The sequence below is a fragment of the Nocardioides palaemonis genome (genome assembly GCF_018275325.1).
In the GTDB taxonomy this organism is placed as follows: Bacteria; Actinomycetota; Actinomycetes; order Propionibacteriales; family Nocardioidaceae; genus Nocardioides; species Nocardioides palaemonis.
In genome coordinates, this window is sequence record NZ_JAGVQR010000001.1 from 57,204 (window position 1) to 281,273 (window position 224,070).

At 73.4% G+C, this 224,070-nt stretch carries 217 protein-coding genes and 5 tRNA genes (2 of these 222 running past the window's edge); 112 read left to right on the plus strand and 110 right to left on the minus strand.

The features are described 5' to 3' along the window. A protein-coding gene (locus KDN32_RS00250) for an NHL repeat-containing protein (RefSeq protein WP_211730133.1) crosses the window boundary here: on the plus strand, positions 1–276 show its final stretch. The gene continues 1,221 nt to the left of window position 1, outside the view; only the last 276 of its 1,497 coding nucleotides appear in the window; the start codon falls outside the window, past its left edge; it ends in the stop codon at positions 274–276. Between the two features lie 10 nt (positions 277–286). Here the strand turns inward: KDN32_RS00250 and KDN32_RS00255 are convergent, their stop codons facing one another. Continuing rightward, entirely contained in the window at positions 287–1,102 is an 816-nt protein-coding gene (locus KDN32_RS00255) for a maleylpyruvate isomerase family mycothiol-dependent enzyme (RefSeq protein ID WP_211730134.1), read from the minus strand. Positions 1,103–1,257: 155 nt separating this feature from the next. On the opposite strand from KDN32_RS00255, the gene KDN32_RS00260 reads away from it, so the two are divergent. The 3 genes from KDN32_RS00260 (at position 1,258) to KDN32_RS00270 (ending at position 4,395) form a co-directional block, all read left to right on the plus strand. Then, entirely contained in the window at positions 1,258–2,691 is a 1,434-nt protein-coding gene (locus KDN32_RS00260) for an MSCRAMM family protein (RefSeq protein WP_211730135.1), read from the plus strand. Between the two features lie 108 nt (positions 2,692–2,799). Further along, entirely contained in the window at positions 2,800–3,012 is a 213-nt protein-coding gene (locus KDN32_RS00265) for a DUF6458 family protein (RefSeq protein ID WP_211730136.1), read from the plus strand. Positions 3,013–3,099: 87 nt separating this feature from the next. Continuing rightward, positions 3,100–4,395, plus strand: coding sequence for a FlgD immunoglobulin-like domain containing protein (locus tag KDN32_RS00270; protein WP_211730137.1), 1,296 nt, complete (start codon positions 3,100–3,102; stop codon positions 4,393–4,395). 34 nt (positions 4,396–4,429) lie between these two features. Here KDN32_RS00270 and KDN32_RS00275 read toward each other — a convergent pair whose 3' ends face one another. From KDN32_RS00275 to KDN32_RS00295, 5 genes are all read right to left on the minus strand, one after another. After that, the gene (locus KDN32_RS00275) at positions 4,430–5,035 is read right to left on the minus strand and encodes a response regulator transcription factor (RefSeq protein WP_211730138.1); all 606 of its coding nucleotides are present in this window, start codon (positions 5,033–5,035) and stop codon (positions 4,430–4,432) included. Continuing rightward, positions 5,032–6,171, minus strand: coding sequence for a sensor histidine kinase (locus tag KDN32_RS00280; protein ID WP_211730139.1), 1,140 nt, complete (start codon positions 6,169–6,171; stop codon positions 5,032–5,034). The genes KDN32_RS00275 and KDN32_RS00280 overlap by 4 nt, the downstream gene beginning before the upstream one ends. Then, positions 6,108–6,914, minus strand: a complete 807-nt coding sequence (locus tag KDN32_RS00285) for an ABC transporter permease (RefSeq protein ID WP_249216320.1) — start codon at positions 6,912–6,914, stop codon at positions 6,108–6,110. The genes KDN32_RS00280 and KDN32_RS00285 overlap by 64 nt, the downstream gene beginning before the upstream one ends. Next, positions 6,911–7,828: an ABC transporter ATP-binding protein gene (locus KDN32_RS00290; RefSeq protein ID WP_211730140.1), complete on the minus strand. Its 918-nt coding sequence runs from the start codon at positions 7,826–7,828 to the stop codon at positions 6,911–6,913. The genes KDN32_RS00285 and KDN32_RS00290 overlap by 4 nt, the downstream gene beginning before the upstream one ends. Before the next feature lie 352 nt (positions 7,829–8,180). Beyond that, on the minus strand, positions 8,181–10,055 hold the full coding sequence (locus KDN32_RS00295; RefSeq protein ID WP_211730141.1) for an acyl-CoA dehydrogenase: 1,875 nt from the start codon (positions 10,053–10,055) through the stop codon (positions 8,181–8,183). Between the two features lie 339 nt (positions 10,056–10,394). Between KDN32_RS00295 and KDN32_RS00300 the strand changes: the two genes are divergently transcribed. After that, positions 10,395–11,297 (plus strand): sulfite exporter TauE/SafE family protein, encoded by a 903-nt coding sequence (locus KDN32_RS00300; protein ID WP_211730142.1) that lies wholly within the window; start codon positions 10,395–10,397, stop codon positions 11,295–11,297. Between the two features lie 119 nt (positions 11,298–11,416). Beyond that, positions 11,417–11,875, plus strand: a complete 459-nt coding sequence (locus KDN32_RS00305; protein WP_211730143.1) for an RrF2 family transcriptional regulator — start codon at positions 11,417–11,419, stop codon at positions 11,873–11,875. Between the two features lie 99 nt (positions 11,876–11,974). Here the strand turns inward: KDN32_RS00305 and KDN32_RS00310 are convergent, their stop codons facing one another. Continuing rightward, positions 11,975–12,511 (minus strand): hypothetical protein, encoded by a 537-nt coding sequence (locus tag KDN32_RS00310; RefSeq protein ID WP_211730144.1) that lies wholly within the window; start codon positions 12,509–12,511, stop codon positions 11,975–11,977. A 168-nt stretch (positions 12,512–12,679) separates the two neighbouring features. Here KDN32_RS00310 and KDN32_RS00315 point away from each other — a divergent pair, with 168 nt between their 5' ends. Continuing rightward, positions 12,680–13,186, plus strand: a complete 507-nt coding sequence (locus KDN32_RS00315) for a SigE family RNA polymerase sigma factor (protein WP_211730145.1) — start codon at positions 12,680–12,682, stop codon at positions 13,184–13,186. Positions 13,187–13,194: 8 nt separating this feature from the next. After that, complete coding sequence (locus KDN32_RS00320) at positions 13,195–13,974, plus strand: hypothetical protein (protein WP_211730146.1); 780 nt, start codon at positions 13,195–13,197, stop codon at positions 13,972–13,974. Here the strand turns inward: KDN32_RS00320 and KDN32_RS00325 are convergent. The 5 genes from KDN32_RS00325 to KDN32_RS00345 all read right to left on the minus strand — a co-directional run bounded on the left by KDN32_RS00325 (position 13,971) and on the right by KDN32_RS00345 (position 18,450). Then, on the minus strand, positions 13,971–14,609 hold the full coding sequence (locus tag KDN32_RS00325; protein WP_211730147.1) for a DUF2461 domain-containing protein: 639 nt from the start codon (positions 14,607–14,609) through the stop codon (positions 13,971–13,973). The two genes, KDN32_RS00320 and KDN32_RS00325, sit on opposite strands and share 4 nt — an antisense overlap. A gap of 1 nt (position 14,610) precedes the next feature. Continuing rightward, a complete protein-coding gene (locus tag KDN32_RS00330; protein ID WP_211730148.1) occupies positions 14,611–15,705 on the minus strand; it encodes a hypothetical protein in 1,095 nt (364 codons plus the stop codon). A gap of 1 nt (position 15,706) precedes the next feature. Further along, on the minus strand, positions 15,707–16,939 hold the full coding sequence (locus KDN32_RS00335; RefSeq protein ID WP_211730149.1) for a C39 family peptidase: 1,233 nt from the start codon (positions 16,937–16,939) through the stop codon (positions 15,707–15,709). A 632-nt stretch (positions 16,940–17,571) separates the two neighbouring features. After that, positions 17,572–17,647: transfer RNA gene (locus KDN32_RS00340), tRNA-Gly, on the minus strand. Positions 17,648–17,688: 41 nt separating this feature from the next. Next, positions 17,689–18,450 (minus strand): SGNH/GDSL hydrolase family protein, encoded by a 762-nt coding sequence (locus KDN32_RS00345; RefSeq protein ID WP_211730150.1) that lies wholly within the window; start codon positions 18,448–18,450, stop codon positions 17,689–17,691. Between the two features lie 89 nt (positions 18,451–18,539). Between KDN32_RS00345 and dcd the strand changes: the two genes are divergently transcribed. From dcd to KDN32_RS00375, 6 genes are all read left to right on the plus strand, one after another. Then, on the plus strand, positions 18,540–19,115 hold the full coding sequence (gene dcd, locus KDN32_RS00350; protein ID WP_211730151.1) for a dCTP deaminase: 576 nt from the start codon (positions 18,540–18,542) through the stop codon (positions 19,113–19,115). Positions 19,116–19,231: 116 nt separating this feature from the next. Next, positions 19,232–20,269 carry an iron-siderophore ABC transporter substrate-binding protein gene (locus tag KDN32_RS00355; protein WP_211730152.1) on the plus strand — a complete coding sequence of 346 codons (1,038 nt, stop codon included), beginning with the start codon at positions 19,232–19,234 and terminating at the stop codon, positions 20,267–20,269. Beyond that, entirely contained in the window at positions 20,266–21,306 is a 1,041-nt protein-coding gene (locus tag KDN32_RS00360; RefSeq protein WP_307853585.1) for a FecCD family ABC transporter permease, read from the plus strand. The genes KDN32_RS00355 and KDN32_RS00360 overlap by 4 nt, the downstream gene beginning before the upstream one ends. After that, positions 21,303–22,376, plus strand: coding sequence for a FecCD family ABC transporter permease (locus tag KDN32_RS00365; protein ID WP_307853586.1), 1,074 nt, complete (start codon positions 21,303–21,305; stop codon positions 22,374–22,376). Before KDN32_RS00360 ends, KDN32_RS00365 begins: the two co-directional genes overlap by 4 nt. Further along, positions 22,373–23,233, plus strand: coding sequence for an ABC transporter ATP-binding protein (locus KDN32_RS00370; protein WP_211730153.1), 861 nt, complete (start codon positions 22,373–22,375; stop codon positions 23,231–23,233). The genes KDN32_RS00365 and KDN32_RS00370 overlap by 4 nt, the downstream gene beginning before the upstream one ends. After that, complete coding sequence (locus KDN32_RS00375) at positions 23,230–24,168, plus strand: siderophore-interacting protein (RefSeq protein ID WP_211730154.1); 939 nt, start codon at positions 23,230–23,232, stop codon at positions 24,166–24,168. Before KDN32_RS00370 ends, KDN32_RS00375 begins: the two co-directional genes overlap by 4 nt. Before the next feature lie 122 nt (positions 24,169–24,290). On the opposite strand, the gene KDN32_RS00380 is transcribed toward KDN32_RS00375, so the two are convergent. From KDN32_RS00380 to KDN32_RS00400, 5 genes are all read right to left on the minus strand, one after another. Next, a complete protein-coding gene (locus tag KDN32_RS00380) occupies positions 24,291–25,124 on the minus strand; it encodes a DUF4097 family beta strand repeat-containing protein (RefSeq protein WP_211730155.1) in 834 nt (277 codons plus the stop codon). 103 nt (positions 25,125–25,227) lie between these two features. Next, positions 25,228–25,776: a toxin-antitoxin system HicB family antitoxin gene (locus tag KDN32_RS00385; RefSeq protein ID WP_211730156.1), complete on the minus strand. Its 549-nt coding sequence runs from the start codon at positions 25,774–25,776 to the stop codon at positions 25,228–25,230. Positions 25,777–25,930: 154 nt separating this feature from the next. Next, the gene (locus tag KDN32_RS00390; protein WP_211730157.1) at positions 25,931–29,557 is read right to left on the minus strand and encodes a (Fe-S)-binding protein; all 3,627 of its coding nucleotides are present in this window, start codon (positions 29,555–29,557) and stop codon (positions 25,931–25,933) included. A gap of 126 nt (positions 29,558–29,683) precedes the next feature. Beyond that, entirely contained in the window at positions 29,684–29,983 is a 300-nt protein-coding gene (locus KDN32_RS00395) for a WXG100 family type VII secretion target (RefSeq protein ID WP_211730158.1), read from the minus strand. Further along, positions 29,980–30,300 carry a WXG100 family type VII secretion target gene (locus tag KDN32_RS00400; RefSeq protein WP_211730159.1) on the minus strand — a complete coding sequence of 107 codons (321 nt, stop codon included), beginning with the start codon at positions 30,298–30,300 and terminating at the stop codon, positions 29,980–29,982. The genes KDN32_RS00395 and KDN32_RS00400 overlap by 4 nt, the downstream gene beginning before the upstream one ends. 136 nt (positions 30,301–30,436) lie before the next feature. On the opposite strand from KDN32_RS00400, the gene KDN32_RS00405 reads away from it, so the two are divergent. Genes KDN32_RS00405 through KDN32_RS00425 form a run of 5 tightly spaced genes read left to right on the plus strand, consistent with a single transcriptional unit; the run spans position 30,437 to position 34,277 of the window. After that, a complete protein-coding gene (locus KDN32_RS00405) occupies positions 30,437–30,760 on the plus strand; it encodes a hypothetical protein (protein ID WP_211730160.1) in 324 nt (107 codons plus the stop codon). A 1-nt stretch (position 30,761) separates the two neighbouring features. Then, positions 30,762–32,393, plus strand: coding sequence for a putative T7SS-secreted protein (locus KDN32_RS00410; RefSeq protein ID WP_211730161.1), 1,632 nt, complete (start codon positions 30,762–30,764; stop codon positions 32,391–32,393). Next, positions 32,390–32,842 carry a hypothetical protein gene (locus KDN32_RS00415; RefSeq protein ID WP_211730162.1) on the plus strand — a complete coding sequence of 151 codons (453 nt, stop codon included), beginning with the start codon at positions 32,390–32,392 and terminating at the stop codon, positions 32,840–32,842. The genes KDN32_RS00410 and KDN32_RS00415 overlap by 4 nt, the downstream gene beginning before the upstream one ends. After that, entirely contained in the window at positions 32,839–33,324 is a 486-nt protein-coding gene (locus KDN32_RS00420; RefSeq protein ID WP_211730163.1) for a hypothetical protein, read from the plus strand. The genes KDN32_RS00415 and KDN32_RS00420 overlap by 4 nt, the downstream gene beginning before the upstream one ends. Next, positions 33,321–34,277 (plus strand): ADP-ribosylglycohydrolase family protein, encoded by a 957-nt coding sequence (locus KDN32_RS00425; protein ID WP_307853587.1) that lies wholly within the window; start codon positions 33,321–33,323, stop codon positions 34,275–34,277. Before KDN32_RS00420 ends, KDN32_RS00425 begins: the two co-directional genes overlap by 4 nt. 4 nt (positions 34,278–34,281) lie before the next feature. Here KDN32_RS00425 and KDN32_RS00430 read toward each other — a convergent pair whose 3' ends face one another. From KDN32_RS00430 to KDN32_RS00440, 3 genes are read right to left on the minus strand one after another with little or no spacing between them, the layout of a single operon-like run. Next, positions 34,282–36,843, minus strand: a complete 2,562-nt coding sequence (locus KDN32_RS00430) for an amidohydrolase family protein (RefSeq protein WP_211730164.1) — start codon at positions 36,841–36,843, stop codon at positions 34,282–34,284. Between the two features lie 46 nt (positions 36,844–36,889). Beyond that, positions 36,890–37,675: an IclR family transcriptional regulator gene (locus KDN32_RS00435; RefSeq protein WP_211730165.1), complete on the minus strand. Its 786-nt coding sequence runs from the start codon at positions 37,673–37,675 to the stop codon at positions 36,890–36,892. 38 nt (positions 37,676–37,713) lie between these two features. Further along, positions 37,714–38,295 carry a hypothetical protein gene (locus KDN32_RS00440; protein WP_211730166.1) on the minus strand — a complete coding sequence of 194 codons (582 nt, stop codon included), beginning with the start codon at positions 38,293–38,295 and terminating at the stop codon, positions 37,714–37,716. 159 nt (positions 38,296–38,454) lie between these two features. Here KDN32_RS00440 and hutH point away from each other — a divergent pair, with 159 nt between their 5' ends. The 3 genes from hutH to KDN32_RS00455 are packed head-to-tail and all read left to right on the plus strand — an operon-like array spanning position 38,455 to position 42,321. Next, a complete protein-coding gene (gene hutH, locus KDN32_RS00445; protein WP_249216321.1) occupies positions 38,455–40,008 on the plus strand; it encodes a histidine ammonia-lyase in 1,554 nt (517 codons plus the stop codon). After that, on the plus strand, positions 40,005–41,702 hold the full coding sequence (hutU, locus tag KDN32_RS00450; RefSeq protein WP_211730168.1) for a urocanate hydratase: 1,698 nt from the start codon (positions 40,005–40,007) through the stop codon (positions 41,700–41,702). The genes hutH and hutU overlap by 4 nt, the downstream gene beginning before the upstream one ends. 40 nt (positions 41,703–41,742) lie before the next feature. Continuing rightward, positions 41,743–42,321, plus strand: coding sequence for a DinB family protein (locus KDN32_RS00455; RefSeq protein ID WP_211730169.1), 579 nt, complete (start codon positions 41,743–41,745; stop codon positions 42,319–42,321). A 12-nt stretch (positions 42,322–42,333) separates the two neighbouring features. On the opposite strand, the gene KDN32_RS00460 is transcribed toward KDN32_RS00455, so the two are convergent. Beyond that, the gene (locus tag KDN32_RS00460) at positions 42,334–43,602 is read right to left on the minus strand and encodes a phosphotransferase family protein (RefSeq protein ID WP_211730170.1); all 1,269 of its coding nucleotides are present in this window, start codon (positions 43,600–43,602) and stop codon (positions 42,334–42,336) included. Between the two features lie 70 nt (positions 43,603–43,672). Between KDN32_RS00460 and KDN32_RS00465 the strand changes: the two genes are divergently transcribed. The 3 genes from KDN32_RS00465 (at position 43,673) to KDN32_RS00475 (ending at position 46,378) form a co-directional block, all read left to right on the plus strand. After that, the gene (locus KDN32_RS00465) at positions 43,673–44,698 is read left to right on the plus strand and encodes a M48 family metallopeptidase (protein ID WP_211730171.1); all 1,026 of its coding nucleotides are present in this window, start codon (positions 43,673–43,675) and stop codon (positions 44,696–44,698) included. A 139-nt stretch (positions 44,699–44,837) separates the two neighbouring features. Beyond that, positions 44,838–45,413 (plus strand): PAS domain-containing protein, encoded by a 576-nt coding sequence (locus KDN32_RS00470; RefSeq protein ID WP_211730172.1) that lies wholly within the window; start codon positions 44,838–44,840, stop codon positions 45,411–45,413. Next, complete coding sequence (locus KDN32_RS00475; protein WP_211730173.1) at positions 45,410–46,378, plus strand: methyl-accepting chemotaxis protein; 969 nt, start codon at positions 45,410–45,412, stop codon at positions 46,376–46,378. The genes KDN32_RS00470 and KDN32_RS00475 overlap by 4 nt, the downstream gene beginning before the upstream one ends. Positions 46,379–46,486: 108 nt before the next feature. On the opposite strand, the gene KDN32_RS00480 is transcribed toward KDN32_RS00475, so the two are convergent. From KDN32_RS00480 to KDN32_RS00490, 3 genes are all read right to left on the minus strand, one after another. Then, positions 46,487–46,630 (minus strand): hypothetical protein, encoded by a 144-nt coding sequence (locus tag KDN32_RS00480; protein ID WP_211730174.1) that lies wholly within the window; start codon positions 46,628–46,630, stop codon positions 46,487–46,489. A gap of 108 nt (positions 46,631–46,738) precedes the next feature. After that, the gene (locus KDN32_RS00485; protein ID WP_211730175.1) at positions 46,739–47,605 is read right to left on the minus strand and encodes an HpcH/HpaI aldolase/citrate lyase family protein; all 867 of its coding nucleotides are present in this window, start codon (positions 47,603–47,605) and stop codon (positions 46,739–46,741) included. After that, complete coding sequence (locus tag KDN32_RS00490; RefSeq protein ID WP_211730176.1) at positions 47,602–48,696, minus strand: HpcH/HpaI aldolase/citrate lyase family protein; 1,095 nt, start codon at positions 48,694–48,696, stop codon at positions 47,602–47,604. Before KDN32_RS00490 ends, KDN32_RS00485 begins: the two co-directional genes overlap by 4 nt. Positions 48,697–48,955: 259 nt before the next feature. Here KDN32_RS00490 and KDN32_RS00495 point away from each other — a divergent pair, with 259 nt between their 5' ends. Then, on the plus strand, positions 48,956–49,531 hold the full coding sequence (locus tag KDN32_RS00495) for a DinB family protein (protein WP_211730177.1): 576 nt from the start codon (positions 48,956–48,958) through the stop codon (positions 49,529–49,531). Between the two features lie 3 nt (positions 49,532–49,534). On the opposite strand, the gene KDN32_RS00500 is transcribed toward KDN32_RS00495, so the two are convergent. Together KDN32_RS00500 and KDN32_RS00505 are read right to left on the minus strand one after the other, a co-directional pair. Next, positions 49,535–50,107 carry a DnaJ family domain-containing protein gene (locus KDN32_RS00500; protein WP_211730178.1) on the minus strand — a complete coding sequence of 191 codons (573 nt, stop codon included), beginning with the start codon at positions 50,105–50,107 and terminating at the stop codon, positions 49,535–49,537. Positions 50,108–50,116: 9 nt separating this feature from the next. Then, positions 50,117–50,761, minus strand: coding sequence for a hypothetical protein (locus tag KDN32_RS00505; protein WP_211730179.1), 645 nt, complete (start codon positions 50,759–50,761; stop codon positions 50,117–50,119). Positions 50,762–50,866: 105 nt separating this feature from the next. On the opposite strand from KDN32_RS00505, the gene KDN32_RS00510 reads away from it, so the two are divergent. Continuing rightward, positions 50,867–51,112, plus strand: a complete 246-nt coding sequence (locus KDN32_RS00510) for a PspC domain-containing protein (RefSeq protein WP_211730180.1) — start codon at positions 50,867–50,869, stop codon at positions 51,110–51,112. 14 nt (positions 51,113–51,126) lie between these two features. Here KDN32_RS00510 and KDN32_RS00515 read toward each other — a convergent pair whose 3' ends face one another. Genes KDN32_RS00515 through KDN32_RS00525 form a run of 3 tightly spaced genes read right to left on the minus strand, consistent with a single transcriptional unit; the run spans position 51,127 to position 54,547 of the window. Then, entirely contained in the window at positions 51,127–52,593 is a 1,467-nt protein-coding gene (locus KDN32_RS00515) for an MFS transporter (protein ID WP_211730181.1), read from the minus strand. Further along, positions 52,590–53,936 carry a M20/M25/M40 family metallo-hydrolase gene (locus tag KDN32_RS00520; protein ID WP_211730182.1) on the minus strand — a complete coding sequence of 449 codons (1,347 nt, stop codon included), beginning with the start codon at positions 53,934–53,936 and terminating at the stop codon, positions 52,590–52,592. Before KDN32_RS00520 ends, KDN32_RS00515 begins: the two co-directional genes overlap by 4 nt. Beyond that, a complete protein-coding gene (locus KDN32_RS00525; protein WP_211730183.1) occupies positions 53,933–54,547 on the minus strand; it encodes a nitroreductase family protein in 615 nt (204 codons plus the stop codon). The genes KDN32_RS00520 and KDN32_RS00525 overlap by 4 nt, the downstream gene beginning before the upstream one ends. Positions 54,548–54,667: 120 nt before the next feature. Between KDN32_RS00525 and KDN32_RS00530 the strand changes: the two genes are divergently transcribed. From KDN32_RS00530 to KDN32_RS00555, 6 genes are all read left to right on the plus strand, one after another. Further along, a complete protein-coding gene (locus KDN32_RS00530; RefSeq protein ID WP_249216322.1) occupies positions 54,668–55,909 on the plus strand; it encodes an allantoate amidohydrolase in 1,242 nt (413 codons plus the stop codon). Further along, the gene (locus KDN32_RS00535) at positions 55,906–57,231 is read left to right on the plus strand and encodes a formimidoylglutamate deiminase (protein ID WP_211730184.1); all 1,326 of its coding nucleotides are present in this window, start codon (positions 55,906–55,908) and stop codon (positions 57,229–57,231) included. Before KDN32_RS00530 ends, KDN32_RS00535 begins: the two co-directional genes overlap by 4 nt. Beyond that, entirely contained in the window at positions 57,228–58,409 is a 1,182-nt protein-coding gene (gene hutI, locus KDN32_RS00540; RefSeq protein ID WP_211730185.1) for an imidazolonepropionase, read from the plus strand. Before KDN32_RS00535 ends, hutI begins: the two co-directional genes overlap by 4 nt. A gap of 391 nt (positions 58,410–58,800) precedes the next feature. Continuing rightward, a complete protein-coding gene (locus KDN32_RS22765) occupies positions 58,801–61,716 on the plus strand; it encodes a helix-turn-helix transcriptional regulator (RefSeq protein ID WP_211730186.1) in 2,916 nt (971 codons plus the stop codon). A 69-nt stretch (positions 61,717–61,785) separates the two neighbouring features. Then, on the plus strand, positions 61,786–62,541 hold the full coding sequence (locus KDN32_RS23095) for a sucrase ferredoxin (RefSeq protein ID WP_211730187.1): 756 nt from the start codon (positions 61,786–61,788) through the stop codon (positions 62,539–62,541). Between the two features lie 58 nt (positions 62,542–62,599). After that, positions 62,600–63,910 carry an MFS transporter gene (locus tag KDN32_RS00555; RefSeq protein WP_307853588.1) on the plus strand — a complete coding sequence of 437 codons (1,311 nt, stop codon included), beginning with the start codon at positions 62,600–62,602 and terminating at the stop codon, positions 63,908–63,910. On the opposite strand, the gene KDN32_RS00560 is transcribed toward KDN32_RS00555, so the two are convergent. The 4 genes from KDN32_RS00560 to KDN32_RS00575 form a co-directional block, all read right to left on the minus strand. Further along, positions 63,907–64,911: a hypothetical protein gene (locus KDN32_RS00560; protein WP_211730188.1), complete on the minus strand. Its 1,005-nt coding sequence runs from the start codon at positions 64,909–64,911 to the stop codon at positions 63,907–63,909. The two genes, KDN32_RS00555 and KDN32_RS00560, sit on opposite strands and share 4 nt — an antisense overlap. Further along, positions 64,908–65,246 carry a hypothetical protein gene (locus KDN32_RS00565; protein ID WP_211730189.1) on the minus strand — a complete coding sequence of 113 codons (339 nt, stop codon included), beginning with the start codon at positions 65,244–65,246 and terminating at the stop codon, positions 64,908–64,910. The genes KDN32_RS00560 and KDN32_RS00565 overlap by 4 nt, the downstream gene beginning before the upstream one ends. Positions 65,247–65,309: 63 nt before the next feature. Next, a complete protein-coding gene (locus tag KDN32_RS00570; RefSeq protein WP_211730190.1) occupies positions 65,310–65,819 on the minus strand; it encodes a DUF1648 domain-containing protein in 510 nt (169 codons plus the stop codon). Further along, positions 65,816–66,604 (minus strand): hypothetical protein, encoded by a 789-nt coding sequence (locus KDN32_RS00575; protein WP_211730191.1) that lies wholly within the window; start codon positions 66,602–66,604, stop codon positions 65,816–65,818. Before KDN32_RS00575 ends, KDN32_RS00570 begins: the two co-directional genes overlap by 4 nt. A 138-nt stretch (positions 66,605–66,742) precedes the next feature. Here KDN32_RS00575 and KDN32_RS00580 point away from each other — a divergent pair, with 138 nt between their 5' ends. Continuing rightward, on the plus strand, positions 66,743–67,273 hold the full coding sequence (locus KDN32_RS00580) for a hypothetical protein (RefSeq protein WP_211730192.1): 531 nt from the start codon (positions 66,743–66,745) through the stop codon (positions 67,271–67,273). Here KDN32_RS00580 and KDN32_RS00585 read toward each other — a convergent pair. Next, positions 67,260–68,471 carry an MFS transporter gene (locus KDN32_RS00585; RefSeq protein ID WP_307853589.1) on the minus strand — a complete coding sequence of 404 codons (1,212 nt, stop codon included), beginning with the start codon at positions 68,469–68,471 and terminating at the stop codon, positions 67,260–67,262. The two genes, KDN32_RS00580 and KDN32_RS00585, sit on opposite strands and share 14 nt — an antisense overlap. A 51-nt stretch (positions 68,472–68,522) precedes the next feature. Between KDN32_RS00585 and KDN32_RS00590 the strand changes: the two genes are divergently transcribed. Then, positions 68,523–69,749: an FAD-binding domain-containing protein gene (locus tag KDN32_RS00590; protein WP_211730193.1), complete on the plus strand. Its 1,227-nt coding sequence runs from the start codon at positions 68,523–68,525 to the stop codon at positions 69,747–69,749. 73 nt (positions 69,750–69,822) lie between these two features. Then, positions 69,823–71,754: a M3 family metallopeptidase gene (locus KDN32_RS00595; RefSeq protein WP_307853590.1), complete on the plus strand. Its 1,932-nt coding sequence runs from the start codon at positions 69,823–69,825 to the stop codon at positions 71,752–71,754. Between the two features lie 28 nt (positions 71,755–71,782). On the opposite strand, the gene KDN32_RS00600 is transcribed toward KDN32_RS00595, so the two are convergent. The 3 genes from KDN32_RS00600 to KDN32_RS00610 form a co-directional block, all read right to left on the minus strand. Further along, complete coding sequence (locus tag KDN32_RS00600; RefSeq protein ID WP_211730194.1) at positions 71,783–73,207, minus strand: M28 family peptidase; 1,425 nt, start codon at positions 73,205–73,207, stop codon at positions 71,783–71,785. A 115-nt stretch (positions 73,208–73,322) separates the two neighbouring features. After that, a complete protein-coding gene (locus KDN32_RS00605) occupies positions 73,323–75,332 on the minus strand; it encodes a M4 family metallopeptidase (protein WP_211730195.1) in 2,010 nt (669 codons plus the stop codon). Between the two features lie 211 nt (positions 75,333–75,543). Then, positions 75,544–76,254 (minus strand): SGNH/GDSL hydrolase family protein, encoded by a 711-nt coding sequence (locus KDN32_RS00610; protein WP_211730196.1) that lies wholly within the window; start codon positions 76,252–76,254, stop codon positions 75,544–75,546. 121 nt (positions 76,255–76,375) lie between these two features. Here KDN32_RS00610 and KDN32_RS00615 point away from each other — a divergent pair, with 121 nt between their 5' ends. The 7 genes from KDN32_RS00615 (at position 76,376) to KDN32_RS00645 (ending at position 83,554) form a co-directional block, all read left to right on the plus strand. Beyond that, positions 76,376–77,161, plus strand: coding sequence for a GNAT family N-acetyltransferase (locus KDN32_RS00615; protein ID WP_211730197.1), 786 nt, complete (start codon positions 76,376–76,378; stop codon positions 77,159–77,161). A 370-nt stretch (positions 77,162–77,531) separates the two neighbouring features. After that, positions 77,532–79,394 (plus strand): molecular chaperone DnaK, encoded by a 1,863-nt coding sequence (gene dnaK, locus KDN32_RS00620; protein ID WP_211730198.1) that lies wholly within the window; start codon positions 77,532–77,534, stop codon positions 79,392–79,394. Beyond that, positions 79,391–80,062, plus strand: a complete 672-nt coding sequence (gene grpE / locus KDN32_RS00625; RefSeq protein ID WP_307853592.1) for a nucleotide exchange factor GrpE — start codon at positions 79,391–79,393, stop codon at positions 80,060–80,062. Before dnaK ends, grpE begins: the two co-directional genes overlap by 4 nt. Positions 80,063–80,098: 36 nt before the next feature. Then, a complete protein-coding gene (gene dnaJ, locus KDN32_RS00630; protein ID WP_211730199.1) occupies positions 80,099–81,271 on the plus strand; it encodes a molecular chaperone DnaJ in 1,173 nt (390 codons plus the stop codon). Positions 81,272–81,281: 10 nt separating this feature from the next. Next, positions 81,282–81,698, plus strand: a complete 417-nt coding sequence (locus KDN32_RS00635) for a heat shock protein transcriptional repressor HspR (RefSeq protein WP_211730200.1) — start codon at positions 81,282–81,284, stop codon at positions 81,696–81,698. Between the two features lie 238 nt (positions 81,699–81,936). Continuing rightward, positions 81,937–83,247 carry a reverse transcriptase family protein gene (locus KDN32_RS00640; protein ID WP_211730201.1) on the plus strand — a complete coding sequence of 437 codons (1,311 nt, stop codon included), beginning with the start codon at positions 81,937–81,939 and terminating at the stop codon, positions 83,245–83,247. A gap of 58 nt (positions 83,248–83,305) precedes the next feature. Beyond that, the gene (locus KDN32_RS00645; RefSeq protein WP_211730202.1) at positions 83,306–83,554 is read left to right on the plus strand and encodes a hypothetical protein; all 249 of its coding nucleotides are present in this window, start codon (positions 83,306–83,308) and stop codon (positions 83,552–83,554) included. A gap of 17 nt (positions 83,555–83,571) precedes the next feature. Here the strand turns inward: KDN32_RS00645 and KDN32_RS00650 are convergent, their stop codons facing one another. The 4 genes from KDN32_RS00650 to KDN32_RS00665 all read right to left on the minus strand — a co-directional run bounded on the left by KDN32_RS00650 (position 83,572) and on the right by KDN32_RS00665 (position 86,349). Next, positions 83,572–84,351, minus strand: a complete 780-nt coding sequence (locus KDN32_RS00650; RefSeq protein WP_211730203.1) for a lysophospholipid acyltransferase family protein — start codon at positions 84,349–84,351, stop codon at positions 83,572–83,574. A gap of 108 nt (positions 84,352–84,459) precedes the next feature. Continuing rightward, entirely contained in the window at positions 84,460–85,305 is an 846-nt protein-coding gene (locus tag KDN32_RS00655; RefSeq protein WP_211730204.1) for an aldo/keto reductase, read from the minus strand. 73 nt (positions 85,306–85,378) lie between these two features. After that, positions 85,379–86,164, minus strand: a complete 786-nt coding sequence (locus KDN32_RS00660; protein ID WP_307853594.1) for a pentapeptide repeat-containing protein — start codon at positions 86,162–86,164, stop codon at positions 85,379–85,381. A 38-nt stretch (positions 86,165–86,202) separates the two neighbouring features. Continuing rightward, positions 86,203–86,349, minus strand: coding sequence for a hypothetical protein (locus KDN32_RS00665; protein WP_211730205.1), 147 nt, complete (start codon positions 86,347–86,349; stop codon positions 86,203–86,205). An 89-nt stretch (positions 86,350–86,438) separates the two neighbouring features. Here KDN32_RS00665 and KDN32_RS00670 point away from each other — a divergent pair, with 89 nt between their 5' ends. Further along, positions 86,439–86,939 (plus strand): YflT domain-containing protein, encoded by a 501-nt coding sequence (locus KDN32_RS00670; protein WP_211730206.1) that lies wholly within the window; start codon positions 86,439–86,441, stop codon positions 86,937–86,939. Positions 86,940–87,023: 84 nt separating this feature from the next. After that, positions 87,024–87,299: a Fe-S cluster assembly protein HesB gene (locus KDN32_RS00675; RefSeq protein WP_211730207.1), complete on the plus strand. Its 276-nt coding sequence runs from the start codon at positions 87,024–87,026 to the stop codon at positions 87,297–87,299. A 78-nt stretch (positions 87,300–87,377) separates the two neighbouring features. On the opposite strand, the gene KDN32_RS00680 is transcribed toward KDN32_RS00675, so the two are convergent. Continuing rightward, positions 87,378–87,773 (minus strand): hypothetical protein, encoded by a 396-nt coding sequence (locus KDN32_RS00680; RefSeq protein ID WP_211730208.1) that lies wholly within the window; start codon positions 87,771–87,773, stop codon positions 87,378–87,380. A 152-nt stretch (positions 87,774–87,925) separates the two neighbouring features. Here KDN32_RS00680 and KDN32_RS00685 point away from each other — a divergent pair, with 152 nt between their 5' ends. Both KDN32_RS00685 and KDN32_RS23100 read left to right on the plus strand, forming a co-directional pair. Beyond that, positions 87,926–88,570 carry a response regulator gene (locus tag KDN32_RS00685; RefSeq protein WP_211730209.1) on the plus strand — a complete coding sequence of 215 codons (645 nt, stop codon included), beginning with the start codon at positions 87,926–87,928 and terminating at the stop codon, positions 88,568–88,570. Then, positions 88,567–90,342 carry a sensor histidine kinase gene (locus KDN32_RS23100; protein WP_211730210.1) on the plus strand — a complete coding sequence of 592 codons (1,776 nt, stop codon included), beginning with the start codon at positions 88,567–88,569 and terminating at the stop codon, positions 90,340–90,342. The genes KDN32_RS00685 and KDN32_RS23100 overlap by 4 nt, the downstream gene beginning before the upstream one ends. Here KDN32_RS23100 and KDN32_RS00695 read toward each other — a convergent pair. Beyond that, positions 90,339–90,776, minus strand: a complete 438-nt coding sequence (locus KDN32_RS00695; RefSeq protein WP_211730211.1) for a hypothetical protein — start codon at positions 90,774–90,776, stop codon at positions 90,339–90,341. The genes KDN32_RS23100 and KDN32_RS00695 overlap by 4 nt on opposite strands. A 157-nt stretch (positions 90,777–90,933) precedes the next feature. Here KDN32_RS00695 and clpB point away from each other — a divergent pair, with 157 nt between their 5' ends. Next, the gene (gene clpB, locus KDN32_RS00700; protein ID WP_211730212.1) at positions 90,934–93,522 is read left to right on the plus strand and encodes an ATP-dependent chaperone ClpB; all 2,589 of its coding nucleotides are present in this window, start codon (positions 90,934–90,936) and stop codon (positions 93,520–93,522) included. Between the two features lie 266 nt (positions 93,523–93,788). Here clpB and KDN32_RS00705 read toward each other — a convergent pair whose 3' ends face one another. Continuing rightward, positions 93,789–94,250: a globin domain-containing protein gene (locus tag KDN32_RS00705; RefSeq protein ID WP_211730213.1), complete on the minus strand. Its 462-nt coding sequence runs from the start codon at positions 94,248–94,250 to the stop codon at positions 93,789–93,791. Positions 94,251–94,365: 115 nt separating this feature from the next. Here KDN32_RS00705 and KDN32_RS00710 point away from each other — a divergent pair, with 115 nt between their 5' ends. Continuing rightward, the gene (locus KDN32_RS00710; RefSeq protein WP_211730214.1) at positions 94,366–95,334 is read left to right on the plus strand and encodes a peptidoglycan-binding domain-containing protein; all 969 of its coding nucleotides are present in this window, start codon (positions 94,366–94,368) and stop codon (positions 95,332–95,334) included. Between the two features lie 64 nt (positions 95,335–95,398). Next, positions 95,399–96,235 carry a CPBP family intramembrane glutamic endopeptidase gene (locus KDN32_RS00715; protein ID WP_307853595.1) on the plus strand — a complete coding sequence of 279 codons (837 nt, stop codon included), beginning with the start codon at positions 95,399–95,401 and terminating at the stop codon, positions 96,233–96,235. 19 nt (positions 96,236–96,254) lie between these two features. On the opposite strand, the gene KDN32_RS00720 is transcribed toward KDN32_RS00715, so the two are convergent. The 5 genes from KDN32_RS00720 to KDN32_RS00740 all read right to left on the minus strand — a co-directional run bounded on the left by KDN32_RS00720 (position 96,255) and on the right by KDN32_RS00740 (position 102,195). Beyond that, positions 96,255–98,102 carry a reprolysin-like metallopeptidase gene (locus tag KDN32_RS00720; RefSeq protein ID WP_211730216.1) on the minus strand — a complete coding sequence of 616 codons (1,848 nt, stop codon included), beginning with the start codon at positions 98,100–98,102 and terminating at the stop codon, positions 96,255–96,257. Between the two features lie 73 nt (positions 98,103–98,175). Next, on the minus strand, positions 98,176–99,390 hold the full coding sequence (locus tag KDN32_RS00725; protein ID WP_211730217.1) for an MFS transporter: 1,215 nt from the start codon (positions 99,388–99,390) through the stop codon (positions 98,176–98,178). After that, entirely contained in the window at positions 99,387–99,824 is a 438-nt protein-coding gene (locus KDN32_RS00730) for a DoxX family protein (RefSeq protein ID WP_211730218.1), read from the minus strand. Before KDN32_RS00730 ends, KDN32_RS00725 begins: the two co-directional genes overlap by 4 nt. A gap of 10 nt (positions 99,825–99,834) precedes the next feature. Next, positions 99,835–101,259, minus strand: coding sequence for an FAD-binding oxidoreductase (locus KDN32_RS00735; protein WP_211730219.1), 1,425 nt, complete (start codon positions 101,257–101,259; stop codon positions 99,835–99,837). Between the two features lie 24 nt (positions 101,260–101,283). Further along, positions 101,284–102,195 carry an AEC family transporter gene (locus KDN32_RS00740; protein ID WP_211730220.1) on the minus strand — a complete coding sequence of 304 codons (912 nt, stop codon included), beginning with the start codon at positions 102,193–102,195 and terminating at the stop codon, positions 101,284–101,286. Between the two features lie 77 nt (positions 102,196–102,272). Here KDN32_RS00740 and KDN32_RS00745 point away from each other — a divergent pair, with 77 nt between their 5' ends. The 3 genes from KDN32_RS00745 to KDN32_RS00755 all read left to right on the plus strand — a co-directional run bounded on the left by KDN32_RS00745 (position 102,273) and on the right by KDN32_RS00755 (position 105,126). Further along, complete coding sequence (locus KDN32_RS00745; protein ID WP_211730221.1) at positions 102,273–103,205, plus strand: 2-hydroxyacid dehydrogenase; 933 nt, start codon at positions 102,273–102,275, stop codon at positions 103,203–103,205. An 89-nt stretch (positions 103,206–103,294) separates the two neighbouring features. Further along, complete coding sequence (locus KDN32_RS00750) at positions 103,295–104,455, plus strand: L-talarate/galactarate dehydratase (protein ID WP_211730222.1); 1,161 nt, start codon at positions 103,295–103,297, stop codon at positions 104,453–104,455. Continuing rightward, positions 104,452–105,126 carry a FadR/GntR family transcriptional regulator gene (locus KDN32_RS00755; protein ID WP_211730223.1) on the plus strand — a complete coding sequence of 225 codons (675 nt, stop codon included), beginning with the start codon at positions 104,452–104,454 and terminating at the stop codon, positions 105,124–105,126. The genes KDN32_RS00750 and KDN32_RS00755 overlap by 4 nt, the downstream gene beginning before the upstream one ends. Positions 105,127–105,413: 287 nt before the next feature. Here KDN32_RS00755 and KDN32_RS00760 read toward each other — a convergent pair whose 3' ends face one another. Genes KDN32_RS00760 through KDN32_RS00780 form a run of 5 tightly spaced genes read right to left on the minus strand, consistent with a single transcriptional unit; the run spans position 105,414 to position 110,236 of the window. Next, complete coding sequence (locus KDN32_RS00760; protein ID WP_211730224.1) at positions 105,414–106,679, minus strand: enolase C-terminal domain-like protein; 1,266 nt, start codon at positions 106,677–106,679, stop codon at positions 105,414–105,416. Beyond that, on the minus strand, positions 106,676–107,083 hold the full coding sequence (locus KDN32_RS00765) for a universal stress protein (RefSeq protein WP_211730225.1): 408 nt from the start codon (positions 107,081–107,083) through the stop codon (positions 106,676–106,678). The genes KDN32_RS00760 and KDN32_RS00765 overlap by 4 nt, the downstream gene beginning before the upstream one ends. Continuing rightward, positions 107,080–108,636: a tripartite tricarboxylate transporter permease gene (locus KDN32_RS00770; RefSeq protein WP_211730226.1), complete on the minus strand. Its 1,557-nt coding sequence runs from the start codon at positions 108,634–108,636 to the stop codon at positions 107,080–107,082. The genes KDN32_RS00765 and KDN32_RS00770 overlap by 4 nt, the downstream gene beginning before the upstream one ends. 15 nt (positions 108,637–108,651) lie before the next feature. Continuing rightward, positions 108,652–109,194 (minus strand): tripartite tricarboxylate transporter TctB family protein, encoded by a 543-nt coding sequence (locus KDN32_RS00775; RefSeq protein ID WP_211730227.1) that lies wholly within the window; start codon positions 109,192–109,194, stop codon positions 108,652–108,654. 40 nt (positions 109,195–109,234) lie between these two features. Next, entirely contained in the window at positions 109,235–110,236 is a 1,002-nt protein-coding gene (locus KDN32_RS00780; protein WP_211730228.1) for a Bug family tripartite tricarboxylate transporter substrate binding protein, read from the minus strand. Between the two features lie 112 nt (positions 110,237–110,348). Here KDN32_RS00780 and KDN32_RS00785 point away from each other — a divergent pair, with 112 nt between their 5' ends. Together KDN32_RS00785 and KDN32_RS23105 are read left to right on the plus strand one after the other, a co-directional pair. After that, entirely contained in the window at positions 110,349–111,278 is a 930-nt protein-coding gene (locus KDN32_RS00785; protein WP_211730229.1) for a LysR family transcriptional regulator, read from the plus strand. Positions 111,279–111,447: 169 nt separating this feature from the next. Then, entirely contained in the window at positions 111,448–113,208 is a 1,761-nt protein-coding gene (locus KDN32_RS23105; RefSeq protein ID WP_211730230.1) for a sensor histidine kinase, read from the plus strand. Here KDN32_RS23105 and KDN32_RS00795 read toward each other — a convergent pair. After that, positions 113,189–113,644: a GNAT family N-acetyltransferase gene (locus tag KDN32_RS00795; protein ID WP_211730231.1), complete on the minus strand. Its 456-nt coding sequence runs from the start codon at positions 113,642–113,644 to the stop codon at positions 113,189–113,191. The genes KDN32_RS23105 and KDN32_RS00795 overlap by 20 nt on opposite strands. 88 nt (positions 113,645–113,732) lie before the next feature. On the opposite strand from KDN32_RS00795, the gene KDN32_RS00800 reads away from it, so the two are divergent. After that, a complete protein-coding gene (locus tag KDN32_RS00800; RefSeq protein WP_211730232.1) occupies positions 113,733–115,163 on the plus strand; it encodes an NAD(P)-binding protein in 1,431 nt (476 codons plus the stop codon). 79 nt (positions 115,164–115,242) lie between these two features. Here KDN32_RS00800 and KDN32_RS00805 read toward each other — a convergent pair whose 3' ends face one another. The 5 genes from KDN32_RS00805 to KDN32_RS00825 form a co-directional block, all read right to left on the minus strand. Next, positions 115,243–116,055 (minus strand): Rossmann-fold NAD(P)-binding domain-containing protein, encoded by an 813-nt coding sequence (locus tag KDN32_RS00805; RefSeq protein ID WP_211730233.1) that lies wholly within the window; start codon positions 116,053–116,055, stop codon positions 115,243–115,245. 292 nt (positions 116,056–116,347) lie between these two features. Continuing rightward, entirely contained in the window at positions 116,348–117,259 is a 912-nt protein-coding gene (locus KDN32_RS00810) for a GNAT family N-acetyltransferase (RefSeq protein WP_211730234.1), read from the minus strand. Continuing rightward, complete coding sequence (locus KDN32_RS00815) at positions 117,256–118,587, minus strand: hemerythrin domain-containing protein (RefSeq protein WP_211730235.1); 1,332 nt, start codon at positions 118,585–118,587, stop codon at positions 117,256–117,258. The genes KDN32_RS00810 and KDN32_RS00815 overlap by 4 nt, the downstream gene beginning before the upstream one ends. Before the next feature lie 70 nt (positions 118,588–118,657). Continuing rightward, positions 118,658–121,891, minus strand: coding sequence for an ATP-binding protein (locus tag KDN32_RS00820; RefSeq protein ID WP_211730236.1), 3,234 nt, complete (start codon positions 121,889–121,891; stop codon positions 118,658–118,660). Between the two features lie 74 nt (positions 121,892–121,965). After that, positions 121,966–122,628 carry a hypothetical protein gene (locus KDN32_RS00825; protein ID WP_211730237.1) on the minus strand — a complete coding sequence of 221 codons (663 nt, stop codon included), beginning with the start codon at positions 122,626–122,628 and terminating at the stop codon, positions 121,966–121,968. Between the two features lie 206 nt (positions 122,629–122,834). Here KDN32_RS00825 and kdgD point away from each other — a divergent pair, with 206 nt between their 5' ends. The 4 genes from kdgD (at position 122,835) to KDN32_RS00845 (ending at position 127,384) form a co-directional block, all read left to right on the plus strand. Further along, entirely contained in the window at positions 122,835–123,761 is a 927-nt protein-coding gene (gene kdgD, locus KDN32_RS00830; protein WP_211730238.1) for a 5-dehydro-4-deoxyglucarate dehydratase, read from the plus strand. 26 nt (positions 123,762–123,787) lie between these two features. After that, a complete protein-coding gene (locus KDN32_RS00835; protein WP_249216325.1) occupies positions 123,788–125,284 on the plus strand; it encodes an aldehyde dehydrogenase (NADP(+)) in 1,497 nt (498 codons plus the stop codon). Beyond that, complete coding sequence (locus tag KDN32_RS00840) at positions 125,281–126,618, plus strand: enolase C-terminal domain-like protein (protein WP_307853597.1); 1,338 nt, start codon at positions 125,281–125,283, stop codon at positions 126,616–126,618. Before KDN32_RS00835 ends, KDN32_RS00840 begins: the two co-directional genes overlap by 4 nt. A gap of 274 nt (positions 126,619–126,892) precedes the next feature. Beyond that, positions 126,893–127,384 carry a pyridoxamine 5'-phosphate oxidase family protein gene (locus tag KDN32_RS00845; RefSeq protein ID WP_211730239.1) on the plus strand — a complete coding sequence of 164 codons (492 nt, stop codon included), beginning with the start codon at positions 126,893–126,895 and terminating at the stop codon, positions 127,382–127,384. A 52-nt stretch (positions 127,385–127,436) separates the two neighbouring features. On the opposite strand, the gene KDN32_RS00850 is transcribed toward KDN32_RS00845, so the two are convergent. The 4 genes from KDN32_RS00850 to KDN32_RS00865 all read right to left on the minus strand — a co-directional run bounded on the left by KDN32_RS00850 (position 127,437) and on the right by KDN32_RS00865 (position 130,880). Further along, entirely contained in the window at positions 127,437–128,384 is a 948-nt protein-coding gene (locus KDN32_RS00850; protein ID WP_211730240.1) for a PfkB family carbohydrate kinase, read from the minus strand. Continuing rightward, positions 128,381–128,923: a cysteine hydrolase family protein gene (locus tag KDN32_RS00855; RefSeq protein WP_211730241.1), complete on the minus strand. Its 543-nt coding sequence runs from the start codon at positions 128,921–128,923 to the stop codon at positions 128,381–128,383. The genes KDN32_RS00850 and KDN32_RS00855 overlap by 4 nt, the downstream gene beginning before the upstream one ends. 230 nt (positions 128,924–129,153) lie before the next feature. Further along, positions 129,154–129,978, minus strand: a complete 825-nt coding sequence (locus KDN32_RS00860) for an ABC transporter permease (RefSeq protein ID WP_211730242.1) — start codon at positions 129,976–129,978, stop codon at positions 129,154–129,156. Continuing rightward, entirely contained in the window at positions 129,975–130,880 is a 906-nt protein-coding gene (locus KDN32_RS00865; protein WP_211730243.1) for an ABC transporter ATP-binding protein, read from the minus strand. The genes KDN32_RS00860 and KDN32_RS00865 overlap by 4 nt, the downstream gene beginning before the upstream one ends. A gap of 161 nt (positions 130,881–131,041) precedes the next feature. On the opposite strand from KDN32_RS00865, the gene KDN32_RS00870 reads away from it, so the two are divergent. Together KDN32_RS00870 and KDN32_RS00875 are read left to right on the plus strand one after the other, a co-directional pair. After that, a complete protein-coding gene (locus KDN32_RS00870) occupies positions 131,042–132,106 on the plus strand; it encodes a hypothetical protein (protein ID WP_211730244.1) in 1,065 nt (354 codons plus the stop codon). Positions 132,107–132,151: 45 nt separating this feature from the next. Further along, complete coding sequence (locus KDN32_RS00875; RefSeq protein WP_211730245.1) at positions 132,152–132,958, plus strand: DUF4064 domain-containing protein; 807 nt, start codon at positions 132,152–132,154, stop codon at positions 132,956–132,958. A gap of 1 nt (position 132,959) precedes the next feature. Here KDN32_RS00875 and KDN32_RS00880 read toward each other — a convergent pair whose 3' ends face one another. After that, a complete protein-coding gene (locus KDN32_RS00880) occupies positions 132,960–134,156 on the minus strand; it encodes a pyridoxal phosphate-dependent aminotransferase (RefSeq protein ID WP_211730246.1) in 1,197 nt (398 codons plus the stop codon). A gap of 53 nt (positions 134,157–134,209) precedes the next feature. Here KDN32_RS00880 and pyrE point away from each other — a divergent pair, with 53 nt between their 5' ends. Next, complete coding sequence (gene pyrE, locus KDN32_RS00885; protein WP_211730247.1) at positions 134,210–134,737, plus strand: orotate phosphoribosyltransferase; 528 nt, start codon at positions 134,210–134,212, stop codon at positions 134,735–134,737. A 10-nt stretch (positions 134,738–134,747) separates the two neighbouring features. Here the strand turns inward: pyrE and KDN32_RS00890 are convergent, their stop codons facing one another. Continuing rightward, on the minus strand, positions 134,748–135,494 hold the full coding sequence (locus KDN32_RS00890; protein WP_307853599.1) for a DedA family protein: 747 nt from the start codon (positions 135,492–135,494) through the stop codon (positions 134,748–134,750). An 82-nt stretch (positions 135,495–135,576) separates the two neighbouring features. Here KDN32_RS00890 and KDN32_RS00895 point away from each other — a divergent pair, with 82 nt between their 5' ends. Next, the gene (locus KDN32_RS00895) at positions 135,577–136,254 is read left to right on the plus strand and encodes a TrmH family RNA methyltransferase (protein ID WP_249216326.1); all 678 of its coding nucleotides are present in this window, start codon (positions 135,577–135,579) and stop codon (positions 136,252–136,254) included. A 48-nt stretch (positions 136,255–136,302) separates the two neighbouring features. Here KDN32_RS00895 and KDN32_RS00900 read toward each other — a convergent pair whose 3' ends face one another. From KDN32_RS00900 to KDN32_RS00910, 3 genes are all read right to left on the minus strand, one after another. Then, on the minus strand, positions 136,303–137,043 hold the full coding sequence (locus tag KDN32_RS00900) for a septum formation family protein (protein ID WP_211730248.1): 741 nt from the start codon (positions 137,041–137,043) through the stop codon (positions 136,303–136,305). Positions 137,044–137,110: 67 nt separating this feature from the next. Further along, positions 137,111–137,602, minus strand: a complete 492-nt coding sequence (locus tag KDN32_RS00905) for a SigE family RNA polymerase sigma factor (protein WP_211730249.1) — start codon at positions 137,600–137,602, stop codon at positions 137,111–137,113. Then, entirely contained in the window at positions 137,599–138,525 is a 927-nt protein-coding gene (locus tag KDN32_RS00910) for a hypothetical protein (RefSeq protein ID WP_211730250.1), read from the minus strand. The genes KDN32_RS00905 and KDN32_RS00910 overlap by 4 nt, the downstream gene beginning before the upstream one ends. Before the next feature lie 191 nt (positions 138,526–138,716). Between KDN32_RS00910 and fbaA the strand changes: the two genes are divergently transcribed. Further along, positions 138,717–139,751, plus strand: coding sequence for a class II fructose-bisphosphate aldolase (gene fbaA / locus KDN32_RS00915; RefSeq protein WP_211730251.1), 1,035 nt, complete (start codon positions 138,717–138,719; stop codon positions 139,749–139,751). Positions 139,752–139,945: 194 nt separating this feature from the next. Here the strand turns inward: fbaA and KDN32_RS00920 are convergent, their stop codons facing one another. From KDN32_RS00920 to KDN32_RS00935, 4 genes are all read right to left on the minus strand, one after another. Further along, positions 139,946–141,460 carry a DHA2 family efflux MFS transporter permease subunit gene (locus KDN32_RS00920; protein WP_307853600.1) on the minus strand — a complete coding sequence of 505 codons (1,515 nt, stop codon included), beginning with the start codon at positions 141,458–141,460 and terminating at the stop codon, positions 139,946–139,948. Between the two features lie 156 nt (positions 141,461–141,616). Then, positions 141,617–143,335, minus strand: a complete 1,719-nt coding sequence (gene mctP / locus KDN32_RS00925; RefSeq protein ID WP_211730253.1) for a monocarboxylate uptake permease MctP — start codon at positions 143,333–143,335, stop codon at positions 141,617–141,619. After that, entirely contained in the window at positions 143,332–143,613 is a 282-nt protein-coding gene (locus tag KDN32_RS00930; protein ID WP_307853602.1) for a DUF3311 domain-containing protein, read from the minus strand. Before KDN32_RS00930 ends, mctP begins: the two co-directional genes overlap by 4 nt. Before the next feature lie 84 nt (positions 143,614–143,697). Beyond that, on the minus strand, positions 143,698–144,120 hold the full coding sequence (locus tag KDN32_RS00935) for a DUF3151 domain-containing protein (protein ID WP_211730254.1): 423 nt from the start codon (positions 144,118–144,120) through the stop codon (positions 143,698–143,700). A gap of 51 nt (positions 144,121–144,171) precedes the next feature. Between KDN32_RS00935 and KDN32_RS00940 the strand changes: the two genes are divergently transcribed. Beyond that, positions 144,172–144,636 (plus strand): acyl-CoA thioesterase, encoded by a 465-nt coding sequence (locus tag KDN32_RS00940; protein ID WP_211730255.1) that lies wholly within the window; start codon positions 144,172–144,174, stop codon positions 144,634–144,636. Positions 144,637–144,777: 141 nt separating this feature from the next. On the opposite strand, the gene KDN32_RS00945 is transcribed toward KDN32_RS00940, so the two are convergent. Continuing rightward, on the minus strand, positions 144,778–145,830 hold the full coding sequence (locus KDN32_RS00945) for a type IV toxin-antitoxin system AbiEi family antitoxin domain-containing protein (protein WP_211730256.1): 1,053 nt from the start codon (positions 145,828–145,830) through the stop codon (positions 144,778–144,780). 221 nt (positions 145,831–146,051) lie between these two features. Further along, positions 146,052–147,758, minus strand: coding sequence for a lysine--tRNA ligase (lysS, locus tag KDN32_RS00950; RefSeq protein WP_211730257.1), 1,707 nt, complete (start codon positions 147,756–147,758; stop codon positions 146,052–146,054). 311 nt (positions 147,759–148,069) lie between these two features. Here lysS and KDN32_RS00955 point away from each other — a divergent pair, with 311 nt between their 5' ends. Further along, the gene (locus KDN32_RS00955; protein WP_211730258.1) at positions 148,070–149,050 is read left to right on the plus strand and encodes a helix-turn-helix domain-containing protein; all 981 of its coding nucleotides are present in this window, start codon (positions 148,070–148,072) and stop codon (positions 149,048–149,050) included. A gap of 15 nt (positions 149,051–149,065) precedes the next feature. Here KDN32_RS00955 and KDN32_RS00960 read toward each other — a convergent pair whose 3' ends face one another. After that, positions 149,066–149,977: a diacylglycerol/lipid kinase family protein gene (locus KDN32_RS00960; RefSeq protein WP_307853603.1), complete on the minus strand. Its 912-nt coding sequence runs from the start codon at positions 149,975–149,977 to the stop codon at positions 149,066–149,068. A 186-nt stretch (positions 149,978–150,163) separates the two neighbouring features. Here KDN32_RS00960 and KDN32_RS00965 point away from each other — a divergent pair, with 186 nt between their 5' ends. From KDN32_RS00965 to purB, 3 genes are read left to right on the plus strand one after another with little or no spacing between them, the layout of a single operon-like run. Continuing rightward, on the plus strand, positions 150,164–151,447 hold the full coding sequence (locus KDN32_RS00965) for an adenylosuccinate synthase (protein ID WP_211730259.1): 1,284 nt from the start codon (positions 150,164–150,166) through the stop codon (positions 151,445–151,447). After that, positions 151,444–152,739, plus strand: a complete 1,296-nt coding sequence (purD, locus tag KDN32_RS00970) for a phosphoribosylamine--glycine ligase (RefSeq protein ID WP_211730260.1) — start codon at positions 151,444–151,446, stop codon at positions 152,737–152,739. Before KDN32_RS00965 ends, purD begins: the two co-directional genes overlap by 4 nt. Positions 152,740–152,785: 46 nt before the next feature. Further along, a complete protein-coding gene (gene purB / locus KDN32_RS00975) occupies positions 152,786–154,204 on the plus strand; it encodes an adenylosuccinate lyase (protein WP_443678605.1) in 1,419 nt (472 codons plus the stop codon). A gap of 169 nt (positions 154,205–154,373) precedes the next feature. Here purB and KDN32_RS00980 read toward each other — a convergent pair whose 3' ends face one another. Next, positions 154,374–155,813: an MFS transporter gene (locus tag KDN32_RS00980; protein WP_307853604.1), complete on the minus strand. Its 1,440-nt coding sequence runs from the start codon at positions 155,811–155,813 to the stop codon at positions 154,374–154,376. A 73-nt stretch (positions 155,814–155,886) separates the two neighbouring features. On the opposite strand from KDN32_RS00980, the gene KDN32_RS00985 reads away from it, so the two are divergent. The 4 genes from KDN32_RS00985 (at position 155,887) to KDN32_RS01000 (ending at position 158,422) form a co-directional block, all read left to right on the plus strand. Beyond that, a complete protein-coding gene (locus tag KDN32_RS00985; protein ID WP_249216327.1) occupies positions 155,887–156,156 on the plus strand; it encodes an acylphosphatase in 270 nt (89 codons plus the stop codon). A gap of 62 nt (positions 156,157–156,218) precedes the next feature. Then, positions 156,219–156,785: an RNA polymerase sigma factor gene (locus KDN32_RS00990; protein ID WP_211730264.1), complete on the plus strand. Its 567-nt coding sequence runs from the start codon at positions 156,219–156,221 to the stop codon at positions 156,783–156,785. Further along, the gene (locus KDN32_RS00995; RefSeq protein ID WP_211730265.1) at positions 156,782–157,777 is read left to right on the plus strand and encodes a hypothetical protein; all 996 of its coding nucleotides are present in this window, start codon (positions 156,782–156,784) and stop codon (positions 157,775–157,777) included. Before KDN32_RS00990 ends, KDN32_RS00995 begins: the two co-directional genes overlap by 4 nt. Positions 157,778–157,873: 96 nt before the next feature. Further along, positions 157,874–158,422 carry an antibiotic biosynthesis monooxygenase gene (locus KDN32_RS01000; protein ID WP_211730266.1) on the plus strand — a complete coding sequence of 183 codons (549 nt, stop codon included), beginning with the start codon at positions 157,874–157,876 and terminating at the stop codon, positions 158,420–158,422. A gap of 22 nt (positions 158,423–158,444) precedes the next feature. Here KDN32_RS01000 and KDN32_RS01005 read toward each other — a convergent pair whose 3' ends face one another. Genes KDN32_RS01005 through KDN32_RS01020 form a run of 4 tightly spaced genes read right to left on the minus strand, consistent with a single transcriptional unit; the run spans position 158,445 to position 161,047 of the window. Next, on the minus strand, positions 158,445–158,951 hold the full coding sequence (locus KDN32_RS01005) for a hypothetical protein (RefSeq protein ID WP_211730267.1): 507 nt from the start codon (positions 158,949–158,951) through the stop codon (positions 158,445–158,447). Continuing rightward, positions 158,948–159,364 carry a hypothetical protein gene (locus KDN32_RS01010; protein WP_211730268.1) on the minus strand — a complete coding sequence of 139 codons (417 nt, stop codon included), beginning with the start codon at positions 159,362–159,364 and terminating at the stop codon, positions 158,948–158,950. Before KDN32_RS01010 ends, KDN32_RS01005 begins: the two co-directional genes overlap by 4 nt. Before the next feature lie 25 nt (positions 159,365–159,389). Further along, positions 159,390–160,133: a hypothetical protein gene (locus KDN32_RS01015; protein WP_211730269.1), complete on the minus strand. Its 744-nt coding sequence runs from the start codon at positions 160,131–160,133 to the stop codon at positions 159,390–159,392. Then, positions 160,130–161,047 (minus strand): hypothetical protein, encoded by a 918-nt coding sequence (locus tag KDN32_RS01020; protein ID WP_211730270.1) that lies wholly within the window; start codon positions 161,045–161,047, stop codon positions 160,130–160,132. Before KDN32_RS01020 ends, KDN32_RS01015 begins: the two co-directional genes overlap by 4 nt. A 125-nt stretch (positions 161,048–161,172) precedes the next feature. On the opposite strand from KDN32_RS01020, the gene KDN32_RS01025 reads away from it, so the two are divergent. The 9 genes from KDN32_RS01025 to KDN32_RS01065 all read left to right on the plus strand — a co-directional run bounded on the left by KDN32_RS01025 (position 161,173) and on the right by KDN32_RS01065 (position 167,456). Next, on the plus strand, positions 161,173–161,619 hold the full coding sequence (locus KDN32_RS01025) for a hypothetical protein (RefSeq protein ID WP_211730271.1): 447 nt from the start codon (positions 161,173–161,175) through the stop codon (positions 161,617–161,619). Between the two features lie 9 nt (positions 161,620–161,628). Then, complete coding sequence (locus KDN32_RS01030; protein WP_211730272.1) at positions 161,629–162,525, plus strand: phosphoribosylaminoimidazolesuccinocarboxamide synthase; 897 nt, start codon at positions 161,629–161,631, stop codon at positions 162,523–162,525. Beyond that, positions 162,522–162,962, plus strand: coding sequence for an SRPBCC family protein (locus KDN32_RS01035; protein WP_211730273.1), 441 nt, complete (start codon positions 162,522–162,524; stop codon positions 162,960–162,962). Before KDN32_RS01030 ends, KDN32_RS01035 begins: the two co-directional genes overlap by 4 nt. Positions 162,963–162,994: 32 nt before the next feature. Continuing rightward, on the plus strand, positions 162,995–164,560 hold the full coding sequence (locus KDN32_RS01040; RefSeq protein ID WP_211730274.1) for a long-chain-fatty-acid--CoA ligase: 1,566 nt from the start codon (positions 162,995–162,997) through the stop codon (positions 164,558–164,560). Beyond that, positions 164,560–164,745 (plus strand): hypothetical protein, encoded by a 186-nt coding sequence (locus KDN32_RS01045; protein WP_249216328.1) that lies wholly within the window; start codon positions 164,560–164,562, stop codon positions 164,743–164,745. Before KDN32_RS01040 ends, KDN32_RS01045 begins: the two co-directional genes overlap by 1 nt. Before the next feature lie 135 nt (positions 164,746–164,880). Then, on the plus strand, positions 164,881–165,900 hold the full coding sequence (locus tag KDN32_RS01050; protein ID WP_211730275.1) for a hypothetical protein: 1,020 nt from the start codon (positions 164,881–164,883) through the stop codon (positions 165,898–165,900). 166 nt (positions 165,901–166,066) lie between these two features. Then, on the plus strand, positions 166,067–166,348 hold the full coding sequence (purS, locus tag KDN32_RS01055) for a phosphoribosylformylglycinamidine synthase subunit PurS (RefSeq protein ID WP_211730276.1): 282 nt from the start codon (positions 166,067–166,069) through the stop codon (positions 166,346–166,348). Beyond that, the gene (gene purQ, locus KDN32_RS01060) at positions 166,348–167,016 is read left to right on the plus strand and encodes a phosphoribosylformylglycinamidine synthase subunit PurQ (RefSeq protein WP_211730277.1); all 669 of its coding nucleotides are present in this window, start codon (positions 166,348–166,350) and stop codon (positions 167,014–167,016) included. Before purS ends, purQ begins: the two co-directional genes overlap by 1 nt. Beyond that, entirely contained in the window at positions 167,013–167,456 is a 444-nt protein-coding gene (locus KDN32_RS01065; protein ID WP_211730278.1) for a DUF3817 domain-containing protein, read from the plus strand. Before purQ ends, KDN32_RS01065 begins: the two co-directional genes overlap by 4 nt. 215 nt (positions 167,457–167,671) lie before the next feature. Here the strand turns inward: KDN32_RS01065 and KDN32_RS01070 are convergent, their stop codons facing one another. The 3 genes from KDN32_RS01070 to KDN32_RS01080 form a co-directional block, all read right to left on the minus strand. Beyond that, a complete protein-coding gene (locus KDN32_RS01070) occupies positions 167,672–169,045 on the minus strand; it encodes a glycoside hydrolase domain-containing protein (protein WP_211730279.1) in 1,374 nt (457 codons plus the stop codon). 127 nt (positions 169,046–169,172) lie between these two features. Then, on the minus strand, positions 169,173–169,574 hold the full coding sequence (locus KDN32_RS01075; protein ID WP_211730280.1) for a hypothetical protein: 402 nt from the start codon (positions 169,572–169,574) through the stop codon (positions 169,173–169,175). Continuing rightward, positions 169,571–170,662, minus strand: coding sequence for a hypothetical protein (locus KDN32_RS01080; RefSeq protein ID WP_211730281.1), 1,092 nt, complete (start codon positions 170,660–170,662; stop codon positions 169,571–169,573). Before KDN32_RS01080 ends, KDN32_RS01075 begins: the two co-directional genes overlap by 4 nt. Before the next feature lie 149 nt (positions 170,663–170,811). On the opposite strand from KDN32_RS01080, the gene KDN32_RS01085 reads away from it, so the two are divergent. From KDN32_RS01085 to KDN32_RS01100, 4 genes are all read left to right on the plus strand, one after another. After that, positions 170,812–171,192, plus strand: a complete 381-nt coding sequence (locus tag KDN32_RS01085; protein ID WP_211730282.1) for a hypothetical protein — start codon at positions 170,812–170,814, stop codon at positions 171,190–171,192. Between the two features lies 1 nt (position 171,193). Further along, positions 171,194–172,390, plus strand: coding sequence for a hypothetical protein (locus KDN32_RS01090; RefSeq protein ID WP_211730283.1), 1,197 nt, complete (start codon positions 171,194–171,196; stop codon positions 172,388–172,390). 45 nt (positions 172,391–172,435) lie between these two features. Then, positions 172,436–174,721, plus strand: a complete 2,286-nt coding sequence (gene purL / locus KDN32_RS01095; RefSeq protein WP_211732315.1) for a phosphoribosylformylglycinamidine synthase subunit PurL — start codon at positions 172,436–172,438, stop codon at positions 174,719–174,721. A gap of 99 nt (positions 174,722–174,820) precedes the next feature. Next, positions 174,821–175,843, plus strand: coding sequence for a glycosyl hydrolase family 18 protein (locus KDN32_RS01100; protein WP_211730284.1), 1,023 nt, complete (start codon positions 174,821–174,823; stop codon positions 175,841–175,843). A gap of 129 nt (positions 175,844–175,972) precedes the next feature. Here KDN32_RS01100 and KDN32_RS01105 read toward each other — a convergent pair whose 3' ends face one another. Next, positions 175,973–177,226, minus strand: coding sequence for an MFS transporter (locus tag KDN32_RS01105; protein WP_211730285.1), 1,254 nt, complete (start codon positions 177,224–177,226; stop codon positions 175,973–175,975). 67 nt (positions 177,227–177,293) lie between these two features. On the opposite strand from KDN32_RS01105, the gene KDN32_RS01110 reads away from it, so the two are divergent. The 13 genes from KDN32_RS01110 (at position 177,294) to KDN32_RS01170 (ending at position 189,800) form a co-directional block, all read left to right on the plus strand. Continuing rightward, positions 177,294–177,866 carry a winged helix-turn-helix domain-containing protein gene (locus KDN32_RS01110; RefSeq protein ID WP_211730286.1) on the plus strand — a complete coding sequence of 191 codons (573 nt, stop codon included), beginning with the start codon at positions 177,294–177,296 and terminating at the stop codon, positions 177,864–177,866. Between the two features lie 98 nt (positions 177,867–177,964). Then, a complete protein-coding gene (locus tag KDN32_RS01115) occupies positions 177,965–178,702 on the plus strand; it encodes an alpha/beta hydrolase family protein (protein WP_211730287.1) in 738 nt (245 codons plus the stop codon). A 22-nt stretch (positions 178,703–178,724) separates the two neighbouring features. Next, the gene (locus KDN32_RS01120; RefSeq protein ID WP_211730288.1) at positions 178,725–179,054 is read left to right on the plus strand and encodes a sterol carrier family protein; all 330 of its coding nucleotides are present in this window, start codon (positions 178,725–178,727) and stop codon (positions 179,052–179,054) included. Next, the gene (locus KDN32_RS01125; protein ID WP_211730289.1) at positions 179,051–179,953 is read left to right on the plus strand and encodes a 2-hydroxyacid dehydrogenase; all 903 of its coding nucleotides are present in this window, start codon (positions 179,051–179,053) and stop codon (positions 179,951–179,953) included. The genes KDN32_RS01120 and KDN32_RS01125 overlap by 4 nt, the downstream gene beginning before the upstream one ends. Before the next feature lie 10 nt (positions 179,954–179,963). Then, on the plus strand, positions 179,964–180,770 hold the full coding sequence (locus KDN32_RS01130; protein WP_211730290.1) for a GNAT family N-acetyltransferase: 807 nt from the start codon (positions 179,964–179,966) through the stop codon (positions 180,768–180,770). Between the two features lie 23 nt (positions 180,771–180,793). Continuing rightward, positions 180,794–182,140 (plus strand): dipeptidase, encoded by a 1,347-nt coding sequence (locus KDN32_RS01135; RefSeq protein ID WP_211730291.1) that lies wholly within the window; start codon positions 180,794–180,796, stop codon positions 182,138–182,140. 78 nt (positions 182,141–182,218) lie between these two features. After that, a complete protein-coding gene (locus KDN32_RS01140) occupies positions 182,219–182,686 on the plus strand; it encodes an SRPBCC family protein (RefSeq protein ID WP_211730292.1) in 468 nt (155 codons plus the stop codon). Next, positions 182,686–183,723, plus strand: coding sequence for an NAD(P)H-binding protein (locus tag KDN32_RS01145; protein WP_211730293.1), 1,038 nt, complete (start codon positions 182,686–182,688; stop codon positions 183,721–183,723). Before KDN32_RS01140 ends, KDN32_RS01145 begins: the two co-directional genes overlap by 1 nt. 218 nt (positions 183,724–183,941) lie before the next feature. Continuing rightward, complete coding sequence (locus KDN32_RS01150; RefSeq protein ID WP_211730294.1) at positions 183,942–186,278, plus strand: molybdopterin cofactor-binding domain-containing protein; 2,337 nt, start codon at positions 183,942–183,944, stop codon at positions 186,276–186,278. A 10-nt stretch (positions 186,279–186,288) separates the two neighbouring features. Continuing rightward, complete coding sequence (locus tag KDN32_RS01155) at positions 186,289–186,783, plus strand: (2Fe-2S)-binding protein (protein WP_211730295.1); 495 nt, start codon at positions 186,289–186,291, stop codon at positions 186,781–186,783. Positions 186,784–186,807: 24 nt separating this feature from the next. Continuing rightward, complete coding sequence (gene purF, locus KDN32_RS01160) at positions 186,808–188,346, plus strand: amidophosphoribosyltransferase (protein WP_211730296.1); 1,539 nt, start codon at positions 186,808–186,810, stop codon at positions 188,344–188,346. A gap of 30 nt (positions 188,347–188,376) precedes the next feature. Further along, positions 188,377–189,450, plus strand: coding sequence for a phosphoribosylformylglycinamidine cyclo-ligase (purM, locus tag KDN32_RS01165; protein WP_211730297.1), 1,074 nt, complete (start codon positions 188,377–188,379; stop codon positions 189,448–189,450). Between the two features lie 164 nt (positions 189,451–189,614). Next, the gene (locus KDN32_RS01170) at positions 189,615–189,800 is read left to right on the plus strand and encodes a DUF3073 domain-containing protein (protein ID WP_211730298.1); all 186 of its coding nucleotides are present in this window, start codon (positions 189,615–189,617) and stop codon (positions 189,798–189,800) included. A gap of 192 nt (positions 189,801–189,992) precedes the next feature. On the opposite strand, the gene KDN32_RS01175 is transcribed toward KDN32_RS01170, so the two are convergent. The 6 genes from KDN32_RS01175 to KDN32_RS01200 form a co-directional block, all read right to left on the minus strand. Continuing rightward, positions 189,993–191,087 (minus strand): Glu/Leu/Phe/Val family dehydrogenase, encoded by a 1,095-nt coding sequence (locus KDN32_RS01175; protein ID WP_211730299.1) that lies wholly within the window; start codon positions 191,085–191,087, stop codon positions 189,993–189,995. A 155-nt stretch (positions 191,088–191,242) separates the two neighbouring features. After that, complete coding sequence (locus KDN32_RS01180) at positions 191,243–192,583, minus strand: hypothetical protein (protein ID WP_443678606.1); 1,341 nt, start codon at positions 192,581–192,583, stop codon at positions 191,243–191,245. A 76-nt stretch (positions 192,584–192,659) separates the two neighbouring features. After that, positions 192,660–192,736 (minus strand) — tRNA-Phe (locus KDN32_RS01185). A 51-nt stretch (positions 192,737–192,787) separates the two neighbouring features. Then, a complete protein-coding gene (locus KDN32_RS01190) occupies positions 192,788–194,116 on the minus strand; it encodes a sensor histidine kinase (protein ID WP_211730301.1) in 1,329 nt (442 codons plus the stop codon). Continuing rightward, complete coding sequence (locus KDN32_RS23110; protein WP_211730302.1) at positions 194,113–195,213, minus strand: cytochrome P450; 1,101 nt, start codon at positions 195,211–195,213, stop codon at positions 194,113–194,115. Before KDN32_RS23110 ends, KDN32_RS01190 begins: the two co-directional genes overlap by 4 nt. 240 nt (positions 195,214–195,453) lie before the next feature. After that, positions 195,454–195,846 (minus strand): response regulator, encoded by a 393-nt coding sequence (locus KDN32_RS01200; RefSeq protein ID WP_211730303.1) that lies wholly within the window; start codon positions 195,844–195,846, stop codon positions 195,454–195,456. A gap of 174 nt (positions 195,847–196,020) precedes the next feature. On the opposite strand from KDN32_RS01200, the gene KDN32_RS01205 reads away from it, so the two are divergent. Beyond that, positions 196,021–196,096, plus strand: a tRNA-Glu gene (locus tag KDN32_RS01205). Positions 196,097–196,105: 9 nt separating this feature from the next. Here KDN32_RS01205 and KDN32_RS01210 read toward each other — a convergent pair. Next, positions 196,106–196,303 (minus strand): hypothetical protein, encoded by a 198-nt coding sequence (locus tag KDN32_RS01210; RefSeq protein WP_211730304.1) that lies wholly within the window; start codon positions 196,301–196,303, stop codon positions 196,106–196,108. After that, positions 196,300–197,757 (minus strand): NAD(P)/FAD-dependent oxidoreductase, encoded by a 1,458-nt coding sequence (locus KDN32_RS01215; protein WP_211730305.1) that lies wholly within the window; start codon positions 197,755–197,757, stop codon positions 196,300–196,302. The genes KDN32_RS01210 and KDN32_RS01215 overlap by 4 nt, the downstream gene beginning before the upstream one ends. A gap of 164 nt (positions 197,758–197,921) precedes the next feature. On the opposite strand from KDN32_RS01215, the gene KDN32_RS01220 reads away from it, so the two are divergent. Further along, positions 197,922–197,995: transfer RNA gene (locus tag KDN32_RS01220), tRNA-Asp, on the plus strand. A gap of 92 nt (positions 197,996–198,087) precedes the next feature. After that, positions 198,088–198,441 (plus strand): metallopeptidase family protein, encoded by a 354-nt coding sequence (locus tag KDN32_RS01225; protein ID WP_211730306.1) that lies wholly within the window; start codon positions 198,088–198,090, stop codon positions 198,439–198,441. A 16-nt stretch (positions 198,442–198,457) separates the two neighbouring features. Here the strand turns inward: KDN32_RS01225 and KDN32_RS01230 are convergent, their stop codons facing one another. From KDN32_RS01230 to KDN32_RS01240, 3 genes are read right to left on the minus strand one after another with little or no spacing between them, the layout of a single operon-like run. Further along, on the minus strand, positions 198,458–198,808 hold the full coding sequence (locus KDN32_RS01230; RefSeq protein ID WP_211730307.1) for a fluoride efflux transporter FluC: 351 nt from the start codon (positions 198,806–198,808) through the stop codon (positions 198,458–198,460). Then, entirely contained in the window at positions 198,805–199,206 is a 402-nt protein-coding gene (locus tag KDN32_RS01235) for a fluoride efflux transporter FluC (protein ID WP_211730308.1), read from the minus strand. The genes KDN32_RS01230 and KDN32_RS01235 overlap by 4 nt, the downstream gene beginning before the upstream one ends. Then, positions 199,203–200,129 carry an ATP-binding protein gene (locus KDN32_RS01240; protein ID WP_211730309.1) on the minus strand — a complete coding sequence of 309 codons (927 nt, stop codon included), beginning with the start codon at positions 200,127–200,129 and terminating at the stop codon, positions 199,203–199,205. The genes KDN32_RS01235 and KDN32_RS01240 overlap by 4 nt, the downstream gene beginning before the upstream one ends. A 206-nt stretch (positions 200,130–200,335) precedes the next feature. On the opposite strand from KDN32_RS01240, the gene KDN32_RS01245 reads away from it, so the two are divergent. Next, positions 200,336–201,805, plus strand: coding sequence for an NAD(P)/FAD-dependent oxidoreductase (locus KDN32_RS01245; RefSeq protein ID WP_307853606.1), 1,470 nt, complete (start codon positions 200,336–200,338; stop codon positions 201,803–201,805). Here the strand turns inward: KDN32_RS01245 and KDN32_RS01250 are convergent. From KDN32_RS01250 to KDN32_RS01270, 5 genes are all read right to left on the minus strand, one after another. Next, a complete protein-coding gene (locus KDN32_RS01250; protein WP_211730311.1) occupies positions 201,727–202,326 on the minus strand; it encodes a copper resistance CopC family protein in 600 nt (199 codons plus the stop codon). The two genes, KDN32_RS01245 and KDN32_RS01250, sit on opposite strands and share 79 nt — an antisense overlap. Before the next feature lie 8 nt (positions 202,327–202,334). Then, the gene (locus KDN32_RS01255; protein ID WP_211730312.1) at positions 202,335–202,772 is read right to left on the minus strand and encodes a response regulator; all 438 of its coding nucleotides are present in this window, start codon (positions 202,770–202,772) and stop codon (positions 202,335–202,337) included. A gap of 4 nt (positions 202,773–202,776) precedes the next feature. After that, positions 202,777–204,171: a sensor histidine kinase gene (locus KDN32_RS23115; RefSeq protein ID WP_211730313.1), complete on the minus strand. Its 1,395-nt coding sequence runs from the start codon at positions 204,169–204,171 to the stop codon at positions 202,777–202,779. Next, a complete protein-coding gene (locus KDN32_RS01265) occupies positions 204,168–204,824 on the minus strand; it encodes a response regulator transcription factor (protein ID WP_211730314.1) in 657 nt (218 codons plus the stop codon). Before KDN32_RS01265 ends, KDN32_RS23115 begins: the two co-directional genes overlap by 4 nt. A 124-nt stretch (positions 204,825–204,948) precedes the next feature. Further along, positions 204,949–205,839: an AfsR/SARP family transcriptional regulator gene (locus KDN32_RS01270; protein WP_211730315.1), complete on the minus strand. Its 891-nt coding sequence runs from the start codon at positions 205,837–205,839 to the stop codon at positions 204,949–204,951. Positions 205,840–206,017: 178 nt separating this feature from the next. Here KDN32_RS01270 and KDN32_RS01275 point away from each other — a divergent pair, with 178 nt between their 5' ends. Then, the gene (locus KDN32_RS01275) at positions 206,018–207,904 is read left to right on the plus strand and encodes a cytochrome c oxidase assembly protein (protein WP_211730316.1); all 1,887 of its coding nucleotides are present in this window, start codon (positions 206,018–206,020) and stop codon (positions 207,902–207,904) included. Here KDN32_RS01275 and lepB read toward each other — a convergent pair. From lepB to KDN32_RS23120, 4 genes are all read right to left on the minus strand, one after another. After that, positions 207,838–208,338 carry a signal peptidase I gene (gene lepB / locus KDN32_RS01280; protein ID WP_211730317.1) on the minus strand — a complete coding sequence of 167 codons (501 nt, stop codon included), beginning with the start codon at positions 208,336–208,338 and terminating at the stop codon, positions 207,838–207,840. The two genes, KDN32_RS01275 and lepB, sit on opposite strands and share 67 nt — an antisense overlap. Before the next feature lie 7 nt (positions 208,339–208,345). Next, positions 208,346–210,046, minus strand: coding sequence for a multicopper oxidase family protein (locus tag KDN32_RS01285; RefSeq protein WP_211730318.1), 1,701 nt, complete (start codon positions 210,044–210,046; stop codon positions 208,346–208,348). Positions 210,047–210,206: 160 nt separating this feature from the next. Continuing rightward, entirely contained in the window at positions 210,207–212,432 is a 2,226-nt protein-coding gene (locus tag KDN32_RS01290; protein ID WP_211730319.1) for a PKD domain-containing protein, read from the minus strand. Then, positions 212,363–213,610: a phosphatase PAP2 family protein gene (locus KDN32_RS23120; protein ID WP_211730320.1), complete on the minus strand. Its 1,248-nt coding sequence runs from the start codon at positions 213,608–213,610 to the stop codon at positions 212,363–212,365. The genes KDN32_RS01290 and KDN32_RS23120 overlap by 70 nt, the downstream gene beginning before the upstream one ends. A 233-nt stretch (positions 213,611–213,843) precedes the next feature. On the opposite strand from KDN32_RS23120, the gene KDN32_RS01300 reads away from it, so the two are divergent. Continuing rightward, positions 213,844–214,866 (plus strand): NADPH:quinone reductase, encoded by a 1,023-nt coding sequence (locus tag KDN32_RS01300; protein ID WP_211730321.1) that lies wholly within the window; start codon positions 213,844–213,846, stop codon positions 214,864–214,866. Here KDN32_RS01300 and KDN32_RS01305 read toward each other — a convergent pair. The 3 genes from KDN32_RS01305 to KDN32_RS01315 all read right to left on the minus strand — a co-directional run bounded on the left by KDN32_RS01305 (position 214,864) and on the right by KDN32_RS01315 (position 216,978). Beyond that, positions 214,864–214,936, minus strand: a tRNA-Lys gene (locus KDN32_RS01305). The genes KDN32_RS01300 and KDN32_RS01305 overlap by 3 nt on opposite strands. 84 nt (positions 214,937–215,020) lie before the next feature. Beyond that, complete coding sequence (locus KDN32_RS01310) at positions 215,021–215,866, minus strand: ATP-grasp domain-containing protein (protein WP_211730322.1); 846 nt, start codon at positions 215,864–215,866, stop codon at positions 215,021–215,023. Then, complete coding sequence (locus KDN32_RS01315; RefSeq protein ID WP_211730323.1) at positions 215,863–216,978, minus strand: mannitol dehydrogenase family protein; 1,116 nt, start codon at positions 216,976–216,978, stop codon at positions 215,863–215,865. The genes KDN32_RS01310 and KDN32_RS01315 overlap by 4 nt, the downstream gene beginning before the upstream one ends. A gap of 182 nt (positions 216,979–217,160) precedes the next feature. On the opposite strand from KDN32_RS01315, the gene KDN32_RS01320 reads away from it, so the two are divergent. After that, on the plus strand, positions 217,161–217,898 hold the full coding sequence (locus KDN32_RS01320; RefSeq protein WP_307853607.1) for a copper homeostasis protein CutC: 738 nt from the start codon (positions 217,161–217,163) through the stop codon (positions 217,896–217,898). A 15-nt stretch (positions 217,899–217,913) separates the two neighbouring features. Here KDN32_RS01320 and KDN32_RS01325 read toward each other — a convergent pair whose 3' ends face one another. After that, positions 217,914–219,419, minus strand: coding sequence for a M81 family metallopeptidase (locus tag KDN32_RS01325; protein WP_211730324.1), 1,506 nt, complete (start codon positions 219,417–219,419; stop codon positions 217,914–217,916). A gap of 294 nt (positions 219,420–219,713) precedes the next feature. Between KDN32_RS01325 and KDN32_RS01330 the strand changes: the two genes are divergently transcribed. Next, the gene (locus KDN32_RS01330; protein ID WP_045548871.1) at positions 219,714–219,917 is read left to right on the plus strand and encodes a cold-shock protein; all 204 of its coding nucleotides are present in this window, start codon (positions 219,714–219,716) and stop codon (positions 219,915–219,917) included. 193 nt (positions 219,918–220,110) lie between these two features. Then, positions 220,111–220,275, plus strand: coding sequence for a hypothetical protein (locus KDN32_RS01335; RefSeq protein WP_211730325.1), 165 nt, complete (start codon positions 220,111–220,113; stop codon positions 220,273–220,275). 21 nt (positions 220,276–220,296) lie between these two features. Here the strand turns inward: KDN32_RS01335 and KDN32_RS01340 are convergent, their stop codons facing one another. After that, positions 220,297–221,343 (minus strand): hypothetical protein, encoded by a 1,047-nt coding sequence (locus KDN32_RS01340; RefSeq protein WP_211730326.1) that lies wholly within the window; start codon positions 221,341–221,343, stop codon positions 220,297–220,299. Between the two features lie 44 nt (positions 221,344–221,387). On the opposite strand from KDN32_RS01340, the gene KDN32_RS01345 reads away from it, so the two are divergent. The 3 genes from KDN32_RS01345 to pstC form a co-directional block, all read left to right on the plus strand. Then, a complete protein-coding gene (locus tag KDN32_RS01345; RefSeq protein ID WP_211730327.1) occupies positions 221,388–222,269 on the plus strand; it encodes an NUDIX hydrolase in 882 nt (293 codons plus the stop codon). A 190-nt stretch (positions 222,270–222,459) separates the two neighbouring features. Then, positions 222,460–223,584, plus strand: coding sequence for a phosphate ABC transporter substrate-binding protein PstS (pstS, locus tag KDN32_RS01350; protein WP_211730328.1), 1,125 nt, complete (start codon positions 222,460–222,462; stop codon positions 223,582–223,584). 101 nt (positions 223,585–223,685) lie between these two features. Beyond that, positions 223,686–224,070, plus strand: the 5' portion of a protein-coding gene (gene pstC / locus KDN32_RS01355) for a phosphate ABC transporter permease subunit PstC (RefSeq protein WP_211730329.1). 554 nt of this gene lie beyond the right edge of the window; the window shows 385 of its 939 coding nt (coding positions 1–385); it begins with the start codon at positions 223,686–223,688; the stop codon falls past the right edge of the window.

Consider the following 224,070-nt stretch of genomic DNA (forward strand, 5'->3'; position numbering starts at 1 on the left):
CGCTGGAGCAGCGACCAGGTCTCCCCGGCGTCCGGAGCGGTCGCGAGCTGGCCCAACGGGCTGCTCTACGCGTGGACGAAGCGGCCGTCGCTCACCGGGGTCAGCGCGTGGTACCTCACCGCCCTGGACGCCGCCACCGGCCGCAGCATGTGGAGCGTCCGCACCGGCACCGGCGTGCTGGCCGGCAGCGACGGCTCCGAGCTGCTGGTCGGCACCGACGCGACGGTCTGGGTCGGGACGCTGTCCGGCCTGGTGCGGGTGCGCGACCGCGCCTGAGCGCGTCGGCTCAGGGGGTCACGGCCATCGCGCCGAGCACCCGCGAGGCCAGGTCGGCGTCGCCGTCGACGCGGACGGCACCGGCCGCGGGGGTGCGACGTCCGCCGGCGAGCAGCACGAAGGTCTCCCGGTCGGTGCCGAGCACCACCGTCGGTGCGCCGTCCGCCTCGGTGCCGCGCCGTCCGCGTCCGTCGTCGCCGACCACGGCCGTCACCGGTGCGTGCCCGTCGACCTCGAGGCGTAGGACGGTCCCCGCCGGCGCCGCCGCGCGCTTCGCGAGGACCATCGGCAGGCTCTCGAGCAGGTAGTCGGCCGTGTGCACCGCGGCAGCGGAGTCGAGGTTGCCCCGGAGGTCGAGGGCGCGCCGGACGTCCTGCTCGTGCATCCACACGTCGAGCGGACGGTTGCGCAGGAGGGTGAGCGTCGACCAGCCGATCGCGCCGAAGAGACCCGGCGCGGGCGCGTCGGGATCGGTGGGCGGGTCGGCGAGCAGCTGGGTGTGGCGCGCGGTCGCCGCCTCGCGGATCTCGGCGATCAGGTCGTCCGGGGCCTGGCCGTGGCGCGCCACCACGCCCTGCTCGGTGAAGCGCCCCATCGCCCCGCGCGCGTGCGCCACCTCCCCGACCTCGACGTCGTCGTGCGGACGACCGGCGAGCAGCGCCTCGAGGTGCGCGGTGTGCGCCGCGACCGCGTGCACGTCCCAGCCGGGCAGGTCGGTCGGGGCCCGCCACTGCTCCTCCCCGACGTGCTCGAGCAGCCGGGTGAAGGAGTCGACCGCCTTCCACCACACCGCGACGAGGCCGGACATGGACTCCTGGTCGGTCATGGTCGAGAGCGTAGGGCCACGGCGCCCGGAGGGTGGGACTGCCCAATTGTGGGGATGGCGGTGCAGGCGGCCGGACCGCCTGGGAGCCGGCCCTAGGTTTCGACCCGGGTGGCCGGCCCGACCCGTGGTGCCGGCCCGGGCAGGCCGGGGGCAGGATGCACACTCGCGCGCGACGGTCGGCGGCGACCCTGCTGGTCGCCGCCTCGGTGCTCGCCCTGGGCGGCCTGCCGCCCGCGAGCGGCGCCGTGGTGGGGGACGCCGTGTCCGGCACGATCTCGACCGACGTCGCGCTCGACACCGCCGACGTGCGGGTCGTGGCCTACCGGTCCGCCGGGGTCGGCGGCTGGGAGGCCGCCGCCACCACCACGCCGTCCGCCGACGGCGGGTGGGCGCTGGACCTCGAGCGCGGCAGCTACGCCATCGCCTTCGAGAGCCCCGGTGGCACCTACGTCGACGAGGTCTACGACCACGTCTCCCGCCTCGACGACGCCCGGGTCGTGTCGGTGGTCGACCGGCCGGTGGTGGGGATCGACGCGTTCCTCGACGTCGCCGGCTCGATCGTCGGAGCCGTCGAGGAGCAGTCCGGGCAGCCGCTGTCCGGCGCCACCGTCCGGGCCTACGCCCTCGACGTCGACGGCACGACGTGGCTGCCGACCGGCCGCCCCGCCACCACCGGCGCCGACGGGACCTACGCGCTGACCGGCCTGGCCCCGGGCTCCTACCGCGTGGGCGCGTCCGCCGCCGGACACCTGCCGGAGTTCTACGAGGACGTCGCGTCGGTCGACGAGGGCACCGACGTCCCGGTCGACGCAGCGATGGAGTCGGCGCTGCCGGCGATCACCCTCGCGGTCGGGGCCTCGATCCGCGGCAGCGTCGCCGACGCGGCCGGCGCGCCCCTGCCGGGAGCGGAGGTCACGGCGTTCGACCGGGACGGGAGCGAGGTCTCCACCGTGACGGTCGCCGCGGACGGCTCCTACGTCGTCGACGGTCTCCCGCCCGGCAGCTACGTCGTCCACTTCTACGCCTACCAGGAGACCACGGCCGACCTCACCGAGTACTACGTCGACGCCGACACCTGGGAGGGCGCGACCCCGGTCGTCCTCGCGGCCGGCCAGTCCCGCGCCGGTGTCGACGCACGGCTGGGGATCCACGGCGACCCGCCGCCCACCCCTACGCCGACACCTACGCCGACCCCCACCCCGATCCCCACACCCACCCCGATCCCCACACCCACCCCGATCCCCACACCCACCCCGATCCCCACACCCACCCCGGTCCCCACGCCGACGCCGCCTCCGACCGTCGACGTGCCCGCTGGCCTCGCGACGCTCCTCGCCGGGATCGACGTCACCGGGCGGGCCAGCGTCGGCCGTACCCTGCGGATCGCCCCCCTCGACCGCTCCCTGCGGTCGACGGCGGTCGGCTACCGCTTCCAGTGGTACGCCGGTCGGGCGAAGATCACGAAGGCCACGGCATCGAGGCTGGTGGTGCTCACCTCGATGCGGGGACGCAGGATCTCGGTCCGGGTGACCGCCTCCGCAGCCGGGACGTCGCGCTCGGTGACGCTCCGGGCCGGCACGGCGCGCTGACGACGACACCCCCACGGGTGTGCGGGAGCGTCGCCGGCGGCGTCCGACGTCCTACGCTGCCCGGGACGGCCGGTCCCGAGCCGGGCGCACTGCGACGAAGGAGTCGTCATGGGTATCGGCATCGGCATCCTGCTGCTGGTCATCGGCCTGATCCTGCTGTTCGCGATCAAGGAGTTCCCCGCGTCCGTCCAGGACGTCGTCGACCCCGGCACCGTCGGCTGGATCCTGGTGATCGCCGGCGTCCTCTCGCTCGTGCTCGCCCTGGTGATGAACAACCAGCGCTCGAAGACCACCCACGTCGAGGAGCGCCGGGAGATGTGACCTCCGACCGGCAACTTTCCGGCTGCGCCGCGCGTCACTGTCCGTGACCGGCGCACGGGGCGCCGGCAGGTCCTCGCAGGAGCCCGCGTGATCCACCGTCTCGGTCCGGCCGTCCTGGCGCTCGTCGCCCTCACCACGCCGGCTCTCGTCGCGTCGCAGCCCGCCGCGGCCGCCGGGCGCGACGTACGCGTCAGCGCCCCCGGCCGCTTCTCACCCGACGGCGACGGCGTGAAGGACGACCTCCGGATCACCGTCCGGCTCGCGCAGGCGTCGCGGGTGCGGCTCGAGATCGGTCCGGCGGGCGCGCGCACGATCGACCGCCGGGTCGACCTGGGCAGGCTGTCGAAGGGCACCCACACGTGGACCTGGAACGGCCGCAACCAGTCCGGCACGATGGTCGCCGACCGGGCCTACCGGATCACCGCCCGCACCGACGACGGCGCCACCGCCGTCGACCGCGTCCAGGTCGACACGAGCTTCGCGCCGCGGCTCGCGGCCCGCACCTACGGCGCGGCACCGGGCACCCCGGCACGGGTCTACCCGCGGACGCGGGTGGTCCGGGACGCGGTCGACCTGGACGCCTGGACGACCGAGACGAAGGTCGACTCCCTCGAGCTGGTGATCCGGGACCGGCGCGGCCGGGTCGTGCGCCGCGACGACGTCGACCGGCGGATCGCCCCGGGCTCGCCCGTCGCCGCCTACTCCGACGGTCGCGGCCGCCGGGTGCCGTGGTTCGCGCTCCGCGCCGGGAGGCCGCTCCCCAGCGGCCGCTACACCGCCGTCGTGACGGGCCGCGACCTTGCCGGCAACCGGGGGCACTCGAAGCCGCTGCCGATCTGGGTCTCGCGCGAGCGGCTGGAGTGGCGTGAGGTGAGCACGACGGTCTCTCCGCAGGCCAGCGCGATCAACCCGTGCACCTGGCAGAGCGCCAACGGATGTGCGGACCACCCGCCGTGCGGCGAGGTCGTGGCGAGCGCGACGCAGCCCGGCGGTCTCAGCTATCGCTCGGCGCCGTGCACGCCTGCGGACCCGCTGCGGGCGCAGGCAGCGGTCGGCACCCACGCGCTCGAGGTGCCCGCCGCCACCGGCGTACGCGGCCTCGACGCCGTGCGGGTGGCGTTCACCGGAGCCGCGACCACCGCGGGCGAGCCCGACGTCGGCCGACTCACCGTGCTGAGCCGCGCGGGCGACGGCGTGGTCGACGCGACCTCAGGGCAGTCCCCGTGGGTCGAGCGGCCCCTGTGGGGGGAGGGGATCGTCGGCGACGACGTCGTGGCGCACCACGCCCCGGCGGCCGTGTGGTCCTACACCACCACCGGCACCGACTCCGTCGACATCGCCTCCTTCACCGTCGACGTGCGCTACCTCGCCGTCGCCGACTGAGGACGAGGCAGGACGAGGGAGGACGCCGACAGGCTCAGAGCCAGCCGCGGTCCTGCGCGATGCGAGCCGCCTCGCTGCGGGTGCTCGCCCCCGTCTTGCCGATGGCCGCCGAGAGGTGGTTGCGGACCGTGCCCTCGGAGAGGTGCACGCTCGCGGCGATGGCCGACACGGTCGACCCGTCGAGCGCGAGCGTGAGCAGCTCGCGCTCGCGGTCGGTGAGCGGGCTCGTCCCGTCCATCAGCGATTCCGCGGCGAGGTCCGGGTCGATCACGCGCAGGCCGGAGTGGACCCGGCGCACCGCGTCGGCGAGCTGGCGCGCGGGGGTGTCCTTGACGACGAAGCCCGACGCGCCGGCCTCGATCGCCCGGCGGACGTAGCCCGGGCGGCCGAAGGTCGTCACCACGAGCGAACGCACCCCGGGAAGCGCGGCGCGGAGCGCGGCCGCGGCGTCGATCCCGGTCATGCCCGGCATCTCGATGTCGAGCAGGCAGACCTCGGCGCCCGACTCCCGGGCGGCGTCGACCACCTCGTCGCCGCGCCCCACCTGGGCGACGACCTCGAGGTCGGCCTCGAGGTCGAGCAGCGCGGCCAGCGCGCCACGTACGAGCGCCTGGTCGTCGGCCAGCAGCAGCCTGATCACGGCAGTCCCACCTCCACCCGGGTGCCGGGCGACGCCGGCGTGACGGTCAGCGTGCCACCCGCTCCCTGGACGCGTTCGCGCATCCCCCGCAGGCCGTTGCCCTCGGTCCCGGTCGGGCCGGTGCCGTCGTCGGTGACGCTCATCCCGTGGGCGCCGAGCTCGATCACGACCGAGCGGGCGCCGGAGTGGCGCACGACGTTGGTGACCGACTCGCGCAGCACCCACGCCAGGAGCGCGCGGTGGCGCGGGTCGGTGTCGGCGAGCTCGCCGACGACGCGCGTGCCGATGCCGGCGTCGGCGAGGACCAGCGGCGCTGCCGTCACCTCGGCGTCGAGGTTGGCCGCGCGCAGGCCACCGACGGTCGAGCGGACCTCCGCCAGCGCCTGACGCGCGGTCTCCTGGATCGAGACCAGCTCGGCCTTGGCGCGCTCGGGGTCGAGGTCGATGAGGCGGGCGGCCAGCTCGGCCTTGACCGACAGCGCGGTCAGCGAGTGCCCGAGCACGTCGTGGACGTCGCGCGCGACGCGCTCGCGCTCGGCGACCAGGGCGAGCGAGCCCCGTGTCACGCTCGCGCGCTTCTCCGCGTCGGTCAGCACCCGCACGATGGTGCAGCCGCCGACGATCGGCCAGACCAGGATGAAGAAGAAGGCGGGGAAGTCGTCGGTGCCGAAGACCGAGAGGACGGGGATCGCCGCCGCGACCGGCGTCGTCCACTTCCAGGTCGGCGCGGGCACCTGCAGGGCGGAGAACGCGCCGACGTAGGGCGTCATGCCGAGCGCGTCGATCCCGAGGACGGGGACGGTGGCGACCATGCAGGCGGCCATCGCGCCCAGCACGGCGAGTGCGTGGCGCTCCCACACGCTGAAGCCGAGGACGTAGAGCGCGGCGAAGGCCGCGATCGCGGCGTAGGAGGCGACCTTCGCCGCGGCGGTGGCGTCGGACTGCCAGACGCCGAGGAGCGGGAAGAAGAGGAAGCCGAGCCAGACGACGGCCATCGCCCAGCCCCAGCGGGCCCACGGGCTCTCGGGTCCGTCCGGTCCCCGCGAGCCCGTGATCCCGGACTGACCGACGCTCACGCGCGCGCCCGGCTCCGGCGTACGCCCCAGATCGCCACCAGCGAGAAGATCACCGTCCACGCGAGCACGTTAGCGACCGGGAGCCACAGCGGGTCGTGGCCGCTGCCCATCGGCAGGTAGCCCTCGGTCAGCGGGTAGCGCGCGAGCGCGGCGTAGCCGTAGAGCGGGGTGAAGCGACCGAGGTCGAGCATGAAGCCGTCCATCGGCGTGAACACGTTGCCCAGGAAGGCCATCACCACGATCATCCCGGACGCGATGCCCGGCGCGTTGGTGCTCGTGAAGGCCAGGCAGATCGCCAGGCCGTAGATCGCGAACAGCACGGAGCCGACCCAGGTGAGCGCGGCGGCGAGGGTCCAGTCGGTCCAGTCGCCGCGTGCGCCGGTGGCCGCCCCGATCGCGAAGATGGCGGCGACCGGCACGGCCGCGACGACCATCGCGATGCCGGCCTTGGTGAGGACGAAGGCGAGCGGGCGCATCGGGGTGAGGCCGAGCTGGCGGCCCCAACCCATCACCTGCTCGGTAGCGGCGCTGCCCGCGACGCTCGCGGTCGCGGTGACCGCGCCGTAGGCGGCCATCGAGATCATCACGTACATCGCCACGTTGCCGCTGCCGACCGCCTCGTCGGTCCCGAGGCCGAAGACGAGGAACATGAAGGTCGGCAGGCCGACCACGAAGAACATCGCGAACCGGTCGCGCAGCTGGCGGCGCAGGTCGAGCCGGGCGTAGGTGAGCATCGAGGGGCGCGGGGCCGGCCGGCCGGTACGGTCCGCGGCGGGGCGGGTCGGGGCGAGCTGCTCGGTCATCGGGTGGCTCCGGTTCCTGCGAGGACGTCGCCGGCCGGCGCGTCGGTGGACGGGGTGGTGCCCACGGGGGCCTGGCTGGTGAGGGCGAGGAACGCGGCCTCGAGGCTCGCGGCCGAGACCTCGATGCCGGTGACTCCCAGTGGCTCGAGGGCCCGCTCGACCTGGGCGAGCCAGTCGGCGTCGATGCCGTCGGCGCCGACCACGGCGGCGGGCGGGCGGAAGGTGACGGTGCGCCCGCCGTAGGCGGCACGGACGTCGGCGGTCGGGGCGTCGTGGACGATCCGGCCACGGTCCATCAGGACGGTGCGCTCGGCGAACTCGTCGGCCTCGGCGAGGTAGTGGGTCGCGAAGACGATCGTGCGGCCCTGCGCGGCGTCCTCGCGCATCGCGGCCCAGAACTCCTGGCGGGCGGCGACGTCCATCCCGGTGGTGGGCTCGTCGAGGACGATGAGGTCGGGGTCGGGCACGAGGGCGAGGGCGAACTTGAGCCGCTGCTGCTCGCCGCCGGAGCAGGCCTGGACGCGCCGGCCGGCCAGCTCGCCGAGCCGGGCGCGCTCGAGGACGGTGGCGACCCGGTCCGTACGCCCGTGCAGCGCGGCGATCGCGCGCACCGTCTCCTCGACGGTGAAGTCGGGCAGCAGCCCGCCGGTCTGCATGACGGCCGACACGCGGCCCGCACGGACGGCGGCGCCCGGCTCGAGGCCGTAGACCTCGATCGAGCCCGCGTCGGGGCGGGTCAGCCCGAGCAGCATGTCGACGGTGGTCGTCTTGCCGGCGCCGTTGGGGCCGAGGAAGGCGACGATCTCGCCGGGGTGGACGGTGAGGTCGACGTCGTCGACCGCGAGGACCGGGGTGCCGTCAGCCTGGCGGAACTGCTTGCGCAGCCCGGTGGCGCGGATCGCTGGAGTGGTCATGGCTCCAGCCTGTCCGCGGTCGCGCTCGCGGGCCTCGCGGAGTTGTCACGACCTCACCGTGACACCTGTCAGTTCCCGGTGGTCGAGGTGCGAGCGTCGCCCCTCGGTGGTCGAGGTGCGAGCGTCGCTCTCGGTGGTGGAGGTGCGAGCGTCGCTCTCGGTGGTCGAGGTGCGAGCGCAGCCCCTCGGTGGTTGAGGTGCGAGCGCAGCCCCTCGGTGGTTGAGGTGCGAGCGCAGCGAGCCTCGAAACCACACGTCGTGACGCGGGTTTCGAGGCTCGTCGCTGGCGCTCCTCGCACCTCAACCGGCGAGGGACCGCAGGTCGCTGGCGCACCTCGACCGGCGAGGGCCGTCAGAAGGCGGACTCGTCGAGGTCCATCAGGTCGAGGGTGGTCGCCTCGGCGATGGCGCGCTCGGCGCTGATCTTGGGCAGGTTGGTCTGGGCGAAGAACTGCGCCGCCGCGACCTTGCCCTCGTAGAACACCTTGTCCTTCGCGGAGACCTCGCCGGCCAGCTTGGCCAGCGCCACGTCGGCCTGGCGCAGCAGCAGCCACGCGCAGACGACGTCGCCGAGCACCATCAGCAGGCGCGAGGTGTTGAGCCCGACCTTGTAGATGTTGCGCTGGTCGTCCTGGGAGGACATCAGGTCGTTGATCATGTGGCCGACGACCGCGTTGGCGTCCTCGAGCGCGGTGGCGAGCAGGGCACGCTCGTTCTTCAGCCGACCATTGCCGGCCTCGGAGGTGATGAAGCCCTCGATCTCCTTGGCCAGGTGGCCCAGCGCGCGGCCCTGGTCCTTGACGATCTTGCGGAAGAAGAAGTCCTGGCCCTGGATGGCGGTCGTGCCCTCGTAGAGGGTGTCGATCTTGGCGTCGCGGACGTACTGCTCGATCGGGTACTCCTGCAGGAAGCCCGAGCCGCCGAAGGTCTGCAGCGACTCCGTGCCGAGCAGCACCCACGAGCGCTCCGAGCCGTAGCCCTTCACGATCGGGAGCAGCAGGTCGTTGACCGCGGCGGCGAGGCGGGCCTCGTCGGAGTCCGCGGTGCCGGCGTGCTCGGCGAGCATGACCTGGTCCTGCCAGGTGGCGGTGTAGAGCACGAGGGCGCGCATCGCCTCGGCGAACGACTTCTGTGTCATGAGCGAGCGGCGTACGTCGGGGTGGTGGGTGATCGTGACGCGCGGGGCGGTCTTGTCGGCCGCCTGGGTCAGGTCGGCGCCCTGGACGCGCTCCTTGGCGAACTCCAGCGCGTTGAGGTAGCCGGTCGACAGCGTGGCGATGGCCTTGGTGCCGACCATCATCCGGGCGTTCTCGATGACCTGGAACATCTGCGCGATGCCGTCGTGCACCTCGCCGAGCAGCCAGCCCTTGGCCGGCTCGCCGCCGCCGACCTGCGGGTCGCCGAAGGTGACCTCGCAGGTGTTGGAGACCTTGATGCCCATCTTGTGCTCGACGTTGGTGACGTAGACGCCGTTGCGCTCGCCGGTCAGCTCGCCGGTCTCGAGGTCGAAGTGGTGCTCGGGCATCCAGAACAGCGAGAGGCCCTTGGTGCCCGGGCCGCCCGCGCCCTCGACGCCCTCGGGGCGCGCGAGGACGAGGTGCATGATGTTCTCGCTCATGTCGTGCGTGGCGCTGGTGATGAAGCGCTTGACGCCGGTGATGTTCCACGAGCCGTCGTCGTTGGGCGTGGCCTTGGTGCGGCCGGCGCCGACGTCGGAGCCCGCGTCGGGCTCGGTGAGGACCATGGTGCAGCCCCACTGGCGGTCGACCATGAACTGGGCGACGGCCTGGTCGCGCTCGTTGCCGTTGCGGTGCACGACGTTGGCGAAGGCGGGACCGGCGGCGTACATCCAGATCGGGGCGTTCGCGCCGAGGACCATCTCGCCGATCGCCCAGATCAGCGAGGACGGGGCGGGCGTGCCGCCCATCTCCTCGAAGACCTGCAGGCGCCAGAACTCCGCATCCATCCACGCCTGGTAGGACGACTTGAACGACGCGGGCACCGGCGCGGTGTGCGTGGCGGGGTCGAAGACCGGCGGGTTGCGGTCGCTGTCCTCGAAGGACGCGGCGAGGTCCTCACGGGAGAGGCGCTCGACCTCGCGCAGGATCTCCCGGGCGCTCTCGCCGTCGACGTCACCGAACGGACCGGTGCCGAGCACCTCGTCCCGGCCGAGCACCTCGAAGAGGTTGAACTCGATGTCGCGCAGGTTGGTCTTGTAGTGGCTCACGGGGCTTCCACCTGTTCCGTCGTTGCGTTCTCGGGGGCGGGCAGCGCTGCTACTCGCCGGTAACAAAATCATGCCTCGCCGACGGGCGCCGCGCAACACGAATGGCAGATGTCGGGGGTCACACGCCCGTCGACGCCCCTCCCTGCGGGCGGTCGCGGTCCCCGATTCCGGGTAGATCGGACGCGAAAGGACACGCCGCTGCCTAGGTTGGTTTTGTCTATCACCGAAAGTATGTCTACTCTTTCACCCGACAAACAGTGTTGTGCGCCGCGACCTCGTCGAGCGCCACCCGATCCGCGTCCCGGACCTGACCGGACCTGATGGAAAGGAGCTCGCCCGATGCGCAAGCTCATCGTTCTCGGCTTCGTGGGCCTCATCGCCCAGCTCATCGACGGCTCGCTCGGCATGGCCTACGGCGTGACGTCCTCGACCCTGCTGCTCGCCGCCGGCGTCGCGCCGGCCGCCGCCTCCGCCGCCGTGCACTTCTCCGAGCTCGGCACGTCGCTGGTCTCCGGCGCCTCGCACACCAAGTTCGGCAACGTCGACTGGCGCACCGTGTCGATCCTCGCCCTGCCGGGCTTCATCGGCGCCTTCATCGGCGCGACGCTCCTGTCCACCATGGACGCGGCCGTCGCCAAGCCGGTCGTCGCGGTGATCCTGCTGAGCCTGGGCTTCTACGTCGTCTACCGCTTCCTCAAGCTCGGCGGCGCACGCCCGACCTTCAAGGGTCACCCGTCGGCGTTCTTCCTGGCGCCGATGGGCCTGGTCGCCGGCACGCTCGACGCCGTCGGTGGCGGTGGCTGGGGCCCGGTCGGCACCACCTCGCTGCTCTCGAGCGGTCGCCTCGAGCCCCGCAAGGTCGTCGGCTCGATCGACACCTCCGAGTTCGTCGTCGCCCTCGGCGCCTCGCTCGGCTTCCTCCTCGGCCTCGGCTCCCAGGGCATCAACTGGGGCTACGCCGGTGCCCTCCTCGCCGGTGGCGTGATCGCCGCCCCGATCGCCGCCTGGCTGGTCAAGCACCTCGCCGCCCGCGTCCTCGGCGTCGCAGCCGGTGGCCTGATCATCCTCACCAACTCCAAGACTCTCCTCGAGGCCGTCGGCGTGCCCGGCGTCGGCGTCGCGACCGTCGCCGCGGTCGTCTTCGTCCTCTGGGTCGCCGGCATCACCTGGGCGGTCCGCCAGGAGCGCGCCGTCCGGGCGCAGCAGCTCGACGACCCCGAGCTGGAGCCCGTCTCCGCCTGACCCGCATCCCGCCCGTACGCCGCCACCTCCCGCCCACCCGGAGTGGCGGCGTACGCGTGTCCGGGCGCCGCGGGGCCAACGAGCAGTGTCTGGGCCGACATATCTGACAAACTGGGCTTATGCGCGTCTCCGCCAAAGCCGACTACGCCCTCCGGGCCCTCATCGAGATCGCGGTGCGCGCGGACGGGACCGCCGTGAGCGCGGAGCAGCTCGGCAAGGCGCAGGGCATCCCGCACGGCTTCCTCCAGGCGATCCTGGCCGACCTGCGGCGCGCCGACGTCGTGGTGTCGCAGCGCGGCCAGTCCGGCGGCTGGCGCTTCGCCCGCAAGCCCGAGTCGGTGACCGTCGCCGACGTCATCCGCGCCGTCGACGGCCCGCTCGTGTCGGTCTACGGCCTGCGCCCGGAGGCGGTCGAGTACGACGAGTCCGCCGAGGTGCTCCAGCACGTGTGGATCGCCGCCCGCAGCTCGCTGCGCTCGGTCTTCGAGCAGGTCACCATCCAGGACCTCGCCGACGGGACGCTGCCCCAGGGCGTGAAGGCGCTCACCGAGGACGAGGACGCCTGGCAGCCGCACTGACGCGGCCCTTCGCGCCCGGTTCTCGTGGTTCGCACCCGAGATCTCGGGTGCACAGCACGAGGGTCCCCGGATATCCGGGGACTTCCGACGAAGCCGCGCTCAGGCGGCCAGCCGCCGGGTGACCTGCTTGCGCCGGCGCCCGACGCGGGCGAGGCGCTTGTCGAGGCGAGCCTTCTCCTCGATCAGCGCGATCCGCGCGACCTGCGCGGCCAGCTGCTCGTCGGTCAGCCGGGCGGGCAGCACGTGGGTGCGCGCCGCGTCGACCTGCGCAGTCCACGCCTCGGGCGGCGTGGCGGTGAAGCCGCTCGTCACCACGAGCACGACCCGCATGCCGGCGAGGCCGTCGAGGGCGAGCGCCGCCTGCTCGGGCGTCGCGGCGAAGAGCTCGGGGACGCTGACGAAGCAGTCCGTCCGGGACTTCCAGGCGCGCCGGCACACCTTCGCCCACGCGCCCTCGACCTGCTTGCGCTTGAGGCCCGCGGCCTTGTGCGTGCGCGTCAGCTCGAGGCCGGCGTGGTGGAGCGTGGCCGGGCTGACGTCGGGCAGGACCACCCCGCCGAGGGCGAGGGTGCCGGCAATCGCGCGGACGTCGACGGCGTCGGGGCCGATGTGCAGGAGGAACAGTCGCTTGGCCATGCTCCGAGCGTCCTCGCGCGCCCTGACGTCCGGGTGAACACACGCCCACGACCGGTCGAACTCCGCGGGACGGGGGAGCCGGTGCCTACGGTGGTGGGACGCGGGCTGTGACGAAAGCGCCCTGAGCTGCGTCTCACCGGTGACGCCGAAACAACCCCAGGGAGAGACATGCCCCGCTCGACGGAGGAGTTCGAGGAGTTCGCCATCGCGCGGACCCCCCAGCTCTACCGCGCCGCGTGGCTGATGTGCGGCGACGCCCACCGTGCCGAGGACCTCGTCCAGGAGACGCTGGCCAAGGTCTACGTGCGGTGGCACCGTCGCCTGGGCGGCCCGATCGAGCACCCGGTCGCCTACGCACACACGACGCTGACCCGCACCTACATCAGTGCCCAGCGCCGTCGCAGCAACCACGAGACACCGACCGAGACGCTTCCGGAGAGCGTGGAGCAGGGTGGGGACGCCGCCACCTCGCTCGCCCTCCGCGACGCGCTCGCCCAGCTCGCACCACTGGACCGCGCGGTCCTGGTGCTGCGCTACCTCGAGGACGTGTCGGTCGCCGACACCGCGGACGCCCTCGGGGTGAGCCCGGGTGCCGTGCGCAACCGGACGCTCCGCGCCCTCGACCGTCTCCGTGCCGTGCTGGGTCCGTCCCTCCGAGACCTGCTCGAGATCTAGGAGAACCCATGCCCACCGACGACACCGGCGTCACCGAGCTCCTCCGCCGTGCCAGTGACGGCCTCACCCCCGACGTCGACCGCCTCGTCAGCGGCGGCGTCACCCGCGGACGCGCCCGGCAGCGCCGCGCCCGGATCGGTACGACGGTCGCCTCGCTGGCCGTGATCGGCGTCATCGGCACGCTGGCGGCCGTCGTACCCCAGCTCGGCGACCCGGACGGCCGCGGCGCCGAGACCGAGGTCGCCGACCGCTTGGACGCCGTGACGACCCGCGCCGCCGACCCCGACCGCCCTCCTCCCGCCGACGAGCTGCGCCCGCTCGTGCCGCCGCAGCAGATGGCCGACACGATCCGCGAGATGACCGGCGCGACCGAGGTCCGCTCGATCGAGGTCGACCAGTCCGGGCAGGACCGCCCGCGCCTGTTCTACGCGACCGTCGACGGCGCGCAGGTGTCGTTCAAGATCCGGTGGTACAACAACCCGGTCGTCGTCCAGGACGGCGGCGAGCCGCTGGCGCCGAGCGTCGTCTGCGAGCCGGCGCCCGACGTCGACTGCACCACCCTCGACGACGGCTCGCGGCTGCTGCGCCAGGAGGCGTACGCCAGTGGCGGCGGGTCGCCCGCCTACCAGGAGCGCACGGTCTCGCTCGGCACCGCCGACGGCTGGCAGATCGACGTGATCGCCCGCAACACGGCGGGCGAGAAGGAGGGCGAGGTCGTCGCGGACGCCCCGGTGCTGACGATCGAGCAGCTGCAGGCCCTCGCGACCAGCGACGCCTGGTACGCCTAGTACCGGTCGACCTGCACGGCCGACAGCCAGGTCAGCAGCGGCCGCAGCGCGCGCCAGTCCTCGCGGACCCGGTCGACGAGGCCGGCGTCGAGGGCGTCGGCCTCGAAGCCGTAGGACCGGCCGACGAAGAGCTGCTTGTGGCGCAGCAGGTGGATGCGCGGGTGGTCGGTCCCGTAGCCCCGCGGCGAGGTCTTGAGCTGGTCGCCGCCCACCTCGAAGCCGTCCTTCTCCAGCCGGCGCAGCAGCCGGTCGAGCGCCTTCCCGGTCTTCTCGTCGGCCATCGCGTCGCGGATCGCCGCGAGCCGCGGGCCGTCGGCGTCGTAGAAGCCGCCGCCGACGCGCGTGCCGCGCGGCGAGATCTCGAAGTACCACCCGGTCGCCGGGGCCACGCCGACGAAGGCGCCCTGGTGGGTCTTGTAGGGCGTCTTGTCCTTCGCGAAGCGCACGTCGCGGTAGGGCCGGAACACCTTCGCGCTGCCGAACTCCGGCTCGAGGTCGGCCATGAGCGCCTTCATCGGCGCCTGCACCGACTCCTGCCAGACCTGCTTGTGGGCCTCCCAGAACGACTTGGTGTTGTCGACCTCGAGGTCGTCGTAGAAGTCGAGGGCAGCGACGGGGAAACCGGTGAAGCTCACGTCAGCCGACGTTAGCCCAGACCTGCTCGTCCCCCTGCTCCCCGAACGACGAGAGGGTCACCACACCGCCGCCGCAGACCGGCTCGCCGAGGAACGCGTTGCCCGTCGAGGCCGACTCGTAGGCCACCTCGAGCGTGCGGTCGGGCGTCCAGCGCATCAGCCGGGCCGGCTCGTCGGCGGCCTGCGGGTCGCGGGCGAAGAAGACCGACCCGCCGCAGGGGAGCACGCTGCCGGTGGTGCCGGGGCCGAGGTCGAAGTAGGTGCCGTCGGCGGAGGCGTACAGGTGGGCCTCCTCCTGCCGGCGCGGCTTCGGGACCTCCGACCACACGATCCCGTCGGGCGTGGCCGCGACGTCCCAGCCGAGGCAGTCGCTGGGGCCTTCCACGGGTTGCGGGACGCCGCTGCCGTCGAGCAGGTTCAGGGTGCGGCAGGCGACCGGGCGCGCGTCGTCGAAGGTCATCATCGCGACGCCGTCCTCGCTCGCGGTGAGCCCGGAGAAGCCCGACCGGTCCGGGGCGCACCACCCGTCCTCGCCGTTGGCGTCCGCGAGCGCCACGGTCGCGAGGCAGTACGCGCGGTCGTCGCCGTAGGTCGGGAAGTAGAGGTCGCCGCCGGTCAGCGCCCACGAGCCGCCGCTCGCCGCGACGGGGGAGACGACGTCGCGGTCCTCGCCGGTGGCGAGGTCGATCGCGACGACCTGGCTGGGCTCGGTCTCGGCCTTGTCCTGCTTGACGACGACCGCCCAGTCCTCGCTCATCAGGACCTCGGAGATGGTGCGGCCGCTGCCCGCGACGACCGACGTGTACATCCCGTCCGCGGCCAGGTCGACCTGCGTGTCGCCCGGGGTGGACAGCGCCTCCCAGCGCGGACCCTTGACGAAGGCGTTCTCCGGGAGCGCGCCGGTGTCCTGCCAGCCGAGCAGCGCCTCGGTCGGCTCGACGACCGTGGGCTCGTCGCGGGTCCCGCCCTCGGGCGCGTCCCCTGTCGCCGTGGTGCCAGATGGGCTGCTCGACGGTCGCTCGGTGCCGGGCTCGTCTTCGGTGCCGCAGGCGGTGAGGGCGAGCAGCAGCGCCAGCGCGAGGCTCGTACGCCGCACGTCAGACGCCGACGTTGTGCTGGAAGTGGGCGAGGTTCGCGCGGTAGGAGCGGTACGCGTTGCGCCACTGCACGCGGCCGATGGCGGGCTCGCTCGGGTCGAACTTCGACTGGTCCCACGGCTCGAACCAGCCGAGCTGGGGGTTGCCGCCGGGGTTCTGGTCGTATCCGCGGCCGACCTGGAAGTGCCCGCTCGCGTCGTCGTCGAGGTAGGGGTAGTACTGCTTGAGCAGAACCGGGTGCAGCACGACCGGCGCCCGGTAGTCGTGCACGTGGCGCATCATCAGGCGGTACCACTGCTTGAAGGTGAAGTCGCTGATGTCGAGCGTGACGTAGGGCCCGGCGTGCGCCTCGTCGTCGTAGTCGGTCTTGTTGTTCACCACGCGCACCATGTCGGTGATCGCGGTGCCGGCCGACGTCGTGCCGAGGCGGCGCGCCCAGTAGGACTGGTTCTTCCGCTTCCCCTGCGCCGCCCAGCCGATCGCCTGCATCGTCGCGGGCCCGCACCACCAGGTCTGGTTCTGCGCCTGGGCGACCTTGCTGGTGAGGATCTTCGAGCGCTCGGGGTAGGACCCGCCGAAGCCGCCGCGGGCCTGCAGGTCGGTCCCGGTGGCGACCTCGGGGTGGCGTGCCGCGAAGTCCGCCGGCAGCTCCACGCCCTGGATCTCGTGGCGCAGCATCCACACCTTGCCGACGGCCTGGGCCGCGGCGGTGAGCTCGGCGCGGTCGGCGGCGGCACGCTCGGACGTGCTCCGGCGCGCGCCGCGGGCCAGGAGCCCCGCGGCGTCGAGGTCGCCGGTGCGCTCGCGGCCGAGCGCCGGGCGGGCCTGCAGCCGAGCAGCGAGCGCCTCGCGGGACTGGTTGGTCCACCCGAAGCCGAGGCAGTAGCGCTGGCCCTCAAACGTCGCGCAGCGCACCGCTGCCAGGGCCTGCGTCGTACGGCCGCTCGCGCCGTCGAGCGCGGCCCCCTCGGCGACCACGCGGTCGATCTCCGCCTGCATCTCGGGGGTCACCTGCCCGCGTCCGACGGCAGCAGTCGGGGCGGTGGTCTCGGCGCTCGGCACGATCGCGCCCTGCCCGGCGTCGCCGTCGGGCAGGAACGGGACGGCGCCGAGGGTCAGCGCGAGCGCAGCCGCGGCGATGCTGGCCGGGTGTCGCCACAGCGGGCGGCGTACGTCGTCGGACGCGATCCGGTGGGCCAGGGAGCGGGGGGTCTGCGGGGGAAGGAGACGCATGGGGAAGGAACCTCGATCCGGGGGAACGGACGTCCCACTGTCCCCTCTGGTCACACAAGGCGCAAGTCGCACCACGAGTTACAGCGTCGTTGTTCGCCCACCCTGTGGAGAGCCCCGGTAGTCCGCTGCGATCGGCCGGTCGACACGCCGGCGGAAGCGGCCGACTGCAGCGGACTACCGCAGCGGGCCTGTGGAGGGCTGTCCCTCACCAGAGAAGTGGAGCGGATGACGAGACTCGAACTCGCGACATCGACGGTGGGCGCAGCGTCGCGCGTGCGCGGCCTTCCTCACCACGGGATCTGGAGCGGATGACGAGACTCGAACTCGCGACATCGACGGTGGGCGCAGCGTCGCGCGTGTGCGCCCTTCCTCACCACGGGATCTGGAGCGGATGACGAGACTCGAACTCGCGACATCGACGGTGGGCGCAGTGTCGCGCGTGCGCGCCCTTCCTCACCACGGGATATGGAGCGGATGACGAGACTCGAACTCGCGACATCGACGGTGGGCGCAGTGTCGCGCGTGCGCGCCCTTCCTCACCACGGGATATGGAGCGGATGACGAGACTCGAACTCGCGACATCGACGGTGGGCGCAGTGTCGCGCGTGCGCGCCCTTCCTCACCACGGGATATGGAGCGGATGACGAGACTCGAACTCGCGACATCGACCTTGGGAAGGTCGCGCTCTACCAACTGAGCTACATCCGCAGGCCGTCCGGGGACGGCGCGCCGAACACTACCCGACCGGGCTAGCGCACGCTCGAGAAGCCCGGGTGCTTCGGGGCGACGGTGTCGCCCGACGAGCGGCCGGTCACCCGCCGGTGCACCCACGGGACGAGGAACTCGCGGGTCCAGCGGGCGTTGGCGCGCCACTGCTCGCGGCGCGGCAGCACCGGCAGCGGGCGTACGACGACGGGCTCCTGGCCGTGCTCGACGCCGATGGCTTCGAGGACGGCGTGCGCCATGTAGGCGTGGCCGGAGGAGTTGAGGTGCATCCGGTCGGTGTCCATCGCGCCGTCGATCTCGACGTCGCGCATCCGCCACATGTCGACCACCAGCGCGCCGTGCCGGTCGGCGATCTCGCGTACCCACTCGTTGAAGATCGCCATCCGGCCGCGCACGGGGCCGTAGATCCCGCCGCCGCCCGGGTCGAAGATGGTGAACATGACGACCTGCGCCCCGGTCGCGGTGAGCCGGGCGATCGCGTCGTCGTAGGTCCGGGCGAGCGCGTCGAGGTCGACGCGCGGGCGCAGCACGTCGTTGCCGCCGCCGTGGATGGTGACCAGGTCGGGCTGGAGCGCGATCGCGGCGTCGACCTGCTCGGCGACGATCGGGCCGAGCTTGCGGCCGCGGATCGCGAGGTTGGCGTAGCCGAAGTCGTCGGTCTGCTGCGCGAGCACCTCGGCGACGCGGTCGGCCCAGCCGCGCAGCCCGTTGGGGCGGGAGGGGTCGGGGTCGCCGACGCCCTCGGTGAACGAGTCGCCCAGGGCGACGTAGCGGTGGAAGGTCACCCGTCCATTGTGCCCGGGGGCTCTCGTGACGGAACTTCGTCCCTCCTCGACCATCGAGAGCCGCGCGCCACAGGGCTAGTGTCGGCTGCGTGCTGCTCTCCGACCGTGACATCAGTGCCGAGATCGACGCCGGACGGATCGGCCTGCACCCGTGGGACCCGGCGATGATGCAGCCGTCGAGCATCGACGTGCGCCTCGACCGGTACTTCCGGGTCTTCGAGAACCACCGCTACCCCGACATCGACCCGATGGCCGACCAGTCCGACCTGACGCGCGAGGTCGAGCCCGAGGGCGACGAGCCGTTCATCCTGCACCCGGGCGAGTTCGTCCTGGGGTCGACCTACGAGATCGTCACCCTCCCCGACGACGTCGCCGCGCGCGTCGAGGGCAAGTCGTCGCTCGGACGCCTCGGCCTGCTGACCCACGCCACCGCCGGCTTCGTCGACCCCGGCTTCTCCGGCCACGTCACCCTCGAGCTGGCCAACGTCGCCACGCTCCCGATCAAGCTCTACCCGGGCATGAAGATCGGCCAGTTCTGCTTCTTCCGGCTCTCCTCGCCCAGCGAGCACCCCTACGGCTCCGAGAAGTACGGCTCGCGCTACCAGGGCCAGCGCGGCCCCACCCCGAGCCGCTCCTTCCAGAACTTCCACCGCACCCGGATCTGACGCCTTCGCGCGTCCGGATCGTGGATTAGGGCATACCCGTGTGACGTAATTGCCGCGAAGTGTGGTTAGGCTGTCCTTAGTTAGGTCAGCCTCACTTCCACGCACGGAGAACCCCCATGAAGCGAACGCTCGCTGCGCCCCTGGCCGCGGCAACCCTCCTCGTCGCGACCCTCACCGGGTGCAGCACCGGCTCCACCAGCGCCACCGACAGCGCCGCGGAGCCGACGGCGACCACGTCGGCGGACCCCGACGCCTTCCCGGTGACCATCGAGCACGCGCTGGGCAGCACCACCATCGAGTCCGAGCCGACCCGGGTCGCGACCCTCGGCTGGACCGACGCCGACCACGCCCTCGCGCTCGGCGTCGTGCCGGTGGGCGCGACCGCGATCACGTGGGGCGGCAACGACCAGCAGTCGACCGACTGGTTCGACGCGGCGGTCGAGGAGGCCGGCGCCGAGGCGCCCGTGCGCTACGACGACGCCGACGGCGCGCCGATCGACGAGGTCGCCGAGCTCGCCCCTGACCTGATCCTCGCCACCAACTCGGGCATCACGCAGGCGGAGTACGACAAGCTCTCCAAGATCGCGCCGGTCGTCGCCTACCCCGAGGCGCCGTGGACGACCAGCTGGCAGGACTCGCTGGAGATGGTCGGCGAGGCGCTGGGCCGCACCGAGCTCGCCGAGCAGGTCGAGGAGGACACCGAGGCCACCATCGAGGAGGCCAAGGCGGCCAACCCCGACCTCCAGGGCGCGTCGCTGATCTACGGCTACCTCGCCACCACCGACCTGTCGACCGTCGGCATCTACGCCCCGCAGGACCCGCGGGTCTCGATCCTGCGCGACCTCGGCATGGTCGACGCACCGGCCGTCGCCGACGCGATCAAGCCCGGCGAGTTCTACGGCACCGTGTCCGCCGAGAAGGCCGCGGACCTCGACTCGGACGTGTTCGTCACCTGGGTCGACTCCGACGACGCGGTCGACACGATCAGCAAGGACAAGCTCGTCGGCCAGATCCCGGCGATCGCCGACGGCCACTGGTACGCCGAGACCGACAAGCAGAAGGCGATGGCGTCGACCAACCCCACGCCGCTGTCGATCCCGGTGATCATCAGCGACTTCCTGCCCCAGGTCGTGAAGGCCGTCCAGGGCGCGTGACCACGCTGACCCCCGCCCGCGACGTCGCGGGCCCCGCCGACACGGCCGGGGCCCCGCGGCGTCGCGGCCTGCCCGTCGCCGTCGCCGCCGCGCTCGCGGTGGCGGCGGTGGCGGGGGCCGCGGTGCTGTCGGTATTGGTCGGCGCCCGTACGGTCCCGCTCGCCGCGGTCCTCGACCCCGCGCACCCGCTCCACGCCGTGGTCGAGGCGCGCATCGACCGCACCATGCTCGGCCTCGCCGTCGGCGCCGCCCTCGGCCTCGCCGGCGCCCTCATGCAGGGCCTCACCCGCAACCCGCTCGCCGACCCGGGCATCCTCGGCGTCAACGCCGGCGCTACCTTCGCCATGGTCGTCGGGATGACCGCGTTCGGCGCGGCGACCATGGGGCAGTTCCTGCCGCTGGCCTTCGGGGGAGCGGCCGTGGCCGCGCTCGTGGTCCAGGCGATCGCCTCCCTGGGCCGCGACGGCGCCACGCCGATGAAGCTCGCGGTCACCGGCGCCGCGCTCAGCGCGGGGCTCGCCAGCTGGACCACCGGCCTGCTGCTCGCCGACCGCAGGACCATGGAGAGCTTCCGCTTCTGGCAGGTCGGCACCGTCGCCGGGCGCGGCATCGACGTCCTGGTCACCGGCCTGCCGTTCCTCGTCGTCGGTGCGGTGCTCGCGCTCGCCGGTGCGCGGGTGCTCAACACCCTGGCGCTCGGCGAGGACCTCGCCCGCGGGCTGGGGCGACGGACGACGCGCGACCGCCTCGTCGTCGCGCTCGCCATCGTGCTGCTCGCCGGCACCGCGACCGCCCTCGCCGGGCCGATCGCGTTCGTCGGGCTCGTCGTCCCGCACGTGGTGCGGGTGCTCGTCGGCCCCGACCACGTCCGGGTCCTGCCGTTCTCGATGCTCGTCGGCGCCGCGCTCGTCGTGCTCGCCGACACCGTCGGACGCGTGGTCCTCCCGCCGGCCGAGGTGCAGGTCGGGATCATGGCGGCCGTCGTCGGCGTCCCGGTCTTCGTCGCGCTGGTCCGCCGCACGGGGAGGGCGCTGTGACCGTCACCGACCGCCCCGTCGCCACCCGGTCGACCGACATGGCCTCCGCCCTCGACGCCGTACGCGGCGCGCGCCGCGGACCGCGCACGCACCACCGCCGGGTCGTCGGCGGGCTGCTGCTCGCGGTCGTCGGCGCCTTCGCGGTGCGGGTGCTGCTCGGCGACTACACGGTGACGATCCCCGACTTCGTGCGCATCCTGACCGGCGACCAGATCCCCGGCGCGACCTACATCGTGATGGAGTCCAAGCTGCCGCGCGCCGTGCTCGCGGTCCTGGTCGGGCTCGCCTTCGGCGTCGGCGGCGCGATCTTCCAGACCACCCTGCGCAACCCGCTTGCGAGCCCCGACGTGGTCGGGGTCAGCCTCGGCGCGAGCGCCGCAGCCGTCTCCGCGATCGCGCTGGCCGGCTGGTCGGGCGGGGCGGTGCAGCTCGTCGCGGTCGGCGGCGCGCTCGCCGCCGCGCTGCTCGTGCGCCTGGTCGCCGGCGACCACTCCGGCTTCCGGCTGGTGCTGGCCGGCATCGGCCTGGCCGCCGCTCTGCAGTCGGTCATCCAGTACGTCTTCACGCGCGTCGACGAGTGGGACGTGCAGCTGGTGCTGCGCTGGCTCACCGGCAGCGTCAACGGCGTCGCCTGGTCGACGATCGGCCAGCTCGCGCTCGCGCTCGCGGTCCTGCTGCCCGCCACCGCCTGGGCGGCGCGCTCGCTGCGCGCCACCGAGCTCGGCGAGGACACCGCGACCGGACTCGGCGTCGGCCACCGGCGCACCGACGTGCTGATGCTGCTCGCCACCCTGCTGGTCGGGGTGGGCGTCGCGGCAGCCGGGCCGGTCGCCTTCGTCGCGTTCGTCTCCGGCCCGATCGCCCGCGCGCTCAACCGCGGGCGCACCACGCTGCTGGCCTCGGGCCTGGTCGGCGCGCTCGTCGTGCTCGTCGCCGACCACGCCGGGGCCTACGCCCTCGACATCAACCTGCCGGTCGGCGTCGTCACCGGCGCGTTCGGCGCACCGTTCCTGCTCTGGCTGCTCGCCCGCGGCCCCGCCACCGGACCCCGTGGAAGGAGGGCGGCATGAGCGCCGCCGTGGACACCACCACCCACCGACTCGAGGCCCGCGGCCTCACCCTCGCGTACGCGGACACCGCCGTCGTCGACGACCTCGACCTCGTCGTGCCGCCCGGGGAGGTCACCGTCGTCGTCGGCGCCAACGCGTGCGGCAAGTCGACGCTGCTGCGCGGCCTGGCCCGCCTGCTGAAGCCGCGGGGCGGCACCGTCCTGCTCGACGGCGAGGTGCTGCACCGGCTGCCGACCCGCCAGGTCGCCCGCACCCTCGGCCTGCTGCCGCAGAACCCGATCGCGCCCGAGGGCGTCACCGTCTCCGACCTCGTCGGTCGCGGCCGCCACCCCCACCACGGACCGTTCGGCCGCTGGACGGCCGCCGACGAGCAGGCGGTCGCCGAGGCGCTGGTGCTCACCGACACCCTCCAGCTCGCGGACCGCGTGGTCGACGAGCTGTCGGGCGGGCAGCGCCAACGGGTCTGGATCGCGATGGCGCTCGCCCAGGGCACCGACCTGCTGCTGCTCGACGAGCCGACGACCTACCTCGACGTCGCCCACCAGGTCGAGATGCTCGACCTGCTCGCCGACCTCAACGCCCGGCGCGGCACCACGATCGTGATGGTGCTGCACGACCTCAACCTTGCCGCGCGCTACGCCGACCACCTCGTCGCGCTGCGCCACGGGCGCGTGGTGGCGTCCGGGACGCCCGCCGAGGTGGTCACCGAGGAGGTGGTGCGGACCGTCTTCGGGCTGGAGAGCCGCGTCATCGACGACCCCGTCTCGCACACCCCGCTGGTGGTCCCCGTGGGCCGCCACCACCCACGCCCCATCCCCACCGTGCCGACCGGCACGACCGTCCAGGAGACCCGATGACCGTGACCACCTCTGCGCTGCCCCTGCTCTTCACCGAGGTCGAGGTGGTCTCGGTCGAGCGCCTCTCGCCCACCTTCGTCCGGGTCGGCCTCGGCGGGCCCGGGCTCGCCGACTTCGGCGTCGACGGGCCGCGCTGGGACCAGCGGATCAAGCTGGTGCTGCCCGACCCGACGACCGGCGCCATCACCTCGACCGAGGGCGCGGACGAGTCGTGGTTCGCGACCTGGTCGGAGAGGTCGGCCGCCGAGCGCGGCCACATGCGGACCTACACGGTCCGCGACGTCCACGGCTCCGGCGAGGACACCGTCATCGTCGTCGACCTGGTGCTCCACCTCGAGGGTGACCTCGTCGGCCCCGGCTCGCTGTGGGCGTCGACCGCCTCCGTCGGCGACCGGATCGTGGTGCTCGCGCCGCGCCGCGGGTTCCCCTACGGCGGGATCGAGTTCGCCCCGGCCCTCGGCGCCGACCTGCTGCTGGTCGGTGACGAGACGGCGGTCCCCGCGGTGTGCGCGGTGCTGGAGCAGCTCCCCGACGACGCGACCGGGACCGCCTTCCTGGAGGTCCCGGTCACCGCCGACGTGCAGGACGTACGCCGTCCGGCGGGGGTCGACGTCGTCTGGCTGCCCCGCGAGGGGCGGCCGCTGGGGGTCCCGCTGCACGACGCCGTCGTGGCGCACCTCGGGATCGCCGGGGCGTCCGTCGACGTGTCACCCGACGAGGTCGACCCCGACCTGTGGGAGACGCCGTTCTACTCCTCGTCGGGCGAGGACCTCCCGGTCGGGGCGACCGGTGTCGGCGGGACGTACGCCTGGATCGCGGGGGAGTCGAAGGTCGTGACCGGCCTGCGCCGGCACCTGGTCAACGAGCTCGGCTTCGACCGCGCCCAGGTGGCGTTCATGGGCTACTGGCGCCGCGGCGTGGCGATGCGGTCCTGATCAGCGGCGCTTGGGCGAGCGGGGGGTGTAGCGCACCCGCTCGGCGATGCGGTGGCGAGCGATGAGCTCGAGGTCGGTGAAGGCGTCGTGCATGGCCGTGCTCCTCTCTGGAATCGGTCTGGTCAGCTCTGGTGGAGGGTGACGTCGCCCGAGGCCGTGGTGGCACGGACCTCGAGGTAGGGCTGGTCGGGCGCCGGTTCGCCGGTGCTCGGCAGGGTGGAGGCGAGGCGGCCGCTGGCGGTGCGGACGTCGGTCCACACGGGCGTGCCGGCGAGGACGCCGATCCGCACGTCGCCGCTCGCGGTCTTCGCGGTGATCCGGCCCGGCCCGATCTCGTCGACGACGAGGTCGCCGGACCCGGTGGTGAAGACCGCCTCGCTGCCGACGGAGGCGACCCGTGCGTCGCCCGAGCCGGTCTTGATCGCGAGGTCGTCGCGGGCGGCGTCGACGCGGACGTCGCCGCTGCCGGTGGTGACGACCAGCGAGGACTCGGCGCGCCCGACGACGACGTCGCCGGACCCGGACTTCAGGTGCGCCTCGCCGACGAGGTGGTCCACGGTGACGTCGCCCGAGCCTGAGTGGACGACCGTGTCGCCCTCGACGACCTCGATCACGACGTCGCCCGACCCGCTGTCGACCCGGGCGTCGCTGATCCGGCCGTGGGCGGAGAGGTCGCTGCTGCCGACCTTGGCGTGCAGGGCGCTGGCGACCGGCACCTCGACGACGACCTCGGCGCGGGAGTCCCGCCCGAAGATGCCGCCGCCGCGGGACGGCGCGATGATCGCCAGCCGGTCGCCGAGGTCGCGGACGTCGAACTCCTCGGCCCGCTCGCCGGTGATCCGGACGGTGGTCTCGGTGGTGTCCGTGGCGGTGACGTCGACCAGGCCGCGGCCGTTCTCGACGTAGAGCTCGATCGGCTCGGGGGTGTCGAAGGTGAGGTCGAGGTGGTTGCTCATCGGTGTCTCCTGGTGTGGTCGGGACCTGCGTCAGGGTGTGGTCGGCCGACGGGCCGGCAGGTGCCGGTCCGCGGGAGTGCGGGGTGGTGGGAGCGGCGGGGCCTCAGACCCAGCCGGACATCCGGCGGGTGCCGCGGCCCTCCTTGCGGGAGGCGGCAAACGGGTCGTAGCCCACGAACGGGACGCTGCTCAGGTCGATGTCGACGTTGATCGAGTGCTCGCTGGTGGCGCCCCGGATGACGCCGACGAGCCAGGTGTTGAGGCTCTGGCCGGCGGCCGCGGCCTTCTCCTCGGCCCGGGCCTTGACCGCCTCGGGGATGCGGAGCGTGATCCGCGCCAGGTCGCCGTCGGGCTCCTCGGGCGGGGCCGGCGGAGCGGGCGGCGGGGGCGGTGCGGGCAGCGCGACGGGCGGGGCGACCTCGACGACGAAGTCGAGCTCGCGACCCACCAGGCGGACGTCGACGCTGCCCTCGGGGAGCTCGGAGGTGATCTCCGCCGCGGCGTGCGAGATGGCCTCCATCAGGGCGAGCCGGGCGCTCGGGTCGAGCGCGTAGGCCAGCCGCTCGGCGGCCTGCTTGAGCTCGTCACCCCCGGCCTCCGCGGCCGCGACGAGGTCGCGGCGGAGGGTGTCGACGTACGGCGTGATGTCCATGCGCACCACTCTGACATCACTGTGATGTCATGTCAACCACCTTGTGACATCACGTGGCATCGGCGTGGTGTCACCGCGCTGGTTCGCCCTCCACGCGCAGACGGACCCGCGCCGGTGGGTGCGGGTCCGTCCGAGGTCGAGCGGGGTGGTGCGATCAGAGGTCGAAGAGTGAACCCGACCCGTTGATGTCGACGTCCGTACGCGGCGTGTGTGCCGGGGCGCCCGACGGCCGGGCCGGCTTCGGCTCCTCCGTCGACTCCTCCGCCGCGGCCTGCTCATCCGGCTCCGCCGCGGCGGGCTCGGAGGGCAGGTCCTCGGGGTCGCGGAACGTCGCCGCCTGGCTGAGGTCGGCGCCGCTCGGCGGGGCAGCCGCCGGCTCGGCCTCGACGGTCGTCGACGCGGCGGCGGGCTCGGCGGCGGGCTCCTCGGCGGGCTCGGGTGCGGCCGCCGGGGCCGAGGCGTCGGCGGCAGCCGTGGTCGGCGCCTCGATGTCGAAGAGGGAGCCGAGGCTGCCCAGGTCGACGTCGGTCGCCGGCGCGGAGACGGTGGCGCCCGTGGGTGCTGCCGCCTGCGCGGAAGGCTGGTCGGGCGTCGGTGCCGCTGCCGTCGGCTCGGGCTCCGGGTCCGGCTCAGCTGCTGCCGGCTCGGCCTCTGCCGGCTCGGCCTCTGCCGGCTCGGCCTCTGCCGGCTCGGCCTCTGCCGCCGGCTCGGCCTCTGCCGCCGGCTCGGGTGCCGCCGCTGGGGCGGGCGCCGTCGTCTGCGCGGGAGCCTCGAGGTCGAAGAGCGAGCCCAGGCTCGACAGGTCGGCGTCCGTCGTCGGCGTGGACGTCGTGACGGAGGCGTCGCTGGCGGCTGAGTCGCTGGGAGACTCAGCTGCCACGGCGGGCTCGGCGGCGGCGCTGCTGGGGGTTGAGTCGCTGGGAGACTCAGCTGCCACGGCGGGCTCGGCGGCGGCGCTGCTGGGGGTTGAGTCGCTGGGAGACTCAGCTGCCACGGCGGGCTCGGACGGGGCGGCCGGCGCCGGCTCCGGGGCGGCGATGTCGAACAGCGACCCGCCGCTGCCGAGGTCGGCGGACGGGGTCGGGGCGGCCTCGGCCTGCGGCTCGGGCTCGGCGGCCTGAGGCTCTGGCGCGGCCTGCGGCTCGGGCGTACCGAGGTCGAAGAGGGAGCCGCCGGCGCCGAGGTCGGTCGACGACGCAGGAGCGGTGTCCGGCTCGGCGGCGGGCTCGGCGGCGGGCTTCGCGGCCTCGGGCTCGGCAGCCTTCGGCTCCTCGGCCGCCGGGGTGTCGAACAGCGACCCTCCGGCGAACGCGTCGGCCGACTTCTCCGGCGCGGCCGACTCGGCCGGCGCGGCCGGCTCGGGGGCAGCGGGTGCCTCGGGCGCCGGGGTGTCGAAGAGAGACCCGCCGGGAGCGGGTGCGTCGGCCGGGGTGTCGAAGAGCGAGGTGCCACCCGACGCCTTGGCGGCGGGGCCTGCGTCGGCGGTCTCGGTGACGGTGTCATCGGTGACCGTGACGTCGCCGGCCTCGGGCTCGTCCTTCGTCGCGACGTCGGTCGTCGCGGTGGCGGTCGCAGCGGCCGGTGCGGCGGCCGACGCCGAGCCCGGCGCAGCCTTGGTGGCCTGCTCGCCCTTGACCGACGCGAGCAGCATCTGTGCGACGTCGAGGACCTCGACCTCCTCGCGGGCCTCGCCCTTGCTCTGCTGCATGGTGAGCCCGTCGGAGAGCATCACCCGGCAGAAGGGGCAGCCGACGGCGATCTGGTCGGCGCCGGTGCCGACGGCCTCCTTGGTGCGGTTCATGTTGATCCGCTCGCCGAGGTTCTCCTCCATCCACATGCGCGCACCGCCCGCGCCGCAGCAGAAGGACCGCTCGGAGTTGCGCTCCATCTCGACGAACTCCGCGCCCGGCAGGACCTGGAGCAGCTCGCGCGGGGGCGAGTAGACCTGGTTGTGGCGGCCGAGGTAGCACGGGTCGTGGTAGGTGATCGAGCGCTTGGCGGCGCCCGCGCCGTCCTTGACCGGGGTCAGCTTCCCCTCGCGCACGAGGCGGTTGAGCAGCTGGGTGTGATGGACGACCTCGAGCTCGATGCCGAAGTCCTTGTACTCGTTCTTGAGCGTGTTGAAGCAGTGGGCACAGGTCGAGACGACCTTCTTGACCTTGTACTCCTTGAACGTCTCGACGTTCTGCTGGGCGAGACCCTGGAAAACGAACTCGTTGCCGGCGCGGCGGGCCGGGTCGCCGGTGCAGGTCTCGCCGTTGCCGAGCACGCCGAAGGAGATGCCGGCCATGTCGAGCAGCTCGGCCACGGCGCGGGTGGTCTTCTTCGCCCGGTCCTCGTAGGCGCCGGCGCAGCCGACCCAGAACAGCCAGTCGACCGACTCGAGCGACTCGAGGTCCTCACCGACCACCGGCACGTCGAAGTCGAGGCCCTTGGCCCAGTCCATGCGGGCCGAGGCCGACATGTTCCACGGGTTGCCCTTGTTCTCCAGGCCCTTGAAGAGCTGGTTGAGCTCGGCGGGGAAGTTGGACTCCACGAGCAGCTGGTAGCGCCGCATGTCCATGATGTGGTCGACGTGCTCGATGTCGACCGGGCACTGCTGGACGCAGGCGCCGCACGAGGTGCAGCTCCACAGCACGTCCTCGTCGATCACGAAGTCGCCGTCAGCGGGGTTGTAGAACCAGTCGAGGACGTCCTCGCCGGAGCCCGCGCTCTCGCCCTTGGAGCCGACCCCGACGAGCTGGCGCTCCGCGTGGGCCTCGTCGCCCTGCGTCTTGGCGTACGCGTGGTCGCGCAGGCTGGTGATGAGGAGCTTGGGCGACAGCGGCTTCTCGGTGTTCCACGCCGGGCACTGCGACTGGCAGCGGCCGCACTCGGTGCAGGTGGTGAAGTCGAGGATGCCCTTCCACGAGAAGTCCTCGACCGCGCCGACGCCGAGGGTCGAGTCCTCGTCGAGGTCGTCGATGTCGTCGAGCGTGACGGCCTTGCCGTCGGAGGTCAGCGGCTTCATCGCGCCCAGCGCCGTGCTGCCGTCGGACTCACGCTTGAAGTAGATGTTGAACCACGCGGTGAAGCGGTGCCACGCGACGCCCATCGTCAGGTTGGACGAGATCACGATCAGCCACGCCATCGCGGAGGTGATCTTGACCATCGCGACGAAGAAGATGATGTTCTCCAGCGCCGCGTGGGAGTCGGGGAACAGCGCCTCGCCGACCATCCACGACAGCGGGAAGTGGAACTTCTCGGCGCCGTCGAGCAGCTTGTACTCCGCGCCGCGGATGAAGAGGATCGCGGCGCTCTCGAGCAGCACCATCGCCTCGACGAAGTAGGCCTGCCAGAAGTTGGAGCCGAAGAAGCGGCTGCGGCGCCCGAGGCTGCGCGGGTGGTTCACCTGGCGGTAGACGATCAGCACCAGGATGCCGATGGTGCCGAGCAGGCCGAGGAACTCCGCGAACCACTCGTAGAGGAACCACTTCCCGACCAGCGGGATCGCGAACTCGGGGTCGAAGAGCTGGAAGTAGCCGGCCAGGACCGCCGAGGACAGGAAGAGGAACGCCGCGTAGACGAACCAGTGCATGATGCCGACCCAGTGCCACTGGAGCATCCGCGTGTGGAGCAGCGACTCCTTGACGAGGGTCACCGCCCGCGCGCCCGGCCGGTCGGTCCGGGAGGTGGGCTGACCCGTGCGGATCACGCCCAGCATCCGACGTACGGCACGCGTGGTGATCACCAGTGCTGCGGCGGTGACGGCCAGCGAGACGACGATCGCGAACATCTGCATGTGGGACTGCTCCTCGGTCGGGGCGTACGAGCCGGAGCATAGGGCCGCGCGCGGCGCCGACGGCAGGCTCGTAGGAGTGAGAAGGATCCTACCCGCAGGTAACTTCAGCGGGGTGTGGCGTCGCCCTCAGTTCACGATCGCGACGTTCTCGACCTCGATCTCGCGGGCGTCCTCGCGGTAGGTCGCGACCTTGCTGCGGACCTGGTCGAGGGCCTCGGTGAGCTTCGTGACGCCGTCGCGCAGCTTCTGCTGGTGCTCGAGGTTCGCCATGTGCGACTCGCTCGTCTCGTCCCAGCCGGGGGTGAGGGTCTCGACCTGCTGGAGGAGGTCGTCGATCTGGGAGGTGATCGCGCTGGTGGCGTCGGCCAGCGCGGACTCGATGGCGGACAGGGAACCCTGGTGGACGACCAGGCTGCGCTCGCTCATCGCGGACCACCACCGAGCCGGTCGGCGAGCTGTCCGGCGCGCTCGGCCTGGGCGACGTCGTTGGTGGCGTGCTCCTGGGCGAGGTACATCAGGCTCTGGGCGTAGCCCTCGAGGATGGGCCCGAGCGTCACGGCCACGCCGAACCACTCGTTGACCGCCTCGCCGAACCCGGCGGCGGCCTGGCCCTTGAACCCGGCGCCAGCCTCGGTCTCGATCGTCGCTCCGAGGTCGCTCAGCGTCTTCTGCAGCGGGTCGATCGCGTCGGCGACCGCCTGGGCGGCTGCCTGCATCTCGGAGTAGACGAGTCCGACGGCCACGGGCCGCCCCCTTCCTGGTCGGTCGAGCGCTCGGGTGGGTCGGGTCCTTCCTACCCCGGACGACCCCGGTTCACACACCCGCGACGCGACGACCCCGGTCGGTTTGAGGGATGCGGCCACGGGGAAGATCGCTGCCATGGCGTCGTACGACTTCGAGGTCGACCTCGAGAGCATGGGCAAGGCAGCCCAGGGGCTCAACGAGGCGCTCCAGCTGTTCAAGGACAAGGACGTCGAGGACCTCGTCCCCACCAAGGGCGATGTCGGGCACGAGGCAGTCTGGGACGCGCTCGACGAGTTCCAGGGCCGCTGGGAGGAGGGCGTCAACAACCTCTGCCAGGACGTCGAGGAGATGGCCGGGCGGCTCGGCAAGATCGCGATGAACTACTACGAGACCGACAAGGCCGGCAAGGAGTCCCTCTCCGCCCTCAAGGGCACGATCGCCGCGATCAAGGTGATGTGACGTGCCGGACTTCGAGATCGAGGGCAACCCCGGCAACATCCGGGCCAAGGCCGTGCTGATGGAGCAGAAGGGCACGCTCTTCTGGGACACCGGCGACGCGCTGTCGAAGATCGACGTGTCGGGCTGGACCGGCCGGGCGGCCGACGAGTTCCGCGAGGCCCACGACCTCGAGCCCGACCGCTGGACCAAGGCCGGCAACGGCTTCCAGAAGGCCGCCGCCGGCCTGACGACCTACGCCGGACAGCTCGAGGACGCGCAGCGCCGCGCCGGCGAGGCGAAGGCGGAGTACGAGCGGGGGCAGCGCGAGTCGGAGAGCGCCCGCACGCAGTACGACTCCTACATGGGCCGGATGCGCAGCTACTGGGCGAGCGGTGGCACCGACCAGGCCGAGCCGTTCGTCGACTGGGGGGACCCGATCCAGCAGGAGGCGCTGCGGACGATGCAGGCCGTCCGCTCCGACCTCGACCACGCCGCGCACACCTGCGCCGGCCAGGTGAAGGCCGGCTGCGCGGACGCACCCGAGGAGCCCAACTGGCTCGAGTCGGGCCTGAAGTTCGTCGGCGGCATTTTCGAGGGGGCCGGCGAGGCGATCTGGGACCTGCTCACGATGGTGCCGTTCAGCCCGGTCAACCTCGTGATCGACGGCTACAAGCTGGCCTCGGGCGACCTCACGCCCGAGGAGCTGATGAAGAAGTACGAGCTCTCCGCCGAGAGCGCGTGGAACATGGCCCAGGGCATCTACACCGGCCTCACCACCGACCCGGTCGGCTTCGGCAAGGAGCTCGGCAAGAGCCTGCTGGACTGGGACACCTGGGCCGACGACCCGGCTCGCGCGATCGGCCACCTCGTGCCCGACGCGATCGCGGCGGCCGCCACCGCCGGCACCGGCGCGCTGGCCACCCGGGGCGTCAAGGGCGGGGCGGACATCCTCGACGGGTTGTCCGACCTGTCGCGGCTGGACAACCTCTCGGACCTCAACCGGCTCGACGACCTGTCCGACCTCAACAGGCTCGACAACCTGAGCGACCTGAACCGGCTCGACGACCTCGCCGACCTCCGCAAGTACGACGACGTCACCCCCGCCCCGCAGGGTGTCGGTCGCACCCTCGACGACCCCGGCCTCGAGCCGTGGCTCGACGAGGTGACCAGCCAGCACCCCGAGCTCGACCGCGAGGGCGTCCGGGGGATCTGGGACTACACCACCAACGACGGCTACGACGTCATGAACGGCAACATGCGCCAGATCGGGCCCAACGAGCTGAGCGTGCAGCAGCGGATCGACGCGACCAACCGCGGACTCGACCAGCTGCCGAACTACGAGGGCACCACCTTCCGCGGGACCAACCTGCCGCAGGACGTGGTCGACCACATCAACAACGGAGGCAACTACTCCGACCGTGCCTTCAGCAGCAGCTCGACGAACCCCAACGTTGCCGAGACCTTCTTCAACCCCCACGGGGAGAATCCGACCCGGATGACGATCGAGGGCCACTCGGGCAGCAACGTCGGCCCCTTCTCCGCAGCGAGGTCGGAGGCTGAGATCCTGTTCCGTGGCGGCACCGAGTTCGAGGTGCTCAGCAACACGGTGGGCCCTGACGGGGTCCGCAACCTGGTCCTGAGGGAGGTCCCGTGAGCGGTCGTGACGACCTCGACGACATGACTCCGGAGGAGATCGCCCAGTGGGCAGCCCGCACCTGGGCAGCGGCCAAGGAGGCCCACAAGGACGACCCGCTCCCCGAGGTCAGCGAGGTCAAGAAGAACGACTACCCGCACTGGAACGTCGTCGCGTACATGTTCCACACCCGCGCCGGTGAGCGCGTGCTGGTGGAGCGCGGCGACGACGCGCAGGTCGAGGGGGTCCTCGGCGGCGTACGACCCGGCCGCGGGCAGGACGAGCTGCAGGTCGACCTCGACGGCGAGACCTGGTCGTGCGCCCGCTCGGACGGCAAGGACTGGTCGCCCGACCGTCGCGGACGGACCAGGGTGGAGACCTTGAAGGTGCCGGTCCTCGCGCGACGCGCTGACGCCGGGGGTCGGGCCGAGCACTGGACGCTGCAGACCAACATGGAGGGACAGCCGTGACCCAGACGCCCGACCTCGCGGCCATGCTCGCCACGCTCGAGCAGCTGCCTCCGCACGAGGGCATCGTCTTCCGGGGGTGCGAGGCGCGCAGCCACGAGCGGTGGGCGGGGCGGGCACACGTCACCGAGTCGCTGCTGCCGACGTCGCGCGACCCGCGCGTCGCGACGGAGAACTTCACCACCGACGCCGTCTACGCCATCCTCAGCCGGACCGGGCGCGGCATCGAGCAGTTCTCGGCCGCTCGCCACGAGCACGAGGTCGTCTTCCTCCCGGGCACGATCCTCACGCTGGTCACGCGGGTCAGGGTCAAGGACCTCGGCGTGACGATCGTCGAGGAGTTCGTCCCCGCTCCGGAGGTCGAGCCGCCGGCGACCGACCTGGCCGTCGTGCAGGAGGAGATCGGGCGCGCGATCCTCGAGGCCGAGCTGCGCGAGCCCGCGCCCCCGTCGATCCCGGGCAAGTTCGCAGGCGACATCGCGTGACGTCCGACCTGGACGACCGGGTCGCGGGCACCCTGCTCGCGGCGGCGTGCGGCGACGCGCTCGGCGTGCCCTACGAGTTCGGCTCGGCTCCGCTGGCGCCGGACGAGGCGCCGCGGATGATCGGGGGCGGGCTCGGGCCCTACGCCCCCGGCGAGTGGAGCGACGACACCCAGATGTCCGTCGTGGTCGCTCAGGTGGCGGCCGACCGCGGGCTCGGTGACGACGTCGCGCTCGACGCCGTCGTCGAGGGCTGGCTCGGCTGGCTCGCCGGCGGCGCGACCGACGTCGGCACCCAGACCCGCTCGGTGCTCGGCGCGGTCGCCGCGGGCGCCCGGACCGCGCCGGCGCGCGAGGCCCGGCAGGCGGCGGCCGCCCTGCACGCCCGGACCGGGCACACGGCCGGCAACGGGTCGCTGATGCGTACGGCGCCGGTCGCCCTCGCGTTCCTCGACGACCCCACCGCGCTCGCGGAGCGGGCCCGGGCGATCTCCGACCTCACCCACGCCGACCCGCTCGCGGGCGACGCCTGCGCGCTGTGGTGCGAGGCGATCCGGATCGCGGTGGGCGAGGGGACCGTGCCCGACCTCGGCGACCTGGTCGGCGGGTTGCCGGCCGAGCGACGGGCGGACTGGTCCGGCTGGGTGGCGGAGGCCGAGCGGCACGAGCCGGCCCGCTTCTCGCCCAACGGCTTCGTCGTCACCGCCCTCCAGGCTGCCTGGTCCGCGGTCCGGCATCCCGGGCCCGACGACTCGCCGACGGTCGGGTCCCTGGTCGCAGCGGTCCACGCGGGCAACGACACCGACACGGTCGCGGCGATCGCAGGAGCGCTCCTCGGCGCCGCCCACGGGGCGTCGTCGCTGCCCGACGAGTGGCTCGCGGCCGCCCACGGCTGGCCCGGCCTGCGCGCCGACGACCTGCGCGGGCTCGCGCTGCACGTCGCCCGCGACGCGTGACGGGTCAGGAGCGGACCGCGCGTACCTTCCCGGCGCGGGTGAGCTCGACGGTCACCAGCACCCGCTCCTTCCCCGGCTCCCGGGCGCAGTAGGTGAAGGTGCGTCCCAGCCGCTGCCACGGCTGGCCGACCCGCCGCACCAGCGCCCGGACCCGAAGTCCGGGCTCGGCGGCCCGGCTGAACGCCGCCAGGGAGCGGCGCAGCGCAGGGTTGCGGCACGAGTCGGGCGCCACGCCCCACGCCCGCTCCCACGTCTGGAGGTACGCCTCCGCGCCGCGCGCGAGGTCGTCGGCCAGCGCCGGGCCGTCTGCGCCGGCGACGTGCTCGGCGTCCTGCACCCAGTCGGGGTAGAGGCCGTAGTGGGCGACGCCGTCGGTGTTGACGTCGAAGACCCGCTCGCCGCTGCGCTGCCGGTCGACGGTGACGCCGCCGAGGCCGGTGAACGGGTACGTCACCGGGTCGGGCGCGTCGGCGCCGCGCGGGTCGCCCTGCGCACCGAAGCCGTTCATGTCGGAGCCGAAGCCGAACCCGAAGTAGAACCGCGGGTCGGCCCAGCCGAGGTGCTGGCGCCACTTGTCGACGAAGCCCGTCGAGTCGCCGGCGTAGGGCGCGACGAAGCCGCCGAGGCGGCAGATGCGCGGGTACGCATCGGGCGTCGACCACGAGTGGGACGACACGACCCCGAGCGACCGGCCCGCTGCCTGCTGCTGCTCGAGGTAGTCCAGCGCGGCGGTGCGCCCGGCGACGCTCATGTGGTCGGGGTCGACGAGGATGTGCCGGTCGACCATCGCGGAGAGCAGCCGCTCGCCCATCGGGCTCAGGCCCAGCTGGTTGCAGTGCGGTCCGGCGGGGTAGAGCGGGCCGGGCTGGATGCCGGTGTCGCCGAAGAGCTTCCAGATCGCGCCGAAGATGGCGTCCTGGTCGGGCTGCGGCTGCGGGCCGCCCGGCAGGTCGCCGAGATGGGGCGACTGGAGGCGGTCCTCGACGCCGGGCGGGTTGGTCGACGGGCAGGTCCGCATCCGCAGGAACGAGCCGGTGTTGAGGAAGTTGGCGGCGTTGGTGAGCGTGCCCGTGCTGCCGGCGTCGCCGGCCACGCCGGTGAAGGCGTTGTCGAACTTGTTGGTCAGCTCCATCTGGCTCACCCCGAGCCGGCGCATCTCGTCGAGCTCGGTGAGCATCTGCTCCTCGGTGCAGGTGGGCCGACCCAGTTGCACGTTGCAGCCCAGCGGCACGGACGTCTCCATGCCCATCACCACCGCGAGCTTGCCCTCGTTGATGACCTCCCGCGCCTCGAACGGGTCGGTGACGATCCGGTACCACCCGCGCCCGGGGCCGCCCCACTGGGCGTCGACGTAGTCCTGCATCGCCCGCATGTCCTTCGCCTGGAGGCGCACGGCGTCGCGGTCGTCGCAGGAGTTCTTCTTCAGCGGGTAGATCTCGCACAGCACGTTGTTCTCGGTGAGCAGGCTGGTGTGGATCCGCAGGCCGGCGCGCCACGAGCGCTCGAGCCACCGGTAGTAGACCTGCTGGTGGGTCAGGGAGTGGGGGTTGGGCCAGTACGAGAACGTCGGCCAGCCGACCGGGTCGTGGCCGGTGCCGGGGGTGTTGCCGGACAGCACGTCCTCGAGCAGCGCGCCCCGGCCGTCGGCGACCTGGTGGTCGGGGCAGTCGACGAGCGCCGCCGGAGCGCCGTACGGGTGGAAGGGCGGGCTGCAGATCACCCGGCCGCCGAGGAACTCGTGGGTCTGGCCGTGCACGTGCGGGTCGACGTAGCCCCGGACCTCCTGGAACGGCGTCGCGCCGCCGAAGGGACGGCCGCGGACGTCGGTCCCGACCTCGGGGAACGCCGTGCAGCCTGCGGTGCGTCGCAGCGCCAGCGGCTCCGCGGTGCCGGCCGCGAAGCCGGAGGACGAGTGCCGCAGGCCGCGACCGTCGGCGAGCGTGAAGGTGAAGCGGCCGCGGCCGGCGCCGCGCACGGTCCAGTCGGCGGCGGGGGACGGCCCGGCAGCCCAGGTCGTGGCGCCGGACCCGGCGGCGGCGAGGAAGGTGCGGTCGGTGGCGTAGAGCAGGTAGCTGCCGAGGCCGGTCGCCTGGAAGGTCACCGGCTGGCCGCCGAGGCGGTAGCAGCCGCCGGCCATCGCGTACCGGCTCTCGGGGACCCGGCGGCGCGGCTCGCGCAGCGGCACCCGGGTCAGGCGCGGCTCGGCGAGCGTGCGCTGGGCCGCCACCGCGGCCCGACCGGCGGCCCGCTCGCGGGGCGTGGTCGGGTCGGGTGCCGACGCCTCGGAGGTGCGGCTGATCGCGTTCTTCGTCGCCGGGTCGTGCACGTGGCCGTGGCCGTCCCCGGACACCACCGCGAGCGCGTCCTGCACGCGTCCGGGATGAGTGTGCGGGCGCGCCTCGGCGGACGCCTCGGTCCGCTGCCGGACGCCGACGTCGTACGCCGCCGCGAGGCCGCGGGACGTCGGACCGTCCGGCGCGGCGTGCAGCACGCCACCGGTGACCACCGCGGCCGCGGTGGCGAGGGAGAGCAGGATGCGCTGGGCGGGACGCGGCGTCGGGGTCACGGCGGCTCCTTGTCGTCAGGGGTCCAACGACGGCGCCGCGAGCGGGCTACGTCGCGCCGGCCCGGCCGGCTCCTGCCGGCCCGCTGACCCGCCGGGTCAGCAGCGCCGCGGTGGCGGTCACCGCCCGGGCGACAGCGGCGACCTCGGCGGTGCCGGCGCCCTCGCTCGGGAAGGTGACGGCGACGCCCGCGACCGGGTGCGCGTTGTGGTCGAGCACCGCCGCAGCGACGCTCTGCAGGCCCGGCGTGACCTCGCCGTCCTCGTCGGCGTGGCCGCGCTGCCGGGTGTCGGCGAGGATCGCGCGCAGTGCGCTGAGGGACGTCGGGCCCTGGCCGTGCCGGTCGACGAAGGCGCTGCGGTCGGGGTAGAGCGCACGCACCTGGCTCGCGGGGAGCATGGCGAGGATCGCCCGACCGGACGCGGTGAGGTGGGCCGGCAGCCGGACCCCCACGTCGGTGACGAGCGGGGGCCGGCCGGGCGCGCGCTCCTCGACGACGTAGAGCACGTCGCGCCCGTGCAGCACCGCGAGGTGCGCGCCGTGGCCGGTCCGGTCGACGAGCTCGGCCAGCGGGCGGCGGGCGAGCCGGGCGAGCGGCTCCTGCCGGGTGAACCCGCTGCCCACCTCGAACGCCGCCACGCCGAGGCCGTAGCGGTGCTCCTCGGCGAGGTGGACGACGAATCCCTCGTCGATCATCGTGTTGAGCAGGTGGTAGGCCGTGCTGCGCGGCAGGTCGCACGCCCGCATCACCCGGTCGAGCGGCACCGGGTCGGCCTGGGTGGCCAGGAAGCGCAGCACGCGCAGGGCGCGGGTGGCTGCGGGGACCTGGCTCACGGGTCAGATCGTGGCACGTCGACGGCGCCGCACCGCGTTCACTGCCCGGCCGGGGGCTCCTTGCGGGTGAACCAGCCGCCCCCGCCGTCGCTCGGCTCGATCGGCTTGCCCGGCATGTCGTTGCTGCCCGGGGTGCGGCGGGGGAGCAGCGGCTTCTGCTCCCCGGCCGGCTCCGCCGGCTCAACCGGCCCGGCGGTCTCGGGCGCGTGGTCGGTCTCGGGCACGGGGTCGGCCTCCGCGGGTGGGGTGGGCTGCTGGTCGACGGTGCCGGCGACCTGCGGCTCGTAGTCGTCGGCGCGGTGGTCGACCCGCGGGTCGAGGCGGTCGGCGTCGCGGACGCGCGCCTCGTGCTCGGCCTCGACGCGGCTCGCCTCGAGGCGGGCCTGCTCGGCCTCCGCCTCGGCCCGGTCGGCCACCTCGCGGGCCTCCTCCGCGCGCTCCTCGGCGACCGCGGCCCGCTCCTGCGCGGGCGCGATCGTGGTCTGGGCGGTGCTGGCGGCGGTGGCGCGCAGCTCGTCGGCGCGGGCGATGTTGGCCTCCCGGTTGCGCGAGCGGACCACGAGCGCGGCTCCGCCGACGACCACGACGACGATGACGACCAGGATGATGAACAGGGTCACGGGAGTCCTCACTCCGGGAAACAGGGTCGCCGCCAGTCTCGCAGTCCTAGCGCCGGTGTCCAGCGGTTCGCCGGAACCGGTGGGGAAGTCTCGGATGCGAGACGTCTCGCGGCGCGCGGCTCTGGCGGCACGGCCGCTCCGCGCGTTTGCATGGATCCCATGAACACCATCCACGTCGGGGTCGGCCCCGTCTCCTTCGAGGACCTCCTGCACGTCGCCCGTGGCGGCGCCGCGGTCGAGCTCACCGACGAGGCGCTCGCCGCCGTCGACCGGGCCCGCGGGGTCGTCGAGGCGCTGGCCGCCGCGGAGACGCCGACCTACGGCGTGAGCACCGGCTTCGGTGCCTTGGCCACCCGCCACATCCCCACCGAGATGCGCGCCCAGCTGCAGCGCTCCCTGGTCCGCTCGCACGCCGCGGGCTCGGGCCCCGAGGTCGAGCGCGAGGTCGTCCGCGCGCTGATGCTGCTGCGGCTCTCGACCCTCGCCACCGGTCACACCGGCGTACGCCGCGAGACCGCGCGGCTGATGGCCGACCTGCTCAGCCACGGCATCACGCCGGTCGTGCGCGAGCACGGCTCGCTCGGGTGCTCCGGCGACCTCGCGCCGCTGTCGCACTGCGCGCTGGCGCTGATGGGCGAGGGCGAGGTGCGCGACGCCGCCGGCACGCTGATGCCCGCCGCCGACGCGCTCGCCGCCGCCGGCCTGACGCCCGTCGAGCTCGCCGCCAAGGAGGGCCTCGCCCTCATCAACGGAACCGACGGCATGCTCGGGATGCTCGTCATGGCGATCACCGACCTGCGGATGCTGCTGAGGACCGCCGACGTCGCCGCCGCGATGAGCGTCGAGGGCCAGCTCGGCACCGACCGGGTCTTCGCCCCCGAGCTGCAGGCGATCCGGCCGCACCCCGGCCAGGCGCTGTCGGCCGCCAACCTCACCGCGCTGATGGCCGGCTCCGCGATCGTCGCCTCCCACCGCACCGGGCCCGACAACACCGTCGAGTGCAACAAGGTCCAGGACGCCTACTCCCTGCGCTGCTCGCCCCAGGTGCACGGCGCGGCCCGCGACACCGTCGAGCACGCCGCGACCGTCGCCGGGCGCGAGCTCGCCAGCGCCATCGACAACCCGGTGGTCGTCGGCGACAGCGTCGAGTCCAACGGCAACTTCCACGGCGCCCCCGTGGCGTACGTCCTCGACTTCCTCGCCATCGTCGCCGCCGACGTCGCCTCCATCAGCGAGCGGCGCACCGACCGCTTCCTCGACAAGGCCCGCAACCACGGCCTGCCGCCGTTCCTCGCCGACGACCCGGGCGTCGACAGCGGGCACATGATCGCGCAGTACACCCAGGCCGCGATCGTGTCCGAGCTCAAGCGGCGCGCCGTCCCCGCGTCGGTCGACTCGATCCCGTCCAGCGCGATGCAGGAGGACCACGTGTCGATGGGCTGGGGCGCCGCCCGCAAGCTGCGCCGCGCCGTCGACGGCCTCTCCCGGGTGATCGCGATCGAGGTGCTCACCGCGGCGCGTGCGCTCGACCTGCGCGCCCCGCTCACCCCGTCGCCCGCGACCGCCGCGGTGGTCGCGCTGCTGCGCCGTTCCGGCATCGAGGGCCCCGGCCCCGACCGCCACCTCTCGCCCGAGATCGAGACCGCCGTCTCGCTCGTCCAGTCCGGCGCGGTCCTCGCCGCCGCCGAGTCCGTGATCGGAGACCTCCAGTGACCGAGACCAACCCTCGAAGCATCCACGCCGCCACCGGCACCGGGCTGACCGCGAAGTCGTGGCAGACCGAGGCGCCGCTGCGGATGCTGATGAACAACCTCGACCCCGACAACGCCGAGCGTCCTGAGGACCTCGTCGTCTACGGCGGCACCGGCAAGGCCGCGCGCAGCTGGGAGGCGTACGACGCCATCGTCCGCAGCCTGCGCGACCTCGAGGACGACGAGACGCTGCTCGTCCAGTCCGGCAAGCCGGTCGGCATCATGCGCACCCACGCGTGGGCGCCGCGCGTGCTCATCGCCAACTCCAACCTCGTCGGCGACTGGGCCGACTGGGAGGAGTTCCGCCGCCTCGAGGACCTCGGCCTGACCATGTACGGCCAGATGACCGCCGGCTCGTGGATCTACATCGGCACCCAGGGCATCCTGCAGGGCACCTTCGAGACCTTCGCGGCGATCGCGGACAAGAAGTTCGGCGGCACCCTCGCCGGCACCATCACCGTGACCGCCGGCCTCGGCGGCATGGGCGGCGCCCAGCCGCTCGCGGTCACCATGAACGACGGCGTCGCGATCTGCGTCGAGTGCGACCAGCACCGTATCGACCGCCGCCTCGAGACCCGCTACCTCGACGTCCAGGCCCGCGACCTCGACCACGCGATCGAGCTCGCGCTCGAGGCGCGCGACGAGCGCCGTGGCCTGTCGATCGGCCTGCTGGGCAACGCCGCCGACGTGCTGCCCGAGCTGCTCGAGCGCCACCTCGACGGGTCGGTCCGCATCGACGTCGTCACCGACCAGACCTCGGCCCACGACCCGCTGTTCTACCTGCCGGTCGGGACGGCGCCCGAGGACTGGGAGCGCGAGCGCACGGAGGACCCGCGCGGCTTCACCAAGCGCAGCCAGGAGTCGATGGCGCGCCACGTCCGGGCGATGGTCGAGCTCCAGGACGCCGGCGCCGAGGTCTTCGACTACGGCAACTCGATCCGTGACGAGGCCCGCAAGGGCGGCTACGACCGCGCCTTCGAGTTCCCGGGCTTCGTGCCGGCCTACATCCGCCCGCTGTTCTGCGAGGGCAAGGGCCCCTTCCGCTGGGCCGCCCTGTCGGGCGACCCGGCCGACATCGCCGCCACCGACCGCGCGATCAAGGAGCTCTTCCCGGCCGACGAGAAGCCGGAGTACGCCCGGCTGCACCGCTGGCTCGACATGGCCGCCGAGCGGGTGCAGTTCCAGGGCCTGCCGGCCCGCATCTGCTGGCTCGGCTACGGCGACCGCGCCAAGGCGGGCGCACGCTTCAACGAGATGGTCGCCAGCGGCGAGCTGTCCGCGCCGATCGTCATCGGCCGTGACCACCTCGACTGCGGGTCGGTCGCCTCGCCCTACCGCGAGACCGAGGCGATGCTCGACGGCTCCGACGCGATCGCGGACTGGGCGATCCTCAACGCGCTGGTCAACACCGCCTCCGGCGCCACCTGGGTGTCCTTCCACCACGGCGGCGGCGTCGGCATCGGCCGCTCGCTGCACGCCGGCCAGGTGACGGTCGCCGACGGCACCGCCCTGGCCGCGGAGAAGATCGAGCGCGTGCTCACCAACGACCCCGGCATGGGCGTCATCCGCCACGTCGACGCGGGCTACTCCCGAGCGGTCGAGGTGGCTGACGAGCGCGGGGTGCGGGTGCCGGTCGAGCCGGTCGTGCGCGACTGACCGGCGCCGCACACGCAGGCTGGGGTGGCAGGGTGGCCCCATGGACGACTCGGCGGCCAAGGCCAACCTCCACACCTACCTCCGGCACGAGCGCGAGGCGGTGCTGGCCAAGCTCGACGGCCTGTCGGACTACGACGTACGCCGCCCGCTCACGATCACCGGGACCAACCTGCTCGGTCTGGTGAAGCACCTCGCGACGTGGGAGGCGCGCTACCTGGGCGAGGTCTTCGACCGACCCTTCCCCGAGCCGCTGCCGCGGTGGGACCTCGAGGAGGAGCGGCTCGCCGACATGTGGGCGACGCCAGAGGAGTCCCGCAGCGATGTCGTCGACCGCTACCGGCGCGTCTGGGCGCACGGCGACGCGACCATCGAGGCGCTCGACCTCGGGTCGACCGGACGGGTGGAGTGGTGGGGCGACGCCGAGGTGCCGCTTTTCAACGTCCTCGTGCACGTGCTGGCGGAGACCAGCCGGCACGCCGGGCACGCCGACATCCTGCGCGAGGAGATCGACGGGGCGGTCGGCACCGACGCCGAGGCGATGGCCGCCGACGGCCACGACGCCGCGTTCTGGGCGGCGCGGCGGGCCGAGATCGAGGCGGCCGCGCGGGCGGCAGGCTGACGCTGACGGAGGTCAGGCGGGCGTCGCCGCCGACGCGAGGACCTTCCGCGTCAGCATCACCACGACCCCGTCGAGGTCGCCGGTGCCTGGCTCGCCCGCGCCGGCGATCTGGTCGAAGGTGACGGTCTGGAAGACCAGGTCGGCCAGCGGCGCGAGCTCGACGGCACGCTCGAAGTCGGCGGCGGGGAAGGCCTCGCGCCACGGTGCGAGTACGGCGCGCACGATCCCCGCCACGTCCCCACTGTCCTCGCCGATCCAGTGGGCGAGGTGGGTGCCGTCGAGGAACGGGTGCGTCACGCAGCCGTCACTCCAGTCGAAGATCCGCGCGTGGGCGCCGTCGAACGCGACGTTTCCGGCGTGCAGGTCGCCGTGGCCGAGCGTGTCGGGGAAGCCGCAGGCCCAGAGGTCGCGGAGGCGCGACTCCACCACTGGCACCGCCCGGGCGAGCGCGCTGCGCTCCGCGGCGTCAAGCTCGTCGAGCTCGGGGTTGGTGGCCAGGGCCTGGCGCCACGCCGTCAGGGTCGCCTCGAGGCCCCGGTCGGGTGCACCCGCCGCGCGCAGCTCGTCGAGCCAGGCGACCGACCCGATCTGCGCCTGAGCCCAGCGGGTGGCGAGCGCCTCGGCGGCTGCGGCGGGCGCGCCGTCGTCGGAGACCCCGACCAGCGGCTCGGTCAGGAGCCACGACCGGCTCCGCTCGACGGCGATCACCTCCGGTACCAGGTCGGGCAGATGTGCCGCGAGCACCCCGACGATTGCCGCCTCTGCCCCGAAGTGGGCGCAGCTGGCCTTGAACCACACCGGGCCGCGGTCGGTCGCGACCGTGTGGACCGCCGAGATGCTCCAGACACGGTGGACGCGCAGCGCTCCCGTCCGCGTCCGCCCGCTGCGCGCCAGCGCGGCGTCGATCCACGCCTCGACCTCGTCGTGCCAGCCGGGGGCGTACCAGTCCGGTCGGCCCGCGAGCGGCGGGCCGGCGTGCTCGTCGAGGGCGGTCGCCACCGCGCCGCCCAGGTCGTCCGGCAGCTCGTACGGCGCCATCCACCCCCCGCCGTCGGGCGCCCCGCCCCGGGCCCCGACGACGTGCAGGCGCCGGACGTCGTCGAGGACGACGACCGGGGCGAGGTGGACGGCGTCGGTGAGCAGGCGGCTCGCCGTCGCCGTGGCGGTGGGACCGTCGGCCTCGGGGTCGTCGAGGAAGGTCGGCAGGCGGCCGTCGTCGTCGACCCACACCCGGTCCCCGTCGGCCAGCGCGACGTGGATGGTGCGGGTCGGGCGGGGCACCGGCGCATCGTGGCACGTCGCCCGTCCCGGATTCCATGACTTTCCGGGCGGCGTAGGACAGGATTCCCCCATGGCACCGGGGGAGAAGAAGCCGGCGCGCTCGCGCGTCGTCCTGACCGACATCAGCTCGCGCGCGTGGGAGCACCCCGCCGACCGGGGGGCGCTCGTCGCCCTGCGTCGGCTCAAGGGCTTCGACGTGCTGCTCAAGACCATGTCGGGGGTGTTCCGCGAGCGCGCGTGGCGGTTGACGCTGCTCGGCTCCGCGGTCCGGGTCGACGAGCGGCAGTTCGCCCGGCTGCACCGCCTGCTGGCCGAGGTGGGCCAGAGCCTCGACGCCACCGACCTGCCGGAGATGTACGTCCAGGCCGACCCGACCCTCACCGCGCAGACCATCGGGATGGACAAGCCGATCATCGTGCTGTCGTCCGGGCTGGTGCACCACCTCGACGACGACGAGCTGCGCTTCGTGATCGGCCACGAGCTCGGCCACGCCATCAGCGGGCACGCCGTCTACCGCACGCTCCTGCTGCGCCTGCTCGGCCTCGGCGGGCTGCTCAACGCGATCCCCGGCGGCGCGCTCGGCATCCGGATGGTCACCGTCGGGCTGCTCGAGTGGTCGCGCAAGGCTGAGCTGTCCGCCGACCGGGCGGGCCTGCTCGCCAGCCAGGACCCGACGGCCGCGCTCCGTACCCACATGAAGCTCGCGAGCGGCGGGACGCTCGAGGAGCTCGACGTCACGTCGTTCCTGTCCCAGGGGGCGGAGTACGACGAGGGCGGCGACGTCCGCGAGTCGCTCATCAAGCTCTCCCTGCTCCAGCAGCAGACCCATCCCTTCGCGGTGGTCCGTGCCACCGAGCTGCGTCGGTGGATCGACTCCGGCGCCTACACCGCGATCCTCGGCGGCGACCACCCGCGCCGTGCCGACGACGCGGACGCGTCGGTCAGCGCGGCCGCGCAGGAGGCGGCGGCCAGCTACTCGGACGCGTTCGAGCGCACCCAGGACACCCTCGGCAAGCTGGTCCACGACCTCGCGGGCTGGATGGGCACCGCCAGCGGCTGGCTCAACGACCGGTTCCGGCGGGGCGACACCGCCTGACCCGGGGACCAACGTCCCCGGTCCCGGGGACCAACGTCCCGACCTGCCGGCTTCGGCTCAGGCGCGCCACCGCCCGGACGATCTGTCACGCGACCACCGGGGACGTCCCGGCGCGTCAGGTACGACCGGAAGGCGCTCCATGTCCGACTTCGACAGCCTCGCCGCTGCCACCCAGGCCGCCCGCACCGTGCGGCCGACGGGCGTGGAGCGGTCCTTCGGCCAGGACGAGGTGATCGTCACCAAGACCGACCTCAAGGGCCGCATCACCTACGCCAACGACGTGTTCTGCCGGGTGTCGGCGATCGAGGAGGCCGACCTGCTCGGCCGCCCGCACAGCATCATCCGGCACCCCGAGATGCCCAAGGCCGTGTTCCAGCTGCTCTGGGACACCCTCAAGGACCGCCGCGAGCTGTTCGCGTACGTCGTCAACCTCGCCGGCGACGGCGCCCACTACTGGGTGCTCGCCCACGTCACCCCGAGCATCGGCCCCAACGGCGAGGTCGTCGGCTACCACTCCAACCGCCGACTCCCCGACCCGCGGGCGATCCGGGAGATCGAGCCGATCTACCGCACGCTGGCGGCCGAGGAGCGCCGCCACGGGCGCGCGGCCGACGCAGCGCGCGTCGGCGCGGACCTGCTCCACCAGATGCTCGCCGAGCGCAACACCGACTACGACCGGTTCGTCTGGTCCCTCACGAACGGAGCGGCGGCATGAGCTGGCTGCGTGCAGTGACGCCGGAGACCCGCGCCGACGAGGGCGAGGTCTACCGCGCGGTGGTCCAGGAGTGGCTCGCCGTCTGCCAGGCGGCCGCCTCCGGTGACCTCGAGGCCCGCGCGATGTCCGTGCCGGGCAGCGAGGGCATGGAGGACGTGGCCGCACTCCGCGCCGCGCTCAACCTCATCCTCGACCGCACCGACGCCTACGTCCGGGAGTCCGCGGCGTCGCTCGAGGCCGCCAGCCAGGGCCGGTTCTACCGCCGCTTCCTGCTGAGCGGGATGAGCGGGTCGTTCCGTACGGGCGCGACGACGATCAACCGGGCCACCGAGCACATGGCCGAGGCGCAGCACCACCTCGACATCGCGGCCGGGGCCCGCGAGGACCTCGCGAACCGGCTCGAGGACACCGTGATGTCGGTGGCCGAGCAGGTCGCGGCCGCCGCCACCGAGCTCAGCGCCACCGCGGCGGGTCTCTCCGACTCGGCCCACCACGCGGTCACCCAGGCCGACGAGGCCGGCACGACCGGCCGCCGGCTCGACGGCGCGGCCCAGGAGATCCAGGACGTCGTCCGGGTCATCTCCCAGATCGCCGCCCAGACCCAGCTGCTCGCGCTCAACGCCACCATCGAGGCGGCCCGCGCGGGTGAGTCGGGACGCGGCTTCGCCGTCGTCGCGACCGAGGTCAAGTCGCTCGCCGACACCACGGCGAAGTCGACCGAGCGCATCGTCGGGCAGGTGCAGACCATGCAGGAGGTGGTCAGCGCCAGCACCGTCGCGATGGGCAGCGTCGAGGGCACGGTCCGCGAGATGTCGCCGATGGTCGACGCGGTCCGCACCGCCGTCGACGGCGAGTTCCGCGGGGGCGTCGAGGGCTTCGACTCCCCGGTCAACGGGCTCGCGCAGATGGCCGAGCTGCTGCGCGAGGAGGTCGGCTCCTTCCTGGCGGTGATGCGCCAGCAGTGAGGGCGCCGCGAGCGCCCACCGGATCGTTCCGCGCCATCCCCCGTCGCGGACGTGCGAGGGCCCCGGACACCACTGGTGTCCGGGGCCCTCGTGACGCGCGGTGCCGCCTTAGAAGACCCGCCGGCTGGTGCCACCGATCGGCACGAAGTTGAGCACGAGGCCCACGACGATCAGGATCAGGCCGATCGTGGTCAGGATGCTCTGCGGGAGCAGGATTCCGAGGATGAGCAGGATCAGTCCGAGGACAACCATGGTTTTTTGCCTCCTTCAGCAGCGGCCCACGGTGGGCGGCGGCCGGTCCACTGTGCTCCGACGCCGCCTGCTTGGAAAGTCCGGCCCACACCTGGGGGTGGGTCCTGGTCAGGACTGGAGCGCGCGGATCGCCTGGTGGATGTCGAGGGTCCGGCGCGCCGACTCGACGTGCAGGTTCTCCACCATCCGGCCGTTGTGGGTCACCACGCCGGCGCCCCGTCCGTCCTCCCAGGCGGCGATGAGGCCGCGGGCGTCCTCGACGGCCTGCTCGCTCGGGGCGAAGGCGGCGTTGGCGCCCTCGACCTGGCCCGGGTGGACGAGCGTCTTGCCGTCGAAGCCCATCTGGCGGCCCTGCTCGCACTCGGTGAGGAAGCCCTCGGTGTCCTTGACGTCGTTGTAGACGCCGTCGAGGACCGCGATCCCCGCGGCGCGGCCCGCGAGCAGCGCGGTGTGCAGGCTCGGCAGGATCGGTGCGCGGCCCGGGACGTGCTCGGCGTAGAGCTCCTTGACCAGGTCGTTGGTCCCGAGCACGAAGGCGCCGATCCGCTCGGAGGACCGGGCGATCGCGAGCGCGTCGAGGATCGCGACCGGCGTCTCCACCATCGCCCACAGCATCGTGTGGTCGGGCGCGCCGGCCTTCTCCATCGCGTCGACGAGGCCGTGCACCTCCGCGGCGCTGCTGACCTTCGGGACCACGATCGCCGCGGGGCCGGCCTGGCTGGCGGCCACGACGTCGGCGTCGTGCCACTCGGTGCCGATGCCGTTGACCCGGATGGTGACGGTGCGACGTCCGTAGTCCCCGCTGGCTGCGGCGGCCGCAGCCGCCTCGCGGGCGGCCGGCTTGGCGTCGGGAGCGACGGCGTCCTCGAGGTCGAGGATCAGCGCGTCGCAGGCGATGGTCCTGGCCTTCTCCAGCGCCCGCTCGTTGGAGCTCGGCATGTAGAGGACGGAGCGGAGGGGCGTGAAGTCGCTCATGCCTGCACCTCGTCCTGCTCGGGGATCGCGTCGTAGGCCTTCTTCAGCTCGGGATCGATCGCAGCGAGCTCGTCGGCGAGGCGCACCATCACCCGGCACTGCTTGACCGAGGCGTCGTCCTCCATCTTGCCGTCGATCATCACCGCGCCGGTGCCGTCGCCCATCGCGGCGATGACGCGACGAGCGTGGGCGACGTCCTCGACGCTGGGGGAGAAGACCTTGTTCGCGATCGCGATCTGCGCCGGGTGGAGCGACCAGGCGCCGACGCAGCCCAGCAGGAACGCGTTGCGGAACTGGTCCTCGCAGGCGACGGTGTCCTTGATGTCCCCGAACGGCCCGTAGTACGGGTAGATCCCGTGCATCGCGCACGCGTCGACCATCCGCGCGATCGTGTAGTGCCACAGGTCCTGCTGGTACGTCGTCCGCTGGCCGTCGTACTGCGGCACCCCGAGGTCGTCGCGCTCGGGGTCCTGGCGCACGAGGTAGCCGGGGTGTCCGCCGCCGACGCGGGTCGTCTTCATCCGCCGGTCGGCGGCGAGGTCGGCCGGCCCGAGGGAGAGGCCCTGCATGCGCGGGCTGGCGGCGCAGATCTCCTCGATGTTGGCCACGCCGCGCGCGGTCTCGAGGATCGCGTGGACCAGGATCGGGCGATCGAGGCCCGCCTTCGCCTCGAGCTGGGCGAGCAGCCGGTCGACATAGTGGATGTCCTCCGCGCCCTGCACCTTCGGCACCATGATCACGTCGAGCTTGTCGCCGATCTCGGTGACGAGGGTGGTCAGGTCGTCGAGGCCCCACGGGCTGTCGAGGGAGTTGACGCGGGTCCAGAGCTGGGTCGGCCCGAACTCTGTCGCCCGCGCGACGTCGACGAGCCCCTGCCGGGACTTCTCCTTGTTCTCCGCCTTCACCGCGTCCTCGAGGTTGCCGAGGAGCACGTCGACGGTGCCGACCATGTCGGGCACCTTCGCCGCCATCTTCTCGTTGCCCGGGTCGAAGAAGTGGATCGCGCGGCTCGGGCGGGCCGGGATCTCCCGCAGCGGCGTCGGAGCCCCGACGGCGAGCGGGGCGAAGAAGTCCTTGGCGGTACGCGTCATGCGCGCAAACTACCGCCGCGTAGCGGGCCGCGGATATGACGCATGTCTCTCGCGGGCGGTCGGCCTGGATTCCCCGGATATCCGGGGAGTCTCGTGCTGTGCACCCGAGATCTGGGGCGCGAACCACGAGCTCCGGGTGCGAAGCACGGCCAGGCAGCCCCAGCGCACGCCCGTACGCCGAGGGGGCAGCGTGCGCCGGGCCCTTCCCGTTGTCGGTGGGCGCCGCCATGCTCGGAGCACCACACACGGAGGGACCCCGATGAGCACGCAGCCGAGCACCGACCCGAGCACCGACCCCGAGCGCGCCAACCTGCTCGCCACCCTGGCCGACCGGCGGGCGTTCCTGCGCGGCAGCGCCGAGGGCCTGACCGACGAGCAGGCTCGCGCGACCCCGACCGTCAGCACCCTGAGCATCGGCGGCCTGGTCAAGCACGTCACCGCGACCGAGCGCCAGTGGGCCGACTTCATCCGGCACGGCGCCGGCGACGAGGACGTCGACTACGACCTCGACTGGTCCTCGCTCGACTGGTCCGACCCGTCGTCCATCCCCGACTGGGTGCTGCGCCGGCAGGACGAGTTCGTGCTGCGCGAGGACCAGACCCTCGCGGAGCTGCTCGACGACTACGCCGCGTGCGCGGCGGAGACCGAGGAGCTGGTCCGCGGGCTCGACGACCTCGGCGTCAGCCACGCGCTGGCCCCGGCGCCGTGGAACGAGCCCGGCGCCTCGATGTCGGCGCGCCAGGTGCTCGCACACCTCATCGGCGAGACCGCGCAGCACGCCGGTCACGCCGACATCGTCCGCGAGACGATCGACGGGCGGAAGGCGATGGGCTAGCGGTCATCGGCCGCGGAGCCGTCGCCACCAGGTGCGCGGCGGGTCCTGCTCGGCGCTCGCGCGGGCGGCGGCGCGCTGCGCCTCGATGCGCGCCGTGCGCCGTTCGACCCATGCGGCCACCTCGGCGTCGACGTCGCGAGTGGGCGTGACGACCGGCGGACCACCCTGCAGCTGGCGGCGGGTCTCGACGACCCTCCGGTTGAAGTCCTCGAGCTCGCGCCGAACCTCGCGCTCGACGGTGATCGCGTCGAGCCGCGCCTCGAGCTCGGCGTCCTCCTTGCGCAGCGCGATCGCCGGCGGGAGCAGCGCGATGTTCTCGCGCTCGACGAGCTTCTTGAGCCACCAGTCGGGGTCGTGCTCGACGCCGAGGTCCTCGATCGGCTTGCCCTGGCCGGGCAGGTCGTCGAACTCGCCGCGCTCCATCGCCAGCCGCACCTGCTGGTCGACCCACGTGGCCTGGTGCTGGATGCGGGCGGCCGCCGCCGAGCGTCCGGTGCGGTCGTCGCGCTCCACATCACGGCGGACGGACTCCGCGTCCGCCGTCTCGAACTGGTCGCCCCGGTCCGGCTCCGGCATGCTCCGAGTCTACGTGCGCCGCCCCGGCCGCCGGCCTGCGTCACGGGCAGCCTCGCGGTCGGCGCGGGGCGGTACGACCACGACCTCGACGCCGATCCGCTCAGCGCCCCGTCGCCAGCCGACGCGGAAGCCGACGTCATGGGCGAGGATCCGCACCCGTCCGGGTCGGGTCGGGGTGATGCCGACGATCAGCTCCTCGTGGGCCTCGCGCCGCAGGTGCAGCACAGCACCCTCGGCCGGCCGGGTGCTCGCGCAGGTCCGGTCCACCTCGTCGTCCGGCATCCCGAAGCCGAACGAGCCGACCCCGTCGGCCGCCAGCACCGCAGGGTCGAGGTCGCAGACCAGGTACTCGACCGTCGCAGCGGCCGAGTCACTCGCGAAGCGCGGCTCCAGCGCGGTGAGGGTCACCTCGTCCGCGCCGGTCGTCCCGGCCGGGATGACCGAGGTCCACGCGGTCTCGCCGACCTCCCGCTCGACCTTCAGGCCGTAGGACACGTGGAAGGTGACACCCGGGTGCCGCCAGGCCCAGGAGAGCGCGGCGACGGCCACCAGGGCCGCGACGACCACGACAGCGGTCAGGGCCCGCCGCCGTCGCCGTGGCGGACGCGGCGTGGAGGTCGGGGCGGGCGTCGGGCCCGCGGGTGCGAGGGTCACGGACCGCACCCTAGGGGCGCGGTCGTCGTCGCCGCGGCAGAACTCGGGGTCCGACCGGGGTCGTTCCGGATGGTCCGCGAGGCCCGGGCAGCGCACGCTGGAGGCATGGAAAAGATCCGCACCTCCCTTGCCCGCCAGGGCCTGGTCCGCTCGACCGACCGCGCGATCATCGGCGGCGTCTGCGCCGGGGTCGGCCGCCGCCTCGGGCTCACCCCCTGGGTCACGCGGGCCCTCTTCGTGGTCACCCTGTTCGTGATCCCGGGCAGCCAGATCCTCGTCTACCCGCTCCTGTGGTTCCTGATGCCGTCCGAGGACAGCGTCGAGGCTGCCACGGCGTACCCCTCACGCTGATCAGCGATCCCCGGTCAGCCGGGGATCGCTGAAGGAGCCTCCGGGGCGTCGCTGAAGGCGTGCCTCGGCGCGGCGAGCAGCGCCAGCGCGGCCAGGAACGCCGCGCCCGAGCAGACCGTCCACACGGTGAGGTAGCCGCTGAGCGGCGCGACCTTCTCAGCCGTCGCGTCGAGCGAGCCGGTCGCGGTCAGGGCGATCGCGAAGATCGCCGAGGCGATGGCGCCGCCGACCGTCTTGGTCCCGTTGGTCATGCCGGTCGCGATGCCGGTGCGCTCGGGAGGCGCGGCGGCGGCCGCGGCCGCGGGGAGGGCCGCGACCAGCGCCCCGGAGCCGAGGCCCGCGATGCCCATGTTGAGCAGCGCCTGCCACGTCTCGTCGTGGAACGGGATCCAGAGCAGGTATCCGACGCCCACCAGCGCGCACGCCACCACGAGCGCCCGGCGTACGCCGCCGAGCAGCCGGGTCGTGAGCGGCAGGGTGAAGGCGCCGATCGCGAGCGTGACGACGTAGAGGCCGATCAGCGTGGAGATGAAGGCCGGCTCGGCGCCCAGGCCGTAGCCGCGCTCGGCGGGGTCGGCCTGCGCGTAGGTCGACAGCGGGATCTGCCCGCCGAGGACGGGGATGCCGAAGAGGAACGCCGTGACCTGCACCGGCCACTGCGCGGGGCTGGACAGCAGGCGGACGTCGACGATCGGCTCGGGGTGGCGGTGCTCGAAGCGCCAGAACACCGCGAAGGCGGCGACCGCGGCGAGGATGGTGAGCCAGCCGCGCACCGAGCCGGGCCCGTCGAGGCGCAGCCAGACCAGGCCGCCCATCAGCACGCCGAGCGCCACCGTCACCAGCCCGAGGCCGACCCAGTCGATGCCGCCGGAGTCCTCGCCGGGCGCCTGCTCGATGCCGACGAGGATGACGAAGAACACCGCGGTGACCACGACCGCGGGGAGCGCGAGGAGGACGTTCATGTCGAGCGCGTCGACCAGCAGCCCGCTCGACAGCGCGCCGACGATCACGGCCAGCTCGAGCGAGCCGACGAGGATCGCCGCGCCGCGCCGGGTCAGCAGCTCCTGGCGGCCCGAGTCGCGGGTGCGGCGGTGGATGATCGCGATCTCCAGCGGCAGCCACACGACGTACGCGCCCTGGACCGCCCAGCCCAGCAGGAACGAGGTGAAGCCCGGGGCGAACGCCAGCCACCACGACCCGAGCGCGGTGACGGCGGTCGAGACCAGCAGCACCTTCTTGTGGCCGACGAGGTCGCCGAGCCGCGCCAGGAGCGGGATGCACAGCGCGCTGACGATCAGCTGCGCCGCCTCGAACCAGTTGATGTCGCCCTCGTGGATCGACAGGTGCTCGGCGATCTGGGGGTAGATCGGCGTGTAGTAGCCCTGCAGGATCCCGCTGGCGAACTCGACCATCACCAGGAAGCCGACGATCGCGGCCAGGCCCTTCACGGCGGTCGGGGCGGCGGTGCGGGTGGTGCTCATGACGGAAGCCTCTCGATCAGCAGGCGGTACCACCGGGCGCCGTCGACGAGGTCGGCGACGCCGATGTGCTCGTCGTAGGAGTGGATCGCCTGGCGCTGCGCCTTGGTCATCCGGAAGGGGGCGAAGCGGTAGACGTGCTCGCTGATCGCGGTGAAGTGGCGCGAGTCGGTGGCCGCCATCATCACGTACGGCGTCGCGACCGCCTCGGGGAACACCTCGCCGATGCACGCCTCGACCAGCTCGAACGGCTCGTCCATCGGCGAGACCGGCGACGCCTCGCCGGACTCGACCACGTCGATGCGGATCGAGTCGTCGGCGACCGCCCGCCGGACGTGCTCGACCACCCCGGCGACGGTGTCGCCCACCATGACGCGGATGTTGAGGCCGGCCTTGGCGGTCGAGGCGATCACGTTGAGCGCGGGCGAGCCGCTGAGGGTCGTCGTGGCGACGGTCGTGCGGGTCATCGCGGCGGCCTCGGGCCCGGCCGCGAGCAGCGCGCGGGTCACCACGGGTGCGAGCCGGTCGGCGCGGGTGAGCAGCGGGGACAGGACCGGGCGCAGCGGCATCGGGAGGTGGGGCGCGAGGCGTCGCATCAGCTCGAGCGTCGGAGCCGGGGCGGTGGCCGGGAAGGGCGACCTCTCGAGGTTGAGGATCGCCCGCGCGAGCCGCGCGGTGGGCCCGTTGCGGGCCGGGGTCGAGGCGTGGCCGCCGCGACCCTCGGCGACCAGCTCGAGCGACGTGGTGCCCTTCTCGGTGACGCCGATGACGCCCAGCGGAGCCTTCACGCCGGGGAACGCGCCGCCGGCGATCGCGCCGCCCTCGTCGAGCACCAGCCACGGCGTGACCCCGCGGTCGCGGAGCACCGTGACGGCCTCGACCGCCGCGGTGCCGCTGACCTCCTCGTCGCAGCCGAACGACAGCCAGACGTCCTGCGCCGGCGTGTGTTCGGCCTCGAGCAGCGACTCGACCGCGTCGCAGATCGCCGCGACGCAGCCCTTGTCGTCGAGCGTGCCGCGACCCCAGATCGCCGGCCCGTCGTCGGAGTCGTGGATCTCGCCGCCGAACGCGTCGTGCTGCCACGGCGCCTCGGGGTCGACCGGCACGACGTCGAGGTGGGCCATCAGCACGACGGGTCGATCGGCACTCGCCCCTGCCCAGCGGAAGAGCAGTCCGTGGGTGCCGACGCGGGTGAGCTCGAGCCGCTCGTGCAGCAGCGGGAACTGCGTGGCGAGCTCGGACAGGAGGCGGTCGAAGGCGTCGGTGTCGACGCGCGCGGGGTCGCGGTCGGAGACCGTCGGGATGCGGACGAGCGCCTGCAGGGCGGACACCACGCGGTCGGTCATGGGCTGACCGTAGTGCCCCACCGACCGCGGTGGACCAGATTCGCGCGGCGATCGCGGCGGGCCGGTGACCCGGCGGCCCCGGGCCGGTCGGCGCGGTGACCGACGGTGATCGCCCCGACCGGCGCGTGGTCGTCGGGCACGCCGAACGCCGTGCGGAACGACCCGAGGTGTTCGGCGGGGATCCCGAAGAAGCAGGCTCCCAGGCCTTCGTCGACCGCCGTCTGCAGCACCAGCAGCGCGGCCATGCCGCTGTCGACGAACCAGTACGGCACCGGCCAGCGTGCCTCGTCGCGGTCGGTCCAGCCCTTGTCGGGCTGGGCGTACCGCTCGAGGTAGGCCGCCTTCGACGCCAGCGGCACGATCACCACCGGCGCCGTCCGCATGCCGTCGAGCCAGGCGTTGCGGGTGTCGGGGGCGGCGCCGGTCGACTCCCAGAACAGCGCCACGTCGTCCGGGGTGTCGAGGACCAGGAACGCCCACCCCTGCGTGAAGCCGGCGCTCGGCGCCCGCTGCGCGTGCTCGACCATCCGGTCGACGACGTCCGCGTCGACCGGCTCGTCGGTGTAGCGCCGCACCATCCGGCGCCGGCGCACGACCTCGCGGAACTCCATGGGGCCATCCTCCTCGCTGGTCGAGGTGCGAGCGCAGGCCGACGCATCCCGTCTGGGATTCGAGACGCCGCTCCGGGTGCGCTCGTTGACCCGCCCCGGTACGACCGGTGGACTGGGCGCATGCCCACGAGTCGCGGTTTCGAGGAGATGTGGCGCGACCTCGCGCCCGTGGGCAGGTCGGCCGTGTCCGGCGGCTACTTCCGGCAGCCGTGGTCCTCGGCCGAGGGCGAGCTGCGGGCCTGGTTCGCCGCCGAGTGCGAGCGCCGCGGCCTGACGGTCGAGACCGACGGCATCGGCAACCAGGTCGCGTGGTGGGAGCCCGACCCGCTGGTCGAGGAGGGCGCCCCGCGCCCGTCACGAGACCCCGGCGTCCTCGCCGGCTCCCACCTCGACTCCGTCCTCGACGGCGGCGCGTACGACGGCCCGCTGGGCGTCGTGTCGGCGCTCGCGGCGATCGACGTCCTTCGCGACCGCGGGTTCGCGCCGTCGCGCCCGCTCGGGATCGGTGTCTTCGTCGAGGAGGAGGGCTCGCGGTTCGGCCGCGCCTGCCTCGGATCGCGTCTGGTCACGGGCGCCACCACCTGGGAGCAGGCCCGCGAGCTCCGCGACCGCGACGGCGTGTTCCTCGCCGACGCGGTCGTCGACGCCGGGCTCGACCCGTCCGCCGGCCTGCTGTCCCTCGACCGGGTCGGCACCTTCGTCGAGCTGCACGTCGAGCAGGGCCGCGACCTCGTCGACCGTGACGTCGCGGTCGGCCTGGCCAGCGAGATCTGGCCGCACGGGCGCTGGCGCTTCGACTTCGCCGGGCAGGCCAACCACGCCGGCACCACGCGCATGGAGGACCGGCACGACCCGATGCTCACCTATGCGATGACGGCGCTCGCGGCCAACAAGCAGGCCCGCCTCGCCGGCCAGCGAGCCACCTTCGGCCGGGTCGCCGTCGAGCCCAACGGCACCAACGCCGTGCCCTCGCTCGTCACCGCCTGGCTCGACGCCCGCGCCTCCTCCGACGGCGCGCTCGCCGAGCTCGTCGCCTCGATCGAACGCCAGGCGGAGGACCGTGCCGGGCGCGACGGGACCACGCTGACCCTCACGGCGGAGTCGGTCTCGGGGTCGGTCGCGTTCGACGCGGACCTCGCGGCACGCCTCGCCGGCCTCCACGGCTGGCCCGTCATCCCGACCCAGGCCGGCCACGACGCGGGCATCCTCTCCGACGCCGGCATCCCGACCGCGATGGTCTTCGTCCGCAACCCCACCGGCGTCTCCCACTCGCCCGACGAGCACGCGGAGACCGCCGACTGCCTGGCCGGCGTCGAGGCGCTGGCCGACGTGCTGGCCGAGCTGACGAGCGCGCCCTCGTGACGGCGTACCTCCTCGAGCGCGCCTGGCTCGGCGACCGGTTCGCCGACGACGTCCTGGTCGAGGTCGAGGACGGCCGGTTCACCTCGGTGACCCCGGACAGCGACCCACCGCGAGCCGTCCCGGTGCGCGGCCTCGTCGTGCCCGGCCTCGCCAACACCCACAGCCACGCCTTCCACCGCGCGCTGCGCGGGCGCACGCAGCGCGAGCGCGGGACGTTCTGGACCTGGCGCGACCAGATGTACGCCGTCGCCGCGCGGCTCGACCCGGACACCTACCTCGCGCTCGCGCGTGCGGCCTACCGCGAGATGGCGGCGGCCGGGATCACGGCGGTCGGCGAGTTCCACTACCTCCACCACCAGCCGGACGGGACGCCCTACGCCGAGCCCAACGCGATGGGCGAGGCGCTCGTCGAGGCCGCCCGCCAGGCCGGGATCCGGGTCACGCTGCTCGACACGCTCTACCTCTCCTCCGGCTTCGGCGCGGCGCCCGAGGGCGCGCAGGTGCGCTACAGCGACGGGTCGGTCGACGCCTGGATCGAGCGGGTGAGTGGTCTCGAGGCTCGCTTCGCTCAGACCTCAACCACCGAAGGGACGCGGGTCGGCGCGGCTGTCCACTCCGTCCGGGCCGTCGCGGCGAGCGACCTCCCGGCCGTCGCCGCGTGGGTCGGCGAGCGTCCCCTCCACGTCCACCTCTCCGAGCAGGTCGCCGAGAACGACGGCTGCCGCGAGGCCCACGGAGTCACGCCCGCGCGCCTGCTCGACGACCACGGGCTGCTCCGGCCGACCACGTCGCTGGTCCACGCCACCCACCTCACCGACGAGGACGTCGCGCTCATCGGCGCCGCCGGTGCGTACGCGTCGTTCTGCCCCACCACCGAGCGCGACCTCGGCGACGGCATCGGACCCTCGCGTGCGCTGCGCGACGCGGGGGCGCGCCTGACGCTCGGCTCCGACAGCCACGCGGTCGTCGACCTCTTCGAGGAGATGCGCGCGGTCGAGCTCGACGAGCGGCTCGCGACACGGCAGCGCGGCCACTGGGCGGCGGCCGAGCTGCTCGACGCGGCCACGACAGACGGCCACGCGTCGCTCGGCTGGGACGACGCCGGCGCCATCGCCGTCGGGCGGCGCGCCGACCTGGTCGTGCTCGACCCGGCCAGCCCGCGCACCGCCGGCACCGGTCGCGACGAGAACACCGTCGTCTTCGCCGCGGCCGCCGAGGACGTGCGCCGTGTGATGGCCGACGGCCGCTGGGTCGTCGAGGACGGCGACCGGGGCGCGATCGGTCGCGAGCTCGACGAGGTCATGGAGAGGATCTGGCGATGAGCACCACCGTCATCACGAACATCGGCGAGCTCGCCACCAACGACCCGACCCGGGCGGAGCAGGGGGGACTGCTCGGGCTGGTGCACGACGCCGCGGTGGTGCTCGAGGGCAGCCGCGTGGCCTGGGTCGGCCCGGCCGGGCAGGCCCCCGCTGCCGACGTGCAGGTCGACGCCGGCGGTCGCGCGGTGGTCCCCGGCTTCGTCGACTCCCACAGCCACCTCGTCTTCGCCGGCGACCGCTCGGCGGAGTTCGAGGCCCGGATGACCGGCGAGCCCTACTCCGCCGGCGGCATCCGCACGACCGTCGCGAAGACCCGCGCCGCCACGGACGAGCAGCTCACCTCCCACGTCGCCCGGCTCGTCGCCGAGATGCGGGCGCAGGGCACCACGACGCTCGAGATCAAGAGCGGCTACGGCCTCTCGGTGCACGACGAGGCCCGCAGCCTCGCCGTGGCCCGCCAGTTCACCGACGAGACGACGTTCCTCGGTGCCCACGTCGTCCCCGCCGACACCACCCCCGAGGACTACGTCGCCCTCGTCACCGGCCCCATGCTCGCGGCCGCGGCACCGCACGCCCGGTGGATCGACGTGTTCTGCGAGGACGGCGCCTTCGACGTCGACCAGGCACGCGCCATCCTGGCCGCGGGGTCCGACAGCGGCCTGCGCGGGCGCCTCCACGCCAACCAGCTCACCTACGGCGGCGGCGTCCGGCTGGCCTGCGAGCTCGGACTGGTCGCGGTCGACCACTGCACCTACCTGTCCGACGCCGACGTCGCCGCCCTCGCCGGGAGCGGGACCATCGCCACGCTCCTGCCGGGCGTCGAGTTCTCCACCCGCCAGCCCTACCCCGACGCGCGTGGGCTGGTGGACGCCGGTGTGCGCGTGGCCCTCGCCAGCGACTGCAACCCCGGCTCCTGCTTCACCTCCTCGATGGCGCTCTGCATCGCGCTCGCGGTCCGGGAGATGCGGATGAGCCCGGCCGAGGCGCTGCACGCCGCGACCGCGACCGGCGCCGCCGCGCTCGCCCGCGACGACGTCGGGGTGCTCGCCCCCGGCAAGGCCGCCGACCTCGTCCTGCTCGACGCACCGTCGTACGTCCACCTCGCCTACCGCCCCGGCGTACCGCTGGTCGCCGGCGTCTGGCAGGCCGGCCGCCCCGTCGTCCCCCTCCGGGGCTAGTCCAGTGCCGAACGGTCGTCGACAGGCCGGCCCCACAGCAGTCCGTCACTTGACCACCCCGGCCGGCGGGCTACCTCAGACGACCGACGTACGCCCGCTGCGGGCGCATCTGAGGTAGCCCGGCACGCGTAGATAGGGCACGTGCCCGATGCCCGCTCCTACCTCACGGACGGAATCTCTTCCCACGGTCCAGCCAGGACCGCCGAGAAGAGGAGACGCACATGTTCAGCACCGACAGCTTCCTGGGAGCCGAGCTCGCCTACCGGCAGGAGCGCATCCGCAAGGACTACGGCCAGCGTCGCTGGACCCGGGTCCGCGCGACCGACACCCAGAAGTGACACCCACGACGATCGACCCGACGGTGTCGGACCGACACGACACAATGTCGTCCGTGCCGGCCCTGCGGACCACCGATCTCATCGGACGCGATGCCGAGCTGGAGCAGCTGAGTGCCCAGCTCGGCATCCGCGCGTCCGGGGACGACCAGACCGCGCGCGCCGTGCTCGTGGCCGGCGACGCCGGGGTCGGCAAGACCCGCGTCCTCCTCGCCCTGCGCGACGCCGCCCTCGAGGCCGGCTGGCAGGTCGTCGCCGGTCACTGCCTCGACCTCGCCGACAGCTCCCTGCCCTACCTCCCCTTCTCCGAGGTGCTCGGTCGGCTGATGGCCGACCGGCCCGACGTGACCGCTCGCGTGCTCGACCAGCACCCCACCCTCGCGCGGCTCCAACCCGGCCGGCGCATCCGCAGCAGCGAGACCGCGTCGGGCGACCAGGCCCTCGATCGCGGCAACGTCTACGACGCGTTCGGCGACCTCCTCTCCGCCATCGCCGAGCAGGGCCCGCTGCTGCTGATCGTCGAGGACGCCCACTGGGCCGACGAGTCCACGCGCGACATGCTCAGCTTCCTCTTTTCCCGGCCCGTGCCCGGTGTCTCGCTCGCCGTCTCCTACCGCGCCGACGACCTGCACCGCCGCCACCCCCTGCGTCGTCAGGTGGCGGAGTGGAGCCGGCTGCGCGGCGTCGACCGGCTGCCGCTCGAGCCGCTGGCCGACGACGACGTACGCCTCCTGGTCCGTGCCCTCCACCCCTCGACCATGACCGAGGCGGAGTACGTCTCCATCGTCGACCGAGCCGAGGGCAACCCGTTCTTCATCGAGGAGCTCGTCGGAGCGGCGGGCACCGGACAGGTCCCCGGCGAGCTCGCCGACGTCCTGCTCGTCCACCTCGACCGGCTCGACGACACGACTCGCCAGGTCGTGCGCCTCGTCTCGGTGGCGGGCCGTCAGGTCAGCCACGAGCTGCTCGCCGCGGTCAGTGACCTGGGCACCGGCGAGCTCGAGGCCGCGCTGCGCACCGCCGTCGAGTCCCACGTGCTGGTCGCCTCGCGCGGCGGGACCTACGCCTTCCGGCACGCGCTGCTCGGCGAGGCGGTCTACGACGACCTCCTCCCCGGAGAGCGGGTCCGGCTGCACGCCGACTTCGTCGCGGCGCTCGGCGAGGGGCGCGCCGCCGGGACCGCCGCCGAGCTGGCCCAGCACGCCCGTCGCGCCGACGATCGCCCCGTGGCCGTCCGGGCCTCGATCGAGGCCGGCGACGAGGCGCTCGCCGTGGGCGGTCCCGCCGAGGCTGCCACGCACTTCCTCGACGCCCTCGAGCTCGTCGACACCTCACGCACGCCGGTGGGGGAGGTCGACACCTTCGTCCTGGCGCGGCGCTGCGCGGAGGCACTCATCGCCTCGGGCCGGGTGCTGAAGGCCGTGAAGGTGCTGCGCGCGCGGCTGGCGACGCTGCCTGCCGAGGGGGCGGACACGGACCGGGGCCAGCTGCTCACGGCCCTCGCGTCCGCGCTGATGCTCACCGACACCACCGACTCGCCGCGCGAGATCGCGGCGGAAGCAGTCGACCTGATGCGCAACGCGCCGCCGAAGCTCCTCGTCCGGGCCCTGCTGGTCCAGGCCCAGAGCCTGCGCGGGTGGCACGAGGACGAGGCGCGCGCGATCGCGGTCCGTGCCCTCGAGCTCGCCGAGCGCCACGACCTGACCGCGCTCGCGGTCGAGCTGCACACCACGGTCGCCGGCCTCGACCCGACCGGCGGCTCGAGCCCGAGCGCCGGCTGGCGGGCGGCGGCCGACCGGGCTCGTCGCGCCGGGCTGCTGGAGCCCGAGCTGCGCGCGCTCTACCTCCTCGGTCGCCTGCACCAGGACGAGGGCGACCTCGACCGGGCCGTCGCGGTCTACGGCGAGGTGCTCGGCCGCAGCGAGGTCGGCGGTCTCGCGTGGTCGCCCTACCCCGCCGAGGCGCGCCTCCTGCTCGCGGTTGCCCTCACGCACCAGGGGCGCCTCGACGAGGCCTGGGAGCTGCTCGACGTGAGCGGGCAGAACCCGCCGATGGTCTTCGAGTGGCTCTACTTCGCCCACCAGATGCTCATCTCCCTCGCCATCCGCGGCGAGGAGAAGGACCACGCCCTCGACCGGCTCCGCGACTACTGGGGCACCGACGGCCTCACCGCGATCACGGCCGCCACGGCGACGCTGCTGCGGGCCGCGATCGAGCGCGACGCCGCGGCGGCGCTGGCGACCTACGACGACGTCGTCGAGACCGTCGTGCCGCTGTGGCACGAGTGGTTCCAGGCGCGACTGCGTCTCGCCACCCTCGCGGTCGCGGCCCTCGCCTCCGCCGCGCCGCAGCAGTCCGCCGACGAGCGGGCCGCAGCGGCGGCCGACGTCGACCGACTGATGGCCGACGGCGGTCGGGTCATCGACTTCTACGCTCCCTACGACGACAGCCACGGCCCCGAGTACCGCATGTGGGTGGCACGCCGCGCGGCCGAGCACCTGCGGTGGCGCTGGCTCGCCCAGGTCGACCCGCCGGCCGCCGACGAGCTCGTCGCCGCCTGGCGCTCGGCGGAGGAGGCCGCGGTCGCCTACGGCAGCGTGCCCGAGCTGGCGCAGGTCCGGGTCCGGCTCTCCGGGGTGCTGCGCGCCACCGGCGACACGGCCGGAGCCCGGGAGGCGGGCGACCTCGCCCGCACGGCCGCGCAGGCGATGCGGGCCCGCCCGATGCTCGACGAGCTGACCGCCCTCGGGTCCGCCCCCGCCCCGGCCACCGCCGACGCGGCCAGCCTGACGCCGCGCGAGGGGGAGATCCTCGCGCTGGTCGCCGAGGGCCGGTCCAACGGCGAGATCGGCAAGCAGCTGTTCATCAGCACCAAGACGGTCTCGGTGCACGTCTCCAACATCCTCGCCAAGCTCGACGCCGCGTCCCGCACCGAGGCGGCCGCCGTCGCACGCCGGCGCGGCCTGCTCTGACGGCGCCGGACCCGGGGCACGACCCGGGGCACGACGCGGGCCGTCGGGTCGTCGGGGAGACTGGCGGGCGTGACTGACTTCCGGTGCGCCCTGGCGAGCCTGACCGACGGCGAGCCCCTGGCGGGCACCGCCCCCGCCGACCCCGACGTCCTGCTGGTCGAGGCGCCCGGCCCGTGGGGCCGCGACGCGGTGGCCGACAACCGGCTCCCCGAGGTCGTACGCGCCCACCTCGCCTCGCTCGACCTCAAGGTCTTCCTGCTCCGCCGGCCCGACGGCGGCGCTGGCCCCGGCACCCACGTCTACCGCGCGAGGGCCACCGCCACGGGCTTCGACGTCCGCAGCGCGGTGCTCGACCACCCCGAGGACCTCCTCGACCTCGACCTCGACGCGCTCGCCCCGCACGACGGCCCGCTGTGGCTGGTGTGCACCAACGGCAAGCGCGACCGCTGCTGCGCCGAGCTCGGCCGCCCCGTCGCCGGGCTGCTCGCCGAGCACTGGCCGGAGGGCACCTGGGAGACCACCCACCTCGGCGGCCACCGGTTCTCCGCGACCCTGCTCGCGCTGCCGAGCGGGATCACCCTCGGCCGGCTGTCGACCTCCGACGCGCTCGCCGCCTGCGAGGCCGTCGTCCGCGGCGACGTCCCGCTGGAGTGGGTCCGCGGTCGCGCCGGCCGGCCGGGTCTCGAGCAGGCCCGCGAGCTGCACCTCCTGGCCGGCGGCGACCCCGACGCCGAGCTCGTCGCCGTGCCGGGGCCGGTGCGTCGTCAGTCGTGCGGCGACGACAAGGTGAAGGGGACCACGCGCTACGAGGTCGTCGACGGCTGACCGCCGGCATCGAAAACCGGCTGGCTGCTGCGACGGCGCGCTGCGAGACTGACCCGTCGTGAGCTGGGGAGAGCGTCTGCGGTCGATGCGGATGGACGCGTCCCCGCTGCGGGAGTCGCGCGACTTCCGGCTGCTCTTCACCGCCGGCAGCGTGTTCTACCTCGGCAGCATGGTCGCCTACGTCGCGGTCCCGTTCGCGATCTACGACCTCACCGGCTCGAACTTCATGGTGGGCCTCGTCGGGCTGGTGGAGCTGGTCCCGCTCGTGGTCTTCGGCCTCTACGGAGGCGCGCTGGCCGACCACGTCGACCGACGGCGGCTGCTGGTCGCGACCGGCGCGGCACAGGTGGTGCTGATGGTCGCGTTCGCGCTCAACGCCTTCGCCGACCGGCCTCGGGTCTGGGTGATCTTCGTCCTCGCCGCCGTCTACGCCGCGGTCAGCTCGATGCAACGACCCTCGCGCGAGGCCCTCGAGCCGCGCACCGTCCGCCACGACCAGATCGCCGCCGCCAACGCGCTGAGCAGCTTCGCCATGCAGCTCGGCGTGCTGCTCGGGCCGCTCCTCGGCGGCCTGCTGGTCGCCTACGCCGGCGTGGGCTGGTGCTTCGTCGTGGCGCTCGGGGGCTACGTCGTCGCGACCCTGCTCTACGCCGCGATGCGCCCGTACCCGCACGACGGCGAGACGACCCCGCCGAGCCTCCAGGGCATCCGCGACGGCGTGACCTACGCGCTGCGGCGCCGCGACCTGCTCGGCACCTACGTCGTCGACATCGCGGCGATGATGCTCGCCATCCCCGTCGTGCTGTTCCCGGCGCTCGCGCACGAGGTCTTCGAGCGACCGGAGCTGCTCGGGCTGCTCTACTCCGCCGAGACCGTCGGCGCGATGGTCGCGACCGCGCTGAGCGGCTGGGTCGGCCGGGTGCACCACCACGGCCGGGCGATCGTGGTGGCGGCCAGCCTCTACGGCGCGTTCATCGCCCTGGCCGGGCTGATGCCGTCGTTCTGGCTGTGCTGCGCGTTCCTCGCGCTGTCGGGTGCCGCCGACATGGTCTCCGGGGTGTTCCGGGCGACCGTGTGGAACCAGACCATCCCCGACACGATGCGGGGTCGGCTGGCCGGCATCGAGATGCTGTCGTACTCGCTGGGCCCGATGGTGGGGGAGACCCGCGCCGGGTTCGTGGCCGACGCCTGGTCGGTACGGGGAGCCATCGTCAGCGGTGGCGCAGCCTGCGTGGGCGGCGTCCTGCTGACCGCGGCCGCGCTGCGCGACTTCTGGTCCTACGACGCGCGCACCGACCCGGCAGCCGTCGCCGAGCGGGCGCGACGCGCGGCCGCCGCCGAGCAGGCCCGGCCGACCCAGCCGTCCTAGCCGAGCCGGTCGCGCAGGCCGGTCGTCCCGGGCTGGTGGGCGGCGGGTTCGGCGACGAGTCGGGGCCGTCCCTCCTCGGCTGCGGCGAGGGAGCGGGCGGCGCGGTTGGCCTCGGCCTGCTCGCGGTCGGCGGTGGCGGCCGCGTCGCTGGCCTCGACCCGGGCCTGCGCCAGCTCGCGGTGCAGCGCGGCCACCTTCTCGGCCTGGGCGCGGATCTCCTCGGCCGGCCGGTCGGCGCTCACCAGCTCCTCGAGGGTGCCCAGGGCGCCCTGCTCGCGGCGCCGGAGCACGTCGACGGTGTGTCGCGCGGCCTCCGCAGCGTCGCCGGCCTGCACCGCCTCCAGGGCCTCCTCGGAGGCGGCGCGGCGCAGCTCGCCGAACTCGACCTGGTGGGCGTTGGCCCCGACGACGGTGGCCTTGTCCTGGTCGGGGTGCACGTCGGCGAACTCGGCGAGCGCCCGGACCAGGTCGCGGGTGCCGGCGCGGCGGGCGTCGCGCAGCTCGATCCGCGTCTCGAAGCAGGCCTGGTAGGCCTTCCAGTCCGCCTCCCACGCGTCGGCCTGCTTCTGGGTGGCGTCGCCCGGCAGGGTCTCGACCGGTGGCCAGATGGTGGCGCCCCGGACGTCGAGCCCGCGACCGACGGCGAACGTGCGCAGCTGCTCGAGCCCGTCGCGGTGACGGCGCAGCGCGTCGGAGTAGGCGTTGACGGCCCGTCCGAGGCCGCGCAGGTTGTCGCGCACCTGCGCGGACTCCTCGTGACGCGTGCCCGCACGGTGGCGCAGCCGGTCGGCGGCCTCGCCGGCGAAGACCTCCTCCGACAGCCCGGCCGTGCGCTCGAACGCGTCGACCGCGAGCTCGACCTTCGACGCGAGCCGCCGCACCGCGTCGCCGTAGGCGTCGACCTCGTCGGGCTCGGCCCAGTGGTAGCCGCAGCCGAGCGGGTCGCCGAAGGACAGCCCGTCCTCGACCGCGTCGAGCCGGTCGGCCTGCACCCTGGTCATCGGGGTCCCACCACGTCGGGCCCGCCGACCTGGCCGACCTGGCCCACCTCGTCGAGCTGGGCGGCGAAGGTGGCGGCCTGGCCGACCATCACGTCGAGCTCGTCGAAGTCGAGGACCGAGTCGTCGATCGCGGACGCGAGCGTCCGGCACTTCCGGGCCACCTGCTCGGCGTCGTCGACCAGGCTGCGCACGCCCTCGACGAGGAGGTCACGCTGGGGGAAGTCGTCGGCGGGGTGGTGGACGTCGCCGAGCGCGGCACGGAGGTCCTCCCTCGCGGAGGAGAGCTCCTCCTGGGCGGCCCGCAGCGCCCGCTGGTTGATCGCGATCGGCCTCATGGCGACCTCATGCCCCGGTGGACGGCGTCGAAACCAGGAGTGGTGAAACTGTGAACGACCTCGCTAGACCGGGGGCGGCCGGTAGCGCCGCAGCACGGCGACCGTCCAGGCAGTGGTCAGCAGGAGGTAGGCGGCGAGGCCGGCGACGAACGCCCACCACGGCGCGCCGTCGCGGCCGGTCACGCCCACCCAGGTCGTGACGGCGAGCGCGGCGAGGAGCAGCACGCCGGTCATCGCGGCGAGGACCTCCATGTCGTCGCCGAAGCGGGCACGGAACTCTGCGCGCCGCTCCGGGGCGAACCAGTACGCCTTCGAGCGCGCCGGCAGGTTGACCCACGTCCCGTCGCCGGAGACCGCCCACCGGGTCACGGCCGGGATCCCGACCAGCACGACGACCCCGACCACGACCCAGAAGGCGAGCATCGCGGTGCGCGAGGTCCAGTCGTCGACCCGCCCGGCGCCGTCGAAGTGCGACGGCACCCGCTCGGGCAGGACGAGGGCCGCCCACACCACGCCGACGGCGTACGCGAGCGCAACCGCGAGCAGGGCCGTGCGGCCGGGCCTGGACGTCACACGTGCCCGCAGAGCTGGGCCATCCGCAGCTCGAGCCGGCCGAGCAGGTCGGTGCAGTCCTTGTCGGTCATCGCCGACTTCTTCCCGGCCCCCTGGGCGCAGACCGGCAGCACGTCGATCGACAGCCGGGCCCCGCCGGCCAGGGCGCGGAGCTCGTCGAGCTTGTCGCCGAACGGCGAGCCGCTGCCGGGGGAGTAGTAGCGCACCGCGGCGTCGACGTCGCCCGCGAAGAGGTCGGCCTTGGTGACCGCGACCACGAGCCAGGTCGGGCGGTCGCGGCGCACGGCCATGCTGGCGACCCGGTGGGCCGTGATCGACCAGTCCTCGAGCTCCGCGGCGAGCTGCTCCTCGCGGGTGGCGGCCGCGCTGCCGCTCGTGCCCGCGGTCCGGCGCGGGGTGGCGTGCCCGTAGGCGACCACGTGCAGCACCCCGTCGACCGGCTCGTCGTGGAACACCTCGTCGAGCGCACCGAGGCGGGTCGCCGCGTTCTCGCCGGGCACCACCCGGAAGCGATAGCCGCGCAGCCGGGCGTTGCGCCGCGTACGACGCTCCATCACCGCCGAGCCGACGTCCTGGACGTCGCCGGCCTGTGCGCTCGCCCGGCGGGTCAGCCGGTCGGCGAGGCGGGTCTTGCCGACGCCGGTCATCCCGGTGACCGCCACGGTCGGGTAGCGGTGGCGGAGCAGGCGCGACGCGCGCTCGGGAGCCTGGGAGAGCGCGGCGAGCGCCCCTCCGGCGAGCGTGGTGCCGAGGGCTGCCTTGCCGTGACGCAACGGTGACTGCATGCCCCCATCCTGTCCGACGCACCTGAGGTGGATCTTCACCCGCGGGGACCCACACCGGACGGACGACCGCCGGTTGGCCATGCCACCACCCGTCTTGGACAATGACGACGCACCCCTGCCTCCGCCGGAAAGGTCCCCATGGACACCGAGAACCGTCCCGTCCTGACCGGGCTCGTCGCCCTGGTCGGCGTCGCCGTGGTCATCGGTCTGCTCGGCGGGCTCGCCGTGCTCGTCGGGGTCAAGGCCGCCGGCATCGGCGAGGACTCCGGCACGAGCAGCGGCGGCGGCACGCCGGCCACCTTCAACCTCCCGCGCCCGACCGACACCAGCACCATCGTCCCCACGCCGACCGACACGCCCAGCGCGACCGAGACCGGCACCGAGACGCCGAGCCCGACCCAGGGGATCTCGCTGACCGCGACCCAGCAGTCGGTGAGCCCGATGCAGCAGATCCCGCTCACGGGGACCTACCAGGGCGGGGAAGGCGCGATCCTGCAGGTCCAGCGCCTCGAGGACGGCGCGTGGGTGGACTTCCCGGTGACCATGTCGGTCAGCGGCGGCACCTTCTCGACCTACCTCCTGACGGGTCGCACCGGCGAGAACAAGTTCCGCGTGATCGACACCGACACCGACGCCACCTCCAACGAGGTCACGGTCACCGTCGGCTGAGCGCCGCCCGCTCGCGGTCCACCCGACCGGTCCAGTGGGCGACCCACCCGGTGCCGGCGAGGGCCAGCCCGCCGACCACCAGGCACGCCGTCGCGAGCGGCGCGACGGCGGCGACGCCGCTGACCAGCAGCGGCCCGCCGCTGTTGCCGATGTCGCCGCACAGCCGCCACGCGCCCAGGAACTGCGGGCGCCCGTCGCTCGGCGACGCGTCGGCCCCGAGGGTCATCACGATGCCGGACCCCAGCCCGTTGCCGCACGCGATGAGCGCCATCACGAGCGCCACCGACGCCGCCGTGGTCGCGAGCGGCAGCACGAGGCAGGCGATCGCCATCGACAGCGTGACCGGCACGGCGACCACCCGCCGTCCACGGGTGTCCATCAGCCAGCCACCCGGCCACATGAAGGCCACGTCGAGCGCGGCCGCCCCGGCGAAGATCAGCGACGTGGTCGAGGCGGACAGGCCGACGTGGTCGGCCCAGAGCGGCAGCAGGCTCTGCCGCAGCGAGCGGCTCATGCCGAGGACCACGACCGCGCTGCCGAGCGTGGCGAGGACGCGTCGGTGCGTACGGATCACCGTCCACACCCCGAGGTGGCCCGACGCGCGGGCCGCGGCGCGCTTCTCCTCGCCGAGGTCCGGCATGGTGGCGGCGAGCAGCGCCGCGCAGACCGACATCGCGGCGCCGAGCCAGAACACGCTGGTCAGGTCGGTGAGCGCGATCAGCCCCGCCCCGAGCAGGGGTCCGACCAGCACGCCCACCCGGTAGGACCCGCCCAGCAGCGACATCCCGCGGGCCCGGTGCGACGCCGGGACCACGTCGATCATGAAGCCCTGCCGGCTGATCAGGAAGAGCGTCCAGCACACCCCGCTGAGCAGGACGCCGGCCGCCAGCCCGACCACCGACCCGGTGAGCGCGGCGAAGACCATCGCGCACGCGTCGACGGCGCCCGCCGCCATCAGCGCTCGCCGCTCGCCGATCCGGGCGACCAGGGCACCGGCGGGCAGGCTGCCGAGCAGCTGGCCGACGCCGAGCAGCGCGACCACCGCGGCGGCGGTGCTCACGTCGGCGCCGAGGTCGCGGGCCCGGAGCGCGAGCACCGGCATGATCGCGCCGTGGCCGACGGCCGAGACCACCGAGGGGCCGTAGGCGACGAGCGCGATGTCGCGGAAGCGGAACGCGACGTCCCCCGTGCTGGTCACCCGCACACGCTACGCGGGAGCGGTGTCGGTCGCCGTGACTAGTCTCACGGCATGCCCGTGCTGCCCCCGCCCCCGGCGCTCGGCGACGGTGCGAGCACGGCCGACGTCGTCGACTGGGTGGCGAGCCACCTCGGCGACCTGACGCTCGAGGGACCCGACGGGGTCCGGGCCGGCGGGCTGCGCGGCGGCCAGCCCGCGGCCGACGCCGCGCTGGCGCTGCTCGACGTGCGGGGATACGCCCGCTCCCGCAACCAGGTGCTGCCGCGCTCGCGCCGGGGAGCGACCCGCATGTCGCCCTACGTGCGCCACGGCCTGGTGCTGCTGCCCGACCTCTGGGACGCGGTCGCCGACGCCCCCGCCCCCGACCGGCGGAAGTACCGCGACGAGCTGCTGTGGCAGGAGTACGCCCGCCACCTCTACGCCCGCGTCGGCCCCGACCTCGGCCGGGACCTGCGCCGGTCGCAGCCCCGGCCCCCGCAGCCGTGGACCGAGCCGTGGCCGCGGGAGATGGCGTGCCTCGACCACGCCGTCGGCGAGCTCCACGAGGACGGCTGGCTGGTCAACCAGACCCGCATGTGGCTGGCCTCGCAGTGGGCGGTGCGGGCCGGGCACGACTGGTGGCGCGGCGAGGACGAGATGTTCACCCACCTGCTCGACGGCTCGCGCGCGGCCAACCGGCTGGGCTGGCAGTGGACCGTCGGCACCGGCAGCGGCAAGCCCTACGGGTTCAGCCGCTGGCAGGTGGAGAAGCGCGCGCCCGAGCTGTGCCGCGCCTGCCCGCTCGCCGAGCGCTGCCCGATCCAGGCGTGGCCCGACGCGACCGCGGGCCCGGCGGCAGACGGCCCCGACCTCGGGAAGGGTCCGGTCCCGGCCGGTCCCGAGGTGCCCGAGGGAGAGGGCGGCGAGGTGGTCTGGCTGACCGCCGAGTCGCTCGGCGACGCCGACCCCGCGCTGGCCGCCGACCCCGACCGTCGCGCCGTCTTCGTGTTCGACGAGCCGCTGCTCGCCCGGCTGCGGCTGTCCGGCAAGCGACTGGTGTTCCTCGCCGAGACCCTCGGTGAGCTCGCCGCCACCCGCCCGGTCGAGGTGCGGCGCGGCGACGTCGTCGACGAGCTCGCCGGCCTCGCCCTCGCCGCGACCTGGACCCCGGTGCCCGGCTGGGCGCGGCGGGCCGCGAGGGTGCGGGTCGTCGAGCAGCACCCGTGGCCGTGGCTGGTGCGGCCGCGCCCGTCGACCGTGCGGTCGTTCAGCGCCTGGCGGAAGGGCTCCGGTCGCTGACGCGGACCACGTCGTCCACACCCGACCTTCGTCGGGTTCCGGGGGTGGGTGCCGGGTCGTAGGCTCGCCGACCGTGACCGACGACGTACGCACCGACGCCCCTGCCCCGCTCGCGCTGCCCGGTGGCGGTGACTGGCTCGGATGGGTGTCCGACCGGTGTGCGGGCTCCCTCGCCGACGCCGCCCGCCACGTGGAAAGGGTCAAGGCCGGCGGCGACGCCGTGGACGTCCTTGCCGCCTGGAACGACGCCGAGACCGCGATCGCCAACGCCGGCACCGTCTCGCTCTGGGCGGAGGTCCACCCCGAGCAGGCGGTGCGCGACCGCGCCGACGACCTCGGCCAGCAGGTCCAGCGCTACGTCACCGAGCTCGGCCAGGACCGCGAGCTCTTCGCGGTGCTCGACGCGCTGCCCACCGACGGTCTCGACGACGACGCACGCCGGGTCCTCGACCACAGCCTGCGCGACTTCCGCCGCGCCGGCGTCGACCGCGACGACGCGACCCGCGACCGGCTGCGCGAGCTCAGCGAGCGGTCCGTGCTCCTCTCCCAGGAGTTCGGCCGCACGATCCGCGACGACGTCCGGTCCGTGCGGCTCGCGCCCGAGCGGCTCGCCGGGCTGCCCGACGACTACCGCGAGGCCCACCCGGCCGGTGACGACGGCCTGGTCACCCTCACGACCGACTACCCCGACCTGGTGCCGTTCATGACCTTCGGCGCCGACGCCGACGCGCGCCGCGAGCTCGCGCTGGCGCAGACCAACGTCGCCTGGCCCGGCAACGACCAGGTCCTCCAGGACCTCTTCGCAGTGCGCCGCGAGACCGCCGCCCTGCTCGGCCACGACTCGTGGCCGGACTTCGACACCGAGGTGAAGATGGTCGGCTCGGGCGCGGCCGTGGCGGAGTTCATCGAGCGGATCAGCGCGCTCGCCGCCGACCGCGCCCGCGACGAGCTGGCCGTGCTGCTGGAGCGCAAGCAGGTCGACGACCCGTCGGCCACCACGGTCGAGACCTACGACCACCGCCACTACGCCGAGCTGGTGCGGCGCGAGCAGTACGACGTCGACGGCCAGGTCGTGCGGACCTACTTCGCCTTCGAGCAGGTCCGCCAGGGGCTGCTCGACGTGACCGGTCGGCTCTTCGGCCTCGAGTGGACCCCGGTCTCCCCGGCCGACGCCGGCGCCTGGCACGAGGACGTCGCCTCCTACGACGTCGGCCTCGACGGTCGGCGGATCGGCCGGATCCACCTCGACCTGCACCCGCGCGAGGGCAAGTACAAGCACGCCGCACAGTTCGACCTGGTGCCCGGTGTCGCCGGCGTCCAGCTCCCGGAGGGCGTGCTGGTCTGCAACTTCAGCCGCGGCCTGATGGAGCACGACGAGGTGGTCACCCTGTTCCACGAGTTCGGCCACCTCGTCCACCACGTGCTCGGCGGTCAGGGCGCGTGGGCCCGCTTCTCCGGGGTCGCCACCGAGTGGGACTTCGTCGAGGCCCCCAGCCAGATGCTCGAGGAGTGGGCCTGGGACGCCGACGTCCTCGCCACCTTCGCGCGCGACGCGTCCGGGCAGACCATCCCGGCGGAGCTGGTGGCCTCGATGCGCCGCGCCGACGCCTTCGGCAAGGGAGTCCACGCGGCCCAGCAGATGTCCTACGCCGCCCGCTCCTACTTCTTCCACGCCGAGCAGCACGACGACCTCACCGCCTTGGGCGACGAGCTGCAGCGCCGGTACTCCGTCTTCCCGCCGCTCGCCGGCGCCCACATGCACTGCTCGTTCGGCCACCTCGACGGCTACTCGTCGGGCTACTACACCTACATGTGGTCGCTGGTCATCGCGAAGGACCTCTTCTCCGCCTTCGACGCCGACGACCTGTTCGCCCCCGAGATCGCCCACGCCTACCGCGACACGGTGCTTGCGATGGGTGGCCGCAAGGACGCCGCCGACCTGGTCGCCGACTTCCTGGGCCGGCCCTACTCCTTCGACGCCTGGGCGGCGTGGCTCGCCGAGTAGGACCGGCCCGTCCCCTGGAAGGGTCCGGTCAGCTCGTCGTGACGGCGGTGTCGTCGACGACGAAGCTGGTCTGCAGCGACGCGTCCTCGGTGGCGAGGAACCTCACCGTGACGGTCTTGCCCGCGTAGGCCGCGAGGCTGTGGCTGAACTGCGTGTAGGTCGTGCTGGTGCCGACGTTGCTGAAGGTCCTCAGCGTCGTCGTGCTGGTGCCGCTGACGACCTGGACCTTGAGCGTGTCGTAGGCCGTCGTCCCGGTCTCGGCGGTGTCGCTGCGCAGCCAGTAGGTGAGCTTCGCGGCACTGGCGCCGGCGGGGACGGTGACCTGCTGGGAGATCGACTCGGTGGAGGTGCTGCCGTTGCCGCCGAGCCACGCCTTCCACGAGCCGGTGCGCGCCGGTCGCCCGGTGTTGCTGGTGATCGGGCCGGCGGTGCCGGTCCACACGGTCGCGCCGGACTCGAAGCCGGGGTTGCCGAGCAGGTTGGTGCCGGTCGGCGGGAGCGTGGTGCCGTAGTCCTTGTCGGCGTAGAGCCAGACCATGTGGCCGATCATGTCGAGGTTGCGGTCCAGCGCGGTGCTGTTGATGTTGGCCATGGTGTCGCACGAGCGGTGGTAGCAGGCGTCGAACGCGGTGCCGGCGGTGCCGCCCCACTTCTGGGCCTGCGCGGAGGTCTTGATGTCCTCGCCGCCGGAGTACATCCCGGTCGTGGGGATGCCGTAGCTGCGGAACGACGCGTGGTCGGAGCGGCCCTGCACGTCGATGTACTCCCAAGGGATGCCCTTCGACGTGTAGTAGGCGGTCATCGTGTCGCGGGCGCCGTTGCCGGCCGGGTTGTCGTCGTAGACGAAGTAGCCCGGGTTCGGCGAGCCGACCATGTCGTAGTTCATGTAGAGGTCGATGCGGTCCTTGTCGGCCGTCGGCAGGTTGCGCATGTAGTGGTTCGACCCGAGCAGGCCCTGCTCCTCCGCTCCCCACCACGCGAAGCGCAGGTGGTTGCGCGGGGTGTTGCCGCTCGACGCCCACGCGAGCGCGGCCTCGAGGACCGCGGCGGAGCCGGTGCCGTTGTCGTTGATGCCGGGGCCGGCCGAGACGCTGTCGAGGTGGGCGCCGGTCATGATCACGTGCTCGGGGTCGCCGCCCGGCCAGTCGGCCACGAGGTTGTACGACGTCCCCGACGAGGTCGAGAAGGTCTGCACGGCGGTGGTGTAGCCGGCCGCGTCGAGCCTGGCCTTCACGTAGTCCAACGAGGCCTTGTAGCCCGGCCGGCCGGTCGCCCGGTTGCCGCCGTTGGCGGTCGCGATGTCCTGGAGCTTCTGCAGGTGGGCGGTGACGTTGGTGACGCTGAGGTCGGGCGAGGGGGCCGCGGCGGCGGGGCTGGTCGAGCCGGCCAGGGCCGAGGCCACGACGGCGCCCGCGGCGATGGCCGACAGGGCGGTCGTACGAAGGGTGCGCATGGGGATCTCCCGGGGATGCGTGGGGTCAGCGGTCGAGCGGGCCGAGCGGGTCGGGCGGGAACGAGAACGGGGCGGGGCAGCAGCGCTGCCCCGCCCCGTCAGGGCGTGCGGGACGTCAGGAGACGTTCAGCGCGGTGTCGTCGACCACGAAGCTGGTCTGGAGCGAGGAGTCCTCGGTGGCGGTGAACCGGATGGTCACCGTCTTCCCCTTGTAGGCCAGCAGGGAGTTGCTGAACTGCGTGTAGGTGGCGTTGGTGCCGACGTTGCTGAAGGTCTTCAGCGTCGTCACCGTCGAGCCGTCGACGACCTGGACCTTCATGGTGTCGTAGGCCGTCGAGCCGGACTCGGCGGTGTCGGTGCGGATGTAGTACGACAGCGTCGCCGCGGTCGCGCTGGCCGGGATCGAGACCGACTGGTTGATGGTCTCGGTGCCGGCGCTGCCGTTGCCACCGAGCCACAGCTTCCACGAGCCGGTGCGGGCCGGGCGGCCGGTGTTGTTGGTGATCGGGCCGGCGGTGCCGGTCCAGGTGGTCGCGCCGGACTCGAAGCCCGGGTTGCCCAGCAGGTTGCCACCGGTGGGCGGCGGGGTGGTGGGCGGCGTGGTGGTGCCACCGCAGGTCGGGTCGGCGGTCTGGGCCGGGACGTTGACGGCGTTCCACGCGGCCTTGGTGGAGTTGAAGAGGGCGCAGGTGGAGTCGAGGTTCTTCGCCGCGGTGAGCGTCCAGGTGCGGTACTTGAGGTAGCTCGCGGACGAGGTCTTCATCAGCATCGCGTTGTACATGATCTTCATGGCGTTCTGGACGCCGACGCCGGTGACGGCCTGGCCGTTGCACTTCGACGTGCCACCGTTGGCGAGCAGGTACCACCAGTGGTCACCGGGGCCGGCGGCCGCGTGCACCTCGGCGGTCGGGATCGAGCTGGAGTAGCACGACGGGTCGCCCACGTTGCCCGGGTTGGACATGTCGCGGATCGGGCCCGCGCCGACGAGGTTGACCTCCTCGCCGATGGTGTAGTCCGCCGGGTCGGCCGGGTTGTTGGCGTAGAACTCCGTGGCGGTGCCGAAGGTGTCGGCGACGAACTCCTGGGTGCCGTTGCTCGAGATGCCGCCCGGGGTCTTGTCGTCGATGCCGTGGCCGAACTCGTGCGCCACGACGTCCATCGCGCCGATCCACTCGTTGCTGCCCTGGCGGTGGCCGATCTGGACCTGTGTGCCGTCGTAGTAGGCGTTCACGTCGTTGAGGCCGACGCGGATCGGGACCCAGTTGCCCGCTCCGTCCATGCCGTTGCGGCCGAGCCAGTTGGCGAGCATGAGGCGCTCCTGCTCGGCGCTGTAGAACGCGTCGACGCAGCCGGTCTCCTTGTTGGTGGCCACGCCGTTGCCCCAGGCGTTGTCGGTGCCGGTGAACGTGGTGTTCGTCGCCGCGTCCTGGCACCTCAGGGTCGAGGCGTTGGTGTTGGTCATCGAGTACGACGTGCCGGAGCCGGCCGTCGGGATGGTGACGCTGCCCTCCCAGGCGCCGGTGCCGGTGCCGTGGGCGATCTGCTCGCGCGACTCCAGGACCTTGCCGCTCATCGCGTCGACCCAGGCCCGCTGCCACGAGACCTCCCCGTCGTGGGTGCCCCGGACCTCGACCTCGTAGGCCAGCTTGGTGCCGGCCTCGCGGTGCCAGATGACGAGCTCGGGCGAGGAGACCTCGGCGCCGGCGTCCGCGAGCTTCCGCGCGGCGGCGGTGGCGCGCGCGGTGGTGATCTTCGGCGTGGTGCTGGCGATCTGGACCGGCGAGTCCTGGGCCACCGAGGTGCCGACGACCTGGCCGTCGGAGTCGGCGAGGACGACGAAGTCGCCGCCGACCACGCGCAGGCCCTCGTGGGTCCGCTCGTAGGCGACGGAGTAGATGCCGTTGTCACCGGTGTAGGTGTCGGCGCGCACGAAGGTGTCCTGCGATGCCTTCTCGAGGGCGTTGTCGTGCCCCTTCACCCAGGCGCTGGCCGCCTGCTGGGCCTCGAGACGGGGGTTGGCCACCGAGGGGGCGGCATCGGCCGGGGTGGCGGTCGGTGCCAGGAAGGATGCAGCGACCGCGGTCGCTGCGAGACCGGCCAGGACGGCCAGACGGGGAGTTTTCACTGGGTTGTCCAATCATGAGTTCGGGCCCGACGGGCACCGAGGAGGGATTGGGTCATGCAGACCAGTGCACAAGTTCGCAATCGGCGGATCAGCCGTCAATGGACGTCGAACTGCATGTTCGTGCATCGCGAGAACCTGCACGACACGCCGAGCGCGAGCGGCCGTTCGTCCGGTATCCGACCAGTCGGTGGGAATCCGTCGCGATGAGAGGTCAGTCGTGGAGAACCGCTGGTCGCGTGGGCGTCGCGGCGGCGATTCGGTCGGCCACGGCGTCCCCGAACGCGACGTGGCCGTCGGTGGTGAGGTGGAGGCCGTCGTCGAGGTAGTCCAGCGCCAGGTCGCTGGTCTGGACATAGGGGACGCCGTACTCGGCGCTCAGGACGGCCAGCTGGTCGTCGACCCGCGGGACGGCGACCGCGCGCGCGGGCGCCGTCGCCGGGCCGACGACGACGACGTGCTGACCGGCAAGGTCGGCCATCAGCGCCCGGAAGCCGGCGTCGATCGCGGCGGCGGGCTGGTCGTAGTCGTTGAGCCCGCCCTCGACCACGACGAGGGACGGCCGGACGCCGAGCGCGGTGGGCGCGCGGTCGTGGAACGACACCGCGCCGCACCCGCTCGCGCGGGCGCTGAAGCCGGAGCCCGAGAAGCCGGCGACGTGGACCTCGCCGTCGAGGCGGGCCGGCCACGACCGTGCGAGGTCGTCCTGGCCGAGACCGACCGACCACGAGTCGCCGATCACCAGCACGGGGGCGCCGCTGCCGGTCACGAGGGCGGTGCGGGCGCGGGCGTCGGCGCGGTGGTCGCGGCAGCGGGTCTGGCCGGCGTCGGCGGTGTCGGCGATCCAGAACGCCATGAGGGCAGCGAGGACCACGGTGACGGCTGAGGCGCCGACGACCCGGCGCAGGTTCCCCCGATGGAGCACGAGGCAATTGTGCGGTGCCGGACACCTCCCTGACACCGGAACGACCCTGAGATTTCCCCGACATCGGGGCCGCGTGGAAACCGGGCGCGCCCGGTGCGCCCACGGTCCTACGCTTCCGGCCATGACGAGCGACCTCCTGGCGGCCTACGACGAGCAGCTGCGGCGCGAGGGCGAGGTGGGGCGCGCCGACGACCTCGTCGAGCACGGGCCCCTGCTGTGGGCGCGGTTCGACCACGGTGGCTTCGTCACCTACCGCGACCTCGGTGGCGCCGACGGCGGGGCGCTCGACGCGCTCGTCGCGGCCACGGTCGCCCACTTCCGTGACGACACGGACGTGGAGTCGTTCGAGTGGAAGACCCGCGGGCACGACCTGCCCGCCGACCTCGGCGAGCGGCTCGAGGCGCACGGCCTGGTTCCCGAGCCGCGGGAGACCGTCATGGTCGGCGAGGCCGCGCGGCTGGCGGTCGACGTCGAGCTCCCGGCCGACGTCGTCGTCCGCCGCATCGAGCCGGGCCCGGACGCCGAGGCCGACGTGAGGCGGATGAAGCAGGCGCAGGACTCCGTCTTCGGCAACGGCCGCGGCCCCTCCGTGGAGTCGACGCTCGCCGAGCTGGCGTCGGACTCCTCCGAGCTGTGGATCGCCGAGGTCGGCGACCGCGTGGTCTGCGCCGGGCGGCTGACCCCGGTCGCCGGCACCGACTTCGCCGGCATCTGGGGCGGGTCGACGCTCCCGGAGCTCCGTGGCCGCGGCATCTACCGCGCCCTCGTCGCCGCCCGCGCCCGCGCGGCCCTCGACCGCGGGATCCACCTGATCCACTCCGACTGCACCGACATGTCGCGCCCGATCCTCGAGCGCTCCGGCCTCGTCGCCGTCACCACCACCACGCCGTACGTCTGGACCCGCTGAAGATTCCGGCCGCCCGTCCGTCGTGGGGGTGGCGGCACCCGACATCGGGAGGCGGTCGGGGGTTGTCGTCTGCCGCCAGGGTCGGCGGTTTCGGGGTGGGGGTGGCGGCACCCGACATCGGGAGGCGGTCGGGGGTTGTCGTCTGCCGCCAGGGTCGGCGCCGACGGCCGTCCGAAAGTTTCCTCCCCGGATCGGGAACATCCGGCGCCCCCATGCGTTGAACCGGGTGATGAGAGTTGAGCCAGATCGACTCAACTGTTTTGCCAGTCCGGACGATGCTTGTCAGGATGGGTCTCATCGGCGGGCGTACGCGCCCGTTCCCCAGACATCGACCCCGGACCCACCGGGGCGCAGCAGGAGGTAGACACACATGGCACGAGCGGTCGGCATCGACCTCGGCACGACGAACTCCGTCGTCGCCGTCCTCGAGGGTGGCGAACCCACCGTCATCGCGAACGCCGAGGGTGCGCGGACGACCCCGTCCGTCGTGGCCTTCACCAAGTCGGGCGAGGTCCTCGTCGGTGAGGTCGCCAAGCGCCAGGCGGTCACCAACGTCGACCGCACCATCCGGTCGGTCAAGCGCCACATGGGCGAGGACTGGAAGGTCGACATCGACGACAAGGCCTTCACCCCCCAGCAGATCAGCGCGTTCGTGCTGCAGAAGCTCAAGCGCGACGCCGAGGCCTACCTCGGCGAGACCGTGACCGACGCGGTCATCACCGTGCCGGCCTACTTCTCCGACGCCCAGCGCCAGGCGACCAAGGAGGCCGGCGAGATCGCGGGCCTCAACGTCTCCCGCATCGTCAACGAGCCGACCGCCGCGGCACTGGCCTACGGCCTCGACAAGGGCGAGGACCAGACCATCCTCGTCTTCGACCTCGGTGGCGGCACGTTCGACGTGTCCCTGCTCGAGATCGGCGAGGGCGTCGTCGAGGTCAAGGCGACCTCCGGTGACAACCACCTCGGCGGCGACGACTGGGACAACCGCGTCGTGGAGTGGATGGTCAAGAAGTTCAAGGACAACAACGGCGTCGACCTCGGCGCCGACAAGATCGCCAAGCAGCGCCTCCAGGAGGCCGCGGAGAAGGCGAAGATCGAGCTGTCCTCGAGCTCCGAGACGACGATCCACCTGCCCTACATCACCCACGGCGAGGGCGGCCCGCTCCACTTCGAGGAGAAGCTGACCCGCAGCGAGTTCCAGAAGCTCACCGCCGACCTGCTCGAGCGCACCAAGGCGCCGTTCCAGTCGGTGCTCAAGGACGGTGGCGTCGCGGTCTCCAACATCGACCACGTGGTCCTCGTCGGCGGCTCGACCCGCATGCCGGCCGTGACCGACGTCGTCAAGGAGCTGCTCGGCGGCAAGGAGCCCAACAAGGGCGTCAACCCCGACGAGGTCGTCGCCGTCGGCGCCGCGCTCCAGGCCGGCGTCCTCAAGGGCGAGGTCAAGGACGTGCTGCTGCTCGACGTCACCCCGCTGTCCCTCGGCATCGAGACCAAGGGCGGCGTGATGACCACGCTCATCGAGCGCAACACCACGATCCCGACCAAGCGCTCGGAGATCTTCACGACCGCCGACGACAACCAGCCGTCGGTCGAGATCAAGGTCGCCCAGGGCGAGCGCCAGATGTGGTCGCAGAACCAGCCGCTCGGCAACTTCGAGCTGACCGGCCTCCCGCCGGCCCCGCGCGGCGTGCCGAAGATCGAGGTCACCTTCGACATCGACGCCAACGGCATCGTCCACGTCTCCGCCAAGGACCAGGCGTCCGGCCGCGAGCAGTCGATGACGATCTCCGGCGGCTCCGCGCTGTCGAAGGACGAGATCGACCGGATGGTCAAGGAGGCCGAGCAGTACGCCGAGGAGGACGCGAAGCGTCGCGAGGCCGTCGAGGCCCGCAACCAGGGCGACCAGCTCGTCTACACGACCGAGAAGTTCCTCACCGACAACGCCGACAAGCTCCCCGACGACGTCAAGACCGAGGTCCAGGCCGACGTCGACGCGCTCAAGGAGACCCTCGCCAAGGAGGACGCGACCTCCGAGGAGATCACCGCGGGCGTCACCAAGCTCGGCGAGTCCAGCCAGAAGATGGGCGCCGCGATGTACGCCGCCGCCGAGGCCGACCAGGCCGCCGCGGGTGGTGCCACCGGTGCGACGGGCGAGGCCGACGACGACGTCGTCGACGCCGAGATCGTCGACGAGGCCGACGAGTCCGGCACGGAGGGTGAGTCGAAGTGACGCAGTCCGGCAGCGAGTCCTTCGGGGACGCGGCCGGCGAGATGGCCAACGAGACCGAGGTCGAGGCGCCCGTGGAGGGCGCCTCGGCCCCGGCCGGCCACCCGGACGCCCAGCCCGAGACCCCGCCCGAGACCCAGCCCGACACCCACGCCGAGGAGACCAGCGGCGTGGACAACTGGCTGGAGGAGGGCGGCCCGCTGGAGCCGCAGGACGTCGCGGAGACCGATCAGGTCGCCGCGTCCGCGGACGTGCAGCTCGCCGAGCGCACGGCCGACCTGCAGCGGCTCCAGGCCGAGTACGCCAACTACCGCAAGCGCGTCGACCGCGACCGCCAGATGGTGGCCGAGAACGCCACCTTCCGCGTCCTCTCGCCGATCATCGAGGTGCTCGACACGATCGACCGGGCTCGCGAGCACGAGGAGATCGACGGTGGCTTCAAGGCCGTCGCCGACCAGCTGACCGGCGTGGTGACCAACCTCGGCCTCACCCGGTTCGGCACCCCCGGCGACGCGTTCGACCCCAACCTGCACGAGGCGCTGAGCCACCTGGGCACCGACGCGGAGGTCACCGTGCCGACCTGCAAGCACATCGCCAAGGCCGGCTACAAGATCGGCGACCGGGTGGTCCGCGCCGCCCAGGTGCTGGTCGTCGACCCGGTCGACGCCTGATCCCACACCCACCACCGACGGAGAGGAGGTTCACCCGTGGCAGACGACAGCTTCCGCAACGACTGGGCGACCAAGGACTTCTACCAGGTCCTCGGCGTCCAGAAGGGCGCCAGCGCGGCCGACATCAAGAAGGCCTACCGCAAGCTGGCGCGGGAGAACCACCCCGACTCCAACCCCGGTGACGACGCCAAGCACGACCGGTTCAAGGCCGTCGCCGAGGCCTACGACGTCGTCGGCGACGAGGCGAAGCGCGCGAAGTACGACGAGTTCCGGGCGCTGCAGTCGCGCGGCGGCTTCAACCCGGGCATGGGCGGCGGCTCCGGGGGTGGGTTCGGCGGGGGCGGGTTCAACCTCGACGACCTGCTCCGCGACCGTACGTCCGGTGGTGGCGGGATCGGCGACATGTTCGGCGACCTCTTCGGCGGCGGCGGCCGCGCGCGGGCTCAGTCCCGCGCGCGCCGCGGCCCCGACGTCGAGAGCACCGCGACGATCGGCTTCACCGACGCCCTCGACGGTGTCACGGTCTCGCTGCGGCTGACCTCCGACGCACCGTGCCCGACCTGCCAGGGCACCGGCGGCAAGCCCGGCACGAAGCCCCACGTCTGCCCGCAGTGCGAGGGTGCCGGCTTCGTCGTCGCCGGCAGCGGCGGGGCGTTCTCGATCAACGAGACGTGCCCCGGCTGCGGTGGACGCCAGCTGGTCTACGACGAGGCCTGCCCGACGTGCCACGGCAGCGGCCGAGGCACCTCGGCGCGCACCATCCAGGCCCGCATCCCGGCGGGCGTCAAGGACGGTGCCCGCATCCGGCTCAAGGGCAAGGGCGGCGCGGGAGAGGGCGGCGGACCCGCTGGCGACCTCTTCGTCACCGTCAAGGTCACGCCCCACCGGGTCTTCGGCCGCAGCGGCGACAACCTCACCCTCGACGTGCCGGTCTCCTTCGACGAGGCGGCGCTCGGCGGCGAGGTGAAGATCCCGACGCTCGGCGGCGCTCCCGTCACCCTGCGGCTGCCGCCCGGCACGCCCAACGGACGCACCTTCCGGGTGCGCGGCAAGGGCGCCACCCGGCGCGACGGCACCAAGGGTGACCTGCTCGCCACCGTCGAGGTCCAGGTCCCGGCCCAGCTCGACCCCACCGCGCGCGAGGCCGTGGAGGCCTACCGCGCGGCCATGGCCGGCAAGCCGCTGCGCAGCGGCCTGTTCGAGGCGTGAGGTCCAGCCGATGACGTCCACGCCGTTCACGCCCGACCCCGACGCCGCGGTCTACGTCATCAGCGTGGCCGCGGAGCTCACCGGCCTCCACCCCCAGACGCTGCGCGCCTACGAGCGGATGGGGCTGATCGCCCCGGGCCGCACCGGCGGGGGCGGACGGCGCTACTCCCACCGCGACCTCGAGCGGCTCCGCGAGATCGCCGACCTCACCGGCGCCGGCATCGGCATCGAGGGTGTCCGCCGGATCATGGCGCTGGAGAACCAGGTCGACGCGCTGCGCGCCCGCAACGACGAGCTGCTCGCCGAGCTCGACGGCCTGCGCCGGCTGCTCGCCGCGCGGTCGGCCCCCGGCCAGACCGCCAACAAGCTCCCCGTGCTCCACCAGGCGGTCGGCCAGTCCGTGGTCGTCTGGCGCCGCCCGCGCTGACCGGACGGCCGGCCGCGGTCGGAGGGCCCGGCTAGGGTTCCGGCGTGCGGCAGCGCGAGCTCGAGACGGCAGGCCGGTGCGCGTCACCGGTCCGCTTCCCCGGGGCTACCCCGGGGACCACCGGTACGTCCGGGCTCGGCACCGCGCGCGACTCGCTGCGCTCCGCTGCAGGTCATCGCGCGCACGACGGGACAGGTCGGGACGCGCTGCCGCACCCCGACCGCGTCGGGACCCGCGCGTGAGGCCCGACCTCGCACGCGCCCTCGCGGCGGGCTTCCTCGGCGGCGAGTGGACCGAGGCCGGCCTCCTCGCGAGCGGCGCGGAGGTGCTGGGCCGGCGTCCGGCGTGGCTGCGTCCGCTGGTGCGCCAGATCCTCGCGCTCTACCCGCGCGCGCCGCTCGACCGGCCCCGCGAGCTGGTCACCAACCTCGCGTCCCGCCCTGCCGCGGACCGCGCCGGGGCCCTCGCGCCACGGGTCCAGCCGGTCGCGGCCACGCGGATGCTCACCAACCGCTGGCGCCTCCCCGAGCTCGACACCCTCGCCGACCTCGCCGGCTTCCTCGGCCTGACCGACTCCGAGCTCGACTGGTTCTCCGACCCGCGGCGACTGGCCCGCAGCACCTCCGCCGTGCCGCTCCAGCACTACCGAGTCAGCCACCGCACGGCGCCCAGCGGCGCGATCCGCGTGCTGGAGGCGCCGAAGTTCCGCCTCAGGGCGCTGCAGCGCCGCCTGCTCGACGAGGTCGCCGGCGGGATCCCGCCGCACGGCGCGGCCCGCGGCTTCCGACGAGGCGGCTCGGTGCGCTCCTACGCCGCGCCCCACTCCGGGCGCAGCGTGGTCGTGCGCCTCGACCTCGAGGCGTTCTTCGCGAGCGTCACGGTGTCGCGCGTCCACGGCATCTGGCGCACCGCCGGCTACCCCGAGCCGGTCGCCCACGCCCTCGCCGGGCTGGTGACCACGGTCCTGCCCCGCTCGGCCTGGCGGGCGGTCCCGCGCCCCGCCGACGACGGGCTGCTCGACGCGCACTGGCGCCTCGGGCGCCGGCTCGCTGCCCCCCACCTGCCGCAGGGCGCCCCGACCTCGCCGGCGATGGCCAACCTCGCCGCGTTCCGCCTCGACGTACGGCTCTCGGCGCTCGCGCGGTCGTGGGGCGGGCGCTACACCCGTTATGCCGACGACCTCGCGTTCTCCGGCGAGCGGGGCTGGGGCACCGGGACCTCCCGGCTGCTCGACGCGGTCGAGGTGGTCGTGCGCGACGAGGGCTTCCGGCTCAACCCGCGCAAGACCGGCGTCATGCCCCGGGCGGGACGCCAGCGCCTCGGCGGGCTGGTGGTCAACGACCGACCCCGGGTGGCCCGCCAAGAGGTCGACCTGCTGCGCGCGATCCTCCACAACTGCGACCGCTTCGGCCCGAGCACCCAGAACCGCGACGACGTACCGGCCTTCGAGGACCACCTCCGGGGTCGGATCGCGTGGGTCGCCCAGCACGACCCGGCGCGCGGGGCGCGGTTGCTGGCCGCGCACCACGCGATCGACTGGAGCCGCTGACGAGGGCTGCCGCGGGCGCTGTCGGTGCGGGCGCCTAGGGTCGTGGTGTGAGTGAGCGATGAGCAAGGAGAACGCGCTGCGTGCGATGCGTGAGGCCCGCTACGCGGAGGCCCAGAAGCGCGCCGGGTCAGCCCCCGCCCGACGACCCGCCCCGGTGGCGCCGGCGGTGGAGCGATCCGTCCCGGCGCGGGCGAAGGCCGCGGCACCCGCGGCCGACACCGATGCCCTGTGCGGGCACCGCAACATGAGCGGCCGCACCTGCACGCGCGAGCAGGGGCACCCGCAGAAGAGCCACCGCTACTCCTGAGCCCTCCTCGAGCCACGTCAGGCGCTGAGCGCCTCCTCCGGCACGCCGGCCGGGTGCGGGGCCGGCTCGCCGCGCAGGTCGGCGACCTGGGCGACGAGCAGGGCCATCACCTCGTCGGCGACGCGGCGCACGGTGGCGTCGTCGACCGCCTGGTCGGCCGAGCGGTCGCCGGTCAGGCCGGCGAGGCGGCGTACGTCGACGGGCTCGCCGACCGCGACCGTCACGCGAGGTCGCAGGACGGTGTTGCGCAGCAGGCGGGCGACGATCCCGGTGCGGTCCACGACGCGCTCGGCGCCGACCAGCGCGACCGGCACGAGCGGCGCGCCGGTGCGCAGCGCCAGGCGGACGGCGCCGGTCTTCGAGCGCTCCGGCCAGCGCTGCGGGTCGCGGGTGATCCGGCCCTCGGGGAACAGCCCGACGGCCTCGCCCGCCTCGAGCGCGGCGGCCGCGGCGTCGAGGGAGCCGGCGGCGGCGCTGGTGCCCCGCTGCACGGGGATGAACCCGAGGCGGCGCACGACCGGCCCGACGAGTCCGGAGCGGAAGACGCCACCGGTGGCCATCAGCCGCAGCGAGCGACCGAGACGGCGGCCGACGAGGGCGAGCAGGATGCCGTCGGCGAAGCTGGTGTGGTTGGCGACCACGATGAGCGGGCCGTCCGGGAGGTCGCGGTCGGGGACGGCGCGACGGGTGAGCTCGAGGCGGCTGACCGCGGAGACGATCGTGCCGAGCAGGCCGGCGGCGACGGCGTAGAGCAGGGCGGCGCGGAGACCGGGGCGCTGCCAGGTGCTGGTGTCCATGCGACGGAGTCTGGGCCACCGCGCGGGTGGCGCGCGTGCGTATGCGCACTCAGGTACGACGACGGCCCGACCCCGGAGCCGGGGTCGGGCCGTCGAGACTGACGGAGGTCAGTCGGGGATGTAGTCGAACGTGTCGGGGTTGGGGCCGGTGCGGCCGTCCTCGCCCTTGTCGAGCCCGGAGATCCGCGCGACCTCGTCCTCGGTGAGCGAGAAGTCGAAGAGGTCGAAGTTCTCCTCCACGCGGCTGCGGGTCACCGACTTCGGGAAGATGATGTCGCCGCGCTCGACGTGCCAGCGCAGGGTGACCTGCGCGGTGGACTTGCCCTTGGCCTCGGCGATCTCGGAGATCACCGCGTCGTCGAGGACGCCACCCTGCGCGATCGGCGACCACGCCTCGGTCGCGACGCCGTGCTTCGCGTTGGCCGCGCGCACCTCCTCGTTGGTGAAGTAGGGGTGCACCTCGACCTGGTTGATCACCGGCACGACGCCGGTCTCGTCGACGATCCGCTGCAGGTGGGCCGGCTGGAAGTTGGAGACGCCGACCGACGCCGCGCGGCCGTCCTCCACGAAGGAGGCCATGGTGCGCCAGGTCGAGACGAAGTCGCCGTCGTAGCGGGTCGGCAGCGGCCAGTGGACGAGGAAGAGGTCGATCTTGTCCAGGCCGAGGTCGGCGAGCGTCTTCTCGAAGGCCCGCTCGGCGTCCTCCGGCTTGTGGAAGCCGTTGTTGAGCTTGGACGTGACGTAGACGTCCTCGCGCGCGATCCCGGAGGAGCGCAGCGCCTCGCCGACCTCCTTCTCGTTGCCGTACATCTCGGCGGTGTCGATGTGGCGGTAGCCGACCTCGAGGGCCGTGGTCACCGCCTCGACGGTGTCGGCGGGGTCGATCTGGAACACGCCGAAGCCGAGCTGCGGGATCGACGTGCCGTCGTGGAGCTGGATGCTGGGAACGGTCATGCGAGGCACAGCGCGACACGCCGGGCCGGGTATTCCACGGGACTGGACGTCCCGCCCGCAGGGGTGGCGGACCTCACGTCCGCCAGTGGCGCGGGCGGGCGAGGTGGGCGGGGACCTGGGTACGACCGTCGCCGCGCGCGGAGTTGAGCTGGGGCTGCGTGAGGAACAGGGCGGTCGACAGGTCGGCGCCACGGACGTCGGCGTCGCGCAGGTCGGCGCCGAGCACGTCGGCGAGCGCGAGGTCGGCCTCGCGCAGGTCGGCCGCCATGAGCAGCGCGCCGCGGAAGGACCAGCCCCGCCGGTCGCCGCGCAGGTCGTGGCCGGCGAGGTCGGCGCGCGAGCGGTCCTGCGCGCCGTCGACCTCCGCCCGCAGGCGGGCGCTGGCGGCGCCGAGCAGTCCACCCACGCGCAGGTGGAGCTCGTCGAGGTCGTAGGTCAGCAGCTCGACCGGCGTGGCCCCGGTGAGCGCCTCGACCTCGGCGACCGTCCGGGCTGCGTCCGGGTCGGGGGAGCGGCGGGCGACCTCGTGGAGGTGGACGAGGACCTCGTGGAGCTGGCGCATCACCGACAGCGCGGCCGCCATCTCGCCGAGGTTGTCCTGCGCGCGCCACGAGACGCCGCCGTAGGTCACCTGCGAGACCTGCTGGCCGGCGCCGAAGCACTCGAAGACGGTGCACCCCGGCCACCCATCCTCACGCAGGGTCGCGTGGATCGAGCACGAGTCGTCGGCGGCCAGGTGGAGGCACGGGGTGCCGCTGGGCTTGTCCACCCCGAAGCCGGAGGAGGCGGAGAACGGCATCAGCACGCAGCACAGCCCGAAGCAGCGCGAGCAGTCGGAGGTCAGCTCGGGGGAGGGCACGCGGGGGATGCTGCCACGCAGCGCCGACGGCCGAGCGGTCAGTACCAGCCGAGCTGGATCGCCAGCGCGTTGAGGACCACCAGGAACACGAAGGCGGCGCCGACCACGCGATTGTCACCCAGCAGCTTCCCCATGCCTTCCACCTTGCGCCGCGCGGCCGGATGGGGCGCGGGGCGCAGGGTCAAGGTTCGTAGTGGATTCCGGCAAGATGCCCACGTCCGGGGCCCTGGTGTGCAACCCGGTCGGTGCGGGGGCCGGGTCGTATCGTGGTGACATGTCGACCCAGGGCATCAACCCCCGCCAACCGCTCAAGCTCCAGTTCCCCCAGTCGCTGGCGGTCTACGACGACTACGCCAAGGCGCAGAAGAGCGTCGACTTCCTCTCCGACGCCGAGTTCCCGGTCGACCAGCTGATGATCGTCGGCACCGACCTCAAGCGGATCGAGCGGATCACCGGCCGTCTGACATGGTCGAAGGTCGCCGTCGGCGGCATCGCGTCCGGCCTCTGGCTCGGCGTCTTCATCGGCCTGGTGTTCGTGCTCTTCACCAACGAGGGCGCGCTCGCGGTGCTGCTCAGCACCGCGTTCATGGGCGCCACGTTCGGCCTGGTGTGGGCGCTCATCGGGTACGCCCTCTCCCGCGGACAGCGCGACTTCTCCTCGGTCACCCAGGTCGTGGCGACGCGCTACGAGGTGCTGGTGGAGAACAAGCACGCGGCCCGCGCCCGCGAGCTGCTGGCCGGCCTTCCGGGTGCGCTGCCTGATCCGTTCGCCTGACCACCCCCGGGCGGGCCCGGTTTGAGCCGCGCGGCGATCTTGGACATGGTGGAGGGGACACATCCGCCATACGGAGGGAGAGCCATGCTTGCTCTCACCGAGAACGTGACCGAGATCGTCAAGCAGCTGACCAGCGAGGTGCCGGAGATCTCCGCGCTCCGGATCGCTGCCGAGCCCGACGGCCAGGGCCTGTCGGTGTCGCCGGCCGACCAGGCCGCCGCCGAGGACCAGGTCATCGAGCAGGACGGCGCGACCGTCTACGTCGACCAGACCGCCTCGGCGCTGCTCGACGACAAGGTGCTCGACGGCACCGTCGACGCGGAGGGCAACATCCAGTTCGCCCTCGGCGAGAAGGCCTGACGCCTCGAGCTCACTGCGGGCCGAACGCCACGGAGCCCCGGACCCTCCCCACGGAGGTCCGGGGCTCCGCCGCGTCCGTCACCCGCGCTTTGCCGGCGACAGGATCAGCACGGTGAAGACCAGCGTGAACACGACTCCTGCGGCCACGAGGACCTGGAGCCCCGCCGGAACGTCGACGAAGAACGCTGGCACCGAGGTCAGCGTGACGACGACGAGCGAGCCGACCGTCAGGCGGGCGGCGGCGCGGCTGCCCGAGCGCCAGGCGACGACGCACGCGACGAGGGCGACGGCCGACAGGACCGTGCAGACCCAGAGGATCGCCATCGGCGGGCCCGCCTGGTCGCCGGTGTCCGGCGGCATGAAGGCGCTCGGCAGGTTGGTCACGGCGTAGAAGAGCGCGAGGCCGAGGCCGACCTTGTTCCTCGTGCTCCAGTGCGTCGTGGACGTGGTGCTCGGTGGTGCGGTGGTCGTCATCGCTGGCTCCTTCTCGGGTGGTGGTGCCTCCAGCGTCGGGCCGCGCGCGCCGGCCGGGATCGGCGCACGTTCCCCATCATCAGGGAGGAATCCCGGCTCGCCTAGGAGCAGGATCCCAGGTCGTGGACCCCTGCAGGCAGGACGATGAGCCCATGGACCCGATCCGCGTCGTGCTGGTCGACGACCACCCGGTCGTGCTCGGCGGCCTGCGCGCGCTGCTCGACTCGCTGCCGGACTTCGAGGTGGTCGGCGAGGCGGTCGACGGAGAGGCGGGGGTGCGCGAGGTCGTCCTCACGAGGCCCGACGTCGTGCTGATGGACATCCGGATGCCGGGCATCGACGGGCTCGAGGCGACGCGGCGGATCCGGGAGAGCGTCGAGGGCGTGGCCGTGCTGGTGCTGACGATGTTCGACGACGACGACACCGTGTTCGGCGCGATGCGCGCGGGCGCGCAGGGCTACCTCCTCAAGGGCGCCAGCCAGGCCGAGATCGACCGCGCGATCCGCGCCGTCGTGGCGGGCGAGGCGATCTTCAGCCCGGGCGTCGCCCAGCGCGTCCTCGGGTACTTCTCCGCACCGCCGCCGGTCGCCGAGCCGTTCCCCGAGCTGACCTCGCGCGAGCGGCAGGTGCTCGACCTGATGGCCGCCGGCGAGCGCAACCAGGCCATCGCCGACCGGCTCTTCCTGTCGCCGAAGACCGTCGCCAACCACATCTCGTCGATCTTCGTGAAGCTCGCCGTGGCCGACCGCTCCGCCGCCATCGTCCGCGCCAGACGGGAAGGGTTGGGCGGGTCGTGACCGCGGTGCTCGTCGCAGCCGCGGTCCTCGGTGTGGCCACCACCGCGTCGGGGTGGGCGATCTGGCAGAGCGGGCGCTCACGGGCGGCCGCCGCACTCCTGGTCCTGGGAGGCGTCGCGCTCCTGCTCGGGTGCGCGGCCGCGGTCCTCGAGGTCGACCGCGCGGCGCCGCCGGTGTTCCGGTCGGCCGCGTTCTTGCTGCTGCCGCTCGCCGTCGTGTCGTACCCCCGCCTCTCGTGGCGCGAACCGGTCTCCTTCGTGCTGCTCGTCGTCGTGGCCGGGGCGGGCGTCCTGAGCATCGTGTGGGAGTCCGCGGCCGACCCGATGGCGTACGTCCTCGTGGTCGCCCTGCTGCTCCACGCCTGGTGGGCCTACGAGCGCGCCGACGCCCGCGACCGGCGTGCGCTCGCGTGGAGCTCGCTCGCCTGGGGCAGCCTCGGTGCCGTCGTAGCGACGACCGGGCTCGTCGCCGAGTCGGCGGGAGCCGGCAGCTTCGTCGGGCTGGGCACCGTCTACCTCGTGCTGCTGCTCGCGGGTCCCGCTGCGATGGCCGTCGGGGTGGTGCGCCCGGACGTGGTGGACGTCCGCGGTCTCGTGACCCGAGCAGTCGTCGCGGGCGGCGTGTTCGTCGTCTTCCTCTCCGTCGCGCTCGGTCTCACCTCCGTCGTGGAGGCGCTGCAGGGCGCGCCCCTGGCGGTCACGCCGGTCGTGGTGCTGTGCGGGCTGCTGGCCTTCTGCGTGCGCCCGCTCCAGGTGCTGCTGCGCGGCATCGTCGACCAGCTGCTGTTCGGCGACCGCCCCGACCCGCTCGCCGCCGCGACCTCGCTCGCGGACCGGATCGGCGACGACCCCGCTCTGGCGCTGGGCGCGGTGCGCGAAGCGCTGGTGCTGCCCTACGCGAGCATCCGGGCGGGCGGCGAGGTGCTGGCGGCGTCGGGGACCGAGGTGACGCACACCCGGGTGCTTCCGCTGCGGCTCGGCGCGGACGAGGTGGGGGAGGTCGTCGTCGGGCTGCGCGCCGGTGACCTCGGGCTCTCGCCCGCCGACGAGGACGTGCTGCGGATCGTCGCGCCCCTGCTGGCCCAGACGCTGCGCGCGCGGCGGATGAGCCGTGACCTGCAGCGCTCGCGCGAGGCGGTGGTCGGCGCGGTCGAGGAGGAACGCCGCCGGCTGCGGCGCGACCTGCACGACGGGCTCGGCCCCACCCTGAGCGGCGTCGCGTTCGCCACCGACGCGGCGCGCAACCAGGTGCGTACCGACCCCGGCCGCGCCGAGGAGCTGCTCGCCCAGCTGCGCGCGACGACCGCCGACGCGATCACGGAGATCCGGCGGCTGGTGGAGGGCCTGCGGCCGCCCGCGCTCGACGAGCTCGGGCTCGAGGGCGCGATCCGGCAGCACGCAGCCACCCTCCACTCGGCGTCGGGCGTGCCGCTGCCGGTCACCGTCGACGTGCCGGCTCCGCTGCCGTCGCTCTCCGCGGCGACGGAGGTCGCGGCGTACCGGATCGTGGTGGAGGCGCTCACCAACGTGGTGCGCCACGCGGCCGCCTCCCGAGCGTCGGTGTCGCTGCGCGTCGACGACGGCCACCTCGCGCTGGCCGTGCACGACGACGGGCCAATGGCCGCCGGATGGGTGCCCGGGGTCGGGCTGTCCTCGATGCGCGAGCGGTCGGCGCAGGTCGGCGGGACGCTGACCGCGCGGGCGACGGCGCACGGCGGGGTGGTCGAGGCATCGATCCCGCTCGGCGACGGTGGAGCCGGACGCCCGACCTAGCGGCCCACCGCTCCACTGACCGCCGGACCCCGTCGACGCAGCCACGGGATCAGCGTGACGAGCACCAGGCCGGCGACGGCGACGCCGAGCGGCACGACGTACACCAGGACCTCGAGCCCGTCGCCCCACCCGGAGTCGGCGTAGCGCCGGACGCACACGGCGGCGCCCCACGTCAGGGCGCCGACGCTGGCGAGCAGACCGGCCACGGCCCAGCGCCAGGACCACGCCGCTGCCACCGCGACGAGCCCCAGGGAGAGCAGCGCCGCCATGAGGTAGAACGGGCCGTCGATGAACTCGGTGTCGTAGGTGTCGCCCCCGAGCACGGTGACGCCCGGGGCGACAGCGAGGGCGACGGCGGTGCCGGACCACGCGACGGCGGCAGCGGTGGCGGCGAGGGCGGCGGTCCAGACGGACCGGGCACGGAGGGTGGTCATGCCCCGAACCTAGGGATCGACGGGACCGGCAGGGTGAGCACCGGTGCTCAACCCGGCGACGAAGAAATCCAAAGTTGAGGGGAATCGACTCAACTTGTGGCGCGTTGATCCAGGTGGGACCAGAGTGGTCCTCACGCGTACACACGGAGGAGTCGAGTTGAGCACGTTCGGTGCCGAGAAGTTCACGACCCGCAGCCGCGAGGTCGTCGAGGCGGCGCAGCTCGCCGCGACCACGGGTGGCAACACCCACACCGAGCCGATCCACCTGCTCGTCGCCCTGCTCCGGCAGGAGGACGGCGCGACCCGGAGCCTGGTGCAGAAGGCGGGCGTCGACCCCGCCACCCTGCTCGCCGCGGCCGAGCGGGTCCAGCAGCAGCTCCCGCGGGCCTCGGGATCCACCGTCCAGCAGCCCAGCGGGTCGGCGTCGCTCACCCGCGTGCTCGCCTCCTCCCTCGACCTCGCGGGGTCGATGAAGGACGAGTTCGTCGCCACCGACCACCTGCTCGTGGCCATCGCGACCGTCGAGTCGCCGGCCCAGAAGGTGCTCACCGACGCCGGTCTCTCCGCCGACGGCCTGCGCGAGGCGATCACCGCCGTGCGCGGCAACCGGCGCGTCACCAGCGAGAGCGCGGAGGCGTCCTACGAGTCGCTCGAGAAGTTCTCCGTCGACCTCACCCAGGCCGCCGAGGACGGCCGCCTCGACCCCGTCATCGGACGCGACGCCGAGATCCGCCGCGTCATCCAGGTGCTGTCGCGCCGCACCAAGAACAACCCCGTGCTCATCGGCGAGCCCGGCGTCGGCAAGACCGCGGTCGTGGAAGGCCTGGCCCAGCGCGTGGTGGCCGGCGACGTGCCCGACTCGCTCAAGGGTCGGCGCGTCCTGTCGCTCGACCTGGCCGCGATGGTCGCGGGCGCGAAGTACCGCGGCGAGTTCGAGGAGCGGCTCAAGGCAGTCCTCGAGGAGATCAAGGACGCCGGTGGCCAGGTCATCACCTTCATCGACGAGCTGCACACGGTCGTCGGCGCGGGCGCCGGGGGCGACTCCGCGATGGACGCCGGCAACATGCTCAAGCCGATGCTGGCGCGCGGCGAGCTGCACATGATCGGCGCGACCACGCTCGACGAGTACCGCGAGCGGATCGAGAAGGACCCGGCCCTCGAGCGCCGCTTCCAGCAGGTCTTCGTCGGCGAGCCCAGCGTCGAGGACACCATCCAGATCCTGCGCGGCATCCAGGAGAAGTACGAGGCGCACCACGGCGTGCGGATCACCGACGCCGCGCTGGTCGCGGCCGCCACGCTGTCCGACCGCTACATCACCGGCCGCCAGCTGCCCGACAAGGCCATCGACCTGATCGACGAGGCCGCCTCGCGGCTGCGGATGGAGCACGAGTCGTCGCCCGAGGAGATCGACCAGCTCCGCCGCCGCGTGGAGCGGCTCAAGATGGAGGAGTTCGCGCTGGACAAGGAGACCGACGACGCGTCGGTCGAGCGGCTCGAGGTGCTGCGCAAGGAGCTCGCCGACCGGGAGGAGGAGCTCCGCGGCCTCGAGGCCCGGTGGGAGCGGGAGAAGGACCAGCTCCAGGGCGAGGGCGAGCTGCGCCGCCAGCTCGACGCGCTGAAGATCGAGGCCGACAAGCGGCTGCGCGAGGGCGACCTCGCCGGTGCGTCGGAGATCAACTACGCCAAGATCCCGGCGCTGGAGAAGCAGATCTCGGAGGTCGAGCAGGCCGAGGCCGTCGACCTCGAGCCGCTGGTCGGCGAGGAGGTCGGGGCCGAGCAGATCGCCGACGTCGTCGAGGCGTGGACCGGCATCCCCACCGGCAAGATGCTGCAGGGGGAGACCGCCAAGCTCCTCGAGATGGAGTCGGTGATCGGCGAGCGTCTGATCGGCCAGCGTGAGGCGGTCGCCGCGGTGAGCGACGCCGTACGCCGCTCCCGCGCGGGCATCGCGGACCCGAACCGGCCGACCGGCTCGTTCCTCTTCCTCGGCCCCACAGGCACCGGAAAGACCGAGCTCGCGAAGTCGCTGGCCGACTTCCTGTTCGACGACGAGCGGGCGATCGTCCGCATCGACATGAGCGAGTACAGCGAGAAGCACTCGGTCTCGCGCCTCGTCGGTGCACCTCCCGGCTACGTCGGCTACGACGAGGGCGGACAGCTGACCGAAGCGGTGCGCCGGCGGCCCTACAGCGTGGTGCTGCTCGACGAGGTCGAGAAGGCGCACCCGGAGGTCTTCGACATCCTGCTGCAGGTGCTCGACGACGGGCGGCTGACCGACGGCCAGGGCCGGACGGTCGACTTCCGCAACACCTTGCTGATCCTGACCTCCAACCTCGGCTCGAACTTCCTGGTCGACCCGCTGATGGACCCCGAGGTCAAGCGGGAGCAGGTGATGGGCGTGGTCCGGGCGCACTTCAAGCCCGAGTTCCTCAACCGTCTCGACGAGGTCGTGATGTTCGAGGCGCTTTCGAAGGACGACCTCGCGCACATCGTCGACCTCCAGCTCGCGCTGCTCGAGAAGCGGCTCGCGGTGCGGCGGATCACGATCTCGGTGACCGATGCGGCCCGGTCGTGGCTGGCCGAGACCGGCTACGACCCCGCCTACGGCGCCCGCCCGCTGCGCCGGCTGATCCAGTCCGCGATCGGCGACCCGCTCGCGCGGATGCTGATCGGCGGCCAGGTCACCGACGGCGGCGCGGTCACCGTCGACGTGGGCGAGGAGGGGCTCTCCCTCGTCGCCGGCTGAACCTCCTCGCTGGCTGAACCATCCTCGCTGGTTGAGGTGTGAGGAGCGCCAGCGCCACCTCGCTGGTTGAGGTGTGAGGAGCGCCAGCGCCACCTCGCTGGTTGAGGTGTGAGGAGCGCCAGCGACGAGCCTCGAAACCTGCGACCCCGTGTCGGACGTGGTTTCGAGGCTCGCTGCGCTCGCACCTCAACCACCGACGGGCTGCGCTCGCACCTCAACCACCAAGGGGTCGCTCGCACCTCAACCACCGAGGGGTCGCTCGCACCTCACCGGCCGACGGGGCCGTCCCAGTCCCAGTGTCCGAGCGGGAGGTCGTCGGGGACGTCGTCCTTCGAGCGGCCCCACGCCTGGAACGGGCCCAGCGCGGCCCAGGCGACGTAGTCGGCGACGGCCTGCCGGACCCGTGGGTCGTCGGGCACCCCGGCCTCGTCGAAGGAGTCGACCACGCACTGCACGAAGCGTGGGCTCGCCTCGACGGCGTACTCGCCCTCGCCGGCGTGCAGGCGCTGCACGTGCGACTCGCTGCCGCCCATCGCGCCGGTGTACGTCGCCGGCCCGCCGAGTGCCTCGGCCCAGTACGCCGCCAGGCGCTCGGTGTGGTCGGGCTGGTTGTCGGCGTGCGAGAACGGGTGGTGGAGCAGCGGGTCGGCCAGGCACCGCTGGTGGGTCGCCTCCGCCAGCCGCTCGAGGACCTCGATGCCTCCGACCGCCTCGTAGATGGTCGTCACCGTTCGATGGTCGCGCTGGGAGTCCGTCTTGACCAGCCCGAGAGGACCGGGGGAGGGTCGGACCACGCGCCCGGCCGACTCGGGATGGTCGGGCACTTCTCTCGGGAGTACCCCCATGCACCGTTCGACCCTGCCCACCCCACGGACCAAGGTGCTGCTCGTCGTGGCGGCCGTGCTGCTCGCGGCGGCGGCCGTCTTCGTGGCCGCGCCGGCGCGCGCGGCGAGCGCCTGGCCGATCACCCAGGCCGGTCAGGCCCGCAACAACAACGCGATGGCGCTGCAGCACCTGCTCACCGCCCGTGGCTACGCCACCACCGCCGACGGCGTCTTCGGCAGCGGCACCACCGCCAACCTCAAGGCGTTCCAGTCCGCGGCCGGCATCAGCCCGGTCGACGGCATCGCCGGCAGCGGCACCTGGCCGCGGCTGGTCGTCACCGTCAGCCAGGGCTCGACGGACACCAGCGCGGTGAAGGCGGCGCAGACGCAGCTCAACAAGTACGGCGCGAACCTGGTCGTCGACGGGGCCTTCAGGTCCGGCACCCGCGCGGCGGTCGTCTCGTTCCAGGCCGCGCGCGGCCTGTCGCAGACCGGGACCGTCGACACGGCGACCTGGCAGGAGCTGCTCGGCTACAGCCAGGCCGGCGACCAGACGCTCTGCTACGCCACCGGCGGCACCACTGTGTCGAGCCTCTCGTCGGCGCAGGTCGCCAACGTGCGCTCGATCCTCTCGACGACCCGCAGCGCCGGAGGCAACCGCAACGCCCAGGTCATCGCGCTGATGACGGCGATGCAGGAGTCGAAGCTGTGCAACATCCAGTTCGGCGACCGCGACTCGCTGGGGCTGTTCCAGCAGCGCCCGAGCCAGGGCTGGTGCTCCGGCGGCACCGCGTGCGTCAACCCGACCTCCGCCACGCAGGGCTTCCTCGGCGTCTCGGCGTACACCACCAACCGGGGCCTCTTCGACGTCTCCGGCTGGGAGTCGATGAGCAAGACGCTGGCGGCCGACGCGGTGCAGCGCTCGTGCTGCCCGAACGCCTACGCGCAGTGGGAGTCGATGGCCGGCACGCTGGCCGACACCTACTGATCCCTGCGGGACTTCTTCGGCGTCCCTCAGCCGGCGCTCAGCCGGTTGGGGGATGCTGTGGCAGGTGACCCCGACGACGACCGACGCCACCCGACCGTGGTGGCGGCTGCGCGACACCCCCGTGCCGGGCGGGGTCCCCGACCTGGCGAAGGCGCTGCTGTGGACCGAGCTCGCGCTCGTCCTCCTCGTGTCGCTGGGGCGGTCCGCGATCTACTCGGTCGTCAGCATCGTCTCGGCGCTCACCGCGCCGGGACCGCTGTCGTCGCAGGCGGCGAACCTCAACAACAGCCTGGCCCCCGACCGGCCGTGGCTCGACCTCACCTACCAGCTGCTGCGGATCGGCTTCGCGCTGGTGCCGGTCGCGCTGGCCGGCTACCTGCTCGTGCGCTCCGGGACCCGCCTGCGGGAGGTGTGGGCGAGCGGCGGACGCTGGGCGTCGTGGGGCGACCTGGGACGCGGCGCGTGGCTGGCGCTCGGCGTCGGCTCGGTCGGCGTGGTGTTCTACCTCGCGACCTTCGCGCTCGGCACGAACCTGACGGTCGTCGCGCAGTCGCTGCCGGGTGAGTGGTGGCAGGTGCCGGTGCTGGTCCTCGCGGCCGCGGAGAACGCGGTGCTCGAGGAGTACGTCGTGCTGGGCTTCGTGCTGGTGCGCCTGCGCCAGCTCGGCTTCGGTGACTCGGCAGCCATCGGTCTCGCCGCGCTGCTGCGCGGGAGCTACCACCTCTACCAGGGGCTGGGTGGCTTCGTCGGCAACCTGGCGATGGGTCTGCTCTTCGGCTGGCTCTACCGCCGCTGGGGGCGGGTCATGCCGTTCGTGGTGGCCCACACGCTGCTCGACGTGGGCGCCTTCGTGGGCTACGCCGCCCTCGCCGGGCGGGTCGACTGGCTGCCGACCCTGTGACCCGCCCGGCGAGTGGAGGTCAGCGGCGGATCTTGAGCTTCTTCGACGACCGCTTGGCGGTCGCGTAGCCCTTCTTCTTCACCTTGACCACGACGGTGATCTTCTTGCCGCGGTCCTTCGGGCGGACGCGGTAGGTCGCCTTCTTGGCGCCCTTGATCTTCTTGCCGTTCTTCATCCACTGGTAGCGGACCTTGACGCTCTTCTTGGCCGGCTTGGGCTTCCAGCCCTTCAGCTTGACCGACAGGACGCGGCCCACCCGCGGCACGCCACGGAGCTTGGGCTTGCGGGTCTTGAACGTCGCCTTGCCGACCACGACCGGGGCGGTGCCGGCGATGACGGTGGCGTAGTTGGGAGCCGAGCCGAAGACCTGCAGGCTCAGCGTCTTGCCGATCGCCTTGCGGCCGAGCTTGAAGGTGCTGGCGGTCGCGCCGGAGACCGGAGCGCCGTCGAGGAACCACTGGTAGCCGAAGGTGACCGCGGGCGCCCAGCTTCCGGTGACGGCCTTGGCCTTGCCCTTCCAGCGGGCTGCGCCACCGATCGCCACCGCGCCGGGGTAGATCTGCGACTGGCGGTAGTTGGCCGCGAGCGGCACCTGCTCGTTCATCGCCTGGGCGTTGAACGTCGTGACCGGCGAGGTGGTGCCCTGCGGGCGACCGTTCACGAGCAGGTTGGGGTTGGAGAAGTTGAGCGTGCGGACGCAGCTCCGGCAGGTCGTGGGGTAGGCCATGATCGTGAGCGTGTTGCCGGGGACGTCGACGTAGCCGCGGGCGTAGGGCTTGCCCTGCGGCGCCTCGGACGCGCCCGCGTCGTGGCCGGCGCTCAGGTTGTGGCCGACCTCGTGGGCGAAGGTGAGGTTCGAGGTGGCGCACCCGTCGATGTAGGTCGCGGTGAAGGCGTTGGCCGCGTCGCGCGCGGCGTCGCCGCTGCCGCCGAGGAACCCGATCCCGCACGTCGACTGGGCCGGGTCGCTGCCGGAGAGCCACATGCTGACCAGGTCGGCGTGCACCTGGTCGCGGAAGCCCGCGATCTCGTCGTAGAGGCCGTCGTCGGGGTCCTGCATGGCGAGCAGGACGGACTCGATGTCGGACAGCTGGGGCTGCGCGACCTGGCGGGTGCCGACCAGCCGCAGCGAGGTGGCGACGCCCGAGGTGGCGAAGGCCTGGTTGGCCTGTGCGATGCCCTGCGCGAACTGGGCCTGCATGGGGCCCTCGCCGAGCTGGGCGGGCAGGGAGGCGGGGTAGACGATCGCGATGTCGACGGTCGTCGCCGCGTCCCTGGCGACGTCGGCGCGCTCCGCCGCGGCCGAGCCGGTGGTGGTGCGGGGGCTGACGCCGTGGTCCGCGTGGTCGGCGTGGTCGGCGTGGCCCCCGCGGGGTGCCAGCACGTCCTTGCCCTCGGCGACGGTGGGGCCGGCCTCGGTGACGACGTAGTCGCCGTCCTGGTTGCTGGCGACCTCGTAGGTGCCCTCCTCCGCGGAGGAGACGGTGATGTGGCGGAACCCGCCCACCTCGACGGCGCTGAACGTGCCCTTCTCGCCCTCGAGGCGTCCGGCCCACGCGGTGACGCCGCCGGAGGACGTGCGCCGCTCGACGACCGCGGTGACCGCGGCGTCGTCGAAGAGCGCGAACCCGAGCCGGTCACCGGCACGGGCTGCGTCGAGCGCCGCGTCGTCCAGCGTCGTCGAGCGCGAGCGGACCGCGCCGTTCGGGACGGCGCTGCGGGCGTCGACCGACGAGCCGCCGCTCAGCAGCTGGGCCGGGCGGTCCGCGCCGCTGGGCGCGGCGACGGCGACGGGCGGTGACGCGGTGGCGGCCAGCGCGACCGCGCAGATGCCGGCGACGCCGGCGAGCTTCCTGTTCATGGACATCTGGGAGTCCCCCTTCTCTCTTGCCCCCTCGTGCCCGTGCACGGGCGGCCCAAACCCCGAGCTGCGGTCTGATTCAACCCGAGGTGGCCGACATCGCGCCCGGGCGGGTCTCGGGGGCGCGCAGCCAGAGGGGCACGGCGAGCAGGCTGACCAGCGCGGTGGTGGCGAACGCCCACCCGAAACCGGCGGCGTCGGCCACGACCCCGACGAGCACCGGCCCGAGGATCGCGCCCGCGTCCTGCGACATCTGGAAGCTGCTCAGCACGGTGCCTCCGCTGCGGCCGCTGCCCACCACGTCGGCGACGCTGGCCTGCTGGCCCGGGTTGACCAGCCCCGCCCCGACGCCCGACAGGACCGAGAGCACGAGCAGGACGGCCAGCGAGCTGCTCAGGCCGAGCGGGCCGAGCGAGAGCGCGGTGACCACCAGCCCGCCGACGACCAGCGGACGGCGGCCGACCGTGTCGGCGATCCGGCCCGAGACCTGGAGCGTGAGCGCGGTGCCGGCCGCCGCCAGCGCCAGCGCGACACCGGCCACCCACGTGTCGTCGTGGACGGCGACGGCCAGCTGCGGCAGCACGGCGACCCGGACGCCGAAGTTGCACCAGCCGTTGGCGAAGCCGGACCCGAGGGCGGCGACGTACGTCCGGTGCGCGAGCGCCTCCCGCAGCCGCATCGGCGGCGCGGCCGGCCCGCCGGTCGACGCCGGGCGCAGCCGGGTGCCGCCGAGCCGGACCCCGACCAGGGTCGCCGCGACGACGAGCGCCGCCGCGTAGACCACGAACGGCGTGCGCAGCCCGAACCCCGCGAGCGCGCCGCCGAGCACCGGACCGACCATGCCGCCGACGAGGAACGCGCTGGCGTACGCCGAGGAGACCCGCCCGCGCATGTCGGGCGGCGCGAGGCGCACCAGCAGGGCCATCGCGGAGACGGTGAACATCGTGGAGCCGATGCCGCCGAGCCCGCGCAGCACCAGCAGCTGGACGTAGGACTGGGCGAACGCGGTCGCCAGCGACGACGCCGCGACGACGAGGAGGCCGACGAGGTAGACCGGGCGCTCACCGAGCCGCTGCACCAGCGCTCCGCCCGCGGGCGCGAAGGCGAGCCGGAAGAACGCGAAGGCGGACACCACGACCGACGCGGCCGCGACGCCGACGTCGAAGCTGCGGGCGTAGGCCGGCAGGACGGGCGAGACCAGGCCGTAGCCGACCGCGATCAGGAAGGCGGCGACCAGCAGGACGCGGATCTCCGCCGGCAGCGCGGGGGCGCTGCCGCGGGCGGAGCGGCTCACTCCCCGGTCTCGACCTCTTCGCGCTGCTGCTCCTCCGCGACGACCTCGCGGCGGCGCCCGAGCAGGCCGCCGGCCCACAGCGCCAGGAGCACCAGCACCGGCTGGAAGAACAGCCGGGTCAGCCGGGCGCGGTCGGTGTCGAGACCGAACGCGTCGGTGCCCTCGACGTACTGCGCGATGTTGCCGGGGAAGATCGCCACGAAGAACGCGGCGAGCAGCGCGCCGACCGTGCGCCGGTGCTTCGGCAGGGCGACGAACGCCGCGCCGAGCCCGATCTCGACGACGCCCGAGGCGACGACGGTCAGGTCCTCGTCGACCGGGAACCAGTCGGGGACCTGCGCCTGGAACTCCTGGCGCTGGGTGGTGAGGTGGAGGACGCCGGCGGTGACCATGAAGCCACCGAGCACGACGCGTCCGAGGGTCTGGGCCTTCATGGCCGCCAGCCTAGTCGCGGGCCAGCAGCACCCCCGGGTTGAGCAGCCCGTCGGGGTCGAGGGCCTGCTTCACCGCGCGCATCAGGTCGACCTCGACGCGGGACTTGTACGCCGCCGCGGCCGCGGCCTTGGTCCGTCCGAGGCCGTGCTCGGCGCTGATCGAGCCGTGCTCGGCGGCGACCGCGTCGTAGATCGCGGTCGACAGGTCGGGCGCCGCGTCGAGGAGGTCCAGGTCGCGGCTGGTTCCGTCGGGGCTGGGTGCGTTGAGGTTGTAGTGCAGGTTGCCGTCGCCGACGTGCCCGTAGGTCACCGGGCGCACGCCCGGGAGCACCTCCTGCAGGCGCGGACCCATGGCGTCCGTCCACGCAGCGAGCCGCGCGATCGGCAGGGTCACGTCGTGCTTGAGCGTCGCGCCCTCGACCTTCTGGACCTCCGAGATGCCCTCGCGCAACGCCCACAGCGCGTCGCGCCGGGCAGGGCTGGTCGCGATCGCCGCGTCGGCGACCACTCCCGTGTCGACGCCGAGGGAGAGCAGGCGCTCGAGCGCGTCGTCGAGGCCGTCGTCGGAGGCGGTGCCGGCGAGCTCGACCAGGACGTACCACCCGCTCGGCGCCTCCAGCGGGTCGACCGCGCCAGGCAGGTGGGCGAGCACGAGGTCGAGCGCCTGCCGGTTGGCGATCTCGAAGGTGGTGAGGTGGACGCCGGCCTCGCGCTGGGCGAGCGCGAGCAGCTCGACCGCTGCTGCGACGGACGGCACCGCGACCCACGCCGTCGCGTGTCGCGGGGTCGCGGGGAACAGCCGCAGCACGGCGCCGGTGATCACCCCGAGCGTGCCCTCCGACCCGACGAAGAGCTGGGTGAGGTCGTAGCCGGTGTTGTCCTTGCGCAGCCCGCGCAGGCCGTCCCACACCCGGCCGTCCGGCAGCACCACCTCGAGGCCGAGGACCAGCTCGCGGGTCATGCCGTAGCGCAGCACGGCGGTGCCGCCGGCGTTGGTGGCGAGGTTGCCGCCGATCGTGCAGCTGCCCTCGGAGCCCAGCGACATCGGGAAGAGCCGGTCGGCGTCGGCCGCCGCGGCCTGCACGTCCGCGAGCACCACGCCGGCGTCGACGGTGATCGTCCCGGCGACGGGGTCGACGTCGCGGACCGTCCGCATCCGGGTGAGCGAGAGCACGACCGCGGTGCCGGAGCCGTCGGGCACGCCACCACCGACCAGCCCGGTGTTGCCGCCCTGCGGGACCACGGGCGTACGCGTCTCGGCGCACGCCCGCACCACCTCGGCGACCTCGGCGGTGGAGGCGGGCCGCACGACCGCCAGTGCCCGGCCGCGGTGCACGCCGGTCCAGTCGACGACGTGGGCGGCGACGTCCGCGTCGTCGGTCAGCACGTGGCTCGCGCCCACGGCGTCGCGCAGGCGGTCCAGCAGGTCGGTCACGGTGTCTCCTCCGGGGTCGGGTGCTCAGCCCAGCACGACGGCGACGAGCAGCGCCACCGGGAGCGAGGCGAGGGTGGTCACGAGGATGGCCTCCCGGGCGACGTCCTCGCCCCGGCGGTAGCGCGTGGCGTGCAGGAAGATGTTCTGCGCCGTGGGGAGCGCGGCGGTGATGACGACGCCGAGGAGGGCGCGGTCGTCGAGGCCGAGGGACGCGCCCACGGCCCACGCGACGACCGGCATGACCGCGATCTTGAGCGCCGCGACGAGCAGCACCTCGCCGTTGTGCCCGGCCCGTCCCAGCGGCGGGCTCAGCCGGAGCGCGGCGCCGTAGGACATCAGCATCAGCGGGATGGCGGCGCCGCCGAGCATCTCCAGCGGGGCGAGGGCCGCGGTCGGCAGCCGCCAGCCGGTGAGCGCCAGCACCAGGCCGACGACGGCCGCGACCGTCAGCGGGTTGGTCAGCAGTCGTCGGAGCGCGGGACGTACGCCCTCGCCGCGGCCGGTGATCCGGTCGAGGGCGACGAGCGCCGCGGGCTGGACGAGCAGCATCTGCACCAGCAGCGTCGGCACGACGACGGTGATGTCGCCGACGACGTAGGCGGCGATGGCGATGCCGAGGTTGCCGGCGTTGACGTAGGACGCCGACAGCGCGCCGATGAGCAGCGCCCCGGCGTCCGGGCGCCAGCGCAGCCGGGCGATGACCACGTACGCCGCGAAGCACGCGCCGAGCGAGACCGTGGAGGCGACCAGGTTGACCGCGGCGGTCTCGAGGTGGACGCGGCTGATGGTGACGACCATCAGCGCGGGCGAGGCGACGAAGAACGCGATCTCCCCGAGCGTGCGCTGTGAGCTGCGGTCGAGGACGCCGACGTGCGCCAGGGCGGCGCCCGCGGCGATGACGACGAGGATCGTCGTGAAGCCGGTCAGCAGGTCCACGCCGTGTCCTCCCCGTGCATCGTGCGATAGCGAGCCGCTCTTGGACCGCGGCGGTGGCGCCCGGCAAGGATGGCGGCATGACCTCCGAGACCTCGCACCCGGTCCGTGTCGTGCAGCTCGGCGGGCTGATGCCCTTCGTGCGCCAGTGGCTCACCGAGCGCTACGCCGCGCCCGCTCTCGACGACCTCGGCGACCCGGCCGGCGTCGAGGTGGCGGTCGTCGGCGGCGGTGCCCCGCTCGGCGCCGCGGAGATGGACGCGCTGCCCGACCTGCGCGCGGTCGTCAACTTCGGGGTCGGCCACGACAACGTCGACCTCGCGGAGGCGACCCGTCGCGGCGTCGTGGTCTCCAACACCCCCGACGTGCTCACCGACGCGGTGGCCGACCTCGCGGTGCTGCTGGTGCTCGACGTCCTGCGCGGAGCCACGGCGGCGGACCGCTTCGTCCGCAGCGGCGCGTGGGCGCGGGGCGAGCGGATGCCGCTGGCACGCGACGTGCGCGGTGCGGTCGTCGGGGTGCTCGGGCTGGGCCGGATCGGGACCGCCGCCGCCGAGCGGCTCGAGGCGTTCGGGGCCGAGGTCCGCTACCACTCCCGGGCCCGCAAGGACGTCGGGTGGACCTACGACGCGACCCCGGTCGAGCTTGCGGCGGCGAGCGACGTCCTGCTGGTGCTGACGCCCGGCGGCGCGGGCACCGAGCACCTCGTCGACGCGGCCGTCCTCGACGCGCTCGGCCCGGACGGCTTCCTGGTCAACGTCGCGCGGGGGTCGGTGGTCGACGAGGTCGCGCTGGTCGCGGCGCTCGAGGAGGGACGGCTCGCGGGAGCCGGGCTCGACGTGTTCGCCGACGAGCCGCGCGTCCCGGCGGCACTGCTCGACCGCGACGACGTCGTGCTCCTGCCCCACGTCGGCAGCGCGACCACCGGGACCCGGGAGGCGATGGGCCGGCTGGTGCTGGACAACGTGGACGCCTTCCTGGAGCGGGGCGAGCTGGTGACCCCGGTCGGCTGACCGCACGCGTCCTCCTCGGGTGCTTGACGTACTTGTGACATGAGTTGCACACTCATCATACAAGTTGGTCACGACCCGAGGAACCCATCATGACCCAGACCCTGGACCTGCCCGCGACGAGCGCGTCGGTGACCGCCGACCGGATCCGCAGCGTGACGCTGTCGCACGTCGTGCTCCCGCTACCCGCCCCCGTCAGCGACGCCAAGGTGCTCACCGGGCGGCAGAAGCCGCTGACCGAGACCGTGATGCTCTTCGTCGAGGTGACGACCGAGCAGGGCTTCGAGGGGATGGGCTTCAGCTATTCCAAGCGCGCCGGCGGGCGGGCGCAGTTCGCCCACCTCAAGGAGGTCCTCGACGTCGCGATCGGCCAGGACCCCAACGACATCGCCAAGGTCTACGAGTCGCTGATGTGGGCCGGCGCCTCCGTCGGGCGCTCCGGCGTCGCGACGCAGGCGGTCGCCGCGCTCGACGTCGCGCTCTACGACCTCAAGGCCCGCCGCGCCGGCCTGCCGCTGGCCAAGCTGCTCGGCGCGCACCGCGACTCCTGCCGGGTCTACAACACCTCCGGCGGCTTCCTCCAGGCGTCGGTCGAGGAGATCAAGGAGAAGGCGACCGCGTCGCTCGAGTCCGGCATCGGCGGGATCAAGGTCAAGGTCGGCCAGCCCGACTGGCGCGAGGACCTGCGCCGCGTCGAGGCGCTGCGCGAGCACCTCGGCGACGGCCCGTTCATGGTCGACGCCAACCAGCAGTGGGACCGGGCGCGGGCGCGCCGGATGTGCCGCGAGCTCGAGGCCTACGACCTGATCTGGATCGAGGAGCCGCTCGACGCCTGGGACCACGTCGGCCACGCCGACCTGTCGCGCGTCTTCGACACCCCGATCGCGACCGGCGAGATGCTCACCTCGGTCGACGAGCACATGGGGCTGGTCGACGCCGGCTACCGCGGCATCGTGCAGCCCGACGCGCCGCGGATCGGCGGCATCACGCCGTTCCTGCGCTTCGCGACGCTCGCCGCGCACCACCGCCTCGACCTGGCGCCGCACTACGCGATGGAGATCCACCTGCACCTCGCCGCGGCGTACCCCACCGAGCCGTGGGTCGAGCACTTCGAGTGGCTGAACCCGCTGTTCGAGGAGCGCATCGAGATCCGTGACGGCCGGATCTTCGTCCCCGACCGTCCCGGCCTCGGCTTCACGCTGACCGAGCGGATGCGCTCGCTCACGGCGGAGACCGCTACCTTCGGCCGGTGAGCTCCACCCTGTCCGCGCGCGTGGTCGCCGGCCTCAAGGACAAGATCCTGGCCGGCGACCTCGCGCCGGGCGCCAAGCTCCCCTCCGAGACCGAGCTGGTCGAGGAGTACGCCGTGTCGCGCACCGTCGTGCGCGAGGCCGTCACCCGGCTGCGTGCGGAGGGCCTGGTCGAGACCCAGCAGGGCCGCGGCTCGTTCGTGCTCGCGGTCCCCGAGGCGTCGTCGTTCAGCGTCGAGGCCTCCGCGATCCGCACCGGCGCCGACGTCCGGGCGATGCTCGACTTCCGCCTCGGGGTCGAGAGCGAGGCGGCCGCGCTGGCCGCGCTGCACCACCGACCGTCCGACGACGAGGCGATCCGCGAGGCGATGGAGGGCTTCGTGCGCGCCGGTCACGAGGGCGCGGTCGAGGCCGACTTCGCCTTCCACCTCGCGATCGCGCGGGCGACGGGCAACCGGTTCTACGCAGACCTGCTCGCCTCGCTCGGCCCGATGATGATCATGCTGCCGCGCACCCGCCTCGGCGACGCGCACTCGATGACCGACGCCACCCACGTCGAGCGCGTGCAGCGCGAGCACGACAACGTCGCCGCCGCCGTCCTCGCCGGCGACGCCGAGACCGCCCGCGCCGCGATGCGGCTGCACCTGGGCAACACCCGCCGCCGCGTCACCTGACCGCGAGTCGGCGCGAGTGTCGCGCAGATCAGCGCCGAGTCGGCGCGAATGTTCGCACGAGGGACGCTGAGTCGGCGCGAATGTGTCGCGGATCAGCACTGAGTCGGCGCGAATGTGCCGAGACAGCACGCCCAGTCGGCTTGAACTTCTGCCGACTCGGTGCGCTCCACGGGGACACTTCTGCCGACTCGGCGCGCTCCACGGGGACACTTCTGCCGACTCGGCGTGGATCCGCGCGACACTCGCGCCCACTCGGCGGGCTCAGGCAGGACACTTCTGCCGACTCGTCACCAGCGGGAGGTGTTGACCTCGAAGTCCGGCTGGATCGAGCGCATGTAGACGGTGTCCTCGCGCCGGCGCACGCCGCAGGTGAGGTAGAGCTCGTGGAGCTCGCCGAGCAGGTCGCGGTCGAGGTCGACGCCGAGCCCGGGGGCGGTCGGCACCGCGACCGAGCCGTCGACGAAGGGGAGCGGGTCGCCGGCGAGGACGTCGCGGGTCTTCCAGGGGTAGTGGGTGTCGCAGGCGTAGGTCAGGTTCGGCGTCGCGGCGGCGAGGTGCACCATGGCGGCGAGCGAGACGCCGAGGTGGGAGTTGCTGTGCATCGAGAGCCCCAGTCCCCACACGTCGGTGATGCCACCGAGCAGCGCCGACCTCCGCAGGCCGCCCCAGAGGTGGTGGTCGGAGAGCACGACCTGGACGGCGTCGCGGGCGATCGCGGGCGGCAGGTGCTCCATCGCGATCACGCACATGTTGGTCGCGAGCGGGACGTCGGTCCGCGCGGACACGGCCGCCATCCCCTCGATGCCGGGGGTGGGGTCCTCGAGGTACTCCACCACCCCGGCCAGCCGGTCCGCGACCGCGACCGAGGTGTCCGGCGTCCACGCGCCGTTGGGGTCGAGCCGCAGCGGCAGCGCCGGGAAGGCGTCGCGCAGCGCCTCGACGGCATCGCACTCCTGCTCCGGCGGCAGCACGCCGCCCTTGAGCTTGAGCGAGCCGAAGCCCCAGCCGTCGACCATGCGGCGGGCCTGGGCGACGAGCTGGTCGGGCGTCAGCGCCTCGCCCCACGCGTCGTCGGCGAAGCCGGGGTGGCCGGCCCACTTGTGGAACAGGTAGCCGCTGAAGGGCACGCGCTCGCGCACAGCACCGCCGAGCAGGTCGCTGACCGGTACGCCGGCGGCCCGCGCCTGCACGTCGAGGCAGGCGACCTCGAAGGGGGAGAAGACCGTCTCCAGCGCCGAGTCGACGTCGAGCATCCCGCCGAACGAGGCGCCCGCCCCGCCGCGCTCGCGCCCGAGCACGTCGGTGACGAGGCGCCGCAGGCCGGCCAGGTCGTACGGGTCGTGGCCCGGCAGCGCGGCCGCGACCGCGTCGAGCCGCGCGAGGTGGGTCTCGTCGGCGTAGGTCTCGCCGAGGCCGAGCAGGCCGCTGTCGGTGTGCACCTCGACGATCGCGCGCAGGGCGTAGGGCTGGTGGACGCCGACGACGTTGAGCAGCGGCGGGTCCTCGAAGGCGACCGGCGTGACGACGACCCGGGAGACGCGCGTCGCGCTCACGCGCCGGGCTTCACGGCGAGGATCGGCACGTCGAGGTCGAGCAGCAGGCGCTGGGCGTCGCTGCCGGTGACGAGCTTGCCCACCGGGGAGCGGCGGCGCAGGCCGATGACGACGAGGCGCGCGGACGTCGCCTCGACCACCGTCCGGAACGCCTCGACCAGGTCGTCGCCGTGGTCGGCGTGGTCGACGCGGGCGCTCACCCCGAGCGCGGCGGCGCGGGCCACGAGCGCGTCGGCGTCGGCGGTGTCGATGAGCTCGGCGTCGACGGTGCTGCGCCGGCGCGGGCTGTTGAGCACCACCACGTCGTCGCCGCGGGTCGCGGCCTCGGCGAGCCCGGCCTCGAGGGCCGCCTCGCCGACGGGGGACGGGACGTAGCCGATCACGATCGTCGTCGGGCTGGTCATCGCAGGGAGTCCTCTCGCTGGGAGGTGTCGGAGGCGTGGTCGGAGGTGGTGGTGGCGGCCCCGACCGCCGCGACCTGCGTGCGGCGGGCGAGGAGCTTCTTGCCCACGGGCCAGAGGGCCACGAGGACGAAGGCGGCGAGGATGGTGCCGGAGATCGGGTCGCGCACGAAGCCGGTCGGGTCGCCGTCGTAGATGATCATCGAGCGGCGCACGTTGTTCTCCAGGATCGCGCCGAGCACGAAGGCCAGCACCATCGGACCGGGCTCGAAGCCGCCCTTCTTCATCAGGTAGCCCAGGGCGCCGAAGCCGATCATCAAGAACACGTCGAACGTCGAGTTGTTGAGCGTGTAGGCGCCGAGGATCGTGATCAGCGCGGTGATCGGCGCGAGGATCGCCGGTCGCACGCGCAGGATCCGGACGAAGATCCCGACCAGGGGGATGCTGAGCAGCAGCAGGATCAGGTTGCCGACGTACATCGAGTTGACCACGCCCCAGAACAGGTCGGGGTTCTCCTCGACGAGCGCGGGGCTCGGCGTCACGCCCAGCACGAGCAGGCCGGCGAACAGCATCGCCATCGACGCGTTGGCCGGGATGCCGAGGGTGAGCAGCGGGATGAAGGAGGAGGTGGCGGCCGCGTTGTTGGCCGTCTCGGGGGCGGCGACGCCCTTGATCGAGCCGCGGCCGAACTCCTCCGGCGTCTTGGAGATGCGCTTCTCCGTGGCGTACGCCGCGAGCGACGACATGACCGCGCCGCCCCCGGGCAGGACGCCGAGGAAGAAGCCGACGACGGTGCCGCGCCCGATGGCCGGCGAGGCCTCCTTGAGGTCCTTGCGGGAGGGCCAGACGTTGGTGACCTTCGCCGGCACGTGCGGCTTGCCGGCCCGCTCCTCGAGGTTGTGCAGGATCTCGCTGACGCCGAAGAGGCCCATGGCGACGACGACGAAGTCGATGCCCTGGCTGAGCTCGAGGCTGCCGAAGGTGTAGCGCTGCGCGCCGCTGAACTTGTCCTGGCCGACGGTCGCGAGGAGCAGGCCGATCGCGGCGGCGATGAGGGCCTTGACGGTGTTGCCGCTGCCGATGGTCGAGACCAGCAGGACGCCGAGCAGCGCGAGGGCGGCGTACTCCGGCGGGCCGAAGTCGATCGCCCAGCTCGCGACGAGCGGCGCGGTGAGGCTCAGCAGCACGATCGAGACGGTGGCCCCGATGAACGAGCCGATCGCGGCCACGCCGAGGGCGGTGCCGGCCTTGCCCTGCTTGGCCAGCGCGAAGCCGTCGAAGACGGTCACGACCGAGCTCGCCTCGCCCGGCAGGCGCAGCAGGACCGACGTGATGGTGCCGCCGTACTGCGCGCCGTAGAAGACGCCGGCCAGCATGACGATGCCGGAGATCGGGTCGCCGATCTGGATCACGATGGGCAGCAGGATGGCCATGGTCGCCGCAGGCCCGAGGCCCGGCAGCACGCCGATCAGCATGCCGATGACGACGCCGATCAGGCAGTAGAGCAGCACGTCGGGCTGGGCGACGACGGCGAAGCCGTTGAGGAACTCGTCCATGGGTGCTGCCTCCTCTCAGAAGTTCAGGAGGTGGGGGAGCGGGATGCTCAACCCGTAGAGGAACAGGGCGTAGAAGGTGGCGACGGTGCCGACCGAGATGGTGATCGTGCTGCGCCAGGTCTCGCCGCCGAGGAAGCGCAGCCAGACCACGCAGAGCACCAGCGACGGGATCTCGAAGCCGACGAGCGGCATCAGCACGCCGAGGCCGACGAAGGTCAGCAGGCCGACCGCGGGGAGCACGCTCGCGCGGCTGAACGAGACGCTGTCCTCGAGCCGGCGGCCCGTGAGGAGCAGCACGACCGCGAGGACCGTGATCACGACGGAGATCACGAACGGCCACAGGCCGGGTCCGGGGCGCCGGAGGCTGCCGAGCCCGTAGTCGAGCGACAGGACCAGCCCGCCGACGCCGACCGCGAGGGCGACGAGCGCACCCACCGTCTGGTAGGCCGGGCCGCCCGGGGGCAGCTCCTCCTCGGAGAGGGTCTCGGCCACCTCGGCCTCGATCTCCTCGAGGATGTCCGGGCCGCCACTGCCGGAGGCGGTGCGCTCGTCGCTCATCGTCGGTCCTTTGCGGGGGGAGGTGCGGGGGAGGTGCGGGTCAGCTCGCCGAGCCGAGGTCGATGCCGTACTCGTCGACGAGGTCGGCGTAGCGCTGCTTGTCCTCCTCGAGCTGGGCCACGACCTCGTCGCCGGGGACCTCCATCGGCGTGAGGCTGTTCTGCTCGTTGAACGCCTGGTAGTCCTCGGTCTCGAAGGTGGCCTGCATGGCCTCCCAGATCGTGTCCTTGACGTCCTGCGGGGTGCCCTTGGGGGTCGTCATGAAGCGGTACTGGAAGACCTCGACGTCGAGGCCCTGCTCGGTCGCGGTCGGCACGTCCGGCAGGTAGTCGATGCGCTCGGGCGCGAAGACCGAGAGGGCGGTGAGCTTGCCGTTCTCGATGTTCTCGATCGCCTCGCCGGTCTGCAGGCAGGCGGTGTCGACCTGGTTGCCGAGCAGCGCGGTGAGGGCGGGGGCGCCGCCGTCGAAGGGCACTGCCTCCGACTGGATGCCGCCGACCTCGTAGGTCAGGGCGCAGGACAGCTGGGCGCCGGTGCCGACGCCGGTGGTGCCGTAGGTGATCCGGCCGCCCTCGGACTTCAGGTCGTCGATCGACGTCCAGCCGTTCCTGGAGTTGGTGACCAGCACGTAGTCGTCGCGCGAGACGCCGCCGACCACGTCGAAGTCGTCGATGCTGGTGACCTCGTCGTCGGCGACGGCGAGGGGGGTGATCGCGAAGAGCGAGGCGTTCTGGACCGAGATGACCGAGCCGTCGTTCTTCGACGACTCGACCTTGTTGGCGGCCAGCGCGCCGTTGGCGCCGGACTGGTTGATCACCGGGAACTGCTGGCCGAGCTCGTCGGTGAGGCCGGCGGACACCTGGCGCGAGATCAGGTCGGAGGAGCCGCCCGGGTCGGCGCCGACGTACATCTCGACCGAGCCCGACGGGTACGCGTCGCCGTCGCCGCCACCGCCGGTGGTCGTCGACACGCCGCCGCAGGCGGTGAGGGCGAGGGCGGTGCCGGCGGCGAGGACCGCGAGGGCGGGGGTCTGCTGGCGCATCAGGTGGCTCCTTGCTCGGGATGTGACCACCGACACTAGGTTTGAGCCACGATGCCGGTCCAAGCCCGTTTCGGCATGGACTGATCCAACTCGTGCATCGTACGCTCGCGCGGTGATCACCCTCGACCAGGTCCGCTCCTTCGTCGCGGTCGCCGAGGAGCTGCACTTCGGGCGCGCCGCCGACCGGCTGCGGATGACCCAGCCGCCGCTGTCGCGCCAGATCCAGAAGCTGGAGAGGTCGGTGGGCGCGCGGCTGCTCGAGCGCGACAACCGGCGCGTCGAGCTCACCGGCGCCGGCGCCGCGTTCCTCGACGAGGCCTACCGGCTGCTCAACCTGGTCGAGGGGGCCGGCGACCTGGCCCGCCGCGTCGACGCGGGCGCGGCCGGCGTGGTGCGGCTGGGCTTCACGGCCGTGTCGGCGATCTCGATCCTCGGGCCGCTCCTGCGCCGCCTCACCGCCGAGCTCCCCGACGTCGAGGTGGTGCTGTCCGAGCGGGTCACCAACGCGCAGGTCGACGGCATCCGGCGCGGCGAGCTCGACATCGGCCTCGCCCGTCCGCCCTTCGACACCACCCTGCTCCGCTCCCGCGTGATCCTGCGCGAGCCGCTGGTCGCGGTCGTGCCGCGCGAGCACCCGCTGGCCGCGCTCGACCGGCCGCTGGCGCCCGAGGACTTCGACGGCGAGACGGTCATCGGCTACAACCCCGACCAGTCCCGCTACTTCCACGAGCTGTCGGTCCGGTTCTTCGCCAACGCCCACCCGAAGGTCGACCAGCGCGTGCACCAGGTCCTGACCGCGATGCTGCTGGTGTCGGCCGAGCGCGGCGTCTCGCTGGTGCCGGCGTCGGCCGCGTCCCTGCACGTCGACGGCGTGGTGCACAAGGAGCTCGCCCACCACGGGGGTGACACCCGGGTCGACGCCGACCCGGAGCGACCGGTGGAGCTGCACGCGATCTGGTCGCGGGAGTCGCAGTCGCCGGTCGTACGGCGTGTGCTGGAGGTCGTGACGGCCGCCAGCGGGCCGATGTCATTCAATCCTTGACAGATTTGTGTGAGCGGCCCCACAACTCGTCAACTCCTGAGAGGCTGTCCCCGCACGTCAGTCACACGAGCCGACCTGGGGGGACGGGCAGGTGCACACGACAGCCACCAACGGGCACGCGTCGGCCACGGAACCGTGGTCCGACGAGCAGACCCGTCAGCATCTCCAGGTGCTCGTCGAGGGCGTCGCCGTCCTTGCCGGATTCGAGCAGTCCGCCATCAGCCTGCGCCGGGGCGACGAGTTCGAGGTCGTCGCCGGAGCCGGTGAGGGCGTCGTGGAGAACATCGTCGGCCGCCGCCTCCCGCACCACGTCGTCGAGGGCGAGCTCTCCAAGGCCGACCACTGGGACGCCTGGCGCTTCGTGCCCCACGACCGGGTCGGCGACGAGGTGCTGGAGTACAGCCACGTCCCGGAGGCCGGGGAGCTCGACGCCCCCGACGCCTGGCACCCGCTCGACCTGCTGACCGCGCCGGTCTACGACGACGAGGGCGTGCTCCGCGGCCTGCTCTCCGTCGACGGCCCGCGCGACGGCCGACGCCCCGGCGCCGACCAGCTCGCGCTGCTGCAGAAGTACGCCGGCCTGGCCCGGACGTCGGTGCTGCTGGCGCTCGAGCGCGAGGACCTGTCGCGCCGGGTGCGGATGGCCGACGAGGCGCGCCAGATCGTGCGCCGTGCGCTCGGCGAGCCCACCCTCGACCAGGTGCTGGCGGCCTGCCGCTCGGCCGTCACGGAGTGCTTCGGGGCGGTCGGCATGTGGCTCACCGCGTTCGACGAGGACGGCGGCAACACGACGGCCTGGTACGCCGTCGGCACCGACGCCGAGCCCGTCTTCTCCGAGATCGACGACGTCGTGCTGCACCTCGCGCACCGCTACTGGGCCGACCAGTACGTCGCCCACTTCTCCCGCGGTCGGGCGGCGCAGCCCGGCCTCCCCCCGGCCGACGCCGACCGGCTGCTGACCTTCCTCGAGGGCATCGGGCTCGGCTCGGTGCTGTTCGTGCCGATGGGAGCCGGGCCGCAGTGCCTGGGCTTCCTCGCGCTGTCGCGCGTGTCCGACACCCCGGCGTGGTCCGACCTGGAGAAGGAGGCCGCGCTCGACATCGGGCGCGACCTCGGCCACGCGGTCGCCAACGCCCGTGCGCTCGACGCCGAGCGCTCGCTCGTCGAGGAGCTGCGCCGCCTCGAGGGCTACCGCGTCTCGATGGTCAACACCCTCGCCCACGAGCTCCGCTCGCCGCTCTTCTCGATCAGCGCGAACCTCGAGCTGGTCGAGTCCGAGCAGCTCGGCGAGGACGACCAGCGGTGCATCGCCGCCGCGGTCCGCGGCACCACGCGGATGCGCTCGGTCGTCGACGACCTGCTCACCATGGCCGCCATCGCCGACCCGCAGCGCGAGTTCGTCCCCGAGCAGGTCGACCTCCGCCAGGTGCTGCTCGAGGTGGCCGAGGAGTGCGACCCGGCCGCGCAGGCGCGGTCGCAGCACTACCGCCTCGACGTGCCGGACGCCCCGGTCGTCGTCGCCGGCCGGCCGGAGGAGCTGCACCGGATGTTCGCCAACCTCTCCAGCAACGCCGTCAAGTACTCCGACGACGGCGGCGACATCGTCGTGCGGCTGGTCGAGGCGGAGGGTGAGGTCCGGATCAGCGTCGCCGACTCCGGGCTGGGCATCTCCGAGGAGGACCAGGAGCGGCTCTTCCAGGAGTTCTTCCGCTCCACCAACCCCGATGCCAGGTCGCGTCCCGGCACCGGTCTGGGCCTGGCGATCGTCGAGCGGATCGTGCGCCGTCACTCCGGTCAGATCGTCATCGAGTCCACGCTCGGGGTGGGCACGACGATGACCGTCGTCCTGCCACGGGTCGTGGTCGAGGACGACCCGGCCGCCGAGGAGCCGGCTCCCGAGGAGCAGAGGGTCACAGCCCCCGCGTCATGAAGGTGCTGTTCGGGTCCTCGACGTAGGAGCCGAACGGTCCGCAGGGCACGAACCCGGCGCGCGCGTAGAACGCGCGGGCGGGCTCGAAGAACGCCATGCTGCCCGTCTCCAGCGAGACCCGCTCGACGCCGCGCGAGCGCGCGTCGGCCAGCGCGTGGGCGAGCAGCCTCGACGCGACGCCGCGCCCCCGCAGCCGAGGCTCGGTCCGCATGCTCTTCAGCTCCTCGTGACCCCGGTCGAGCGGCGCGAGGGCGACCGTGCCGACGAGGTCGCCGTCCTCGGCGGCGACCCAGAGGCGTACGCCCGGCCCCTGCAGGGCGGTGAGGTCGAGCGCGTGCCGGCTCTCCGGCGGCGCGGTCGGCTCCATGTCGTCGAGGTGCGCCTGCAGGAAGGCCGCGAGGCGCGGGTCGGCGAAGTCGGCCGGGGAGATCTGCACCGTCCCATGGTGGGGGGTCGGTGTTTCCGCGGTGTGTCGGACGGTGTCGCTGTGGACGCGGCGCGACCCGCGGTGCCACGGTGGCCCCGTGACCGAAGCTCTGGACGTCGACTACCTCGTCGTCGGCGCGGGTGCGATGGGGATGGCCTTCGCCGACGCGCTGGTCGACCACTCCGACGCGCGGGTCGCGGTCGTCGACCGCCGCCACGGCGTCGGGGGCCACTGGCTGGAGGCCTACCCGTTCGTCCGGCTGCACCAGTCGTCCTGCTTCTACGGCGTGCCGTCGACGGTGCTCGGTGGGGGCAGGCTGCAGGAGACCGGGCCGGAGGCGGGCCTGCAGGTCCGGGCCGCGCAGCCGGAGATCGTCACCTACTTCGCACAGGTCGCCCAGCGGCTGCAGGACACCGGCCGGGTCGAGGTGCTGACCAACGCCGACGTCGTGGGCCGCTCGGTCGTGTCCCGTGTGTCCGGCCGCCGCGTCGAGGTGCCCGACGCGTGCCGCGTCGTGGACGGTCGCTACCTCGCGCCCGGCATCCCCGCCGAGACGCCACCGCCGTTCGCTGTCGCCGACGACGTGCACGTGCTCCCTGTCAACGACCTGGTGCGGCTGGAGGAGGCGCCGAGCCAGTACGTCGTCGTCGGCTCGGGCAAGACCGCCACCGACGCCTGCGTGTGGCTCCTGGGTCGTGGTGTCGACCCCGACGCGATCTGCTGGGTCCGTCCGCGCGACCCGTGGATGCTCAACCGGGCCCTCATCCAGCCCGATCCCGAGGTGTTCCTCGGGGTGCCCGCGGCGATCTTCGAGGCTGCGGCGTCGTCCGCGACCCTCGACGAGGTCTTCCTGCGGCTCGAGGAGGCCGACGTGATGCTGCGGGTCGACCGGTCGGTGACGCCGACGATGGCCAAGGCGCCCACCCTCGGCGTGTGGGAGCTCGAGCTGCTGCGGACGATCGAGCACGTCGTGCGCCACGGCCACCTCGCGGCCGTCGAGCGCGGCCGGCTGGTCTTCGCCGACGGCACGGTCGTCGGCATCGCGGACGACGCGGTCGTGGTCCACTGCGCAGCCGACGCGCTGCGCAACCCGCCGCTGGTGCCGGTGTGGGGCCCGGGGACGATCACCCTCCAGCCGGTGCGTGCCGGCTTCCCGTGCTTCGGGGCCGCGGTGACCGGTTACGTCGAGGCCACCCGCTCCGACGACGCGGAGAAGAACTGGCTCTGCCCGCCCTCGCGCTACGGCAACTCGCTGGCGCAGTGGGCCGACATGAACGTCCGCGGCACCCGCGCGGCGCAGGCCTTCGGTGCCGAGCCCGACATCGCCGCCTGGGCGCACACGGTCGCGCTCAACCCGTCCCGCATCCCGCCCGAGCACCCCGGCTCGCCCGGGCTCGACGCGGTGCGTGAGCGGCTCGCCGCCGCCACCGCCCCGGGGCTGGCGGCGCTGGAGCGGCTCGCTGGCTTCGCTGGTCGAGGAGGGACGAAGTCCCGTCACGAGGCCCCTGTGCCCGCATCGGACGCCTGACAGGGTCCGTGGGTCTCGTGACAGTCGCTGCGCGACTTCCTCGACCACCGGGGCGCGCGCCGGCGTCGGGGGGACCCGGTCAGCCGACCGAGGCGTAGCCCTCGCGGTAGCTCGGCACGGTCGGGGCCCATCCGGTCGCCCGCAGCCGCGCGTTGGACAGCCGCTTGCCGTGACCCTGCCCGGGGTCGGCCGCCGGGGGAGCCGGGACGCCGAGCCGCGCCGCGAGCAACGCGGCCACGTCGCCCATCTGCGCGGGCTCGTCGTCGGTGCCGAGGTAGAGCGACTCGGGAGCCGCGGGCACGGTCAGCAGGTGCACCACCGCGGCTGCGGCGTCGCGGCGGTGGATCCGGTTGGTCCAGCGGTGCGGCTCGGTGACGCGACCCTCGCGGACCTGGTCGACGAGCCGCGTGCTGTCGCCGCCGTAGAGCCCCGAGAGCCGCAGCACCGTCCCGTGCGGGAGACGCGCGTGGAAGGCCCCCTCGGCCTCGAGCAGGACGTGGCCCGGACCGTCCGAGGGCGCGGCCGGGACCGTCTCGTCCTCGAGCGGGGGTCGGTCGCTGCTGGGGTGCACCGCGGTCGACGACACCAGCACGGCTCGCTCAGGCAGTGCCTCCAGCGCGTCGAGCGCCCGCGCCATGCCGTCCACGTAGACCGCGCGGTAGGCCTCCTCGGTGCGTGGCCGCGCGGTGAGCGCGACGACCACGAAGCGGGGGCGTACGCCGCTCAGGTCCGGCGCCTCGCGGGTCAGGTCGACCGAGCGTCCCACCAGTGGCGCCGGCACCTTCGTCGCGTCGCGCCGCAGCGCGAGCACGTCGAGGTCGAGGTCGGCGAGCCGCAGCCCGACGGCCGCGCCGAGGTCGCCGGCGCCGACGAGCAGGACGTCAGGAGTCACACGGAGGACCGTACTGCCGCGACTGGCTCGGGAACGGGGCGGGCGTCATCGCAGGTTCTCGAGGCGCCGCACGGCGATCTCGAGGCGGATGTCGGCCCGCAGCCGACGCTCGCGGGGCGACAGCCAACGCGGGTGGTGACGGACAGGCTGGGTGGTTCGCATGGAGGTTCCTCTCGGGTGTGCAGGTGACCGGGGTGGCCGCCGCGAAGACCTTCCCCCGATGGTCTTGCGAGCGGCTTGCGAGCGACGTGGCCGCGGCCGCAACCGGCCCGCGGACGGCCACCCCGGTGGCTCAGAGGCGGGCGCTCCGATTGACCCAGGTCGAGGTGACGACCATGCCCGCGCGCTCGTAGAGCGCCCGCGCGCCGGCGCGGGAGTCGGTCGCGAGGGTGGCACGGACGGCGCCGTGCCCCCGCGCGACGGCGAACGCGTCGACCAGCATCGCCCGAGCCAGGCCGCGACCCCGGCGGTCGGGGCGGACCGCGATCCGGGCGACGTGGGCGACCTCGCCACCGCCGAGGACGACCACGTGGGTCGCCCCCACGAGCTCGCCCCCGGAGTCCCGGACGACCCGCAGGTTCCACGGCTCGTGGTCGGGGCGGCCCCAGACGCGCGCGCCGAAGTCCGCGAAGGTCTGGCGCTCGCGATCGGCCCACTCGAGGAAGGCGTCCTCGAGCAGCGCCCACACCTGCGGATGGTCCCCCGGCGCGGCGTCGGCCACGACGTGCCCCGGCGGGAGCGGACGGCGCTCGAGCCGGCGGTCGGGTGGCAGCTCGAGGTCCCACGCGGTCCACAGCACCTCGTAGCCCAGGTCGGTCATCAGCCGGTCGGCGGCGCTGCCCGCGGGCACTTGCGAACCGACCCGGTCGGAGCCGGCGAGCCGGGCGCGCTGCTGCACCCACCGCGCCAGTGCCGTGCCGATGCCTCGGCCCTGGTGGTCGGGCAGGACGGCCGCGCAGGCCGACGTCGGCGAGACGAGGTCGGCGTAGGCGACCAGCCGGTCGCCGTCGAGGACACCGACGGTGTCGGCCATGTCGTGGCTCGGGCGCAACCAGTCGGCCTCGACGTCGGCGAGCGTCATCGACGACTCGCCCAGGTCGCGGACCTCCTCGGCGACGATGGCAGCCAGCACGGCCGGGGCGTCCTCGCGGGTCAGGGGCCGGTGGCGCAGCCCGTCGGGGAGGTCGACGTCCAGGACGCTCATGCGTGGACGAAGGCGCGACGGTCGAGCCGGACGTAGGCACGGCGGCCGAGGGCGTGGAACCACCGGACCGGTGCGGGTGCGCCGGCGAACAGCCGGTCCACCGCCTCCGCCGGCAGCTCGTCGGTCGCCCACGGGAGCATGAACAGCATCTGCCTCGGCGACAACCTGCCGCGCAGGACGGTCGCCTCCAGCTCGGCCCACTCCTCGGCGCCGACGTGTGCCTGGATGATGCGGATGGCGTCGACCTCCTCGTGGGACAGGTGCGCGTCGAGGGTGCCCCGCAGGGTGTGCACCGCGTCGACGAGGGCAGCCCGCTCGGCCGGCCCGACGGCCGACGCGCTCCCCGCAGCGAACGCGGCGAGCCCTGCCGAGACCTGCGCCAGCAGCGGGTCGATGAGCCCGTGCTCCTCCTCCATCGCCTCGAGGACGGCGCGGTCCTCGGCGCCCACGCGGTCGAGCAGCACGGGCCAGAGCCCGACGTCCTCCTTGGCGTGGTGCTCGTGCAGCTCGTGGCTGAAGCGCGCCCACCGCTCGACGAGCGCGCGCCACGTGGGTCGGTCGTCGGCTGGCGTGCGGGCGACAGCGGTGTCGAACCGCGCCAGGTCGCGGCGGAAGCCGTGGTGCATGACGTACATGCCCGTGAGGTCGCACGGTCCCGGGGGAGCGGCGGCCTGGCCGGGGAGGAGCAGGGGCGGGAGGGTCGTGGTCATGGTGGTCCTCGGGGTCTCGGTGGTGGACGGGGTGGACGGCGTGGAAGGGGTGGAAGGGGTCCGGACGACGAGGGGCACGACGACGGCGGTGAGGATCCCGTCGGGGACCACGCCGGTCGGGGGGACGTCGACGAGGTGGGCGAAGCCGTCGGGGCGCACCACGCGGAGCGCGGTCGCCGCGGCCGTGCCGGCGAGCACGGCGGCAGCCACCGAACCCGGTGCGTCGGAGCGGGTCAGCGGGGCGAGGCCCGAACGCGCGGCGGCTGCGGCGACGTCGTCCCACGAGGCGCCGGGCCCGGCGGTGGCGGTGCGGGCCGCCGGGTCGACGAGGACGCCGTCCACCCGCGTGGCCAGGACCAGCATCGACGGGACGTCGGCCGGGCCCGGGTCCGTCCACCTCAGGCCGTGGGCCTCGGCGACGCGCGCCGCCGCGACGACGTCGGCCTCGGAGGTCGCGACGACCACCACGTCGGGCCGCCGAGCAGCGGGGTGGTCCGCGGCGTGGGCGTCGAAGGCCGGGTCGGCCGGGTAGAGGATCCGGCCGGCGACGGTGCGCCGGAGCGCGGCGACGACGGCGGGCGGGACGGAGGGTGGGACGGAGGGAGCGCGGAGATCCATGTCGGCGATCGTGCGTGCGCGCACTTGCGGTCGACTGACGCCCGGCTTGCAGGGCGCTCGATGCGGGCGTTCAGTGGCGGGTGGTCACCCGGAGGTGCTGCGGCGTGCGGACCCAGGTGCGGTCCCACGTGGTGGCGCGTCCCGGGCCGGTGAGGTCCTGGGCGGCGTCGAGGTGCCTCGCCGCGGCGGCGTGGTCGCCGAGGGTGGTCGCGAGGAGGCCGAGGTAGTGGTCGACCGGCCCCATCGCGAGGGCGCCGTTGAGGGTCCGGGCGAGCTGGCCCGACCACGGCAGCAGCGCGTCGTAGAGCTCCTGCGCGTGGTCGACGTCGTCGAGCGCGTGCACGACGTGGGCGCGCACGGCGGCGTCGAAGAGCCAGGTGGCGTCGTGCTGCATCGGGATCGGCCGCCACGCGGCCCGGGCCGCGTCGTCCTCGCCGGCGTCGAGGAGGGTGACCACGACGAGGTCCGTCGAGTGCCACGGCATCAGCTCGGTCATGCGGACCGCGTCGTGGTGGAGGCGGGAGGTGTCGCCGGCCGCGAACTCGACGGCGAACATGGCCCACAGCCAGATGTAGAAGCCGTTCGGGTCGCCGGCGTCGGTGATGGTCCGGCACACGCCGTCGAACGCGGTCCGCGCCCCGTCGACGTCGGACTGCAGCAGCCGGCTGGTGGCCTCGAAGATCGCGGCGAGCAGCACGAGCTCCGGCAGCTGGCCGCTCGTGCCGGCGCGGACCGCGGCCTCGATGTGGGTCGCTGCCGTCCCGAGGTCCGCCTCGGCGACGGCTGCGGAGTGCAGGTGCATGTGCGCCACCGCCGCGTAGCCGTGCAGACCGCCCCGCTCGGCGAGCTCGAGCATCCGGGAGCCGGTCCGGCCCAGCAGGTGCGGGTCGTCCGAGGCCAGCACCCCGAAGTAGCTCGCGTTGAGCGCGCGGCACTCGAGCTCGAGGTCGCCGACGCCGGCGGCGAGGGCGAGGGCCTCGGCGGCGGCGTCCACGACGACGTCGATGTTCCACGGGTCGGCCTCGATGACCAACGCGTTGAGCAGCTCGACGCGCAGGGTGGGGTCGTCGTCGCCGATGGTCGCGAGCAGGTCGCGCAGCCGGTCCAGCACGGCCGGCTCGGCCGTGTCGCTCGCGCGCCGCGTCCACATCATGGGCGATCGCCACTGCCACGCGCGCGCCTCGTCGAACGGGGTGCCGTGGGCGCGAGCCTCCTCGATCGCCACCTGCCGCTCCGCCACGGCGGCCGTGCTGTTCCCGTCGCCGGCCAGGGCTCGTACGAGGTCGAGGCGGACCGCGAACGACTCGCGGGGCGCCGCTCCGGCGAGGTCGAGCGCGCGCAGGGCGCTGCGCAGGTGGGGGACGGCGCCGGCGTGCCCGCTGCGCCCCGCCGCGGCGACGAGCAGGGCGACGGCGTCGGCCGCGCCGCGTCGGTCGAGGCTCTCGGTCGCGTGGTGGGCGATCTCCTCCACCCGGTCGGGCCGCTCCCGGCGCAGCGTGGCCAGGGCGGCCCGGTGCAGCCTGGTCCGGCGCAGCGGGGCGAGGCGTCCGTAGAAGGTGTCGCGGATGAGCGCGTGGGTGAAGCGGAGCTCGGCCGGTCGCGGCGTGTCGAGAAGACCCGCCACCAACCCCGCGTCGAGGTGGCCGGCGACCGCGTCCTCGTCGGCGTCGCCCCACTCCTGCTCGAGGGCGAGCACGAGGTCGAAGTCGATGTCACGGCCCAGCACCGACGCGCGGGACAGGGCGTCGACGGTGGCCGCGGGCAGGCGCTCGATCCGGCGCAGCAGCAGGTCGCGGATCGCGGCGGGGACGGTGTCGACCGCGGCGATGCCCTCGGACTGCACCAGCTGGGCGAGCTGCCGGAGGAACAGCGGGTTGCCCGCGGACCGGTCCACGAGTCGCCGCCAGACGCCGTCGGGCAGGGCGTCGACGTGCTGCGCCAGCAGGTCGCGGGCGGCCGCGTCGTCGAGGCCGCCGAGCACGATCCGGTCCAGGGTCCGCTCGGAGGTCAGGGCGAGGGCGGTGGCGAGGTCGCGCCCCACCTCGTGGCTGCGGAAGGTCGCCACCACGAGGACTGGCGCACGGGTCGACTCGAGGAGCCGCCAGAGCACCTGGAGGGTGTCGTCGTCGGCGCGGTGCACGTCCTCGAGCAGCATCAGCGTCGGCACGCCACGCTGCTCGAGCTCGCGACGCACGGCGTCGGCGAGCGCGAAGGGGTGCGGGTCCTCAGGGGAGGGGCCCCCGAGGTCGTCGAGGATCTCGCGCCAGGCGAGCCCCGGGGGTGCGCCCGCCACCTCCGAGCAGTGGCCGCGCACGACGGACCACGCGCCCACGGACTGGTCGGCGAAGCGGGCGACGAGCGCCGACTTGCCGTAGCCCGCGTCGCCCTCGACCCAGACCACCCCGGCGCGCTGGCGCAGCGTGGCCGCGGCGGCCGCCAGGCGGGCCAGCTCGTCCTCGCGCCCCACCAGGAGTGGGGCGTCGCCCCCGGCGTCCGGCCCGCGGGGATGACCGGGGTCGCTGCGGACGAGGTCGACGGGCGGGTGCGGGAGCGCGAGGTGGGCGGCCTGGCGGAGGATGTCGGACTCGAGGGCGCGCAGGTCCGGACCCGGGTCGACGCCGAGCTCCTCGACCAGACGGGTGCGCAACGAGGCCAGCGTCGACAGGGCCTCTGCCTGGCGGCCCGACTGGTAGTAGGCGCGCGCGAGCAGGCCGACCGCCTGCTCGCGCAGGGGGTGGGAGCGGACGTGCTCCTCGAGGTCGGCGACCGCGTGCGGCCCGCGTCCCAGGCGCAGGGTGGCGCCCGCCCGGAGCTCGACCGCCTCGGCGCGCAGCTCGCGCAGCCGCGCCGCCTCGGTGGCCGCCCACTCCTGGTCGGCGTACTCGGCGAACGGCTCGTCCGTCCACAGGGCCAGCGCGTCGTCGAGCGACGCCACCGCGTCCCGGTCGGGGAGCGTCGTCGAGCCCTGGACGAGGGAGGCGAAGTGCCAGGTGTCGACCGCCTCGACGGGGCGGGACAGGGCGTAGCCGGGCGGGTTGCTGACCAGGACGGCGGCCGGCCGGCGCTTCTCGCGGTCGGGCTCGAGTGCTGACCTGAGCCGCGACACGTAGGCCTGCAGGGCACCCGCGGCGCTGGGCGGCGGCTCGCCGCTCCACAGCTCCTCGAGGAAGCGGTCGGTGGAGACCGTGCGGCGTCCGGCGGCGACGAGCATCCCGAGGACGGCCCGCTGGCGTGGTCCGCCCAGGTCGACGGGTACGCCGTCGAGCCGGGCGCGGACGCTGCCGAAGGCGCGGACCTCGAGCATGGGCTGATCCTAGGTCGGTGGGGCGGCTGTCTGGCCCGATCGTCAGCCGCCCCACTTGCAGGGGACTTGCAGCCTCAGGTGAGCGCCGGCTCCCGCTCACGGACCGGCTCACGGACCACGCGCCGCCACATCAGCACGCCCAGCGTGGCGGCCATGGTGCCCCGGGGCAGCTCGACCAGCAGGCCGGTCAGGCCCGGCCGCTCGGGGAACGGCACGACGAGCGCGAGCGCGCCAGCGACCACCAGCACGCCGACCCAGGTCGGCACGTCGGCGGCTCGGACGAGGGCGATCCCGACGAGCAGCAGCCCGGCGAGGAACACCAGCCCCCCGACGGCCTGCAGCGTCACGAAGGAGGTGGCCTCGAAGATCTCGTCCTGGTCCGAGACGAGGTGGCGGGCATCGGGATCGCCCGCGAGGGTCGGTCCGACGAAGGCCTCGACCACGAGGTGCGACATCGCGCTGAGCGCGTTGCCCACCATGTAGAGGGTGAATCCGACGAACCCGGTCCGGCCGAGGCTGGCGCGGAAGAACAGGTAGCCCCCCGGCAGGCCGAGCATCAGCAGGACGGCTCCTGCGTAGATGAGGTACTGCGCCTCCGGCGAGCGTGGCGCGAGGAACGCGTCCACCGAGTGGGAGTGCCCGTCGACGACCGGGTGGAGGACCCCGCCGGCGAGGCTGAGGAGGAAGGACGAGACGAGTGCGGCCGCGCTGAGGCGGTAGAGCGTGGTGGTGGTCATGGGTCGACTGTGGCGCGGGCTGCTTGCACCCCGGTTGCGGCGGACTTGGCGTCGGCTGTCCAGCGACCCGGTCCCGATGCGATGCTCGGACCGCATCACTTGATCCCAAATCGGGCTTGGACAGGCATCGTCGCGCGTTCCTAGGTTGGTGAGCACCGCCACACCCACCCGCACCGCCACCACTGACGAGCCGAAGGACGCCGCGCGTGACGAACTACAGCCCCACCGAGCTGGTCGAGACCCTGGGCAGGGGCCTGCTCTCGTTCCCGGTGACCCACTTCGACGCGGACCTGCAGGTCGACGAGGCGGCCTACCGCGAGCACCTCGAGTGGCTCAGCGGCTACGACGTGGCCGGGCTCTTCGCCGCCGGCGGGACGGGCGAGGGCTTCTCGCTGAGCGGCGACGAGGCCGACCGGGTGGTGCGCACCGCCGTCGCCGGGGCTGCCGGCCGGGTGCCGGTGCTCGCGCCGGCGACCGGGTCGACGGTCAACGCGATCGCGCAGGTCCGGGCCGCGGAGGAGGCGGGCGCCGACGGCATCCTGCTGATGCCGCCCTACCTCACCGAGGCCGGGCAGCGCGGGCTCGTCGAGCACGTCAGCGCGGTGTGCGCCGCGACCAGCCTCGGCGTCATCTACTACTCCCGCGCCAATGCCGTCCTCGGCGTCGAGGCGCTCGAGCAGGCCTGCGCGCGCAACGCCAACCTCGTCGGCTTCAAGGACGGCGTCGGGTCGATCGAGCAGATGACCCGCACCTACGCCCAGCTCGGCGACCGGCTGGTCTACGTCGGCGGGCTGCCGACCGCGGAGGTCTTCGCGCTCCCGCTGCTCCAGCTCGGCGTCACGACCTACAGCTCGGCGATCTTCAACTTCGTGCCGCAGTTCGCGCTCGACTTCTACGACGCCGTGCGCCGACAGGACCAGAAGGTCGTCTACGCCATGCTCAACGACTTCGTCATCCCCTACACCCGGATCCGCGACCGCGAGCCGGGCTACGCCGTGTCCATCGTCAAGGCCGGCCTCGCCGCCGTCGGCCGTCCCGCCGGTCCCGTCCGGCCGCCGCTGTCGGACCTCACCGACGCCGAGCGCGCGGAGCTGCAGGCCCTCGTGGACGCCGTGGCAGGCTCGCAGGCCTGACCCCCACCCCCGAACCGAAGGAACCCATGACCGACCAGGCCACCTCGATCACTCCGACGTCCATCGTGGCGGGCACCGACTCCGAGAACCCCGACGTCGTCGCCGCCACCACGGCTGCCGCCGAGGCGTTCGCCGCCTACCGCGCCACCAGCCCGGACGAGCGCGGCGCCTTCCTGGAGGCGGTCGCCGCCGAGATCGAGGCCGACCGCGAGGCGATCGTCGCCGAGGCGGTGCGCGAGAGCGGCCTGCCCGAGGGTCGCATCGCCGGGGAGGTCGGACGTACGACCGGCCAGCTGCGGTTGTTCGCCGGCGTCGTGCGCCGTGGCGACCACCTCGGCGTCCGCATCGACCCGGCCCTGCCGGACCGCGAGCCGCTGCCGCGTGCCGACATCCGCCAGCGGATGGTGCCGCTCGGCCCGGTCGCTGTCTTCGGCGCCAGCAACTTCCCGCTCGCCTTCTCCACCGCGGGCGGGGACACCGCGTCCGCGCTGGCCGCGGGCTGCCCGGTCGTCGTGAAGGGTCACCCCGCGCACCCGGTCACCGGCACCCTCGTCGCCCGGGCGATCACCCGCGCGGTCGAGAGGTCCGGCCTCCCCGCCGGCACCTTCTCCTTCGTGCTCGGCGGCATCGAGACCGGCCAGGAGCTCGTGGCCGACCCGCGCATCACCGCGGTCGGCTTCACCGGCTCCCGCGGGGGCGGCCTCGCGATCGTGCGGGCCGCCGCGGCGCGCGAGGTACCGATCCCGGTCTACGCCGAGATGTCGTCGGTCAACCCCGTCGTCGTCCTGCCGGGCGCGCTCGAGGGCGACCCGACCGCGCTCGCGACGGCGTACGTCGCCAGCCTCACGCTCGGCTCCGGCCAGTTCTGCACCAATCCCGGCCTGCTCTTCCTCCCCCGCGGCGAGCAGGGCGACGCGTTCCTGCGCGCCGCCGGTGAGGCGGTCGCCGCAGCGACCGGTCAGACGATGCTCACCCCCGGCATCGCCGAGGCCTACCGCTCCGGCACCGCCGCGCTCCGCGACGTCGCGGGCGTCCGCGTCGTCGGCGAGGGCTCGGCCGCCGGCGACCTCGCACCCGCCCCGCAGGTGGTGGAGGCACCCGGGCTCGACCGCCCCGTCACCGACGAGGTCTTCGGCGCGTCCGGCGTCGTCGTCCGCTTCGACGACGCGGCCGACCTGCTGCCCCGCCTCGAGGGCCTCGAGGGCCAGCTCACCGCCACCGTCCACGCCACGGACGTCGACGCCGATGCGGCGGCCACGCTGCTGCCGGTGCTCGAGACGAAGGCCGGCCGGATCCTCTTCAACGGCTGGCCCACCGGCGTCGAGGTGGGCCACGCGATGGTCCACGGCGGTCCCTTCCCGGCCACCTCCGACAGCCGCACGACCAGCGTCGGCAGCCTGGCCATCGAGCGGTTCCAGCGACCGGTCGCCTACCAGGACGTCCCGGCGGCGCTGCTGCCCGACGCCGTGCGCGACGACAACCCCTGGGGCCTGCGCCGCCGGATCGACGGGGACCTGGAGTGAGCACCACGACGATCGCGAAGGTCGACGTCGTCCCGGTCGCCGGGCACGACTCGATGCTGCTCAACCTCAGCGGCGCCCACGGCCCGTTCTTCACCCGCAACATCGCCGTCGTCACCGACTCCGAGGGCCGCGAGGGCCTCGGCGAGGTGCCGGGCGGCGAGGCGATCCGCGCGACCGTCGCCGACGCCGCCGAGCTGCTCGTCGGGCAGCCGGTCGCGACCTTCCGCACCCTGCTGCGGCGGGTGGCGACGGCGTACGCCGACCGCGACGCCGGCGGTCGGGGCCTGCAGACCTTCGACCTCCGCACCACGATCCACGCCGTCACCGCGCTCGAGTCGGCGCTCCTCGACCTCTCCGGGCAGGCCCTGGGCGTCCCGGTCGCCGAGCTGCTCGGCGACGGCCAGCAGCGCACCAGCGTGCCGATGCTCGGCTACCTCTTCTACGTCGGCGACCCCGACCGCACCGACCTGCCCTACCTCCGCGAGACCCCGTCCGGATCAGGCGGCGTCGACGACTGGGAGCGGGTGCGCCGTGAGGAGGCGATGACGCCCGAGGCGGTCGTCCGGCTCGCGGAGGCCGCGCAGGCGCGCTACGGCTTCAGCGACTTCAAGCTCAAGGGCGGTGTGCTGCCCGGCGAGGAGGAGGTCGCCGCGGTCACCGCGCTGCACGAGCGGTTCCCCGACGCCCGGATCACCCTCGACCCCAACGGCGGCTGGCTGCTCGACGACGCGGTCCGGCTGCTCCAGGGCAAGGACGACGTCCTGGCCTACGCCGAGGACCCGTGCGGCGCCGAGGGCGGCTTCTCCGGGCGCGAGGTGATGGCCGAATTCAAGCGCCGCACCGGGCTGCGCACCGCCACCAACATGGTCGCCACCGACTGGCGCCAGATGGCCGACGCGGTGCGGACCAACGCGGTCGACATCCCGCTCGCCGACCCGCACTTCTGGACCATGGCCGGCTCCGTGCGCGTCGCCCAGCTGTGCCAGGACTTCGGCCTGACCTGGGGCTCGCACTCCAACAACCACTTCGACGTCTCGCTCGCCATGTTCACCCACGTCGGGGCCGCCGCACCCGGCGAGATCACCGCGCTCGACACCCACTGGATCTGGCAGGACGGGCAGGGGCTCACGCAGCAGCCGCTGGAGATCGTCGACGGTGCGATCGCGGTGCCGTCGACGCCCGGGCTCGGCGTCACGCTCGACCGCGACCGGCTCGCCGAGGCGCACGAGCTCTACCTGGAGCACGGCCTGGGCGCGCGCGACGACGCGGTCGCCATGCAGTACCTCGTGGAGGACTGGGTCTTCGATCCCAAGCGCCCCTGCCTCGTGCGCTGACCCGCGCACCCCTCGGTGGTTGAGGTGCGAGCGCAGGCCCCTCGGTGGTTGAGGTGCGAGCGCAGGCCCCTCGGTGGTTGAGGTGCGAGCGCAGGCCCCTCGGTGGTTGAGGTGCGAGCGCAGCGAGCCTCGAAACCACGCCCCCGATCGCAGGTCTCGAGGCTCGTCGCTGGCGCTCCTCGCACCTCGACCAGCGAGGAGGCCGCCCGACCAGCGAATGCGGGTCCGCGCCAGGGGTACCGGAGGCCTTCCGCACCCGACAGCAGGAGGAAGCGTGGCGCACGACGAGGGAGCAGCCAAGGTCGCCGAGCTGGTGGACGACGCGCAGATCTGCATGATGACGACGATGACGTCCGACGGGCGCCACGTGAGCCGCCCGATGGGCCTGCAGGACGTCGAGTTCGACGGCGACCTGTGGTTCTTCACCTACGACGACTCGGACAAGGCGCGACAGATCTCCGAGCACGAACAGGTCAACGTCGGCTTCTCCGACCAGAAGCAGAGCGCCTGGACGTCAGTGTCCGGGCGGGCCGAGGTCGTCCACGACCGGCAGAAGGCCGAGGAGCTCTGGTCGCCGCTGATGAAGACGTGGTTCCCCGACGGCCTGGAGACCCCGGGCCTCGCGCTGATCAAGGTGCACGCCGAGTCCGCGGAGTACTGGGAGAGCTCGTCGAGCAAGGTGGTCCGGCTGATCGGCGCCGCCCGTGCCGCCGTGACCGGGGATCCCGACACGTTCCCCGCCACCAACGAGACGGTCGAGCTCTAGCCGCCCGCACTGGGAGCAGGTTTCGAGGCTCGTCGCTGGGGCTCCTCGCACCTCAACCAGCGAGGTGGGCCAGGAACGCGTCGACCTCGGCGGCGGTGGGCGCCGACTGCGTGCCGCGGCGGGTCACCTTGATCGCCGCGGCCGCGTTGGCGCGGCGGCAGCCCTCGACCCAGCCGGTGCCGGCGGTGAGCTCGGCGAGGAGCGCGCCGGTGTGGGTGTCGCCCGCGCCGTTGGTGTCGACGGGGGTCTGCGGGAAGCCGGGGACGTACGTCGTCTCCCCACCCCCGACGTGCACCGCACAGCCCTCCGGCCCGTCGCGGACGATCGCCACGGCGTCGCCGCGGAGCAGGGGAGCGACCGCGGTGGTGAGGTCCGCGAGGTCCGACGGAGGCTCCTGACCAACCTCGCGGAGCAGGTCCTCGGCCTCCTCGGCGTTGCTCGACCACACGTCGGTGACCGCCAGCATCGCCCGACGTACGTCCGCGGGCAGCCCGGCGAACGCGGCGCCGGGGTCGAGCACGACGACCACCTCGGGGTGGAGGGTCGGCAGCCACGCGAGCAGCGGGTCGCGCGTGGCGTCGAGCGCCAGCGAGAAGCCGGTGACGCAGACCAGGTCGCCCGGCCCGGGGTCGGACGTGGCGAGCGAGGCCACCGAGATCCGCCGCTCGGCGCCGAGGGTGGTGACGAAGGTGCGCTCCGCGCTGGGCTCGACCATCACCACGCAGATGCCGGTGTCGAGGTCGGGCACCGGTGGGGCGGACGCGGCGACCCCGTCGGCGGCGAGCGCCGCGCGGACCAGGTCGCCGTGCGGTCCGGTGCCGATCGAGCCGGCGTGGACGCACGAGGCGCCGAAGCGGGCGGCCGCGTGGAGCACGGTGACCGCGCCGCCGGCGTAGTCGGTGGCGGAGGAGGCCATCACGTTCCGGCCGCGGGCCGGGAGGTCGGGCACCTCGACGACGACGTCGACCAGCGCCTGGCCGGTGTGGACGACCCGGCTCACGGCAGCAGGTCCGCCGTCGTGGCGAGGGTGATCTGCGGCGGGTAGAGGCCCATCACGTGCAGCGCCGCCCGCTGGTTGTCCGGCGAGGACCCCGCGCAGGCATCGGTCACCACCGTGACGGTGGCCCCGGCGTCGGCGGCGGCGAGCGCGGTGGACACCACGCAGCAGTCGGTGGCGACGCCGGTGAGGACGAGGTGCGGCGTCGGCCCGGTCACCGCCTCCAGCTCGGGGCCCCACTTGCCGAACGTCGGCAGCGACACCACGTGCCGCCCGAGGCCGGAGACCTCGGGGACCAGGTCGAGCAGCGGGTCGTCCTCCGCGACGTCGGCGAACGGCCACGCGTCGAGGTAGGCCCGCCAGCTGCCCTGCGGGTCGGCCGCGGGCACCCAGCGGGTGACGACGGTGCGCTCGCCCGCGTCGGCGGCGAGGCGGCGTACGGGCTCGACGATGTCGGCGAACATCGGCGAGCCCCACTGGCTGGCCGGGTCGGCGAAGATCCGCTGCGGGTCGACGACGAGCAGCCATGCGTCCGGGTGCATGGCGCCAGCCTGTCAGACCGGCGGCGCGCGGACGCCGGGGCCAGGACTTCGCACCCGGGACTCGTGCCTGGCACCCGAGATCTCGGGTGCACAGCACGAGAGTCCCCGGATATCCGGGGACTCCGGGCCGAGGAGCGGATCAGACGGAGGAGGCGGAGGGACGCAGAGGTGCGCCGGCGACCACCGGTCCCCCGACCGGTGGCCGCCGGCGCTGCCGGGTCGAGCGTGGGCTACTTGACCTCGGCACGCAGGATCGCGCGCAGCCCGAGGGCCAGCGGGATCCAGAGCCAGACCAGGGTGGTGACCCCGAGCTGCTGCCAGTACTCGGCGGTCATCGTCTGGTCGAAGAGCCGGGTGATCGCGAACTGCACGTCGACCCAGGGCTGCAGGTCGGCGAACCAGGACTGCAGCGCCGCCAGCGTGCCGAACGCGATCGGCAGCACGAGCGAGTAGACGAAGTAGCCGACGATCGCGCCGGGGGTGGAGCGGAAGAGCACGCCGAGCATGAAGCCCATCAGCATGCCGAGCACGTTGGCCAGCACGATGTTCGCGAACTGGGTGGTCGTGATGTCCCAGACCGGGTCGAGGCCGGTGATCGCGGAGCCGAGCAGGTTGCCCACCGCGCCGACGGCGAGGGCGAGGAACATCGCGACGACGCCGACGAGGAGGGTGCCGACCAGCTTGGCGGCGAGCACGCGCCCGCGCCACGGGACCAGCGTGTAGGTGGTGAGGCCGGTGCGCTGGCTGTACTCACCCGTCACGGACATCACCGCGATGATCGGCAGGACCACCGACAACGGCATCCCGATCGCGGTGGAGAACGTGCCCTGGGTGATCGCCTCGTCCGGCGCCCAGAGGATGACCGCGGCCGTGGCGAGGACGGTCACGATGCCGACGCTGGCCATCATCCAGAAGCCGGCGCGGGTGTCGAACATCTTGCGCAGCTCGACCTTCACCAGGCGGGCGGTGGGGATCGGGCGTACGGCGCGGGGTGCGGCGTGCGCGCCGGCGACGGCGGGCGCCGGCGCGGTCGGGGACTGGGTCGCGGTGCTCATGCTGCTGCTCCTTCACGGGCGGTCTCGGCGGTGAGCTCGAGGAACATCTCCTCCAGGCCGGCGCCGTCGGCGGCGCGCAGCTCGCGCAGGACGACGCCGGCGCGGTGCGCGGCCTCTCCCACGAGCTCGGGGTCGGCGTCGACGCGCAGGCCGCCGTCGATCGCGGTGGTGACGACCGCCGACTCGTGCAGTGCACGGGCGAGGCGTTCGTGCTGGGTGGGGTCGGCGGCGCGGACGAGGGTCCCGGCGGCCGCGAGCAGCTCGGACTTCGAGCCCTGCGCCACGATCCGGCCCTGGCCGATCACCACGATGTCGTCGGCGATCACCTCGATCTCGTGCAGCAGGTGGGACGACAGCAGCACCGTGCCGCCGTCGTCGGCGAAGCCGCGGAGCAGGTCGCGCATCCAGCGGATGCCGGCGGGGTCGAGGCCGTTGGCCGGCTCGTCGAGGACCAGCACCTGCGGGTCGCCGATGAGGGCCGTCGCGATGCCGAGGCGCTGGCGCATGCCGAGGGAGTAGTCGCGGACCCGGCGCCTCGCCTCGTCCTCGGTGAGGCCGACCCGGGCGAGGGTCTCGGCGACCCGGGTCCGCGGCAGGCCCATGGTCTGCTGGGCGATGGTCAGGATCTCGCGTCCGGTGCGCCCGGCGTGCTGCGCGGAGGCGTCCAGCAGGACGCCGACCTCGAGGCCGGGGTTGACCAGCTCGCGGTAGTCGCGCCCGGTGATGGTGACGCGACCCGACGAGAGGCGGGTGAGGCCGACCATGACGCGCATGGTGGTGGACTTGCCGGCACCGTTGGGGCCGAGGAATCCGGTGACGCGACCGGTCGCCGCGGTGAAGGACACGTGGTCGACGGCCGTGAACGGGCCGTACTGCTTGGTGAGGGACTCGACGCTGATCATGGGTCAACCCTCGCGGCGCGCCCGCCCGCCGCACATCGGGGAGCGGGCCCGGTCGCGCCCTGAGCTCGACCCTGAGTCCACCCCGGCGTCGAGCCCCGAGCCGGCGCCCGGGGTGGCTTGGCCGTGCACGCGCGTTGGGCGCGGTTTGGGACACTGGCCCGGTGAGCGAGCCGATCAAGACGCGTCCGCCCCAGGTCACCCTGGCCTCGGGGCTGGTCATCGCCTCCTCGCTCGTGGTCCTGGTGAGCGCGTGGGGCCAGGTGGCCTCGCTCGGCTCCCTGGACACGCAGGCCGCGATCGACGCCGCGCTCTCCGACCCGCCCGTCTCCTCCCTCGGCCTCGACGCCGACGGGCTGACCGGGCTGGTCCGGGTCCTGGCGCTGGTGGCGGCGGCGTCCGCGTGCGCCACCGGGATCCTCGGCTGGTGGGTCCGGCGCCCCGACAAGGGCGCCCGGCTCGGGCTGACGGTCTTCGCGGTGGTGGTCTTCCTCGCCGGGCTCCCGAGCGCCTGGCTGCCGTCGGGGTCGATCGCGGGCTCGTTCGTGGCCGCCGGCGCGGCGATGCTGTGGATGGTGCCTGCCCGCGAGTGGTTCGCCACCGGGCGCTGGACGCCGCCCCCGCCGCGCGAGCCCGCCCCGGCGCGTACGCCCGCCGCAACCGGTCGCCCCGGCGCCGGCGGACCGCCGCCGCCGTACGCCCCGCCGCCGGCCGGCCGACCGTTCGGCGAGCACCCGTCGCAGCCGTGGCAGCCGCAGCAGGCACCGCGTCCGGCACAGCGGCCCGTCCCGGTCCTGCGACCGGGCGCGGTGGTCACCGCGTTCGTCCTCACGGTGGTGATGGCCGGCGGCCTGCTCGCGCTCTCGGTGATGTGGATCGCGATGGCGGGCCTCGCGCCCGACCTGGTCGCCCGGCTGATCGACGAGCAGCAGCCCGAGCTCGCCGAGGCCGGCGTGAGCGCCGACGACCTCCGCGGCATGATGCTCGCCATGGCCGGCGGGTTCGTCCTGTGGTGCTCGGTGGCGCTGGTGCTGGCCGGCTTCGTGATGGCCCGCCGCGACTGGGCCCGTCGCGGGCTGATGGTCGTGGCCGCGCTGAGCGCCGGCGCCAGCCTGGCCCTGCTCGGGAGCACCACGCTGGTGCTCGTGCCGGCCGCCGCCGCGCTGGTGACGGTCGTCCTGCTGCGGCGGGTCGAGGTGCGCCGCTGGTTCTCGGTCGAGCAGCACTGAGCGTCATTCACCCTGCGGCCACCAGCGACATGGTGAGATGGCCCCATGAGCGAGCAGGATCCCGGTCCCACCCACACGCCCTACGGGCAGCCGACCCCGTCCGGCCAGCAGCCCTACGGCCAGCAGTCCTACGGGCAGCCGCCCTACGGCCAGCAGCCGTACGGGCAGTACGGGCAGCAGCCCTACGGGACGGTCGACCCTGACCGTCGGCCCACCACCGTGACGGTGGCCGCGTGGATCACGATCGTGTTCTCCGGCCTGTCGGCCGCCCTGTTCGGGATCATCGCGCTGATGTTCGTCGTCGCCCGCGACGAGTTCGTGTCGGCGTTCGACCGCGAGATGCAGTCGAGCGTGAGCACCACCGACGTCACCATCGACGCCGAGTCGCTGGCCGGCGTGATCGTCGCGGTCTTCCTCGTCTTCGCGCTGTGGGCGCTGATCGCGATCGTGCTGGCCGTCTTCGTGCTGCGGCGCTCCAACGTCGCGCGCATCCTGCTGGTCATCTCCAGCAGCGTGACCGCGCTGCTGTCGCTCATCGGCATCGGCAGCGGCGTCTCGATCGTCCCGCTGATCGCCGCCATCGCGGTCGTCGTGCTGCTGTTCGTCGGCGGCGCCGGCGACTGGTTCAAGGGCCAGGGCGCGGCGCTGGCCGGCCCGGCCGGTGGCTACGGCAGCGACGGCACCTACGGCGGGCAGTACCCGACCTACGGCACCCAGCAGCCCGGCCCCTACGGGTCGCAGCCCGGATCCGAGGCGCCGAGCTACCCGCCGCCGCCGTCGCAGAACCCGTACGGCCAGCCGCCCGTCGACGGCGGCAGCGGCTCGGAGCAGCCGGACAACCCGTACCGCTGACTCAGCGGGCCAGGTCGGCCGCGGCGAGGCGTCGTACGCCCTCGCTGATCACGGCCGGCTCCTTGCAGAACGCCCAGCGCACCAGCTGACGCCCGGCGTCGGCGTCGTCGTAGAACCCCTGCGTGGGGATCGCGACGACGCCGGCCCGCTCGGGCAGCGCGAGGCAGAACGCGCGCCCGTCCTCCCAGCCGAGGTGGCTGATGTCGGTGGTGGCGAAGTAGGTCCCCTCGGGCAGCCGTGCCGGCAGCCCGGCCTCCGCGAGCCCGGCGCACAGCAGGTCGCGCCGCGCCTGCAGGTCCCGCGCCAGCGCGGCTGGCCACTCGGGCTCGTGGTCGAGCGCGTGGGCCACCGCCGGCTGCAGGGGCGCTCCCGACGTGAAGGTCAGCCACTGCTTCGCGGCGAGCACCGCCTGCACGAGCCGGGCGGGACCGGTGGCCCACCCGACCTTCCACCCGGTGAACGACCAGCTCTTGCCCACGCTCGACAGCGTGAGCGTGCGCTCCCACATGCCCGGGAGGGTGGCGATCGGTACCTGCCCCTCGGCGGACCGCGCGTCGTCGAAGACCAGGTGCTCGTAGACCTCGTCGGTGACGACCAGGACGTCGTTCTCGATCGCGAGGTCCGCCACCAGCTGCAGCTCCTCGCGCGTGAGGACCGTGCCGGTGGGGTTGTGCGGGGTGTTCAGCAGCACGAGCTTCGTCGCCGGGGTGATCGCCGCGCGGAGCTCGTCGGGGTCGGGCCGGAAGCCGGTCTCAGCGCGGAGAGTGACGGGGCGCCGCCGGGCACCGCACATGTCGAGCATCGCGGTGTAGGAGTCGTAGTAGGGCTCGAGCACCACGACCTCGTCGCCGGGGTCGACCAGCCCGAGCAGCGCCCCCGCGATCGCCTCGGTGCACCCGGTGGTGACGACCACCTCGGTGTCGGGGTCGGGAGTGAGCCCGTAGTGCCGCTGCTGGTGGCGCGCGATCGCGGCGCGCAGCGCGGGCACGCCGATGCCGGGGGCGTACTGGTTGGCGCCCGCCTGCAGCGCCTCCACGGCGGCGGCGACGACCGACGCGGGCCCGTCGACGTCGGGGAAGCCCTGCCCGAGGTTGAGCGCCCCGGTGCGCACCGCGAGCGCCGACATCTCCGAGAAGACCGTCGGCGGGATCTGCGCGACGCGGTCGGACAGGACGGACGGGCCGGGCGTGGCAGGCATGCTCGCGAGACTAGCCGGGGCACGACGGACCGGTCGTGGCTAGGCTGCGGGCCGTGGTTGACGAGACGCTCGCACGCGACATCGACGCGGCCTGCCGCCTGACCGGGGAGTTCACCCTCAGGTCCGGCCAGGTCGCCGACACCTACTTCGACAAGTACCTCTTCGAGGCGCAGCCCGCGCTGCTCGACCGGGTCGCGACCCGGATGCTCGACCTGCTCCCGGACGGCACGGAGCTGCTCGGCGGGCTCGAGCTGGGCGGCATCCCGATCGCGACGATGGTGTCGGCGAAGACCGGGCTGCCGGCGCTCTTCGTGCGCAAGAAGGCCAAGGAGTACGGCACCTGCAAGCTGGCCGAGGGGCCCGACGTGGCCGGTCGGCGGATCACGATCATCGAGGACGTGATCACCACCGGGGGCGCCGTGCGCGACGCGACCCGCGAGCTGCGGGCCGCCGGCGCGACGGTCGAGGTCGTGGTGTGCGCGATCGACCGGTCGCCCGCGGGGGAGAACCCGCTCGCCGACGTGGGGCTGGAGGTCCGCTCGGTCCTCACCCGCGCCGACCTCGACGCGGCGCAGGGCTGACCGACCCGGCTCAGTCCAGGTCGCGGCCGGTGATGTCGCGGTCGGGGCCGCCGTCGTGGTCGCCGACCTCGGCGCCGGCGGCGTTGGTGCGCCGGTGGCGGACCCACTCGACGACGATCGGGATCACCGAGAAGGCGACGATCACGATCACCAGCTTGTCGATGCTCTCGCCCAGGTGGGGGAACGCGTCGCCGAGGAAGAAGCCGAGCAGGGTGATCACGACGACCCACAGCACGGCGCCGACCGCGCTCCAGAGGAAGAAGCGGTGGCGCTCCATCCGGGTCACGCCGGCCACCACGGTGATGTAGGTGCGCACGAACGGCACGAACCGCCCGATCACCAGCGCCTTGTTGCCGTGGCGGTCGAAGAACGCCGTGGTCTGGTCGAAGTACTTGCGCTTGATGATGCGGCCGTCGCGCTCGTAGAGCGGTGGACCGATCTTCCGGCCGATCTCGTAGCCCACGACGTTGCCGAGGAAGGCCGCCCCCGTCAGCGCCGCCATCGCGATCAGCACCTCCACGAACGGAGGGCCGGGGAACAGGTCGAGCTGGCCGGTGGCGATGAAGAGCCCGAGGGCGAACAGGAGCGTGTCACCCGGCAGGATCGGGAAGAACAGGCCGCACTCGACGAAGACGATGACCAGGCTGATCCAGAACAGCTCGGTGCCGAACCGGTCGAGCAGCCAGTTGGGGTCCATCCAGTCGATCCCCAGCAGGAGCGGGGTCACCGTCCCTGCGCGGTCGAGGAGAGAGATCACCCGGGAAGGGTAGTCGCCGGGACCGACGCCGCGGGAAACGGCCGGAGCGGCCGCGACGGCGGGGCCTGCCTAGGGTGGCGCCATGCAGGACGAGCGTGCGCCCTACGACCCGATGCCCCACGGCCCGCCCGAGGTCGGCGTCGGGCCGTGGCCCGGGGACTGGCCGGTCGGCGCGCACTGGGACCCCGACCTGCTGCGCGACGGCGACCGGCGCAACGTCGTCGACCGCTACCGCTACTGGAGCCTCGAGGCGATCGTGGCCGACCTCGACACCCGCCGCCACGACTTCCACGTGGCGATCGAGAACTGGCAGCACGACTTCAACATCGGCACGATCGTGCGCTCGGCCAACGCGTTCCTCGCCGCCGAGGTGCACATCGTCGGCAACCGGCGGTGGAACCGTCGCGGCGCGATGGTCACCGACCGCTACCAGCACGTCCGGCACCACCCGGACGCCGCGGCGCTCGCGGCGTACCTCCACGAGCACGACGGCGGCCCGGTCCGGCTGCTCGGCATCGACAACCTGCCGGGTTCGGAGCACCTCGAGACGATGGAGGTGCCGCGACGGGTGTGCTTCCTCTTCGGACAGGAGGGGCCGGGTCTCTCGGACGGGGCGCGCGAGGCGTGCGACGGGACCTTCTCGATCGCCCAGTTCGGCTCGACGCGGTCGATCAACGCCAGCGCGGCAGCGGCGATCGCGATGCACTCCTGGGTGCGCACGCACGCCGACCTCACCGGCGACGGCGCCTGGCGCGGCTGACCCCGCCGCCCGGTGCGGGCGACGGGGTCACGGGTGGAGCGGCAGGTCTCAGCGGCGGGTCTGGGTGTAGCAGACGAGCGAGCGGTCGCCGACCTTCCAGCTCACCTTGGAGGGCCAGCTGAAGCGGTACGTCCGCGAACGGGTGACGGCGCGGCAGCGTTCGGTGCCGAGCTTGGTCCACGCCTTCTTGCTCCGGTAGGCATTGCCCTTCACCTTCAGCGCGGCAGTGGCCCGGAACGTGTGCTTGTCCGAGCAGACCGTGACGTGGAAGTCGCGCCCGGCCAGGCAGCGCGAGACGCCCTTGGCGTAGGGCTTGCGGCCGAGGTCGAGCTTCGCCGGGAGCGGCAGCAGCACGTCGTCGGAGCGCAGGACGAGGTCGCAGCGCAGCCAGCGGGCGCCCGCGGCCTGCTGCTCCGCGGTCGGCGCGAAGTAGGCCAGGTCGTAGGCGGTGAGCCGCACGCCGGGGAGCTTGGTGCCGAGCACCTGCTTCTGCGCGGGGTAGCAGGTCTCGAGGGCGAAGCGGGCCAGGCCCTTGTCCTCGTAGCCGAGGTCGGCCGGCATCTGGCCCACCGCGATCACCTGGGAGGTGTGCTCGCCGGCGCAGTCCACCGGCGCCCCGCTGTAGGTGGGCAGCTGGATCTCCGGCGCGGTGATGGCCGAGCACTGTCCCACCGCCGGTGCACCGAAGGCCGGGTCGGCGGCCCCCGCGGCCGTCGACGTGGCGAAGGTGGTGAGGGCTGTCATGAGGAGCGCAGCGGCGATGGCACCGGCCCCGAGTCGTCGTGTCATGGGCCGCAACCTAGGTGGCGGTGGCCCGCCGCGCCACCACCTCACGGGTCGTGGCGCGGCGGCCCGTTCAGCGCTGGCGCGCGAGCACCGACTCCAGCGCCGCCAGCCCACGGCTGCTGTGGCTCTTGACCGTCCCCTCGGTGATGCCGAGCTCGTGGGCGGTCTCGCGCACCGACAGCCCCAGCCAGTGCCGCAGCACGACGACCTTGCGCTGCTGCTCCGGCAGGTCCTGGAGGGCGGCGAAGAGGGCCGAGCGCTCCTCCACCGCGGTCGGTGCGGCGGCCGCGACCTCGGGCAGCGCGTCGCTGGGGCGCTCGCGCCGCCACGGTCGCCGCGACTCGTCGATGTTGGCCCGCACCATGATCTGGCGGCAGTACGCCTCCTCGCCTCCCTCGTGGCGAATGCGGGGCCAGGCGACGTAGAGCTTGGTGAACGCCGTCTGCAGCAGGTCGTCGGCGCGGTGCCAGTCGCCGCACAGCGCGTACGCGACCCGGCGCAGGTGGCGCTGCCGGGCGGCGACGAACTCGCTGAAGGCGGCGTCGCGGTCCGCGCGCCTCATCGCACGCCCTCGCCGGAGTCGGCCTGGGCCGCGAGGTGGCGCAGGAAGGCGGTCATGGTGGGCGCGTCGAGCACGGCCGGCTCGACGGTGAGCGAGTCCTCGGCCCGGGCCAGCACGAAGAGCACCGTGCCGTCGGCGAGGCGCACCTTCGCCGCCACCGCCTCCCCGACCGGGCCGTAGGCCGCGGCCTGCTCGGGGTGCGCGACCGCCTCGATCACCTCGAGATCGGTGTCGGCCACGAACCGACCGCCCTCGGTGTGGGCCACGGGGGTCGGCGCGTCACCCTGCTCGAGCGCCTGCATCTGGGCGACCCAGGTGTCGAGGTCGGCCGTCGACTTCCCGGCGGGGTCGGACGACACGGACGAGGTGCCGGACAGGTGCCAGGTCGCCAGCACCCACGTGTCCTCGTCGGGCGTGCCGGTCGACGAGACCACCAGCGCCCACTGGCGCATCACGTCGACGCCGTCGCGGGTCGTGCGTGCCACCGGCTCCACGCTCTCCACCGTCCACCCACGCTGGACGAGGAGCGCGCCGTCCGCGGTGGTGGCGACCGGGACGGGACCCGCCACCTCGTCGCGCTGCGCCGCGGTGGCGGTGCTGACGTCGGCGGGCCGGGTGGGGAGCGCGGCCACGGTGGGGCTGGTCGTCGGCTCCGCCGTGGCCGAGGTCGGGGTGGCGGTCGGGCTGGGCGCCGGCGGCTGCGTCGCGACCGGGACCCCGCCGCTGCGTGCGGCGCTACCGGGCGTGAGCGACCAGACCATGCCGCCGACGACGACGGCGGCCGCGAGGCCCGCCACCGAGACGGCCGCGCGGCGTCGGCGTACGGCCCGGTGGCCCGCGTCGAGGTAGTCGGCGGAGGCGCCCTCCGGCCCCTGGCCGAACGAGGAGTCGAGCTCGTGGTGCCAGTCGATCTGCGTGTCCATGCCGGGTCCTTCCCCCGTGGTGAGTGTCGCACCGGTGGACACGGAGCGGGCCCCGGATCGGTTGTCACCGACCGCGGAGCATTCGGCCCGCGGGCGACCGACGGGTAGCCACTAGGGTGGGCGGCGTCGGGTGGACCCGCGTCGGGCCACCCTCCGGACCACTCGCTGCACCGCTTCAGAGGAGAGCCCCGATGCCCATCGCCACCCCCGAGGTCTACGCCCAGATGCTGGACGCCGCGAAGGAGAAGTCCTTCGCCTACCCGGCCATCAACGTGTCGTCCTCGCAGACCCTCAACGCCGCGCTGAAGGGCTTCGCCGACGCGGGCTCCGACGGCATCATCCAGGTCTCCACCGGCGGCGCGGAGTACCTCTCCGGCCCGTCGGTGAAGGACATGGTGACCGGCTCGGTCGCCTTCGCCGCCTACGCCGCCGAGGTCGCGAAGAACTACCCGGTCAACATCGCGCTGCACACCGACCACTGCCCGAAGGACAAGCTCGACGGCTTCGTGCGCCCGCTGCTCGACATCTCCGCCGAGCGGGTGGCCCGCGGCGAGGCGCCGCTGTTCCAGTCGCACATGTGGGACGGCTCGTCCGTGCCGCTCGACGAGAACCTCCAGATCGCCGAGGAGCTGCTCGCGAAGTGCGCCGCGGCCCACATCATCCTCGAGATCGAGGTCGGCGTCGTCGGCGGCGAGGAGGACGGTGTCGCCAACGAGATCAACGACCAGCTCTACACCACGCCCGAGGACGCCATCGCCACCATCAAGGCGCTCGGCGGCGGCGACCAGGGCCGCTACATGACCGCCCTGACCTTCGGCAACGTCCACGGCGTCTACAAGCCGGGCAACGTCAAGCTCCGCCCGGAGATCCTCAAGGCCGCCCAGGAGGCCGCCGCCTCCGAGCTCGGTCTCGGCTCCGACGCCCGCCCGTTCGACCTGGTCTTCCACGGCGGCTCCGGCTCCACCGCCCAGGAGATCAGCGACGCCGTCGACTTCGGCGTGGTGAAGATGAACGTCGACACCGACACCCAGTACGCCTTCACCCGCCCGGTCGCGGCCCACATGTTCGCCAACTACGACGGCGTGCTGAAGGTCGACGGCGAGGTCGGCAACAAGAAGCAGTACGACCCGCGCGCCTGGGGCAAGGCCGCCGAGGCCGGTATGGCCGAGCGGATCGTCGAGGCCTGCCAGAACCTGCGCTCCGCGGGGACCTCGCTCGCCGGCTGACGCTCCTGGAGCGGTGTCCCACCCACCTTCTGTCGCGGCGGAAGGTGGGTCACGCACCGCTCACCGGCGTGCCCCGCGCCGACGCACGTACGAGCGGTGTCTCACCCACATTCTCTGAACCCAGAGTGTGGGTGGGGCACCGCTCGCGTGCGTCGAGGCGTACGCGGCGACGTACGACGCCGCGCGGGTCGGCGTCAGGGCGTCGCGGGCTCCGCGGCGACCGCCGCACCCTCGCGAGCCGGCGCGGCGCCGAAGTGGCGCGGGCGCTCGAAGAGGAGCACCGCGAGCAGGCCGAGCAGCAGCACGGCCGGCAGGAGCAGCAGCGACTGCGCCATCGCCTCGGTGAAGGGCCCTGCGACCTGGGCCGGCAGCGCGCCCCCGCCGGCCGCGCCCTCGGACGGCGAGAAGGACAGCCCGTTGGCCGCGAGCCGCGCGTCGATCAGCACCGCGATCGCCGCCGAGCCGAGGACGGCGCCGACCTGGCGCGTCGCGTTGTAGACGCCCGACCCCGCGCCGGCGCGCTGGGGCGGGAGGTTGCGGTTGGCGGTGGTGGCCAGCGGTCCCCACAGGAACGAGCTGCCGAGGCCCATCAGGGCGAAGACCAGCACGAGCTGCCACAGCGGGGTGTCCGGCGCCAGCACCGCCTGCAGCACCAGCAGGGCCACGCCGAGACCGGCGAACCCACCCACGGTCAGCAGGCGCGGGTGGACCCGGTCGGTGAGCCGGCCGGCGACCGGAGCGGCGAGGATCGAGGTGACCGCCATCGGGGCGAGCAGCAGTCCGGCCTCGGTGGGGGAGTAGCCGCGGACCAGCTGTGCCCACAGCATCAGCGGGAAGCCCATCGCGGTGAAGGCGAAGGACACGGTCGTGATCGCGAGGTTGGAGACCGAGAAGTTGCGGTCGGAGAACAGGCTCAGCGGCACGAGCGGCTCACGCCGGTTGCGTGCCTGCCAGACGACGAACAGCGCGAGCACGACGAGCCCCGCGACGATCAGCCGCCACACGGTGAACGGTCCGGCGATGGTCGACCAGTCGTACTGCTCGCCCTCCTGGATGCCGAAGACCAGCAGGAACATGCCGAGGCCGCTCAGCGCGACGCCGAGCCAGTCGAAGCGGTGCTGGTTGGTCTCCAGGCTCGGCACCAGCCGCCAGGCGAGCGCGAAGGCGACCACGCCGACCGGCACGTTGACGAAGAAGATCCACTCCCATCCGAGGGTGTCGACCAGGACACCGCCCGCGATCGGGCCGACCAGCGTGGCGACGCCGGCGGTGGCGCCCCACAGCGCCATCGCGGAGCCGCGGCGCTCGATCGGGAAGATCCGGGTGATGACCGACATCGTCTGCGGGGTCATCATCGACGCGCCGAGGCCCTGCGCGACACGGGCGGCGATCAGGCCCTCGATCGTGGTGGTCAGGCCGCAGGCCAGCGAGGCGAGCGTGAAGACGGTCAGGCCGGCGAGGTAGAGGTTCTTGGGACCGAAGCGGTCGCCGAGCCGCCCGGTGATCAGGACCGGGACGGCGTAGGCCAGGAGGTAGGCCGAGGTCACCCACACGACCTCGTTGACCCCGGCCTGGAGGTCCTCGATGATCGCCGGCGTCGCGACGGTGACGATGGTCGTGTCGACGAGGATCATGAAGAACCCGATGCACAGCGCCCACAGGGCGGGCCACGGGTCGGTGCGCTGGGTCTCGGCAGTGCTCGCGGTCACGAGACCAGTGAACATCTCGGGTCCGACATCGATTCCCCCCGAGCGTCCGCCGGTCGAGGTGCGAGCGCAGCGAGCCTCGAGGCCAGTCGGGCCTCGAGGCTCGGGCGCAGACGCCCTCGCACCTCGACCAGCGGGACGAACCGCGGACGTACGGCCTCAGCGCGCCGGCGCGTTGCCCGGGATGTCGTCCGGGTCGCCGTAGGGCTCGCCGTGCGAGGAGTGCTCGGCGAGGTCCTTCTGCACGCGCGGGTCGTCGGCGTCGGCGAAGTAGTCGAACGGGATCGTCTCGTCCGAGCCGTTGGCGACCTTCGCGGCGTTGAGGATCGCGCTGAGCACGACGGCGATGAACAGGTTGATCGCGAAGGCGGTCATCGCGATGTAGCCCATCTCGTCGAGGCCGGGGACCATCGCGAGCGAGCCGCCGAAGTGCTTCCCGGTCACCGGGTTGATGACCTGGTAGGCCTCGACCGTGCCGTAGACCATGCTGACCGCCCAGCCCGCGAGCAGCGCCCAGCGGTGGAACCACCGGGTGAAGAGGCTGAACACCACGGCGGGGAAGGTCTGCAGGATCCAGATGCCGCCGAGGAGCTGGAAGTTGATCGCGTTCTGCTTGTCGAGCGTGAGCACGAAGACCAGCGCGAACGCCTTGACCAGCAGCGACATCAGCTTGGAGACCTTGGCCTCCTGCTTCGGGGTGGCGTCGGGCTTGATCCACTCCTTGTAGATGTTGCGGCTGAAGGTGTTGGCGGCGGCGATCGACATGATCGCGGCCGGCACGAGGGCGCCGATGGCGATCGCGGCGAACGCCACCCCGGCGAACCACGCCGGGAACATGTCCTCGAACAGCTGCGGGATGACCAGCTGGGCGTTGGGCTCGCCGTCGAGGCCGATCGGCTGCGTGCCGGCGGCGATCGCGACCCAGCCGAGCAGGGCCAGCAGACCGAGCACGAAGGAGTACGCCGGCAGGATCGCGGCGTTGCGGCGGATGGTGTTGCGCGAGCTCGACGACAGCGACGCGGTCACCGAGTGCGGGTACATGAACAACGCCATGGCCGAGCCGAGCGCGAGGGTGGCGTAGGCCCAGCCCTGGCCGACGCCGGGCAGGAACGCACCCGTCGGCTTGCCGGTGGCCTCGTTGACCGTCGTCATCTTCTCCTGGGCGGCGCCGAAGATGTTGTCCCAGCCGCCCACCTGGCCGGGCAGGTAGATCACCGCGACGATGATCACGAGGTAGATCAGGATGTCCTTCACGAACGCGATGACCGCGGGCGCCCGCAGGCCGCTGGAGTAGGTGAACGCGGCCAGCACCGCGAACGCGATGAACAGCGGTGCGTCCTTGGCGACGATGTTGTCGCCGCCGCCCACGCCGGCCACCTCGAGCACCGCCTGGATGCCGACGAGCTGGAGTGCGATGTAGGGCATCGTCGCGACGAAGCCGGTGACGGCCACGGCGAGCGAGAGCCCGCGGCTGTCGTAGCGGCCGCGCACGAAGTCGGCGGTCGTGACGTAGCCGTGGCGGTGGCTGACGGACCAGAGCCGCGCCATGAAGATGAAGATGATCGGGTAGAGCACGATCGTGTAGGGCACGGCGAAGAAGCCGGCGACGGCCCCGGTGGCGAACATCGCCGCCGGCACGGCCACGAACGTGTACGCGGTGTAGAGGTCGCCGCCGAGCAGGAACCAGGTGATCCACGTGCCGAACTTGCGACCGCCGAGGCCCCACTCGTCGAGCGACTCCAGCGACTCGCCCCGCTTGAAGCGCGAGGCCATGAAGCCGGCGACGCTGACGAGCAGGAACAGCGCGATCAGCACGGCCAGCGCGACGCCGTTGACGCCGCCGGTGTCGGCGGCCAGGACGGTGAGCTGCGGCGTCATCGGTCCTCACCCGCCTTGTGCGTGGTCAGCCCGCGGGCCGAGAGGGTGAGCTTGTAGGCCGCCCAGGTCAGGGCCGAGCAGATGAAGACCCAGAGGAACTGGTACCAGAAGAAGAACGGGAAGCCCCAGAGCTCGGGCTCGTCCCTGGCGTACGACGGCACCCACAGCAGGGCGACGATCGGGATGACGAGGAGGACGGCGGCGATGGCCATCTTGGTCTTGTCGGTCGGAGGCGGGCCCTGCTCGGGGCGCGGCGGAGGTGTGTTCCCGGGATTCACCCGCGCGACCTTACCCCCGGCGTGACGACCGTCACCCACCCCGCGCGGTGGCGAGACCAGCGGGCGGGGTGGTGCGACGAGTGGTCAGAGCAGCTCGTCGGCCGCCGCGGGGCTGGAGTCGCGCAGGAAGGTCGAGCAGCGCTCCCACTCGTCGGTCTCGCCGATCGCGCGGGCGGACAGCGCGAGCAGGGCGAGGGCGCGCAGGAAGCCGCGGTTGGGCTCGTGCTCCCACGGCACCGGGCCGTGGCCCTTCCAGCCGTTGCGGCGCAGCATGTCGAGCGAGCGGTGGTAGCCGACGCGGGCGTACGCGTAGACGGTGACGTCGTCAGCCCCCTGGTCCTTGGCCTGGGCGGCGAGCGCGGCCCACGCGGCGGGTGAGGCCGGGTGCTGGCGGACGACCGCGGCCGGCGCCTCGCCGGCGGCGAGCGCGGCGTCGGCGGGGTCGGCGGGCAGGTGGGTGGGCGGGGGACCTGCCATCAGGTCGCCGCCGAAGGAACCGGTGGTCATGGAGCCACCCTAGGACCCGCCCCGCAGGCGCGGTCGGGGAGGATTCCCTGCATGGGCCAGACGTTCACGACCGAGATCCAGGCACGCTTCCGCGACATCAACCTCGCGGGGCACGTCGACAACGTCGAGGCCGTGCGCGTGCTCGACGAGGCCCGCTACGAGTTCCTGCGCTTCGCCCGGCTCCCCGGGCTCCCCGAGGGTGCGTCTGGCCTGCTGCACGGTGTGGACGCCGGGGTCTCCGAGCTGGTCGCGTCGCAGACCATCGAGTACCACGCCGAGATGCGCTTCGTGCCCTACCAGCCGTTCCTGGCCACGCTCTGGGTCTCCCGCGTCGGCTCGTCGTCTTTCACGGTCTCCGCCGAGCTGCGCGTCGAGGACGGGGGTCGTCCGGCGGCCGTCTGGGAGTGCGTCAACGTCCTCTGGGACCACCACGCCGCCTCGGCCTGGACGATCAGCGACGCGGTCCGCGCCGACCTGGAGGCGTACGCCGGCGACCCGGTCGGCTTCCGCCGCTGAGTCCGGTTGCCGGAGCGCCTGCGGTCAGCCCGCGCAGCCAGGCGTCAACGCCTCGACTCGAGCGGAGACATCTCCGCCTGACGCACGCCATAGCGTGCGCCTAGCGTCAACGGCTGTGTCCTAGTTCGACCTGGTCTGGCGTCACGCCGCGGCAGAGAGCTCGGGAGTCCACAGGGTCGCGCGGCGGCGTCGAGGATGGTTCGCAGCGAACTCGAGCTGCTCGGGGGTGGGGGTCCGGCCGAAGCGTGCCACGGTGACGGCGTACTCGCGACGCAGCCGCTCGCGCGCCCGTTCCCAGCCGGGCTCGAAGCAGTCCGCCCACACGATGCGGGACATGCCGAAGCCCTCGGCGCAGACATCCGTACGTCGGGCCTGCTGCTTCCACAGCACGACCTCGGGCGGCTCCTCGGCCACGCCACCTCGCGAGACAGGCACCAGCTTCAGCTTCCCCTCGCACTCGAAGAAGTGACAGCCGACCCGGATGTCGCACCACACCACGCGGTCGCCGACGATGCGTACGGCAAACTGCGTCTCGACGTCGCCGATGTCCAGCGACGCGACGAGCTCGCGCCCCAGCGTCTCCAGCACCGACTCGGCCCCGGGATCCGAGTCGGCCAGCGCGGCCTTCGCCCTCGCGATGTGGGGGTGCTGTCGCATGCGCTCGAGCTCGGCCTCGAGGTCGGACCGTGGTACGCCGAGCCGGCGCACGGCATCGATGGCGACCACCCCATGGCGGTAGCCGTGCCACCTCGCGATGTCGATCGCGGTCCGCGCATAGGACGTGGTGACGACACCGTCGACGCATTCCACGCACAGTGGCAGCTGGTCCCGGTGTCGGGTGAGCCCGCCGTTGGTACGACTGCCGCGCGGCCCGAAGAGCGTGAGATGGCTCGCGGGGGCGGACGTGTCGAGGGTGTCGATGCGCAGCAGACGCGCGGCCGAGTCGTGGCTGGCTGTGGCGGGTCGGCGCGACGACAGCACGGCCGCGTGGTCCTTCAGCAACCACTTCGACTGCAGGTCGAGGGGAGTGACCAGTGAGCGCTCGCAGTAGACCCCGAGCCGCACCACCGCCCACTGCCCGTCAGGCCTGGTGAGCGCCGCCACCTCGCGTTCGGTGTAGCCGGACCGGATCGCCTGGGCGCGCGTGAAGATCCCGTGCTGCCGGGCTGCGACTGCATGAAGGGCTGGTCTCATGCGAGTGACCATGGCGGCTCTCGCACGCGTACGCGACCGGCACTGAACGACAGCTGTGGACAGTGCTCGCGAGCGCACGCTGTGGACGTCCGCCGGCCCGTCCTGTGGTCGCAAGTCGGGACTAGGAACACTCCGTTGACGCTTGACACACGCCTTGGCGTGCGTCAGGCGGAGAATCCTCCGCTCGACCCCGCTCGTTGAGGCGGGGGCCCCAGCCGCCGTCAGCCGCCGAGCAGCCGGCGCACCCGCTCGGTGCCGAGAGCCAGCACGAGGGTCGGCAGGCGCGGACCCCGGTCGGCGTCGACGAGGAGGTGGTAGAGCAGCCGGAAGAAGTCCTTCTGGTCGGCCTTCACCTGGTCGGTCGGGGCGTCGTCGAAGCCGAGTCCGCGGGCGACCTTCGGGGTGCCGTAGACGACTGCCGTCACCTCGTCGAGGTCGCCGCCGTCGGGGAGGCGGTCGAGGAAGATCCGCAGCCACAGCTCCTCGTCCTCGGAGAGCGCGGCGAGCCGGTCGGTGTCGGGCGTCTCGCGGACGGTGGTGCGCTCCGCGGCCGGGACGTGCTCGGCGGTCCACTGCATCGCCTTGGCCAGCCGCGGCTGGAGGTCGTCGACGGAGTCGTGGGGGAAGCCCGAGGACTCGATGATGCGGGAGATCAGGTCGGCCGACCCGGCGGTGACGTCGGCGACCGACGACAGCGTCCGGAACGGGACCGGGACGGCCGGCGTGGGCAGCGTGCCGGCGGCGGCGGTCGACGACGCGCGGTGCCAGGCCAGCGTCGCGACGTCGGTCTTCTCGGGGTCGGCGGCCTTGCGACCGAGCGCGTCCCACTCGTCGTAGAGCCGCACGACGGCCGGTCCGAAGTCGATGTCGAAGGCCTGGGTCGGTGCGCGGCGGACGTAGAGCCAGCGCAGCATCGGTGCCTCGAGGACGCGCAGCGCGTCGGTGGCGGTCGGGACGCCGCCCGCCGACGACGACATCTTCTGCACGCCGGCGAACCCGACGAAGGCGTAGATGACCCGGGCCGGGGCGCGCCAGTCGAAGATCGACGGCGCGATCTCGGTCCCGACGGTGTAGGACGAGCCCGGCGTCATGTGGTCGCGACCGGCCGGCTCGAAGTCGACCTTCTCGAAGGCCCAGCGCATCGGCCAGTCGACCTTCCACACCAGCTTGCCGTCGGTGTCGGTCGACAGGTCGGTCGTCCCCTCGAAGCCGCACGAGGAGCACGTGTAGGACAGCGTCGTCGTGGCGTCGTCGTAGGCGGTCGTGGTGACGGTGTCGCGGCCGCACTCACGGCAGTACGGCCGGTAGGGGAAGCGCGCGATCGCGTCGGCGTCCGCGGCGCCGGCGTCCTCGTTGGCGACCGAGTCGGCGAGGTCGGCGGCCTCCTGCTCGGAGGCGTCCTCGCCCGCGGTGACCTTCTTGGTGCGGTGCTGGGCCAGCACGGCCTCGATGTCGGCGCGGCGCGAGACCGCGAGCAGCACCTGGTCGCGGTAGGCGCCGAAGGTGTACATCTCCGTCTGGGAGACCTCCTCCATCTCCACGCCGAGCTCGCGCAGCGACTCCTGCAGCGGCGCCTTGAAGTGCGCGGCCCAGCTGTCGTGGCACTCCCACGGGTCGGGCACGGCCGTCAGCGGCCGTCCGATGTGGTCGGCCCACTCGGCCGGGACGCCCGCGGGCACCTTGCGGAACCGGTCGTAGTCGTCCCAGGAGTGCAGGTGGCGCACCGGCACGCCGCGGCGGCGCAGCTCCTCGGCGACGAAGTGCGGGGTGATGAACTCACGCAGGTTGCCCAGGTGGATCGGGCCGCTCGGGGAGGCGCCGGACGCGACCGTCACGAGGTTGCCCTCGCCGGCGTGGCGTACGGCGTCGTCCGCCGCCCGCGTCACCCAGTCGACGGGATCACCCTTCTGCTGCCCACCTCGCGCCATGCGGGAGAGGTTATCGGGGACGGGCGCCGCGCACGCGATCGGTGCGGGCCGTGGGACGCACCGCGCGGCGGCGCAGGACGGGTCGCGGTGGAGGGCCGGGGAGATCGGCGTCGGAGCCGCTGTTCAGGGGGACGTCGGAGCCGTCCCCCGTGGCGGCTCCGACGCCACCACTCGTTGGTCCGTGCTCGGACAAGTCCACGCAGTCACCCCCGCGTCCGCGTGGAACTCCCCGAGTGGTTCGGCAGGATTGTGCCACCACGAGTGCTCGAACCGGTGTCCAGAAGTGGCCGATGACACTAAGATGCCAGACTATGGCGCGCGCGGAGGACGGCCGGACGGTGGCGGCCTTCGGCCTGCCCGACCGTGTCGAGCCGCTCTACCGCAGGATCCTGCCGGGCTCCGGCCAGCCCGTCGAGCAGGTCGCGGCCAGCCTGCTGCTGCCGCTCGACGAGCTGCTCGCGCAGCTGCGGCCCCTGCTGGCGCTGAGCATCGCCAGCGTCGAGGACGGGGTGCTGCACGTCGTCGACCCCGCCACCGCGACCAGTCGTGCCCTGGCCCAGCAGGCGGAGAAGCTGCTCGTCGCGAGCCGCGACCTCAGCCGGATCGCCGACGTGCTGCCGGGGCTGCTGGAGGTGCGCGACGAGCACGTGCCCCACGAGCAGCTCGTCGACGGCGACGTGTCGGGGATGGCCGACGTGCCGTCGCTCATCGCCCAGTGGGTGCGGGAGAACCGCGGTGACCTCAGCTTCCTGCGCCCCGACCAGTGGCGCTTCCCGAGCGAGTCGGAGATGGCGGTCGCCGTGGGCAACGCGGTGCGGGCCGGTCGCCGGGTCCGCGCGATCTACCCCGCCAGGGCGCTGAGGGAGGCGCCGGAGATGCTGCGCACCCGAGCGGCGATCGGGGAGGACATCCGGGTGGTGCCCAGCGTGCTCACCCGCCTGGTCATCGTCGGTCCGCGCCGCGCGATCGTCCCGGAGCCCCTCGGGGTGGGCTCCGAGCGGCGCGTGGTGCTCCGCCAGCCGGCGGTGGTCGGGATGTTCCAGGCCTACTTCGACCTGCTGTGGGAGTCCGCCGGGCGGGTCGAGGCAGGGGTCGGCCGCCTGCCGGAGCACGACCAGCGCCGGCTGCTGCTCGCCGAGCTCGCCGACGGCGTCAAGGACGAGCAGATCGCCCGCAACCTCGACATCAGCCTGCGCACCGTGCGCCGCCGGGTCGCCGCCCTGATGGACGAGCTCGACGTCGACACCCGGTTCCAGGCCGGCGTGGAGGCCGCGCACCGCGGCTGGCTCTGACCGCCCCGGATCGGGTCAGGGCAGGATCATCCGGTACGCCGCGGACTCCAGGCGCCAGCTGCGGCTGCGCTCCGGGCCGGAGATCTCGCCGTCGGCCGAGAGCCAGAACTCGTCGCCGCTCACCTTCACCGAGCGACCGCGCAGGGTGACCACGTCGTCGCGCTCGTCGTGGCGGCCGCGGGCGAGGCCGACGACGTAGCCGATCTTGGCGGTCGGGGCGACGGCGCGGCTGATCATCACGTCGAGGCGGCCGTCCTCGGGGTCGGCCTCGGGGTTGAGCTCGGTGCCGCCGCCGACGTTGCCGCCGTTGCCGATCGCCACCATCAGCACGGGGCGGTCGACGTCGTTGACGACCTCGCCGTCGAGCTCGACGCGCAGGCGCCAGTTGGGCGGGTGGAACGCCGAGAGGGCCGCGCCGATCGGGTAGCCGAGCTTGCCGAGGTTGACCTTGCCGACGCCGACGGAGCCGAGCCGGCTCTTCCACTTCGTGGCCTTGCGGCTGGCCTGGGCGCCCACGCCGACGTGCACGTTGTTGACCACGACGTTGCCGGGCTCGTCGATGAGCAGGTCGACCGGCCGCGCCTCCCCGGTGAGCACCAGGCGGGCGGCGTCGGCGATCTCGAGCGGGATCGCGTTGCCGCGCGCGAAGTCGTTGCCGGTGCCCATCGGGAGCAGGGCGAGGGTCGTGCCGGAGAGCTCGCGCCGCTTGTGCAGCGCGGTCACGACCGCGTGCATGCTGCCGTCGCCGCCCGCCACCACCACCGTACGACCGCCCGCTCGGTGCAGCACGCCGTCGAGCTCGCCGGGGTTGGAGGTGCGGGCCACCTCGACCGAGGCCTCCTCGCGCAGGACCGCCAGCGCCGTGGCGAGGTTCTCCTCGTCCGAGGTGCCGGCGTCGGCGTTGGTGATCACGAGCAGGGAGCGCACGGCCGGACCCTAGCCGACCGGTCGTGGCCGCGCCGCGCGCCGCGGGGTGGGACGTCCGGCGCCCGCTCGCGGGGATGGCGGGGCCGGCGAGGTGCGGTAGCGTGTGGCCGCAAGAGCCCCGGCGCCTTGTGCCGGGGCTGCTGTCATTTCGTACGCATTCGCCGCAATGTCTTGAGGAGGGCTGAGATGCCCGCAGTCGTCGTGCTCGGTGCCCAGTGGGGTGACGAGGGCAAGGGCAAGGCCACCGACCTGCTCGCCACCACGGACCCGATCGACTACGTCGTCCGCACCAGCGGCGGCCACAACGCCGGCCACACCATCGTGGTGAACGGGGAGAAGTACGCCACCCACCTGCTGCCCAGCGGGATCCTGACGCCGGGGGCGACCTCCGTGATCGCCAACGGCGTGGTCGTCTCGCCCGAGGCGCTGTTCCGCGAGCTCGACGGGCTGGTCGCGCGCGGGGTGGAGGTCGCCGACCTCAAGGTGAGCGCCAACGCCCACGTCATCGCCAGCTACCACGCCACGATCGACAAGGTCACCGAGCGCTTCCTCGGCAAGAACCAGATCGGCACCACGGGTCGCGGCATCGGCCCGGCCTACGCCGACAAGACCAACCGCGTCGGCGTGCGGATCGCGGACCTCTTCGACGAGAAGATCCTGACCCAGAAGGTGGAGGCGGCGCTCGACGTGCGCAACCACCTGCTGACCAAGGTCTACAACCGTCGCGCGATCGAGGTCGAGGCTGTCGTCGAGGAGCTCACGTCCTACGCCGAGCGGCTGCGCCCGATGGTCTGCGACACCTCGCTGCTGCTCAACCGGGCACTCGACGCCGGCCAGACGGTGCTCTTCGAGGGCGCGCAGGCGACGATGCTCGACGTCGACCACGGCACGTACCCGTTCGTCACCTCGTCCAACCCGGTCGCCGGCGGCGTGTGCGTCGGCGCGGGCATCGGCCCGACCCGCATCGACCGGGTGATCGGCGTGATCAAGGCCTACACGACCCGCGTCGGTTCCGGCCCGTTCCCGACCGAGCTCTTCGACGAGGACGGCGTGCAGCTCCAGCAGCTCGGCGGAGAGATCGGCGTCTCGACCGGCCGCACCCGCCGCTGCGGCTGGTACGACGCGGTGGTCGCGCGCTACGCCAGCCGGGTCAACGGCCTCACCGAGCTCTTCCTGACCAAGCTCGACATCCTCGGCGCCTGGGAGCGGATCCCCGTCTGCGTCGCCTACGAGATCGACGGCCAGCGGGTCGACGAGATGCCGATGACCCAGACCGAGTTCCACCACGCGACGCCGGTCTACGAGTACTTCGACGGCTGGGGCAGCGACATCTCCGGGTGCCGCAGCTTCGAGGAGCTGCCGAAGAACGCCCAGGTCTACGTCCAGGCGCTCGAGGAGATGTCCGGCGCGAAGATCTGGGGCGTCGGCGTGGGCCCGGGCCGCGAGCAGACCGTGGTGGTCCACGCGTGAAGGTCCTGGTCGTCGGCGCCGGCGGACGCGAGCACGCGCTCGCGCTGGCGCTCTCCCTCGACCCCGCGGTGGCCGAGGTGCACGCCGCGCCCGGCAACCCCGGCATCGGCGAGGTGGCCTCGCTCCACGACGTCGACCCGATGGACGGCGCCGCCGTGGCCGCCCTCGCGGCGTCGATCGGCGCCGACCTGGTGGTCGTCGGTCCGGAGGCCCCGCTGGTCGCCGGCGTCGCGGACGCCGTGCGGGAGGCCGGGATCTCGGTCTTCGGCCCCTCGCGCGACGCGGCGCGGCTCGAGGGTTCGAAGGCCTTCTCCAAGGACGTGATGGCGCGCGCCGGCGTGCCGACCGCGGGCTCGCGCACCTGCACCACGGCCGACGAGGTCGCGGCCGCGCTCGACGCCTTCGGTGCGCCCCACGTCGTCAAGGACGACGCGCTCGCGGCCGGCAAGGGCGTCGTGGTCACCAACGACCGCGACGAGGCGCTCGCCCACGCCGCCGGCTGCGAGCGGGTCGTGGTCGAGGAGTTCCTCGACGGACCGGAGTTCTCGCTGTTCGTGGTCTGCGACGGCGAGGTGGGCCGCCCGCTCCAGCCCGCACAGGACTTCAAGCGGATCTTCGACGGCGGGCGCGGCCCGAACACCGGCGGGATGGGGTCGTACTCACCACTGCCGTGGCTCCCGGACGGCACCGTCGAGCTCGTCATGGAGCAGGTGGTGGGCCCGACGCTCGCGGAGATGCGGCGCCTCGGCGCTCCGTTCGTCGGCTGCCTCTACGTCGGTCTCGCGCTCACCGCGACCGGTCCGCGGGTGATCGAGTTCAACTGCCGCTTCGGCGACCCCGACGTGCAGCCGGTGCTGGCGCTGCTCACCTCGCCGCTCGGCGAGCTGCTCCGGGCGGCCGCCGAGGGTGACCTCGGCTCCGTGCCTGCCCCGACCTTCGCCGACGGCGCCGCGGTGTCGGTCGTGCTCGCCTCCGCCGGCTACCCCGAGACGTCGTCGAAGGGCGACGTCGTGCGCGGGGTGGGCCGGGCCAACGGGGTCAACGACGTCGACGTGATCCACGCCGGTACGTCGCTCGTCGACGCCCCCGAGGACGGCGACCCCGGCCACCGCCACCTCGTCACCGCCGGCGGCCGGGTGCTGGCCGTCCGCGCGGTCGGCTACGACGTGGAGGACGCGCGCACACGGGCCTACGCCGCCGCGGACCTGATCACCTTCGACGGCCTGCAGCGCCGCTCCGACATCGCCGCCGAGCCGCTCGGTGTGGTCGAGGGAGCAGCGTCCCGCGGTTGAGGTGCCGCGTCGGCGCCGGTCGCCGGGGATGGGAGGATGGGTGCCCGTGAGCGTCCCCAACGTCCTGGCCACCCGCTACGCCGGAGCCGACCTCGCCGAGATCTGGTCGCCCGAGCACAAGATCGTCCTCGAGCGACAGCTCTGGATCGCCGTGCTCAAGGCGCAGCGCGACCTCGGGATCGACGTCCCGGACGGCGTCGTCGAGGCCTACGAGGCGGTCGTCGACCGGGTCGACCTCGCCTCGATCGCCGCCCGCGAGCGGGTCACCCGCCACGACGTGAAGGCGCGCATCGAGGAGTTCTCGGCCCTGGCCGGGCACGAGCACATCCACAAGGGGATGACCTCGCGCGACCTGACCGAGAACGTCGAGCAGCTGCAGGTGCGCCGCTCGCTCGAGCTGGTGCGCGACCGCGCCGTCGCTGCGCTCGTACGCCTCGGGCGACTCGCCGCCGAGCACGAGGCCACCGTGATGGCCGGCCGCTCGCACAACGTCGCCGCGCAGGCGACGACCCTCGGCAAGCGCTTCGCGACCGTCGCCGACGAGATGCTGATCGGCGTGCAGCGCATCGAGGAGCTGCTCGCGCGCTACCCGTTGCGCGGCATCAAGGGTCCGATGGGCACCGCCCAGGACATGCTCGACCTGCTCGACGGCGACGAGTCGAGGCTCGAGCAGCTCGAGCAGCGCGTCGCCCACCACCTCGGGTTCGAGGACGTGCTGACCAGCGTCGGCCAGGTCTACCCGCGCTCGCTCGACTTCGACGTCGTCGCCGCCCTCGTCCAGCTGGTCAGCGGCCCGTCCAACCTCGCCACGACCGTGCGGCTGATGGCCGGCCACGAGCTGGTCACCGAGGGCTTCAAGGAGGGCCAGGTCGGCTCGTCGGCGATGCCGCACAAGATGAACACCCGCTCCTGCGAGCGGGTCAACGGCCTCGCGGTGATCCTGCGCGGCCACCTGTCGATGGTCAGCGAGCTCGCCGGCGACCAGTGGAACGAGGGCGACGTCTCCTGCTCGGTCGTGCGCCGAGTGGCCCTGCCCGACGCGTTCTTCGCCACCGACGGCCTGTTCCAGACCTTCCTCACCGTGCTCGACGAGTTCGGTGCCTTCCCCGCCGTCATCCAGCGCGAGCTCGACCGCTACCTCCCGTTCCTCACCACCACCAAGGTGCTGATGACCGCGGTCCGCAACGGCGTCGGCCGCGAGACCGCGCACGAGGCGATCAAGGAGGCCGCCGTCGGCACCGCGCTCGCGATGCGCGCCGGCCAGGCCGACAACGACGTCTTCGCCAAGCTCGCCGCCGACTCCCGCCTGGGGCTCACCCGCGAGCAGATCGACGCGCTGGTCGCCGACCCGATCGAGTTCACCGGCGCCGCGGTCGCCCAGACCCGCGCGGTCGTCGCCCGCGTCGAGGCGCTGGCCGCCCGCTTCCCCGACGCGGCGGCGTACGTCCCGGGCGCGATCCTCTGACCGTCGGGTCCTGCACGACGGGCGTCAACGGCGTGCGTCGAGCGGACACTGGTGCGCTCGAGCACACCCTGTGACACCGGTCGGTCAGGCTCTCGCTGAACTTGTCAGCCCGTGCACGGCCTGACAAGTTCAGCGATCCCCGGCTGACCGGGGATCGCTGAAAAGGCCCTCAGTCGCCCAGCCGCCAGGACCGCACCGCGGCGGCGAGGGCGACCGACAGCACCACGAGGGCGGCGAGCAGCGCCGTGCGGGCGGCCACCGGGGCGGAGGTGACGGCGGCGGTGGCCTGGTAGACGGTCATCAGCAGCGCCGCGCCGAGCGCCGATCCGATCCGCTGCCCGGTCTGGAGCGCGCCGCCCGCCGCGCCGCCCATCTCCGGCGGCACCTCGGCGAGGCTGAGCGTGAAGTTCGGCGAGATCACCCCGCCGCCGCCGATGCCGGCGAGCAGCATCGCAGGCGCGAGCGTCCACCACAGGGTGTCGGTCGGCGACGTCACCAGCCACGCGGCGAGCGCCGTGCCGGTCATCATCACCCCGAGCGCGACCAGGGTGACGCGTCGGCCGAGCCGGCCGACCAGGCGACCGGCGAGCGGGGAGGTCGCCGCCGACCCGACCGCGAAGGGCGTCATGAGCAGGGCCGCGTGCAGCGGCGAGAAGCCCTCGCCCTCCTGCAGGTGCACCGACAGCACCAGGAAGATCCCCGTGAAACCGGTGAAGTAGAGCGTGCCGACGAGGAGGCCGTTGGCGTAGCCGGGCAGGCCGCGCAGCAGCGAGACGTCGAGCAGCGGGGGTCGGTCGAGGCGTACGGTCCGGCGCTCCCACCGCACGAACGCCCACGCCAGCGGCGGGAAGGCGAGCAGCAGCACCAGCGGCAGACCGGCTCCGCCCTCGAGGCTGACCAGGGGGTAGAGCACCGCCAGCACCGCGACACCGAGCAGCACCGCGCCGACGACGTCGATGCGCTGGTCGTCGGTCGACGACGCGGCGTCGTTGTCCGGCACCATCCGCCGGATCAGCACCAGCGCCACCAGCCCGATCGGCACGTTGACGAGGAACAGCGAGCGCCAGCCGTTCTCGTCGCCGAGCAGGCCGATGAGCGCGCCGCCGATGATGGGCCCCGTCCCGGACGCGACCGCGACCGTGAAGCCGAAGAGGCCGAAGGCGCGGCCGCGCTCCTCGCCGCGGAACAGCTGCTGGATCAGCCCGGAGTTCTGGGGCGTGAGCAGGCCGGCGCTGGCGCCTTGGGCGAGCCGGGCCAGCACGATCGCGGCGGCGTTGGGCGCCAGCCCGACGGCCGCGCTCGACAGCACGAAGCCGACCAGGCCGATCGTCATCATCCGGCGCCGGCCGTGCGCGTCGCCGAGCCGACCACCGGCGACGAGCGTCATGCCGAAAGCGAGGGCGTACCCGGACACCACCCACTGCACGGTCGCGGCCGAGGTGTCGAGCCCGGCGCGGATCGAGGGGACGGCGACGTTGACGATCGTGACGTCGAGCAGCGACATGAAGCCGACCACGAGCGACACCGCGAGGACGCGCCAGCGGCGCGGGTCGGGCTCGTACGCGTCGTGGGGCTCGGCGCGCTCGGCCGTCCGCTCGTCCTGGGTCACCGCTCCAGCGTGGCACCGCGCCGGTCGTCCCCGAACACCCTTCGGGTGGGGGTCCCGGTGCATGATCGGAGGCATGAAGTCGGTGCAGGCGCGGGTCACGGGTCGGGTCCAGGGCGTCGCGTTCCGCTGGCACACCGAGGAGCAGGCACGCCGGCTCGGGGTCACCGGCTGGGTCCGCAACGAGGTCGACGGGTCGGTCCTGCTGCACGCCGAGGGCGAGGACGCCGCCGTCGACGCGCTCGTCGACTGGTGCCGCACCGGGCCGCCGTCGGCGCGCGTGGAGCACGTCGCGGTGCGCGACGACGCACCCACCGGCGCGACGTCGTTCGAGACCACCGGCTGACCTCGTCGAGAAATGTCGGCACGGGCTGCAACGATCGCGGTGCTGCCGGACAGGGGTGAGGCATGGACATCTCGGGGGACGAGCGCGACCGGCGCTTCCGCGCGCTCTACGCCGCGCACTTCGACGGCGTGCTGGGCTACGCCCTGCGCCGCTGCCAGCGCGCGGAGGACGCGGCCGACGTCACGGCCGAGACCTTCCTGGTCGCCTGGCGACGGCTGGCGCACGTCCCCGTCGGGGACGGCGAGCGCCCCTGGCTCTACGCCGTCGCCCGCCGTCAGCTCGCCAACCACCGCCGCGGCGACCTGCGCCGCCGCCGGCTCGGCGAGCGCCTGCGCCACGACCTCAGCCTCGTCGTGCCGGACTTCAGCGACCGGGTCGTGCAGGACGCGGTCGTGGACGCGGCGATGTCGCGGCTGAGCGCGCGCGACGAGGAGGTCCTCCAGCTGCACCTCTGGGAGGGGCTGGAGTCGCGTGAGATCGCCGAGGTCCTCGGGCTCCCGGTGAGCATCGTGCGCCCGCGGCTGTCCCGGGCGCGGGCCCGGCTGCGTGACCTGCTCGGCAACGATCCGCCCGCTGCCGGACACATCCAGGGCAAGCAACCGATCCCGAGCCGAGAGGAGGAGCGATGACTCCGCGACTGACCGACGACGAGGTCTCAAGGCTGCCGCTCGCCACGGCGAGGGCCGAGCTCCTGGAGGAGATCATGTCCACGTCGCTCGACGAGCGCACCACCCCGTCCACCGACGACGCCCCGCCGCGCCACCTGCGCCGGTGGGTGGGGACCGCCGCCGCAGCAGCCGCGGCCGCGGCCCTGGTCGCCGTTCCCAGCTGGCTGCTCTCGCGCGACGAGCCGACGTCGGTCTACGCCGCCCCGCGGGCGCTCGAGCGGGTCGTGCTCGACGCCCCGGGATGGACGATCACCGACACCTCCGAGCCGGGCGGGCCCGAGAGCGAGGTCGAGTGGTCCGACGGCTCGGCCACGCTGACCGTCCACCTCCGCGCCGCCGACACCCGTGCCGACTACGTGCGCGACCGCGAGCACATCGACCACCCGCAGGTCGACGAGGGCACCCCGACCGAGCTGCTCGGCGCGCCGGCCCGCTGGTGGGCGTACTCCGCCAGCGACCGCACGGCGATCGGTGCCGTCGCCGGCGACGTGTTCCCCGAGGTGCGTGGGGAGGGCATGGGTCGCGCGGCCTACCTCGACCTGCTGACCCGCCTGGACTGGTCCGACGAGGAGACCTTCGAGGCGGCGCTGCCCGAGGAGTTCGTCACGAGCGGAGAGGCCGACGCGGCGATCGTCGACATGCTGCGCGGGGTCCCCCTCGCACCGGGGGCCGCCGTACCGTCCTCGGACGAGAACGACCCCTACCAGGTGGGCGCGGACGTCGCCGCCCAGGTCGCCTGCCCGTGGATCGAACAGTTCGACCGGGCCAGGAAGGCCGGGGACGACGAGGCCGCTGCCCGCGCCCAGGAGGCGCTCGCGGACAGCCACGACTGGGCCTTCCTCCACGTCATGGACGCCGAGGGCGACTACCCCGAGGTGCTGTGGGAGATCGCCGACGAGGTCGTCGCCGGTCGCGTGCCGGCGGAGTACGGCCAGGGGCTGGGCTGCGAGTGAGGTCGAGCGCCGAGGTCCCGGACCACGCCCGACGTGGCCGGGATCTCGTCGCCGCCGGCTTCACCCCGCACGCCCGAGAGCCCGACACTGAGGGTCATGAGCGCCCCCGTCACCGTCTCCGTCACGCGCCACGTCGACCCCTCGCACACCACGCAGATGCTGGCGTGGATGCAGGCCGGCACGTCGATGGCCGAGAAGTTCGACGGGTTCCTCGGCTCGGGGTGGGTCCGCCCGAGCGCGGACTCCGAGGAGTGGCACATGCTCTACCGCTTCTCGGACGCCTCGTCGCTCACCGCCTGGGAGGCCTCGCCGCAGCGGGCGTGGTGGCTCGAGGCCGCCCAGGGCAGCGTGGAGGAGAAGCGGCGTGAGCGGCGTACGGGCATCGAGGGCTGGTTCGACGAGCCCGCCTCGGTCGAGTCGCTGAGCGCCGCCCCGCCCGCGCCGCCGCGCTGGAAGCAGATGGTCACCATCTTCATGGTCTTCCTGCCGCTCAGCCTGCTGGCCAACGTCGTCGCCTCCCGCACCATCTCCGACTGGGCCCTGGTGCCGCGGGTCGTGCTGGTGACGAGCGTGATGACGCCGCTGATGACCTACGTCTTCCTGCCCTGGATCACCCGGCGGATGAGCTGGTGGCTGCACCGCTGAGCGGTGTCGCCACGCCTGGTCGCTAGCGCTGCCGGCCCTTGCGGGCCAGCCGACGCCGGTCGCGCTCCTCGCGCTGCCGGGCCTCCCATCGCTCCGGCCGGGCTGTGCGCTCCACCCACTCCCACGCCTTGAGCAGCGCGAAGATCCACGGGAGCAGGAACAGGGCGGTGAAGCCCAGCGTGCGCAGCCAGGAGAACTCCTCGCTGATCGTCCAGTCGTCCGGTGCGGTCTCGAACACGTGGATCGTGTCGCCCTCGTCGGGGTGCCAGAACCATCGCCCCTCGGCGGCGGCCGCGTGCTCGGTGCCGTCCTCGAGCCGGAAGCTGATGCTGCGGGAGCGTCTGCGGTCGTTCGTGCTGATCCTCGACGACGTGCCGCCGACCTCGGTGACGGTCGCCGGCTGGTCGTCAGCACCGACGTGACGCACGACGTCGCGCACCGTGAACCCGAGCAGCACCCCTGACCCGACCAGGACGGCGATCGAGCACACCCAGATGACGAGCGAGTCCGAGCGGCGCCTCGGGCTCATCGACCGTCGGTGTCGCGCAGCCGCTCGAGCTCGGCGTTGCGCAGGTCGAGCTCGCGCTGCTGCTCGGCCATCTCGGGGTCACGGGCCATCGCCTCGCCGAGCTGGTCGAGGTTGGCCTCGATCATCTGGCGCACCCGGATGCTGCTCGGGTGGTCGTCGGACCCGTTGCGCACGGCGTCCCACGTGGTCTCGCCGCGGTCGACGCGCTGCTGGACGCGCTGCACGTCGGGGCCGTTGTCGCCGCGGCGGTTGGCCTCCTCGCGCTCGCTGCGTCGGCCGGCGTGGTCGGCCTTGAACTTCTCGTGGCTGCGCTTGATCGACGCCGTGAGCGCCCGGATGTCGGCGACGGCGGCGTTCTTCGCCTCGTTGGAGCGGCGTACGGCGGCGCGCAGCTGCGGGTCGTTGCGGTCCATGGTGATCCCCACTCTAGGAGCCGGGCTAGAAGCCGGCGGTGGCAGTGTCGTCGACGTTCGTCGAGTTGCCGGCGTCGCCGCCGATCTCGATCGCGTTGAGCACCAGGTTGGCGGTGTCGAAGAGCGCGTTGAGGTACTTCATCGCCGTGATCGCGACCTTCGCGAAGCGCAGCAGGTTCTCGATCGCGTCCTTGCCCTGGCTGATCAGCTGGATGACCCGGCGGACCTTGCCCGGGGCCGAGACGCCGGCCTTGACCCAGCCGGCGAACGGCACGGCGGCGTCGGCGAGGATCTCCTGGATGCAGGAGTCGATGAACTCCAGCGCCGCGCACACGCACTCCGCGGTCGCCTGGGCGACCTCGAGCATGTTGCCGAGCTGCTCGGAGATGAGCTCGGCCGCGTCCTCCTGGCCCTGGTGGGCCTCGGCGATGCGCTCGAGGATCGAGTCGATGGCGTCGGCGGACTGTCCATCGAGCAGGGGCCCGAGCTGGGAGCGCAGCGAGGCGTAGTTGTCACCGACCGCGCCACTGGCGCTGGCGACCTGGAGCCAGCCCTTCTGCATCGACGAGATCGCGTTGAAGTCGCCGGCGATCGGCTCGAGGAGCTCGGCGAGCAGGTCGCGGTGGGCGAACTTCTTCACCGCCCACAAGATGGCGCCGATGATCAGGCCGCAGTCGTCGCGGAGGCTGTCGATGTAGTCGCCCATGCCCCCGTCGGGACGGCCGCCGCTGACGGCCTGGCTGGCGTCGTAGCGCTCGGTGACGGTCATCGCGCACCCCAGTCCTGGAGGTCCTTGTCCTCGTCGCGGTCGCGGAAGTCGTCGAGGTCCTCGGCCTGCTCGTGGTTCTCCGCGATGTTGTCGAGGTGGTCGCCGAGGTCGGTGATGTTGTCGTTCAGGTCGTTGCCCTCGTTCCACAGGTCGTTGGCGTGGGCGCCGGTGCGCCCGCCGAGGTCACGCCCGTCGTTGAACTCGCGGTGGTCGCGGTTGGTGTCGCGACGCTCCTCCTTGCCCGCGTCGCGGGCCTCGGCCCGGCTCGCGCCGTCGGCCTTCGCCTCGTCGCGCGCCCGCTCTCCCGCGGCGCGCGCGTCGTCGCGCTGCCGGTCGCGAGCGTTCTCGTCGACCCGGCGCTCGTCGCCGTCCTTGTCGGTCCGGCGGTCCCACCAGTCGGCGTAGCGGTCCTTGTGGCTCTTGGCCCAGTCGGGCTGGTCGGTGTCGCGCTGGGTGTCGCGCAGCGCCTGGTCGCGTGCGGCGTCGCCGTAGTCGCCCCAGCCGAGGCCGTCCGGGTCCTCGTCGTCCTTGCCGGGTGTCACCGGGGGCGGCGTCCCGCCGTGGTGGTAGTCGTCGCCGCCGGTGGGGAGCTGGTAGGGCGCGATCGCCGCGAGGTCGCCGAGGGCGTCGCGCATCCGCTTGTAGGACGCGAGGTCGGCCTCGACGAAGTCGTCGCGCGTCGCCCGGAGCTCGGCGCGCATCTTGTCGCCGATCTGCACCGAGTTCTGCAGGCCGGTCAGCGCGGCGTTGACGCCCGAGTTGTAGGACCCCTCGAAGAGGTTGAGGACGCCGCGGAACGCCGACGGTCGGTCGCAGACGTCGCTGACGTAGGACTTGATGTCGGCGACGTGGTCGGCCTGGCCGCCGCAGAGCGCGGCGGCGCTGCCGAGCGTCGGGAACGAGATGCGCAACACGGTGCTGGGACCCCCTGGAGAAGTGACGGTGCGGATCTACCCCGGACGGCGTTCCCGAAACCAGTCGACGCCCCGAGGATAGGTCGCGTGGGGCAGCTCGCGTGCGGTGTTGCTTGGATGGGCGCGTGGATCCCGCTGCCGAGACCTTCCGGACCGTCTTCGACGCCGAGTTCGACCGCTGCGTGACCGAGGCCCTCGCGGCGGCGGAGTGGCAGGACGAGGCGCTCGACGCGGTCGCGGTCGCGATGGTCGAGGTCGCCGGCGCCCTCGCGGCGGGCGAGCCGTCGCCCTGGGACGCCATCGTGCAGCGCTCGCGCGAGCTGGCCGCGGTCCGCCGGGGGACGCGGCCGGGGTCGCGCTTCCTCGACGAGCACCTGACGGCCGCGCAGGACGCCGTACGCCGCCCGCTGGGGCTGCTCGCCGACTCGGTCGAGGACCTCGACCTCGACCCCGGCGACACCTTCGCGACCCCGGACCTCGCGCGGCCGCTGCGCGACGACCTGCGCGACGCGATCGCCGCCCTCGCGGGCCCGGACGGTGAGCGGCGGCGCTGGTGGTCCCCGCGCCGCTAGGCTCGCCGCGTGGCCGACCTCAACATCCCCACCGCGCCCCTGATCGAGGGCACCACCCACGTGCACTCCGGGAAGGTCCGCGACCTCTACCGCATCGACACCGGTGAGCACGAGGGCCGGCTGCTGATGGTCGCCAGCGACCGGATCTCGGCCTACGACTTCGTCCTCGACTCCACCATCCCGGACAAGGGCGAGATCCTCACCCGGATGTCGCTGTGGTGGTTCGACCAGCTCGCCGACCTCGTCGGCAACCACGTGGTGTCGACCGACGTCCCCGCGGCCGTCGCCGGGCGGGCGGTCGTGTGCGAGCGGCTCGACATGTTCCCCGTCGAGTGCGTCGCCCGCGGCTACCTCACCGGGTCGGGCCTGCTCGACTACCACCGCACCAACGAGGTCTGCGGCATCCCGCTCCCGGCCGGCCTGCAGGACGGCAGCCGCCTCCCGGAGCCGATCTTCACGCCCGCCACGAAGGCCGATCTCGGCGACCACGACGAGAACGTCGACTACGAGGCGGTCGTCGAGGCCGTGGGCGACGACGCCGCGGCCGAGCTGCGGATGCTGACCATGGAGGTCTACGGCAAGGCCCACGACCTCGCCCGCGACCGCGGGATCATCCTGGCCGACACCAAGCTGGAGTTCGGCAGGCGTTCCGACGGCACCACGATCCTCGCCGACGAGGTGCTCACGCCCGACTCGAGCCGGTTCTGGCCGGCCGCCGACTGGCAGCCCGGGCGCGCCCAGGAGTCGTACGACAAGCAGATCGTGCGCAACTGGCTCACGTCCGCGGAGTCCGGCTGGGACCGCACGTCGGGGGAGGCTCCGCCGCCGCTGCCCGACGAGGTCGTGGAGCGCACCCGTCGCCGCTACGTCGAGGCCTTTGAGCTGCTCACCGGGGAGCGGTTATGACCACCCGGCGGTTCTCGGCGGCGGTCGAGCTGGACTGCACGCCCGAGGAGGCCTTCACCTACCTCGTCGACCCGCGCAACCGGCCGAGGTGGCAGTCCAGCCTGCTGTCGGTCGACGTCCCGGCCGACGAGGAGCCGCACCTCGGGCAGGCGTGGAGCGAGCTGACCGCGGTCGGGGTGCGCCCCCACCTCGTGGTCACCGACTTCGTGCCGTTCCGGTCCTGGGCCGAGAGCGGCACCTGGCGCGGCGTGCGCGCCGACCTGCGGCTGCGCTTCACCGCCCGCGGCGCCGGCTGCCGGGTGCAGGCCGAGGGGGAGGTCAGCGGGTCGGGCCTGTACGCCGCCGCCGCGCTGAGCTCCGGCCTGCTCGCCGGACGGGCGATCGGCGCCGACCTCCGCAAGGCCGGCCGCCTGATCGCCGACCGGCGCGACGGGTGACGTGGCTCACGACCGCTGAGTAGGTTGTTCGCATGCCGAACCTCTCCTCGCTCCTCGAAGGCACCGCCCAGGCCCACCCGGACCGCACCGCCGTCGTGCTCGGCGACACCCGGCTGACCTACGCGCAGGTCGACGCCGCCGCCAACCAGGTCGCCAACCTGCTGGTCTCGCGCGGCATCGAGCCGGGCGACAAGGTCGCGCTGAGCTGCCCGAACCTGCCGTACTTCCCGATCGTCTACTACGGGATCCTCAAGGCCGGCGCGACGGTCGTCCCGCTCAACGTGCTGCTCAAGGGCCGCGAGGTGGCCTACCACCTCGACGACTCGGACGCGAAGGCGTACTTCTGCTTCCAGGGCACGCCCGACCTCCCGATCGGCACCGAGGGCCACGCCGGCTTCGAGCAGACCGAGGGCTGCGAGCACTTCGTCCTGATCACCGCCGACCCGGCCGCGGAGTCGCCGATCGAGGGCGCGCAGACCCTCGGCCAGGCGCTCAAGGGCCAGTCGCCGGTGTTCGAGACCCGCGAGGTCGGGGCCGACGACACCGCGGTGATCCTCTACACCTCCGGCACCACCGGGCAGCCCAAGGGCGCCGAGCTGATGCACCGCAACATGATCTCCAACGCGCTGTCCAGCGACGCCCTCTTCGGCGCCAACGCCGACACGCCGGACACCCTGCTGTGCGTGCTGCCGCTGTTCCACTCCTTCGGCCAGACCGTGATCATGAACGCCGGCTTCGCCTTCGGCGGCACCGTCGTGCTGCTGCCGCGCTTCGAGGCAGGACCGGCGCTCGCGCTGATGGACAAGGAGGACGTGACGTTCTTCGCCGGCGTCCCGACGATGTACTGGGGCCTGCTCGGCGCGCTCGACGACTCCGGCGTCGACGTGAAGAAGCTCGCCTCCACGATGCGCGTCGCCGTCGCGGGCGGCTCGGCGCTGCCGGTCGAGGTGCACAAGGAGTTCGAGCGCCGCTTCGGCGTGACCATCCTCGAGGGCTACGGCCTGTCGGAGACGTCGCCGGTGGCGAGCTTCTCGGTCTGGGGCGAGCCGGTGCGGGTCGGGTCGATCGGCAAGCCGATCCCGGGCGTGGAGATGAAGCTGATCAACCCGGAGCCGGGCGTGCGCGAGGACGTCGACGAGGCCGAGGACGCGGTCGGCGAGATCGCGATCAAGGGCCCCAACATCATGAAGGGCTACTACGGCCGCCCCGACGCGACGGCCGAGGCGATCGTCGACGGCTGGTTCCGCTCGGGCGACCTCGGTCGCAAGGACGCCGACGGCTGGTACTACATCGTCGACCGGTCGAAGGACATGATCATCCGCGGCGGCTACAACGTGTACCCGCGCGAGGTCGAGGAGGTGCTCCTCACGCACCCGGACGTCTCGCTGGCGGCCGTGATCGGCGTACCCCACGACAGCCACGGCGAGGAGGTCAAGGCCGTCGTGATCCGCAAGGACGGCGCGACCGTGACCGAGGACGAGCTGGTGGCCTGGGGCAAGGAACAGATGGCAAGCTACAAGTACCCGCGCATCGTGCAGTTCGTCGACGCGCTCCCGATGACCGCGACCGGCAAGATCCTCAAGCGCGAGCTGAGCTGATGCGCGCGCTGCTGATCGCGCTCGGCGTGCTGATGGTCCTCGCCGGCGCGGTGTGGACCGGCCAGGGCCTCGGCTACATCGGCGGCAGCGCGATGACCGACCAGAAGATCTGGGCGATCATCGGCCCGATCCTCGCGGGCCTCGGCGTCGCGCTGGTGTTCACCGCCGTGCGCCGGCGGGAGTAGCCGCCGGCTGATCCCACGTGGGGAACGAGGTGCAGCCGGTTCGGGACGATTCGCCTGCACCTCGTTCCCCAGCGGTCCTCCACAGGTCGACGACGGCGTGCGTACGTCGCCGCGTCCGCGGGCAGACGGGAGGTCGTGCCCGACTTCCACCCCCGCTGCCCACCTCCCGTGGGTCTGGTCCGTCCCGTCGCCGTCGACCCCGAGGGCGTGACCGGTCCGACGCGGGGGAGCGCTGGCGGGCGCCGATGGCGCACGTCGAGCCATGGTCTCTTCGTCCCGAACGACGTGGCGCTCACCGTCGAGCAGCGGATCCTCGAGGTCGCGGTGCGGCTCCCGCCCGGAGGGCTCGTGACCGGCTGGGCGGCGCTGCGCCTCGCAGGCGCGGCGTACTTCGACGGCCTCGAGCGGGACGGTCGCACGCCGCTGCCCGTGCCGGTGCTGTTGCCGCACGGGTCGCGCATCCGCAGCCCCGGCGTGCTCGTCGAGCGGAGCCGGGCGACGCTGCCGGATCCCGTCGAGCGGCACGGCATCGCCTGCGTAGGCGGAGAGGTCGCCCTGCTGCACGAGCTGCGCCGGGCGGTGACCGAGCGGGCAGCGGGTGTAGCCGTCGACATGGCCCTGGCGGCGGGTGTCGTGGACCTCGCCGCGCTGAGGGACGAGGCCGCACGAGGTCGCCGGTCAGCGCACACGACGTATGCGCTGGCGCGTGCGTGCGGGGAGTGCCGGTCGCCGCGGGAGTCCGAGATGCTCCAGGTGTGGGAGGGCACCCTCGGCCTCCCCCGGCCGCTGATGAACCGCCAGGTGCTGGATCGCTCGGGTCGGGTCGTGGCCGTGGTCGACCTCCTCGACCCGGGCTCGGGGACCTACGGTGAGTACAACGGCGCGGCGCACCGCGGTCGTGAGCGCCAGCGCCGCGACGAGGCGCGCGCCCACGCGCTGCGGCGCCTGCGACTGGAGGGCTTCGTGCTGGTCGCGGGGGACTCCGAGCGGGTCTGGCGCGAGCGCATGGAGGCGGCGCGTGGTCGCGCGCTGTGGCTGCCTCCGGACCAGCGGGAGTGGGCGGTCGGTGACTTCGTACCGGCACCGCCCCTGCCGGATGCCGACGAGCTCGCGCGGGACGCGATCATGCTCGAGCACCATCGCTCGCTGGAGTGAGGTGGGGAACGAGGTGCAGCCGGTTCCGGCCGATTCGCCTGCACCTCGTTCCCCAGCGGTCGCTCGGCCGGGGACGGCCCGCCGGCGCGAGCCCGGGGCGTACGGTCCGGGAGCGGCTCACTAGACTCGGGGGCGCCCCGTCATCGTCCTGCACCAGGAGCCTTCCGTGGCCAGAGTCGTCGTCGACGTCATGCCCAAGCCCGAGATCCTCGACCCCCAGGGCAAGGCGGTGCTCGGTGCGCTGCCCCGCCTCGGCTTCTCCGGCGTCGCCGACGTCCGGCAGGGCAAGCGGTTCGAGCTCGAGATCGACGGCGAGATCACCGACGAGGTGCTCGCCGAGATCGACAAGATGGCCGAGAGCCTGCTGTCGAACCCGGTGATCGAGAACTACGAGGTCCACGTCGAGGACCGCTCCGTGGCCGAGATCGCCGCCGAGGCCGGTCGCTGATGCGCGTCGGCGTCGTCACCTTCCCGGGCTCGCTCGACGACGGCGACGCCCGTCGCGCCGTCACCATCGGCGGCAACGAGGCCGTCGCGCTGTGGCACGGCGACGACGACCTCAAGGGCGTCGACGCGGTCGTGCTGCCGGGCGGCTTCTCCTACGGCGACTACCTCCGCTGCGGCGCGATCTCGCGCTTCGCGCCGGTCATGACGTCCGTGGTCGAGGCGGCCGGCAAGGGGATGCCCGTCCTCGGCATCTGCAACGGCTTCCAGATCCTCTGCGAGTCCCACCTGCTGCCCGGCGCGCTGATCCGCAACGACCACCGCAAGTTCGTCTGCCGCGACCAGCGCCTGCGCATCGAGCGCGTCGACACCCCCTGGACCTCGGCCTACGCCGCCGGAGCGGAGGTCACCATCGTGCTCAAGAACGGCGAGGGCGGCTTCGTCGCCGACGAGGCGACGCTCGACCGGCTCGAGGGGGAGGGGCGCGTGGTCGCGCGCTACCTCGACGACAACCCCAACGGCTCGCTGCGCGACATCGCCGGGGTCTCCAACGAGCGCGGCAACGTCGTCGGCCTGATGCCCCACCCCGAGCACGCCGTCGAGGACCTCACCGGTCCCGGCACCGACGGCCTCGGCTTCTTCACCTCGCTCGCCTCGCAGGTCTTCGCATGAGCCCCACCCGCCTCTACCGGCTCGTCGCCCGCGCCGAGGCCGTCACCTGGGCGCTGCTGCTGACCGGGATGTTCCTCAAGTACGTCACCGAGACCACCGAGCTCGGCGTGCAGGTCTTCGGGATGGTCCACGGCGTCGTGTTCATCGCCTACTGCCTCACCACCGTCCTGCTGTGGGTCGACCAGTCGTGGTCGACCGGCCGGCTGGTCGCGGGTCTCGCGGCGGCCGTCCCGCCGTTCGCGACGATCCCCTTCGAGCGCAGCGCCGAGCGCGCGGGCCTGCTCGGTGACACCTGGCGGCTGCGCACCCAGGCGCCGCACGGCCCGGTCGAGCGGCTGGCGGCCTGGCTGGTCCGCCGTCCCGCCCAGGGTGCGCTGGCCGGCGTCGTCGCCGTCGCCGGGCTGACCGCGGTCGCGCTGGTCCTCGGCCCGCCCGCCTGATGGCTCTTCCCCCGCTCGAGCGGCCATAGATCCGCTCGAGTAGAGGCCTTGACGCTGGACGCACGCCATCGCGTACGTCGAGCGGCCACATGTGCACTCGAGTACAGAGATCGACGCTAGACGCACGTGGTGGACGCTTGTCGACCGTCGTGGTCGCTGGACGCACGCCATGGCGTGCGTCGAGCGGCCGTAAGTCCGCTCGAGTCAAGCGACGGTCAGAGCCCCCGCTGGAGCTTGTTCCAGGTCTGCGGGGTGGCGACTCCGGAGACGGTGATCCGCAGCCGCTTCTGGTACGCACGCAGCGCGGCCTCGGTCTTGGCGTCGAAGACCCCGGTGGCCCGGAAGCGACCGGCGCCGGCGGCGTTGAGGGCGCGCTGGAGGCGGTGGACCGACTCGTCGCTCGAGCCGCGCTTGACCGTCGTACGCGCGCCGGCCGAGAGCAGCGCGACCCAGTGCCGCTTCGCGAAGGTGTCGGTGGGCGTGAACTTCCGCGCGGCCTGCCAGGCGCGGGCGGCGGCGATCGTCGCGGCGTCATAGCTGCCGTTGACCGCTCCGGCGTAGGTGCCCTGCTCGATCAGCAGGCACTGCAGCACCTTGACCCGGGCGACCTTCGCGGCGCCCGGCGTGAGGGTCGGGTACTTCCAGAAGCCGAGGCGCGTGCCGGGGCACCGGCCCTCCGGCACCGGCTGCGAGCCCGCGCCGAGGTCGATGAAGTTGCTGTCGATGTTGATGGTGACGCCGCCCCACGTCTCGTTGTGGCCGCCGCGGTACTGCTTCATCCGGCCGCCGGGACGCCAGCCCTCCTCGGGGATGTAGGTCGTCGACGTGTCGGCGTTGCCGTCCCAGCGCGCGATCCAGATCCGGTCCGGCAGGGCGAACTGGCCGGGCCGCTGGGTGCGGGCGTCGTCGAGCATCTTGATGCCCGAGCTGGCGCTGGAGTAGAAGCCGGCGACGTAGCCCTGCTGCTTGATGCGGGTCACCCAGCTCGACACGAACACGAGCGCGGACTCGCGGCAGGCGGTGTTGGTGAGGTCGAAGCCCTCGAGGTCGTACCAGATCGTGGCGCCGGGGCCGATGCCGTACGCGACGGCGTCCGCGGCGTTCTTGTCGGCCTCCGCGACGCCCTGGGCCGCGGCCGTGGAGTAGCCGCCGGCGGCCTTGTTGGAGATCTTGAAGTCGTCCTGGTAGCGCGGGAAGCGCGGCTGGCAGGAGGCCTGCGGGCCGAGCGCGATCGGCAGCAGCCGCCAGCCGCGGGCGACCTGCGTGGCGACCCAGGTGGCGCTGAGGTTCGGCTGGCTGCGGCAGGCGCGGGAGTCGCCGGAGATGTAGATGCCGACCGCGGTGAACGGCGACTTCTTCCACCACGCGTCCATCGCCGACTGGCTCGGCGCGAGGCACTGGTCGAAGCCGTGGCCGGTGAAGTCACCCGGCGTCGCCATCGCGATCTGCTGCTGGCTGGCCAGGCGCGGGGCCGCCGACCGCTCGGCGTGCGCCCCGGTCGGCGCCAGCGCGACGAGCGGTGCGGCGACGGTCAGCGCGAGGGCGGCCAGGAGCGAGCGGGCGGCGCTCGTCGACAGGTGGCGAGGCATGGTGACTCCAGCGAGGCGGGGAAGGTCAGACGGTAGGGCCACCGCGGTGGCGCACGTCAGACAATCACACGAGTCACAGGAGTCACAGAGGTTCGCTTGAACTACAGGCCTGTAGTTCGTGCGGCCGTCACGAGTCGCGGACCGGCACCTCGTCGAGGAGGAAGTTGCCGGCCGCCTCCTCGCGCTCGACGAGCTCCTCGAAGGCCAGGGCGATGTCGTCCTGGTGCTCGTCGACCAGCCGGATGAGGTGACCCTGCAGGAGGGACGCGTTCGGCGACTCGCCCGCGAACACCTGCTCCCAGGTGTCCTCGCCGCCGCGGATCTTCTCCACCAGCGTCTGCATGTCCTCGCCGAGCTCGCCCGACTCCGCCTGGGCCTCGAGGGCCTCGCGCTCCTCGTCGGTGAGCAGCGGTCGTGCGTTCATCTCCTCGACCGTGACGCGGAGGTCGGCGAGCGAGGCGCCGAGCTCCTCGCGCGCGGCCGCGATCTCGGCCAGCAGCTCGGCCTGGCTGCGCGCCTCGCCGCTCACGCCGTGGCCGCCACGGGAGCAGCCGGGGCGGCCGGGGCGTGCTGCCCGATCGTGGGCGTCGCGACGGTGCGCGGGTCGCGGGTGGTGCTGCTCGGGGCGCCGGTCGCGGTGGGTGCGGTCGGCGTCGACACCGGCGCCTTGTCACCGTCGAAGAAGTTCTTGACCGTCTCGATGAAGGACTTCACGCGTCGCAGGATGCCGATCAGCTTCATGATCGCCTGGTAGGCCTTCATCACCGCCTGGAACGCCTGCCACACCGCCTGGACCACGCGGGCCCACCCGACGCCGGGGATGCTCATCGTGGCCAGCGCCGACGACACGGTCTGCACCGCCGACTTCACGCACTGGACGACGGCCTGCGCGGTCTGCCACGCGTCGCGGCAGATCTGCACGACGTTCTGGCCCATCTGGACGAGCTGGCCGGCCTGGTTGTCGAGCGAGGCGACCCACGTCCCGATCTGCTTCACCGCGGCGTCGGACGCGCCGCCCTGCCAGGTCTGGGAGATGGTGCGGCTGCCGCTCTCGAGGTTGCTGGCGACGCCGCGCATCGACGTGCCGAGGGCGCCGAACGACGAGCCCTGCGTCGAAGCGCCGACCACGTCGCCACCGATCTTCTCGGCCAGCTCGGCGCGGATGTCGAAGCCGGTGAGCATCCGCACCAGGTCGCACACGGTGTCGTAGGGGAACCCGAAGCTGATCTGCGGGAGGCTGGTCTCGGTGGGAGCGGCCCGCCGGATCGTGGTGTCGGCGACGTCCCAGAACTGCGACGACCCGTCCCGGCCGTCGACGCCCTGCGCCTGGTGACGGCGTACGACCCCGTCCTCGGTGAGGGTGAAGTCGCGCGCCGTCGCCCGCAGCGCCTCGGCGTGGTCGCGCATGCCGGTGCCGTTGTCGTCGAGCGACTGGTGGATCGAGGGGAGCAGCGCGTGGTAGGCGCCCATCATCGTCTCGAGGATCGGCCCGAAGTCGGTCTGGACGAGGCTGTGTCCCCCGTTGCGGGCGATGCCGGTGAGGTCGTCGCTGGCGCGCTGGACCTGGGCGGACCAGGCGTCGAGCTCCGAGAGGTCGACGGTCATCACGGCGTTCATCGCGGCTCCTGGGGGAGGGAGTGGGCACGGGGTGTGCCGGGTCACGTTCCCCGTTCGACGCCGGGTCAAACCGGGCCCGGACGGATCCGTGTCGTCCACAGCGCGGACGGCGCGGGTTTGGGCTCGCGACGCGCGGGTATCCCGCAAGGGTGAGCGGACGTGGCACGCACTCCCGGATGCAGGTCGAGCCCCACCGGCTGGTGGAGCTCGCCGCGTCGTCGGAGACCCTCCTCGCCGACATGCTCGACGACTGGGAGGTGGCGCTGGTCGACATCGATGGCGCCTGCTCCGACCTGGGCGACGCCGCCGGCACGGCGGGCTTCGCGTCGGCCTACGGCGATGCGGTCGCCGAGGCCGGCGGGGTCGTCTCCTCGATCACGCAGAGCCTGCGCCTCGGCGTCGAGGGGCTGGTGGCGGCGGCCACCGACGCCGTGAAGGCCGACGAGACCGTGGCGACCGAGCTGGGCCGCGCCACCCAGCAGGTCGACGGCTTCGCCGGGCAGCACGGCCGCGGACGCGGGGGGCGCTGACGTGCCGGCGAACCCGTGGGAGCTGCGCGCCGACACGCGCCCGCTCGAGCTGGCCGCGCAGCGCTGGACCGAGCTCGCCGACCTGATGGCGCACCGTGCCCAGGACCTCGTCGTGAGCGCCGCTCGCGCGACCGACGGCTGGGACGCCGTCGCGGCGGAGAGCTACGACCTGCACCGCCGCGAGGTGCTGATGAACCTCGATCGGTTCACCACCCTCGCCCAGCAGGTCGCCGGGTCGCTGCGAGCGGTCGTCGAGATCATGACGGCCGGGCAGGAGGAGCTCGACCAGGCGTGGACGAGCGTCGCGCTCGTGCCCCACGAGGTGGTGGGCGAGTCCCGCTACCTGGTGTTCCGTCCCGACCGGGACGAGGACCGCTCCCTGGTGACGCGCGCCCAGGCCGGCGCCGAGGAGATCCGCGGCCGGGTGACGACCGCGCTCGACCAGGAGAGCGAGCGCCTGCGCGTGACCGGCGCCGACCTGGTCCGCGTACGCTCCGAGCTCGCCGACCTGGACCGCGGCGCGTTCCCGACGGCGTCGGGCACCGGCACCGGGTCGTCCGGCATCGAGATGGTCGCCCCCGCCTCCACGTCCGTGCCGGGCAGCGCCCAGGGCGGGTCCGCCGCGGCAGGGCTGGCGCCGATCGGTCCGATCGCCGTCGACATGCCCGACCTGACGGGGATCTCCGGTGCGTCCGGTGCCGGGCTCGGGGCCCTCGGCGCGGCCGCGGCCGGCGGGCTGCTCGGTGCCGCGCGTGGCAAGCGCAGCAGTGCGGCGACCCCTCCGCTCGGCGGGATGGGTGCGGGGGCGATGGGTGCCCGCGCCGGCACGATGTCGCGGGGGATGGCCAGCGGCCGGGCCGGCGCACGCCGGCTGCCCACTCCGCGCCTCGACGGGCCTGACGGCGAGGAGGCCCGCGCCGCGCGCGAGAAGGCGGCCGCCAAGGAGGCCAAGCAGGCTGCGGTAGAGGAGAAGCGTGCCGAGCGGGCCGCTCGCCGGGCGGAGCGTGCCGCCCGCCGCGAGGAGCGCGAGGCCGAGCAGCGCGACGACGGGACCACGGACGAGGCCTTGGACGAGGCCCCGGACGAGGCGGCCGACGACGCGGCCGGCTCCCCGGAGGACGGCCCCGCGGACCGTCCGGCACGGATCACGGTGGTCGAGCACGTGCCCGGGGAGGCCGCCGGGGAGCCGCGCCGGTAGATTGGCGCCGTGCCCGAGACGAGCGCCGCCCCTCAGTCCGCCTCCCTGACGACGTCCGGCGCCACCGGCACCCTCGACACGGTCTCCGCGGCGTCCACCGACGCCGAGCGTGAGCAGCCCTGGGCCGAGCTCGGGCTGAAGGCCGACGAGTACGCCCGGATCCGCGAGATCCTCGGCCGTCGCCCGACCAGCTCGGAGCTGGCGATGTACTCGGTGATGTGGAGCGAGCACTGCTCCTACAAGTCCACCAAGGTGCACCTCAAGCAGTTCGGCGAGATCCCGCAGGAGACGCCGGTGGGCGCGATGCTCGCGGGCATCGGAGAGAACGCCGGCGTCATCGACATCGGCCAGGGCTACGCCGTGACGTTCAAGGTCGAGAGCCACAACCACCCGTCGTTCGTCGAGCCCTACCAGGGTGCGGCCACCGGCGTCGGCGGCATCGTCCGCGACATCCTCGCGATGGGCGCGCGTCCGGTCGCCGTCATGGACCCGCTGCGGTTCGGTCCGCTCGACGCCCCCGACACCGCCCGCGTGCTGCCCGGGATCGTGGCCGGCGTCGGCGGCTACGGCAACTGCCTCGGTCTGCCCAACATCGGCGGCGAGGCGGTCTTCGACGCGACCTACGCCGGCAACCCGCTGGTCAACGCCCTCTGCGTCGGCGTGCTGCGCCACGAGGACCTCCACCTCGCCAAGGCCTCCGGCGTCGGCAACCAGGTGGTCCTCTACGGCGCCCGCACCGGCGGCGACGGCATCGGCGGCGTCTCGGTGCTGGCCTCCGAGACCTTCGACGCCGACGGCCCGGCCAAGCGGCCGAGCGTCCAGGTCGGCGACCCCTTCATGGAGAAGCTGCTCATCGAGTGCACCCTCGAGCTCTTCGCCGCCGGCGTCATCGCCGGCATCCAGGACCTCGGCGGCGCGGGCCTGTCCTGCGCCACCTCCGAGCTCGCGTCGGCCGGCGACGGCGGCATGCACGTCGAGCTCGACCGGGTGCCGCTGCGCGACTCGACGCTCGCTCCCGAGGAGATCCTCATGAGCGAGTCGCAGGAGCGGATGATGGCCGTCGTCGAGCCCGGCGACGTCGAGGCGTTCATGGCGATCTGCGCCAAGTGGGACGTCGAGGCGGTCGTGGTCGGGGAGGTCACCGACACCGGTCGGCTGCACATCGACTGGCACGGCGAGCGCGTCGTCGACGTACCCCCGCGGTCCGTGGCGCACGACGGCCCGACCTACCAGCGGCCGTACGCCCGACCCGACTGGCAGGACGACCTGCAGGCCGACGACGCCTCCCGCCTGGCCCGACCGACGTCGGGCGAGGAGCTGCGCGACACGCTGCTGCGGCTCGTGGCCTCGCCGAACCTCTGCGACAAGTCGTGGATCACCGACCAGTACGACCGCTACGTCCAGGGCAACACCGTGCTCGCGCAGCCGGCCGACTCCGGCATGGTGCGCGTCGACGCGGAGACCGACCTCGGCGTCTCGGTCTCGACCGACTGCAACGGCCGCTTCGCGAAGCTCGACCCCTACACCGGTGCGCAGCTCGCGCTGGCCGAGTCGTTCCGCAACGTCGCCACCGGCGGCGCCCGCCCGCTCGCCGTCTCCGACTGCCTCAACTTCGGCTCGCCGGAGGACCCCGCGGTCATGTGGCAGTTCGCCGAGGCCTGCCGCGGCCTCAAGGACGCCTGCCTCGAGCTCGGCATCCCGGTCACCGGTGGCAACGTCAGCCTCTACAACCAGACCGGTGAGACCGCGATCCTGCCGACTCCTGTCGTCGCGGTGCTCGGCGTCATCGACGACGTCACGCGGCGCACCCCGACCGGGTTCGGCGCGGCCGGCGAGCGGGTCTTCCTGCTCGGCGAGACGCGCGACGAGCTGTCCGGCTCCGAGTGGGCGCACGTCGTGCACGGCCACCTCGGCGGCCTCCCGCCCGTCCTCGACCTCGCCGCCGAGCAGGCGCTCGCGTCGCTGCTCCAGGACGCCGCGCGCGACGGCGTCCTCACCAGCGCCCACGACCTGTCCGAGGGCGGCCTCGCCCAGGCGCTGGCCGAGTCGACCTTCCACCGCGGCATCGGCGCGTCGGTGTCGCTGGCCTCCGTCGCCGGTGGCGACGCGTTCGTGGCGCTCTTCTCCGAGTCTGCCGGTCGCGCGCTCGTGACCGCCACCGACGAGCAGGCCGATGCACTGGTCGCGCTCGCCGAGCGCCACGGCGTACCGCTCACGCCGCTCGGCCGCACGGGAGGCGACACGCTCGCGGTCGAGGGCGCCTTCGAGGTGCCGGTCGCCGAGGCGAAGGCCGCCTGGCGCGCGACGCTGCCGGCAGCCCTGGGCTCCTGAGGCTGAAGTCCCCGGATATCCGGGGACTCTCGTGCTGTGCACCCGAGATCGCGGGTGCACAGCACGAGCTCCGGCCACGAAGTCGGGCAGACTCGCGGCGTGCGTACGACGACCGCCGCCCTCGCCCTCGCGCTGCTGGTGCCCTTCGCCCCTGCGGCGGCGCGCCCCTCCTCCGACCGTCGCGTCGAGCACCTCGCGGTCACCGGGTACGCCCTGCCGAGCACTCCGCCCGAGGTCGTCGGGCGCGACGCGGGGGCGCTCACGACGGTCACCGTCGCCGCGGTCTCGCTCCGTCGCGACGGTGCGTCGCTGACCCGGCCCGACGCCCGGGTCGCGGCTCTCGTCGAGTCGGCGCACGCCGTCGGCCTGCGCGCCGAGCTGCTGGTCGGCAACTACAGCGACCGCCTCGGTGACTTCGACACCGACGCGGCTGCAGCGCTGCTGTCGAGCCAGACGCGCATCGACGCCGTCGCCGACCGGCTCGCCGCGCTCGTCGCCGAGGGCGGCTGGGACGGCGTCAACGTCGACCTCGAGCGCGTGCGGCGCCAGGACTCCCGCGGGCTGGTCGCCTTCGTGACCGCGCTGCGCGAGCGCCTGCCCGCCACGGCCTCCGTGACGATCGACGTCTCGGCGCGGACCAGCCGCGCGGGCTACCTCGCCGGTGGCTACCGGCTGGACGAGCTCGCCGGCGTCGTCGACGCGGTGCAGCTGATGGCGTACGACCAGCACGGCCCCGGGTGGTCGGGGCCGGGTCCGGTCGGCGGCCTGCCGTGGGTCCGGGACGCCGTGGCCGCGGCCCTCGAGGAGGTGCCGGCCGCTCGCCTCGACCTCGGTGTCGCCGGCTACGGCTACCTCTGGCGCGGCGACGGCTCGGGCCGCACCCTCACCGTCCGCGGAGCCCGGCGGCTGGTCGAGCGCGCCGGCGCGACGCCCCGTTGGCGTCGAGGTGCAGGCGAGTGGTCCGCCCGGCTGCCGGGCGAGCGGCGGGTGTGGTGGTCCGACGCCCGTTCCCGCGGCGTACGCGCCGAGCTGGCCTCGGCCCTCGGCCTCCGCGGCCTCGCGATCTGGCGGCTCGGGTCGGCCGGCCCACTGGCCCCACCCGCCTCGAGGATCCCCGGCTGACCGGCTCTCGCTGAACGTGTCAGGCGTTGCACGGGCCGACAAGTTCAGCGATCCCCGGCTGACCGGGGATCGCTGAAGAGGCCCCCGGCGCGCCACCGACCGCAGGAACCGCGGACGGGCTGACGGTGCTCAGGCCCCGACGGTCGCGGGCGCGGTCGGCATCGACGTGGGCCACTCCGACGGCCGCGGCACCGAGCGGATCGAGCGGCTGGACGTCAGCAGGGCGGCGAGGAGCGCGGTGGCGACGACGAGGGAGCTGATCGCCACGGTGCCGCCCTCGTGCTCGAGCAGCCAGCCGCCGAGCAGCGGGGCGAGCGGCATGACCGACATCGCGACGAACTGGCTGGTCGAGCCGACGCGGCCCTGGAGGTGGTCGGGCGTGACCGCCATCCGGTAGGAGCTGATGCCGGCGTTGCCGACCGGGTTGAGCAGCAGCAGGAGGAAGGTGCAGCCGCACGCGACCCACGGGCTGGCGGAGAAGGCGAGCGGCACGAGCGGCACGCAGCAGGCCCAGCCGACGAGCACGGTGAGCCGCCCGGTCGGCAGCCGGTCGATGAGCGTGGGCGCGGCCGCCGCTCCGAGGAGGCCGCCGATGCCGGCGGCGGTCGACACCAGGCCGATCTGTGCCGGGGGCACGTCGGCCTGCACCATCCGGAGCGTGACGACGAAGAAGAGCGCGTTGATGACCAGGTTCGTCATCGAGGCCCACGCCAGGAGGGTCCGGAAGAACGGTCGTGCCCACATGTAGCCGAAGCCCTCGGCCAGCTGGCGGCGCAGCGGTTCGGGCCGGCGGCGGGGGGCGCTGAGATCGGTGCGCACCCGCGAGACGGTCAGGCAGGCGATCGCGAACGAGACGGCGTCGACGACGAACGGCAGCCACCGCGTGACCGCGTAGAGCGCGCCACCGAGCGGGCCGCCGAGGAGCGAGGCGACGTGCTGTCGCGCCTGGTTCTGGCTGAGCGCCGTCGGCAGGTCCTCGGTGCTGACCACGGTGCGGATCGCCGACGTCTGGGCCGGGTTGTAGGCGCCCGTCGCGACCCCCGTGACCAGGGCGACCGCGACCAGGTGCGCCAGCGTGAGGTGCCCGACCGCGCCGGCGACGGCGAGCGAGGCGTACGCCGCGCAGCCGACGCCGCTGGCCACCAGCATGATCCGTCTCCGGTCCACGCGGTCCGCCAGCACACCCGCGGGCAGCAGGGTGGCGCAGAGCCCGCCGAGGTAGGCCGTCTCGACCAGGGCGGCGGTGAGGGCCGAGCCGCTGAGTGCATAGGCGATCAGGGGGAACACGAACATCGACAGGGCGCTCCCGAGCTCGCTGACGGTGTCACCGATCCAGAGGATGGTGAAGTCGCGGTTGCGGGACAGCTGGCGGTATCCGGGCACATCCGCAACATATGGTGCGCAACTCCGATTGCGCAACGGTTGGTGCGCAATTCGCTAGGATGTGTGGATGGACGACCGCCGGCAGCTGAGCGACCCCCGCGTCCTGCGGGCGATCGCCCACCCGGCGCGCACGCGGATCCTCGAGGAGATGTCGGCGTCCGGGCCGGTGCGTGCCGCCGACGTGGCCCAGGCGCTCGGAATCCCGGCCAACCAGGCCAGCTTCCACCTGCGCCAGCTCGCGAAGTACGGCCTGGTCGAGGAGGCCCCGGAGGAGGCGCGTGACCGGCGCGACCGGGTGTGGCGGGCGACCTCGACGCAGGGCTACACGGTGAACCTCCGGGAGATGCAGGAGATGCCCGGCGGCGCGGCGGCCGTCGACGTCTTCCGCGCCAACCAGCTGGCGTCCTTCCACGCGATGGTCGACCGGCTCTTCGTGCTCGACCGGCCCGAGGGGAGCGGGGTGTTCTCCGCCTCCGGGCACTCGATCCGTCTCACCGACGAGGAGGCCGGCCAGCTGCGCCAGGAGATCGACGACCTGCTCGACAGGTGGACCGCCCGCACGAAGGGGCGTGGCCCCGGGCGTCGCACCTACCAGGTCATGCAGATCGTCCTGCCGAGCGCCGAGGTGGAGCAGCCGTGACGCTGGCGCGTCGCGGACTGCTCGCCCTCCCCGTCGGGCTGGGCGCAGCGGCGGCCCTCGCCGCGTGCTCCGGGGACCGGTCGGGCACAGTGGGGCGCGTGAGCGACGAGGCGACGGCCGGGACCGAGCGGATCACCTACGGCGACGACCCCAGCCAGTGGGTCGACCTGCACACCCCGTCGGGCGCCAGCCGCGGGCTCGTGGTGGTGGTCCACGGTGGCTTCTGGAAGGCGCAGTACGGCGCGGACTACGGCGCGCCGCTCGCCCAGGACCTCGCGGCGCGCGGCTGGACCGCGGCCAACGTGGAGTACCGCCGGGTCGGCAACGGCGGCGGCTTCCCCGAGACGCTCGACGACGTCCACGCGGCGATCGGCGCGGTGGCCGACGGCGCCTCCGGCCCGGTCGTCACCCTCGGCCACTCGGCCGGCGGCCACCTCGCCACCTGGGCCGCGGCCCGCGGACGCTTCGACCGCTGGGCGGGCGGCCCGGCGCTGACCCACGTCGTCAGCCAGGCCGGCGTCGTCGACCTGCGCGCCGCGGTCCGCGACCACCTCGGGACCGACGCGGCGCTCGCCTTCCTCGGGGAGCCGAGCGAGGAGGCGTACGCGCAGGCCGACCCGATGACCCAGGTGCCGCTCGACGTCCCGGTCTGGGCGGTCCACGCCCGCGACGACGACACGGTGCCGTTCAGCCAGTCCGAGGACTACGTCGCCGCGGCGACCGGGGCGGGCGCGGAGGCGACGCTCGTGGAGGTCGAGGGCGGCCACTTCGGTGTGATCGACACCGGCAGCAGCGCCTGGGCCGCCTGCGTCGAGGTGCTCGACGGCATCGGCTGACCCGCCTGTCTAGGCTGGCGGCGTGCCCGCCCGCCTCAAGGTCCTGAACGCTGCCGAGCTGGAGGGCGCCGACACGAAGGCGCTCGTCAAGCACTACCTCGCCGTGCTCGAGACGCGGGCGCCCGGCAAGTCGGTCGAGGTCCGCGTGCCGCCCTTCGCCGCGGTCCAGGCGATCCCCGGCGTGCGGCACACGCGCGGCACCCCGCCGGCGGTCATCGAGACCGACGCCGCGACCTGGCTCGACCTCGCCACGGGGCGTACGACGTGGCACGAGGCCGTCGACGCCGGCCGGGTGTCGGCCAGTGGCGAGCGCACCGACCTCACGCCCTGGCTCCCGCTGGGACCGGCGTGAAGGCGGTCCTGTCCAGCCGGACCCTCGCCGGCGCGGTCGGCCCGGTCGACGGCGTTGAGATCGAGGTGTGGAACGGCGACGGGCCGCCGCCCGAGGGCGACGTGGACCTGTGGGTGCCGCACTACGCCACCCGGCCCGACGTCATCGACCAGGGACACCGGCTGCAGGGGCTGCAGGTCGTGCAGCTGCAGAGCGCCGGCTACGACGGCGTGGCCGAGCGGCTGCCGGCGGGCATCACCCTGTGCAACGCCGCCGGCGTCCACGACGACGCGACCGCCGAGCACGCCGTCGGGCTGGTCCTCGGCAGCCTGCGCGGCATCCCGGAGGCGGTCCGCGCCCACGGCCACTGGGAGCCGATGCCCGGACGTCGGTCGCTGGCGGACGCGCGGGTCCTCGTCCTGGGCTACGGATCGATCGGCCGCGCCCTCGTCGAGCGGCTGCTGCCGATGAAGGCACGGGTCACCGCGGTCGCCTCCCGCGAGCGCGACGACGACCTCGTCGGGCGCGTGCGCAGCACCGACGACCTTGCCGCGCTGCTGCCGGAGCAGGACGTCGTCGTCGCGCTGGTCCCGCTCGTCGACGCGACGCGCGGCATCCTCGGCGAGGAGGCGTTCGCCCTGCTCCCCGACGGGGCCCTCGTCGTCAACGTCGCGCGCGGAGCGGTCGTCGACACCGACGCGGTGCTCCGCCACGCGGGCCGGCTGCGCTTCGCCCTCGACGTCACCGACCCCGAGCCGCTCCCCGACGGCCACCCGCTCTGGGACGCTCCCGGCGTGCTGGTCACGCCCCACGTCGCGGGCGGCACCACGGCGATGCTCCCGCGGATCTCCGCGCTGGTGCGCGACCAGCTGCGCCGCCGGGTCGCCGGCGAGGCACTGGTCAACGTCGTCATGCCCTAGCCTCCGGGCCATGCACGTCACGTCCCTGGGATTCCGCACCGACCTGGCCCTGCTCACCTCCGCCGGGAGCGTGGTGGAGGACCGCGGCACGCACCTGGTCGTGCGGACGCCGGACAACCCGTCGTACTTCTGGGGCAACTTCCTCCTGCTCGCGGAGCCTCCGGCGGCGGGCGGCGAGCGGGAGGTCGTCGGGGCGTTCCACACCGAGTTCCCCGAGGCCGACCACGTCAGCATCGGCATCGACGGCGACGGCCTGCCCGACGAGAGCCGGACGGCCTTCGAGGCCGCCGGGCTCGAGGTGGACGTCGCGACCGTGCTCACCGCGTCCGAGCTCCTCGCGCCCCGCGACGTCGAGGCCGAGGTCCGTGCCCTCGCCTCCGACGAGGACTGGGAGGCGCGGGCACGGCTCAGCCACCAGCTCTACCCCGGTACGTCCGAGGCGCGGTTCATGGCGTTCGCCCGCGGCAAGAACGTCCAGGAGCGCCGGCTGGTCGACGCCGGTCGCGGCAGCCGGTTCGGCGCGTTCGTCGACGGCGAGCTGGTCTCGACGGCGGCGGCCTTCGTCACCGAGCAGGGCACGGCGCGCTTCCAGAGCGTCGAGACCCACCCCGAGCACCGCCGTCGCGGCCTCGCCGCAGCGGTGGTCCACGCGGCCGGCCGGCACGCGCTCGACCACCTCGCGGTGCGGACCCTCGTGATCGTCGCCGATGCCGACGGCGAGGCCATCGGGATCTACCGCCGGCTCGGCCTGGCCGACGCCGAGCGGCAGGTGATGATGGAGAAGCGCACGGGGGAGTGGGCGACGACCGGGGCCTGACAGGGGCGTCCTAGGCTTCGGTCATGACAGTCGACATCCCCGCACGCCTCGCCGAGGTCATGCCCGGCCTCCGCCGCGACCTCGAGGACCTGGTCCGCATCCAGTCGGTGTCGGCCGACCCCGCCCGGGCTGCAGAGGTCGAGCGCAGCGCCGAGGCCACGCGCGACCTGTTCGCGGCCGAGGGGTTCGACGCCGAGATCGTGCGCGCCCACGACGGCGCGCCGCCGGCGGTCATCGCCCACAAGGCCGGGCCCGAGGGCTCGCCGACGGTGCTGCTCTACGCCCACCACGACGTCCAGCCCGAGAACGACCACGCCGACTGGGACTCCCCGCCGTGGGAGCCCACCGAGCGCGGCGACCGCCTCTACGGCCGGGGCGCGGCCGACGACAAGGCCGGCATCGCCGCCCACCTGGGCGCCGTCCGGATCTTCGGCGACGACCTGCCGGTCAACCTGGTGATGTTCATCGAGGGCGAGGAGGAGGTCGGCTCCGACACCCTCGTCGACCTGCTCCAGGCCCACCAGGAGCGCCTCGCCGCCGACGTGATCGTGATCGCCGACTCCGGCAACTGGGACATCGGCGAGCCCGCCCTGACCACCAGCCTGCGTGGCCTGGTGCGGATGGACGTCGAGGTCCGCACCCTCACCCACGCCGTCCACAGCGGGATGTGGGGCGGCCTCGTGCCCGACGCGGTCCTCACCCTGAGCAAGCTCATCGCCACCCTGACCGACGACGCCGGCGCGGTGGCCGTCGAGGGCCTGCACGCCGGTCCCGCTGCCGACGTCGAGTACCCCGAGGCCCGCCTGCGTGCCGAGTCCGGCGCCACGGAGGGCGTCGAGTGGATCGGTCACGGCAGCATCGTCGAGCGGCTCTGGACCCAGCCCTCGATCAGCATCACCGGCTTCGACGCCCCCAAGGTCGACGGCGCCTCCAACACGCTCGTCCCGACCGCGCGCTGCCGGATCAGCATGCGCATCGCGCCCGGCGACACCACCGACAACGCGGTGGCGCGGCTCCAGGCGCACCTCGAGAAGCACACGCCGTGGGGCGCGACGCTGTCCACGACGGTCGTCGACACCGGCGAGGCCACGCAGATCGACGCCAGCGGGCCGGCGTACGACGCTGCGCGCGCCGCGTTCGCCGAGGCCTGGGACGGCACCGCGCCGGTCGACATGGGCGTCGGCGGGTCGATCCCGTTCATCGCCGAGTTCCTCGAGGCCTTCCCGCAGGCCAGCGTCCTGGTGACCGGCGTCGAGGACCCCGACACCCGCGCCCACGGCGCCAACGAGGGTCTCCACCTCGCCGAGTTCGAGAAGGTCGTGAAGGCCGAGGCGTTCCTGCTGCGCAACCTGGGCGAGCTGCCCCGCTGACCACACGCGTCGGCCGAGCCACCCCGCGGGGTGGCTCGGCCGCCCGGAACCGTCCTGCCCGCCGGTAGCCTCGCCGCCATGGCGACCTTCCGGGCCCGAGACCGCTCCTCGGCCGTCCTGCGGAGCGACCGGAGCGCGGTCTGGGCGGCGCTCACCGACGCCGACCTGATGGCGCGCTTCACTCCCTACGTCACCGGCATCGACGTCGACGGCGACCGCTGGACCTGGCGGATGGGCACCATCCCGGTGCTGGGCGTGTCCGTCGCGCCGCGGTTCACCGAGGTGATGGAGCTGCACCCGGAGGAGCGGATCGACTTCCGCCACGACCCGGCCCGCTCCGACGAGATGACGGCCGTCGAGGGCACCTACCTGCTCGCCGACCACGAGGACGGCGGCACCGACGTGAGCATCGACCTCGAGATCGTGGTCAGCCTGCCGCTGCCGGGGCTCGCCCGGCCGGCGGTCGAGCGGGTGATGGGCGGCGTGGTCAAGCACATGGGCTCGGTCTTCTCGCGCAACCTGCTCGCCCACCTCGGGGAGGCGTGATGCGGGTCCTGGTCCTCGGCGCCACCGGCTACGTCGGCTCCCGGCTCGTCCCGCACCTGCTCGCCCAGGGGCACGAGGTGGTGGCCGCGTCGTCGTCGCCACCGGCTCCTGCGCGCTTCGGGTGGCGCGACGGCGTACGCGCCGTGCAGTGCGACGTCACGGACGCCGACGCCGTCGAGCGGACCCTCGAGGGGGTCGACGCGGTCGTCTACCTCGTGCACTCCCTCGACCGCACCGACTTCGGCGACCGCGACCGGCTCGCCGCCGAGACGGTGGCCCGCGCGGTCGGGGACAGCGGCGTACGCCGCCTGGTCTACCTCTCCGGCCTGGTCCCGCAGGTGCCCGAGCGGGAGCTCTCGCGCCACATCGCCTCCCGGCTGGAGGTGGAGCGCATCCTCCTCGGCAGCGGCACCAGCAGCGTCGCGCTGCGGGCCGGGGTGGTGCTCGGCGCGGGCTCGACCTCGTTCGAGGTGGTCCGGCAGGTGGCGACGCTCTTCGTCGTCCAGCCGGTGCCGCTGTGGATGCGTCACGACGTGCAGCCGGTGGCCGTGTCCGACGTGCTGCGCGCGGTCGCCGAGATGGTCACCGGCGACGAGGAGGGAGCCGTCGACGTCGGCGGCCCCGACGTGCTGTCCTACCCCGACCTGATGGCCGCGTGCTCGCGCGCCGGCCGGCTCGCACGCCTGCGGCTGCCGGCCCCGGTCGCGCCGCCCGCGCTGGTGGGCCTGGCGACCGCGCTCGCCACGACGGCGCCGTTCCACACCGTCACCGCGCTCATCGAGTCGCTGCACCACGACATGGTCTGCCGCCCCGGCCGCACCTGGGTCCCCGCCGAGGGGTCGCCCCTGCTCGGGGTCGAGGAGGCCGTACGCCTCGCCTCCGACCCCGGCACGACCTCGCCGGAGGGGCCGCTCCCGTCCGACCCGGCGTGGGCGCGCCGCGGCGGACCCCTCGACGCGCTGCCGGTCCCGGCCACCACGCGCCAGGCGCTCCGGCTGGCCCTGCACCGGGCGCTCGCGGTCCTCCCGGGGGCCTGATCGACGCATTTCAGCGATCCCCGGCTGACCGGGGATCGCTGAACTTGTCAGGCGTTGCACGGGCCGACACGTTCAGGAATCCCCGGCTGACCGGGGATCGCTGAAACGGCCGCCCCGCCCTTGAACGCTGACAGCACTGCTGTCACAGTAGGTCCCGCGGTTCCTGGGGAGGGACCTCTGCCCGGGAGGCTGCCGGGCCGACAGATCGGGTGACTCGGATGACCCCCTCCCTCGACCCCTGCGCCAGCACGGCGGAGCCCGTCTCGCCGTACGCCGTCGACCGGCGCCGCTTCGTCGGCTACGTCGTCGCCGGTGCCACGCTCGCCGCGGCCGCCGACCTCGGGCTGGCGAGCGCGCCCGCCGACGCGGCGGTCCCGACGCTGCCGCAGGTCCCCGAGCTCTACGACCTCAACGACATGCTCACCGACGCCGCGCGGCCCACGGCCAACCTGATCACCGTGGTGGTCCACGAGGACGGCACGGCCAGCCTCGAGCTGCCCCGCATGGAGGTCGGCCAGGGCATCACCACGTCGACGGCGATGCTGATCGCCGAGGAGCTCGACCTGCCCGTCGACCGGGTGACGGTGACGCTCGCGCCGGCGCGCCCCGAGCTGCTCTTCAACCAGCTCACCGGCGGCTCCAACACCACCATCTCGACCTACACCCCGGTCCGCGTCGCCGCCGCCGTCGCCCGGCTCGCGCTCCTCGAGGCGGCCGCGGTCGCGCTCGGCGACACCGTCGCCGGGCTCGTCGCCAAGGGGGGCGTCGTCACTGCCGCGAGCGGCGCGTCGATCACCTACGGCGAGCTGGCGGTGAAGGCGTCGGTGAGCCGGCCGCGGTCGGTGGAGGTCGAGCTCAAGAGCACCCGCGACTTCAGCGTCGTCGGGACGCCCACCAACCGCGTCGACGCGCTCGCCGCGGTGACCGGGCAGAAGGACTTCACGACCGACCTCGACGTGCCGGGAGCGCTGCCGACGATGGTCTGCCGGGCCCCCACGCTCAACGGGACGCCGGTCGCGATCCGCAACCGCGCCGCCGTCGAGGCGATGCCCGGCGTCACCCACGTCGCGCAGGTCAGCACCGGTGTGGCGGTCCGTGCGGCGACGTTCGGCCAGTGCATCGACGCGGTGCGCGCCCTCGACGTGCAGTGGAAGGACGGGCCCGTCGCGGGGGAGAGCGACGCCACCATCCTGCGCAAGGTACGCCGCGCCCAGCTGCCGATGCCGCGGCTGCCCGACACCCCGCTCGCCCGCACCGTCTCGGGCGACTTCACCTTCTGGTTCCGCAGCAACTCCGCGATGGACACCAACAGCGCGATCGCCGACGTCCGGCCGGACCGGGCCGAGATCTGGTCCGGGCTCAAGTCGCCGATCGTCGCCCAGCAGCAGATCGCCCTGCGCCTCGGCATGCGGCCCGACCAAGTGAAGGTCAACGTGGTCACCGCCGGCGGGTCCTTCGGGCGACGGCTGTTCTTCGACGCCGCCCTCGAGGCCGCCGAGATCTCGCAGGCGATGGGCGCGCCGGTCAAGCTGATGTGGCACCGCGCGGACGACGCCCGCGTGGGGCGTGCCCACCCGCTCGGCACCTGTCGCGTCCAGGCGACCGTCCTCGGTCAGCAGGTCCTGGCCTTCCACCAGTCGCTGACCTGCGTCGAGACCGACTTCCGCCACGGGCTCGGCGAGATCATCACCGCCGCGGCGGCGGACCTGCCGGCGGGCGTGGGCAACCTCGGGTTCGCCGAGACGATCTTCGCGCTCACCCAGGAGGTGCCCTACGACTTCGGCGCCGTCGTGCAGACCCTCGTCGAGACCGACGACCGGTTCAACACCGGCTCGATGCGCAACATCTACTCACCCGACGTCCGGGTCGCGAGCGAGCTCGTCGTCGACCAGATCGCGGCCACCATGCGGATGGACCCCTACCGGTTCCGCCGGAAGTTCCAGCGCAACCCGCGGGTGCTGAAGGTGCTCGACGCGGTCGCGAGCGCCGGCGAGTGGGGCCGCCCGATGCCGGCCGGCACCGCCCAGGGCATCGCGGTCCACAAGGAGTACAAGGGCGTCTCGGCCTGCCTGGTCGAGATCGACACCCGCCCGGGGACCACCGGTCGCCAGGTCCGCGACGCGGTCACCGGCCCGCGGGTGACGCGGGTGACGTTCGCCATCGACGCCGGCCTCGTCATCAACCCGCGCGGCCTGGAGGCGCAGATGCAGGGCGGCATCAACGACGGCATCGCGCTCGCGCTGACCTCCAGCCTCCACCTGCGCGACGGCCACTTCCTCGAGGCGAGCTGGGACAACTACTTCTACACGCGGCAGTGGAACACCCCGCCCGACGTCCGGGTGATCGTGGTGCCCTCCGACGAGCCGCTGCCCGGCGGTGCCGGCGAGGCGGGCGTCGCCGCGTCGTTCGCCGCGGTCGCCTGCGCGTACGCCCGGGCGACCGGCCGGATGCCGACCGAGTTCCCGATCAACCACCAGCAGCTCTCCTTCGAGCCCAAGTCCTTCGTCCCCCCGATCCCGGCGTCGCCGACCAACGGCCTCGACCTGATCTCCTGAGGAGCCCCCCGTGCCTGAACAGACCTTCCTCGTCAACGGCGAGCGCGTGACGGTCGACGTCGAGGACGACGTCCGGCTGCTGTGGGTGCTCCGCGACCTGCTCGGCGTCACCGGCCCGAAGTACGGCTGCGGCATCAACGTGTGCAAGGCGTGCACGTCCCACCTCAACGGCAAGGCGGTCAACCCGTGCGCCGTCCCGGTCGGCCGGCTCGGCGCCGACGACGAGGTGACCACCATCGAGGGCCTCCCCGGCCAGGTCGAGGAGGCGCAGCGCGGCCCGCACGGCCTGCACCCGATGCAGGAGGCGTGGCTCGACCGCGACGTCGCGCAGTGCGGCTACTGCCAGCCCGGACAGATCATGGCCGCCGTCGCGCTGGTCAACCGCGTCGCGGCCGAGGGCGGCCAGGTCACCGACGCCGACCTCGACGGCATCCGCAACATCTGCCGCTGCGGCACCTACACGCGCATCCGCGAGGCGATTCGGGACGGGGCGTCGAGGATGTGACGCGGCGCCCGTAGACTGCGGGTCGTGCCCTACCAGACGAGCAGGCGGACGGGCGGCGACGGCCGGCTGACCACGGCACTCGACCCCCACGACCAGGGCCCGCAGGACGCCTGCGGCGTCTTCGGCGTCTGGGCCCCGGGCGAGGACGTCGCCAAGCTGACCTACTTCGGCCTCTACGCCCTGCAGCACCGCGGCCAGGAGTCCGCGGGCATCGCGGTCAGCAACGGGCGCCAGATCCTGGTCTACAAGGACATGGGCCTGGTCTCCCAGGTCTTCGACGAGCCCACCCTCGAGTCGCTCAAGGGCCACCTCGCGATCGGGCACTCGCGCTACTCCACCACGGGCGCCTCCACCTGGCAGAACGCGCAGCCGACCTTCCGGCCCACCGGTGACGGCTCGATCGCGCTCGGCCACAACGGCAACCTGATCAACACCCACGAGCTGCGCGAGATGGTCTCCGAGCTGCCCGGCCCCGCCGGCGAGCTCGACATCAAGGGCGTCGAGGGCGCGACCAACGACACCAGCCTGGTCACCGCGCTCCTCGCGCACCACCCCGACACCTCGCTCGAGCAGCGGGCCCTCGAGGTGCTGCCGGCGCTGCGCGGGGCGTACTGCTTCGTGTGGATGAACGAGGACACCCTCTACGCCGCCCGCGACCCGCAGGGCATCCGGCCGCTCGTCCTCGGTCGCCTCGAGCGCGGCTGGGTCGTCGCCAGCGAGGACGCCGCGCTCGCCACCATCGGCGCGAGCGTGGTCCGCGAGGTCGAGCCCGGCGAGATGATCGTCATCGACGAGAACGGCCTGCGCTCGCACAAGTTCGCCGAGCCGGAGCGCAAGGGCTGCGTCTTCGAGTACGTCTACCTCGCCCGCCCCGACGCCACCATCAGCGGCCGCAACGTCCACGAGGCGCGCGTCGAGATGGGCCGTCGCCTCGCACGCGAGTTCCCGGTCGAGGCCGACCTCGTCATGCCGGTCCCGGAGTCCGGCACGCCCGCCGCGTCCGGCTACGCCGCCGAGTCCGGCATCCCCTTCGGCCAGGGCTTCGTGAAGAACGCCTACGTCGGGCGCACCTTCATCCAGCCCAGCCAGACCCTGCGCCAGCTCGGCATCCGGCTCAAGCTCAACGCCCTCGAGCACATGATCCGCGGCAAGCGGATCGTGGTCGTCGACGACTCGATCGTCCGCGGCAACACCCAGCGCGCACAGGTGCGGATGCTGCGCGAGGCCGGGGCGCTCGAGGTGCACGTACGGATCTCCTCGCCCCCGGTGAAGTGGCCGTGCTTCTACGGCATCGACTTCGCGACCCGCGCCGAGCTGATCGCCAACGGCCTCGATGTCGACGAGATCGCGGCGAGCGTCGGGGCCGACAGCCTCGGCTACATCTCCCTCGAGGGGATGATCGAGGCGACCGGCCAGCCGGCCGAGCGGCTGTGCCAGGCCTGCTTCACCGGCGAGTACCCGATCGAGCTGCCCGACGAGAGCCTGCTCGGCAAGCACCTGCTCGAGGCGACGCTCCAGTCGCCGACCATGGGCCGGGCGCTGCCGGTCCTCAACAACCCCTGACCGCACGCCGCCGCCACACCGAGGAGCCACGTGTCCGACGCCGCTGACAACGCCTACGCCGCCGCCGGGGTCTCGATCGAGGCGGCCGACCGCGCGATCGACCTGATGAAGGGGTGGGTGGAGAAGGCCCGCCGCCCGGAGATGATCGGCGGCCTCGGCGGGTTCGCCGGCCTGTTCGACGCCTCCGCCCTGACCCGCTACGAGCGCCCGCTGCTCGCCACCTCGACCGACGGCGTCGGCACCAAGGTCGCCATCGCGCAGCTGATGGACGTCCACGACACGATCGGCTTCGACCTCGTCGGCATGGTGGTCGACGACCTGGTGGTGTGCGGCGCCGAGCCGCTGTTCATGACCGACTACATCGCCTGCGGACGCGTCGTGCCCGAGCGGATCGCGGCGATCGTCAAGGGCATCGCCGAGGCGTGCGTCGTCGCCGGCTGCGCCCTGATCGGCGGCGAGACCGCCGAGCACCCCGGTCTGCTCGACCCCGACGACTACGACGTCGCCGGAGCCACCACCGGCGTCGTGGAGGCCAGCAAGCTGCTCGGGCCCGGCCGCGTACGCCCCGGCGACGTCGTGATCGCGATGGAGGCCAGCGGGCTGCACTCCAACGGCTACTCGCTCGTGCGCCACGTCCTGCTCCAGCAGGCGGGCTGGACCCTCGAGCGCCACGTCGACGACTTCGGCCGCACGCTGGGCGAGGAGCTCCTCGAGCCGACCCGGATCTACGCCAAGGCCTGCCTCGACCTCGCCGACCGCACCGAGACCCACGCGATGTCCCACGTGACCGGCGGCGGGCTCGCCGCCAACCTCGAGCGGGTGCTCCCCGAGGAGCTGTCGGTGCGCATCGACCGTGCCACCTGGACCCCGCAGCCGGTCTTCGACGTCGTGCGCCGCGAGGGCAGGGTGTCGCAGGCCGACCTCGAGGCGACGCTCAACTGCGGCGTCGGGATGGTGTCGCTGACCGCCCCCGAGTCGGTCGACACGGCCATCTCGGTCCTCGCCGGACACGGCATCCGGGCGTGGGTCGCGGGCGAGGTCCGCGCCGACGCGGAGGCCGGCGGGACGGTCACCCTCGAGGGCCAGCACCCCGGCTGGGAGTGACCCCGGACGTGAGATTGCAAACTCCGCGGACGAAATGCGGGGTTCTGGTGTGCGGGAACACCCACCGCTCGGGTAGCGTTGTCCTCACGATATGTGACCGATCAGACCGGGCGCGTCGAGTGCTCCTCGGCAGCCCCGGCCAAGTGTGCGAGGGGGTCGACCCTATGGGGCGCGGCCGAGCGAAGGCGAAGCAGACGAAGGTCGCGCGCGACCTGAAGTACCGGACTCACGAGACGGACTTCGGCGCGTTGGCGAAGGAGCTGCACGGAGAAGATCCTCACTCCTCGAGTGAGGTCGAGCCCGATGACGAGTGGTCGGACTATGCCGACCCGCGTCGTCGCGCTGACTGACTGATCGCACCTGTGCCTCGTCGCCCGCTCACCGGGCGCGAGGTCCTACGAGCGCGCCCCGACGCCGAGTCGGCGCGAGTGTTGACGTGAAACGCCCCGAGTGGGCGCGAATGCGCACCCAGATGACGCTGAGTCGGCGCGAATGTGATGACATTCGCGCCGACTCGGCGTTGTTCAGCGTGACATTCGCGCCTACTCGGCGAGGTAGAGGCCGCGCAGGCGGCCGACCTCGCGCATCCGGCGCTCGGCGACCCGGTCGGCGGCCTCGGCGGTGGTGACGCCCTCGGCCTTCGCCAGCTCGAAGACCGAGCGGGTGGTCTCGAAGATGCCGCTGGCGCGCTGCTGGGCACGCTCGAAGGAGAAGCCCTCGAGCTCGTCGGCGACCTGGATCACGCCGCCGGAGTTCACGCAGTAGTCGGGGGCGTAGAGGATGCCGCGCTCGTCGACCTGCTTCTCGATGCCCGGGTGCGCGAGCTGGTTGTTGGCCGCGCCGCAGATGATCTTCGCCTGCAGGACCTCGAGCACCTCGTCGTTGATCGCGCCGCCCATCGCGCAGGGGGCGTAGACGTCGATCTCGCTCGCGACCAGCTCGTCGGTGGAGGCGACGGCCTGCACCTGCGCGAGCTCGGCGCGGATCGCCTCGACGGACGGGGCGTGGACGTCGGTGACGACGACCGTGGCGCCGTCCTCGATGAGGTGGCGGACCAGGTGCTTGCCGACCTTGCCGACGCCCGCGACGCCGACGGTGCGACCGGCGAGGGTGGGCTCGCCCCAGACCTGCTCGGCGGCCGCCCGCATGCCCTGGAACGTGCCGTACGCGGTCAGCACCGAACTGTCGCCCGCACCGCCGTGGGCGACGGTGCGGCCGGTGACGAAGTCGCACTCGCGGGCGATGTGGTCCATGTCCTCGCTGAAGGTGCCCACGTCGCAGGCGGTGAAGTAGCGCCCGTTCAGCGACTGGACGAAGCGGCCGTAGGCGCGCAGGAGGGCCTCGGTCTTGAGCTCGGCCGGGTCACCGATGATGACGGCCTTGCCGCCGCCGAGGTCGAGGCCGGCGAGCGCGTTCTTGTAGGACATGCCGCGCGAGAGGTTGAGCACGTCGACGATCGCCTCGTCGGTGCTGGCGTAGGGGTAGAACCGCGTCCCGCCCAGGGCCGGGCCCAGGGCCGTGGAGTGGATGGCGACGATGGCCTTGAGGCCGGTCGCGCGGTCGTTGCAGAAGACGACCTGCTCGTGGTCGCTGCCGAGGTCGAAGACGTCGACGCCGCTCGTGGGTGCTCCGGACATGCGCGTGGATCCTTTTCTGGTGGGTGCGGCCGCGGGGTGTGCGGGCCTGGTCAGCGCGGTCGAGGGGTGGTGACCGCCGTCACCTCCAGCGTAGTCCCGCGACGGCCCGCGCACGGCATCAACCGGCGCACCCGGGCCGCACCCGGGCCGCACCATTACCGCATCAGCACCAGGTCGCCGTGGGTGCCGTAGCCGAGCAGGTCGCCCCCGGCCGGACGTCCGTTGAAGCTCGCCATCAGCCACGTGCCGTCCACGTGCACCAGCGACGGCCAGGGGAGGTTGGTGGGGTAGGGGGCGTCAAGCGCTCCGACCTCGGTCATAGCGGTGTCGAAGACCGGGAAGCGGGCGCGCTGCCCGCGCCGCGACTCGCGCCCGTCGCTGGCCAGGACCAGCGTCCGCCCGTCGACCTCGAGCAGGGTGGTGCCCTCGGTCGAGCGGCGGTCGACGGCCGCTCCCAGCAGGGTCAGGTCCTCCAGCCGGGGTCCGCCGGCCAGCGCGGGGTGGAAGTCGAAGAAGCGGCGGGCGCTGACGAACCCCACCAGCCACCCGTCGTCGCGCCGCAGGAGGTACGGGTCCCAGGTGGCCACCGAGCCGAGGCCGTCGGTGGGGAGCGGCAGCTCGCGGGTGTCGAGGACGTGGGTGCCGCGCAGCAGGTCGGCGTCCGAGGCGGCCAGGGTGACCCGCAGACCGGCGTCCGTACGCCGCCCGGCGCGGGTGCGAGGCGTCTCGAAGTCGCCCCACGTGCTGGTCGCGACGAGCCAGCCATCCTCGGTCCGGACCAGGTGGGTGGCGTGGTCGCCGAAGACACCGGGCCGGTCCGGCCGGCGGAAGAACAGGTCGGCGGCGTGCGCCAGGTCGTACGACCTCGGGTCGAGGCTCCACACGCTCGTGTGGGCGGTGTCGAAGAAGCCGGGTCCGGCGGACGTGGCGGTGAGCCAGAGCCGACCGCCCTCGCGCACCGGTGTGCCGTCCTCGGCCGTCACGAGCCGCACGTCGCGCAGCCCGAGCTGGCCGAACGGCCCGATGTCGCCGCCCCACGGCGGCAGGTCGACCTCCAGGGCGGCCAGCACGGCCTCGTCGCGGACGTCGGGCACCAGGCGCGAGGTGTCCGGGTCGCGCAGGTCGTGGCGGGCCCGGGCGACCCACCCGGCGGCCTCGCGGGTCCACGCGGTGAGGTGGGCGCCGGTGAGGCTCAGGCCGAGCTCCGTCGGGGAGTCGGCGCGGTGGAAGCGTCGGCTGCGCAGCGTGCGCGCGCCGCCGGAGCCACCGTCGACGACGAGCGACACCGAGCCGTCGTCGAGGCGCGCGCCGAGGCGGTGCCCCCCGAGGTGGAGCGCCAGCGCGGCACCGTCGCGGGCCGCGGTGGTGGTCGCGACGTAGGGCGCCGCAGCGGCGAACGGCACCCGACCGCCCGCGGACCGGGAGAGCGCGGGCCGACCGCCGGCCAGCAGGTCGACCGGACGCAGCCGGCGCACGATCTCGAGGCGGGGGAGCACGAGTCCCATCCTCGCGGGGGCCGGTCCGGGTACGCCACAGGGCCCCGATCGGGACGTGATCGGGGCCCTGCGGTGGTGGTGGCCAGGGGCGGGGTCGAACCGCCGACCTACCGATTTTCAGTCGGTCGCTCGTACCAACTGAGCTACCTGGCCAACGCGGAGGAGACTACAACAGGCACGCGTGCGCCGGGGAATCGGCTCGCGTCACGGACGCGCCGTCGCCGTGCGTGGCAGCTCGAGCCAGAACGACGTCCCGACGCCCGGCGTCGACTCGCCCTGCACGGCGCCGCCGTCGCGCTCGGCGATCGTCCGGCTGATCGACAGGCCGAGCCCGCTGCCCTTGGTCCCGGGATCGGCGAACCGGACGAACGGCTCGAAGACGTGCTGCATCTCCTCGGGCGCCAGCCCGGGCCCGTCGTCGCGGACGATCACCCGGATCATCGGCCGGCCGCTCTCCCCGAGGAGGGACGTGGCGGTGAGGCGGACGGTGCCGCCCTCGGGACGGTGGTGGGCGATGGCGTTGCCGACCAGGTTGGTCAGCACCTGGCGCACGCCCGCCTCGTGGGCCCACGCCGTCAGCGACGGGTCGATGTCGGCGTGCATCGTCACGTTCGCGCTGCGGGCGGGGGTCCGGTGCCAGTGCAGGACGTCGGCGACCGCGTCCGCGACCACCACGTCGTTGCGCTCGTCATCGGCCGCGAGCGTACGACCGGCGCCGAGCAGGCTGTCGACGACCGCCACCAGCTGGTCGCAGGCGCGCAGGATCACCGGACCGTCGCGCAGCAACCCCTCGGACACCGGGTCCTGCGGGTGTTCGGCCGCGTCGTCCATCAACACCTCGGTGTAGCCGACGATCGCGGCGAGCGGGGTGCGCAGCTCGTGCCCGACCGCGCCGAAGAACTGCTGGTAGGCGACCTGCGCCTCGGTGCCGGTGTCGATCGCCTCGGCGAGCGCACGGCGGGAGTGCTCGAGGGTGATCCGCGACGAGATCGCGGCGGTCAGCAGGCGGACGTCCTCGACCAGCTCCTCGGGCCACGGGCCGCCCTCGAGACTGATCGCGGACAGGCTGCCGAACATCTCCCCGCGCGAGCGGAAGGTGGAGCCGATCAGGCTGCGCACGCCGAACCGGCTGAGCTCGGACCGGTCGGTGCTCGCCTCCGGGGGCAGCAGGTCACGGTCGAGGATCACGACGGTGTCCTCGCGGGCCAGGCTCGAGAGCCACGGCATGGTGAGCGCGGCCTCGGCCCCGGCGCCCTCCGGGGGCAGGCCCGAGAACCCCGAGCCGGGTCGCGGCCACTCCCGGATCCAGGCCCGGCCGCCGAGCTGGATCCAGCCCGACCGGTCCTCCGGGGCGAACAGGGTCAGCGCGCTGACGACGACCTCGACCCGGGGGTCGGTGAGCAGGTGGTCCGCCACCCGGGCGATGGACTCCTCGACCGTGGCGTCCCCGTTGATGATCCGGCGAGCGAGCGCCGCCCCGTCCCCGGACACGGGCGCGCCCGAGACGTCCTGGAGCGCCGGGTGCTTGATCACGTCGTCACCTCCGTCGTCGCGACCTCGATACGGCACGGTAGCGGGGCGATGCCCCGGCTCTGGTCGATTCTCACGGGCTCGACCAGCCGGAGGTCGTGCCGCACGCCCCACGACGCCAGTGCGACGAGCATCGCGAGGCCCAGGTTGCGGCCCGGGCACGCGTGCGGCCCCGCACCGAACGGCAGCCACGCGCCGGGGCGCCGGGTCGGGTCGTCCCAGCGCTCCGGGGCGAAGCGGGCCAGGTCGTCGGGCTCGCCGGGTACCAGGTCGGGCCGACGCCCCAGCAGCAGCGGGCTGACCATCACCAGCCCGCCCGCGGGGACGTGCTGCCCGTCGAGGTCGCAGTCGCGAGCCGCCTGCCGCGCGGTCACCCAGGTCGGCGGCGTGAGGCGCACGGTCTCCCAGGCGGCGTGGACGGGGTCGACCCGGCCGGTCGGGTGGTCGGCGAGCCAGGCCAGCAGCCACGCACCGGCGGCGATCGGGACCTGGATGCCGGCCGCCAGCATCGTGGCGACCTGCTGCGGCGTCCCGTCGAGGCCGGGGACCTCGCGCAGGGTGTCCTCGAGCGCGTGCCGGGCCCGCTGCTCGGTGCGTCGGGTCCGGCTCCAGCGTGCGGGCGGGCGGCGCGCCGCGATGACCGGGCCGAGCGCGTCGATCCAGGCCAGGACGCGGTCGGCGACGGCGCGCTGCTGCGCCTCGGAGGCCTCCGGGAGCACGGCGGCACACGTCGCGCGCCCGACCGGCGCGCGCAGCAGGGCCATCGCGTCGTACGGCGTGCCGGGCGCGCTGCGCTCGTGGTCGGCGCAGGCGGCGTCCCACTCCGAGGTGAACCGCGCGGTGCCCCGGGCGACCGCGTCCGCGCCCAGCGCCGCGAACCCGAGGTGGCCCGAGCGGGTGTCGCCGCGGCTCGCGGAGAGGTCCCCGCTGCGGCTCACGTCGCCGGGGAAGTCGAAGGTGCCGGGCTCGGTCAGGACCCGGCGGGCGAGGGCGGGCGTGGTGGCCACCCACGGCCCGTGCGGGCCGAGGGACGCCAGACCGGTCCGGGGCAGGGCGAGGACAGCGCCGAGCCGACCACCGGCCGACTCGGCGCTGTCCACGTGCATCACGGTGCGTGCCCCACGAGGTGAGGCCTCACGTCGACGATCAGCGCGGCGGCGCGGGACGCCACGCGTAGATCGACTGCATCTGGGTGGCGGCGCGCTTGGTGTCGAGGTGGGTGCGGATGCGCTTCATCATGGTGTCTTCTCCAGGGGTTGGGGTTGGTGCACACCTGCGGGTGCGGGCGTGCGATTGCCGCCACGCTGGAGTTCTGGCCCGGACGAGCGTTCAGGGAAGGGTCAGGAATCCACCGTGCGTAGCGTCTCTGTGATGAGGTCGGTCAGCTGCTGGATGCGCAGGGGCTTCTGCATCACGTTGTCCACACCGAGCTCTTGCAGGGTTGCTCGGTGCTCGCCGGCCCAGGCGCTGATCACCACGACCTTCATGGTCGGGGCCACCTCAGGGTGCTCCCGGAGCCAGCGGACGACCTCCACGCCGTTCATGCGCGGCATGGTGAGGTCGAGGAGCATGACGTCGAAGGTCTCCACCTGGAGACGCTCGACGGCAGCCTGTCCGTCCTCGGCGGTCGCGGCGGCGTGGCCGGCGCGCTCCACCAGGCGGGAGAACACGTCACGGATGTCCTCGTTGTCGTCGACAACGAGGAAACGCAGCTGCCGAGACGCGTCGCTCACGAGTGCAGGCTAGTCATGTCAGGGGGTGTGTGGGGGGTCAAATCGGACAAACGGTCGAAATCTTCTCCGAAGACCCGCCCCGACGGGCGGTGCGCCATGCGGGGATTGGTTGGGTCCCTGCCCGTCGCTGCCCCTATGCTGGGCCCCGTCCGACCGGGTCTCCCGGGAGGGCTGGCCCCCATCGTCTAGCGGCCCAGGACCCCGCCCTTTCACGGCGGTAGCGCCGGTTCGAATCCGGTTGGGGGTGCCAGTGGTCCACTCAGTGGTGGCCGCTCCTGACCATCCGCATGATCCGCAGGTTGAACATCGCGAAGCGCGCGAGCTGGACCGGCACGCTGCGACGCCGCTCCAGGGTGCGCCCGGTGGGCAGCGGGGCGGCGCTGAGGTCGACGACCGGGAGCGTGGTGTCGGTGCGCAGCGCGGTGAAGGTGGGCGTGTGTGCCTGCATGGTCGTCACTCCGGGATCAGGTGCCAGCCAGGGCGGGCCTTGGCCTTGTAGAGGAACAGGTGGTGGAGCATGAGCTTGACCCAGTGGCCCCCGAGCCCGAGCTCGCCCCTGGTGCTGCCGAGGTCGCGGCCGGTGGGATAGCGGGAGTAGTCCGGGACGACCGGCATCATCGTCATCGACGCCGCCGACCCCTCGCGCAGGCCCGAGCCGACCGAGGCCACGCACGCGGCACCCATCTCCGCCAGGGAGGCGGTGTGCGGCGCCCGGTCCGCCCCGTGCCGGATCCGGTCCACGATGGTGAGCGCCGCGGTACGTCCCATCACCCCGCTGGGCATGCCGGTGCGCGGGGGCGAGGGGGCGATCACGGTGCCGTTCGGCGTCGTGCGCGGCAGCGAGATCTGGTGCGGGGGAGCGAAGGCGATGCCCACGGCGAAGATGTTGTCGTAGCCGGGCGCGAGGTAGGTCCGCGGCCAGTCCGCGGCGCTCCACTCCTCGAACGGCTTGGGGCTGTAGTCCGCGTCGACCCGCATGAAGCCGCTCGGGGCGAACATCCGGTCGGTGATGTCCGCGCCCTCGCGGTCGTAGGCGTGCAGCCGCACGCCGCCGAAGGGCGGGAGGAGCATCGCGAAGTCGAACTCGAGCCGGTGGTGCGCGCCGTCGAGGGTCTCGAAGGACACGACGCCCGGCTCCACGCGCTCGACGTGCGCTCCGAGGACGGCCTCGATCCCGCGCTCCCGGAACAGCGAGGCGGTCCAGAGCTCGCTGCTGGTGCGGAAGCCCATCTCCTCGAAGGTCATGCCGCCGACGCCGAAGTCGCCGAGCGCGGCCTCGTTGGTGAGGTAGACCAGGCGCGCGAGGTCGCGCACGCCGGCGTCGCGCAGCTTCTGGTCGACGTTGAAGACGTACTCGAAGGCGGCACCCTCGCAGGTGCACGTGCCGTGGCCCATGCCGACGACGAGGGTCTGGGGCGTCCCGGCCCTCATGCGCTCGATCGACGCGGACAGCGCGCGGGCGGCGTCGATCGCGTGGTCGGCGGTGCAGACCGACACGGTGTGACCGCCGTCGGGCCCGAGGCCCTCGGTGGCCTCGAAGCGCAGCTGGGGGCCGGTCGCGTTGACGAGGTAGTCGAACCGGAGCTGCTCCTCGCGACCCGCGCGGTCCTTGCCGGTGTGGACGATGTCGACCGCGCCGCGGGGGTCGTCAGCGGTGCCGTCGGGGCGGATCGCGACGGCCCGGGCCTGGCGGAACTCGATGCCCTTGCGGCGATAGACCGGGGCGAGGGGGAACACCACCGACTTCTTGTCCATGGTGCCCACGCCGACCCAGATGTTGGACGGGATCCAGTTCCAGTGCGAGTTGGGCGAGACGACGGTGACGGTGTGCGTCCGGTCGAGCAGCCGCCTGAGGTGGAGAGCGGCGGTGTGTCCGGACACGCCCGCGCCGAGCACGACGACATGGGCCACGGTTTCCTCCTTCGACGACGTGTCCACAACATACCCCTGGGGTATGTGTTCGTCAGCGATTCGCAGAAGTCCGTTCGAGGACCCGCTCCCCGGCGCTGCCCCGATTTGGTGGTGGGTGACGGCGATGGGTTACAGTTCCACCCGCTTCGCAGGAAGCACGACCAGGCCCCGTAGCGCAGTTGGTTAGCGCGCCGCCCTGTCACGGCGGAGGCCGCGGGTTCGAGTCCCGTCGGGGTCGCAGAGCAATGAAGAGGGAGAGCCGTCAGGCTCTCCCTCTTCTGCGTTCCGGGGAACCCCGAGCCGTTCGGTGGTGCTCCCTAGGCTGGACGCATGCCGGTCGACCTCGATGCCGCCTCCTTCGACGCGATGGTCGAGCGCGCCCTCGACGAGCTCCCCGACGAGCTGGCCCGGCTGGTGGAGAACGTGGTGGTGCTGGTCGAGCCCGAGGCCCCGGCCGACGACCCGGACCTCCTCGGGCTCTACGACGGGCTCGCGCTCACCGAGCGGCCCGCCAACCACGCGGGCTTCCTGCCCGACCGGATCCTGCTGTTCCGCGGTCCGCTGCTCGACGTCGCAGAGACGGTCGAGGAGCTGGAGGAGGAGGTGCGGATCACCGTCGTGCACGAGGTCGCCCACCACTTCGGTCTCGACGACGCGCGCCTGCACGCCCTCGGCTGGGGCTGAGGTCCGGCGCGCGGGCTCAGCCCGCGAGCGCGCTGCCGAGCAGCCATCCGGCCGAGCAGGCCGCCAGGGCGAGCACGGTGGTGACGGCGACGTAGCCGCCGGCCTCGCGCGCGGGCCGGTCGACCGCCTGCACGGCGAAGGAGGAGAACGTCGTGAGGGCCCCGCAGAACCCGGTGCCCAGCAGGGCCCACGCGGCGCCACCGAGGGAGAGCGCCGCGAACAGGCCGAAGAGGCCCGAGCCCACGGCGTTGACCAGCAGCGTGCCGCGCGGCCACGCGTCGTCGAGCAGGTGCGTGCAGGCGTAGCGCAGCGGTGCCCCGACGGCCGCGCCGAGGGCGACCAGCAGGGCCGTCGTCGTCTCGCTCACCCCAGGGCCTCCTCGGGCTCGGCCCGGCGCGAGAGCCGTCGCCCCACGGACGCCGCGGCGAGGCCGGCGGCGAGCGTCACGAGGAGGTAGAGGCCGGCGATCGCGCCGTGGCCCGAGGCGGCGAGCTCGCGCGTCTGGCCGGCCCAGGCGGACACGGTCGTGAACCCGCCGAGGACGCCCGGTCCCAGGGTCGCGGCGAGCCGGGGCGAGCGGCGTACGGCGGCCAGCAGGGGCAGCGCGCCGAGGGCGAAGGAGCCCACGACGTTGATGGCGAGGGTGGGCCACGGGAACGTCCCGTGGTGGGCGACGACGTCGACCGCGTGGCGCAGCAGGGCTCCGAGCGCACCGCCGGCTGCCACGAGCAGCAGGACGTCGGGGCGCGGACGCCGGCCGCTCACCCGACCTGGCTCGCGGAGTGGTCAGCTGCCGTCCCGCGCCACGGGTGGGCGTCGTCGCCGCCGAGCTGGCCGATCAGCTCGCCCAGCAACCAGTTGTGGAAGGCGCGCTGATCGGCGGTGCGGGCGAGCGAGAGCAGCCGCTCGGCACGGCAGAACGCGTCGGCCACGTCGAACATCTCGGTCATGGTGACGAAGATCGGGGACGCCTCGCGGACCATCGGGAAGGCGAGGTCGACGCTCGGGGTGCCGTGCTCCGCGGCGCGGTGCACCTGGTCGTAGAAGGTGTCGGGGAACTGTCGCTCGAAGCTGGCGAACATCGAGGTGAGGTCGCCGGCGAGCGGGTAGTCGCTCTGGTGCGACAGCGAGAGCAGCCGCAGCTCGCGCCGCAGCTCGGCGTACTGGCGGGCGAGGGAGAGGTAGAGCGGGACGTCGACGGACAGCAGCTGCACCTCGAGGGCGGCCTCGCTGCGGGGCTCGGGTGCCGTCCGGTCGAGGTGGTCGACGACCCAGGTCGCGTCGGAGCTCTCGTGCATCTCGGCGGCGGGCTCGAACCAGACGGTCTTGCCGTCGTCCTCGATGGAGGCACCCCAGGCGGCAGCGCACTGGGCGACGATCGCCAGGCCCCGCCCGAAGGTCAGCAGCAGGTCGAGGTCGTCGCCGGTGACCGGCGCCGGCGGGACGGGCGGGCTGGTCGAGCCGTCGGCCACCTCGATGCGCGGGTGGCTGGCCGTGCCGCGCACGCGGACCTTGTAGGGCGCCCTGGCGTGGATGAGCGCGTTGGCGACGAGCTCGGAGACCCCGAGCTCGGCGCACTCGACGAGGTCGTCCCTGCCCAGCCGCCGGCAGATGTCGGCCACCCAGCGCCGGGCGTCGGCCGCGGCACGCGGCGACGACGCCAGGGTCAGCTCGGAGGTCAGCGGCACTGGGACTTCTTTCAGGGGGTGTGGGTAGTCCAGTGGGCATTGGCTACCCGGCGATCAGGTGGTTCAAACCTCGAACACACCATAGTTTTCTTCGGGAGTGGGGACAGGGTGTGAGCAAGCAGACGCGTCCATCATTTCGCCACCTGGGGGTCTCCGGGAGGAGAATGGACGACGTCCTGACCGCACCTATGACCCTAGGAGCACTCGTGACCCAGACGCAGGCAACTCGCCACAAGGTCGTGGTGATCGGTTCGGGATTCGGTGGACTCTTCGGCACCAAGGCGCTGCGCCGTGCCGACGTCGACGTCACCGTGGTCGCCAAGACCACCCACCACCTCTTCCAGCCGCTGCTCTACCAGGTGGCGACCGGCATCCTCTCCGAGGGCGAGATCGCCCCGCCGACCCGCGAGGTGCTGAGCAACCAGGACAACGCGAAGGTCCTGCTCGGCGAGGTCGTCGACATCGACCTCGAGGCGCGCACCGTGACCTCGCGCGTGCTGGGCCGCGACACGGTCACGTCGTACGACTCGCTGCTCGTCGCCGCCGGCGCCAGCCAGTCCTACTTCGGCAACGACCACTTCGCCGAGTTCGCCCCGGGCATGAAGAGCATCGACGACGCCCTCGAGCTGCGCGGCCGGATCTTCGGCGCCTTCGAGATGGCCGAGCTCGGCGCGAGCCGCGGCGACGACGTCGACCACCTGCTGACCTTCGTCGTCGTCGGCGCCGGCCCCACCGGTGTGGAGATGGCCGGCCAGATCGCCGAGCTCGCGCACCACACCCTGCGCAAGGACTTCCGTGCGATCAACACCCGCCAGGCCCGCGTCGTGCTCGTCGACGCCGCCCCGCAGGTGCTGCCGCCGTTCGGTGCCAAGCTCGGCGAGAAGGCCCAGCGCGAGCTGGAGAAGCTCGGCGTCGAGGTGATGCTCGGCGGCATGGTCACCGAGGTCGACGAGCGTGGGCTCGAGGTCAAGTTCAAGGACGGCCGGGTCGAGCGCATCAACTCGGTCGCCAAGATCTGGGCGGCCGGCGTGCAGGCCAACCCGCTCGGCAAGACGCTGTCGGAGCAGACCGGCGCTCCGCTGGACCGGGCCGGCCGGATCGCGGTCAACCCCGACCTCACGCTCCCCGGGCACCCCGAGGTGTTCGTCGTCGGCGACATGATCGCCCTCGACAACCTCCCGGGCGTCGCGCAGGTGGCGATCCAGGGGGCGAAGTACGCCGCCAAGGAGATCCGCAACCGGGTCGAGAACAAGCCCCCGCAGGGCCCCTTCAAGTACTTCGACAAGGGCTCGATGGCGATCATCAGCCGCTTCCGCGCGGTCGCCATGGTCGGCAAGCTGCGGATCACGGGCATCGCGGCCTGGCTGATGTGGCTCGGCGTGCACCTCGTCTACCTCACCGGCTTCAAGAACCAGGTCTCCGCGCTGATGCGCTGGGCGATCACCTTCGTCAGCAACAACCGCTCCGAGCGCACCACCACCGAGCAGCAGATCTTCGCCCGGGCCGCGCTCGCGCGCCTGCGTCGCGGTGCGGCGGACCTGGTCTCCGACCCGGGGATGTACGACGCCACGCGGGCGATGATGGAGGAGACCCGTCGTCAGGAGCTCGAGGCGGCAGCGGCCCGCGAGGCCGAGCTGACCGACTCCGGCGCGCGCGGGGTGCACGCGGACCACTGAGCCGCGCGTCGGCGCCGGACGGCGTGCAGCCCGGCGAGGAGCGCGAGCAGCAGGACCGTGCCGACGAGCCACGGGAGCGCGCCGGGACCGCTCGGCGCAGGCTCGGTCGGCGGCACGGCCGGGAGGGCGGTCGCGGTGCCGGCCCCGGAGGCGACCGCGAAGCGCAGCCCGCCGGTGACGACGTGCCCGTCGGCGGCCACCACCCGGTAGGAGACGGCGTGCTCGCCGGTCGCCGCGAGCCGGACGCCGACCCGCACGAGGGCGCCGTCGACCACGGTCGGCCCGTGGGTCGCCTCGCGGCCGTCGGGGCCGACGACCGAGACCGCCGCGGTCCCGGGCACGACCTCCCCGGCGAAGGACAGCATCAGTGCGTCGGTCTCGACGGAGACCGCCTCCCCGGCGGCGGGTGAGCTGCCGAGCAGGTCGGTGTGGGCACGGGCGGGGCCGGCCGTCAGCACCAGCCCGAGCACGGGTCCCAGCAGCAGGGCGAGCCAGGTGCGGGCGACGGTGCGGAGCGTCATGGCGTTCCTCATCCCTCGAGGAGCGCCCGGGCGGCCGCGGCGATCGGCCGTCGCCCCTCGCCGACGGCCCTGATGCTCGCCAGCAGATGGTCGAGCGGGTCCTCCTTGAGGAGGTATCCCCTGGCGCCGGCCTCCAGCGCGGCCACGACCAGGCCGCGGGTGCACGCCCCGGTGAGCACCGCCACCCGCACGTGCGGGTGGCGGAGGGTGAGCTGGCGGGTCGCCTCGATGCCGTCCATGCCGGGGAGGTCGAGATCCATCAGCACCACGTCGGGCCGCAGGTCGGCGACCGCCGTGAGGGCCGACTCGGCGTCCGGCGAGGCCCCCACGACCAGCAGGTCGGGCTCGGCGTCGAGGGCGAGCTCGAGCACCTGGCGCAGGATCTGGTGGTCGTCCACGAGCAGCACCCGGAGGGTCGCTCGGGCCTGGTCGAGGAGGGCGGGCATGACGTCAGGGTGTCGGGGCCACCTTGGGGAATGCTCGGGCCGGTGCCGGACGCCCGGCACCGGCGAGGCTGAGGGGCAGCCGCACGCACAGGACGGTGCCGCTCCGACCGCCGATCTCGAGGTCGAGCCGACCTCCGGCGTCGGCGACCGCGTCGGCCAGCAGCCGCAGACCGAGGTGCCCCTCGTCGGCGGTCGCGGTCCGGCCCGCGGCCGCGGTGCCGTCGTCGCGGACCCGCACCTCGAGGGTCGCCGCAGCGAGCGTGACCTCGATCCACAGTCGCGTCGCGTGCGCGTGCTTGACCACGTTGCGCACGCCCTCGCGCGCCGCCCGGTAGGCGAGCCGGGCGGTCTCCGGTGGCAGCGCCAGGCCGGGTGGCACGCTGACCTCGACGGCCAGCCCGGCAGCACCACCGTCGATCGCCGCGAGCTCGCGCAGCGCGTCGCCGAAGCCCTCGTCCTCGAGGTCGGGCGGATACAGGTCGGTCATCATCGTGCGCAGCGACGCCACGTCGCCCCGCAGGACCGTCCCGGCCCGGTCCAGCATCTCGCCTGCACGCACCAGGTCGCCGTCGGCCCGCAGCTCCTTGCGCACGGTCGGCAGCAGGTAGCCGACACCGGACAGGTCCTGGATGACGCCGTCGTGGAGGTCGTGGGCGATCCGGCGGCGCTCGAGGTCGGCCGCCTCGAGCGCGCGCTGGACCAGCACGGTGCGCTCGGCCTGCGCCCGCTCCACGCGTAGGGCGAGGGAGTAGGCGAGCGGCAGGACGACGAGGAGGAAGACCAGCAGCGTGCCGAGCATCAGGGGCACGAAGGACCGCTCGATCTCACGCGCGTGCTGGTGCATGTCCTCGGTCGTGAGGTACGACTCGACCACCACCGGTCGGCCGTCGGCGTCCGTGGCGCCGGCGTAGACCTCGAGCATCTCGTCGGCGTCCTGCTCGGTGACGTTCTCGGCGCGGTCGAGGTCGGAGACCTCCGCCCATGCCTCGTGGGTGCCGAAGAGCGCCGCCAGCTGGGGCTCCATCTCGAACACCCGGCCGACGAGGTCGCCGCTGTCGGTCCAGAGGATGCGCCCGTCCTCGTCCCAGATCTTCACGCGCTGCACGCTGCCGTCGCGCATCCGGTTGTCCATCACCGTGTCGAGCAGGTCGGCTGCCCCGGGCTCGCCGTCGCGCAGCGACTCGGTGACCATCGGTGCGGCCAGCCGGTTGGCGAGGTTGGCCGCCTGCTGCCGACCGTCCTCGAGCGCGCGCTGGCGAGCGATCTGGTCGGCGACGAGCAGCGTCGTCAGCGACAGCACGACGACGGCGAGCACCGCCGACGCGGTGAACCGGACGAGTGCCCGGCGCAGCACCCCGGACGAGGGCGCGGATCGCTCGGACCGGCGTCGGACCCTCACGGCACGATCCCTGCGGAGCGGGCGGCGGCCACCGCCTCGAGCTGGGAGTGGGCGTGCAGCTTGTGCAGGAGGCTCTTCACGTAGCCACGGCAGGTGTGCACCGAGATGTTCAGCTCGCGGGAGATGGAGCGTACGTCGCGGCCCGCCGCCAGCAGCCTGATCACCCGCTCCTCCTGCGGGGTCAGCGACGGTCGCTCGACCGGTGCGCTCTCGTCGGGGCCGTCGAGGACCAGCGTCCGCAGGAGCGCCGGCGCGACGACGAGGCCGTCGCCCGGCGGCCCCACCAGCACCTCCCGGAGGTCCTCGAACGCGCCGTCCTTGGGCAGGAGGGCGCTGGCCCCGGCGGCGGCGGCATTGCGCAGCACCACGGGGCCGGGCTCGGCGGTCAGCACCACGACCCGGAGCAGCGGATGTCGTGCCACCAGCTCGCGGGTGAGGCTGAGGCCGTCGTCGGTGCCGAGCCGGACGTCCATGATCACGATGTCGGGCCGCAGGTCCTCGGTCATCGCCCGCGCGCCCGCAGCGTCGTGCGCAGCGCCGACGCACTCGAGGTCGTCGTCGGCCGCGATGGCCATGCAGACCAGGTCGGTGAAGGTGCGGTGGTCGTCGACGACGAGCACTCGTGTGCGCTCCGTCCCCTCCACCTCGGACATCGGCCGGCTCCCCCGTGCGCGGGGCGGCGACAATCCGGGCCGAGAGCCACCCTGCATCCCACGGTAGGACCAGGACACGGCCCTCGTCTGCGCCTTCTCCCCGCGATGCCCAAATCTGAGGAGGTCACCCGGTGGGGGCGAGCTCGGCGGCGAACTCCTCCAGCGCCTGGGACATCCGGTCGCGCGCCCGGGAGGGCATCCCGCCGACCGCCTGCCGCAGCAGGTCGACGAGCGTGGCGACCTCGGCGGTGAGGTCCGGCAGGGCGGCGGACTCCTCGTCGGAGCGCAGCATCGCGACGTAGAGGTCGCGGCTCGCCGCGGACGGGCTCGAGCCGAGCTCCCGGTCGAGCGACTCGCGCAGGTGCAGGTAGCACCGCAGCGCCTCGCCGCGTCGGCCGTCGGCCTGCAGGGCGCGCATCAGGACCCGGCACGCCGTCTCCCCGAGCTCGTCCTGGGCCACCGCGAGCCTGGCCTGCTGCACGGCCTCGGCGTGGCGGCCGAAGGCCAGCGCGTGCTCCGCGGCCCGGGTCGCGACCCCGGCGAGCTCGACCCGGAAGTCGTCGCGGGCGTCGGCCGCCCACCCGGCGTAGGCCTCGCTGGCGAGGAGCTCACCGCGGACGAGGGAGGTCGCGCGACGCAGCAGGACGAGGGCGTCCTCGGGCGTGGCGTCGGTGGCGGCCTGGGTGAGCGTGCGGAAGCGGCGGACGTCGACGTCGACGACCTCGGGGTCGAGGACGTAGCCGTGCATGACGGTGCGGATCGCCGCCCGGTCGCCCGTGACGCGCGCCAGCGAACGGCGCAGCACGCAGACGTAGCTCTCGAGGGTGCTGAGGTAGGAGCGCGGCGGGTGGTCCTCCCACAGCAGCCCGGCGAGCCGGTCCTTGGAGACCGGGCCGGTGCTCAGGGCGAGGATGGCGAGGATCTGGCGTGGCTTCACGCCGCCGAGGTCGGCGCCGAGCGGTGCGCCGTCCGCGGAGCGGAGCGAGGTCTCGCCGAAGAGGTCGAGCTGGATCATGTGTGTCCCCCCACTGGACGTGTCGCCGGGAACCCCTCCCGACTCCCTCATCGTGGGCGAACGGCCGCCGACCCGGCAGCCGCCGTTGAGGGGGCGCCACACCCCCGCGGGTGAGGGGGTGCGCTAGACCGGCACAGCCCCCAGAATTCCCCAAGCCCGCTGCTGGAGGCTGCCCCGCATGGACGAGCGCGAGCCCGGGCGCAGGAGCCGTGCCGCGCTCGGCGCGGGACTGGTGGCGCTCCTCGTCAGCGCCCTCGTGCTCGGCTCGGTGGCCAGCGGTGCCGGCCCCGTCCGCGCGCCGGCCGGCATCCCCGACGCCGGACCCTGGACCGGGTGGGCGCTCCGCCTCGCGGAGGTGGCGGCGCTGGTGGCGGCGGTGCTGACGTCGGGCTCGCTGCTGGTGGCGACGGTGCTGGTCGGCCACGACGAGCACCGCGACGCCGAGGCGTGTGCGGTGCGGGACCGGGCCGTACGCTCCGCCGCCCGCACTGCCGCCGCCTGGCTGGTGGCGTCGGTCGCGGCCGCGGTGCTCGTCGTGGCCGACGCACGGGCGGTCCCGGTCACCCGCGTGGTGGGTCGGCTGCTGGCCGGCGACGAGCCGTGGCGCGAGCTCGTGGCGACCGCTCCGGGCGCGGCGCGCGGTCACCTGCTCGCGGCGCTCGCGGCGGCGGTCGTCGTCGCCCTCACCCTGCGCGCCGCCGACCGCCGTGCAGCCGCCGCAGCCCTGGCGCTCACGCTCCTCGGGCTCCTCCCGCCACGGCTCGCGGGCCACGCCGGAGCGGTCGCCGACCAGGACGTGGTCGCCACCGGGATCGTGGTGCACGTGGTCGCCGCCGCCGTCTGGGTCGGCGGCCTGGTCGGGCTCCTGGTCCACCTGCGTCGCTCGCCCGCGCTCCGCAGCGCCGCGCTCGGCAGGTTCAGCGCACTGGCCGGCGGCGCCTACCTCGCGCTCGCCGTGTCGGGGGCCGCGTCGGCCAGCGTGCATCTGGCGTCGTGGTCGGCCTGGTCGAGCGGCTACGGCGCGCTGGTGCTGGCCAAGGTGGCGCTGCTCGCGCTGCTCGGCTGGTGCGGCGCGCTGCACCGCCGCCGGCTCCGGGACGCCTCGTACGCCGTCCGGGCGCCCTTCGCCCGCCTGGCCGTCGCGGAGGTGGCGTTGATGGCCGTGGCCGGTGGCCTCGCCGCAGCCCTCTCCCGCACGCCGCTGCCGGTCGCCCAGGTGGCGCCCGAGCACGGCACCAGCCACCCCGGGCTACCGGCGGTCGTGCAGCCGGTGTCCGCGTGGCTGCTGGTCTCGGCCGTACGTCCCAACGCGCTGGCCCTGCTGGTCGTCGCCGGCCTGCTCGTCGCCTACCGGGTCGCGGTGCGCCGCCTCGTCGCGGCGGGCGGGTCGTGGCCCGAGCGGCGCCTGCACGCCGCCACGGCGGCCGCGGTGCTCGCGGTGCTCGTGCTGTGCTCCGGCCTGGCGACCTACGCGCCCGCGATGCTGAGCGTCCAGGTCCTCCAGCTGCTGCTGATGCTGCTGGTCGTCCCTGCGGTGGTCGTCCGCGCCGCCCCGGCGCGCCTGTGGCGCCGGCCGGTCGACCCGGTCGCGGGTGCCGTCGCCGTCGGCGGCCTGCTCGTCCTCGTCTACCGCACCCCGCTGCTCGAGGTCTCGCAGCGCTCGCACTGGGTCCACCTGACCCTGCTCCTCGCCGCCACTGCGGCCGGCACGTACCACCTGTCGGCCCTTGCCCCCCACGGAGGCGGCGGGGAGCAGGCCCCCCGGCAGGCCGCGGGGAGCGCGGCGCGGCTCGCGCCGCTGCTGCCCGCGGCCTGCCTCGGCGTGCTCGGCGCCCAGCTGCTGCTCGGCGACCGCCTGGTCGCGGGTCGGTGGTTCCTCGAGCTGCGCTGGGGCTGGGTCGATGCCGCCGCGGACCAGCGGCTCGCCGGGCTGCTCGCGCTCGTGGCCACCGCCGGGCTGCTCCTCACGGGCGTCGCCGCCCGGACCGGCGCGGTCGCTCAGGACACCGGCCAGATCCGCACCAGCACCTCGCCGAGCAGGTCGTCGGCCGGCACCGGACCGTAGTCGCGGGAGTCGATCGAGTTGGGGCGGTTGTCACCCATCACGAGCACGGCGTCGTCGGGGACCTCGAAGGTCCGGGTGTAGGAGCCGTCCACCCAGCGCGGGTCGACGTACGCCTCCGGCACCGCGTGCCCGTCGACGTGCAGCACCCCGTCGAGGACGACCACGCTCTCGCCGGGCAGCCCCACGACCCGCTTGATCGCCCGGGTGCCGTCGCCCGGCATCGCGAAGACGACGAGGTCACCCCGCTCCAGCGAGCCCGGGTCGGGCGCGTGGCGCGAGATCAGGACCACGTCGCCCGCGTGCAGCGTGGGCGACATGCTGGAGGAGTCGATCCGCACCGGCTCGACGACCGTGGCGCGGACGACCCCCACCCCGGCGACCACGCAGAGCGTGGCGGCCGCCAGGGCGGAGGTGCGTGCGGACGGCCCGCGCACGGGTCGCTCAGACCGCCGGAGCGGCGGCGAAGGGGTGGTTGACGCCCGTGAGGCTCAGGTCGGCGTCGCCGACGGCCGGCGCCACGAGGAACTGGCCCATCATGTCGTTGTCCTCGTGGGCGAGGTTGTGGCAGTGGATCATGTAGCGCCCACCCTGGTCGGCGGTCGCGCCGGCCTGGCCGGTGGAGCGGCCGTCGGGGTAGGTGGCGGGCGCCATCGCGTAGTGCACCAGCACCTCGACGATCTCGCCCTCGCCGACGTAGACCACGTCCTTGGGGCCCATCTCCCACGCGGCGACCTTGCCGAGGCCGCCCTTGCGCGACAGCACGCGGAAGTCGACGAGGTGGATGTGGAGGGGGTGAAACCAGCCGCCCGACTTGTTCTCGATCCTCCACACCTCGCAGTCCCCGGGGCGCGGCGGCGGGCCGTCGGCGGTGAAGAGGTTCCAGCTGCCGGCCTGGATGTCGTGCCATGACATCCCGTTGATGAGGTACTCGTTGGTGACGTCGTCGTGCTCGAGGTCGATGTTCCGGGTGCGCCGCGAGAGGGTGCGCGGAGCGGTCATCACCTCGTTGACCTCGGACGCCGGCGGCGTGACGACGCGGTTGGCGACCGTGCTCCGCGCCGCCGAGGTGACCCGCAGCTGCATCACCTTGCTGGTGTAGACCCAGTCGACGTTGTTCTTGTTGCTCGCGTTGCGCAGCTCGACGGTGTCGCCGATCCGGCAGCCGGAGAAGTCGACCATCACCTCGTAGCGCTCGGCGCCGCCGTGGCGCCACGTCGTGACCTTCTGCGGCACCATCAGCCCGCCGTCGGTCGCGACGACGTACGTCGGGAGCACCGCGCCGGTGCGGGTGTTGACCATCGAGAAGGTGAAGGAGCGCGACAGCGTCGCGACCAGCACCCGGAAGCGGTACCACCGCTGCTCGACCTCGTGGAAGGGCCACGGGACGCCGTTGACGGTGATCACGTCGCCGTAGAGCCCGGCGTGGTCGCGGTCCATGTAGGCCAGCGCGCCGTTGGAGTCGAACATCGCGTCACTCACCGTCAGCGGCACGTCGTACGGCCCCTGGGGGAGGTTGGCCTTCTCCCACGCGTTCTGCAGGTGGTACTGCGCGACCAGGCCGCTGTAGACGTTCTGCGCGGTGTGGTGGACGGCGTGGTCGTGGTACCAGAGGGTGCGGGGTCCCTGGTGGTTCGGGTACCAGTACGCCTTCCAGTGCCCGGGCTGGGTGAGGTCGTCGGCGTAGCCGTCGTACTGCGGCAGCGACGCCGATCCGTGCAGGTGCACCGAGGTGGCCGCGGGGTAGCCCCAGACCGGGTGGACCGGCGGCAGCTGGTTGCGGACCTTCAGGCACACGCGCGTGTTCTGCTCGACCTTGATGAGCGGGCCGGGCACGCTCGGCGCGCCACCGTGGGGGCCGTACGCCAGCACGGTCGTGGTGGGAGCCCCGGGGTCGAGCACCTGCGCCTGCGTGGCCGTCTCCGTGACCTCGTAGAGGTGGTACTCGCCGAACTCGTCGGTGAGCACCGTCGGCACGAGCGGCTGCGGCACCGGCATCCGGCGGGTGAAGCGCACCGGCTTGGGTGCGGTGCTGATCCAGTCCTTGGTGCTGGCCGACTGGCCGAGCGGGAGCGTCACGCCGGCGACGGCGACGGTCCCCAGGCCCATCGTCGCCAGCACGTTGCGTCGGGTCGCTGATGCCATCCTGCGTCCTCCTCGTGCGAGCTGCTCCCAGCCTGCGTCGGCGACCTTGGGCATTCCTTGTGCGACGTGCGCGGCCCGTGCGGCGCGGCCCGGACGTGCCGGTGCCCGGTGGTCTCGGGGACCACCGGGCACCGGTGTCAGGCGGGTGTCGCTGCAGGTGTCACTGCAGGGCGAACCCGAACGGGCCGGACTCCGCTCCGTAGGCCGAGCGCACGGTGACCGTGCCGGCTGCGGTGGGCCGCAGCGCGGTGGGCGTGTTCTTCAGCCGGAAGTCGAAGTCGCAGACCCCGAGGGCCAGGGCCGGCGTCGCCGTCCCGAGCAGGACCGGGGTCGACCCGGGCTTGTTCCAGTAGATGCTCATCAGGTTGCTCGCCGAGCAGTGCTTGGCGCTGCCCCTGACCCGCCACTCCGTGTTGCCGCGCTTGTAGGACGCGCTCGCCACGGTCACCGTGCCCGGGTCGGTGACGACCCGCACCGCGTCGGTGGCGGTGGTGCCGTTGACGTCGGTGATGGTGAGGGTGAAGCTGAGCGTCAGCGGCTGGGTCGAGGCGGGCACCACGAACGTCGGGTTCGCGGTGTTCGGGTTCTTCAGCGTCACCTGGACCGCGTCGGTCCCGGCCTGCGTCCAGGCGTACGCCGAGGCGTACTGCGACGCCGTGCCGTCCAGCGTCACCGTCGAGGTCGGGATCACCCCGGCCAGGTCGGCCCCGGCGTCGGCCACCGGCGCGACGTTGGGCGAGGCCACCGTGATCGTCGTCCGCGCGGTGCTGGTGCTGGACCTGCCGGTGACGGTCAGCGCGACCTCGTAGGTCCCGGCCGCCGTCGCCACGAAGGTCACCGAGGACCCGTTGGTCCCGACCGGGGTCAACCGGGCGCCGGTGGCCGGCGTGACGCTCCAGGCGTAGCTCGACACGGTGCCCGCGGAGGCGAGGCCGTCGAGGGTCAGCGTCTGGTTGGTCTGCACCTGCGTGGCGTCGGAGGTGATGACCGCCGTGACGTCGAGCGCGGTGTCCTCACCGCCGGTGACGACCACGTCGTCGGAGTCGGACCCGCCCTTGGCGGACGTGACGGTGACCTCGGGCGGCGGGACGGCGAGGTTCGGGATGGTCCAGGTCGTCCGTCCCTGCGCCACCGTCGGGGTGACCCGGGGCAGGTCGCCCTGGAGGCTCAACGTCGCGCCGTCGGCACCCGACTCCGCGATGACCGTCAGGGTGCGGCTGTCGTTGTCGTAGACCGCGCTGGCGACGTGGACCTTGTCGCCGAACAGCGACGGGGCGATGTGGTCGACCGTGGCGGGGGAGTCCGACACGTTGGTGACCACCAGGTCGGACGGGGGCGGACCGTCGGTGAGGACGCGCGCGTAGTAGCGGCCCGGGCGGGAGGCGTCCTCGCGCATCCGGGTCTGCGGCACGCCGGTGCCCTTGACGACGATCTGCTGCCCGGTCTCGCTGGTGGCGAAGATGTCGAGCATCTGGCCCGCTCCCGCCGTGGAGTAGGTCGCCTGCGTCGCCTGCACGCCCATGCGGGTCGCGATCTTGCCCTGGACGAGGAAGGTGTTGGTCTGGATGCAGTCGTCGAGGGCGACGGGGTCGTTGCCCAGCGCCGGGTTGGTGCAGAGCTGCGTCGACCCGGTGAAGGAGCCGCGCGGGCCCTCCACCCGGAAGAAGTTGGTGTTGTAGGGGCTGCCCACGACCGCGTGCTCCTGGGTGACGTCACCGAGGTAGCCGGCCGGGGCGGCCGGCGCGACCGCCGGGTCCCACTTGAGGAACGGGCCGGGGCGGCTGCCGAGGGTCTGGTCGAAGACGCCGTCGGGGGTCAGCGAGCCGATGTCCTCGGTCATGTTGATGCCCTTGAACGCACCCGGCTCGGCGGTGATCCTGTCGACGCCGAACGGGTGGGTGAGGGTGTACTCGGCGTTGTCGATCAGTCCCGAGGCCCGCAGCCGGATCCGCCCGAAGCTGACCTGGTCGCCGGCCTTGACGGGCCCACCGCCGAAGGCGGCCTCCACCGCCGTCACGAGCTGGGCGGTGCCGGAGCCGTAGTCGATGGAGGTGTCGGCGACCGCCCAGAACGCCTCGTCCGGGAAGTTGTCGGGGAACGACACGGGCTTCGTCGGGTCGGGGATGTCGCCCATGATGCAGTTCGCGTCGTTGGGGTCGAGGCAGAGCTCGAGCTTGACGTTGTTGGTGTCCTTGTACCAGAGCGGGAAGCCGTTGGCCTCGTCGATCGGGCCCACCTGCTTGAGGCCGGCGGTGCCGCCCTGGTGCGCCGGTGGCGGGGAGATGGCGGAGGCGACGAGACCCGCCCCCGCGACTGTCAGATTGAGGGCGACGGCGGCGACGAGGAGAAGTCTCGTCCGCCGTCCTGGGCGTGGGGTGGTGTGCATCGGGGCTCCGTCCGCGAGTCGGCGAGGGTGTCGTGATCGTCGACACCCTTCGCTCCCGCGGTTGGGGAAACCTTGAGCGCCGGGTCGTGCCCGGTCGCCCATGCGCCGACCCGGAAGGCGACCAGCGCGATCACGGCGCCGGCGAGGTCGTCGGCGACGTAGTGCCACCCGAAGTAGAGGGTGGCGACGACGGTGAGGGCGAAGTTGACCCAGAACACCCGCTGGACGGTCCGGCTGCGGACGGTGTGGCGCGCCATCAGCGCCCAGAGGAGGGCGATCGCGGTGTGCAGGCTCGCGAAGCCGGCCACGCCCTGGTAGTCGCCGTCGCCCCAGAGGAAGCCGTGCCGGGACGCGACGAGGGAGTCCATCAGGTCCGAGGTGCCGTTGGGCACCAGGTCGCTGGCCAGCCAGGGGTACATGATCCCGGGGCCGAGGGTCGGGAGCAGGTAGTAGGAGACCGTGCCGAGGGTCCACGCGACGCCCTGTGCGGTGACGAACCACCAGCCGAAGCCGATGTTGCGCGACCAGACCAGCCACACCGTCACGAGGATCGCGACCAACGGGATGTAGGTGAGGTAGACGGTGGAGAGCACGTGGGCGGTCACGTCGCGGCCCAGCAGGTCCTGCAGCACGGTCGCCGGGTCGTGGCCGAGGAAGAGCAGCCGGTCCATCCGCCACAGCTCGCTGTCGTACTTCTCCTCGCGGATGAGCGGGAGCAGCGACTTGAGGTTCCGGTAGGCGACGTAGACCACGTAGAAGCACGAGATCCCGACCGTCACCAGCAGCAGCCGCGCGCCGGTCCAGTGCGTACGCAGGCGCTCGCGCGCCGCGCGGACGGTGCCGGCCGGGTGCAGCCGGCCCACCCACAGGGCGCGCGGCAGCAGGTCGAGCACGATCGCCGCGAGGCACAGCACCGGCAGGCGTACCCACGAGGGGCCGAGGAAGCTGCCCTCGGGGTCGGCCACCGGCCGGTCCAGCGCGTGGCTGGCGAGGAAGGTGACCACGCCCATCAGCGCGGCGTTGGCGACCAGGAACGTCCAGGGCCGCGCGAGCAGGCGTGGCGCGGGCCCGCCGGCGGTCATCGAGGTCGGGGCGGTGGCAGGGGCGGTGGCAGGGGCGGTGGCGGCCGGGTGGTCGCTGGCCGGCGTCGGCGCAGGGGTCGGCGTCGGGGAGGGCACGGGGTACTCCGGGGTGGTGCGGGCGTGGCGTGGGCCCTGACATCCTCCCGGATTCACCCAAAGTTCACCCGACGCCCGACCCCCTCTGGGTATCTGGGGACGAAATGGCGGGAAATCGGCCGCGGATCGTCCCATTTCGTCCCCAGATACCGACCGAGGGAACAGGGGCGGCGGGGGGCGGGGTTGGGACGGACGACCGACGAGCGACACCGAGACGACGGAAGAGGGACGGCATGCGAGCTGTGGTCTACACCGAGAGCGGGGACGCGAGCGTCCTGGAGCTGGTCGAGCGCGAGGCCGCCGAGCCCGGGCCGGGCGAGGTCCGGGTGCGGATCGTGCGGGCCGGGGTCAACCCGACGGACTGGAAGTTCCGCGCCGGCGGGATGGGGAAGCTGGCCTTCCCCGAGATCGTCCCCGGCCAGGACGGCGCGGGCGCCGTCGAGGAACTGGGTCCCGACGTCACCTCCCTCGCCGTGGGCGACCGGGTGTGGACGATGCTGGCCCAGCACCAGCGTCCGGGCGGCACGGCGCAGGAGCAGGTCGTGGTGCCGGTGGACCGGCTGACCGTGCTTCCCGACGGGGCGTCGTACGACCTCGGCGCCTCGCTCGGCGTCCCCGCCGTCACCGCCCACCGGGCGCTGACCACCTCCGAGGACGGCCCGAGCCGGCTCGCGCCCGGCGCCCTCGACGGCACGACCGTGCTGGTCGCCGGCGGTGCCGGCGCCGTCGGCAACGCCGCGATCCAGCTCGCCCGCTGGGCCGGCGCGACGGTCATCACCACGGTGAGCGGTGAGGAGAAGGGCGCGCTGGCGACCGCCGCGGGCGCGCACCACGTCGTGAACTACCGCGAGGGCGACCTCGTCGAGCAGGTCCGGGCGATCGCCCCCGACGGCGTCGACCTCGTCGTCGAGGTCGCCCCCGCGCAGAACCTGCGGACCGACCTGAAGCTGATCCGCCCGCGGGGCACGATCGCGATCTACGCCAACAACGGCGGCGACGAGGTCACGCTGAGCGTGCGCGAGACCTTCTCCACCAATGCCCGCTTCCAGTGGGTGCTGCTCTACACCGTCGGCCCCGCCGCTCTCCGCGCCGCGGCGGAGGACATCACCGCCGCGATCGCCGACGGCGCCCTCGGGGTGGGTGAGGAGCACGGCCTCCCGCTGCACCACTTCACGCTCGAGGACACCGCCGCCGCGCACGCCGCCGTCGAGGACGGGGCGGTCGGCAAGGTGCTGATCGACGTCGCCGACCGGTAGGCCTCCAGGGACTCGAACCCTGAACGAACAGATTAAAAGTCTGCTGCTCTGCCAATTGAGCTAGAGGCCCGGGCCCTGCCGCCGTCGGCGGTGGGGTCCGGGAGCAGCCTAGTTGCGGGGGCGTTGCCCGCTCGAGCCGGGCCGAGGGCGACGGTCACGGCGTCACCGCCGTCACGCGGGCGCGCGGGACGCGCGACACGTCGTCGTGCAGCCGCTCGGTGACCACGTCGGCGATCCGGCGACCGGCCTCCGGGACGCCCGTGAAGCCGGGGAACGCGGACATGTCGACCACCCAGAGCCGGCCTTCGTGGCGCTCGACGTCGACACCGTAGACCTCGATGCCGAAGGCGTCACCGCAGCGCCGCACGATCGCCTCGACCTCGGCCGACACCGTGACCAGCCGGCCGCGTGTCTCGCGGAGGGTCCGTGCCGGGAACGGGCGCTCGACGCAGAAGACCTCCTCGCCGATGCGGTAGAGCTTGAGGTCCGGGCCCTCGGGCGGGTGGTAGCGCATCACCAGCCACGGCTCCTGGTCGAGGTCGGCGAGCCCGGCCTGCTCGTGCAGGACGTGGAGCCCGCGACCGCGCGAGCCGCGCGGGTCCTTGACGATGAGGGGGCCGTCGGCGAGGTGGGGCGCGACCTGGATCGGGTCGGTGACCAGCCAGCTCTGCGGCACGGGGACGCCGGCGGCGGCGAGGGTGCGGGTCTGGACGATCTTGTCGCGACACGCGGCGGCCACGGGGTAGGGGTTGACGATCCGGGCGCCGACGGCGTCGAGCGCGCCGGCCAGCGAGAGCGCGGTCGGCGTCCCGGACGTCAGCACGTAGAGGTCCGCGAGGGGCTCCGGGACGCTGAGGTCGTGGGCGTGCCGGTCGGGGTCGTCCACCTCCGCGGTGACCCCGTTGCGGGCGAGCCGGTCGACCAGGTCGCGGACCAGGCGGGCCCGCGGGGACCGGGCCGGGTGGTCGGTGGCGAGCACGTGGACCAGAGGGGGAGTCATCGACGGACCTCCACGGCGACGGAGCGGGCCGCGTCGAGGGCGTCGAGCGGTGAGCCGCCCGTCGTCAGCACCGCGTGGGCGCGCTCGGACAGGGCGAGGAACGGGTGGCGCGGCGCGAGCCCGGTCAGCTGGGAGAGGACGCCGCGTACGCCGGTCCGGCGCAGCGGCGCCTGCAGCGAGGGGTCGAGCCCGGTGCCCCACGTGAGGGCGGCCGCGGCCGTCACCGCGAGGCCCGCGGGGACCGTGCCGCTGGCGAGGGCCGCCAGCGCAGGGCCGCAGATCCGGTCGCCCCGCGAGAGCTGGCGCCGCGGGTCGCGCCCCACTCGTGTGACGGGGTCGGCGAGCGCGGGACGCCGGTAGCGGTCCAGCGTCCGGTCGAGCTCGACGTCCGCTCCGGCGAGGTCGTCGCCGAACAGTGCGGCGACGCCGGCCCGGCCCTCCCGCAGCACCTCGAGCACCAACGCCTCCACAGCCGGATCCGTGAGGGCCTCCGGGAGCGTGGCGTGACCGGCGAGGCCGCCGACGTAGGCCGCGCTGGCGTGCCCGGCATCGAAGACGAACTTCTTGCGGGTCAGGTGGGCCGTGAAGTCGTCGACCGCGTGGAGCCCGCGCACCGCGGGAACGTCCCCGCGCAGCGCGGCTCGGTCCACCCGCAACCCGCCGGGGGACTCGACCACGACGCGGTCGGGGTCGGGGCCCGGACGGTGGGCGATCGGCTCGACCACCACGCCGGCGAAGCGGTGCGCGGCCACCGGCCCGGTCGTGTGCTCGCCGACCAGCGCCCGGAGCACCCCAGCGGCGCCGGGGCGGTCGTCGCACACCAGGACCCGGGCCGGGGTGCGGCGGCCGGCGAGGGCGCGGGCGAGGTCGGGGGCGAGGGTGCGCGCCTGGCCGCTCCCGACCGCCACGAACACGACCGGCGCGGCACCGACCAGCCGGCTCAGCCGCACGTCGTCGACCGCGAGGACGAGGGAGGGATGGAGGACGGTCGACCGCTGCGTCGGCGAGACGTGGTCGACGCGCACGGGCGAGCGGGACAGCCGGCGGGCCGCCTCGTGGGTCCGGGTGACCAGCGCGTAGGGGTGGTCGTCGGCCTCGAGCGTGGCGGCCACGACTCCGCAGCCCACGCTCCCGGCGCCGATGACGAGCGCCGGCCCCGTGGTTGCCGGCCGCCGGGGCCTCGAAGTGAACATCGCACGACCTCCTGTCGAGGCTTCAACGATGCGCCCGCCCGCGCGGGGCGGTACAGGTGGCCGATGGTGCTAGTACCCCGCCGGGACCTACGGTGGTGACCGTGCCGCTGCCCTCACCCCTGGTCGAGATCTGCCTGGAGGACGTCGGGGGAGCGGCGCTCGCCGCGGCCGCCGGGGCCGACGCGCTGGAGGTGTGCGCAGGGCTCGTCGAGGGCGGCACCACCCCGACTCCCGGCTTCGTCCGGCACTGCGCGGAGCAGGCGCCGGGCCTCGAGGTCCGCGTCCTCGTCCGCCCGCGCGGCGGCGACTTCGTGCACTCCGCCGCCGAGGTCGACGTGATGGTCGCCGACGTCGAGGTGCTGCGGGCGACGGTGCCGGACGGGACCCGGCTGGGCTTCGTGGTCGGCACGCTGACGCCCGACGGCGAGGTCGACGCCGCCGTCGTACGCCGTCTCGTCGCCGCCTGCGGCCCGGCCCCGGTCACCTTCCACAAGGCCTTCGACTCGGTGCCCGACCAGCGCTCCGCACTGGCGCTCCTGCGCGACCTCGGCGTGACGCGGGTGCTGACCTCGGGCGGCCCCGGACCCGCGGTCGACCACCTCCCCGCGCTGGCCGAGCTGGTCCGCATCGCCGGCGACGACGTGCGGGTCGCGGTCGGGGGCGGCGTACGCCCCACCAACGTCGCGCACGTCGTGGCCGCCACCGGGGCCCGCGAGGTGCACCTGCGGGCGCCGGGCACGGTCGCGTCCGCCGGTCGCTCGGCCGGCTACGACGACGGCGGCCGCAGCGTCACCGACGCCGGGGTGCTGGCCGAGGTGATGGCGGCGCTGGGTCGCTGAGGGGGCGCCGCTGACTCACCCGCGAGCGGTGTCGCCGGGGAACAGCACGGCACCGGCGAGCGGGTCGACGCCCGACACGTCGTCGAGCGGGAACACGGGCCGGACCACGCGGCGGTGCCCGAGCCGGGCGAGGTCCTGGTCGACCCCGCCGGGCGTGAGCGCGAGCATCCAGTCGGCCGCCATCTCGAAGAGCTCCGGCTCGAGGTAGCCGATCTTCACCACCACCACGTCGGCCGTGCGCGGGTCGAGGCCGAGCCGGGTGAAGTCGGCCTCGAGGTGGTAGGGCCGACGGCGCCGGGTGACGACGACGTCGACCGACGGCGTGCGGACCACGACCTCGAGGTTGTCCTCCGAGGGGACGACGGCGACGACCTCCCCGCTGAGCTCGACCGGAGGTGCGGGCCGCGGGTCGATGCGGGCGCCGACGGTGAGGCGTACGTGCGCGCCGACGCCCGCCTCCGCCGCCGCGAGCGCGCCGACGGCGTCCGGGATCGATGCGTAGACCGCGCGCTTGCCGCTCGCCGCGAGCGACTCGTCCGCGAGCAGCCGGGCCAGCGTCCAGGTGACGTCGCCGGCCCCGCCAGCAGTCGGGTTGTCGCCGGAGTCGGACACGAAGTAGGGGGTCACGGGAGAGGCGACGGCCGCGGCGAGCACCTCGTCGAACGTGCCCGTCGGGGCCACGAAGCCGAACTCCTCGCGGCGCGCCCACAGCTCGGTGGCGAGTGCGGCCGCCTCGCGCTCGGCGAGATCGGCGTCGTCGCCGACGACCATGACGACCGCGCAGTTCCGCGGCTCGTCGGCCCACGGGTAGCCGATCCAGATCCCGGCGTCGAGCACCCCGTCGAGCGCCTCGATCTCGGGCACCCGGGCGTAGAGGCTGGTGGCCGGCTCCTGCCGGGTGCTGGTCATCTCGCCGGGCAGCAGGATCGGCACGGGCACCCACGCCTTGGCCGGCCGGCGCCGACCCGCCGGGAGGGCCAGCCGGTCGACGAGGTTGCGGGCCGCGCGCTCCTTGGTCTCCTGCCAGTCCACGTGCGGGGCGGTGCGATAGGTCGTCAGCAGGTCGACGGTCTCGGCGAGCGTGCGCGAGACGTTGCCGTGCAGGTCCATCCCGCTGCTGATCAGGCAGTCGGGGCCGACCACGGCGCGCACGGCGAGCGCCAGGTCACCCTCCATGTCGTCGAGGCCGACCACGCTCGCCGCGCCGTGGATGTCGAGCACCACGCCGTCCAGCGGCGCCTCAGCGGTGGCGGCGAGCAGGCCGGCCAGGATCTCGGCCTTGAGCAGGGCGTGGTCGTCGGCGGGGATCGCGCCGCCGGCGATGCTGCGGGCCTGGAGGACACCGATCCACTCGGCCCGGTCGGCGAGCGACCCGCCGTCGCGCCAGAAGTCCCAGGCGTCGAGCACGTCGCGGCCGCGCCGCGGGGCGAGCATCGCCGCCGTGGTCATCGCCGGGGAGAAGGTGGAGGCCTCGAGGCTGATGCCGCAGACGGCCACGCGCGGCAGGGCGGATCCGGTCACCCGGCCATGCTGTCAGCCCGCGCTCGGCGGTCCCCTCCCAACCCCTCCGGGTGACCTGTTCGACGAGCGTTCACCACGCTGTGGATGACGAAGGGTGACGACGGCGATTTTGTTGGTAGGGTCTGACGTGCAACAGGTGCAAGTTCCAGCAGGTCGACGCCCGCGGAGTTTGTGATCCAACGGCGTTTGAACTTCGGGCCCTGCCAGCTCGTGAGTCGCAAGCGGCGTGTCACCGCATCTGGTGCGGGTCGCTGAAGTGGCGGCTCACGCCCCGACAAAGGAGTAACGAGCATCATGGCTCAGGGCACCGTTAAGTGGTTCAACGCCGAGAAGGGTTTCGGCTTCATCGCGCAGGAGGACGGCGGCGACGACGTCTTCGTGCACTACTCGGCCATCCAGACCAACGGCTACAAGTCGCTGGACGAGAACCAGAAGGTCGAGTTCGACGTCACCCAGGGCCCGAAGGGCCCGCAGGCGGAGAACGTCCGCCCGCTCTGATCGGCTGAGCTGGAAGCATCTTCCAGATCTGCTCAAGAGTCCGGCCCCATTCCCTTCAGGGGGGTGGGGCCGGGCTTCATTTCGGGAGAAACTAGTTAGCACGTTCGGGTCATTTCCTCCGGCCGCGCCGGTCGGGGACACTTGTCCCGAACGCCTACAGTCGAGTGCGGGGCCGAGAGAACAGGAGGGTGTCGTGCACGACCAGTTCGACGTGACCCTCGAGGACGGCGACCTCCTCGGCGAGGTGGAGCTGACCACCACCTTGATCATCGCTGCGAGCGAGTCCGAGGACCACCTGTCCCAGGAGGAGATCGACCGCCTGCTCGGCGTCACGCCGCGCAAGCCCTCCGAGGACTGACCGGGACCCACCGGCTGCTCCTCAGCAGGTGGCGAACAGCACCGGCCCGCTCGTCAGGTCCGACAGGACGTACTGCCCGTCCACCGGACGCAGGTCGAGCACGACGTCGCGTCCCTGCGAGCCGGCCCGCTCGACGCTGAAGCGGTCGCCGAAGTCGCCGCCCTGCCCCGGCGCGGGGCCCGCGGCCAGCCGCGACCGCGCGTCCGCGTCGCCCGGCGCGTCGTCGGCGTCCTCCACCTGCAGCACGGCGCGTACGTCGCCGTCCGGGAGCAGCCCCATCGCGAAGCCGGTGAGCGGGTGCACGTCCCCGGCCGCCGCGACCAGCTGGTCGGCCTCGGCCTGCGCGTCGTCGTCGGCCTGCGCCATCGCCAGCTTCTCGCACGCGTAGGCGCCGTCGTAGGTCGCCGCGGCGACGGGATCGCCCAGCCTCCCTGCCACCTCGGCGAGGTCGTCGGCGCCGTCGCGGTCACCGTGCACGACCTCCACGGCCCGCTCGAGGTAGGGCGCCTGGTCGGAGGTGAGCACCAGCCCCTCGTCGGCGAGCAGCGCGACGTGCTGCAGCTCGGGAGTGAGGGAGCCGATGCCGGAGAGGACGTCCGGCCCGCCGACCCACACGCCGACCGGCTCGTCGGGCTCGGTCCAGCCGAGGGACGCGAGCCGCTCGGCGACGTCGTCGAGGTCGAGGTCGTCGCCGACGCCGAGCACCTCGACGGCGCCCTCGTCGGACTGGGCCAGCAGCTCCCACGACACGGTGGCGGGGGAGAAGCCCAGCTCCTCCTGCATCACGCCGGCCGAGGTGCCGAGCGCCGACATCGAGGACAGGTCGCGGGAGAAGGCCTCGGAGAGGAAGGCGTCGACCTCCTCCGCGGAGGAGCGCGGCCCGACGCCGGCGTCGAGCTCACGGCGTACGGCCGCCCAGTCGGTCCACGAGGCCCGGCTGCTGCCCGCGGGGACGAGCTCGAGGGCCTGCTGGAGCGCCGTCGGGCGGTCGACGAGGCGCCACGCGGTGAGGCCCGCCACGACCACGACGAGGGCACCCGACACGGCCAGGACTGCTCGACGCGACACGGACGGGCTCCTCGGGGATCGACGACGGGTGTGACACTACGTCCATGGAGCCCCGCGACGTGCGCGCTGCAGGAGCCGTGGTCACCCGCAAGGCCGCCGGCAGGGGTGGCGGCCGGGAGTGGCAGGTCCTGCTGGTCCACCGCCCGAAGTACGACGACTGGTCGTTCCCCAAGGGCAAGCTCGACCCCGGGGAGCACGCGGTCACGGCGGCGGTCCGTGAGGTCGCCGAGGAGACCGGGCTCGACGTGCGGCTCGGACCGCCCCTGCCGTCGCAGCGCTACCGGATCGCCGGCGGCCGCTGGAAGTCGGTCGACTACTGGACCGCGCGCGTCATCGGCAGCGACGACGTCGGCCGCTACCGGCCCAACGCCGAGATCGACGCGGTCGAGTGGGTGCCGTGGGAGGCTGCGGCCACCCGTCTGACCTACCCGCACGACCGGGTGACGCTCGCCGAGGCGGAGCCGCTGCGACGGCGTACGCGAGCCCTGGTCGTGCTGCGCCACGGCAAGGCGCGCTCCCGCAAGGGATGGGGCAAGGACGACCGGCGACGGCCGCTGGTCAAGCTCGGCGAGGAGCAGTCGCAGCGCCTCGTGCCGCTGCTCGCGGCGTTCGACGCGAGGTCGGCGCACACCTCCTCCAGCACCCGGTGCGTCCAGACCGTCACGCCGTGGGCCGACGTCACCGGCTGGCCGGTCAAGCACCACGACGAGCTCAGCGAGGAGGACGCGACGCTCGAGGGCGTCGTCGACCTCGTCGAGGAGCTGCTCGGCGCCAGGGAGGGCACCGTCGTGTGCACCCACCGCCCCGTCCTGCCCACGGTCCTCGACGCGCTCGGGGTCGACGACGAGGCGCTCGCGCCGGGCTCGCTGCTGGTCGTGCACCACCGCAAGGGACGCGTGGTGGCGACCGAGGTGCACCACCCCTGACCGGCTGCCGTCAAGGCGTCCGGGCCGTGTTCATGTGACCGCCGTCTCACGCTCGGCGGGGCGACGCCATCCGGCCCGTCCGAGTTCACCGGCCGTTCACCGACGGCGCCGCGGTCGTTCTCCTGCGCTCCCTACCTTCTGGATCGTCAGCACTCATCAGGCTTCACACCAGATCCCAGGAGTTCCCGAAGTGAACCGCACTTCCTTCCGCAAGCTCGTCGCCCCCGGCGTGGCCGTGCTTGCCCTCTCGATCTCCCTCTCCGCGTGTGGCGCGGGCAACGAGTCGGACTCCGGCTCGGCCTCCGACGGCGGCTCGAGCGAGACCACCGGGCTCTCGGGCGACCTCAACGGCGCCGGCGCCTCCTCGCAGGAGAAGGCGCAGGGCGCTTGGGCCACCGGCTTCCAGGGCATGAACGACGGCAACGTGACCGTCAACTACGACCCGGTCGGCTCCGGCGACGGTCGCACCAACTTCATCAACGCCGGCGTGAGCTTCGCCGGCTCCGACTCCTACCTCACCGACGACGAGGGCGAGCTCTCCGCGGCCAAGGAGCGCTGCAACGGCGAGGACCCGATCGAGGTCCCGGCCTACGTCTCCCCGATCGCGATCGCCTTCAACCTCGACGGCGTCGACTCGCTCAACATGTCCGCCGACACCATCGCGCAGATCTTCGACGGCAAGATCACCAAGTGGAACGACCCGGCCATCGCGGAGGAGAACCCCGACGCGGACCTCCCCGACGAGGACATCACCCCGGTCCACCGCTCCGACGACTCGGGCACCACGAAGAACTTCACCGACTACCTCGGCAAGGCCAGCGACTCCTGGTCCTACGAGGCCGAGGACGCCTTCCCGGTCAAGGGCGGCGAGGCCGCCGAGGGCACCTCCGGCGTGATCTCCGCGATCTCCGGCGGCACCGGCACCATCGGCTACGCCGACGAGTCGCAGGTCGGCGACCTGTCGGTCGTCTCGGTCGAGGTCGGTGACGAGTACGTCGCCCCGTCCGCCGAGGGCGCCGCGCTGGTCGTCGAGTCCTCCCCGGCCGCCGAGGGCCGCGCCGACGTCGACATGGCCGTCGACATCGACCGCGAGACCACCGAGGCCGGCGCGTACCCGGTCGTCCTGCTCAGCTACCTGATCGCCTGCCAGACCTACGAGGACCAGGCCGAGGCCGACCTGGTGAAGGGCTACCTGTCCTACATCGTCTCCGACGAGGGCCAGCAGGCCGCCTCCGACGAGGCCGGCTCCGCGCCGCTCTCGAGCACGGTCGCCGAGAAGGCGCAGGGCATCGTCGAGGGCATCTCGGCGGGCTGATCGACCGCGGCCGGAGGACGCTCCGGCCAACGCGTGCCGCGTGCGGCGGGCCGGGGGACCGGCTCGCCGCACAGGCGCATCCGACTGAATGAGGTACCCCCGTGGCAACGATCGTTGCTGACTCCACCGGCCCCGCGAAGCAGCGCCTCGGCGACCGGGTCTTCTCCCGGCTCGCGCTGGCGGCCGGCATCGCCATCCTCGTGGCGCTCGCCGCCGTCTTCGTCTTCCTGGCGATCGAGGGGCTCCCGGGCGTCGCCAAGCCCGCCGAGTTCTACGGCAGCGCGACCACCTTCGCCGGCTACGTCGCGCCGCTGCTGTTCGGCACCGTGCTCGCCGCGGTGATCGCGCTCGTCGTGGCCGTCCCCCTGGCCTGGGGCATCGCGCTCGTGGTGAGCCACTACGCCCCGCGCGCCATCGCCACGCCGATCGCGTACGTCATCGACCTGCTGGCGGCGGTGCCGTCGGTGGTCTTCGGCCTGTGGGGCA

What these genes read in the sequence shown, in the direction of transcription:
- KDN32_RS00695 (WP_211730211.1), bottom strand. Translation starts at nt 90,776, where the DNA reads ATGACCACCCTCCGTGCCCGGTCCGTCTGGACCGCCGCCCTCGCCGCC.
- KDN32_RS00260 (WP_211730135.1), top strand. Translation starts at nt 1,258, where the DNA reads ATGCACACTCGCGCGCGACGGTCGGCGGCGACCCTGCTGGTCGCCGCC.
- KDN32_RS00615 (WP_211730197.1), top strand. Translation starts at nt 76,376, where the DNA reads ATGACGAGCGACCTCCTGGCGGCCTACGACGAGCAGCTGCGGCGCGAG.
- KDN32_RS01255 (WP_211730312.1), bottom strand. Translation starts at nt 202,772, where the DNA reads ATGCCCGCCCTCCTCGACCAGGCCCGAGCGACCCTCCGGGTGCTGCTC.
- KDN32_RS00985 (WP_249216327.1), top strand. Translation starts at nt 155,887, where the DNA reads ATGAAGTCGGTGCAGGCGCGGGTCACGGGTCGGGTCCAGGGCGTCGCG.
- KDN32_RS01175 (WP_211730299.1), bottom strand. Translation starts at nt 191,087, where the DNA reads ATGTCCGGAGCACCCACGAGCGGCGTCGACGTCTTCGACCTCGGCAGC.
- KDN32_RS00905 (WP_211730249.1), bottom strand. Translation starts at nt 137,602, where the DNA reads ATGAGGCGCGCGGACCGCGACGCCGCCTTCAGCGAGTTCGTCGCCGCC.
- KDN32_RS00875 (WP_211730245.1), top strand. Translation starts at nt 132,152, where the DNA reads ATGAGCGAGCAGGATCCCGGTCCCACCCACACGCCCTACGGGCAGCCG.
- KDN32_RS00480 (WP_211730174.1), bottom strand. Translation starts at nt 46,630, where the DNA reads ATGGTTGTCCTCGGACTGATCCTGCTCATCCTCGGAATCCTGCTCCCG.
- KDN32_RS01275 (WP_211730316.1), top strand. Translation starts at nt 206,018, where the DNA reads ATGGACGAGCGCGAGCCCGGGCGCAGGAGCCGTGCCGCGCTCGGCGCG.
- KDN32_RS00745 (WP_211730221.1), top strand. Translation starts at nt 102,273, where the DNA reads ATGACCTCCGAGACCTCGCACCCGGTCCGTGTCGTGCAGCTCGGCGGG.
- KDN32_RS00945 (WP_211730256.1), bottom strand. Translation starts at nt 145,830, where the DNA reads ATGAGACCAGCCCTTCATGCAGTCGCAGCCCGGCAGCACGGGATCTTC.
- KDN32_RS00910 (WP_211730250.1), bottom strand. Translation starts at nt 138,525, where the DNA reads ATGGACACGCAGATCGACTGGCACCACGAGCTCGACTCCTCGTTCGGC.
- KDN32_RS00820 (WP_211730236.1), bottom strand. Translation starts at nt 121,891, where the DNA reads ATGCTCGAGGTCCGCGCCTTCGGCAGCGTCCGCGCCCGGCTCGACGGC.
- KDN32_RS00990 (WP_211730264.1), top strand. Translation starts at nt 156,219, where the DNA reads ATGGACATCTCGGGGGACGAGCGCGACCGGCGCTTCCGCGCGCTCTAC.
- dnaK (WP_211730198.1), top strand. Translation starts at nt 77,532, where the DNA reads ATGGCACGAGCGGTCGGCATCGACCTCGGCACGACGAACTCCGTCGTC.
- KDN32_RS00730 (WP_211730218.1), bottom strand. Translation starts at nt 99,824, where the DNA reads ATGAAGGCCCAGACCCTCGGACGCGTCGTGCTCGGTGGCTTCATGGTC.
- KDN32_RS01015 (WP_211730269.1), bottom strand. Translation starts at nt 160,133, where the DNA reads ATGACCGTCACCGAGCGCTACGACGCCAGCCAGGCCGTCAGCGGCGGC.
- KDN32_RS00310 (WP_211730144.1), bottom strand. Translation starts at nt 12,511, where the DNA reads ATGGCCAAGCGACTGTTCCTCCTGCACATCGGCCCCGACGCCGTCGAC.
- KDN32_RS01270 (WP_211730315.1), bottom strand. Translation starts at nt 205,839, where the DNA reads ATGATCCAGCTCGACCTCTTCGGCGAGACCTCGCTCCGCTCCGCGGAC.
- KDN32_RS00955 (WP_211730258.1), top strand. Translation starts at nt 148,070, where the DNA reads ATGGCGCGCGCGGAGGACGGCCGGACGGTGGCGGCCTTCGGCCTGCCC.
- KDN32_RS01000 (WP_211730266.1), top strand. Translation starts at nt 157,874, where the DNA reads ATGAGCGCCCCCGTCACCGTCTCCGTCACGCGCCACGTCGACCCCTCG.
- KDN32_RS00485 (WP_211730175.1), bottom strand. Translation starts at nt 47,605, where the DNA reads ATGAGCGACTTCACGCCCCTCCGCTCCGTCCTCTACATGCCGAGCTCC.
- KDN32_RS01045 (WP_249216328.1), top strand. Translation starts at nt 164,560, where the DNA reads ATGCGCGCGCTGCTGATCGCGCTCGGCGTGCTGATGGTCCTCGCCGGC.
- KDN32_RS00710 (WP_211730214.1), top strand. Translation starts at nt 94,366, where the DNA reads ATGCACCGTTCGACCCTGCCCACCCCACGGACCAAGGTGCTGCTCGTC.
- KDN32_RS00935 (WP_211730254.1), bottom strand. Translation starts at nt 144,120, where the DNA reads ATGACCACCGGTTCCTTCGGCGGCGACCTGATGGCAGGTCCCCCGCCC.
- hutH (WP_249216321.1), top strand. Translation starts at nt 38,455, where the DNA reads ATGAACACCATCCACGTCGGGGTCGGCCCCGTCTCCTTCGAGGACCTC.
- KDN32_RS01005 (WP_211730267.1), bottom strand. Translation starts at nt 158,951, where the DNA reads ATGAGCCCGAGGCGCCGCTCGGACTCGCTCGTCATCTGGGTGTGCTCG.
- KDN32_RS00635 (WP_211730200.1), top strand. Translation starts at nt 81,282, where the DNA reads ATGACGTCCACGCCGTTCACGCCCGACCCCGACGCCGCGGTCTACGTC.
- KDN32_RS00300 (WP_211730142.1), top strand. Translation starts at nt 10,395, where the DNA reads ATGCGCAAGCTCATCGTTCTCGGCTTCGTGGGCCTCATCGCCCAGCTC.
- KDN32_RS00500 (WP_211730178.1), bottom strand. Translation starts at nt 50,107, where the DNA reads ATGCCGGAGCCGGACCGGGGCGACCAGTTCGAGACGGCGGACGCGGAG.
- KDN32_RS00965 (WP_211730259.1), top strand. Translation starts at nt 150,164, where the DNA reads ATGCCCGCAGTCGTCGTGCTCGGTGCCCAGTGGGGTGACGAGGGCAAG.
- KDN32_RS00780 (WP_211730228.1), bottom strand. Translation starts at nt 110,236, where the DNA reads ATGCGCCAGCAGACCCCCGCCCTCGCGGTCCTCGCCGCCGGCACCGCC.
- KDN32_RS00530 (WP_249216322.1), top strand. Translation starts at nt 54,668, where the DNA reads ATGCCCACGAGTCGCGGTTTCGAGGAGATGTGGCGCGACCTCGCGCCC.
- hutI (WP_211730185.1), top strand. Translation starts at nt 57,228, where the DNA reads ATGAGCACCACCGTCATCACGAACATCGGCGAGCTCGCCACCAACGAC.
- fbaA (WP_211730251.1), top strand. Translation starts at nt 138,717, where the DNA reads ATGCCCATCGCCACCCCCGAGGTCTACGCCCAGATGCTGGACGCCGCG.
- purQ (WP_211730277.1), top strand. Translation starts at nt 166,348, where the DNA reads ATGCGCGTCGGCGTCGTCACCTTCCCGGGCTCGCTCGACGACGGCGAC.
- KDN32_RS01290 (WP_211730319.1), bottom strand. Translation starts at nt 212,432, where the DNA reads ATGCACACCACCCCACGCCCAGGACGGCGGACGAGACTTCTCCTCGTC.
- KDN32_RS00880 (WP_211730246.1), bottom strand. Translation starts at nt 134,156, where the DNA reads ATGCCTGCCACGCCCGGCCCGTCCGTCCTGTCCGACCGCGTCGCGCAG.
- KDN32_RS00580 (WP_211730192.1), top strand. Translation starts at nt 66,743, where the DNA reads ATGGACACCGAGAACCGTCCCGTCCTGACCGGGCTCGTCGCCCTGGTC.
- KDN32_RS00860 (WP_211730242.1), bottom strand. Translation starts at nt 129,978, where the DNA reads ATGAGCACCGCGACCCAGTCCCCGACCGCGCCGGCGCCCGCCGTCGCC.
- KDN32_RS00470 (WP_211730172.1), top strand. Translation starts at nt 44,838, where the DNA reads ATGTCCGACTTCGACAGCCTCGCCGCTGCCACCCAGGCCGCCCGCACC.
- KDN32_RS00685 (WP_211730209.1), top strand. Translation starts at nt 87,926, where the DNA reads ATGGACCCGATCCGCGTCGTGCTGGTCGACGACCACCCGGTCGTGCTC.
- KDN32_RS00355 (WP_211730152.1), top strand. Translation starts at nt 19,232, where the DNA reads ATGAAGCGAACGCTCGCTGCGCCCCTGGCCGCGGCAACCCTCCTCGTC.
- KDN32_RS00775 (WP_211730227.1), bottom strand. Translation starts at nt 109,194, where the DNA reads ATGAGCGACGAGCGCACCGCCTCCGGCAGTGGCGGCCCGGACATCCTC.
- KDN32_RS00900 (WP_211730248.1), bottom strand. Translation starts at nt 137,043, where the DNA reads ATGACACGACGACTCGGGGCCGGTGCCATCGCCGCTGCGCTCCTCATG.
- KDN32_RS00645 (WP_211730202.1), top strand. Translation starts at nt 83,306, where the DNA reads ATGAGCAAGGAGAACGCGCTGCGTGCGATGCGTGAGGCCCGCTACGCG.
- KDN32_RS00590 (WP_211730193.1), top strand. Translation starts at nt 68,523, where the DNA reads ATGCCCGTGCTGCCCCCGCCCCCGGCGCTCGGCGACGGTGCGAGCACG.
- KDN32_RS00815 (WP_211730235.1), bottom strand. Translation starts at nt 118,587, where the DNA reads ATGGATCTCCGCGCTCCCTCCGTCCCACCCTCCGTCCCGCCCGCCGTC.
- KDN32_RS00895 (WP_249216326.1), top strand. Translation starts at nt 135,577, where the DNA reads ATGCAGGACGAGCGTGCGCCCTACGACCCGATGCCCCACGGCCCGCCC.
- KDN32_RS01140 (WP_211730292.1), top strand. Translation starts at nt 182,219, where the DNA reads ATGGCGACCTTCCGGGCCCGAGACCGCTCCTCGGCCGTCCTGCGGAGC.
- KDN32_RS00335 (WP_211730149.1), bottom strand. Translation starts at nt 16,939, where the DNA reads ATGCGTCTCCTTCCCCCGCAGACCCCCCGCTCCCTGGCCCACCGGATC.
- KDN32_RS00680 (WP_211730208.1), bottom strand. Translation starts at nt 87,773, where the DNA reads ATGACGACCACCGCACCACCGAGCACCACGTCCACGACGCACTGGAGC.
- KDN32_RS00940 (WP_211730255.1), top strand. Translation starts at nt 144,172, where the DNA reads ATGGGCCAGACGTTCACGACCGAGATCCAGGCACGCTTCCGCGACATC.
- KDN32_RS01250 (WP_211730311.1), bottom strand. Translation starts at nt 202,326, where the DNA reads ATGACGCTCCGCACCGTCGCCCGCACCTGGCTCGCCCTGCTGCTGGGA.
- KDN32_RS00455 (WP_211730169.1), top strand. Translation starts at nt 41,743, where the DNA reads ATGGACGACTCGGCGGCCAAGGCCAACCTCCACACCTACCTCCGGCAC.
- mctP (WP_211730253.1), bottom strand. Translation starts at nt 143,335, where the DNA reads ATGACGCCGCAGCTCACCGTCCTGGCCGCCGACACCGGCGGCGTCAAC.
- KDN32_RS00395 (WP_211730158.1), bottom strand. Translation starts at nt 29,983, where the DNA reads ATGAGCGAGCGCAGCCTGGTCGTCCACCAGGGTTCCCTGTCCGCCATC.
- KDN32_RS00315 (WP_211730145.1), top strand. Translation starts at nt 12,680, where the DNA reads ATGCCCCGCTCGACGGAGGAGTTCGAGGAGTTCGCCATCGCGCGGACC.
- KDN32_RS01310 (WP_211730322.1), bottom strand. Translation starts at nt 215,866, where the DNA reads ATGACTCCCCCTCTGGTCCACGTGCTCGCCACCGACCACCCGGCCCGG.
- KDN32_RS01225 (WP_211730306.1), top strand. Translation starts at nt 198,088, where the DNA reads ATGCCGGTCGACCTCGATGCCGCCTCCTTCGACGCGATGGTCGAGCGC.
- KDN32_RS00565 (WP_211730189.1), bottom strand. Translation starts at nt 65,246, where the DNA reads ATGAGGCCGATCGCGATCAACCAGCGGGCGCTGCGGGCCGCCCAGGAG.
- KDN32_RS01065 (WP_211730278.1), top strand. Translation starts at nt 167,013, where the DNA reads ATGAGCCCCACCCGCCTCTACCGGCTCGTCGCCCGCGCCGAGGCCGTC.
- KDN32_RS00670 (WP_211730206.1), top strand. Translation starts at nt 86,439, where the DNA reads ATGTCGACCCAGGGCATCAACCCCCGCCAACCGCTCAAGCTCCAGTTC.
- KDN32_RS00825 (WP_211730237.1), bottom strand. Translation starts at nt 122,628, where the DNA reads ATGACCACCACCACGCTCTACCGCCTCAGCGCGGCCGCACTCGTCTCG.
- KDN32_RS00320 (WP_211730146.1), top strand. Translation starts at nt 13,195, where the DNA reads ATGCCCACCGACGACACCGGCGTCACCGAGCTCCTCCGCCGTGCCAGT.
- KDN32_RS00405 (WP_211730160.1), top strand. Translation starts at nt 30,437, where the DNA reads ATGGCGTCGTACGACTTCGAGGTCGACCTCGAGAGCATGGGCAAGGCA.
- KDN32_RS00390 (WP_211730157.1), bottom strand. Translation starts at nt 29,557, where the DNA reads ATGCAGATGTTCGCGATCGTCGTCTCGCTGGCCGTCACCGCCGCAGCA.
- KDN32_RS00995 (WP_211730265.1), top strand. Translation starts at nt 156,782, where the DNA reads ATGACTCCGCGACTGACCGACGACGAGGTCTCAAGGCTGCCGCTCGCC.
- KDN32_RS00375 (WP_211730154.1), top strand. Translation starts at nt 23,230, where the DNA reads ATGACCGTGACCACCTCTGCGCTGCCCCTGCTCTTCACCGAGGTCGAG.
- KDN32_RS00855 (WP_211730241.1), bottom strand. Translation starts at nt 128,923, where the DNA reads ATGCACCCGGACGCATGGCTGCTCGTCGTCGACCCGCAGCGGATCTTC.
- KDN32_RS00265 (WP_211730136.1), top strand. Translation starts at nt 2,800, where the DNA reads ATGGGTATCGGCATCGGCATCCTGCTGCTGGTCATCGGCCTGATCCTG.
- KDN32_RS00675 (WP_211730207.1), top strand. Translation starts at nt 87,024, where the DNA reads ATGCTTGCTCTCACCGAGAACGTGACCGAGATCGTCAAGCAGCTGACC.
- KDN32_RS01130 (WP_211730290.1), top strand. Translation starts at nt 179,964, where the DNA reads ATGCACGTCACGTCCCTGGGATTCCGCACCGACCTGGCCCTGCTCACC.
- KDN32_RS01300 (WP_211730321.1), top strand. Translation starts at nt 213,844, where the DNA reads ATGCGAGCTGTGGTCTACACCGAGAGCGGGGACGCGAGCGTCCTGGAG.
- KDN32_RS00380 (WP_211730155.1), bottom strand. Translation starts at nt 25,124, where the DNA reads ATGAGCAACCACCTCGACCTCACCTTCGACACCCCCGAGCCGATCGAG.
- KDN32_RS00290 (WP_211730140.1), bottom strand. Translation starts at nt 7,828, where the DNA reads ATGACCACTCCAGCGATCCGCGCCACCGGGCTGCGCAAGCAGTTCCGC.
- KDN32_RS01035 (WP_211730273.1), top strand. Translation starts at nt 162,522, where the DNA reads ATGACCACCCGGCGGTTCTCGGCGGCGGTCGAGCTGGACTGCACGCCC.
- KDN32_RS01135 (WP_211730291.1), top strand. Translation starts at nt 180,794, where the DNA reads ATGACAGTCGACATCCCCGCACGCCTCGCCGAGGTCATGCCCGGCCTC.
- KDN32_RS00520 (WP_211730182.1), bottom strand. Translation starts at nt 53,936, where the DNA reads ATGACCGACCGCGTGGTGTCCGCCCTGCAGGCGCTCGTCCGCATCCCG.
- KDN32_RS00865 (WP_211730243.1), bottom strand. Translation starts at nt 130,880, where the DNA reads ATGATCAGCGTCGAGTCCCTCACCAAGCAGTACGGCCCGTTCACGGCC.
- KDN32_RS01345 (WP_211730327.1), top strand. Translation starts at nt 221,388, where the DNA reads ATGGAGCCCCGCGACGTGCGCGCTGCAGGAGCCGTGGTCACCCGCAAG.
- KDN32_RS01080 (WP_211730281.1), bottom strand. Translation starts at nt 170,662, where the DNA reads ATGAACGCCGTGATGACCGTCGACCTCTCGGAGCTCGACGCCTGGTCC.
- KDN32_RS00650 (WP_211730203.1), bottom strand. Translation starts at nt 84,351, where the DNA reads ATGGACACCAGCACCTGGCAGCGCCCCGGTCTCCGCGCCGCCCTGCTC.
- KDN32_RS00560 (WP_211730188.1), bottom strand. Translation starts at nt 64,911, where the DNA reads ATGACCAGGGTGCAGGCCGACCGGCTCGACGCGGTCGAGGACGGGCTG.
- KDN32_RS01145 (WP_211730293.1), top strand. Translation starts at nt 182,686, where the DNA reads ATGCGGGTCCTGGTCCTCGGCGCCACCGGCTACGTCGGCTCCCGGCTC.
- KDN32_RS01330 (WP_045548871.1), top strand. Translation starts at nt 219,714, where the DNA reads ATGGCTCAGGGCACCGTTAAGTGGTTCAACGCCGAGAAGGGTTTCGGC.
- KDN32_RS00515 (WP_211730181.1), bottom strand. Translation starts at nt 52,593, where the DNA reads ATGAGCACCACCCGCACCGCCGCCCCGACCGCCGTGAAGGGCCTGGCC.
- KDN32_RS00475 (WP_211730173.1), top strand. Translation starts at nt 45,410, where the DNA reads ATGAGCTGGCTGCGTGCAGTGACGCCGGAGACCCGCGCCGACGAGGGC.
- KDN32_RS00770 (WP_211730226.1), bottom strand. Translation starts at nt 108,636, where the DNA reads ATGGACGAGTTCCTCAACGGCTTCGCCGTCGTCGCCCAGCCCGACGTG.
- KDN32_RS00255 (WP_211730134.1), bottom strand. Translation starts at nt 1,102, where the DNA reads ATGACCGACCAGGAGTCCATGTCCGGCCTCGTCGCGGTGTGGTGGAAG.
- KDN32_RS00305 (WP_211730143.1), top strand. Translation starts at nt 11,417, where the DNA reads ATGCGCGTCTCCGCCAAAGCCGACTACGCCCTCCGGGCCCTCATCGAG.
- KDN32_RS00575 (WP_211730191.1), bottom strand. Translation starts at nt 66,604, where the DNA reads ATGCAGTCACCGTTGCGTCACGGCAAGGCAGCCCTCGGCACCACGCTC.
- KDN32_RS00835 (WP_249216325.1), top strand. Translation starts at nt 123,788, where the DNA reads ATGACCGACCAGGCCACCTCGATCACTCCGACGTCCATCGTGGCGGGC.
- KDN32_RS01150 (WP_211730294.1), top strand. Translation starts at nt 183,942, where the DNA reads ATGACCCCCTCCCTCGACCCCTGCGCCAGCACGGCGGAGCCCGTCTCG.
- KDN32_RS00385 (WP_211730156.1), bottom strand. Translation starts at nt 25,776, where the DNA reads ATGGACATCACGCCGTACGTCGACACCCTCCGCCGCGACCTCGTCGCG.
- KDN32_RS00810 (WP_211730234.1), bottom strand. Translation starts at nt 117,259, where the DNA reads ATGAGCGTCCTGGACGTCGACCTCCCCGACGGGCTGCGCCACCGGCCC.
- KDN32_RS00495 (WP_211730177.1), top strand. Translation starts at nt 48,956, where the DNA reads ATGAGCACGCAGCCGAGCACCGACCCGAGCACCGACCCCGAGCGCGCC.
- KDN32_RS00655 (WP_211730204.1), bottom strand. Translation starts at nt 85,305, where the DNA reads ATGACCGTTCCCAGCATCCAGCTCCACGACGGCACGTCGATCCCGCAG.
- KDN32_RS01110 (WP_211730286.1), top strand. Translation starts at nt 177,294, where the DNA reads ATGGACGACCGCCGGCAGCTGAGCGACCCCCGCGTCCTGCGGGCGATC.
- KDN32_RS00720 (WP_211730216.1), bottom strand. Translation starts at nt 98,102, where the DNA reads ATGTCCATGAACAGGAAGCTCGCCGGCGTCGCCGGCATCTGCGCGGTC.
- KDN32_RS00510 (WP_211730180.1), top strand. Translation starts at nt 50,867, where the DNA reads ATGGAAAAGATCCGCACCTCCCTTGCCCGCCAGGGCCTGGTCCGCTCG.
- lysS (WP_211730257.1), bottom strand. Translation starts at nt 147,758, where the DNA reads ATGGCGCGAGGTGGGCAGCAGAAGGGTGATCCCGTCGACTGGGTGACG.
- KDN32_RS01010 (WP_211730268.1), bottom strand. Translation starts at nt 159,364, where the DNA reads ATGGACCGCAACGACCCGCAGCTGCGCGCCGCCGTACGCCGCTCCAAC.
- KDN32_RS00525 (WP_211730183.1), bottom strand. Translation starts at nt 54,547, where the DNA reads ATGGAGTTCCGCGAGGTCGTGCGCCGGCGCCGGATGGTGCGGCGCTAC.
- KDN32_RS00750 (WP_211730222.1), top strand. Translation starts at nt 103,295, where the DNA reads ATGACCCAGACCCTGGACCTGCCCGCGACGAGCGCGTCGGTGACCGCC.
- KDN32_RS00600 (WP_211730194.1), bottom strand. Translation starts at nt 73,207, where the DNA reads ATGCGCACCCTTCGTACGACCGCCCTGTCGGCCATCGCCGCGGGCGCC.
- KDN32_RS00465 (WP_211730171.1), top strand. Translation starts at nt 43,673, where the DNA reads ATGGCACCGGGGGAGAAGAAGCCGGCGCGCTCGCGCGTCGTCCTGACC.
- KDN32_RS01070 (WP_211730279.1), bottom strand. Translation starts at nt 169,045, where the DNA reads ATGCCTCGCCACCTGTCGACGAGCGCCGCCCGCTCGCTCCTGGCCGCC.
- KDN32_RS01170 (WP_211730298.1), top strand. Translation starts at nt 189,615, where the DNA reads ATGGGGCGCGGCCGAGCGAAGGCGAAGCAGACGAAGGTCGCGCGCGAC.
- KDN32_RS01040 (WP_211730274.1), top strand. Translation starts at nt 162,995, where the DNA reads ATGCCGAACCTCTCCTCGCTCCTCGAAGGCACCGCCCAGGCCCACCCG.
- KDN32_RS00285 (WP_249216320.1), bottom strand. Translation starts at nt 6,914, where the DNA reads ATGACCGAGCAGCTCGCCCCGACCCGCCCCGCCGCGGACCGTACCGGC.
- KDN32_RS01285 (WP_211730318.1), bottom strand. Translation starts at nt 210,046, where the DNA reads ATGGCATCAGCGACCCGACGCAACGTGCTGGCGACGATGGGCCTGGGG.
- KDN32_RS01265 (WP_211730314.1), bottom strand. Translation starts at nt 204,824, where the DNA reads ATGTCCGAGGTGGAGGGGACGGAGCGCACACGAGTGCTCGTCGTCGAC.
- KDN32_RS00490 (WP_211730176.1), bottom strand. Translation starts at nt 48,696, where the DNA reads ATGACGCGTACCGCCAAGGACTTCTTCGCCCCGCTCGCCGTCGGGGCT.
- KDN32_RS00765 (WP_211730225.1), bottom strand. Translation starts at nt 107,083, where the DNA reads ATGACCAGCCCGACGACGATCGTGATCGGCTACGTCCCGTCCCCCGTC.
- KDN32_RS00370 (WP_211730153.1), top strand. Translation starts at nt 22,373, where the DNA reads ATGAGCGCCGCCGTGGACACCACCACCCACCGACTCGAGGCCCGCGGC.